This window comes from Thermococcus paralvinellae (assembly GCF_000517445.1).
Taxonomy (GTDB): domain Archaea; phylum Methanobacteriota_B; class Thermococci; order Thermococcales; family Thermococcaceae; genus Thermococcus_B; species Thermococcus_B paralvinellae.
Genome location: NZ_CP006965.1, coordinates 1,120,520 through 1,343,655 on the forward strand (window position 1 = coordinate 1,120,520; position 223,136 = coordinate 1,343,655).

254 protein-coding genes, 7 tRNA genes and 3 pseudogenes (2 of these 264 running past the window's edge) are annotated in these 223,136 nt (G+C 40.7%); 113 read left to right on the plus strand and 151 right to left on the minus strand.

All coding sequences use genetic code 11. From position 1 onward, the window contains the following. A protein-coding gene (gene rlmD, locus TES1_RS06190; RefSeq protein ID WP_042681149.1) for a 23S rRNA (uracil(1939)-C(5))-methyltransferase RlmD crosses the window boundary here: on the minus strand, positions 1-66 show its start. Its footprint begins 1,197 nt before the window's first position; the window shows 66 of its 1,263 coding nt (coding positions 1-66); the start codon lies at positions 64-66; its stop codon lies beyond the left edge, outside the window. Positions 67-108: 42 nt separating this feature from the next. Then, positions 109-1,326 carry an aminotransferase-like domain-containing protein gene (locus TES1_RS06195; protein WP_042681151.1) on the minus strand — a complete coding sequence of 406 codons (1,218 nt, stop codon included), beginning with the start codon at positions 1,324-1,326 and terminating at the stop codon, positions 109-111. A 104-nt stretch (positions 1,327-1,430) separates the two neighbouring features. Here TES1_RS06195 and gyaR point away from each other — a divergent pair, with 104 nt between their 5' ends. Further along, complete coding sequence (gene gyaR / locus TES1_RS06200) at positions 1,431-2,441, plus strand: glyoxylate reductase (protein WP_042681152.1); 1,011 nt, start codon at positions 1,431-1,433, stop codon at positions 2,439-2,441. 122 nt (positions 2,442-2,563) lie between these two features. Here the strand turns inward: gyaR and TES1_RS06205 are convergent, their stop codons facing one another. Continuing rightward, the gene (locus TES1_RS06205; RefSeq protein ID WP_042681153.1) at positions 2,564-3,274 is read right to left on the minus strand and encodes a DUF72 domain-containing protein; all 711 of its coding nucleotides are present in this window, start codon (positions 3,272-3,274) and stop codon (positions 2,564-2,566) included. Positions 3,275-3,330: 56 nt separating this feature from the next. Then, positions 3,331-4,008 carry a diphthine--ammonia ligase gene (locus tag TES1_RS06210; protein WP_042681155.1) on the minus strand — a complete coding sequence of 226 codons (678 nt, stop codon included), beginning with the start codon at positions 4,006-4,008 and terminating at the stop codon, positions 3,331-3,333. Between the two features lie 98 nt (positions 4,009-4,106). Between TES1_RS06210 and TES1_RS06215 the strand changes: the two genes are divergently transcribed. The 3 genes from TES1_RS06215 to TES1_RS06220 are packed head-to-tail and all read left to right on the plus strand — an operon-like array spanning position 4,107 to position 6,864. Further along, positions 4,107-5,420 carry a bifunctional L-myo-inositol-1-phosphate cytidylyltransferase/CDP-L-myo-inositol myo-inositolphosphotransferase gene (locus TES1_RS06215; RefSeq protein WP_042681156.1) on the plus strand — a complete coding sequence of 438 codons (1,314 nt, stop codon included), beginning with the start codon at positions 4,107-4,109 and terminating at the stop codon, positions 5,418-5,420. Positions 5,421-5,470: 50 nt separating this feature from the next. Beyond that, positions 5,471-5,929: a hypothetical protein gene (locus TES1_RS11110; protein WP_227738464.1), complete on the plus strand. Its 459-nt coding sequence runs from the start codon at positions 5,471-5,473 to the stop codon at positions 5,927-5,929. Next, on the plus strand, positions 5,920-6,864 hold the full coding sequence (locus tag TES1_RS06220) for a hypothetical protein (RefSeq protein WP_227738465.1): 945 nt from the start codon (positions 5,920-5,922) through the stop codon (positions 6,862-6,864). The genes TES1_RS11110 and TES1_RS06220 overlap by 10 nt, the downstream gene beginning before the upstream one ends. Before the next feature lie 278 nt (positions 6,865-7,142). On the opposite strand, the gene TES1_RS06225 is transcribed toward TES1_RS06220, so the two are convergent. Genes TES1_RS06225 through TES1_RS06240 form a run of 4 tightly spaced genes read right to left on the minus strand, consistent with a single transcriptional unit; the run spans position 7,143 to position 11,720 of the window. Then, positions 7,143-8,231 carry an ABC transporter ATP-binding protein gene (locus tag TES1_RS06225; RefSeq protein WP_042681158.1) on the minus strand — a complete coding sequence of 363 codons (1,089 nt, stop codon included), beginning with the start codon at positions 8,229-8,231 and terminating at the stop codon, positions 7,143-7,145. A 10-nt stretch (positions 8,232-8,241) separates the two neighbouring features. Next, positions 8,242-9,111 (minus strand): carbohydrate ABC transporter permease, encoded by an 870-nt coding sequence (locus tag TES1_RS06230; protein WP_042681159.1) that lies wholly within the window; start codon positions 9,109-9,111, stop codon positions 8,242-8,244. Then, on the minus strand, positions 9,111-10,058 hold the full coding sequence (locus TES1_RS06235; protein WP_042681160.1) for a carbohydrate ABC transporter permease: 948 nt from the start codon (positions 10,056-10,058) through the stop codon (positions 9,111-9,113). Before TES1_RS06235 ends, TES1_RS06230 begins: the two co-directional genes overlap by 1 nt. Before the next feature lie 12 nt (positions 10,059-10,070). Continuing rightward, a complete protein-coding gene (locus TES1_RS06240; protein ID WP_042681162.1) occupies positions 10,071-11,720 on the minus strand; it encodes an extracellular solute-binding protein in 1,650 nt (549 codons plus the stop codon). A gap of 400 nt (positions 11,721-12,120) precedes the next feature. On the opposite strand from TES1_RS06240, the gene TES1_RS06245 reads away from it, so the two are divergent. The 6 genes from TES1_RS06245 (at position 12,121) to TES1_RS06270 (ending at position 17,699) form a co-directional block, all read left to right on the plus strand. After that, the gene (locus TES1_RS06245; RefSeq protein WP_042681163.1) at positions 12,121-13,272 is read left to right on the plus strand and encodes an inositol-3-phosphate synthase; all 1,152 of its coding nucleotides are present in this window, start codon (positions 12,121-12,123) and stop codon (positions 13,270-13,272) included. A 115-nt stretch (positions 13,273-13,387) separates the two neighbouring features. Continuing rightward, positions 13,388-14,779 (plus strand): ATP-binding protein, encoded by a 1,392-nt coding sequence (locus TES1_RS06250; protein WP_042681165.1) that lies wholly within the window; start codon positions 13,388-13,390, stop codon positions 14,777-14,779. 103 nt (positions 14,780-14,882) lie between these two features. Continuing rightward, positions 14,883-15,587: a hypothetical protein gene (locus tag TES1_RS06255; protein WP_042681166.1), complete on the plus strand. Its 705-nt coding sequence runs from the start codon at positions 14,883-14,885 to the stop codon at positions 15,585-15,587. Then, the gene (locus TES1_RS06260) at positions 15,584-16,783 is read left to right on the plus strand and encodes a hypothetical protein (protein ID WP_042681168.1); all 1,200 of its coding nucleotides are present in this window, start codon (positions 15,584-15,586) and stop codon (positions 16,781-16,783) included. The genes TES1_RS06255 and TES1_RS06260 overlap by 4 nt, the downstream gene beginning before the upstream one ends. A gap of 28 nt (positions 16,784-16,811) precedes the next feature. Beyond that, on the plus strand, positions 16,812-16,991 hold the full coding sequence (locus TES1_RS06265; RefSeq protein WP_042681169.1) for a hypothetical protein: 180 nt from the start codon (positions 16,812-16,814) through the stop codon (positions 16,989-16,991). Between the two features lie 237 nt (positions 16,992-17,228). Further along, positions 17,229-17,699 (plus strand): hypothetical protein, encoded by a 471-nt coding sequence (locus TES1_RS06270; RefSeq protein ID WP_042681171.1) that lies wholly within the window; start codon positions 17,229-17,231, stop codon positions 17,697-17,699. A gap of 13 nt (positions 17,700-17,712) precedes the next feature. On the opposite strand, the gene TES1_RS06275 is transcribed toward TES1_RS06270, so the two are convergent. Further along, positions 17,713-19,641, minus strand: coding sequence for a helicase C-terminal domain-containing protein (locus TES1_RS06275; RefSeq protein ID WP_042681172.1), 1,929 nt, complete (start codon positions 19,639-19,641; stop codon positions 17,713-17,715). Between the two features lie 71 nt (positions 19,642-19,712). Here TES1_RS06275 and TES1_RS06280 point away from each other — a divergent pair, with 71 nt between their 5' ends. Next, a complete protein-coding gene (locus TES1_RS06280) occupies positions 19,713-20,000 on the plus strand; it encodes a hypothetical protein (RefSeq protein WP_042681174.1) in 288 nt (95 codons plus the stop codon). Here TES1_RS06280 and TES1_RS06285 read toward each other — a convergent pair. Beyond that, positions 19,990-21,036 (minus strand): M42 family metallopeptidase, encoded by a 1,047-nt coding sequence (locus tag TES1_RS06285; RefSeq protein ID WP_042681175.1) that lies wholly within the window; start codon positions 21,034-21,036, stop codon positions 19,990-19,992. The two genes, TES1_RS06280 and TES1_RS06285, sit on opposite strands and share 11 nt — an antisense overlap. A 110-nt stretch (positions 21,037-21,146) precedes the next feature. Here TES1_RS06285 and TES1_RS06290 point away from each other — a divergent pair, with 110 nt between their 5' ends. Continuing rightward, positions 21,147-21,545: a hypothetical protein gene (locus TES1_RS06290; protein ID WP_042681176.1), complete on the plus strand. Its 399-nt coding sequence runs from the start codon at positions 21,147-21,149 to the stop codon at positions 21,543-21,545. A 2-nt stretch (positions 21,546-21,547) separates the two neighbouring features. Here the strand turns inward: TES1_RS06290 and TES1_RS06295 are convergent, their stop codons facing one another. The 18 genes from TES1_RS06295 to TES1_RS06380 all read right to left on the minus strand — a co-directional run bounded on the left by TES1_RS06295 (position 21,548) and on the right by TES1_RS06380 (position 36,625). Beyond that, positions 21,548-23,110: a proton-conducting transporter transmembrane domain-containing protein gene (locus TES1_RS06295; protein WP_042681178.1), complete on the minus strand. Its 1,563-nt coding sequence runs from the start codon at positions 23,108-23,110 to the stop codon at positions 21,548-21,550. An 11-nt stretch (positions 23,111-23,121) separates the two neighbouring features. After that, the gene (locus TES1_RS06300; RefSeq protein WP_042681179.1) at positions 23,122-23,607 is read right to left on the minus strand and encodes a Na+/H+ antiporter subunit E; all 486 of its coding nucleotides are present in this window, start codon (positions 23,605-23,607) and stop codon (positions 23,122-23,124) included. Then, positions 23,604-24,017 carry a sodium:proton antiporter gene (locus TES1_RS06305; RefSeq protein ID WP_042681181.1) on the minus strand — a complete coding sequence of 138 codons (414 nt, stop codon included), beginning with the start codon at positions 24,015-24,017 and terminating at the stop codon, positions 23,604-23,606. Before TES1_RS06305 ends, TES1_RS06300 begins: the two co-directional genes overlap by 4 nt. Next, the gene (locus TES1_RS06310) at positions 24,010-24,780 is read right to left on the minus strand and encodes an MnhB domain-containing protein (RefSeq protein ID WP_042681182.1); all 771 of its coding nucleotides are present in this window, start codon (positions 24,778-24,780) and stop codon (positions 24,010-24,012) included. The genes TES1_RS06305 and TES1_RS06310 overlap by 8 nt, the downstream gene beginning before the upstream one ends. After that, on the minus strand, positions 24,781-25,035 hold the full coding sequence (locus tag TES1_RS06315) for a hydrogenase subunit MbhD domain-containing protein (RefSeq protein ID WP_042681183.1): 255 nt from the start codon (positions 25,033-25,035) through the stop codon (positions 24,781-24,783). Next, a complete protein-coding gene (gene mnhG, locus TES1_RS06320) occupies positions 25,028-25,387 on the minus strand; it encodes a monovalent cation/H(+) antiporter subunit G (RefSeq protein ID WP_042681184.1) in 360 nt (119 codons plus the stop codon). The genes TES1_RS06315 and mnhG (TES1_RS06320) overlap by 8 nt, the downstream gene beginning before the upstream one ends. Continuing rightward, positions 25,384-25,668: a monovalent cation/H+ antiporter complex subunit F gene (locus TES1_RS06325; RefSeq protein WP_042681186.1), complete on the minus strand. Its 285-nt coding sequence runs from the start codon at positions 25,666-25,668 to the stop codon at positions 25,384-25,386. Before TES1_RS06325 ends, mnhG (TES1_RS06320) begins: the two co-directional genes overlap by 4 nt. Beyond that, positions 25,658-26,239, minus strand: a complete 582-nt coding sequence (locus TES1_RS06330; protein ID WP_042681188.1) for an NADH-quinone oxidoreductase subunit B family protein — start codon at positions 26,237-26,239, stop codon at positions 25,658-25,660. The genes TES1_RS06325 and TES1_RS06330 overlap by 11 nt, the downstream gene beginning before the upstream one ends. Then, positions 26,232-26,750 carry a 4Fe-4S dicluster domain-containing protein gene (locus TES1_RS06335; RefSeq protein ID WP_042681190.1) on the minus strand — a complete coding sequence of 173 codons (519 nt, stop codon included), beginning with the start codon at positions 26,748-26,750 and terminating at the stop codon, positions 26,232-26,234. Before TES1_RS06335 ends, TES1_RS06330 begins: the two co-directional genes overlap by 8 nt. Positions 26,751-26,753: 3 nt before the next feature. Beyond that, a complete protein-coding gene (locus tag TES1_RS06340; RefSeq protein ID WP_042681192.1) occupies positions 26,754-28,367 on the minus strand; it encodes a hydrogenase large subunit in 1,614 nt (537 codons plus the stop codon). Positions 28,368-28,369: 2 nt separating this feature from the next. Continuing rightward, positions 28,370-29,251 (minus strand): respiratory chain complex I subunit 1 family protein, encoded by an 882-nt coding sequence (locus TES1_RS06345; protein ID WP_042681194.1) that lies wholly within the window; start codon positions 29,249-29,251, stop codon positions 28,370-28,372. Beyond that, positions 29,248-31,161, minus strand: a complete 1,914-nt coding sequence (locus TES1_RS06350) for a proton-conducting transporter transmembrane domain-containing protein (protein WP_042681196.1) — start codon at positions 31,159-31,161, stop codon at positions 29,248-29,250. The genes TES1_RS06345 and TES1_RS06350 overlap by 4 nt, the downstream gene beginning before the upstream one ends. A gap of 215 nt (positions 31,162-31,376) precedes the next feature. Continuing rightward, a complete protein-coding gene (locus TES1_RS06355) occupies positions 31,377-31,571 on the minus strand; it encodes a CooT family nickel-binding protein (RefSeq protein ID WP_042681198.1) in 195 nt (64 codons plus the stop codon). A gap of 1 nt (position 31,572) precedes the next feature. Continuing rightward, positions 31,573-32,379, minus strand: coding sequence for an ATP-binding protein (locus TES1_RS06360; RefSeq protein WP_042681200.1), 807 nt, complete (start codon positions 32,377-32,379; stop codon positions 31,573-31,575). Positions 32,380-32,454: 75 nt separating this feature from the next. After that, positions 32,455-34,356, minus strand: a complete 1,902-nt coding sequence (gene cooS, locus TES1_RS06365; protein WP_173391292.1) for an anaerobic carbon-monoxide dehydrogenase catalytic subunit — start codon at positions 34,354-34,356, stop codon at positions 32,455-32,457. Between the two features lie 12 nt (positions 34,357-34,368). Next, positions 34,369-35,010 (minus strand): 4Fe-4S dicluster domain-containing protein, encoded by a 642-nt coding sequence (locus TES1_RS06370; RefSeq protein WP_051408184.1) that lies wholly within the window; start codon positions 35,008-35,010, stop codon positions 34,369-34,371. Between the two features lie 74 nt (positions 35,011-35,084). Then, the gene (locus tag TES1_RS06375; protein ID WP_042681202.1) at positions 35,085-36,206 is read right to left on the minus strand and encodes a winged helix-turn-helix domain-containing protein; all 1,122 of its coding nucleotides are present in this window, start codon (positions 36,204-36,206) and stop codon (positions 35,085-35,087) included. Beyond that, the gene (locus TES1_RS06380) at positions 36,206-36,625 is read right to left on the minus strand and encodes a V4R domain-containing protein (RefSeq protein WP_084340030.1); all 420 of its coding nucleotides are present in this window, start codon (positions 36,623-36,625) and stop codon (positions 36,206-36,208) included. Before TES1_RS06380 ends, TES1_RS06375 begins: the two co-directional genes overlap by 1 nt. A 221-nt stretch (positions 36,626-36,846) precedes the next feature. Here TES1_RS06380 and sfsA point away from each other — a divergent pair, with 221 nt between their 5' ends. From sfsA to xerA, 3 genes are all read left to right on the plus strand, one after another. Further along, positions 36,847-37,542, plus strand: a complete 696-nt coding sequence (gene sfsA, locus TES1_RS06385) for a DNA/RNA nuclease SfsA (RefSeq protein ID WP_042681203.1) — start codon at positions 36,847-36,849, stop codon at positions 37,540-37,542. Between the two features lie 72 nt (positions 37,543-37,614). Further along, the gene (locus TES1_RS06390) at positions 37,615-38,472 is read left to right on the plus strand and encodes a toprim domain-containing protein (protein ID WP_042681205.1); all 858 of its coding nucleotides are present in this window, start codon (positions 37,615-37,617) and stop codon (positions 38,470-38,472) included. Between the two features lie 26 nt (positions 38,473-38,498). Then, entirely contained in the window at positions 38,499-39,329 is an 831-nt protein-coding gene (gene xerA / locus TES1_RS06395; RefSeq protein WP_042681207.1) for a site-specific tyrosine recombinase/integron integrase, read from the plus strand. A 32-nt stretch (positions 39,330-39,361) separates the two neighbouring features. Here xerA and pfkC read toward each other — a convergent pair whose 3' ends face one another. Then, positions 39,362-40,744: an ADP-specific phosphofructokinase gene (gene pfkC, locus TES1_RS06400; protein WP_042681209.1), complete on the minus strand. Its 1,383-nt coding sequence runs from the start codon at positions 40,742-40,744 to the stop codon at positions 39,362-39,364. A 110-nt stretch (positions 40,745-40,854) separates the two neighbouring features. Next, positions 40,855-41,568 carry a maleate cis-trans isomerase family protein gene (locus TES1_RS06405; RefSeq protein ID WP_042681211.1) on the minus strand — a complete coding sequence of 238 codons (714 nt, stop codon included), beginning with the start codon at positions 41,566-41,568 and terminating at the stop codon, positions 40,855-40,857. A gap of 98 nt (positions 41,569-41,666) precedes the next feature. Here TES1_RS06405 and TES1_RS06410 point away from each other — a divergent pair, with 98 nt between their 5' ends. From TES1_RS06410 to TES1_RS06435, 6 genes are all read left to right on the plus strand, one after another. After that, positions 41,667-42,272, plus strand: a complete 606-nt coding sequence (locus TES1_RS06410) for a nitroreductase family protein (RefSeq protein ID WP_042681213.1) — start codon at positions 41,667-41,669, stop codon at positions 42,270-42,272. Between the two features lie 44 nt (positions 42,273-42,316). After that, on the plus strand, positions 42,317-42,637 hold the full coding sequence (locus TES1_RS06415) for a hypothetical protein (protein WP_042681215.1): 321 nt from the start codon (positions 42,317-42,319) through the stop codon (positions 42,635-42,637). Positions 42,638-42,641: 4 nt separating this feature from the next. Further along, a complete protein-coding gene (thiI, locus tag TES1_RS06420) occupies positions 42,642-43,787 on the plus strand; it encodes a tRNA uracil 4-sulfurtransferase ThiI (RefSeq protein ID WP_042681218.1) in 1,146 nt (381 codons plus the stop codon). A gap of 21 nt (positions 43,788-43,808) precedes the next feature. Beyond that, the gene (locus TES1_RS06425) at positions 43,809-44,402 is read left to right on the plus strand and encodes a 7-cyano-7-deazaguanine synthase (RefSeq protein ID WP_042681220.1); all 594 of its coding nucleotides are present in this window, start codon (positions 43,809-43,811) and stop codon (positions 44,400-44,402) included. Between the two features lie 165 nt (positions 44,403-44,567). After that, on the plus strand, positions 44,568-45,389 hold the full coding sequence (locus TES1_RS06430; RefSeq protein ID WP_042681222.1) for a cysteine synthase family protein: 822 nt from the start codon (positions 44,568-44,570) through the stop codon (positions 45,387-45,389). Further along, positions 45,386-45,691, plus strand: coding sequence for a hypothetical protein (locus tag TES1_RS06435; RefSeq protein ID WP_042681224.1), 306 nt, complete (start codon positions 45,386-45,388; stop codon positions 45,689-45,691). Before TES1_RS06430 ends, TES1_RS06435 begins: the two co-directional genes overlap by 4 nt. Here the strand turns inward: TES1_RS06435 and TES1_RS06440 are convergent. After that, the gene (locus tag TES1_RS06440) at positions 45,684-46,622 is read right to left on the minus strand and encodes a zinc ribbon domain-containing protein (protein ID WP_042681226.1); all 939 of its coding nucleotides are present in this window, start codon (positions 46,620-46,622) and stop codon (positions 45,684-45,686) included. The genes TES1_RS06435 and TES1_RS06440 overlap by 8 nt on opposite strands. A 274-nt stretch (positions 46,623-46,896) precedes the next feature. On the opposite strand from TES1_RS06440, the gene TES1_RS06445 reads away from it, so the two are divergent. From TES1_RS06445 to TES1_RS06460, 4 genes are read left to right on the plus strand one after another with little or no spacing between them, the layout of a single operon-like run. Further along, complete coding sequence (locus TES1_RS06445; RefSeq protein ID WP_042681228.1) at positions 46,897-47,913, plus strand: zinc ribbon domain-containing protein; 1,017 nt, start codon at positions 46,897-46,899, stop codon at positions 47,911-47,913. After that, complete coding sequence (locus tag TES1_RS06450; RefSeq protein ID WP_042681231.1) at positions 47,910-48,197, plus strand: hypothetical protein; 288 nt, start codon at positions 47,910-47,912, stop codon at positions 48,195-48,197. The genes TES1_RS06445 and TES1_RS06450 overlap by 4 nt, the downstream gene beginning before the upstream one ends. Positions 48,198-48,215: 18 nt before the next feature. Next, positions 48,216-50,981 carry an NHL repeat-containing protein gene (locus TES1_RS10730; protein ID WP_051408187.1) on the plus strand — a complete coding sequence of 922 codons (2,766 nt, stop codon included), beginning with the start codon at positions 48,216-48,218 and terminating at the stop codon, positions 50,979-50,981. 59 nt (positions 50,982-51,040) lie between these two features. After that, positions 51,041-51,307, plus strand: coding sequence for a hypothetical protein (locus TES1_RS06460; protein WP_042681233.1), 267 nt, complete (start codon positions 51,041-51,043; stop codon positions 51,305-51,307). 251 nt (positions 51,308-51,558) lie between these two features. On the opposite strand, the gene TES1_RS06465 is transcribed toward TES1_RS06460, so the two are convergent. The 6 genes from TES1_RS06465 to TES1_RS06490 form a co-directional block, all read right to left on the minus strand. Beyond that, positions 51,559-52,266, minus strand: coding sequence for an acetate--CoA ligase family protein (locus TES1_RS06465; protein ID WP_042681235.1), 708 nt, complete (start codon positions 52,264-52,266; stop codon positions 51,559-51,561). A 5-nt stretch (positions 52,267-52,271) separates the two neighbouring features. Continuing rightward, positions 52,272-53,693 (minus strand): acetate--CoA ligase family protein, encoded by a 1,422-nt coding sequence (locus TES1_RS06470; RefSeq protein WP_042681237.1) that lies wholly within the window; start codon positions 53,691-53,693, stop codon positions 52,272-52,274. A gap of 167 nt (positions 53,694-53,860) precedes the next feature. Continuing rightward, entirely contained in the window at positions 53,861-54,634 is a 774-nt protein-coding gene (locus tag TES1_RS06475; protein WP_051408188.1) for a sugar phosphate isomerase/epimerase family protein, read from the minus strand. Then, on the minus strand, positions 54,627-55,802 hold the full coding sequence (locus TES1_RS06480) for a magnesium transporter (protein WP_042681241.1): 1,176 nt from the start codon (positions 55,800-55,802) through the stop codon (positions 54,627-54,629). The genes TES1_RS06475 and TES1_RS06480 overlap by 8 nt, the downstream gene beginning before the upstream one ends. Positions 55,803-55,878: 76 nt before the next feature. Then, positions 55,879-56,598, minus strand: a complete 720-nt coding sequence (locus TES1_RS06485; RefSeq protein ID WP_042681243.1) for an endonuclease III domain-containing protein — start codon at positions 56,596-56,598, stop codon at positions 55,879-55,881. Then, the gene (locus TES1_RS06490; RefSeq protein ID WP_042681245.1) at positions 56,561-56,995 is read right to left on the minus strand and encodes a DUF6849 domain-containing protein; all 435 of its coding nucleotides are present in this window, start codon (positions 56,993-56,995) and stop codon (positions 56,561-56,563) included. The genes TES1_RS06485 and TES1_RS06490 overlap by 38 nt, the downstream gene beginning before the upstream one ends. Positions 56,996-57,144: 149 nt before the next feature. Here TES1_RS06490 and TES1_RS06495 point away from each other — a divergent pair, with 149 nt between their 5' ends. Genes TES1_RS06495 through TES1_RS06510 form a run of 4 tightly spaced genes read left to right on the plus strand, consistent with a single transcriptional unit; the run spans position 57,145 to position 59,728 of the window. Further along, the gene (locus TES1_RS06495; protein ID WP_042681247.1) at positions 57,145-57,609 is read left to right on the plus strand and encodes a PadR family transcriptional regulator; all 465 of its coding nucleotides are present in this window, start codon (positions 57,145-57,147) and stop codon (positions 57,607-57,609) included. A gap of 1 nt (position 57,610) precedes the next feature. After that, on the plus strand, positions 57,611-58,603 hold the full coding sequence (locus tag TES1_RS06500) for an ATP-binding cassette domain-containing protein (protein WP_042681249.1): 993 nt from the start codon (positions 57,611-57,613) through the stop codon (positions 58,601-58,603). Continuing rightward, positions 58,600-59,409, plus strand: coding sequence for an ABC transporter permease (locus TES1_RS06505; protein WP_042681251.1), 810 nt, complete (start codon positions 58,600-58,602; stop codon positions 59,407-59,409). The genes TES1_RS06500 and TES1_RS06505 overlap by 4 nt, the downstream gene beginning before the upstream one ends. A gap of 10 nt (positions 59,410-59,419) precedes the next feature. Continuing rightward, positions 59,420-59,728, plus strand: a complete 309-nt coding sequence (locus TES1_RS06510; protein WP_042681254.1) for a hypothetical protein — start codon at positions 59,420-59,422, stop codon at positions 59,726-59,728. Here the strand turns inward: TES1_RS06510 and TES1_RS06515 are convergent. The 8 genes from TES1_RS06515 to TES1_RS06550 form a co-directional block, all read right to left on the minus strand. Further along, a complete protein-coding gene (locus TES1_RS06515) occupies positions 59,725-60,966 on the minus strand; it encodes a phosphoglycerate kinase (RefSeq protein WP_042681256.1) in 1,242 nt (413 codons plus the stop codon). The two genes, TES1_RS06510 and TES1_RS06515, sit on opposite strands and share 4 nt — an antisense overlap. Positions 60,967-61,064: 98 nt before the next feature. After that, positions 61,065-61,679, minus strand: coding sequence for a hypothetical protein (locus TES1_RS06520; protein WP_042681257.1), 615 nt, complete (start codon positions 61,677-61,679; stop codon positions 61,065-61,067). Between the two features lie 93 nt (positions 61,680-61,772). Next, the gene (locus tag TES1_RS06525; RefSeq protein WP_042681259.1) at positions 61,773-63,755 is read right to left on the minus strand and encodes a metallophosphoesterase; all 1,983 of its coding nucleotides are present in this window, start codon (positions 63,753-63,755) and stop codon (positions 61,773-61,775) included. Positions 63,756-63,847: 92 nt separating this feature from the next. Continuing rightward, a complete protein-coding gene (locus TES1_RS06530; protein WP_042681261.1) occupies positions 63,848-64,459 on the minus strand; it encodes a DUF447 domain-containing protein in 612 nt (203 codons plus the stop codon). 40 nt (positions 64,460-64,499) lie between these two features. Beyond that, a complete protein-coding gene (locus TES1_RS06535; protein ID WP_042681263.1) occupies positions 64,500-65,561 on the minus strand; it encodes an ABC transporter ATP-binding protein in 1,062 nt (353 codons plus the stop codon). A 10-nt stretch (positions 65,562-65,571) separates the two neighbouring features. Beyond that, on the minus strand, positions 65,572-67,413 hold the full coding sequence (locus TES1_RS06540; protein ID WP_042681266.1) for an ABC transporter permease: 1,842 nt from the start codon (positions 67,411-67,413) through the stop codon (positions 65,572-65,574). Beyond that, positions 67,410-68,807: an ABC transporter substrate-binding protein gene (locus tag TES1_RS06545; protein WP_042681268.1), complete on the minus strand. Its 1,398-nt coding sequence runs from the start codon at positions 68,805-68,807 to the stop codon at positions 67,410-67,412. Before TES1_RS06545 ends, TES1_RS06540 begins: the two co-directional genes overlap by 4 nt. 91 nt (positions 68,808-68,898) lie before the next feature. Next, a complete protein-coding gene (locus TES1_RS06550; protein WP_042681270.1) occupies positions 68,899-70,029 on the minus strand; it encodes a CGP-CTERM sorting domain-containing protein in 1,131 nt (376 codons plus the stop codon). A 233-nt stretch (positions 70,030-70,262) separates the two neighbouring features. Here TES1_RS06550 and TES1_RS06555 point away from each other — a divergent pair, with 233 nt between their 5' ends. Then, positions 70,263-71,390, plus strand: a complete 1,128-nt coding sequence (locus TES1_RS06555; protein ID WP_042681272.1) for a tyrosine--tRNA ligase — start codon at positions 70,263-70,265, stop codon at positions 71,388-71,390. 135 nt (positions 71,391-71,525) lie between these two features. Here the strand turns inward: TES1_RS06555 and TES1_RS06560 are convergent. Then, positions 71,526-71,613 (minus strand) — tRNA-Leu (locus TES1_RS06560). A gap of 99 nt (positions 71,614-71,712) precedes the next feature. On the opposite strand from TES1_RS06560, the gene TES1_RS06565 reads away from it, so the two are divergent. Together TES1_RS06565 and TES1_RS06570 are read left to right on the plus strand one after the other, a co-directional pair. Next, positions 71,713-71,790: transfer RNA gene (locus TES1_RS06565), tRNA-Lys, on the plus strand. Between the two features lie 41 nt (positions 71,791-71,831). Further along, positions 71,832-72,980, plus strand: coding sequence for a DEAD/DEAH box helicase (locus TES1_RS06570; RefSeq protein WP_051408189.1), 1,149 nt, complete (start codon positions 71,832-71,834; stop codon positions 72,978-72,980). 6 nt (positions 72,981-72,986) lie between these two features. Here TES1_RS06570 and TES1_RS06575 read toward each other — a convergent pair whose 3' ends face one another. The 3 genes from TES1_RS06575 to asnS all read right to left on the minus strand — a co-directional run bounded on the left by TES1_RS06575 (position 72,987) and on the right by asnS (position 75,932). After that, positions 72,987-74,132 (minus strand): transglutaminase-like domain-containing protein, encoded by a 1,146-nt coding sequence (locus TES1_RS06575; protein WP_042681273.1) that lies wholly within the window; start codon positions 74,130-74,132, stop codon positions 72,987-72,989. 366 nt (positions 74,133-74,498) lie between these two features. Beyond that, positions 74,499-74,575 (minus strand) — tRNA-Arg (locus TES1_RS06580). Positions 74,576-74,639: 64 nt separating this feature from the next. Beyond that, entirely contained in the window at positions 74,640-75,932 is a 1,293-nt protein-coding gene (asnS, locus tag TES1_RS06585; RefSeq protein WP_042681275.1) for an asparagine--tRNA ligase, read from the minus strand. Between the two features lie 259 nt (positions 75,933-76,191). On the opposite strand from asnS, the gene TES1_RS06590 reads away from it, so the two are divergent. From TES1_RS06590 to TES1_RS06615, 6 genes are read left to right on the plus strand one after another with little or no spacing between them, the layout of a single operon-like run. After that, positions 76,192-77,445 carry an amidohydrolase gene (locus TES1_RS06590; protein WP_042681277.1) on the plus strand — a complete coding sequence of 418 codons (1,254 nt, stop codon included), beginning with the start codon at positions 76,192-76,194 and terminating at the stop codon, positions 77,443-77,445. Between the two features lie 33 nt (positions 77,446-77,478). Continuing rightward, complete coding sequence (locus TES1_RS06595) at positions 77,479-79,371, plus strand: phosphoadenosine phosphosulfate reductase domain-containing protein (protein WP_042681280.1); 1,893 nt, start codon at positions 77,479-77,481, stop codon at positions 79,369-79,371. Then, positions 79,323-80,255, plus strand: coding sequence for a helix-turn-helix transcriptional regulator (locus TES1_RS06600; protein ID WP_042681282.1), 933 nt, complete (start codon positions 79,323-79,325; stop codon positions 80,253-80,255). The genes TES1_RS06595 and TES1_RS06600 overlap by 49 nt, the downstream gene beginning before the upstream one ends. Positions 80,256-80,303: 48 nt before the next feature. Beyond that, complete coding sequence (locus TES1_RS06605; RefSeq protein WP_042681284.1) at positions 80,304-80,909, plus strand: HVO_0476 family zinc finger protein; 606 nt, start codon at positions 80,304-80,306, stop codon at positions 80,907-80,909. Between the two features lie 40 nt (positions 80,910-80,949). Then, complete coding sequence (locus TES1_RS06610; RefSeq protein WP_042681286.1) at positions 80,950-81,615, plus strand: protein-L-isoaspartate(D-aspartate) O-methyltransferase; 666 nt, start codon at positions 80,950-80,952, stop codon at positions 81,613-81,615. Beyond that, positions 81,603-82,256, plus strand: a complete 654-nt coding sequence (locus tag TES1_RS06615) for an HAD-IB family phosphatase (protein WP_042681288.1) — start codon at positions 81,603-81,605, stop codon at positions 82,254-82,256. Before TES1_RS06610 ends, TES1_RS06615 begins: the two co-directional genes overlap by 13 nt. A 140-nt stretch (positions 82,257-82,396) precedes the next feature. Here TES1_RS06615 and TES1_RS06620 read toward each other — a convergent pair whose 3' ends face one another. Both TES1_RS06620 and TES1_RS10975 read right to left on the minus strand, forming a co-directional pair. Beyond that, a complete protein-coding gene (locus tag TES1_RS06620; protein WP_042681290.1) occupies positions 82,397-83,605 on the minus strand; it encodes an A24 family peptidase C-terminal domain-containing protein in 1,209 nt (402 codons plus the stop codon). A 9-nt stretch (positions 83,606-83,614) separates the two neighbouring features. Further along, on the minus strand, positions 83,615-83,791 hold the full coding sequence (locus TES1_RS10975; protein ID WP_158505956.1) for a hypothetical protein: 177 nt from the start codon (positions 83,789-83,791) through the stop codon (positions 83,615-83,617). A gap of 91 nt (positions 83,792-83,882) precedes the next feature. Here TES1_RS10975 and TES1_RS06625 point away from each other — a divergent pair, with 91 nt between their 5' ends. Together TES1_RS06625 and TES1_RS06630 are read left to right on the plus strand one after the other, a co-directional pair. Further along, complete coding sequence (locus TES1_RS06625; RefSeq protein ID WP_042681291.1) at positions 83,883-84,230, plus strand: ASCH domain-containing protein; 348 nt, start codon at positions 83,883-83,885, stop codon at positions 84,228-84,230. A gap of 1 nt (position 84,231) precedes the next feature. Further along, entirely contained in the window at positions 84,232-84,804 is a 573-nt protein-coding gene (locus TES1_RS06630) for an ASCH domain-containing protein (protein WP_042681293.1), read from the plus strand. Here TES1_RS06630 and TES1_RS06635 read toward each other — a convergent pair. Beyond that, complete coding sequence (locus tag TES1_RS06635) at positions 84,801-85,085, minus strand: Lrp/AsnC ligand binding domain-containing protein (RefSeq protein WP_042681295.1); 285 nt, start codon at positions 85,083-85,085, stop codon at positions 84,801-84,803. The genes TES1_RS06630 and TES1_RS06635 overlap by 4 nt on opposite strands. Before the next feature lie 87 nt (positions 85,086-85,172). After that, positions 85,173-85,460, minus strand: coding sequence for a hypothetical protein (locus tag TES1_RS06640; RefSeq protein WP_042681297.1), 288 nt, complete (start codon positions 85,458-85,460; stop codon positions 85,173-85,175). Between the two features lie 206 nt (positions 85,461-85,666). Here TES1_RS06640 and TES1_RS06645 point away from each other — a divergent pair, with 206 nt between their 5' ends. Next, positions 85,667-86,371: a TIGR02253 family HAD-type hydrolase gene (locus tag TES1_RS06645; protein WP_042681299.1), complete on the plus strand. Its 705-nt coding sequence runs from the start codon at positions 85,667-85,669 to the stop codon at positions 86,369-86,371. 61 nt (positions 86,372-86,432) lie between these two features. On the opposite strand, the gene pgsA is transcribed toward TES1_RS06645, so the two are convergent. The 4 genes from pgsA to TES1_RS06665 are packed head-to-tail and all read right to left on the minus strand — an operon-like array spanning position 86,433 to position 89,554. Then, the gene (gene pgsA / locus TES1_RS06650; protein WP_042681301.1) at positions 86,433-86,993 is read right to left on the minus strand and encodes an archaetidylinositol phosphate synthase; all 561 of its coding nucleotides are present in this window, start codon (positions 86,991-86,993) and stop codon (positions 86,433-86,435) included. Beyond that, positions 86,983-87,522 carry a tRNA (cytidine(56)-2'-O)-methyltransferase gene (locus tag TES1_RS06655; RefSeq protein ID WP_042681302.1) on the minus strand — a complete coding sequence of 180 codons (540 nt, stop codon included), beginning with the start codon at positions 87,520-87,522 and terminating at the stop codon, positions 86,983-86,985. Before TES1_RS06655 ends, pgsA begins: the two co-directional genes overlap by 11 nt. Then, positions 87,519-89,066 carry a transglutaminase-like domain-containing protein gene (locus tag TES1_RS06660; RefSeq protein WP_227738466.1) on the minus strand — a complete coding sequence of 516 codons (1,548 nt, stop codon included), beginning with the start codon at positions 89,064-89,066 and terminating at the stop codon, positions 87,519-87,521. The genes TES1_RS06655 and TES1_RS06660 overlap by 4 nt, the downstream gene beginning before the upstream one ends. Before the next feature lie 56 nt (positions 89,067-89,122). Continuing rightward, on the minus strand, positions 89,123-89,554 hold the full coding sequence (locus tag TES1_RS06665) for a RecB-family nuclease (protein ID WP_051408190.1): 432 nt from the start codon (positions 89,552-89,554) through the stop codon (positions 89,123-89,125). 59 nt (positions 89,555-89,613) lie between these two features. On the opposite strand from TES1_RS06665, the gene TES1_RS06670 reads away from it, so the two are divergent. Together TES1_RS06670 and TES1_RS06675 are read left to right on the plus strand one after the other, a co-directional pair. Beyond that, positions 89,614-90,378 (plus strand): SAM hydrolase/SAM-dependent halogenase family protein, encoded by a 765-nt coding sequence (locus TES1_RS06670; protein ID WP_042681306.1) that lies wholly within the window; start codon positions 89,614-89,616, stop codon positions 90,376-90,378. 16 nt (positions 90,379-90,394) lie between these two features. Further along, positions 90,395-90,958 carry a nicotinamide-nucleotide adenylyltransferase gene (locus TES1_RS06675; RefSeq protein ID WP_042681308.1) on the plus strand — a complete coding sequence of 188 codons (564 nt, stop codon included), beginning with the start codon at positions 90,395-90,397 and terminating at the stop codon, positions 90,956-90,958. A gap of 3 nt (positions 90,959-90,961) precedes the next feature. Here TES1_RS06675 and TES1_RS06680 read toward each other — a convergent pair whose 3' ends face one another. Genes TES1_RS06680 through TES1_RS06695 form a run of 4 tightly spaced genes read right to left on the minus strand, consistent with a single transcriptional unit; the run spans position 90,962 to position 94,159 of the window. Further along, entirely contained in the window at positions 90,962-92,119 is a 1,158-nt protein-coding gene (locus TES1_RS06680) for an MFS transporter (RefSeq protein ID WP_042681310.1), read from the minus strand. Between the two features lie 39 nt (positions 92,120-92,158). Next, the gene (locus TES1_RS06685; RefSeq protein ID WP_042681311.1) at positions 92,159-92,629 is read right to left on the minus strand and encodes a GNAT family N-acetyltransferase; all 471 of its coding nucleotides are present in this window, start codon (positions 92,627-92,629) and stop codon (positions 92,159-92,161) included. Between the two features lie 19 nt (positions 92,630-92,648). Beyond that, entirely contained in the window at positions 92,649-93,284 is a 636-nt protein-coding gene (locus TES1_RS06690; RefSeq protein ID WP_042682778.1) for a CPBP family intramembrane glutamic endopeptidase, read from the minus strand. Between the two features lie 5 nt (positions 93,285-93,289). Continuing rightward, complete coding sequence (locus TES1_RS06695; protein ID WP_042681313.1) at positions 93,290-94,159, minus strand: hypothetical protein; 870 nt, start codon at positions 94,157-94,159, stop codon at positions 93,290-93,292. Between the two features lie 526 nt (positions 94,160-94,685). On the opposite strand from TES1_RS06695, the gene TES1_RS10735 reads away from it, so the two are divergent. After that, a complete protein-coding gene (locus TES1_RS10735) occupies positions 94,686-95,408 on the plus strand; it encodes a GNAT family N-acetyltransferase (protein ID WP_051408192.1) in 723 nt (240 codons plus the stop codon). Here TES1_RS10735 and TES1_RS11115 read toward each other — a convergent pair. Both TES1_RS11115 and TES1_RS11120 read right to left on the minus strand, forming a co-directional pair. Continuing rightward, entirely contained in the window at positions 95,405-95,947 is a 543-nt protein-coding gene (locus tag TES1_RS11115) for a hypothetical protein (protein ID WP_227738467.1), read from the minus strand. The two genes, TES1_RS10735 and TES1_RS11115, sit on opposite strands and share 4 nt — an antisense overlap. After that, a complete protein-coding gene (locus TES1_RS11120) occupies positions 95,920-96,396 on the minus strand; it encodes an MFS transporter (protein WP_227738468.1) in 477 nt (158 codons plus the stop codon). Before TES1_RS11120 ends, TES1_RS11115 begins: the two co-directional genes overlap by 28 nt. Positions 96,397-96,660: 264 nt before the next feature. Between TES1_RS11120 and TES1_RS06710 the strand changes: the two genes are divergently transcribed. Further along, the gene (locus TES1_RS06710) at positions 96,661-97,131 is read left to right on the plus strand and encodes a metal-dependent hydrolase (RefSeq protein WP_227738469.1); all 471 of its coding nucleotides are present in this window, start codon (positions 96,661-96,663) and stop codon (positions 97,129-97,131) included. Here the strand turns inward: TES1_RS06710 and TES1_RS06715 are convergent. Next, entirely contained in the window at positions 97,115-97,933 is an 819-nt protein-coding gene (locus tag TES1_RS06715) for a GNAT family N-acetyltransferase (protein ID WP_042681314.1), read from the minus strand. The two genes, TES1_RS06710 and TES1_RS06715, sit on opposite strands and share 17 nt — an antisense overlap. A 57-nt stretch (positions 97,934-97,990) precedes the next feature. On the opposite strand from TES1_RS06715, the gene TES1_RS11175 reads away from it, so the two are divergent. Continuing rightward, positions 97,991-98,125: a hypothetical protein gene (locus tag TES1_RS11175; protein ID WP_265100799.1), complete on the plus strand. Its 135-nt coding sequence runs from the start codon at positions 97,991-97,993 to the stop codon at positions 98,123-98,125. Positions 98,126-98,227: 102 nt separating this feature from the next. Here the strand turns inward: TES1_RS11175 and TES1_RS06720 are convergent, their stop codons facing one another. The 3 genes from TES1_RS06720 to TES1_RS10930 all read right to left on the minus strand — a co-directional run bounded on the left by TES1_RS06720 (position 98,228) and on the right by TES1_RS10930 (position 100,075). Continuing rightward, complete coding sequence (locus TES1_RS06720; protein ID WP_042681316.1) at positions 98,228-98,968, minus strand: class I SAM-dependent methyltransferase; 741 nt, start codon at positions 98,966-98,968, stop codon at positions 98,228-98,230. A gap of 106 nt (positions 98,969-99,074) precedes the next feature. After that, positions 99,075-99,251, minus strand: coding sequence for a hypothetical protein (locus TES1_RS10980; protein ID WP_158505957.1), 177 nt, complete (start codon positions 99,249-99,251; stop codon positions 99,075-99,077). 113 nt (positions 99,252-99,364) lie between these two features. Further along, positions 99,365-100,075 carry a hypothetical protein gene (locus tag TES1_RS10930; RefSeq protein ID WP_144080603.1) on the minus strand — a complete coding sequence of 237 codons (711 nt, stop codon included), beginning with the start codon at positions 100,073-100,075 and terminating at the stop codon, positions 99,365-99,367. Between the two features lie 69 nt (positions 100,076-100,144). On the opposite strand from TES1_RS10930, the gene TES1_RS06730 reads away from it, so the two are divergent. Then, positions 100,145-100,894 carry a CPBP family intramembrane glutamic endopeptidase gene (locus tag TES1_RS06730; protein ID WP_051408194.1) on the plus strand — a complete coding sequence of 250 codons (750 nt, stop codon included), beginning with the start codon at positions 100,145-100,147 and terminating at the stop codon, positions 100,892-100,894. Here the strand turns inward: TES1_RS06730 and TES1_RS06735 are convergent. From TES1_RS06735 to TES1_RS06745, 3 genes are read right to left on the minus strand one after another with little or no spacing between them, the layout of a single operon-like run. After that, the gene (locus TES1_RS06735; RefSeq protein ID WP_042681320.1) at positions 100,891-101,841 is read right to left on the minus strand and encodes a hypothetical protein; all 951 of its coding nucleotides are present in this window, start codon (positions 101,839-101,841) and stop codon (positions 100,891-100,893) included. The two genes, TES1_RS06730 and TES1_RS06735, sit on opposite strands and share 4 nt — an antisense overlap. Next, a complete protein-coding gene (locus TES1_RS06740; RefSeq protein WP_042681322.1) occupies positions 101,838-102,551 on the minus strand; it encodes a class I SAM-dependent methyltransferase in 714 nt (237 codons plus the stop codon). Before TES1_RS06740 ends, TES1_RS06735 begins: the two co-directional genes overlap by 4 nt. A 4-nt stretch (positions 102,552-102,555) precedes the next feature. Then, a complete protein-coding gene (locus tag TES1_RS06745; RefSeq protein WP_051408195.1) occupies positions 102,556-103,260 on the minus strand; it encodes a class I SAM-dependent methyltransferase in 705 nt (234 codons plus the stop codon). 71 nt (positions 103,261-103,331) lie between these two features. On the opposite strand from TES1_RS06745, the gene TES1_RS06750 reads away from it, so the two are divergent. The 3 genes from TES1_RS06750 (at position 103,332) to TES1_RS06760 (ending at position 105,485) form a co-directional block, all read left to right on the plus strand. Continuing rightward, on the plus strand, positions 103,332-103,958 hold the full coding sequence (locus tag TES1_RS06750; RefSeq protein ID WP_042681324.1) for a class I SAM-dependent methyltransferase: 627 nt from the start codon (positions 103,332-103,334) through the stop codon (positions 103,956-103,958). A 1-nt stretch (position 103,959) separates the two neighbouring features. Next, positions 103,960-104,709, plus strand: a complete 750-nt coding sequence (locus TES1_RS06755) for a nucleoside phosphorylase (protein ID WP_042681326.1) — start codon at positions 103,960-103,962, stop codon at positions 104,707-104,709. A 101-nt stretch (positions 104,710-104,810) separates the two neighbouring features. Further along, positions 104,811-105,485: a DUF257 family protein gene (locus TES1_RS06760; RefSeq protein ID WP_042681328.1), complete on the plus strand. Its 675-nt coding sequence runs from the start codon at positions 104,811-104,813 to the stop codon at positions 105,483-105,485. Between the two features lie 255 nt (positions 105,486-105,740). On the opposite strand, the gene TES1_RS06765 is transcribed toward TES1_RS06760, so the two are convergent. Then, positions 105,741-106,508 carry a DUF2202 domain-containing protein gene (locus TES1_RS06765; RefSeq protein WP_042681329.1) on the minus strand — a complete coding sequence of 256 codons (768 nt, stop codon included), beginning with the start codon at positions 106,506-106,508 and terminating at the stop codon, positions 105,741-105,743. A 117-nt stretch (positions 106,509-106,625) separates the two neighbouring features. Here TES1_RS06765 and TES1_RS06770 point away from each other — a divergent pair, with 117 nt between their 5' ends. Beyond that, positions 106,626-107,315 carry a carotenoid biosynthesis protein gene (locus tag TES1_RS06770; protein ID WP_042681332.1) on the plus strand — a complete coding sequence of 230 codons (690 nt, stop codon included), beginning with the start codon at positions 106,626-106,628 and terminating at the stop codon, positions 107,313-107,315. Between the two features lie 21 nt (positions 107,316-107,336). Here TES1_RS06770 and TES1_RS11125 read toward each other — a convergent pair whose 3' ends face one another. Together TES1_RS11125 and TES1_RS06775 are read right to left on the minus strand one after the other, a co-directional pair. Further along, positions 107,337-107,741: a hypothetical protein gene (locus tag TES1_RS11125; RefSeq protein ID WP_227738470.1), complete on the minus strand. Its 405-nt coding sequence runs from the start codon at positions 107,739-107,741 to the stop codon at positions 107,337-107,339. Positions 107,742-107,828: 87 nt separating this feature from the next. Next, a complete protein-coding gene (locus tag TES1_RS06775) occupies positions 107,829-108,923 on the minus strand; it encodes a hypothetical protein (protein ID WP_227738471.1) in 1,095 nt (364 codons plus the stop codon). 71 nt (positions 108,924-108,994) lie between these two features. Here TES1_RS06775 and TES1_RS06780 point away from each other — a divergent pair, with 71 nt between their 5' ends. Next, positions 108,995-109,459, plus strand: coding sequence for a protein-tyrosine phosphatase family protein (locus TES1_RS06780; protein WP_084340061.1), 465 nt, complete (start codon positions 108,995-108,997; stop codon positions 109,457-109,459). 13 nt (positions 109,460-109,472) lie between these two features. On the opposite strand, the gene TES1_RS06785 is transcribed toward TES1_RS06780, so the two are convergent. Together TES1_RS06785 and TES1_RS06790 are read right to left on the minus strand one after the other, a co-directional pair. Continuing rightward, a complete protein-coding gene (locus TES1_RS06785) occupies positions 109,473-110,231 on the minus strand; it encodes an RAD55 family ATPase (protein ID WP_051408196.1) in 759 nt (252 codons plus the stop codon). A 162-nt stretch (positions 110,232-110,393) separates the two neighbouring features. Next, positions 110,394-111,140 (minus strand): MBL fold metallo-hydrolase, encoded by a 747-nt coding sequence (locus TES1_RS06790; protein WP_042681335.1) that lies wholly within the window; start codon positions 111,138-111,140, stop codon positions 110,394-110,396. Between the two features lie 100 nt (positions 111,141-111,240). On the opposite strand from TES1_RS06790, the gene TES1_RS06795 reads away from it, so the two are divergent. From TES1_RS06795 to TES1_RS06805, 3 genes are all read left to right on the plus strand, one after another. Beyond that, a complete protein-coding gene (locus tag TES1_RS06795; RefSeq protein WP_042681337.1) occupies positions 111,241-111,699 on the plus strand; it encodes a Mut7-C RNAse domain-containing protein in 459 nt (152 codons plus the stop codon). Further along, on the plus strand, positions 111,696-112,442 hold the full coding sequence (locus TES1_RS06800) for a 6-hydroxymethylpterin diphosphokinase MptE-like protein (protein WP_042681339.1): 747 nt from the start codon (positions 111,696-111,698) through the stop codon (positions 112,440-112,442). The genes TES1_RS06795 and TES1_RS06800 overlap by 4 nt, the downstream gene beginning before the upstream one ends. An 89-nt stretch (positions 112,443-112,531) precedes the next feature. Next, positions 112,532-112,873 carry a hypothetical protein gene (locus TES1_RS06805; RefSeq protein ID WP_227738472.1) on the plus strand — a complete coding sequence of 114 codons (342 nt, stop codon included), beginning with the start codon at positions 112,532-112,534 and terminating at the stop codon, positions 112,871-112,873. On the opposite strand, the gene TES1_RS06810 is transcribed toward TES1_RS06805, so the two are convergent. After that, positions 112,860-113,684 (minus strand): hypothetical protein, encoded by an 825-nt coding sequence (locus tag TES1_RS06810; RefSeq protein WP_042681343.1) that lies wholly within the window; start codon positions 113,682-113,684, stop codon positions 112,860-112,862. The genes TES1_RS06805 and TES1_RS06810 overlap by 14 nt on opposite strands. Before the next feature lie 61 nt (positions 113,685-113,745). Between TES1_RS06810 and TES1_RS06815 the strand changes: the two genes are divergently transcribed. Together TES1_RS06815 and TES1_RS06820 are read left to right on the plus strand one after the other, a co-directional pair. Continuing rightward, the gene (locus TES1_RS06815; RefSeq protein ID WP_042681345.1) at positions 113,746-113,964 is read left to right on the plus strand and encodes an LSm family protein; all 219 of its coding nucleotides are present in this window, start codon (positions 113,746-113,748) and stop codon (positions 113,962-113,964) included. A gap of 1 nt (position 113,965) precedes the next feature. Further along, positions 113,966-114,694: a molybdopterin-guanine dinucleotide biosynthesis protein MobB gene (locus tag TES1_RS06820; RefSeq protein ID WP_042681347.1), complete on the plus strand. Its 729-nt coding sequence runs from the start codon at positions 113,966-113,968 to the stop codon at positions 114,692-114,694. On the opposite strand, the gene TES1_RS06825 is transcribed toward TES1_RS06820, so the two are convergent. Further along, on the minus strand, positions 114,681-115,085 hold the full coding sequence (locus tag TES1_RS06825; RefSeq protein ID WP_042681348.1) for a M67 family metallopeptidase: 405 nt from the start codon (positions 115,083-115,085) through the stop codon (positions 114,681-114,683). The genes TES1_RS06820 and TES1_RS06825 overlap by 14 nt on opposite strands. 130 nt (positions 115,086-115,215) lie before the next feature. On the opposite strand from TES1_RS06825, the gene TES1_RS11025 reads away from it, so the two are divergent. Then, entirely contained in the window at positions 115,216-115,362 is a 147-nt protein-coding gene (locus tag TES1_RS11025) for a hypothetical protein (RefSeq protein ID WP_173391293.1), read from the plus strand. Positions 115,363-115,448: 86 nt separating this feature from the next. Here the strand turns inward: TES1_RS11025 and TES1_RS06830 are convergent, their stop codons facing one another. From TES1_RS06830 to TES1_RS06840, 3 genes are all read right to left on the minus strand, one after another. Continuing rightward, entirely contained in the window at positions 115,449-116,105 is a 657-nt protein-coding gene (locus TES1_RS06830; RefSeq protein ID WP_042681350.1) for a 2,3-bisphosphoglycerate-dependent phosphoglycerate mutase, read from the minus strand. A 120-nt stretch (positions 116,106-116,225) separates the two neighbouring features. Further along, on the minus strand, positions 116,226-118,616 hold the full coding sequence (locus TES1_RS06835; RefSeq protein ID WP_042681353.1) for a CDC48 family AAA ATPase: 2,391 nt from the start codon (positions 118,614-118,616) through the stop codon (positions 116,226-116,228). 81 nt (positions 118,617-118,697) lie between these two features. Next, positions 118,698-119,201, minus strand: coding sequence for an Hsp20/alpha crystallin family protein (locus TES1_RS06840; protein WP_042681355.1), 504 nt, complete (start codon positions 119,199-119,201; stop codon positions 118,698-118,700). 161 nt (positions 119,202-119,362) lie between these two features. Here TES1_RS06840 and TES1_RS06845 point away from each other — a divergent pair. From TES1_RS06845 to TES1_RS06855, 3 genes are all read left to right on the plus strand, one after another. Continuing rightward, positions 119,363-119,439, plus strand: a tRNA-Phe gene (locus TES1_RS06845). Positions 119,440-119,447: 8 nt separating this feature from the next. After that, positions 119,448-119,525, plus strand: a tRNA-Gly gene (locus tag TES1_RS06850). A 133-nt stretch (positions 119,526-119,658) separates the two neighbouring features. Continuing rightward, positions 119,659-119,976: a DUF7508 domain-containing protein gene (locus TES1_RS06855; protein WP_042681357.1), complete on the plus strand. Its 318-nt coding sequence runs from the start codon at positions 119,659-119,661 to the stop codon at positions 119,974-119,976. A gap of 11 nt (positions 119,977-119,987) precedes the next feature. On the opposite strand, the gene TES1_RS06860 is transcribed toward TES1_RS06855, so the two are convergent. From TES1_RS06860 to cgi121, 6 genes are all read right to left on the minus strand, one after another. Then, on the minus strand, positions 119,988-121,319 hold the full coding sequence (locus TES1_RS06860; protein ID WP_096325223.1) for a leucine/methionine racemase: 1,332 nt from the start codon (positions 121,317-121,319) through the stop codon (positions 119,988-119,990). 69 nt (positions 121,320-121,388) lie between these two features. Next, entirely contained in the window at positions 121,389-121,715 is a 327-nt protein-coding gene (locus tag TES1_RS06865; RefSeq protein ID WP_042681361.1) for a hypothetical protein, read from the minus strand. After that, positions 121,712-122,905: an MFS transporter gene (locus TES1_RS06870; protein WP_042681363.1), complete on the minus strand. Its 1,194-nt coding sequence runs from the start codon at positions 122,903-122,905 to the stop codon at positions 121,712-121,714. The genes TES1_RS06865 and TES1_RS06870 overlap by 4 nt, the downstream gene beginning before the upstream one ends. Positions 122,906-122,917: 12 nt before the next feature. Then, positions 122,918-123,181: a TMEM165/GDT1 family protein gene (locus TES1_RS06875; protein WP_042681365.1), complete on the minus strand. Its 264-nt coding sequence runs from the start codon at positions 123,179-123,181 to the stop codon at positions 122,918-122,920. 41 nt (positions 123,182-123,222) lie between these two features. Next, the gene (locus tag TES1_RS06880; protein WP_042681367.1) at positions 123,223-124,398 is read right to left on the minus strand and encodes an aminotransferase class I/II-fold pyridoxal phosphate-dependent enzyme; all 1,176 of its coding nucleotides are present in this window, start codon (positions 124,396-124,398) and stop codon (positions 123,223-123,225) included. A 137-nt stretch (positions 124,399-124,535) separates the two neighbouring features. Then, complete coding sequence (cgi121, locus tag TES1_RS06885) at positions 124,536-124,958, minus strand: KEOPS complex subunit Cgi121 (protein ID WP_042681368.1); 423 nt, start codon at positions 124,956-124,958, stop codon at positions 124,536-124,538. Between the two features lie 217 nt (positions 124,959-125,175). Here cgi121 and TES1_RS06890 point away from each other — a divergent pair, with 217 nt between their 5' ends. The 4 genes from TES1_RS06890 to TES1_RS06905 are packed head-to-tail and all read left to right on the plus strand — an operon-like array spanning position 125,176 to position 127,758. Next, entirely contained in the window at positions 125,176-125,367 is a 192-nt protein-coding gene (locus tag TES1_RS06890; protein ID WP_042681370.1) for a ribbon-helix-helix domain-containing protein, read from the plus strand. Positions 125,368-125,413: 46 nt separating this feature from the next. After that, complete coding sequence (gene ftsZ, locus TES1_RS06895) at positions 125,414-126,622, plus strand: cell division protein FtsZ (protein ID WP_042681372.1); 1,209 nt, start codon at positions 125,414-125,416, stop codon at positions 126,620-126,622. 43 nt (positions 126,623-126,665) lie between these two features. Beyond that, positions 126,666-127,442, plus strand: a complete 777-nt coding sequence (locus TES1_RS06900) for a ParA family protein (RefSeq protein WP_042681373.1) — start codon at positions 126,666-126,668, stop codon at positions 127,440-127,442. Continuing rightward, the gene (locus tag TES1_RS06905) at positions 127,423-127,758 is read left to right on the plus strand and encodes a hypothetical protein (protein ID WP_042681375.1); all 336 of its coding nucleotides are present in this window, start codon (positions 127,423-127,425) and stop codon (positions 127,756-127,758) included. The genes TES1_RS06900 and TES1_RS06905 overlap by 20 nt, the downstream gene beginning before the upstream one ends. Positions 127,759-127,798: 40 nt before the next feature. Here TES1_RS06905 and TES1_RS06910 read toward each other — a convergent pair whose 3' ends face one another. From TES1_RS06910 to TES1_RS06925, 5 genes are all read right to left on the minus strand, one after another. Beyond that, positions 127,799-128,251 carry an adenylyltransferase/cytidyltransferase family protein gene (locus TES1_RS06910; protein WP_042681377.1) on the minus strand — a complete coding sequence of 151 codons (453 nt, stop codon included), beginning with the start codon at positions 128,249-128,251 and terminating at the stop codon, positions 127,799-127,801. After that, complete coding sequence (locus tag TES1_RS06915) at positions 128,248-128,766, minus strand: RNA-binding protein (protein WP_042681379.1); 519 nt, start codon at positions 128,764-128,766, stop codon at positions 128,248-128,250. Before TES1_RS06915 ends, TES1_RS06910 begins: the two co-directional genes overlap by 4 nt. 181 nt (positions 128,767-128,947) lie before the next feature. Then, positions 128,948-129,085, minus strand: a complete 138-nt coding sequence (locus tag TES1_RS11245) for an orotidine 5'-phosphate decarboxylase / HUMPS family protein (protein ID WP_265100800.1) — start codon at positions 129,083-129,085, stop codon at positions 128,948-128,950. Further along, complete coding sequence (locus TES1_RS06920; protein ID WP_042681381.1) at positions 129,082-129,681, minus strand: DUF4443 domain-containing protein; 600 nt, start codon at positions 129,679-129,681, stop codon at positions 129,082-129,084. The genes TES1_RS11245 and TES1_RS06920 overlap by 4 nt, the downstream gene beginning before the upstream one ends. 81 nt (positions 129,682-129,762) lie before the next feature. Then, the gene (locus TES1_RS06925) at positions 129,763-131,451 is read right to left on the minus strand and encodes an acyl-CoA mutase large subunit family protein (protein ID WP_042681382.1); all 1,689 of its coding nucleotides are present in this window, start codon (positions 131,449-131,451) and stop codon (positions 129,763-129,765) included. A 131-nt stretch (positions 131,452-131,582) separates the two neighbouring features. Between TES1_RS06925 and TES1_RS06930 the strand changes: the two genes are divergently transcribed. The 6 genes from TES1_RS06930 to TES1_RS06955 are packed head-to-tail and all read left to right on the plus strand — an operon-like array spanning position 131,583 to position 136,319. Further along, positions 131,583-132,452 carry an MBL fold metallo-hydrolase gene (locus TES1_RS06930; RefSeq protein WP_042681384.1) on the plus strand — a complete coding sequence of 290 codons (870 nt, stop codon included), beginning with the start codon at positions 131,583-131,585 and terminating at the stop codon, positions 132,450-132,452. Positions 132,453-132,475: 23 nt separating this feature from the next. After that, complete coding sequence (locus TES1_RS06935) at positions 132,476-132,892, plus strand: hypothetical protein (RefSeq protein WP_042681386.1); 417 nt, start codon at positions 132,476-132,478, stop codon at positions 132,890-132,892. A gap of 46 nt (positions 132,893-132,938) precedes the next feature. Then, positions 132,939-134,297, plus strand: coding sequence for an ATPase domain-containing protein (locus TES1_RS06940; protein ID WP_042681388.1), 1,359 nt, complete (start codon positions 132,939-132,941; stop codon positions 134,295-134,297). Next, positions 134,290-134,589, plus strand: a complete 300-nt coding sequence (locus TES1_RS06945; RefSeq protein ID WP_042681389.1) for a NitrOD5 domain-containing protein — start codon at positions 134,290-134,292, stop codon at positions 134,587-134,589. Before TES1_RS06940 ends, TES1_RS06945 begins: the two co-directional genes overlap by 8 nt. Positions 134,590-134,591: 2 nt before the next feature. Further along, complete coding sequence (locus tag TES1_RS06950) at positions 134,592-135,293, plus strand: hypothetical protein (RefSeq protein WP_042681392.1); 702 nt, start codon at positions 134,592-134,594, stop codon at positions 135,291-135,293. 54 nt (positions 135,294-135,347) lie between these two features. Beyond that, on the plus strand, positions 135,348-136,319 hold the full coding sequence (locus TES1_RS06955; protein WP_173391294.1) for a deoxyhypusine synthase: 972 nt from the start codon (positions 135,348-135,350) through the stop codon (positions 136,317-136,319). 191 nt (positions 136,320-136,510) lie between these two features. Here TES1_RS06955 and TES1_RS06960 read toward each other — a convergent pair whose 3' ends face one another. After that, complete coding sequence (locus TES1_RS06960; protein WP_042681394.1) at positions 136,511-137,758, minus strand: aminotransferase-like domain-containing protein; 1,248 nt, start codon at positions 137,756-137,758, stop codon at positions 136,511-136,513. Positions 137,759-138,028: 270 nt separating this feature from the next. Here TES1_RS06960 and TES1_RS06965 point away from each other — a divergent pair, with 270 nt between their 5' ends. Beyond that, the gene (locus TES1_RS06965) at positions 138,029-138,997 is read left to right on the plus strand and encodes a ribose 1,5-bisphosphate isomerase (protein WP_042681396.1); all 969 of its coding nucleotides are present in this window, start codon (positions 138,029-138,031) and stop codon (positions 138,995-138,997) included. Between the two features lie 58 nt (positions 138,998-139,055). Here TES1_RS06965 and TES1_RS06970 read toward each other — a convergent pair whose 3' ends face one another. Continuing rightward, positions 139,056-139,736, minus strand: coding sequence for a fibrillarin-like rRNA/tRNA 2'-O-methyltransferase (locus TES1_RS06970; RefSeq protein WP_042681402.1), 681 nt, complete (start codon positions 139,734-139,736; stop codon positions 139,056-139,058). A 5-nt stretch (positions 139,737-139,741) separates the two neighbouring features. Beyond that, positions 139,742-140,983 carry a hypothetical protein gene (locus TES1_RS06975; protein WP_042681404.1) on the minus strand — a complete coding sequence of 414 codons (1,242 nt, stop codon included), beginning with the start codon at positions 140,981-140,983 and terminating at the stop codon, positions 139,742-139,744. 192 nt (positions 140,984-141,175) lie between these two features. Between TES1_RS06975 and TES1_RS06980 the strand changes: the two genes are divergently transcribed. Beyond that, positions 141,176-141,592 carry an OsmC family protein gene (locus TES1_RS06980; protein WP_042681406.1) on the plus strand — a complete coding sequence of 139 codons (417 nt, stop codon included), beginning with the start codon at positions 141,176-141,178 and terminating at the stop codon, positions 141,590-141,592. Between the two features lie 48 nt (positions 141,593-141,640). Here TES1_RS06980 and TES1_RS06985 read toward each other — a convergent pair whose 3' ends face one another. Beyond that, complete coding sequence (locus TES1_RS06985) at positions 141,641-142,309, minus strand: TIGR00266 family protein (protein WP_042681408.1); 669 nt, start codon at positions 142,307-142,309, stop codon at positions 141,641-141,643. 155 nt (positions 142,310-142,464) lie between these two features. On the opposite strand from TES1_RS06985, the gene TES1_RS06990 reads away from it, so the two are divergent. Genes TES1_RS06990 through TES1_RS07000 form a run of 3 tightly spaced genes read left to right on the plus strand, consistent with a single transcriptional unit; the run spans position 142,465 to position 145,098 of the window. After that, complete coding sequence (locus TES1_RS06990) at positions 142,465-143,517, plus strand: hydroxymethylglutaryl-CoA synthase (RefSeq protein WP_042681410.1); 1,053 nt, start codon at positions 142,465-142,467, stop codon at positions 143,515-143,517. A gap of 10 nt (positions 143,518-143,527) precedes the next feature. After that, positions 143,528-144,688: a thiolase domain-containing protein gene (locus TES1_RS06995; protein ID WP_042681412.1), complete on the plus strand. Its 1,161-nt coding sequence runs from the start codon at positions 143,528-143,530 to the stop codon at positions 144,686-144,688. A 2-nt stretch (positions 144,689-144,690) separates the two neighbouring features. Then, positions 144,691-145,098, plus strand: a complete 408-nt coding sequence (locus TES1_RS07000; RefSeq protein WP_042681414.1) for a Zn-ribbon domain-containing OB-fold protein — start codon at positions 144,691-144,693, stop codon at positions 145,096-145,098. Here the strand turns inward: TES1_RS07000 and TES1_RS07005 are convergent. Continuing rightward, positions 145,099-145,636, minus strand: a pseudogene (locus TES1_RS07005) (GNAT family N-acetyltransferase). 84 nt (positions 145,637-145,720) lie between these two features. Between TES1_RS07005 and TES1_RS07010 the strand changes: the two are divergent. After that, positions 145,721-146,254, plus strand: coding sequence for a multiprotein bridging factor aMBF1 (locus TES1_RS07010; protein WP_042681416.1), 534 nt, complete (start codon positions 145,721-145,723; stop codon positions 146,252-146,254). Positions 146,255-146,321: 67 nt separating this feature from the next. On the opposite strand, the gene TES1_RS07015 is transcribed toward TES1_RS07010, so the two are convergent. Next, positions 146,322-146,732, minus strand: a complete 411-nt coding sequence (locus TES1_RS07015; RefSeq protein ID WP_042681418.1) for a DUF356 domain-containing protein — start codon at positions 146,730-146,732, stop codon at positions 146,322-146,324. A gap of 94 nt (positions 146,733-146,826) precedes the next feature. Here TES1_RS07015 and TES1_RS07020 point away from each other — a divergent pair, with 94 nt between their 5' ends. From TES1_RS07020 to TES1_RS07030, 3 genes are all read left to right on the plus strand, one after another. Then, entirely contained in the window at positions 146,827-148,551 is a 1,725-nt protein-coding gene (locus TES1_RS07020) for a DUF505 family protein (RefSeq protein WP_227738473.1), read from the plus strand. A gap of 130 nt (positions 148,552-148,681) precedes the next feature. Further along, a complete protein-coding gene (locus TES1_RS07025) occupies positions 148,682-149,254 on the plus strand; it encodes a TATA-box-binding protein (RefSeq protein WP_013467585.1) in 573 nt (190 codons plus the stop codon). A gap of 30 nt (positions 149,255-149,284) precedes the next feature. Beyond that, positions 149,285-150,289 (plus strand): histone deacetylase family protein, encoded by a 1,005-nt coding sequence (locus TES1_RS07030; protein ID WP_042681422.1) that lies wholly within the window; start codon positions 149,285-149,287, stop codon positions 150,287-150,289. 13 nt (positions 150,290-150,302) lie between these two features. On the opposite strand, the gene TES1_RS07035 is transcribed toward TES1_RS07030, so the two are convergent. The 3 genes from TES1_RS07035 to acs are packed head-to-tail and all read right to left on the minus strand — an operon-like array spanning position 150,303 to position 154,230. Next, on the minus strand, positions 150,303-150,914 hold the full coding sequence (locus TES1_RS07035) for an indolepyruvate oxidoreductase subunit beta (protein ID WP_042681424.1): 612 nt from the start codon (positions 150,912-150,914) through the stop codon (positions 150,303-150,305). A 1-nt stretch (position 150,915) separates the two neighbouring features. After that, the gene (gene iorA / locus TES1_RS07040) at positions 150,916-152,853 is read right to left on the minus strand and encodes an indolepyruvate ferredoxin oxidoreductase subunit alpha (RefSeq protein ID WP_042681426.1); all 1,938 of its coding nucleotides are present in this window, start codon (positions 152,851-152,853) and stop codon (positions 150,916-150,918) included. A gap of 12 nt (positions 152,854-152,865) precedes the next feature. Then, a complete protein-coding gene (acs, locus tag TES1_RS07045; protein WP_042681427.1) occupies positions 152,866-154,230 on the minus strand; it encodes an acetate--CoA ligase alpha subunit in 1,365 nt (454 codons plus the stop codon). A gap of 293 nt (positions 154,231-154,523) precedes the next feature. On the opposite strand from acs, the gene TES1_RS07050 reads away from it, so the two are divergent. Continuing rightward, complete coding sequence (locus TES1_RS07050; protein WP_042681430.1) at positions 154,524-155,201, plus strand: metal-dependent hydrolase; 678 nt, start codon at positions 154,524-154,526, stop codon at positions 155,199-155,201. A gap of 46 nt (positions 155,202-155,247) precedes the next feature. After that, complete coding sequence (locus TES1_RS07055; RefSeq protein WP_042681432.1) at positions 155,248-156,261, plus strand: cell wall-binding repeat-containing protein; 1,014 nt, start codon at positions 155,248-155,250, stop codon at positions 156,259-156,261. A 105-nt stretch (positions 156,262-156,366) separates the two neighbouring features. Here TES1_RS07055 and TES1_RS07060 read toward each other — a convergent pair whose 3' ends face one another. The 4 genes from TES1_RS07060 to TES1_RS07075 form a co-directional block, all read right to left on the minus strand. Continuing rightward, positions 156,367-156,510 carry a C2H2-type zinc finger protein gene (locus TES1_RS07060; RefSeq protein WP_042681433.1) on the minus strand — a complete coding sequence of 48 codons (144 nt, stop codon included), beginning with the start codon at positions 156,508-156,510 and terminating at the stop codon, positions 156,367-156,369. Between the two features lie 144 nt (positions 156,511-156,654). After that, positions 156,655-156,732 (minus strand) — tRNA-Val (locus TES1_RS07065). Between the two features lie 43 nt (positions 156,733-156,775). Beyond that, the gene (gene dph5, locus TES1_RS07070; protein ID WP_042681435.1) at positions 156,776-157,576 is read right to left on the minus strand and encodes a diphthine synthase; all 801 of its coding nucleotides are present in this window, start codon (positions 157,574-157,576) and stop codon (positions 156,776-156,778) included. Positions 157,577-157,764: 188 nt separating this feature from the next. Continuing rightward, positions 157,765-157,842: transfer RNA gene (locus TES1_RS07075), tRNA-Arg, on the minus strand. 101 nt (positions 157,843-157,943) lie between these two features. Here TES1_RS07075 and TES1_RS07080 point away from each other — a divergent pair. The 4 genes from TES1_RS07080 (at position 157,944) to TES1_RS07095 (ending at position 163,548) form a co-directional block, all read left to right on the plus strand. Beyond that, on the plus strand, positions 157,944-159,074 hold the full coding sequence (locus TES1_RS07080; RefSeq protein ID WP_394296072.1) for a tungsten cofactor oxidoreductase radical SAM maturase: 1,131 nt from the start codon (positions 157,944-157,946) through the stop codon (positions 159,072-159,074). Between the two features lie 226 nt (positions 159,075-159,300). Further along, a complete protein-coding gene (locus tag TES1_RS07085; RefSeq protein ID WP_042681437.1) occupies positions 159,301-161,118 on the plus strand; it encodes an aldehyde ferredoxin oxidoreductase family protein in 1,818 nt (605 codons plus the stop codon). 62 nt (positions 161,119-161,180) lie between these two features. Then, entirely contained in the window at positions 161,181-162,083 is a 903-nt protein-coding gene (locus TES1_RS07090) for an MBL fold metallo-hydrolase (RefSeq protein ID WP_042681439.1), read from the plus strand. Between the two features lie 292 nt (positions 162,084-162,375). After that, complete coding sequence (locus TES1_RS07095; RefSeq protein WP_042681441.1) at positions 162,376-163,548, plus strand: nicotinate phosphoribosyltransferase; 1,173 nt, start codon at positions 162,376-162,378, stop codon at positions 163,546-163,548. 44 nt (positions 163,549-163,592) lie between these two features. On the opposite strand, the gene TES1_RS07100 is transcribed toward TES1_RS07095, so the two are convergent. The 10 genes and pseudogenes from TES1_RS07100 to TES1_RS07145 form a co-directional block, all read right to left on the minus strand. Beyond that, on the minus strand, positions 163,593-163,775 hold the full coding sequence (locus TES1_RS07100; RefSeq protein ID WP_042681442.1) for a ferredoxin: 183 nt from the start codon (positions 163,773-163,775) through the stop codon (positions 163,593-163,595). Between the two features lie 113 nt (positions 163,776-163,888). Further along, positions 163,889-164,095 (minus strand): ferredoxin, encoded by a 207-nt coding sequence (locus TES1_RS07105; protein ID WP_042681444.1) that lies wholly within the window; start codon positions 164,093-164,095, stop codon positions 163,889-163,891. Positions 164,096-164,200: 105 nt separating this feature from the next. Beyond that, positions 164,201-164,512, minus strand: a pseudogene (locus TES1_RS07110) (metal-sulfur cluster assembly factor); the annotation flags it as partial. Positions 164,513-164,612: 100 nt separating this feature from the next. Beyond that, positions 164,613-165,353: an ATPase gene (locus tag TES1_RS07115; RefSeq protein ID WP_042681448.1), complete on the minus strand. Its 741-nt coding sequence runs from the start codon at positions 165,351-165,353 to the stop codon at positions 164,613-164,615. Between the two features lie 2 nt (positions 165,354-165,355). Then, on the minus strand, positions 165,356-166,165 hold the full coding sequence (locus tag TES1_RS07120) for a hypothetical protein (protein ID WP_042681450.1): 810 nt from the start codon (positions 166,163-166,165) through the stop codon (positions 165,356-165,358). 43 nt (positions 166,166-166,208) lie between these two features. Continuing rightward, on the minus strand, positions 166,209-166,865 hold the full coding sequence (locus tag TES1_RS07125) for a hypothetical protein (protein WP_227738474.1): 657 nt from the start codon (positions 166,863-166,865) through the stop codon (positions 166,209-166,211). Between the two features lie 2 nt (positions 166,866-166,867). Next, positions 166,868-167,578 carry a creatininase family protein gene (locus TES1_RS07130; protein WP_042681454.1) on the minus strand — a complete coding sequence of 237 codons (711 nt, stop codon included), beginning with the start codon at positions 167,576-167,578 and terminating at the stop codon, positions 166,868-166,870. Between the two features lie 11 nt (positions 167,579-167,589). Further along, positions 167,590-168,726 carry a glycosyltransferase family 4 protein gene (locus TES1_RS07135; RefSeq protein WP_042681455.1) on the minus strand — a complete coding sequence of 379 codons (1,137 nt, stop codon included), beginning with the start codon at positions 168,724-168,726 and terminating at the stop codon, positions 167,590-167,592. Then, positions 168,707-169,627 carry a lysylphosphatidylglycerol synthase transmembrane domain-containing protein gene (locus TES1_RS07140; RefSeq protein WP_042681457.1) on the minus strand — a complete coding sequence of 307 codons (921 nt, stop codon included), beginning with the start codon at positions 169,625-169,627 and terminating at the stop codon, positions 168,707-168,709. Before TES1_RS07140 ends, TES1_RS07135 begins: the two co-directional genes overlap by 20 nt. 1 nt (position 169,628) lies before the next feature. Next, positions 169,629-170,423, minus strand: coding sequence for a UbiA prenyltransferase family protein (locus tag TES1_RS07145; protein WP_042681459.1), 795 nt, complete (start codon positions 170,421-170,423; stop codon positions 169,629-169,631). Positions 170,424-170,515: 92 nt separating this feature from the next. On the opposite strand from TES1_RS07145, the gene TES1_RS07150 reads away from it, so the two are divergent. Next, positions 170,516-170,839 (plus strand): helix-turn-helix domain-containing protein, encoded by a 324-nt coding sequence (locus TES1_RS07150; RefSeq protein WP_042681461.1) that lies wholly within the window; start codon positions 170,516-170,518, stop codon positions 170,837-170,839. Here the strand turns inward: TES1_RS07150 and speE are convergent. From speE to TES1_RS07170, 4 genes are all read right to left on the minus strand, one after another. Continuing rightward, a complete protein-coding gene (speE, locus tag TES1_RS07155) occupies positions 170,836-171,672 on the minus strand; it encodes a polyamine aminopropyltransferase (protein WP_042681463.1) in 837 nt (278 codons plus the stop codon). The two genes, TES1_RS07150 and speE, sit on opposite strands and share 4 nt — an antisense overlap. A 194-nt stretch (positions 171,673-171,866) precedes the next feature. After that, on the minus strand, positions 171,867-172,241 hold the full coding sequence (gene speD, locus TES1_RS07160; RefSeq protein WP_042681466.1) for an adenosylmethionine decarboxylase: 375 nt from the start codon (positions 172,239-172,241) through the stop codon (positions 171,867-171,869). 45 nt (positions 172,242-172,286) lie between these two features. Next, positions 172,287-172,760 carry a pyruvoyl-dependent arginine decarboxylase gene (locus TES1_RS07165; protein ID WP_042681468.1) on the minus strand — a complete coding sequence of 158 codons (474 nt, stop codon included), beginning with the start codon at positions 172,758-172,760 and terminating at the stop codon, positions 172,287-172,289. A gap of 223 nt (positions 172,761-172,983) precedes the next feature. Then, positions 172,984-174,132, minus strand: a complete 1,149-nt coding sequence (locus tag TES1_RS07170) for a cation:proton antiporter (RefSeq protein ID WP_227738475.1) — start codon at positions 174,130-174,132, stop codon at positions 172,984-172,986. Positions 174,133-174,269: 137 nt separating this feature from the next. Here TES1_RS07170 and TES1_RS07175 point away from each other — a divergent pair, with 137 nt between their 5' ends. After that, the gene (locus tag TES1_RS07175) at positions 174,270-174,677 is read left to right on the plus strand and encodes an ACT domain-containing protein (RefSeq protein WP_042681472.1); all 408 of its coding nucleotides are present in this window, start codon (positions 174,270-174,272) and stop codon (positions 174,675-174,677) included. Here the strand turns inward: TES1_RS07175 and TES1_RS07180 are convergent. Genes TES1_RS07180 through TES1_RS07215 form a run of 8 tightly spaced genes read right to left on the minus strand, consistent with a single transcriptional unit; the run spans position 174,660 to position 178,532 of the window. After that, complete coding sequence (locus tag TES1_RS07180; RefSeq protein ID WP_042681474.1) at positions 174,660-176,186, minus strand: proton-conducting transporter transmembrane domain-containing protein; 1,527 nt, start codon at positions 176,184-176,186, stop codon at positions 174,660-174,662. The genes TES1_RS07175 and TES1_RS07180 overlap by 18 nt on opposite strands. Then, a complete protein-coding gene (locus TES1_RS07185; protein WP_042681476.1) occupies positions 176,183-176,476 on the minus strand; it encodes a cation:proton antiporter subunit C in 294 nt (97 codons plus the stop codon). The genes TES1_RS07180 and TES1_RS07185 overlap by 4 nt, the downstream gene beginning before the upstream one ends. Then, positions 176,469-176,891, minus strand: a complete 423-nt coding sequence (locus tag TES1_RS07190; protein ID WP_042681479.1) for a Na(+)/H(+) antiporter subunit B — start codon at positions 176,889-176,891, stop codon at positions 176,469-176,471. Before TES1_RS07190 ends, TES1_RS07185 begins: the two co-directional genes overlap by 8 nt. Continuing rightward, the gene (locus TES1_RS07195) at positions 176,888-177,133 is read right to left on the minus strand and encodes a hypothetical protein (RefSeq protein WP_042681481.1); all 246 of its coding nucleotides are present in this window, start codon (positions 177,131-177,133) and stop codon (positions 176,888-176,890) included. Before TES1_RS07195 ends, TES1_RS07190 begins: the two co-directional genes overlap by 4 nt. Beyond that, positions 177,130-177,378: a hydrogenase subunit MbhD domain-containing protein gene (locus TES1_RS07200; protein WP_042681484.1), complete on the minus strand. Its 249-nt coding sequence runs from the start codon at positions 177,376-177,378 to the stop codon at positions 177,130-177,132. Before TES1_RS07200 ends, TES1_RS07195 begins: the two co-directional genes overlap by 4 nt. Continuing rightward, positions 177,359-177,673 (minus strand): monovalent cation/H(+) antiporter subunit G, encoded by a 315-nt coding sequence (gene mnhG, locus TES1_RS07205; protein ID WP_042681486.1) that lies wholly within the window; start codon positions 177,671-177,673, stop codon positions 177,359-177,361. Before mnhG (TES1_RS07205) ends, TES1_RS07200 begins: the two co-directional genes overlap by 20 nt. Continuing rightward, positions 177,670-177,951 carry a monovalent cation/H+ antiporter complex subunit F gene (locus TES1_RS07210; RefSeq protein ID WP_042681488.1) on the minus strand — a complete coding sequence of 94 codons (282 nt, stop codon included), beginning with the start codon at positions 177,949-177,951 and terminating at the stop codon, positions 177,670-177,672. The genes mnhG (TES1_RS07205) and TES1_RS07210 overlap by 4 nt, the downstream gene beginning before the upstream one ends. After that, complete coding sequence (locus tag TES1_RS07215; protein WP_042681490.1) at positions 177,927-178,532, minus strand: Na+/H+ antiporter subunit E; 606 nt, start codon at positions 178,530-178,532, stop codon at positions 177,927-177,929. The genes TES1_RS07210 and TES1_RS07215 overlap by 25 nt, the downstream gene beginning before the upstream one ends. A gap of 207 nt (positions 178,533-178,739) precedes the next feature. Between TES1_RS07215 and hypF the strand changes: the two genes are divergently transcribed. Together hypF and hypE are read left to right on the plus strand one after the other, a co-directional pair. Further along, positions 178,740-181,052 carry a carbamoyltransferase HypF gene (gene hypF / locus TES1_RS07220; RefSeq protein ID WP_042681491.1) on the plus strand — a complete coding sequence of 771 codons (2,313 nt, stop codon included), beginning with the start codon at positions 178,740-178,742 and terminating at the stop codon, positions 181,050-181,052. Positions 181,053-181,137: 85 nt separating this feature from the next. Continuing rightward, positions 181,138-182,148 (plus strand): hydrogenase expression/formation protein HypE, encoded by a 1,011-nt coding sequence (gene hypE, locus TES1_RS07225; protein ID WP_042681494.1) that lies wholly within the window; start codon positions 181,138-181,140, stop codon positions 182,146-182,148. Between the two features lie 35 nt (positions 182,149-182,183). On the opposite strand, the gene TES1_RS07230 is transcribed toward hypE, so the two are convergent. Next, positions 182,184-182,897 (minus strand): ATP-binding protein, encoded by a 714-nt coding sequence (locus TES1_RS07230; RefSeq protein ID WP_042681496.1) that lies wholly within the window; start codon positions 182,895-182,897, stop codon positions 182,184-182,186. 134 nt (positions 182,898-183,031) lie between these two features. On the opposite strand from TES1_RS07230, the gene TES1_RS07235 reads away from it, so the two are divergent. The 7 genes from TES1_RS07235 (at position 183,032) to TES1_RS07265 (ending at position 188,255) form a co-directional block, all read left to right on the plus strand. Then, a complete protein-coding gene (locus tag TES1_RS07235) occupies positions 183,032-183,406 on the plus strand; it encodes a NifB/NifX family molybdenum-iron cluster-binding protein (RefSeq protein WP_042681498.1) in 375 nt (124 codons plus the stop codon). A gap of 142 nt (positions 183,407-183,548) precedes the next feature. Next, a complete protein-coding gene (gene tdt / locus TES1_RS07240; RefSeq protein WP_042681499.1) occupies positions 183,549-184,550 on the plus strand; it encodes a TDT family transporter in 1,002 nt (333 codons plus the stop codon). A gap of 94 nt (positions 184,551-184,644) precedes the next feature. Beyond that, positions 184,645-185,061, plus strand: a complete 417-nt coding sequence (gene hypA, locus TES1_RS07245) for a hydrogenase nickel incorporation protein HypA (RefSeq protein WP_042681501.1) — start codon at positions 184,645-184,647, stop codon at positions 185,059-185,061. Next, positions 185,058-185,783 (plus strand): Mrp/NBP35 family ATP-binding protein, encoded by a 726-nt coding sequence (locus tag TES1_RS07250; RefSeq protein ID WP_042681503.1) that lies wholly within the window; start codon positions 185,058-185,060, stop codon positions 185,781-185,783. Before hypA ends, TES1_RS07250 begins: the two co-directional genes overlap by 4 nt. A 25-nt stretch (positions 185,784-185,808) precedes the next feature. Continuing rightward, positions 185,809-186,276 (plus strand): hydrogenase maturation peptidase HycI, encoded by a 468-nt coding sequence (gene hycI / locus TES1_RS07255; RefSeq protein ID WP_173391295.1) that lies wholly within the window; start codon positions 185,809-185,811, stop codon positions 186,274-186,276. Between the two features lie 101 nt (positions 186,277-186,377). Then, positions 186,378-187,427: a N(4)-bis(aminopropyl)spermidine synthase gene (bpsA, locus tag TES1_RS07260; protein ID WP_042681505.1), complete on the plus strand. Its 1,050-nt coding sequence runs from the start codon at positions 186,378-186,380 to the stop codon at positions 187,425-187,427. A 96-nt stretch (positions 187,428-187,523) separates the two neighbouring features. Continuing rightward, a complete protein-coding gene (locus TES1_RS07265) occupies positions 187,524-188,255 on the plus strand; it encodes a helix-turn-helix domain-containing protein (protein ID WP_042681507.1) in 732 nt (243 codons plus the stop codon). A gap of 1 nt (position 188,256) precedes the next feature. Here TES1_RS07265 and TES1_RS07270 read toward each other — a convergent pair whose 3' ends face one another. The 4 genes from TES1_RS07270 to TES1_RS07285 all read right to left on the minus strand — a co-directional run bounded on the left by TES1_RS07270 (position 188,257) and on the right by TES1_RS07285 (position 192,426). Further along, the gene (locus tag TES1_RS07270; protein ID WP_042681508.1) at positions 188,257-189,051 is read right to left on the minus strand and encodes a 4-phosphopantoate--beta-alanine ligase; all 795 of its coding nucleotides are present in this window, start codon (positions 189,049-189,051) and stop codon (positions 188,257-188,259) included. Between the two features lie 44 nt (positions 189,052-189,095). Beyond that, the gene (locus tag TES1_RS07275; RefSeq protein ID WP_042681510.1) at positions 189,096-189,560 is read right to left on the minus strand and encodes a hypothetical protein; all 465 of its coding nucleotides are present in this window, start codon (positions 189,558-189,560) and stop codon (positions 189,096-189,098) included. A 141-nt stretch (positions 189,561-189,701) separates the two neighbouring features. Then, positions 189,702-190,013: a thioredoxin family protein gene (locus tag TES1_RS07280; RefSeq protein WP_042681511.1), complete on the minus strand. Its 312-nt coding sequence runs from the start codon at positions 190,011-190,013 to the stop codon at positions 189,702-189,704. Positions 190,014-190,023: 10 nt separating this feature from the next. Further along, positions 190,024-192,426, minus strand: a complete 2,403-nt coding sequence (locus TES1_RS07285; protein WP_042681513.1) for a heavy metal translocating P-type ATPase — start codon at positions 192,424-192,426, stop codon at positions 190,024-190,026. Between the two features lie 115 nt (positions 192,427-192,541). Here TES1_RS07285 and TES1_RS07290 point away from each other — a divergent pair, with 115 nt between their 5' ends. Then, positions 192,542-193,150, plus strand: a complete 609-nt coding sequence (locus TES1_RS07290; RefSeq protein ID WP_042681515.1) for a TRASH domain-containing protein — start codon at positions 192,542-192,544, stop codon at positions 193,148-193,150. A gap of 31 nt (positions 193,151-193,181) precedes the next feature. On the opposite strand, the gene TES1_RS07295 is transcribed toward TES1_RS07290, so the two are convergent. Next, a complete protein-coding gene (locus TES1_RS07295) occupies positions 193,182-193,517 on the minus strand; it encodes a hypothetical protein (protein WP_042681517.1) in 336 nt (111 codons plus the stop codon). A 153-nt stretch (positions 193,518-193,670) separates the two neighbouring features. On the opposite strand from TES1_RS07295, the gene TES1_RS07300 reads away from it, so the two are divergent. From TES1_RS07300 to TES1_RS07315, 4 genes are all read left to right on the plus strand, one after another. Further along, a complete protein-coding gene (locus TES1_RS07300) occupies positions 193,671-194,276 on the plus strand; it encodes a class I SAM-dependent methyltransferase (RefSeq protein WP_042681519.1) in 606 nt (201 codons plus the stop codon). Between the two features lie 174 nt (positions 194,277-194,450). Next, complete coding sequence (locus TES1_RS07305) at positions 194,451-195,620, plus strand: PLP-dependent cysteine synthase family protein (RefSeq protein WP_042681521.1); 1,170 nt, start codon at positions 194,451-194,453, stop codon at positions 195,618-195,620. Next, positions 195,617-196,777: a cystathionine gamma-synthase gene (locus tag TES1_RS07310; RefSeq protein WP_042681523.1), complete on the plus strand. Its 1,161-nt coding sequence runs from the start codon at positions 195,617-195,619 to the stop codon at positions 196,775-196,777. Before TES1_RS07305 ends, TES1_RS07310 begins: the two co-directional genes overlap by 4 nt. Continuing rightward, a complete protein-coding gene (locus TES1_RS07315) occupies positions 196,774-197,511 on the plus strand; it encodes a class I SAM-dependent methyltransferase (protein WP_042681525.1) in 738 nt (245 codons plus the stop codon). The genes TES1_RS07310 and TES1_RS07315 overlap by 4 nt, the downstream gene beginning before the upstream one ends. A gap of 8 nt (positions 197,512-197,519) precedes the next feature. Here TES1_RS07315 and TES1_RS07320 read toward each other — a convergent pair whose 3' ends face one another. The 14 genes from TES1_RS07320 to TES1_RS07390 all read right to left on the minus strand — a co-directional run bounded on the left by TES1_RS07320 (position 197,520) and on the right by TES1_RS07390 (position 211,214). After that, the gene (locus TES1_RS07320; protein WP_084340032.1) at positions 197,520-197,816 is read right to left on the minus strand and encodes an SHOCT domain-containing protein; all 297 of its coding nucleotides are present in this window, start codon (positions 197,814-197,816) and stop codon (positions 197,520-197,522) included. 107 nt (positions 197,817-197,923) lie between these two features. Next, positions 197,924-199,996, minus strand: a complete 2,073-nt coding sequence (locus TES1_RS07325) for a heavy metal translocating P-type ATPase (protein ID WP_227738476.1) — start codon at positions 199,994-199,996, stop codon at positions 197,924-197,926. A gap of 242 nt (positions 199,997-200,238) precedes the next feature. Next, a complete protein-coding gene (locus TES1_RS07335) occupies positions 200,239-202,302 on the minus strand; it encodes a heavy metal translocating P-type ATPase (protein ID WP_042681528.1) in 2,064 nt (687 codons plus the stop codon). Position 202,303: 1 nt separating this feature from the next. Then, the gene (locus tag TES1_RS07340; protein WP_042681530.1) at positions 202,304-202,651 is read right to left on the minus strand and encodes an ArsR/SmtB family transcription factor; all 348 of its coding nucleotides are present in this window, start codon (positions 202,649-202,651) and stop codon (positions 202,304-202,306) included. A gap of 75 nt (positions 202,652-202,726) precedes the next feature. After that, positions 202,727-203,629 (minus strand): DMT family transporter, encoded by a 903-nt coding sequence (locus TES1_RS07345; RefSeq protein WP_042681532.1) that lies wholly within the window; start codon positions 203,627-203,629, stop codon positions 202,727-202,729. 205 nt (positions 203,630-203,834) lie between these two features. Further along, a complete protein-coding gene (locus TES1_RS07350; protein WP_042681533.1) occupies positions 203,835-204,053 on the minus strand; it encodes a YHS domain-containing protein in 219 nt (72 codons plus the stop codon). 1 nt (position 204,054) lies between these two features. Continuing rightward, entirely contained in the window at positions 204,055-204,261 is a 207-nt protein-coding gene (locus tag TES1_RS07355; protein WP_042681535.1) for a heavy-metal-associated domain-containing protein, read from the minus strand. A gap of 96 nt (positions 204,262-204,357) precedes the next feature. Then, positions 204,358-204,735 (minus strand): DUF302 domain-containing protein, encoded by a 378-nt coding sequence (locus tag TES1_RS07360; RefSeq protein WP_042681536.1) that lies wholly within the window; start codon positions 204,733-204,735, stop codon positions 204,358-204,360. A 249-nt stretch (positions 204,736-204,984) separates the two neighbouring features. Next, positions 204,985-206,130: a SufD family Fe-S cluster assembly protein gene (locus TES1_RS07365; protein ID WP_173391296.1), complete on the minus strand. Its 1,146-nt coding sequence runs from the start codon at positions 206,128-206,130 to the stop codon at positions 204,985-204,987. Continuing rightward, positions 206,130-207,554, minus strand: a complete 1,425-nt coding sequence (gene sufB, locus TES1_RS07370) for a Fe-S cluster assembly protein SufB (protein WP_042681538.1) — start codon at positions 207,552-207,554, stop codon at positions 206,130-206,132. Before sufB ends, TES1_RS07365 begins: the two co-directional genes overlap by 1 nt. Continuing rightward, positions 207,541-208,275, minus strand: coding sequence for a Fe-S cluster assembly ATPase SufC (gene sufC / locus TES1_RS07375; protein WP_042681539.1), 735 nt, complete (start codon positions 208,273-208,275; stop codon positions 207,541-207,543). The genes sufB and sufC overlap by 14 nt, the downstream gene beginning before the upstream one ends. A 155-nt stretch (positions 208,276-208,430) precedes the next feature. Further along, complete coding sequence (thiI, locus tag TES1_RS07380; RefSeq protein WP_042681541.1) at positions 208,431-209,528, minus strand: tRNA uracil 4-sulfurtransferase ThiI; 1,098 nt, start codon at positions 209,526-209,528, stop codon at positions 208,431-208,433. A gap of 1 nt (position 209,529) precedes the next feature. Further along, positions 209,530-210,495 carry a ThiF family adenylyltransferase gene (locus tag TES1_RS07385; RefSeq protein WP_042681543.1) on the minus strand — a complete coding sequence of 322 codons (966 nt, stop codon included), beginning with the start codon at positions 210,493-210,495 and terminating at the stop codon, positions 209,530-209,532. Positions 210,496-210,689: 194 nt separating this feature from the next. Then, entirely contained in the window at positions 210,690-211,214 is a 525-nt protein-coding gene (locus TES1_RS07390) for a ferritin (protein ID WP_042681544.1), read from the minus strand. 206 nt (positions 211,215-211,420) lie between these two features. Between TES1_RS07390 and TES1_RS07395 the strand changes: the two genes are divergently transcribed. Both TES1_RS07395 and TES1_RS07400 read left to right on the plus strand, forming a co-directional pair. Beyond that, the gene (locus TES1_RS07395) at positions 211,421-212,083 is read left to right on the plus strand and encodes a M48 family metallopeptidase (RefSeq protein WP_042681546.1); all 663 of its coding nucleotides are present in this window, start codon (positions 211,421-211,423) and stop codon (positions 212,081-212,083) included. Position 212,084: 1 nt separating this feature from the next. After that, positions 212,085-212,840: an MBL fold metallo-hydrolase gene (locus tag TES1_RS07400; protein ID WP_042681548.1), complete on the plus strand. Its 756-nt coding sequence runs from the start codon at positions 212,085-212,087 to the stop codon at positions 212,838-212,840. Between the two features lie 10 nt (positions 212,841-212,850). Here TES1_RS07400 and TES1_RS07405 read toward each other — a convergent pair whose 3' ends face one another. Genes TES1_RS07405 through TES1_RS10985 form a run of 4 tightly spaced genes read right to left on the minus strand, consistent with a single transcriptional unit; the run spans position 212,851 to position 214,646 of the window. Next, complete coding sequence (locus tag TES1_RS07405; protein ID WP_042681550.1) at positions 212,851-213,264, minus strand: secondary thiamine-phosphate synthase enzyme YjbQ; 414 nt, start codon at positions 213,262-213,264, stop codon at positions 212,851-212,853. Further along, positions 213,215-213,541, minus strand: coding sequence for a VanZ family protein (locus TES1_RS07410; RefSeq protein ID WP_042681552.1), 327 nt, complete (start codon positions 213,539-213,541; stop codon positions 213,215-213,217). The genes TES1_RS07405 and TES1_RS07410 overlap by 50 nt, the downstream gene beginning before the upstream one ends. Further along, positions 213,538-214,431: a thiamine-phosphate synthase family protein gene (locus tag TES1_RS07415; RefSeq protein WP_042681554.1), complete on the minus strand. Its 894-nt coding sequence runs from the start codon at positions 214,429-214,431 to the stop codon at positions 213,538-213,540. The genes TES1_RS07410 and TES1_RS07415 overlap by 4 nt, the downstream gene beginning before the upstream one ends. Positions 214,432-214,463: 32 nt before the next feature. Further along, positions 214,464-214,646 (minus strand): hypothetical protein, encoded by a 183-nt coding sequence (locus TES1_RS10985; protein ID WP_158505958.1) that lies wholly within the window; start codon positions 214,644-214,646, stop codon positions 214,464-214,466. A 143-nt stretch (positions 214,647-214,789) separates the two neighbouring features. Between TES1_RS10985 and TES1_RS07420 the strand changes: the two genes are divergently transcribed. Together TES1_RS07420 and TES1_RS07425 are read left to right on the plus strand one after the other, a co-directional pair. Further along, a complete protein-coding gene (locus TES1_RS07420) occupies positions 214,790-216,325 on the plus strand; it encodes a D-glucuronyl C5-epimerase family protein (protein WP_042681556.1) in 1,536 nt (511 codons plus the stop codon). Positions 216,326-216,333: 8 nt separating this feature from the next. Then, positions 216,334-217,437, plus strand: coding sequence for a D-glucuronyl C5-epimerase family protein (locus tag TES1_RS07425; protein WP_042681558.1), 1,104 nt, complete (start codon positions 216,334-216,336; stop codon positions 217,435-217,437). On the opposite strand, the gene TES1_RS07430 is transcribed toward TES1_RS07425, so the two are convergent. After that, positions 217,417-218,001: a membrane protein gene (locus TES1_RS07430; RefSeq protein WP_042681559.1), complete on the minus strand. Its 585-nt coding sequence runs from the start codon at positions 217,999-218,001 to the stop codon at positions 217,417-217,419. The two genes, TES1_RS07425 and TES1_RS07430, sit on opposite strands and share 21 nt — an antisense overlap. A gap of 131 nt (positions 218,002-218,132) precedes the next feature. Here TES1_RS07430 and TES1_RS07435 point away from each other — a divergent pair, with 131 nt between their 5' ends. The 7 genes and pseudogenes from TES1_RS07435 to TES1_RS11030 all read left to right on the plus strand — a co-directional run. After that, a complete protein-coding gene (locus TES1_RS07435) occupies positions 218,133-219,323 on the plus strand; it encodes a cysteine desulfurase (RefSeq protein ID WP_042681561.1) in 1,191 nt (396 codons plus the stop codon). Between the two features lie 75 nt (positions 219,324-219,398). Beyond that, the gene (locus TES1_RS07440; RefSeq protein ID WP_042681562.1) at positions 219,399-219,674 is read left to right on the plus strand and encodes a hypothetical protein; all 276 of its coding nucleotides are present in this window, start codon (positions 219,399-219,401) and stop codon (positions 219,672-219,674) included. Next, positions 219,674-220,474 carry a hypothetical protein gene (locus TES1_RS07445; RefSeq protein WP_042681564.1) on the plus strand — a complete coding sequence of 267 codons (801 nt, stop codon included), beginning with the start codon at positions 219,674-219,676 and terminating at the stop codon, positions 220,472-220,474. Before TES1_RS07440 ends, TES1_RS07445 begins: the two co-directional genes overlap by 1 nt. 203 nt (positions 220,475-220,677) lie before the next feature. After that, entirely contained in the window at positions 220,678-221,346 is a 669-nt protein-coding gene (locus tag TES1_RS07450) for a hypothetical protein (RefSeq protein WP_042681566.1), read from the plus strand. Continuing rightward, positions 221,343-221,753: a hypothetical protein gene (locus TES1_RS07455; protein ID WP_042681567.1), complete on the plus strand. Its 411-nt coding sequence runs from the start codon at positions 221,343-221,345 to the stop codon at positions 221,751-221,753. The genes TES1_RS07450 and TES1_RS07455 overlap by 4 nt, the downstream gene beginning before the upstream one ends. A gap of 142 nt (positions 221,754-221,895) precedes the next feature. Then, a complete protein-coding gene (locus TES1_RS10745; RefSeq protein ID WP_051408197.1) occupies positions 221,896-222,714 on the plus strand; it encodes a DUF835 domain-containing protein in 819 nt (272 codons plus the stop codon). Positions 222,715-222,730: 16 nt separating this feature from the next. Beyond that, positions 222,731-223,136, plus strand: a pseudogene (locus TES1_RS11030) (AAA family ATPase); its annotated part runs 158 nt beyond the window's last position; the annotation flags it as partial.

Sequence of the window (223,136 nt, forward strand, 5' to 3'; positions counted from 1 at the left end):
TTTTTCAGCCTTTAAAACACCTAAACCTTCATCGCTCATCTCTTCAATGTAGCCTTGAGCTTTCATGGGGAAAAAGTTGAAAGGAAAGCTTAAAAGAATATCGAAACCTTAGAATTCCTCATTATAGAGTTCTGCAAGCCTCTTTATACCCTCATCAATGTCCTCTTTGCTTGGTCTTGAGAAGTTAAGCCTTATTGTATTCCTTCCACTTTCATCTGTGTAAAATGGCTTTCCTGGAACCACAACAACTCCTTTCTTCTCCATCAGCTCACTTGCAAAGGCCATTCCGTCGGCATTTTCTGGAAGAAACAGCATAACAAACATCCCAGCTATTGGCTTCGTGAATTCTGCATTAGGCAGATGTTCCTGGAGAGCGTTTATCATGACATCTCGTTTCTCTTTATAACCTTGGAGTGCTCTTTTTAGATGGTATTCCTCAAAATATCCTCTCTTCAAATATTCCAGGGCAATGTATTGAGAAATTGTTGGAGCACAGAAGTCTATTGGAGACTTCTCCATCAGAACTTTATCCCTGATCTCTCCTTTCGCTATTACCCACCCAATCCTAAAACCTGTTCCAAGAACCTTACTCAGTGTTCCAGCCACAATGACTCTTCCCTCTTTATCAAGCGCCTTCAATGGTCTTATTTCCCTGTCTTCGTATTTCATGAAATTATATGCTGTATCCTCAACTATTAAAAGGTCATACTCACTCGCGATTTCAAGGAGGGCTTTTCTTCTCTCTTCACTCATTGTTACTCCCATAGGGTTCTGGCCTGTTGGAATTGTGTAGATGAACTTCAGCTTTTGTCCTTTAGATCTGAGTGCTCTAATCTTTTCTTCAAGAATGTCTATTTTCATGCCCTCAGTGTCAACAGGAACCCCTTCAACCTTCGCCCCAAGCTGCTCAAACGCCAGTATTGTATTGATGTAGCTCGGATTCTCAGTGATTACAACATCTCCAGGATCGATAAGAACTCTTCCAAGCAAATCAAGAGCTCCAGTGCCTCCTACAGTTATTATTATCTCTCCTGGAGAAACCTCTATATGCTCATACTTTCTGAGGAATTTAGCAACCTCTTCTCTGAGTTCAGGAATTCCATTTGCTGGGGTGTACATGACAGAGCTGGGAATATTAGTCAAAACTTCCTTTGCAAGCTCTCCCAAAACTTCTCTTGGAATTAAATTAGGATCCGGATCTCCAGCAGCTAAAGAGATGAGGTTCTTCCCTTTGCTCTGGAGCTCTGCAGCTTTTTTCATAACTTCTGCCAGTGCTGACCCTTTAATCCAGTTGGCCCTTCCAGCCAAAAATTTATTATAGTCCATGATAACCCCTCCAATGAGAATCTTAGCATTAAGATATATATCATCATGATATTAATATTTTGCCCATACAAAAGTACAAGCGAAAATATAAGAGTGGTGATACCATGAAGAAACCCAAGGTGTTCATCACCAGAAAAATTCCAGAGACTGGAATCAATATGATCAAACAGTATTATGAGGTAGAAGTCTGGAGAGATGAAAATGAGCCCCCGAGAGACGTCCTGCTTGAGAAAGTTAGAAATGTTGATGCCTTAGTAACTCTGCTGAGCGACAAAATTGACAGAGAAATTTTTGACAATGCTCCAAGGCTTAAAATCATTGCCCAATACGCTGTCGGCTATGACAACATTGACATTGAAGAGGCTACAAAAAGAGGAATTTATGTCACCAATACGCCAGACGTTTTAACCGAAGCTACAGCGGATTTCGCTTGGACTTTGCTTTTAGCAACAGCAAGGCATTTAGTTGATGCAGATAAATTTGTGAGGAGTGTGGAATGGAAGAAAAGGGGAGTTGCATGGCATCCGCTCATGTATCTCGGCTATGATGTTTATGGGAAGACAATCGGAATAATAGGATTTGGAAGAATAGGGCAGGCGATAGCGAGAAGGGCTAAAGGCTTTAACATGAGAATCCTTTATTATTCTCGCACAAGAAAGCCTGAAAAAGAGAGGGAACTTGGAGCTGAGTTTAAACCGTTAGATGAGCTGCTTAGGGAGAGCGACTTCGTGGTTTTAGCAGTTCCATTAACAAATGAAACCTACCATATGATAAACGAGGAGAAGCTTAAGCTCATGAAGCCAACGGCAATACTTGTCAATATTGCAAGAGGAAAGGTTGTTGATACAAAAGCCTTGATTAAAGCTCTCGAAGAGGGCTGGATTGCTGGAGCGGGCTTAGATGTCTTTGAAGAAGAACCTTACTATAATGAGGAGCTTTTCAAGATGAAGAATGTAACTCTCGCTCCCCACATAGGCAGTGCAACTTATGGAGCAAGATATGCAATGGCAGAGCTTGTTGCAAGGAATTTGATAGCCTTCGCTAAAGGTGAAGTTCCGTCGACACTTGTGAATAGAGAAGTGCTGAATGTTAGGAAGCCTGGATTCGGCCGATGAGGAGCTGGATCCGACCTGAGGGGTGATGATGGAGGTACTGTCCGAGGCTTCAGATGATGATCCCACCCTTGGCTGATGTGATGATGAAGCCTCGTGGTTCTGACACCCTTACACCATATCTCTTATATTAAATCTCTGAATCTCTTCGCATCATCACACATATAGACGTTGTTAAAGTAAATGTAGCTTTCCTTTTTGTTCCACTCTTTCACTCGTTCTGCAATCTTTTCAAGCTCTTCATCAGTATATTTGTGCTTGTAAATTATCCTTCCGTTTTCGTATGCCCCATGAAGGCGATAGTAATTGATGTCTCCTCTGTGGAGCGGCTTTCTGATGAGAGGGTCTGTTACATCAATGACATCAAATTCTCTCACGAATTTCTTTATCCCCTTCTCGCTCCAGCCTCTAAGCTCAACAGCTATCTCAATGTCCCTGCTTATCTTTGAGAAGAACTTTTCTGCATTGGCAAAGCTTTCTTCGGTTTCCTTAAAACTTTTGGGAAGCTGAATTAAAATGAATCTTGCGTTCAAAATTCTTGCTTCGTTGAGTGTTATCTCCCAATACTTGAAGACCTCATTGGTGGGCTTTAAAAGTCCAACATCTTTGCTTGGCTTAACGTTGCTCCTCCTCCACGTTGGACTATTGGCTGGATGTGTTATTCCCTGAAAAGCCTTGATTGAAAACACAAATCCTTCAGGTGCTTCGCTCCTCCACTTTTTGAGGGTCTTTTCTTCCAAAATTCGGTAAAAAGTCTGCTGAATTTCAACTGTCTTAAAATCTTGAAAGTACTTCTTTCTTGCTTCACAAAAGCCACAGGTGCCAACAAAAATCATGTGGTCTCACCAAAATTAGAATCGACAGTTCAAAAAATAAAGCTATTGACAAACCCCTATTTCCATTCCAAATGAGTTCTCTTAACAACCAAAACTCCTGAATAGGTGTATTCGTCCCAAACTTTCTCAACATCATCAAAAACTATCTTCGCTTTGAAGAACGGCGCATCCTTAACGAAGGTCTCAAATTCCCCGCCCTCCCCTCCAATGTGAATGCCATATTTTCTGTTCAGCTCTTTAAGCTCCTCAATGGCTTTTTCATCAATAATCCTTCCAAGCCACTTCTTATCCAGACCGTAAGCAGATACTCCAACTATCACAATCTCAAAGCCGGCATGAAGCATATCCCTCAAAAGCATTTCTGGGTTCTTGTGCCACAGGGGAGTATAGCTTCTCAACCCAAGCTCATGACAAACCCTCTCAATCCTCACTCTCTGGTATTCGCTCTCCAAAGCTCCAGCAACAACTCCATCAATGTCCAAGCCTTCAAGAACCCTCTTTAAGTCCTCAACTTCCTTTTCTTTTTCTCCAGTAGTGTACCCTTTGATTAGGGGAATTCCTATCGCCTCAGCCTGCAAATCTGTTAGATGAATGTTCGGGACATGATACATATAGCTCTCTTCACTTTTAGAGTGAATGCTAACCAAATATTTTACATCAAATCCCTGCTGCATTGCCCAATATAAGGCATAAGTTGAGTCCTTTCCTCCCGAAAATAAAGCCGCTATCCTCATATTCCCACCCGAAAGTTTTAAATTAACCTTTGGTGAATTTAATGATGGTATCAAAATAAGATTCTCAATGCATCTTAAAAAAGCTTGGGGGTGATTCAATGGTTCCAGAGAAGGCAGTAATTCTTGCAGCTGGACTTGGAACAAGGTTGGGAAAGCTAACTGAAGAAACTCCCAAAGGCCTTCTAAAAGTTGCTGGGAGAGAAATCCTTTATAGAACTATGAAAGTTCTCCAAGAACTAGGCGTTAGGGAGTTCATAATCATCACAAATCCAAAATATGAGACTAAATTTAGGAAATTTGCTGAGAAGAACGGCTTTAATGCTCGAATAATAATAAACGAACATCCGGAGAAAGGCAATGGATATTCCCTTTATCTAGCCAAAGATTGGGTTGATGGAAGGTTCATCCTTGTGATGAGTGATCATATTTATGAGAGGGCATTTCTTGTGAAAGCAGCAGAAGGAGAGGGGCCAATAGTTGATGAAGCGCCAAGATATATTAGCATTGATGAGGCAACAAAGGTTAAAATCAAAGATAACCGTGTGGAAGACATTGGAAAGCACCTCAAGGAGTTTGATGCTATTGATACTGGATTCTTTGTCTTAACTCCCGAGATATTTGAGGTTGCTGATGAAATTCTGTCAGAAAAAGGAAAAGCCGAGCTGAGTGAGATTGTAAAAAAAGCAAAGCTCAAAGTAACTTTTGTGAGTGGATTTTTCTGGATGGACATTGACACTCCACAGGATATTAAAAAAGCCAGGAAGCTGATAGTTCAGACCTCTGTAAAAGGGAGTGGAGATGGCTTCATATCGAGGCATTTGAACAGAAAGATTTCCACGAGAATAAGCACTCTCCTCGTTGATTATGTTACTCCAAACCAGATGACCGTTGTAACTTTCTTGCTTGGCATTTTATCAGCCCTAGTGAATTTTATCAGCGTCCCTTTGGCTGGGATTACGTACCAAATAAGCTCTATTCTTGACGGTGTTGATGGGGAGATTGCACGTGCAAGCATGAAGACGAGCAGATTTGGTGGTTATGTGGACTCAATTCTTGACAGATACGTAGACTTTGCATTTCTGCTCACATTGGCTTATGTTACAATTAAAGAACCGCTCTGGTGGGCAATAGCTGTGACAGCAATCTTTGGCTCTGCAATGGTGAGCTATTCAACGGAGCGCTATAAGGCAGCATATGGAAGCGACATTTACAGCGACATCCCCACAATGCGATACCTTATCGGAAAGAGGGACGAGAGGATATTCCTAACAATGTTATTCTGCTTAGCTGGGCAAATAAAAGCTCTCTTTGCTCTATTAGCGATCTTAGCAAATCTTAGAATAGCGGCGACAGTTTGGCTGGTTTGGAAGTTAAAGAACAATGCACATAAGTGTAACTATCACGATATCTAATAGAAAAATTTAAAAACTTCAAATTGTATTATACTAGTGGTGGTAACATCATGAAGAGAAAGAGTTGGAAGATACTGGGTTTGGTATTGACAGTATTAGTGATAGCAACAACAGCAGCCGAGGCGTTGCCGTTTCTTGGAAATTCCATAAGTTTAGTCTTTGTAGATGAAGAAGGAAAGCCGCTTACAGAACTCTCAAAGAACGTTGAGGTTCAGGTGCAAATAGATGCTCTATTGCCCGAAGGAGAGGAAGTTTACAAAACCATATTTTACGGTAGCCTTAAGAAGCCACGCTTCTTTGGCTTCTTGAAAAAGGGAAACACTATCAAGTTGTCAGCTGAAAGTAAAGATTTTAGCACAGTACTTCGAGAATGGAACAAAGTACATCCAGAGGGGATTGACACAGCTTTGGTAATTTCAGTCTGGATTCTCGATTATGAACATAACCAGCTTTACAGAGGCTTTACTGTAGTGAACTACAACACAAAAAAGTTAAGACAATGGGATTGAGAAAAACTGTAAAAATTAATGTTCACGAGCTAGCATCTGAGTCATTGCCCAAAGATGTCACTCCACTTGGTTCAAACAGACATTTCTACATATGGAGAACAGACTGGAGCTTATCCTGGAGACCTACAAGCTACATAGAGGTTCCAATCTTGATAGTCAAAAACAAGAATTCTAATGGACCTACACTAAGTGCGTGGGTAGATATTGTGAGAAACAGATACAGCAGGTTTGACTACACTTTTGGATATGGATATAAAATTTCCCAAAAAGATACTCCATCTCTGGATATCTACAGCGGACAATACTACACCATAAGGAAGAGACTGAGATTTGGAGATGACATGCTAATCCAACCAGGCAAATCAGGTTATATCTATATCAAGGCAAAACCCTTCCATCTTCATGAAAAAGAGTACAGATGTGTTGGGAGTTTAAATAGATGTACTCCCACTGGCTATGAAAGAATCCAAGAGGGAATAAGGGAAGTCAAAACTTCAGGAAGCAGAATAATTGGAGGAGCTCGAGAGAATTCTCTTCCACCCTATAGTGTCATGAGCAAAATCTACTATGGAACAACACTTGATTACGTGGGTAGGCTTAATATCAACGAAAAGATATATCTTGGAGAACTCTTTAACAATGAAGGATCATGCACTTTTAGCTTTGGTTTTGGGATACCAGTTGGTGCTTTAGCCGCTGCTTTTGGACCAGTTCCTCTATGGGCTTCTGGGCTTTCAGTATCATTCCACTATGAAACATCAGATTCACTTGAGGTTTATGGTGGAATAAAAAATAGAGGTGCAAACCCTTGGGGACATAACAAAACAGTTTATCTCAACACTAGGATTAGTAGGTATACATATCATTCAGGAACATGCAACATGAAAGTTCCAGTTGGGGTCTACATAGAAGCAAAGACAAGCAGATGGAGTTAATGTTTTACTTTTTCTCTTTTGATTATTGTCATGAAGTGTGTATTATACCAAGCATAATCTAATCTTAAGGACTGTCACCTCGGTTGTGCTAACTATGAACTATCAATTAAGTTCCCATGTTCATAGTAAGGAAAATTTTGGATATGGGTTTGTAGCAAATGCATTATTTACTAAACACAAGAGTTGCTTTTTTCATTTAAAAGTTTCACTGATTTAAATATATCCGGCTAAGAGAAAATTAAAAGTAAATGGGAACATGAAGAATCCTGATTCCCCCGTTACTCCTCCAAAAACTCCAACGCTTTCTCTGTCTTTTTATCGAACAGGACGATTCTATCTTCCCTAATCTTCACTGTTACCTTTTCTCCAAATGTGAAGTGCTCTCCCTCTGGTGCAAACACTTTAACAAATGCTCCACTGTTTACTGAAACAGTAACTATCTGCTCCCTCCCAAGAGGTTCGAAAGAGTAAACTTCCCCAACTAATCCTTCACTGATGCCCTTTACAACCTCTGCATCATGCGGTCTAAATCCAAGGAGCACTTCCTTTATGTCGAGCTTTTCAATCAGCTCCTTATACTGAGCAGGAACAGGTATCCTGCTTTCGTAAACCCTTAAGTAGCCATTTTCAACCTCCGCTTCAACAAAGTTCATGGGCGGATTTCCAAGGAATCCTCCAACGAACTTGTATTTTGGCTTGTAGTAGACGTCATCTGGAGTCCCTACTTGGAGTATCTTCCCTTCCCTAATCACAGCTATTCTGTCGGCCATTGCCAATGCCTCAGCTTGGTCGTGAGTAACGTAAACTGCCGTAATGCCTAACTCCTTCTGCAGTCTCTTCAGCTCAGCTCTAACTTCAATTCTAAGCAGAGCATCTAAGTTGCTCAGAGGCTCATCCAAGAGCAGGACATCCGGCTCTTTAACTAAAGCTCTTGCTATTGCAACTCTCTGCTGCTGACCACCGCTGAGCTGCCAGGGATATCTATCAAGCAAGTTCTCGATGTGAAGCATCTTTGCGACTTCTCTCACTTTCTTTTCAATTTCCTGCTTTGGGACTTTTCTCAGCTCAAGGGGAAATGCTATGTTGTCAAAAACTTTCATATGTGGATATAGCGCCCAGTTCTGGAAGACTAAGCCAACGTTTCTGTCTTTTGGTGGAATCTCTGTAACATCTCGATCGTCAAAGTAAATTCTCCCGCTCGTCGGCTTGTAAATTCCGGCTATTGTGTAGAGCAGGGTAGATTTTCCACTTCCTGAAGGTCCCAATAAAGCCATGAATTCTCTATCATCAATTTTCAGATTAATATTATCCAGAGCAGTGAAGTCTCCGAATTTTTTGGTTATCTCCTTGAGGATAATCTTAACCATCTCAACCACCTCAACCTTTGATTCCACCCGAATAACCTTGCAGTAATATTTGCTGTGCCGTAAGGAAGAATATTATCGTTGGGAGCAGATAGAGAGTTCCGGCAGCAGCTATTAGGGGCATGTGGGAATACTCAGCCTCAATGTTTGCTTCAATGAATGTTGCTAAAGTCTGGTCAATGAGGAAAGTTCTCACGTAGATTATATCCTGCCAGCCAGCCAAGAATGCAAACAAAGCGACTGCCAATATGCCAGGCTTGATTAAAGGCAGCATAATCTTCCACCAGACTTTTATCCTTGAGGCTCCGTCAATTATGCCCGACCACTCAAATTCCCATGGTATTGTGTCAAAGAAGCCCTTCATTAGCCAGACAGACATTGGAATTTCGAGAGCTGCCCTCGCTAAGATTACGTAAAAGAAGGAATAAAGCCTTATTATATCCGGACTCTGTGGGAAGGTTAAGCGGTAGAGCAAATAGACGCCAACAATTAAAGCCACACCTGGGAAAGCGTGCAAGATTAAGAGCAGAACCATCATATGCTTTCTTCCTCTAAAATCAATTCTTGAGAGTGAGTAGCCTGACAAAGCGCTGATGAAAGTTACAACTCCAGCCACTCCTAAGGCAACTACAAGCGTGTTGAATGTAACTTTCAATATGTTAGTCCTTATTCCACCCGTTGTAGCTAGTTTCCCTTGGAACACATTAATCCAGTTTTCCAAAGTAAAGCGGAATGAGCTCAAATCTAAGTTAGTGACCATCTCCTTGCTGAAGCTTGAAAGCACTAATAGAGAAAAGCCAAGGATCAAAGGCAAGCTTGCGAAGAGGATTGCAAGGATGATTACCCACTCATACTTGCTTGGCCTTGTTTCTACGTCCTTCATCAGAAGTCACCTCTTGGCCTTTTCATCATTTTCTCAAATTGCAAAACTTTTAAAGTCACGAATCCCCCTATTACACCAATAATCGACAAAATCACTGCTGCCGCTGCTGCTAATCCTTGGTCTTGCTCTCCTCTCCCAAATGCTGTGTTGAATACGTATAATGCTAGGGTAGTTCCATAGTCTCTGTTTACCAAGTCCCACTGGACTAGGAGGAAGATGTGCGGATACGTTGTGAGCAAACTTAAGAACTGCCACGTTAAAACATAAAGGAAGTGCCACTTTGTGAGGGGGATTAGGATTTTTCTTGAGATTTCCCAAGCTGATGCACCATCAACTCTCGCAGCAATGATAAGCTCCTTTGGAATCTGATTTAAGGCTGATGTGAAGACTATCATACCAAAGCTCACACCAACAAGACCATTCACAAAAATGATTATGCTCCAAGCTCCCCAAGGTACAGTTTGACCCCAGGGAATTGGCTGAGAAATTATACCAAGCTTCATTAAAATTGAATTTAATGTTCCAATTTCACTTCCATGGAAGAAATAATACCAGACAAGACTGTAAACGGCAATTGGAGACATTCTTGGCAGAAGCCAGAGGAGCCTAAAACTTGAAGCTGGCTTTTCACTTATGAAGAAAGTAGCTAAAGCTAACGCTAAACCTCCAAAAACGTTAATGATGAGCGTAATCCCAACGAAAACCACAGTTGTTAAAATCACAGCCTTAAAAGTTGGGTCGTGCTGGAACATGTAAAGCAGTCTTTGATAGTTGTAGAATCCGACAAATTCAGTGAGATATTTCTCAACGTTCCAGTTTCTCATTCGAGTGAAGCTTATATAAACGGTCATAACTAAAGGCACTAAGTAAAACAGCACAACCATCAAAATCATTGGAGAAAGAAAAAAGGAAAGGGCTGTAAACTTCTCCCTATTGATTTTATTCATGTTCTCACCTCTTCACTGTGGGAACTTCCAGTCCTTTGGAATCTCTCCGACGATTTCGACATTTTGAGCAAGCTCTGGGTCTGCCTTAACTTTCTGGATGATGTAGTTAACTCCATCTTCTGGTGTCATTTCTCCTCTGAGAACCTTGTCAACTGCTTCCTTGAAGATGTCTGCCAGTGCTGGGTACTTTGGATGAGCTGGAGCTAAGTGTGTGTATTCAAGCATGTAGCTGACATCTGCGAGGAATTGAGCGTTGATTGGGTTGACTGTTGCTTGGACAATGTCTTTTATGTTGTCTTTAACTGTCTGATCCAAATCGAGGTTGAGGTTCTTTAAGTCATTGAGCCACTTCTCGTCTTTGATAAGCTTTGCTGCCTCTTTTCTAACTGGGAGGTGTGCTGAGATAACACTGTGGATTGCGTTGATGTCTGGGTCGCTTGCCTTTATGAGCATGAGGAATGCAAGTTTGTGGTAAACATCTTTAAGCTCGTCATACTTTGGATTCTGTGCACCAGCTTTTGAGTTGATCATCCAGACGAAGGGTTGGCTGAGTGTTACTGGCTTGTCTCCCTTCTCACCAGCTGGGAATAAAGTATAAGCGAACCACTCTTTCACTTCTTCGGGTTTGAGTCCTCTTGGCTCCCCACCGCCTTTAGCATAGTACTGCTTGGTCTGCCACTCTGTCCAGTACCATGTTCCACCAATGTCGAATAAAGTTCTACCCTCAACAATTGTTGGGTGAATCTGCTTAGCCCAGTCCCAGCTCATTATGTCCTTTGGAAGCAAGCCATCTTGAGCAAACTTCCACTCAACATAGAGCCACTTATACACAGCTGGAACATCAACGACGAGCTTTCCAGTCTTCTCGTCATAGAGCTTTCCACCAAAGGCGAAGATGAACTGTATTAGGTCTGGGTGGGCTGAACCCTTTCTGTGAATCAATCCCCACTCAGCAGCACCGCTCTCTTTAGCCTTCTTAGCCCAGTAATAGACGTCGCTCCATGTGAACTCTCCATTCTTCACCTTTTCGGGAAGGGTGTTCACATCAAGTCCAATCTTTGCAGCAACGTCTTTTCTAACGTAGAGTGGCCTTGCCTCAGTGTCCTGTGGCAGGCCATAAAGCCTTCCATTGAACTTTGAAGCCTCTATGAGTGATGGATAGAAGTCATCAATGACACTCTTGTAGGCGTTTGCATAGTCCGTTATGTCGAGAATGTAGCCTTCATCTGCCAGTGTTGGAAGGAACGCATAGGAGTTCACAAAGAAGTCTCCAGCCTGTCCCAGTGGTTGCTTGCTGAGGTACTCCTTGTAGGCATCTTGGAAGGAGGCAACGTAGTGTGTGTCTGTAATCACAATTTTCACTTTAATTCCATTCTCTTCCCAAACCTTGTTTATCCTTCTTGCAGCTTCGACAATACCATAGACTCTCATGACACTGTTGGGGTCACCTGAACCCCATGCAGAGAACTTGACCTCATTAATTCCATTTTGCTCAAGAACCTTTCCTATTGCAATTACATCCTTTGTAAAGTCTCCAGTAAGTTGAACTTCTGCAGAAGGAGCTTGTGTCTGAGTTGCTGTTTCTTTCTCGCCGCCGATACAACCGCTGGCAATCACTCCAAGAAGCAATATTGCAATTAACCATACAGCTCTTGCTTTCATTGTCATCACCCACTAGCAGTTTTCAAAAGCTAGAGCCGAAAAGGCTCCAAAAGGGTTATTTAAGAAGGTAAATTAGGGCCATATTTTAGTTAGCTTTTGTTATTTATAAAATTTATGGACTTTGGAAGATTTAGAAAGGATTTACTCCACTCCTATGAGTAGTATTCAGCATAAAATGTGCGAAATCCTTAAAAATCCACCAATATTAATAAATATTTGGAAGCTTTTCCTTGTTATATTACAACATATCTCCCCGTATATTCGAGTTTTAACAAGTCTCTGGAGCTTTCAAATTTGCTAGACGAGGACTCTTGATATTATATTATTATTAAAGATTTCACAACCAAAAACTATTTAATAGTTATAAAATAATTAACAGCAAGAAAAGGAGGTGGTAGAAATGGTGAGGGTTGTTATACTTGGGCAGGGATATGTTGGGAGCATATTTGCAATAGGAGTTGAAAGAATCAAAAGAGGAGACCTTGGCTACTACGGAATTCCACTGGCAAATGAGTTACCAATAAAAGTAGAGGACATTGAGATTGTAGGTTCTTATGATGTTGATAAGAGCAAGATTGGAAGACCCCTCTACGAAGTTGTCAAGAGATACTGGGAAGACGAAATCCCGGAGAGCCTCAAGAACGTTGTAGTGAGGAAGGGCATTCATTTGGGAAGCCTCCGCAACCTGCCAATTGAAGCTGAAGGCTTGGAAGACAAGATGACTCTCAAAGAAGCTGTAGAAAAGATTGTTGAGGAGTGGAAGGAACTCAAGCCAGATGTCATTGTCAACGTTTGTACAACTGAGGCATTTAAGCCGTTCAACAGCAAAGAAGAGCTAATCAAAGCCATAGAAAATGACAACAGAGAAAGACTAACAGCGACACAAGTTTACGCTTATGCTGCTTCGCTGTATGCAAAAGAAGTAGGTGGAGCGGCTTTCGTAAATGCAATTCCAACATTGATAGCAAACGACAATGCATTCCTTGAACTTGCAAAGGAGAGCAACTTAGTCATCTTTGGAGACGACGGTGCAACTGGTGCAACACCATTGACAGCTGACATCTTGGCTCATTTAGCTCAGAGAAATAGATATGTTAAGGACATTGCCCAGTTTAACATCGGTGGAAACACAGACTTCTTAGCTTTGACAGACAAAGAGAGAAACAAGAGCAAAGAATACACAAAGTCAAGCGTGGTGAAGGATATTTTAGGCTACGATGCACCGCACTACATCAAGCCAACTGGATTCCTTGAACCCCTTGGAGATAAGAAGTTCATCGCAATGCACATTGAGTATGTCAGCTTCAACGGAGCCCTTGATGAGCTTGTCATAACTGGAAGAATCAACGACAGCCCAGCTTTGGCTGGACTATTAGTTGACCTAGTCAGACTAGGAAAAATTGCTGTTGAGAAGAAGGAGTGGGGAACGGTTTATGAAGTCAATGCTTTCTACATGAAAAATCCAGGACCAGCAGAGAAGGGCAACATTCCAAGGATTATCGCTTATGAAAAGATGCGCCAATGGATAGGGCTTAAGCCGAGATGGCTGTGAGTTGTGGAGATTATTGAGCGAAGGTATAGTGATCTTCCAGCTCGTGTTATTTTATTTTTTAGTTCCAACAAGCATGTTCGAAAATCTTAAATAGTTATAGCTTGAGTATTATACTATGACAATAACTTTTGTTAACCGGGAGTCAGAACTATCATTTATGGAGGAGCTTTGGAAGAGGGAGAATGCATTCCTGCCGGTGTACGGAAGGCGAAGAGTTGGAAAAACCCGCCTAATTAAGGAGTTTATAAAGGACAAGCCTTCTCTTTACTACCTCGCTCGAAACAGCACCTACATGGACAATCTCAGGGAGTTTGCCAGCGTAGTTCTTGAAAAGTTCCCCTCGCCTTTTCTGAACCCCTCATCATTCTCAAGCTTTTCGGACGTTTTCAGATACCTTGCTGAGAAGGGGAAGCTTATAGTCGTTATAGACGAGTTTCCCTATCTCATTCACTCAGATAAAAAAGTTCTCAGTGAGTTTCAGTATATTGTTGATGAAGTCGTTAGAAATTCACGGCTTCATTTAATCTTGGTAGGCTCAAGTGTAGGAATGATGGAAGAGCACGTCCTGAGCCAAAAAAGCCCCCTTTACGGACGGAGGGATGGCCAAATAAAGCTCGACCCATTAGACTTTTTCAATTCCTGGAAGCTCTTAGGGACTGACGTTGAAGAGGCCCTGAAGATTTACGGAATAACCGGCGGGATTCCAGCATATCTCCTTCTGTTCAGACGCTTTGAAGATGTTAAAAGCGTGGCTTTCAGCAAAAGAGGCTTTCTTTATGCTGAAGCGGATTTTCTGCTTTCGAGTGAGCTGAGAGAGCCAAGGGTTTACAAGCTTATCCTGAAAGCAATAGCTGAAGGAAAGACGCGCTTCAACGAGATAAGCACCTACACGGGCATCCCCCGCTCGAACCTCTTCAAGTACGTTGAGGTTCTTGAAAGGCTTGGCTTCCTCAGGAGAGAGATTCCTGTGACGGCACCTCCAAAAACAAAGCACACCAGATACAGGATAGCCGACAGCTACATGACCTTCTACTTTAGGTTCATTGAAAAATACCGGAACGAAATTGAGCTCGAAAGCCTTGACTTCTGGGAGGACTTTTTAGGGGAATACAACCACTACCTTGGCTCGGTTTTTGAGAGAGTAGCAAAGCAGTTTCTGGTCGAATTGAACAAGGCTGGAAAGTTACCGTTCAAGTTCACTAAGATTGGAAGGTGGTGGCATAAGAGTGAGGAGATTGATATCGTTGCTCTCAACGAGCGGGAGAGGAAGGCGCTGTTTGTGGAAGTCAAGTGGAAGGATTTGAGCGAGAGAGAAGCAAAAGGGATTTTGAAAGACCTTGAAAAGAAGACTGAACTTGTAGGGCTGGAGGGGTGGAAGCACCATTACGGACTGATTGCTAAAAACGTTGAGAGGAAAGAAAAACTAAGGGAAGATGGCTTTCATGTCTGGGACTTGGAGGACTTTGGCTCTCCTCATTCTCCTTTGTCAGCCTTGACAAACCGTTAAGGTTTTCGCCGGGAAAACGTATTTTAGGAGAAACACCAAAATAAGTGAGAAGTGAGTACTGATAAGTCGTCAACAACACATCCTCAAAGGTGAAACACAATGTATGGGCCATACGATCGGGAAATTGGCGGAATTGAAAGCGGACACATTCGCAGAAAGACGAAAGAGGAAAAAATACCACGATACACTAGGAGAGCATCTACACCATTTCCACGATGACTACGAATTGTTTCGAAAAATCGTCAAGACGTTGTATCCAGAAGCTGAGGAAACTGAAATCCAGAAATACGCCGTTCAAATAGAGTCAAGCGGAGACCGCAGCAAGGGGTTCGGGATCTGGATAGAAGGATATGGGAAGCATGCTGAGCAGGTGCCAGCATGGGAGTATCCAAAACTCTCCCTGTTCTACCGTCTGCTGACCGCACTAACAGCGATGAAGCATCATCTAGACATAGAAGACGCATACCGTGCATTATCAGTCGAACTTCCAAAGAGGTTGAGCCACAGGGTTTCAAGACCCGACGAAATAGACGAAATAGAAAAGAAGGTTGAGGAACTCGTTAAAGAAGGCTTAATTCCAGAATTCTCGAAAAGAGACGTCGTTGATCTGGCAAAGGAGCTATCAGAGATCGTATACGAGATATTTCCAGATAAAGAATCTATACTCAAACATCGTGAAAGAATATTAAAACAAACTCGAGAAGATAGGAGCTGGGGCGTCAAAGATAAGGGCTTAGGAGACTACTGGTATGAGGTAGTACTAAGGGACGTCCTGAAGAAACACAGCAAAAAATCACCGAAATTATGAAGAGGGGGACGGCACAGCTCCCCACTCCGCCAGCAGGAACGAAGATCATCAAAGAAACCACTCCTCCGCTCCAGGAAGTGGCGCTGAAAACCCTCAAGAACCTGGGAGTGGACATAAAACTGGAAACGGGAGACGTGGAGGAGAGGAAGTCGAAAATATTCTCGTGGCTGGTGAAGAATGAGCTCATTGAAGTTGGTGAGGAGAACGGGAAGCCAGTAGTGAAGGCATCTGATAAGCTCAGGAAGATATTGGGAACAAAGAATTCGAAAGCAGTGGCGGCGATGATAAAATGGGCGGCGGAGGAAGAGGGGACCACATTAGAGCACGTGGAGCCCGTGGCAAAGGTGCTCGCCGCTCTGGAAGAGTTCAGGCAGATAAGCAAGAAGAAAGACCCCGCACTGGCAAAGGCGTTGGAAAAGGCCATGAAGAGCAAGCACACCATCAGGGAAATATACTACATGCTCCAAGGCATTTACACGCCGGAGGAGCTGTCGAGGAAGTGGAGCGAGAAGTTCGGCACGATAAGCCTTGTACAGATGTTCGAACGCTATCCAGAACTGGCGAAGGCAACCCTTAAGGCAATGGAAGAAATGAAAAAGAAGGGGATAACAGCACCGCCCGTGCCGAAGTACTGGGCAAACCTCCCCCAGAAGATAAAGGACGGAGCTGCAGCGGTGAAAGGCTTTGAAAAGGCTCTCAGCTTTGCCACTGCGGGAAGATTGGCTTTCAGCGCTTTCGAATCCATTGCAATCAGGGGGCTCCCAGAGAGCGGTAGGGAAATTGAAACTCTGCTATCTGAGATACTTGAGCGCATTCCGCTGCTTGCGCCGTGGGTCAAAGAAATTCCAGAGCAGCTACAAAAAGAAGTTAAACAGCTCGCCAGGCTCTTAGCCCTTATGAAAGACCCTGAATATATAGGGGTGCTTGAAGCTGAACTCCAACCGATGGTTGAGAAGATTCCAGAAAGTAAAAAGGTAGGTCTCTTCAGGAGGGAGTCTCCAAGAAGAAAGGTTGAGGACTTTGCGACTCTGCTCATGGAGGGCAACCTGAGCGAGGAAGAAGCGGAGAGAAAGGCTGAAGAACTTAAAGGATACCTGAAAGCCTATCTCTCGGAGGATGAGATAGAGGCACTGCTCGATGGCTTGATGCTTCCGTTCAGGGCTAAGAAATTCCTTAAAGCTTACGGGGGACGCTGAGAGCTTTCTCTTCGATTACGCTCATGCTGTGGCATCGCGGTTCCTTACGGTTGAGGCGCACCTTTATCAAGCCATCAAAGATGGGAGCTTTGAAAGCCTCCACGATGCTCTGGTGAAAACCCTTGCCCTGATGCCGTCGCTTGAAGGCTATGATAGAGTTCCCCTTAAGAAGTTCGAGGAAACAAAGAGGCTGCTGAGCAGACTCTGAGAAAGTTTTTGAGTTCTCAAACAGATACTATCATGGAGATGCAACTCATGATAACATTAGAAGAACAGTGAAACTGCTCCAATAATTTCCCAATATAGATAGGGGGCTAAGTTATGAAAAAGCAAATAATAGTCTCTTTTTTCCTTGTCTCCATTTTATTTCTTGCATTCCTCACTCTGTTTTTTTAATAACACTGCAGAGCTAAAAGAAAAACAAGGAGATTACAACAAAACAACGTTGCATATTGACCCCCTCTCTAAAGGGAATTTGTCTCTTTCCGTTAGGGTTTCTCCAAAAGTTTTGACACCAAATGAAAGCTTTAATATAGCTGTTAGGCTGAGGAATATTGGTAATACCTCTGTTAGAGTAGTAAGCCCTGTGTGGATGGCAAGCTTACATATTGCAGTTTACTTTGAGAATGGAACTCGAATTAAATACGCTGGTCCAAGACCTTCCTTCCTGCCCTTAACAAATGAAAACCTCAAGATTCTTCAACCTGGGGAGGAGATTGCTAATATTTACGAATTTTCATGGGATGCAAAACCTGGACGAGGTGGAGTGAAAGATTGGTACTTCCCATGGAAAGGTAAGTATAAAGTTGTGATTACATACAATCCAAACCTAGAATATTCAAAGATAACGCTTCCCTACTGGAGGGAGAAAATACTGAAAGCTGAAGACTGGTTTGAAGTTAGATTTTCAGACTAAACGTCCATCATACTCAGTTTTTCTCTTCTTCCAAATTTCTGTAAAACCTTCTTAAATAGAGCTTCATTCTCGGCAGATTAACGGGTTTTATAGTTTCGTTCATCCAATCGGGTAAATCTTTTCGTATCGAGCTCCAAAGAACGCGGTAGTCCAGAATAATTATTGCTCCTTTCTCTTCGGCACTTCTATGAACTCTTCCAGCCGCTTGAACAAGCTTTCTGTGAGCCGGCAGATAATAACCGTAGTATCTTCCCTTTCTTGGGAACTTCTTTTCAAAATACCTTATTTGAGCTTGAACTCTCGGAGTAGGCCTTGCATATGGGATTCCGACCAGAACAACACCGTTCATTTCATCTCCCGAATAATCCTGTCCTTCACTGTTCCTACCACCCATAACCCCTAACAAAACTCCACCCTCTCTTTTTGCCTCCTCTTTAAATGCTCTAACCAAAATGTCATTCCCCTTAGAGCTTGCATTCTTCTTCTCAATGAAAACCTTTTTGCCAACCTCTTCCTCAATTCTCAAATGAACGTTGGCGGATAAGAGACCTTGAAGGACTTCATATGAAGCCGTAAAAACACCAACATTCTTGGGAATGAGCTTTGCCGCTTCAACAATGTATTCAGCCATTTTTCTGTATAACTCTAAATTCCTTCCCTCTCCTCTCGTCGAGACGTCCTTAGCGACTAAGACAAGAGCATTCTCTTTCTTAACCATCCTCGGGAACTTTTTAAGCTTTGCATTCTCAATTCCCATAATGTCTTTAAAAGCCTCAAGAGGTGTCAGCGTTCCGGACATGAAAATAGCCGATTGCACATCGTTTATGAAATCCAAAGCCCTAGAAGGGTCTAAAGCGACCAATTCAAGGGAAAAACCCTTATCCTTGCTCATTATAAAGAGATAATCCTCCCTACCAATTACAGAAAGCCAGTTCAACAGAAATTCCCCGACTCTTCCAACATAAGAACGTGGAGGCTTGTTCTTCTCAATTTTATCTTCTCTAATTGCATCTCCTACCTCAACCATCTCTCTCAAAATCCTGACTAAAAGTCTCTCACTGATATTAAGAATATTAAAAACATGAGCAAATATGCTTTCTGGAAGAACGGGAGCTTCCTCAACTTCCCTATCCTTTAAACGCTCATTGTAGAGATTCTCCAGCCCTTTTAAGAAGATGCCCAAAAAGTTTGCAATCTCATGCTCGTTATACTCTTCAGCCTCTTTTATCGCCCTGGTTATGCTGTTAAGGGTTATCTTATCGCTTAAAACGTCAATAGCTTGATTTGGTAAGTTGTGAGCTTCATCAAAAATTACTATCAAATCCTCATAATCAACTCCTAAACTCTCAATGAAGGCCTCTCTAATAATTGGATTGAGCATGTAGAGGTAGCTCGCAACAATCACATTCGCCTTTTCTCCTACTTTCCTTGTAACTTCATAAGGACAAAGCTCTAAGAGCTGGGAGTACTGGAGAATCTCAATTGGCTGGGAAGGGGAATTTCTGAAGTATTCAACAATCTCGTTAAATTCATCTTTCTTTTTCTTAACGTTCTCAAAGTAGTCACACTTGTGGAGCTTTTTGAGGTTTTTACACACAATCATGGCATTGTAAGCATCAGGAGCAAAGTTTTGAATGTAAGAGTGGAGGCAGAGCTCTTTTCTGCTTCTAAACTCTACACCGCTAACGGGGTTTATCTTATTTATCTCCTTGAGTTCCTCTATAACCCTATCCATCTGTTTATGAGTTCTGGCTAGATAAACAACCTTAAAACCCATGCTCAAGGCATAAGGTAACACTCCAGCAAGAACGCTTATTGTTTTTCCAAAACCAGTTGGAGCTTCAATTACTAAATTCTCTCCTTTTCTAACTGCCTCATCAACTAACCTAATGAACTCCTCTTGATTTGGACGCAGTGATTTATAGGGGAAGTAATCGCTCATCTTGACTCATCAAAAAAGTTATTAATGCTTCTTTTTAACTTTTCTCACAGAGATTAAAAGAGGGGGCTAAAATGGAAGAAAAAGATAAAAAACTCATTGAGAGTGGCATTGAAGCGTTAATTCTTGGATGGCTGGCGTATCTGTTCTTTTACCAGAACTTCCTCCTCTATAAGTGGCACCGCGGATTGTCCTTACCTCCAAAGCTCCCATTCATGGTTGCAGGGATTCTTGCAGGTTTAGCGTACTTCCTTTACAGATGGGAGAAGATAGAGAAGGAAACCCTAAAAGAAGTTCCAAAAGAAACTTCCGCTCCACAGGAAGTTCCAGAAGAAGAAAAAGAGAAAGAAATCAAATCTTGAGCTCGTGAATATGCTCAAGAACTTTAACCATCAGCTCAACGCTTGCATCAACGTCCCTCTCATCAACAACTTCTGCATTTGAGTGAATGTATCTTGAAGGAACGCTTATTGCACCTGTTGGAACACCAGCTTTATTGAGGTGAATTGCCCCTGCATCTGTTCCTCCACCGAGGAGAATGTCCCACTGATATGGGATTTCATACTTCTTAGCAAGCTCCTCCATCCATCTGACAATTGTTGGGTGGCAGATAACTGAACGGTCCATTATCTTGATTGCTGTTCCTTTTCCGAGCTGTGTAACCTGCTTGTGCTCTGGAGTTCCTGGAACGTCAGCTGCAATGGTAACATCAATTGCAAAGCCGTAATCTGGGTCAATGCCAAAAGCACTTATCCTTGCACCTCTCAAACCCACCTCTTCTTGGACTGTGGCAACAAAGTAAATATCTGCATTGGTCTCGCTGAGCTTTCTTGCAGTTTCAACTAAAGTATAGACGGCAATTCTGTCGTCAAATGCAATGCTCACAAGTCTGTGCTTTCCTAATCTCTCCAAGCGGCCGTCCCATGTAATGATTGTGCCTATTCTAACGCCCATTTCTTCTGCCTCTTCCTTGCTCTCAGCACCGATGTCAATGAAAACCTGATCCCAATCTGGAGCTTTCTTCCTGTCCTCTGGCTTCTGGATGTGCGGAGGAACTGAACCGCCAACACCGTAGATGAACTTATCCTTGTCAACCCAGACCTTGAAGCGCTGGGCAATTAAAGTTCTTGGATCTATGCCACCTATAGGTGCAACCCTCAGAAATCCATTCTTTTCAATATGGGTTACCATCAAACCAATTTGATCCATATGTGCTGCAAGCATGACCTTTGGGCCATCGCCTTTTTTATGGGCTATAACGTTGCCAAGTTTATCAACCTTTATTTCATCAACGTATGGTTTAAAGGCCTCGATAACGACGTCTCTAACACCAAGAAATTCATATCCAGAAACACCTGGAGCTTCAACTATTTTCTTCAAAAGTTCATAGTCAACCATTTCTATCGCCTCCGTTTAGATGTCCATCTTAATGGTCTCAGCAGAGATATTTAAGGTTTTAGGTCACCAGAGTCAATAAAGCTTTATAATTTAAGCTCAAAGGTTAAAATATGGACAAGAGAGAACTGTTTGGTGCGTTTTTATTAATTATCTGGGTTCCTATGAATGCTAAGCTTTTACTGTTTTGTAGTGAGAAGATAAAGAGTTCCATTATATTTATAAGCTTTTCAATCTTCTGGATTGTTGTGTTGACATTTCTTGCTGGGTTATTTGTGTTGAAATCCCTTAAGCTTCGTTATTCTACATATTTCAAGACTATAGCGTTATCATCTTTGATATTTGCAGGATATACAGCAAGAAACACGATACTTGACAAAGATCTTGTAAAACACGATCTCAATGACACTCTTGGAGCTTTCTTTGAAGGTTTACTGTTTTGTGGGCTCTACTTGATAATATTCCTTGGAAGCTGGATGTTCTATGCAACAAAATTTGAAGAAAGAGGATAAAATCAGTGAAGAACTTTTGAAGCAAGGTTCAAAATTGCATTTACATAGCTATTGTAGTCTATTGTCTGTGTCGCTGCAGGAGTTATGAGCTTATCTATGACGACTGGTGCCATTAGTCCAGTTGCAAGGCAGATTAATGCCAGCAGCAGACAAACTAAGCTCATGCTCATTGGCTCTTTGATTTCCAAGTTTTCTTTTGGTTTTCCTAGCCAGATGACGTAGAATACGCGCATGTAAGCAATTAAGGCAGTTGCTGAGCTGATGACGAGAACTAACGCTAAAACTAAACTCATATCAAGGAAAGCATTAAAGAGCAACAATTTACTGAAGAATACGTTGAGTGGTGGAATTCCAACCAAGCTTAATGTTGCAATTGCAAGGCTGAATGTTGCAATTGGCATTCTTCTTCCAAGTCCAGCTAAATCCTCCACGTTTCTAGAACCAACAGCATGAATGAAGACTCCAGCCGCAAGGAAGAGTAATGCCTTAGCAATCGAGTGATTGATAATGTGGAATAATGCCGCCTGAAGTCCAAGCTGAGTGCCAAGCCCAACAGCCATGAACAGATAACCCATATGCATAATTGTTGAATATGCAATGAGCTTCTTAACGTCTTTTTGAACATTCATCATCAAAGCACCAAAGAGTGCAGAGATTGCTCCCAAAACTATTACAATCGTGCTTAACATACTGACTACATGAGCAAGCTCTGGCGTTAACTGACCACCGTAAACCGTGTATAGGAACCTAATCAAGGCATAAACACCAACGTTTACGACCAAACCAGAGAGCACTGCTGAAATTGGGCTTGGAGCTGCTGGGTGAGCTTCAGGAAGCCAGAAGTGATTCGGCACAATTGCCGCTTTAATAAGGAAAGCCCACGTAGCCAAAGCCAAAGCAACACCAGAGGCAATGACAATATTCCCAACTGGACTGCCAGTGACCGGGAATTGAATACCGTGAACCTTTGCTGACAAATCAGCAAAATTCACAGTACCAAAAGCTCCGTAAAACACTCCCAACGCTAAGAAGTACATTGTAGTACCAATGGCACCAATGAGAGCGTATTTTAATCCTGCAGTCACTGAATCACCCCTGTCGCGATAGAACATTACTAAAGCATAAGCTGCAATGCTCGTAACTTCAATCATAACAAAAAGATTAAAGGCATCACCTGTAAGCAATACACCAAGCAAACCTGCTTCTAAGCCCAAGTAAAGTGTATAGTACCACTCTAAACCTTCCTCGTGCTCTAAATATCTATAAGAGTAAATCGTAATGAGGAACATTAGTGCGGCAGTAACTAAGGCTATTAAAGCCCCTAATTTGTCAACCTCATACACAATTCCAATTGGAGCAACCCACTTGCCAAAAGTGTAAATTAGAGGCTTGTCTGAAGCATAAGTTACCTGAAAGAGTTTGATAGAGCTGATTAAAGTCAAACCTGTTCCAATTAGAGCATAAGTTTGGACGATTTTTCTGTTTCCTTTGATTATGATTGAGAATAATGGTAGTGCAAATGCGAAGAGGATTGGAATGATTGGGGTCAAGCCAACAACGTTCATTTTTCACCACCTCATTCAAAGATTTTCTTAGCATACTTCTCAAAATCTTCGCAAATTTCCTTCTTTGCCTTCTCTGGTTCTTCTGTTGTGACATTAATCCAATTCACATACATATACTCATCATCCAAGTCTACAACAACTGTTCCTGGAGTGTTAGTGATTGAGTTTGCCACGAGGGTTTTCGCATAATCTGTCTTCACATCAATTGGCACTTTAACAATCCCAGGCTCATACTTGCCCGTGATTGTTCTAATCATCACATCCAGATGTGCTTTTGTTTCTGCGACAATCATGTACCAGATGAAGTAAATTACAGCCCAAAGCCACCTGACTGGATTTAACGCCTTAGCATCCTCCTTAACTAAATACTTGCCAACTAACAAGCCAACACCGATTGCTACAATTAATCCAGTAACTAAATCAAATGGCTTAGTTGAACCCGTGAAGAGAATGTAGGTTATAAATGCTAGCAATGCAGTTGGAATTACACCTCTCATTGACTCTCACCCCTTAAAATTGCTGGAATCTTTTCACCTAATTCTCTGGTGTCAACGGTCCCGTACAAGCGATAAATTTGGACTATTGAGAAGGCTATGAGAACGTTAACGGCCATTCCAATGACGACTGCCGTAATTACCAAAGCTTGCGGCAGAGGATCGACTGCCATTGAAAGGAACGGCTTCAAAGCGTCCTTTGAAAGTGATGGCAAAATGGGTGGAGCGACTGGGTAAATCAATCTGTAACCCAGCAAAACTACAATCAGATTTGCTGTATCGCCGAAGATTGTTAGTGCAATGAGTTTTTTCACCAAGTTAGGTCTTCTTGCAATTCCATAGAGGCTTATCACTATTGTTGTGAGTAGAGATAGTATAATGACTGCCCAGATGAATGTTATCACTTCATTCATTCTCAACCCTCCTCAAGAATTTCTTGAACACACTTTCGGGAATTGCTAGCAGTAAAAACACTGCCGTGAATCCAGCACCAACTGCGAGGAACTCGAAGAAGTTATAGTAAATTAGTGAACCACCCACTAATTGTCCTCCAAGTTCTGCTGGGAAGACTGGTTGATTCTGCATAATGAAGCCGTCATTAAGCAAGGGGACTAACGCTACGAGAGCAATTCCTAAGAGACCAATGGAACGCAGGATTAATGCTCTTGTTTTGTCTAAACCACTTTCCTCCAAGGCATACTTTGAGTAAGCCGCAATTATGAGGAGAGGTGCTACTGCCAGTGCTGAACCGCCCTGGAAACCACCACCAGGTGTGAGGTGACCGTGTAATGCTATTGAAGCTGAAACAGCAAGAATCATTGCAACAATGATTTTCGTCACCGACTTTATGACGAGAGTTAACCCACCACTGAATTCCTCCGTCTTCTGTTTAGCCTCTTTTTCTTGCTTCTTGTTTAATCTGAAGAGTGTTAAACTACCAATGATTGCAAGGAAGAACACTGAAGTCTCAAAGAGAGTATCAACACCACGATAATCCCATAGAATTGAAGTCACAACCTCAGGACTCTTTGCCGAATAATCACCAAAATAACTGTTCTCCAAGTAGAATTCGCCAAGAGGTCTGACTTGGGTTTGTGGTGTGATTTTTGGGGTAATGTAGTAGGCTAACGCGAAGATCGTGATTAAGATGATTGCAAGCGGGATGAGTTTCCTCATTTAAACCACCTCGTAGCGGGTTGTTTTACTTACTACAAACACAAGCAATGCTGTATAAATTCCAACAGCAATGGCAACGTATGCTAGGACTATATCAGGAGCCATTAGGATGTAGAAGGCTATTGAATAAGCTATTGCTTGGACTGCTGAAAAACCGATGGCCTTGAGCAAGTCTTTTTCAATGATTGCGAGATAAGAAAATATTAGTCCAATGATTACTGTGATGAGGAGCATTAGCAAGTGGATTTCAATCATTCTCCCTCACCTCTGCCAAGTGATCCACCTTAGGCTCCCACGTGACAAGCTTAGCCTTGTGGGCAGCGTATGCTAAGGCATGTGCTCCTGCTGGAGCCGCTAGAAGAACTATAACTCCAGTAACAAAGCTTGCACCAGCAATGGCATACTTGTTTGGCAGAAAATCAGAGCCTAACGCAAGAAAGCCAACGCCGAATAACGGCACTACTGCTCCTCCAATAGTTCCTACCGTAGCAGCGTGTAAGCGAATGTAAAAGTTCGGGAATTTAAGCAACCCTAACGCCCCAAACAAGTCGCAAATCCCACCAATGACTATCATGATTGCTCCAATGTAAAAGAGGATTTCGTTCATGCGCCCACCTCCTTGCTGACCAAATGTTTAGCAATGTAAATGTCCAACAAGTAAGCCCACAATGCCAGAGTTATTGCTGCACTAATTAGGAATGCTGACTTGAAGTAAACTGCAAGAATTGCCATGAATGCTGCAATATCAAAAGACATACAGTCAACTGCTAGGATTATATCCACTATCGCTGGACCCTTAAATGCCCTGATTGCATAAATGATGAATGCTAAAAGGTAAAGCGGAATAACAAATTTCATTAAAAGAAAAAACTGACTTTCAAGGCTCATTGATTTCCCCTCCATCTGTCTTAACTATGATGTTGGGAACAAAGTGTCTTGTCTCCTTTGCTTCTCCAAAAAGAATTTCAACTATATCCCTCTCTGTCTTCTCGTCGAGTTCTTCGATGTAAATTTCTCTTTTCTGCTTCTGCTTTACTAAGCCTCTTGCCATCGCTACAGCGTAAATAATAGCTTCGGGCTTAGGAGGACAGCCTGGAATGTAAATTGTAGTCGGCGGTTCAATACCGTATTCCTCCTTGAGGATTTTGTAGAGCTCTTTCACGCCGCCAATCACTGCATAGGTATCATACCATATCCCGCCACCACAGGCACATGAGCCGATAGCTAAGACTATCTTCGGCTCTGGAACTGCCTTCAATGCCTCAATGACCTTTGGCAAGCACTCCCTTGTGACTGGACCTGTAAAAGCTATTGCATCAGCATGTCTTGGTGAACCAACGAGCTTAATTCCAAATCTTTCAACGTCTTGCTTGGGAGCAAATATATTGAGTATTTCAATATCACACCCATTACAGCTCCCACTGTTTAAATGAAAAACCCATAAACTCTTCTCAAACATATCCCCCACCACCTTTTGCAAAAATCAACTGCTCAGAAATTCTCCTAGCCCTGCATTCTGGGCACAAGAACATCATCTCCCTTTCCCAAGGTTGAAGTTCCTTTGCTGAGTAAAGCAAATGCCTAAAGGTGTCAAATGGCCTGCCGCATTCTTCACAGCGAACCATTTGAAGTTCAACAAACTGATGCAAATCCTCTTCAGAAAGAGTTGCCAGCTCAAATTCCTTTGTGAGCTTTATTGCTCCGGTGGGACACACATCTTGACAGCGGGCACAGAAGATACATCTCCCTATGAAAAGATGAACTACCCTGACTCCCTTTTCTAAGTCATCATAAACTTGCAGTGCTTGAGGAGGACAAGCATTTGAGCATGATGTACATCCAATGCATTTCTCTGGATCGATTACAGGTTTTCCTCTAAAGCCCTCTGGAACTTCAAGTGGGACAAAAGGATACTTCTCCGTTACTCTCCCAATACTTATAGACTTGGCGATAAGCTTAAACCTCCCCATCGCTCACAGCCTCCCGAGATAATCATCCAAAGAGCATCTACAAACTTTCTCTCCATCAACAATAACCATGTGATCTGTACACGAGAAGCACGGGTCTATTGAGGCTATGATTATTGGTGCATCTGCCAATTTTTCTCCCATGAGCATTATAGGAACTGCAGGCAGGTTGTTGTATGTTGGTGCTCTTGGACGCCATCTGTAAACTTTGTTGCCTCCTTCAGTAATTACAAAGTGTACATCTTCCCCTCTCGGAGCTTCTGTCACCCCAATACCGATGGCATATTCTGGGAGTTCATAATCTTCGTTTAGAATGTCTCCCGGTGGTAGTTGATCTAAAGCCTGCTCAATTAGCCAGAAGCTTTCAAATGTCTCCTCATATCTAACCAAAAATCTTGCGAGAACATCTCCATCTTTATAGACAGGCACTTTAAAGTCCAAGTCTCCATAAGCAGCATATGGATGGTCTCTCCTTACATCGGTATCAATACCAGAAGCTCTTGCAACTGGTCCAACTACACCTATTTCTCTTCCCTCCTTCTTTGGCAGAACTCCTATTCCTTCCATCCTGCTTATAAGCTCCTTCATTCCAGAAGCATTATCAAGAACTTCTTTTGTTTCTTTCTTTGTTTTTTCAAGAATCTCAAGCACTTTTTTCTTCTTTTCTTCATCAATGTCTCTCCTAACTCCACCGATGAGGTTCATTCCATAGGTTTTTCTGTTTCCAGTCAAGAGTTCTGCCAAGTCCATAAATGCCTCTCTTATACGCCATGTGTGCATGAATCCAGAGTCAAAACCAAGCAGATGAAATGCAACTCCAAACCAGAGCAGATGTGAGTGCAGTCTTTCAAGCTCAAGGAGTATAGTTCTTATGTAGAGCGCTCTCTCTGGAACTTCAATTTTAGCAGCATCTTCAACGGCTTGAGCATAGGCACAGTTGTGTGTGTAGCCGCAAATTCCACAAATTCTCTCAGCTAAGAATGGAATTTGGTTTATAGTCATCCTTTCCTCTGCCAGCTTTTCCATTCCTCTGTGAGTATGGAATCCCCTGTAAACTGCTCCGACTATCTCTTCACCCTTAACATGAAGCTCAAACACTTCTGGTTCGTGAAGCGTTGGATGATAGGGCCCCACTGGAACCTCCATAACTCCAGGCTTTTTCTCCCTCTTTGGAGGTTTGAACTCAACTTTTGGAGGCCTCTCATTGTAGTGGAACTCCTTCCTCAATGGATGAATTCCTTCAGGCCAGTCGTCAGGTAGAATAAGCCTCAGTGGTTCTGGATGCTCATCAAAGAAAATCCCAACCATGTCCATTGCTTCTCTTTCCGCCCAGTTTGCACCGCTTATAACTGGTGTAATTGAAGGAATCCTTAAGTTGCTTGCAACTGCCTTGAGAATTACGTACCTCTTTTCAGCCTCACAGTTAAAGATGTGATACATTGAAAAGCCTACTCCCAATAAGCGCTCGTCAACGCCAACCCCCGTTGCATAATAACAGCCCGCCTTGAAAAGTAGCTCTGCAGTGGGTCTAAGCTTATCATTTGGAACCAAGGTTAAGATTACTTTCTCGTCATGCCTGAGGATTTTAGCATTATTTCTTTTCAAAATTTCAAGTAGCATAATCACCACCCCACCAAGGCTATAATCCACACAATTAAAGCCACAGCAGAAAGCTTCTTCATCAGCTTGACAGCTTGGTCAATTCTAAATCTTCCATAGTATGCCTCGAATGTCGAATAAATAACTGAAAGGATTACTATACCAATGAGGTAGTAAACAAGTCTTACTGTCGTCTGAACTGGAAGGATAAAGTTCAAAAGCAAGCTGTAAAGGAGGAGACGTTTTAGGAATATGGAATACTCAAGTAAACCAAGATGCTTTCCACTGTATTCAATTAGAGGTCCCTCAATAATCTCAGGTTCAGCTTCGGCAATATCGAAGGGTAATCTGGCACTTGCAACGTATATCACAATGAAAAGCAAAATTAATGTAAGAGCTGATGAAATCCTCAAAGGCAACGGGAACAGCTGTTCAAAGCTTAAACTTTTACCTATTACTGCTATCGTACCTATAATGAAAGCTAAGAGCAGTTCTTCACTCATAAAGAGGGAAACCTCTCTGTTTGAACCTATCTGGGCGTAAGCATTCCCTGAGGAGAACGCTCCGATGACAAAGCTCAAAGTTGCCAAGCCAAGGAGATACACCACAACTATAAAGTCTCCAACGAAATTTATTGAGCTGGGCAAGAGTGTAGGAATAATCAAATAAGTCGTCAAAACAGCTGTAAAAGTTACATAAGGAGCTAGCTTGTAGAGAGATACAACGGAATCTTGGGGTTCAACTGTGGGTCTCTTGAAGAGCTTTATCAAATCCCACCATGTCTGGAGTATTGATGGTCCTTGTCTGTTCTGCAAACGTGCTCTGATTTTCCTCTCAAAACCATCTATCACTGGGGCGATAAGCAGGGCAAATGCTAAATTGATCGCTATGAAAATGACGTTCATAGGCTCACACCTCCCAGAATTGCCACCAAAATCACTATCAGAATCATTGCAAGGGAAAGCATTGAGTCTAAATCATAAGATAAGACCTCAAGCTGGATTCCAAACTTCTTTCCAATCTTGACAACTTTCTGCACAAATCGTTTACTAGCATTTCCTAACGTATAGACCTCACCGAAAGCCTCTGTAAAGTCTTTGTAATAAGCGTCAGCAGGCATGCTCATGTTGAGGTCTTCACTTCTCCCGGTCTTCCAAGTTGGTATTACACTGCCTCTCGATGGAATAAGTAGCAGAGCTATTAATGTTGAAACCATCAAGAATGAAAAGATTATTATTGGCGAATAGCTGGCTGTTTTTGGCACAACAAGGGAAGGATAAATTACAAAAGAACTCAAGGAAATTTGAACACCTATTGAGTCTAAGGCTTGTGATATCATTTTCAACGGAATAAAGGGATAAATTCCAAATATTATACAAAGCAAAGCTAAGAGAAGCTGAGGAGCAGACATTAAGACAGGAACTTCCTTTGCATCAATGTCCTTAACTGCGGGTTTTGTAAAGATTGCCGTGAAATATTTTACGAAAGCTCCAAGGGTCACAGCACTTATGAAAATCGCAATTATTCCAAAGAGCGAAGTTGCCGGAGATGAAAGTGTCGAGATGTAAATCATCCATTTGCCCACAAATCCGTTGAGAGGTGGCATACCAGCTATTGCAAGTGAACCTATTAAAGCAGCGAAAGCTGTTAGGGGCATCTTCTTTGCTAAACTTCCTAAATAATTCAAATCTCTTGTCCCCGTTTCATACATCACTGAACCAGCCGTAAGGAATAGAAGTCCTTTGAAGAGGGCATGATTTATTGTGTGGAAGAGTGCAGCAGCTAGAGCTATACTTCCGAAGAGCTGATCTCCGTTCGCAAGGAAGTAAATTCCGGCTCCCATGGGTAAAAGGATATATCCAATGTTGTCTATACTTGAAAAAGCCAATAAACGCTTTGAGTCTTCCTGGAGCAGGGCATACATTATGCTGAAAAATAGTGTCAGAACTCCAAATACGGCTATTACAATCCCAATCTCTGGCTTTAATGGGAAGAAGCTAATGAAGAACCTGAGCAACATGTATATCGGCAGTTTAATCATAATACCACTCAGCAAGGCTGAAACATTGCTCGGGGCCTCTGGGTGAGCATCAGGAAGCCATGAGTGGAATGGTACCATAGCTGCTTTAACTCCAAATCCTATGAGCAATGCGAATGTCAAGACATAAAGCATTCCAGGATGAGCTGAGAGATAAGCTGGTAAAATCTTGGCAACCTCAGAATAGTTAGCGTTGAAGCTTGTGACTTTAAGAATTATTAACACAACAGCCAATACAAGAAACTCAGCTCCAGCTTTTGTCATGCAGAAGTACTTGAATGCTGCCTTTACTGCTTTCTCTTCACTCTGTTCAAATGCAACTAAGAACTGTGAAAATAGACTCATAAGCTCCCAGAAGATTATAAACCATATCAAATCCCAGCATATCAGTACAAGATACATTGTCAACAGGAAAATTGGATAGTTGAAAGTGTAAACACGCATGTCCTCTTTGTCAAAATACTTCTCCATGTATTTGATGCCATAAACTGACGCACAGAGGCTTAAAATTCCCAGTATCAGCAAGAAAAATGCCGAAAGTGAATCAACTCTAAAGACTAACCAGTTGAGAGACGCAAAAAGCGAGGATGAATTGAACAAGCTGTATTTAAGCTCAAGGGTCGTTCTAAACCCTAAGACTCCAATGTATATCATCACTACTGATGCTATTGCTGATAGTGTACTTACTATCTTGAGAACTATTTTTGCTTTTGACAACCCTACCAGTGTCGCTATAATTAATATACCAATAGGTATTAACAACATCTGGCTTTCCATTGCTGTTCACCCAAATTTTTCTTAATTTGACTTGATTTTAGCAAAGTGTCTATTTACACACTACATTGCCCGAAATACATTGGGTGAAATTTTTATTCATGAAACGAAACTCATACATCTGTGAAATTTTCTGTGGAGTTATGTTTATATATTTTGCCTAATGTATTCATTTTAAACCTTTGGTTAAAACGTACATTATGGAACAAAAATGAGTATCAAACAGAAAGTCTCAAATAAACCTTGTGGGAGATGAAATCAATATAGTCAATCTCATATCCCTCAAGAACTAACTCTTTACCGAGTAGATTCTTTACAATGATTTTTCCATCTTTAACCTCAAGTAGGGTCACATCTGTCATAACGACCTCTGCTTTTCCATCTTCAAGGACTATGACTTTTGACTGACACATTTTACAACACCTTTGAACGCTTTTTTATACTCAATATCCTTTTTGCAAGAGCTTCTACGTCTTTATACACCGCAGAATCCTTTGGAATTGCATCAACACCTTTTCCTTCATTATCCGTATAGATTACGCTCTCATCGAAGCTTACGAGATGATAAGGTGTTGAATCTGAGAAGACTTTTGCATAAAGCTGGGATGCCTTTATGGAATTGCGAACTTTATTTATTACAAGGATTATGTGTGGTATGTTGAGCTGCTTCCCCATTTCTATGAGCTTCCTCGCTATCAATAAAGATTTCAGCGTTGGTTCTGCCACACAGATCATAGCATCAAATTTTTCTGCCAATCCTCTTCCGAAAACCTCCGCTCCAGCTTCGCTATCTACAATAACAATATCCTTTTCAGATAGCAAAACATGCAGCAAAAATGCTCTTGCGAGAGCTAACGCTGGACATAGACAACCTTCTTTACTCTGCTCTATGCTTCCAACTACTACAAGCTTCAAGTTTGGCTTTATTTTTATACCATATTGTTCAGCCAAATCATCGACTTTTGGAGTCAGTGAGAACAAAACTCCCCATCCTTCTCCTGGTTTTGCTCCAGTTCTTTCCTCTGCAAGCTTTTCATTCCGTGAAAGGGGGACAACTTCTAAAGCTTCTTCGAATGGAATTCCTAAACTTTGAGCAAGATTTGGAACCGAATCTGTGTCCAAAGCCAGTATGTTATACCCCTTATCGGCTAAGATATGGGCCAATAAAGCTGAAATCGTGGTTTTTCCGACCCCTCCCTTTCCAGCAACAAGTATCTTCATTTTAATACCTCCAGTGATTAAATCACGCTTCTCCTATAATTGCTTTTTCAAAACTAAAAACTAAAAAGGGAAAAATCAAACAGGCCACTTAAGCTTCTTCCTCTTCTCAATTATTACATTGTATATTGTCTCTGCTGCTTTCACTGGATCTGGCTCAACGTAGAACTTTCCTCCTAGGAGATCCTCTATGTCATCCGTGAGTAGTTTGGTGACTTTCTGGCTTCCAAGGACTGGTGGGACAACGCCCAAGTGCGTGAAGACACCGCTTGCAACGAAGTAAGTTCCTATTGCTACTGCCTTTTCGCTCATCCATTCTGGAGCAGAGCCCGCCACCGGTAAGTCTGAAATGTCAACATCAAGTGCATTGGCGAGAGCACTCAGGACCAAGAGGATTCTTGAACAGTCAACACAGCTTCCCATGTGGAGACATGGTGGAATTCCAAGTGCTTCACATATCGCTTTTAATCCTGGACCAGCCATTTCAGCTGCTTCAGGAGTTAGTAATCCATGCATTGCTGCAGCAATTCCCCAACAGCCAGTTCCCACGACCAGAATATCCCTCTTGATAAGTTCCTTGGCCAAGGTGACGTGACCGTAGTTCTGTTTGACCCTAGGATTGTTACATCCAACTATTCCAACAATTCCCTTTATTGTCCCATCCTTGAGAGCATTTATTAGAGGCTCTAATGTTCCACCAAGGGCTTCAAGTATTGCCTCAACGCTAAATCCGGCGACCAACTCCATTTTGTGCTCTGGAATGTAAACCTTTGCTGGAACTCTGTTCTTGTAGTTTTCAATTGCAATCTTGATAATCTCCTTAGCTATCTCGTCTGCTCTCTCTGGCTTGAATTCAATATGTATTGCCCCTGGAATACGAGCTTTTGGTTCAGTTGTTATTATTTTAGTGTGGTAACATGATGCGACGTCGACTAATGATGGCATTAAACACTGATAGTCAACTATCACTGCCTCAACTGCACCTGTTATAATCGCCAATTCTTGCATCAAGAAGTTTCCAGCAACCTGAACTCCCATTCTCGAGAGAACTTCATTTCCAGTACAGCACATTCCAGCAACGTTGATTCCCTTTGCCCCGTACTGCTGTGCCAGCTTCTGCATCTCTTCACTCTGAGCAATTTCGGCTATTTTCATAGAGAGAATTGGATTATGACCATGGACAATTATGTTAACCATATCCTCCTTCAAGACTCCCAAGTTTGCCAGTGACTTTATTGGCTTTGGTGTTCCGAAGAGAATGTCGCTCAGATAGGTAGCCATCATTGAGCCACACCAGCCATCTGCCAGGGCAGTCCTTACACCATGCAGTAGAAGGCTAACCGGGTCTGCATCACATCCGATGTGGGTTCTGTGCATGCTCAAACAGATTTCCCTATCGATTGCTCTTGGTAAGACTCCAAGTTTCTTCCAGACCTTAATTCTTTTGCTTGGTGCTGTTCCCATAAGCAATCGCACAGGTTCCTCATCCTGCTTTCCAAACTCCATCTCAAGAATGTGAGCAACTTCTAGTGCAATTTCATTTTCACTCTTGCCCTCTGTTTTTACGCCTAGAATCTTTGCCAATTCCTTGAGTTTTTCAACATCAGTTAGCTTGTAATCTTTGAACTTCCCCTCGGCAACACCCTTGAACACATGAACCACATCTCTTGAATGATCACTGTGACCAGCAGCACCAGCGGCTATCATTCTTACAATGTTCCTTGCCACTATTGTGTCTGCATCTGCACCACAAACACCTTTAGTAGGCCCAGCACCGAATGGATCTATCCTACATGGTCCCATAGTACAGTTCCTACAACAAACACCCAAGAGGCCAAATCCACACTGCGGTTGCTGCTCTAAAAATCTATGCCAGGCAGTTTTAACTCCGTCTTCTTCGGCTTTTTCAACAAGTTTCCCAACACCGGGGGTTATGGAAACTTGCTTTGAGGGAACCTTATATTTGATATATTCAACCATCAAAAGCACCTCCTAATACCATCTAACTTCTGAATAAGCCATATACACATCCATTAACCTAGCTTTCTCTTCTTCCTTCTTTTCTTCGCTAACTGGTTTCATGTATATCAATCCCGGAATCTTTAAACCAGAAATGAGCTGCTCTGCTCTATCTTTTCTGATTTCGTCCAGAAGTTCTTCCAAAGTGCCAAACTTCAAAGCCTTGGTTGGACATGCCTCGACACACGCTGGTTCCTTTCCTGCTCTTACTCTATCAATACAAAAGTCACACTTAAGAACAACCTTGTATTCTGGTTCATACTTGGGATGTCCAAATGGACACGCCATGACACACATTAGACAACCAATGCACTTATTCGAATTCAAGACAACAAATCCCTCTTCGCTCTTTTTAATTGCACCAGTTGGACAGACTCTTTCACATGGTGCGTCTTCACAGTGCTGGCATCTCATTGGAACGTTGAAGAAATCTGCAACAACAACCTTTATTCTAGGCTTTGGTGTCGGTTTTTCGAAGATTGCTCCAAAGAGGTCTTTACTCATTGAATGTTCCACAGCACATGCTATTTCACATGAACGACAACCTGTGCATTTTTCTGGGTTGATGTAAATCGTTGGTTTCTCTAAATCTGTATTCATGGAAAGAAGTGACATTGTTATCCACCCAGATTAAAGTAAACAAACAAGATTAATAAATAGGCCGTGTTCGGCTGATAGAACAAAAGATATCATTTATATTCGTATAGAGAAACAAGAACTTTTTCCCGAATATGCTTATATTCTCTCAAGAGTTCCTTAGCAAAGTCAGTCAAGATTGTTATGCCCTTTTTTCTTCCCCCTCTTACAGAAATCAACAGTGCTACTCCTAGTTTTTCTTCTAAATTCTTGATTCTTTCCCAGTAAGTTGATGGAGAAACTCCCAGAGCTTTACATGCAGCCCTAAATGAGTTAACTTGAGATATAAGCTCCAAAAGTTCCAAAATATCACCTAGAATCTCAATACCATCCTTTGCTACAAAATAGACATTAATACGAGGAGATAATCCTATGGTATTGTGGCTTATAACACAAGGAGAAAAGAGCATCTTTCTAAGTTCTTCTCGTGTTATTCTCCTATAATTTATTTCAAATCTTGAATGAGGACATTTAGAAAAATTCCCATAAGGGCTGAGATACAAAGTTCTGCACTTTTCTCCACTCGTAGATGTCAAAACTGTGATTGGATAATTCTCTATGAAGACTTTTATGGCATTGTAAAAGTACTTCTTACCATAATGGAGCCCAATTTCGACGTTTTCTTTCTTTGCCACCTTTTCGATGAATTTATCTGTATTGGGAGAATTATAGAACTTGGGACCTATTGTTATTTTTAACCCGTAACTTTTGCATAGATCAATAATTGACAAAACATTAACAAAATCGTAATTTGAATCAAGAAGTACATATGCCTCAAGGTTGTCTATTCCTTGAGACAGGAGCATCTTTACAGTCTGGATATTAGTCTTTAACTCTCTATATGATGGAATAACCAATGATATGAAATCAACATTTTCCAGCGATGTTCTGTGAAGGAGATTTTTAGATACCGAAACTGGCAAGAAAAGGGTGATTTTTCTACATAGCTCCCTAATTTCATGAATAATAATATTGATTTTGGAATGAAGAAGAGGATTTGGACAGAGTAATAGTCCCTCATTGAATTTGAAGTCATCAAGATAGAATCTCAGCTTTTCTAGGGCTTCAAGAGGCAACATAACTCCTGCACAGCCAAATTTCTCTTTCCAAGGGCATATCAGACAACTACTATCGCATTTGCTTGAAGGTTGAACTGCTAAAATGCTCATATTCATCACTCAAATATCACTTCAAATCCACAGAAGGAATTGCCAAGTCCCCAGCAATATAGCTCTCGTGTTATGTTCTTTCCAATAAGTTTTTCCATAACACCTTGAATCAAACCTGCTTCAAAGTCACATAAAGTTCTCCCAATTAGTGGAGCTTTGTAGCAGCTCATACACTCATAAATGTTAACCTTCATTCTGTTAAAGGACTCATCGATTATATCCAACAGTCCAATTTTCTGATTTAGGAACACCTTCGGTAGATCATCAATATCTTTGATTTCACCGGTTTCAATAAGTCTCCTAGCCAAATTATATCCAGCACCTCTGAGAATTAAAGTTCTTAAAGAGGGACTGTATTCAAGCATACCATACGACACCATTCTAAATGTCCTCACGTATTCTCTATCCTCAGGAGAAATCTTCATGAAAAACGGACGGATAACATTGAAGTAATTCTCAGGGGTTAGCCTAACTTCTTCTTTATGCCTTTTTTACTGTTAACTTCTGCCTTATAAACTTCTCTCCACTTTTCCATTAGAACACCAATGTCTTCCATCCTTATCATCTCTAGAAATTATTACACATCGTGTATCTTTAAGATTTTTGGTCATAAAACTTTATCAATGAAAGAGTTTAGATATCCTCCATGATACTCCTAAAGCTTCCTATCGTTAAAGGAGAGTTTATTGAGAGGATAAACAGATTTGTCGGATTGGTCAGAATAAATGGTGAAGTCAAAAAAGCTCTTATAACAAACACTGGACGCTTAGAGGAGTTCATGATTAAGGGCAAGAAATGTTTCTGTATTCCAAAACAAGGAGGGAAAACTGACTTTATTTTAGTTGCCTTTGAAGATAAAAATTCGAAGGGGGCAGTAGTTGATACAAGAACTCAAGCAAAAGCATTTGGGAGGGCTGTTGAATTAGGACTAATCCCATGGCTGAAGGACTGTTATATTAAGAAAAAAGAAGTTAAAGTTGGGGATTCCCGATTGGATTACCTTCTAGATTGCGGTGGAGAAGAAATCTGGGTTGAAATGAAAAGTGCTGTGCTTAGAGAAAGAGACTATGCAATGTATCCAGACTGTCCAAGCTTAAGGGGTCAGAGACACATTAGAGAGCTTATAAAACTTCGAGAGAAAGGTAAAAGAGCGATGATCATTTTTATTGGAGCTTTACCAGATGTTAAGAAGTTTAAGCCCTACGTTAAAGGTGATCCAGATATTGCAAGACTTTTAAAAGAAGCGAAAGCTAAAGGTGTTGAGATAAAAGCCTTGAGTATAGCTCTATTGCCCTCAGGAGATGTCGTTCTTGAGAACAATAATCTTGAGGTTGAGATTTAGGAGGATTTTTAAAGCCCATAGAGTTTAACAATCTTTAGGGGGTAACACCCCAAGCGTAAAGAGGTGTCTGGAATGACAATTGTAGATGTTAGAATTTTAGTTGAAGGTGCGAGCGACGTTGAAGTTGTTAGTAAAGCCCTGCAAGGTCTTGCTTTGGGAAGTGAATACAACATAACAATTTCCTCAATAATTCCAACGACAAACTTGGAGATCGCAAAAAGCGCAGCAGCTGGAGCAGATTTGCTGATAATAGCAACTGATGCTGATAGAGTTGGAAGAGAACTTGCCGACAGACTTTTCAGAGAGCTCAGCGAATTGGTAGGACACGTTGAGAGAATGAAAATCCCACTAGGGCACGACTTAGAGCACATAGATGTCGAGCTTGTGAGAAAAGAGCTCAAAAATACTCTCGTTAGAGCAGGATTGAAGAGTCTGCAAATTCTCCCAGAATACATGGCTCTTAGAAATCAGTTGCTCGACTTAAAAGGAAAATACGATATGCTTGAGCAAGAGAAACAGAACCTCGAAAATCAGTTACAAGAACTTGAGCAGAAATACGAAGAGCTCATGCAAGAATACCAGAGATTAAAGGATGAAAATGAAAATCTAAAGATACTGCTCGACAGGAGAAGCAATTTGGTAAAAATTGAAGATGCATGGAAGCAGATTTTTCCAGGAGAGGAAGTTCCAAGCGAAGAAATCATAGGGAAAGCCGTTGAAAAGCTTGGATTACAAGGCAGAGTAATCGTTGGACAAGGATACATCTACGCAGAAGAGGAAAAGCTTATTGAAGAGATTTTGAAGATTGTATACCTCAGCATGACAATCTCGAAGCCAGAAGAGGAAGGAATAAAGGAAGTTGAAAAAGTGGAGGAAGAAGAAAAACTTGAAGAAGCTGAGGTCTTCGAGGAAAGAATAGAGGAGCTTTAGTCCTCTATATTTTTTTGTGATGCTCTATGGACATTGAAGAATTTGAAATGTATCTCGAATTGGAAGGCAAAAGCCAGAATACAGTTAGAATGTACTCCTATTATGTGAGAAAGTTCTTAGAAGAAGGAAATGATTTAAATGCTCGCTCTGCTCTTCGTTTCTTAGCAAAGCTTAAGAAAAGTGGATATTCCAATAAAAGCCTAAATCTGGTTGTTCAAGCATTAAAAGCTTATTTCAGATTTGAGGGACTTGATGGAGAGGCAGAAAGACTCAAGTCTCCAAAAGTCCCCAAAAGTTTGCCAAAAAGTCTGACAAAAGAAGAAGTAAAGAAACTTTTGAGTGTAATTCCACCAACGAGGAAGAGAGATAGGCTTATTGTATTACTACTCTACGGTTCAGGGCTTAGAGTTAGCGAGCTCTGCAATCTGAAAATTGAAGATGTTGACTTTAATCAATCTCTAATCATCGTCAGAGGTGGAAAAGGGGCAAAAGACAGAATCGTACCTATTCCAAAAGCTCTTTTAAAAGAGATTGAAGATTACCTAAAAATGAGAAGTGACAACAGTGAATACCTGCTCGTTGAAGAAAGAAGGAGCAAAAAAGATAGAATCTCTCCAAAGACCGTATGGTATCTCCTCGATAAATACGGAAAAAAAGCTGGGATTAAAGTTACACCGCATATGCTCAGACACAGCTTCGCAACACATATGCTTGAAAGCGGGATTGACATAAGGGTTATCCAAGAAATCTTAGGACACTCCAATCTTTCAACAACCCAAATCTATACTAAAGTCACTGTTGAGCACTTAAAGAAAGCCCAAGAAAAAGCAAAGCTGATTGAAAGTTTGATAGAATAGACAGTATCAGGCAACTTATATAGTGTACTAAATTAATAAACCCCCTTTCTTCTCAGTAGTGCAAGATAGCTTGAGAATGCTCCCGCTGAAATTGTATCCCCAAGTCCTACTGTTGATACTGGATTCTTAACCAACCTTGTTGGAATTATCACAACTTTGTACTCCTTCATTCTCAGTTTTCTTTTTGCCTCCTCAAACCTAAGCTTTACAAATTCACCGTATTCGTTGTATGGAACTTTCAAGCCGACTTTAAAGTCCTCTGGGCTCTTTATGTCCCCAAGAAAAGCCCTTGCTGCTGCAAGCGTAGTGGCGATTTCCAAACTTTGCCTAAGCCCATCTTCGCTGAGCGGGTTGTCTTTATGGGTGATGTACATAAGGTAGTAGATTGTGTGAATTTGAAGAATTTCAAGATTCAGTTCATCAAGTATTATTTTTCCACCTAAAACAGTATCCTCAATCCTGTTGTAGTTGAAAATCCTATCCGCAAGCTTTGGATAACCGAGAGAATTAAGAATGTAGGCAATTTCCGATTCATCCATTCCGACACTGTCTGCTAAAGGAAAAATGTTGTAAATGACTTTCTTTCTCAGCTCTCTGTCCTGAATCGATGCAAACTCCACGTGAACCTTGATGTCTTTCTTTCTCTTGAGAAGCATTATGTCCTCTTTTGCCTTTCTTAGATAATAGTTGGCATCTTTTCCATCAGAATAGCGCTTTTTAATGCCTTGATATCCAGACAGAATGGCCCCATCAACAATCTCGCCAATTTCTGGCAAAAACGGCTTTAAATTTTCCTTTGTCTCAATTCTAATGCTCTCAAAACGTGAAGCAACTATAAAACGGCCAGAGTGAGGAACTTCAATAATCTCATTTCCAAGCTTAAACCTCATACCTTTTCTAAATTCAAATATTCTGTTCACCTTTATTGGGTCATTCTCACGATATGCTTCAATCGGCTTCTTTAAAACCAGCTTTCCATTCTCAACAACAGGGTAAAGAAGATTTGGCTTGTTAACAAACATCTGAGCTTGTCTCTTAGCTAGAACGGGAGAATACGCTATAACTTTTTTAAAGTCGAGATTGGCAAGAAGGTTTGCAATTATCCCAACCTGTCCTCCCATTCTCTCAACATCATATTTAAATCTCTTATCAAACCATGTGTGTATCTTTTCGTTTACCAAAGGAACAGCCATAGGCTTTCCAGTTTTTAAGGCATGTATAAGGCGGGCAACGAAATCAATAGGCTCGTTAATCTCTCTTGGATACTCGTCCATTCTCCTCCTTATATTCTCTGCTCCAAGCTCGCTAATCAGCTTTTCAATGTGTTCTGTCTTAAGGTAAACTATCGCATCCACATTGATGTTATAGGCAAGATATAAGCTGAGCTTTTGAGCCTCTTGAAAAATGTCAATCATTGGTATCACCCTCAGTGAGTACTAATTCAAAGTTGAGAATTTAGCTTAAAATATTTTCGTTGTAATTACTGAATGAATGTCAAACTTAATCGAAGAAAAACAGAAAAAGTTCAGTATTCCACAAGAAGTCTCCCAAGCCAGGGTATCTTTTCTCTAACATCCAATTCCCTTAAAGCAAGCCACAGCGATGCTTGATTGCTCGTAACAACTGGAACACCTAAGTCCTCTTCAAGAGCTTCGATTATTTCAAAAGTTCTTAAATTAGTGCAGCTTATGAAAATTGCATCTGCCTCATCCATGAACATTGCCTTGGCCATACGATAGACTTCGTAAGGTTCAAGTTTCCCTACTCGGAGATTATCAACAAGTCCAAGACCTCTTATATCGAGAACTTCAAATTCGTTGGCCTCTAAGAACTCCTTCTCTCTCTGATTTATCTCTTCTGTATATGGTGTTACCACTATTATCTGCTGGGCATCGAGTATTTTTAATGCTTCAATAACAGCTGTGCTTGTTGTTATTACTGAGACATTTACTTCTCTCTCAATTCTCTCTTCAAGCTCAGCTTCAAAGTTAGCCCCTCCAATAAAGGAGCCACTTGTACATCCATAAAGGATTATATCAATGTCGGCGTCTTTTAAAAGCTTAGCACTCTCAACTGCAAGAGAACTCATTTTCAAAAGCTCTTCTTCTGTAATACCTTTTAGTGGCATTCTCGCTGTGTGAAGAGAAACGCCCTCAGGCAGAGCAGAGTGAAGCTCCATCTCCATTGTGGTGTTTGATGATGGAACAATTAATCCAATTCTACCTCTCCATCCATACATGAATTCCACCTAAAAAGAGTTCTCAGGGCATTACTTAAACCTTTGGTTCACAAAAAGATTAATTAGTTAAAAGACGTAACGTTAAGATGGTGATTTTCATGGAGTTAAGCGAAGCAATAGCTAAGAGAACCTCAGTAAGATTTTATGAGGAGCGAGAAGTTGATGACGAAACTTTAAAGGAGCTAATTAAAGCTGCCATAAGAGCTCCAACTGCAAGCGGACTGGAGAACTGGTTCTTTGTGGCATATAAGAGCAAAGACGTTCGAGAAAACGTGTACGAACTAATAAAGCAGGGACATATTGAGTACTTTAGGGAAAGAGGCCTGCCAGAGGAGAAAATGAAAAAGCTACTCAAAAGATTCGAAGAAGGTATGTACAGGGCACCGCTTTATCTAGGAGTGTTCATCAATAAGAATGTTAAAGCTCTGCAGGATGAAAAATACAGCAAATTGGAGTTTTACTGGGCATTAGAAAGCGCAGCAATGGCAATTGAAAACTTAATGCTCAAGGCTACTGAGCTTGGATTAGGCACCTGTTATATTGGAGTTGCATGCTTTGAACACATAGAAAAAGAACTCAAGAAAATTGCAGGCTTGAGGGAGGAATACTGCCTTGCAGGTCTGATAACAGTAGGGTATCCAAAAGAAGAGACAAAGCCCAGGAAGAGAAAGAAAAGCGTTGAGGAAGTTTTGAGAATACTCTGAGGAATCTTTTTATTATGATTTTTCTAAACCTCAACGGTGAAAATATGATTGAATTTGTAATACTGCTCGGTCTCATTGGTGGATGGGTAATATTTGCTTCCACATTATTTTTAATGCTCGCTTTAGGCAAAATGTGGGGATTGTTAGGTGTAGTATTGCTGATTGCAGGAATCGAAATTAATCATTGGCTCAAGGCAAGATACATGAAAGCAGTCGTTGATTACTCACCAAGGACAAAAGAGTTAGCGGCTCATATATTTGAGATGAATGAGCTCATAATAATGTCCTCATATGTCATAGCCTTAGCCCTTTACGTTGTCATACAAAAGTACGTGGAGATAATGATAAAACTGCCTGTGGGGTGAGAAGGTGTTCAACTGCGTGATAGTGAGATACGGTGAGATTGGAACAAAATCAAGGCAAACGAGAAAATGGTTCGAGAGCATATTGATCAACAACATCAGGGAAGCTTTAGTCAGTGAGAGTATTGATTATAAGAGCGTTTTTGCGAAGCATGGGAGGATAATAGTCAAAACAAATAGAGCGAAGGAGAGTATAGACGTCCTAAAGCGGGTATTTGGAATTGTTTCCCTTTCCCCAGCGATGGAAATTGATGCTGAGCTGGAGAAAATCAATAAAACCGCTTTAAAGCTCTTCCGCAAAAAGAAGAGAGAGCTTAATTTGGAAAAACCGAAGTTCAGAGTTACAGCAAGACGAATTACAAAAGAGTTTCCTCTGAAAAGTCCAGAAATCCAAGCTAAAGTTGGTGAATATATTCTGAAAAATGACGAAGCTGAGGTGGATTTGAAAAACTACGACATTGAGGTCGGCGTTGAGCTAATGGAAGGAAAAGCGTACATCTTTGTGGACAAAATTAAGGCTTGGGGAGGTCTTCCCATAGGAACTCAGGGAAAAGTTGTTGCCCTGCTCAGCGGTGGGATAGATTCTCCCGTGGCAGCATTTCTCATGATGAAAAGAGGCTGTGAAGTCATTCCAGTTCACATATACATGGGAGAAAAAACCCTCGAAAAAGTCAGGAAAATTTGGAATCAGCTCAAAAAGTATCACTACGGTGGAAAAGCGGACCTCATTGTAATTAAGCCAAAAGAAAGGGAAAAGATCATAGAGAAGCTCAAGGGGCTCAAAAAAGAAAACTATACTTGTGTCTTCTGCAAGTTTATGATGGTCAAAAATGCTGATAAGATAGCGAGGGAGTTTGGAGCTAAAGGCATCGTTATGGGAGACTCCCTCGGACAGGTTGCATCTCAAACGCTGGAAAATATGTATATTGTTAGCCAAGCGAGTGATCTACCTATTTACAGGCCACTTATAGGAATGGACAAGGAAGAAATAGTAGAAATAGCAAAAAAAATAGGTACTTTTGAACTATCGACGCTTCCAGAGGATGAAGTTCCATTCATTCCAAAACATCCAGTGATTAGAGGTTCCTGGGAGGAATTCAAAAAGCTCTACAGAGAAATCTTTGGAGAAGAGCCTAAAAAGAGAGGCTGCTGAAATAAAAGAGGTGATGAAATAGTGAAGGCTGTTGCTTTGCTCAGCTCAGGAATAGATTCACCCGTAGCTATTTACCTGATGCTAAAAAAGGGTCTAGAAGTAATTCCAATTCACTTCAAGCAGGATGAGAGTAAGTATAGGAAAGTTCAGAAAATTTGGAAACGACTTAGGGAGCTCTATCCTAAAAGGCTGAAAGAGCTAGTCGTCGTTGATGTCTATGAATATCAAGCGCCTGTTTTTGAAAAGCTTATTGAGCTGAAAAAACACAAATGGATTTGTGTCTTTTGTAAATTCACCATGTACAAGAAAGCCACAGAGATAGCAAAAGAAAATGGAGCATGGGCGATTATAACTGGGGATTCTTTAGGACAAGTGGCATCACAGACCCTTGATAATCTGGTCATAATTTCATTAGCAACAGATTTACCCATCTTAAGACCTCTGATTGGATTTGATAAAGAGGAAGTTGTGAAAATTGCTAAAGAGATTGGAACATTTGATATAAGCATTGAGCCTGAGGAAGGCTGTCCTTTTGTGCCAAAGCATCCAATAATTAGAGGCTCGTTGGGAGAATTCAAGAAAGTTCACGAGGCTGTTTTTGGAACCCCTTGTTAATTACACATTTTTGTGTATCGTTGCCTCGAAAGAAACACTTATAAATGGTTACTCATACTAATACTCGGTGATAAAAGATGAATGTGTTTTCAAATACACTTGAGCTTTATGAAAACTTTAAGCCAACCCCCCTAGTTAGGCTTTCACTTTCAGATGAGAGGGGGGATGTATTTTGCCAAGCTAGAGTTCTTTAACCCCTTCAGCAGAAGCATAAAGGACAGAGCTGTTTTCAACATGCTCATGAAGGCCAAGCAGAGAAAGGAAATAAACGGAAAGAACAAGCTTTTTGAGGCCACTTCTGGGAATGTTGGAATTGCAATGGCATCTTTGTCAAATATACTTGGAGTCAAATTTAGAGCATATTTACCAAAGCCAACTCCAGAGACAACAGAGATTCTGCTAAAAGTTCTTGGTGCAGAAGTCATAAGGACAGAGTTTGAGACCATAGATCCCACAATGGTAGAATTTGTGAAAAAGGAAGCTGAAAAAAACGATGCAGTGAATTTAAACCAATTTGAAAATGAGGATAACTTTGAGGCACACTACAAATATACTGCAAGAGAAATCGATGAGCAGCTGAGGAGTATAGGGAAAAAGCCAGATGTCATAGTAGCAGGAATAGGAACTTCTGGCCACATAGCTGGATTAGCGAAATATTTCAAGGAACGTTATGATACAAAAATAGTCGGAGTAGTCCCAGCAAAAGGAGAAAAGATCCCAGGGATAAAGCGTTTAGAAACAAAGCCAAAATGGGTTCCAAAAGTTAAGATAGACGAAATAATCGAAATAACCCAGAGAGAAGCAATTGAAGGTTCCATAAAGATTGCAAGGAGAGATGGACTACTGATTGGCTTAAGTGCTGGTGCTGTCGTAAAGGCTCTGGAGAAGATCAGAGACAAATACAATGGGACAGCAGTGTTAATATTTCCAGACGATGGATTTAAATATGTAGAGATCTTTGAGAGATACCTAAGTGGTGAGATATGAAGCTAGCTGTGTATCTGCTGTTCCTTCAGGCGTTCTTTTTACTCTATTATTATGTTAGTGAGAGAATAGTGGTTTACCTTCTGTTTGGTGTGTTGAATTTTGTCTTGGCTTGGGCTATTCTTAAAGGAGAAAAAAGAGCTATTAAGATAACTCTAGCCTATAAGGGGCTGGATTTATTTTTCTCCATTTTGATGTTAATGAGTGGAGTTTTGAGTGCTGGAATAAGTGGATTAATAGACTTCCTGATTATCCACGATTTAGTGGGTTTGTTTGGAAAGAATGTGAATGAGCCCCCTACTTAACGCTTACTTTTTCAGGTATCAGCCTCATCAGTGCATCTTTGAGCTCGAAATATCCATCCTTTTCAATGCTGAATTTTGCCTTTTTGATTTTTCCTTTCTTTGGGTTTCTATATCTGATTTCAATTCCCGAGCTAATCCATCCCTTGCTGAGCTTAACTTCAACGATGTATTCGTATGGATAAAAGAGTTCTGGGAGAAGGATGCCATCGGCACTTACAGGTCCTTTAGCTATGCCATCCCTCATGACACAAATATAGCGGTCAGGGCCAAGATAATCCTCAAGCTCCCTTGCTTTTGCAAGAATTTTACTTTTCTCAGCCTCTTCTTCGGCTTCCTTTATTTTCCTCTCCCATTCTTCAAAGAGTTTCTCATCGGTGTAGAATCGTTCAATTAAGTTCATAGCCTCTTTATAACCTGCGTTCGAGGATATATCAAAAGCAGCCTCAAGTGCTCTGACACCTCCCTGGAGCAGGTAAGTCCCGTCCGGATTTAGATAAATGAACAGTGTGCCTTCTTCTCTGTCAATTATCATTGTGACTGGATGCTTCTTTCCTTTAATAATGTCCTTTTTATCCTTTTTTGAATATTCTCTCGGAAGTTTTGCAAAAACTTCCTGTATTTCGTTTAGTGTTAATTCTCCAAGGCTTATTGTCCTATTTTCTCCCGTAAATTTTTCTAAATTACCAGAAACTCCAAAAACCTCTACCTTACACTTAGTTTCTCTCCTGAAAAACTTCCCGTCAACTTCTGGTACTTTTTCAACATGGTCTACAACCTTTAATTTTTCTTCTAGTTTCCCTTTCTTTTCTCCTTCTCTTGGGATTCCTTGTACAATTCCAAGCTTTTCTTTGACCTTCCTCAGATCATAACCACAGACAGGACAAAAATCAAACTCCTCATCAACTTCTGTACCGCATTTGGGACAGAACACTTTTCCACCCCCTTAAGTCGAAAACCCAAGAAGAGGTTTTCGACTTAAAGAGTTGTGAATTATGTTCGGCTCATAGCTTTTGTTTTGTAATGTTTATTTTTATATAATTAAAGATTTTTTTAACTATAAGTTTTACAATATTTGTTAATAACTTTTAGATTATGTAAAACTTATTAGAATGTACTTTATCAACTAACTATTGAATAGTGTAACACATTATGGGTCGAAGGCCTCTTCTGTGAGGTTTTCGGCTCATTAGTGGAGGGGATAAGAAGTGCCCCATAACTTCAAATTTTGTCCTTACTGTGGGGGAGAGCTTAGGGGAGATTTCAGGTTCTGTCCATACTGTGGAGCATCCCTTGAGATAACCAAAGCTACCAGAGAGATTACTAAATCTGACAACACTATAAGAACAGAACCCAAGATAGAGCCTGAAAAAGTTCTTAAACCTCAAACTGTAGCTGAACCAGAAGGATTCCAAAAAAGGTTTTCTCTAAGTTATATCCCAGCTGGTAGGGTCACCTCAAAGGAGAAAAAGCTAAACATCTATGTTAGTGGAGTTAATAAGAATCTCGTTTTCGACGGATCAAAGGGAACTAAATTCGGGAAGTTAAGGCTTGATGAAGCCCTAAGACTCTTTGAAAAACTTCCAAAGTCATATCCGCGGCCACTCTCAAAGAATGACAATCCCATACAATTTGAAGTAGATCACTGTCTCCACATAGGACTGGCTTCCATAGAAGAGCTAAGATATAGAATTGTTGCAATTATAAGCTCTGAACATATTTATGCAGGGTCAATTGTATTTACAATTCTAGAAAACGCAAGTTACAATGAAGCGGTTGAGGCAATAAAAAGGTATTATAGGGAGGGGAATGAATTTCTCAAAAATGCATATAAGGCCAAAGAGAGGCACTTAGAAGAAAAAGAGACATCGGAGGGCAAATATCTTCTTAAAATACCTGGAGTCTTTATAAGATACGACACTGAGGTATATATGTCCTCGGCACTTTACCTTGTAAAGGAGGGACTTAAGTTCTACGCCCATGATGGGAATTATCTTTACATGGAAATGCCCGAAGATCTACCATATTTTGCAAGGGAAGGTATCCAGAAGATCAAATTCAATAAAAAATACACAGAAATGGAGGTAACCTACAGAGATGATAACGGCAGAAAGAAGACTTTCAAATATGTCTTTCTCATGCCCGAAGAGGGAAGGAGATATTATCGAGTTCTTTCATCTGAATTCCCGGGAAAAGTTAAAGTTGGTGGAGGTTGGTTTGGATGAGCAGATTGTCCTATGTAGGTGCTGCTATGCCTGGACTGGGTCTTATGCTAAGCTCTTGGGGTCAGAAAGTCCTCTGGGAAAGATCAGCAGGAACGAGTGGAGTTACGTATACGGGATTTCCAGCATATGCGATCCTCATTGGCTACATAATAGTTTTCGTTGGTGCAATAATCTGGGTCGCTGATTTGAAGTTCAACACACCGAGTGATGAGTTCAGAAGAACACTCTTAGTGTCATTTGGCATATTTTTCCTCGTGGGCTTTTTGGCAGTTGTACTTGTGTAGACGTGGGGAGGACTGAGTATGAGAAAACTCCTCGTGGGGTTATTAGTTTTTATGATGATGGCACTTGCGGTGCCTGAAGTTGAAAGTGAAGAAAGATATTGGATAAAGATGTACAGTGAAGGTGATAGAGAGAGCGGAAATGCCGTTGCAGTCGCTCCAGATGGTGACCTCATAATTGTAGGCACAAGGTACTCTAAGGGGAACTTTTATGATGCTTGGGTTATCCGATTAGACCCAAATGGAGGAATAAAATGGCAAAAAAGCTATGGTGGGGAAGATAACGATGAAGCCAAAGCAGTTGCTGTTGCTGAGAACGGTGATATCATAGTTGCTGGGGTTACACAAAGCCATGGTGAAGGAAACGGTGACATCTGGATTCTCCGGCTTGACACGTGGGGAAACGTTAAATGGCAGAAAACCTATGGAAGTAAGGAAGCAGAGGATTGCTGGGATGTTGCTGTAACTAAAGAGGGAAATATTATTGTTGTAGGTAAAACAGAAAATAGCGTTTGGATTCTGATGCTTCATGGTGATGGAAATATCGGATGGCAAAAGAAGTATGATGGATATGTTTCAAGTTATGAGTCCTCAATGGCGTTGGCCAATAACGGAGACATAATTATAGCAACCTCAATTCGTCACCCTGAATGGGATGATAGCGTGTGGGTTCTTAGGCTGAATCATAATGGAAGTGTAATATGGCAGAAAGCCTATGGTGGAGACAGTACGTATTATGCCTATGATGTCGCAGTTGTTGAGAATGGAGATATAATTGTGGCAGGTCAAACCTATGATATCAAAGACAAATGCTTCAAGGCATGGGTAATTCGTTTAAACGCAAATGGGAACATACAGTGGCAGAAAAGTTATGGAAGCGATAAAGAATACAATGAAATGAAGGAATACAGGATCAATGCAATTGAAGTCCTAAAGAATGGAGATATTATCTTGACAGGAACAACCGAAAGAAAAAGTCTCAATCCCAATGCTTGGATTTCCAAGATTGATTCCAATGGAAACATAAAGTGGCAGAAGTCCTACGGCAGTTTAAGCAATACTGAGATAAAAGACGTTGTCTCCACAGCGAACGGTAATGTTTTTGCAGTTGGAGTGAGTGCACTTAAGATGCTTCTCATTAAAATCCCTCCAGATGGGAGATTTCCAGATTGTGAAAACTACAAGGACTCCAAGGCATTAGCAAAGAACACAAACGTTAAAATTGGAAGTGTAAAGGTCAGCATAAGGCCTATTTTTGCAAAGGTTAACCGTACAAAAGCTCAGGTCAAAAACACAAACGCAGAAGTTAAGACAAAGTGTTCCATGGTCCTGACTACACCAACCCATACGCCCAAAGGGTCCACAATAGAAACTCCCACAGGATGGGCAAGGAGCTATGGTGGAAAATATTATGATGAAGCCAGAACAGTCGCAGTAACACCCGAAGGAGACATCATAGCAGCTGGAACAACTGAAAGCTTTGGTACTGGAAATTACGACCTCTGGGTTATTAGACTCGACAGCGAAGGAAACATCAAATGGCAGAAAACCTACGGAGGTAAGGGAGATGATAGCGCTTATGCTGTTGCAGTGGCTTCAAACGGTGATATAATCGTCGCAGGCTCAACCTCGAGCTTTGGTGCTGGGGATTACGACCTCTGGGTTCTCCGCTTGGACAAGAACGGCAACATACGGTGGGAGATGACCTATGGAGGGGAGTATGGAGAAGGAGCCTTGGGAGTGGCGTTAGCATTAAACGGCGACATTATTGTAGCTGGCTACACTGGAGGCTTTGGTGCTGGAGATTATGATGTCTGGATGCTTCGCTTAGATTCTGCTGGTAATGTGAAGTGGCAAAAAACATATGGTGGAGAAGATGAAGATGTTGCACTAGATGTTGCTATTGTTAAGAGCAGCGATATAGTTGTTGGGGGCTACACCTACAGTTTTGGAGCGGGTAAAGAAGATGCCTGGGTTCTATATTTGGACGGCAATGGAAATGTTAAATGGCAGAAAACATACGGAAGAGAAGGTGAAGACGAAATCTGGGCAATTAGTGCAACTGAGAATGGAGATATAGTTGCAGCTGGGTACACAACAAGCTTTGGTGCCGGTAATGAAGATGTTTGGGTTCTTAGGATTGATGACAGAGGGGAGATCATATGGGAGAAGACCTATGGAGGGGAATATGGAGATATAGGTATGGGAATTGAGGAAATCAATAGAAAGATAGTTGTAACAGGCATTACCCAAAACTTTGATGTACAGACCGTGGGGGCACTCGTTCTGTATTTAGATGAAATGGGCAACATGCTCTGGGGAAAAGTCTGTGAGGGTGGAGAAATGAGGGTTTGGGAAGTTTCAGCTACTGATAGCAGTGTTGTAACTGCAGGATACATAAAGACTCCAGAGGGAAATGAAGATTTGTGGGTTCTCAAGCTTTCTCCTGAGGGAGCCTCCCAATGCGCTATGTGCTGGAAGGTGAAAGCCGAAAGTGAAGATACCAGTGCCAAAATAAGGAACTCGGAGGCACAAGTTGAAAACACGAAAGGAGAAGTTAAAGGATCAAGAGCACGTGTAAAAGTAAGTGATGCAGAGAGTAATGTGCAATGCACCCTAGAAAGCATGGGAAAACAACCCGTAAAAGAGACAATAAGTGAACAAAGTGAGAGCTGGACTGCTACAGAAGAGACATATCCAACCCCAGAAGAAGAGGAAGAAGGGGGAATATGTGGACCCGGAATTATTATATTGTTGGGCCTTATTGCAATAGTTTTGAGGAGATAATGCCCTTTTATTTTTCCTAACTTTGTATTTGCAGAATCAAAACCCGCAAGGTGTTGAAAGTGGATGACGAAGATATGGACCAAATTGCGTATTTTGGCGTTGGAATGTTTGTGATTTCAATGATTATATTAAGCATAGCAGATAAGTTAAGAAGTGAAATATTAAATGCTCTTGGGACAGGACTTGCCCTCGCCGGATTGATATTCTGGGGATTTGCAATTAAAGACTCGAAGACAAAGATAAGAACCTTAGTAAAGTCCCTAGTGTTGTTCTTCATACTGGGTGTGATAGCTGGAATGATTACATTTATGCTAGGATTAGATTAACAACATAAAGAGAACTGCCAAATCCTTATGTTGAGGACATTGGTGAGAAACAAATACTTCAAAATTCTCCTAGATTCTCCCAGTTTTACCGCTCTATGCTAAGAGTTTGGGACTAACAACAGGCAAAAATTGGGCTTATCGTTTCAGCATAAATTATCTATGTGTCTTTGTGAACTTCGCCTCTGGCTTTCCGGGCCAATAAAACCAATTTTATATTTCAGAAGAATAAACAGAGAAAAGCTAAAGAAAGATTACTTCAAAATTATCCTTGCATCAACTACAACTGCTCCTTCGCCTTCATTGTAGACAAACACCGGGTTTAGGTCCATCTCTTTTATGTAGTCTTTTAGATCGTCAACAAGCTTTGAGACTTTCAACATCATTTCCACAAGAGCTTTCATGTCAGCTGGTGGCTCTCCCCTTGCTCCAGCTAAAATTGGATAGCCCCTGATGCTCTTTATCATTGCCCAGGCATCTTTCTCCTCAATTGGGATTATTCTAAAAGTTACATCCTTGAGGATTTCAACGAAGATACCACCAAGACCGAACATTATTGCATGTCCAAACTGAGGATCTTCAGTTACACCGATGATAACTTCTCTTCCAGGCTTGAGCATCGGAGCGACTAAAACGCCTAAGATCTCCGCATCTGGGCGGTATTTTTTAGCATTCTCGTGAATCTCCTCCCACTTCTTCTTTAGTTCTTCCTCGTTCTTGATGTTAAGAGCAACAACCTTTGCGTCGCTCTTGTGAAGTATTTGAGGTGACATCAGCTTGAGAACAACAGGATAGCCAATCTCTTTGGCATATTCGAGAGCCTCATCAAGAGTCTTTGCAAGCTTCTCATTTGGAACAGGCAGATCATAAGCCTTCAAAACTTGCTTTGCCTCATATTCAACTAAGGCTTTTCTGCCCTTGCTCAAAACATCTTCAATAACTTTCAAAGCTTCCTCTTTCATAAAAATCACTCCCCTTCAACCTTCTCCAGATATTTTACGTATTGAACAAGACCGGCTAAAGCCCTAACTCCCCTCTCAGGTGTTGGATATACTGGAACTCCTTTCTCCTCAAGCAGCTTTGCATAATACTCCGTCTTTTTACCACCCATTGCAACTGCCACTATTGGCTTCTCACTCTTCTTTGCATAGTCCGCTAAGATTTCAATAATTTCCTCTTCGTTAAGAAGCGGCACTTGGAAGAGAACTATTACTAGAATAGCATCAACATTCGGGTCATTTACAAAGCCTTCAATCGCAATCTTGTATCTTTGAGCGTCGGTATCTCCCACGACGTCAGTTGGGTTACCAGCGACTGCATGTGGTGGGAAGTTCTCCTTAAGGAACTTGAGAGTCTCTTCACTGAGCTGCGCCATCTTTAAGCCAAATTTAGCAACTGCATCACTTGCCATGACTCCAGCTCCACCACCATCAGTGATTATCCCAATCCTATCACCCTTTGGAAGCTTGCACTTTGCAAAGGCCTTAGCGACATCAAACATGTGCTCAAAGTCTTCAGCTCTAATTATTCCAGTTTGCTTGAAGACTGCATCGTAAATAACATCCGCCCCTGCCAATGAACCAGTGTGTGATGAGGCAGCTTTTGCTCCATACTCAGTTCTTCCACTCTTCAGTGCAATGACGGGTTTTACTTTTGTTATCCTCTTTGCAGCTTCAATGAACTTTCTACCATCCTTAACTCCTTCAATGTAGAAAGTAACGACTTTAATTTGGTCGTCATAAATGAAGTAGTCCATTAAATCAGCATCGTCTACATCTATTTTATTACCATAGCTGACCATTTTTCCGATTCCTATCCCAGCCAAAGCAGCCCAGTCAAGCATTGCTGCTGCGAAAGCTCCACTTTGAGAAACAAAAGCTATTGGGCCGCTCTTTGGCCTGTCCATTTTTTCTTCTGGTAAAAAAACAGTGTCTACACCTGTGTCTGGAACATAAACACCAACACAGTTTGGCCCAATAATTCTAATTCCGTTTGCCTTTGCTATTTCATAGATCTCCTTCTCTAGTTTTTTCCCTTCCTCACCAAGCTCTCCAAAACCACCTGTTATTATGATAACTGCTTTGATACCTTTTTCTGCAATGTCCTTCATTGTGGCTGGGACAAATGGTGCAGGAATAGAGATGACAGCTAAGTCTGTGTCGTCAGGAAGTTCTTTAACACTCTTATAGACTTTATATCCATCGATTTCATCAAGCTTTGGATTTACGGGGTAAATATTGCCTTTGAAGATCCCAAGCTCTTTGTTCCTCTTGAAGTTCTCAAAAATGACGTTTCCAACCTTTCCTTTTTTGTTCGTTGCTCCGATAATAGCAACTGCCTTTGGTTCAAAAAAAGGTTTTAATTCTTCAACGATTTTTGGCGTTTCCATTTCTATCACCTTCAGTTAAAAACTTTCGTTGAATAAGGCATACTTTCGAAGCTTTTTCCAATTAACTTTCTTCCTTTCGCTGTATAAAAGTTTTATGTATGTCAAATAGAATCCTTGATGAATTAGAAACTACATTAATGATAGTAATTTGGAAGAAATACCCAGAACTATTTTAGGTAACTTTTCAAAAATTCAAAGCTCTTTTTAAAATCATCCAAACTTCTGACTTCTAAACTCCATGTAATGTCCTTAGGCAATACTTTGAGCACATCATCCCAGGGTATTACTCCATCGCCAAGCGCTAAGTGAGAATCACTCTCTCCATTGTTATCATGTAGATGAATGTGAATTATCCTGTCTCCTAAAAGTTCCAAAAATTCTATATAATTTTTGGTTACTGTGTATAAATGCCCCACATCAAAAGTAACATATAGATTTGTGCCATCAATTAGCTCATATATCCTCTCAGCAGTTTGACCATCTAAAATTGGGAATTTTGGCATATTTTCAAGAGCAACTTTAATCCCTATTTTTTCAGCGACTCTGTCAATTTCTTCTAAAGAGCGTTTGTGAACTTTTTCATAAGCTTTTGGGAATTTTGAGCTTAGTGGCGAATAATGTCCTGGATGAAGAACAACCAAGAGAGAACCCATTTCATGTGCAATTTCAAGAGTTTCAAAGATTATTTCAAGCGTTACTCTTCGAAGCTTTTCATTGAGTGCACCAATATTTAAGTCGCTGAAGGGAGCATGAATAACGTTTTTCATGCCATAACTCTCTAGAGATTCAAGATGAAGCTTATAGTTGTATTTGTCCAATAGATGGTACCCTTCATTCATTATTTCGACAAAGTCTAAAGGGAATTCTCTAAATTTGTATAGAGCTACTCCCAAACTTTTGTCAAATAATACATATGTTGAGACTCCTATCAATTTAACCACCTACAATGAGTTTCGCTATTAAAACCGCATATAGAGTTCCAAAAATATCACTGTTATTTGAAATGAGTGGAATCGCGACATTATCTGGGTCTATATTCTTCTTAAAGAGGAAGTATGAAATCGTGTAGGAGTAAAGCATTATAAAGAGAGCCATAAAAGGATAGGTTAATGCCAAAGCATAGATTGGCTTCACACTTATCCCCAAAGTTAAGCTTGCAACCACAATGCCAAAGAGGTTTATCAGCAACCCAATTATTGGAGTTGTTGCAAAAAGAGCTAAAATTTCCAAAAATGGCTCTAGTGAAAAGAACTTATCAATCTCGCCCAGATGAAGCTTTGTTGAAGTTTTTGCAGCTATGACTGAACCATAGTTTCCAAAGCTGCTCAGCAGGGAGGGATATGCAAATCCCAAAATTATGGATGCTTGGATTAAGTGACTGAACTTTTCAAGAGTAAATCCAGATATTAGCGAAAGCAGAGCTAAGAGCGTGATTATAATAAAGAGTTCCTTGAATTCCAAAAGTTCTGCCCTCCTTATTTTGCTGATATCCACCAGTAGAATCAAAAGTCCAATAAGAAGAAGATTTGATATCCAAAATGCCAGCTTAAAGGACTCCAGAATTAGAATGAACATAATCAGCGAAGGAATCGTAAGCAAATCTCCCATAGAGGCAACTAAAGGGGCAGCAACGCTATCTGGATCAGTTCCTCTTTTAAAAGAGAATATCGTCACAAATGCTGTAAAATATCCTAATAACAACGATACTAAAATTGTAGAACTAATAACTATGAGCAGAATTTGTAATGTATGGTAACGTATGCCTTTAATCATACCGATGAACCACAAAATAGTAACGGGTATCAAGGAGAGAATCATTGCAATTACAATATTTCTTAAAACTTTTTTTTCTCGAATTTTCGGTTCTAAATCACCCAAATAGAGCATTGTTGAAAATCGAGACGCCATTGAACCGAAAACATTCCCCCTCAATCCCATCATTCCAGGAAGAATTACCAAGATACCGGGATAAGTAGAACGAATCTTGTTGAAATATTTACCTAGAAAAGTCCCCCCAAAGAACCCGATTATCAATGAAACTATTAGTGATGCCAACGTTGCAGTGTATGCTTCTCTCAACTTTTCTTTCAAGTCCAAAAGGACTGTCATCGCCCTCACCCTCCATCTCTGGCACCTCCTATCTTATCATTTTGGAATCAACAATTAGGTATATAAAATTTCTCGACTAAGTTTTTCTTATCTCTTCATCACTAATAAGGTCTTTTGCATATGGGCAGAGTGTTTTTAGAGGACATTCATTACATTTTGGGCTTATTGGACGACAGATTGCTTTTCCATGATCAACCATAGCATGGTTTACATAAATCCACAACTCTTTGGGAATTAGCTTCATGAGATACTCCTCAACTTTTTCGGGTGAAACTTTAGGAGGAGCTAAGCCTAGACGTTTGCTTATTCTATTCACATGAGTATCAACGGGAATTGCCTGATATCCGAAACCATAAGCTAAAACAATGTTTGCGCATTTTCTTCCAATACCCGGCAGTTTAACAAGTCCCTCTAATGTATCAGGAACCTTTCCGCCGTATTTTTCCAGAATTATTCGGGAACATTCAACAATCCATTTTCCTTTGTTTTTCCAAAGACCGACGCCATTCTCTTTTAGGAGTTTCTGAACATCTTCAACTCTGGCATTTGCCAGATCGTGAATTGTGGGATATTTTCTGAAAAGAGCCTCACTAGCTTTATCTGTTGTCTCGTCCTTGTTTCTCTGGGAAATTATGCATCTAATTAAAGTGAAAAATGGATCTCCTTGTAGAATCTCGCTCATACTCTTACGGGGATACATCTCCATCAGTTTTTTTACAATCTTAACTGCTCTTTCTTTCTTTTCTTCCCAGCTCTCCTCAAAAGTGAATGAGCCTAATCCTTTTTCCATTTTCATAAACTATCACCAGCGTGTTTTTAGTTCCCCTAACTTCTTTAAGTCCTTCGAATTTTTCGTTATAAATCTTGTGTCCATTTTCACTCAAGACTAAGACCTCATCCTCAAAAAGGATTACAATGTTCCTTTCTACCAATATAACGTTCTTAATGACTTTGTCAAATTCGAAATCCAAAATTAGTTCTTTTCCAGATGAAAGCTCTATTTTTGTATCTTCCTTCACTTTAAACTCCTTAGGTTCTGCATAAATTACCTCAAACTTTAATGGCTTTCCCAATAAGTCAATCTCAATAATCTCTCCCTCTTTAATTTCTCTACCCTTTATTTTTGTCTTTAAAATATCAACAAACTCTGGGGGGAGTTCTACTTCAAAGAGAGGTTTAAGAACTAGCTTCATTTCACATCCCTAATAAAAATAATCCCGACCACACTTAAAAGAATATTCATCTTTCAATATGCTCTGAAGATATCCTTGTACTCCAGCCATACAAACTTACCGAAAGATTTATAACGTCAAATATATCTGACGATATATCAGGTGATATTATGGAACCACCAGTTAAAAAATTCAAAGGCTCACTTAAGTTGATCATACTAAATTTCCTTAAAGAGGAGCCCTTGCATGGATATGGGATAATGCAGAGATTAAGTGAGTTCTTCAAAGACTATACTCCAAGTCCTGGAGTTGTATATCCAATATTGGCAAGTCTGAAACGCTCTGGATACATTGAGACAGTTAGTGAAGGCAAAAGAGACAAAAAAGTCTACAAAATTACAGAAAAAGGATTGGAGTATCTGGAGAAAAACAGAGAAGAGCTGGAAAGGATTCTTAGGCATATCAAGACGAGAGCAGAATTTCTTGATAGAGGTGGGAGAGAGCTTAGAGATGCCATTATTCTTGCTGTCAGAAAGCTCCCAGAACTGAATGAGAAGCAGAAAAGAGAGCTTGAAGAAATTATGAGAGAGTGTGCAAAGAAAATCAGATTCATAGTAGAATTCGGAGGTGAATAAAATGGAATATGCAATAATAGCGGATAATCTAGTGAAAAAGTATGGGGATTTCACGGCTGTTAAAGGTGTTTCATTTAAAGTTAAGAAGGGAGAGATTTTTGCATTCCTAGGCCCTAATGGAGCTGGGAAAACAACCACAATTCATATGCTAGTTACACTACTAAGACCAACATCAGGAAATGCCACTGTTGCTGGATATGACATAATCAAAGAATCTCACGAAGTCAGGAAAAAGATTGGAATAGTTTTTCAGGATCCAAGCTTGGATAGAGAGCTAACAGCCTATGAGAACATGTACATCCATGGAAAGATATACGGGCTAAGTGGGGACAAACTGAAGAAGAAAATCATAGAGATGCTGAAATTTGTCGAGCTTGAGGAGTTCAAAGACAGACAGGTGAAGTTTTTCAGCGGCGGAATGCAGAGAAGACTTGAAATTGCGAGGGCTTTGATTCATGAGCCAGAAGTCCTCTTCTTGGACGAGCCGACGATAGGATTAGATCCGCAGACGAGAGCTCACATCTGGGAGTACATAAAAAGAATGAAGGAAGAACATGAAATGACAATTTTCCTAACAACACACTACATGGATGAAGCAGAGCAACTAGCTGACAGGATAGCAATCATTGACCATGGAAAAATCATAGCAGAGGGAACATCTGAAGAGCTCAAAAAGCTCGTCGGAAATGACGTCATTTACATCAGGATAGCGAACGGAAAAGAAGGGATAAAATGCCTAAATGCCGATTTCATAAGAGGCTGTAAGGTTCTTCCCGATGGAAGGGTTAGACTCGAAGTTGTGAATGCTGCTGAAGCTCTGCCAAAGCTCTTTGAACTTGCTCAGCAATACGGCGTCAAAATCTTGGAAGTCACATACCACAGACCAACACTCAATGACGTGTTCTTGTATCTAACGGGTAGAGAACTAAGAGAAGAGAGTGCAAGCGGTTTTGATATGGCAAAAATAGCAGTCAGAAGGAGGTATATGAGATGAAAGCTTTTACGACAATGGCATATAGACAGATTAAAAGATTCTTCAGAGCTAAATCAAGAGTCATAGGAATGTTTGTGAATCCTTTAATGTGGCTTATATTCTTCGGACTAGGATGGAGCAAAGTCTTTAACTTCCCAATGGCGAGTGCACTCTTTGGAGGTGTTGACTACCTCTCATTTCTTGCACCTGGTATAACAGCAATGACCATCTTCAACGCAAGCTTCATAGCCGGAATAAGCGTCATCTGGGACAAGCAGTTTGGATTCCTCAAAGAGATTTTAGTTGCTCCAGCATCAAGGAAAGAGGCTATAACCGGCAGAATAATGGGAGACGCAATAATGGCCGTTCTTCAAGGACTGATTATCCTTTTACTGACCTTCACCATAGCAAGCAATCTTAAGTTTTCCGGTGTGTTGCCAATAATATTCATAGGCCTCCTGCTTGCAATAGCATTCTCAAGCTTTGGTGTCAGTTTGGCATTGAGAATGACGAGCATGGAAGGATTCCAAATGATAATGAGCTTTCTAATGCTGCCCCTCATGTTCCTTAGCGGAGCATTTTATCCGGTTGAGACAATGCCAACATGGATGCAATACTTAGCTTACATCAACCCATTAACTTACGCTGTTGATGCAGCAAGGCATGTACTGGTCAATGCACCAGCAACAACAGCTTCAATACCCGGCATGCCAGCAGTTTCATTAACAAGATTTTCACTGACGACAGACATTGGAGTTCTGGCAGCTCTAGCCCTAGCATTCCTAGTAATAGCAATGATTTCATTTGAAAGGGCAACAATTGAGTGAGGTGTTAAAAATGAATAGACAAAAACTGACTATGATTTGTGTCACTCTAGCTGGACTGATCTTTATTCCTTCAGTCTTTTTCAACAAGCCACTCTTTGCATTAGTTGGGGCATTCTTTGACTGGCTTCCATTGCCAACAGGATGGATGAAAGTGGAAAAAGAAATTAACAGAACATTCCTCAAGCTCCATGTAATTGTAACACTAATAGCATATGTAATCTTTATAGCCTGGCTTATTAAGGGAGCAGCAATAGTTGGCTTTGCATTCCTTGAGGTCTGGTGGTTAGCAGTAATCTTTGGGGTTTTTATAAACTATTAATTTTCTTTCTTCACTTTGTCCTTAAACCTTTCATAACTGATTTTGAAAGCTTCCAAAACCGGTAATTTTTCTCCTGCAAAAAATGCAAGCATTGCTCCACCACCAGTGCTTATATGGCTAATCCCTTGAATATTGTACTTGTATATGCTCGCTATGCTATGTCCTCCTCCCACAACAGAAAATGCTTCGCTTTCTCCAATAGCCCTAAAAACACCCACTGTTCCCTTTGCAAATTCTTCTATCTCAAAAACTCCCATAGGGCCATTTGCCACAATTATTTTGGCCTGCTTTAGAATTTGGGCATATTTTTTAACAGTCCTTGAGCCTATATCAAGAATTTGATATTCGTCAAACAGCCACTTTTCATCGCTTAGTAAATCTACCTCGAGCCTCTCCCCTTTATAATCAATGGCAAAGTCAACTGGAGTTCTAATGTATGGATAGAATTCATCCAAAAGCTTCTCAGCCCAGTCTACTAATTCTAAAAGTCCTTTTCTCTCGAGAAATTCGATATTCACAATCCCGAGATTATATCCTTTTGCCAGTGTAAAGATATTTCCAACTAATCCGCCAGTAAGGATTAAATCAGCCTTTTCTCCCTTCAGCACATTTTCTGCTACCCTAAGTGAATCCTCAACTTTTGCACCACCGAGCACATATACTTTTGGTCTCTCTCTGCTTTCGTAAGCTCTGGTTAGGGCATTAACTTCCTTTTCCATTAAAAACCCCATTATCATTGGCTTAATTCTTGCAAAACCTACTAGAGAAGGCTGAGAACGGTGGGCAGCAGCAAAGGCATCATTAACAACATAATCCAAGAGCGGAGCAAGCTTCCTTACAAAATGAGTTTTCTCACACTCCTCAAGAGGTTTCTGCTTTATTTCCTCAGCAGCAAAACGAAGATTTTCTAAAATTATAGCTTCACCAGGTTTGAGATCCCTTATTTTTTCTCTAGCATATTTTCCGAAAATGTCTTCAACATACTCAACTTCCCTACCAATCAACGAGCTTAAGATTTCAGCGTGCTGTTCTGTTGTTATGTAGTCCTCGTTATATGGTTTGCTTTGATGGGTGGCGATTACAACTTTTGCATTATGTTCGAGAAGATAAAGCAAAGTAGGTAAAATGGCTCTAAACCTTGCATCACTTATAATTTTACCATTTTTCACAGGAGAATTTAAATCCACTCGCAGAAAGACCGTTTTGTTATGATAACTGAAATCCACAAGTCTGAACATTTCATCACCAAGAATATGTCAATAAAAAGCAGATTAAAAGATTATCTTATACACTTTGGGTGATAACATATAGAAAATCGTAAGGAAAATTCAAAAAGTTAAGTCATTAGAAGGTTCTCAATGAGCTTTATTGCTTCCACAATTTTAACTTCTGGCTTTTCTTCCCCCTTTGGAAGTTCGAGGTTTATGACCAATCTTTCTTCTCTTCCTTCCTCTTCAAGGTCATAGACCTCAAGCTCTTCTATATCAACATCTTCAAAGAGACTTTCAACTTCGGGGCCGATTATCTTTTTATCATTTCCATAAACTTCAACTCTCACAACATCATCTTTTGATGATGTTAGAACCACTATTTCATAATCCCCGACTTTCTTAGTGAAGCGTATCATATTGCCATATCCGATTATCTCCTCTTTAAATCCTAATTTTTTCATTGTAGCCCTTATTGTATCCACTTTTGCCTTCATCTTCCTCAAAATTCTCTCCTTAAGCTTATAGCTCTCTTCAAGAGCCTTTTTAATACCCTCACCAGCTTTTTCAATCTCACCCTCCCAAATGCCAATGAGCTTTAAGCCTGAGGAAGTTGATCTGAGCTCAATCTTTAAGCTGTCAACATCAAAATCTCTCAAATCATCTATTTTAAGCTCGCTAAGTCTTAGGATTTCAAATTCAATTCTAACAATGTTTCCAAAGGCTTTTCCCTTAAATTTCACGGGCATCACCCAAAGGAGAAAAACTGATAATGGTTTAAAAACTCTTCCCCTCTTGATATTGTAAAAAAGACAAAAGAAAGAAAGAGGATAAGCTCACTTTTTCCTCCTTATAAGCAGCGGGACCAATGCCAATCCAACAATCACCGCTGGACCGCATGTCTTGCTTGTTGTAGCTGTTGAAGTCTGTGCTGGAGAGCTTTCACTTGGAGTAGTCTCAGAGGTTGTTGTAGTTGTTGTCTTTGAAGTTGTGGTCGTTGTCGTTTTGCCCATGACTTTTTCGGCAACAGCCTTGTTGCCATAGAAGTCAACTGCAACTACTCTGATTGTGTATTCATCCGCATCGACACCAGGAATCTGAGCAAGGAAGTAGTCAACATTTGGTCCACCCTTAGTTGGCTCTGCTGGATACTTCTTAACTTCTCCATTGGCCTCTATCTCAACATATAGATCCTTGATTCCCAAGTTATCCTTAGCCTTAAAGTAAACCTTGAACGGCTTTCCTTTTATTGGCTTTGATGGTGATGTGTATGCGATGCTAACTTGTGGCTTCTCAGTGTCTTTGCCCTTTGTTATCACAAGCTCACTGACACCTTTTGGAACAGTGACTTCAAGGAGCATGTAGTGCTTGTCTCCAATGGTTCTTTCTCCCAAGACTTTGTATTTGACATTTGTGACAGCATCATCGACTTTTGCTCCCTCAGGCACAACAACTGCTATCTTACCTGTTGTTTCCTGATACTCATTTACAAACTTAATTGCTGAACCAAAATCAGTTGTGTGCCTAAACACTATAAACTCCTGTGGAACAGGGAATGAACTTATTGGACCAAAAATTGTGCCGAACATTTCTTCGATTCCTGGAAGCCTAACGTTTCCATTTTCGTCAATTTCTACAATTCTTGAACCATACCAGTTGTCTTTCTCTCTCTTATCTGGAGCACCAGTTGTTGTTGAGGTTACAAACCAGTGCTCATTTCCTTTCTTGTCAATATACACCTGAACGTAGTCTGCATGAACGTGTCCGCTCAAAACAAGCTTTATGTTGTACTTTTCAACATCCTCAAGGAAGCGTTTTGCAATGTCTTCACTCTTTCTCTCTGGCCCACCAATCCAGTACCAGCTCACGAGAGGAGCTATTGTCTCCCAGTCATCAAAGACACTAAGACCTTCAATTTTTCCGCTTCTTCCCTCTGGAGTCTTGTACCAGTATGGGTGGTGAACTATAATTATTGGTATTTTATCTGGGTTCTGCTCAAGTATTTTCTCCATCCACTCAAGCTGCTCCATAGTTGGATGTGATCTCTCATTATCAGAATCCAAGGCTATAATTATGAACTTGCCAATTGTGATATAGTAGATTGGTGGAGCAATTAATTTTGAGAAGTACTTTGGTGGATCATCGTGGTTACCCTTAACAATTATCGTTGGCTTTCCGGCAGCAATAGCGTTTTCCATTAAGCTAAGCAGATATCCATATGCTTTGCTGTCACCTGCGGTATCAACAACATCACCTGTTGCAATGATTACATCAACTGCCGGATTCATTCCCCAGTAAGTGAAGAAGCTGTCAGTTGCCATGTAGCTTGAGAGTGGAATTGCTCCTTCACCACACTTGAATATGCTTCTGCAGAATTTTTCCCCATTTACATAACCAATCTTTGCACCGCTTGTAACGTGAAGATCACTTCCATGAGCAATTCTGAGAACCTTTGGATACTCCTTGAGAATCCAGACGCCATTTGGAATAACCACTTCACCCTTGTTCGATTTGACAATCAGGAAATAATCATCCGGGACAACGTTCTCCGGGATTTTAACCTGAAGCTCATTGCCATTCTTCCCAACTATCTGGAGCTCATAGGGTCCATTAAGTACTGAGACTATTGAAAGGCTTGTTATTTCAACGCCATCTTGGGCTCTCATTGTAACTGTTTCGCCTGGAATTGCTACAATTGGAGCTCCTGGAGCAGGATATGCTAAAACATCAAGTGGGTAAAGTGTTTCTGCCTTAGCTGGTACTGTTGGCACTAATGAGAAAATTATAAACACCAGGAGCAAGCTCAATGCCTTCTTCATAGCATCACCGTAAAAAATTGTCTTTAGCAATATAAAACATTATCTAACACAAATTTGTGCAACTGAGGGAGAAAAAATTGGAGTATTTAACACTATGAGTTCCATCTAACAGAAATCAAAGCTAGTCCCATAATCTTCTCTGCAAGCTGACTTTTTCCACTTAATCTTTTGTATTCTTGGTATTTTTGCCAGATTTTTGAGTACAACTTTTGGGCTACTTCAACTTTATGCCTTCTTGTTGCAACAAATAGTCTCGTTAATTGAACTGCCATCTCCAGCAAAATATAATCCGCCCTACTGATAGGCTTTACAATTGAAGAAATTATCTCACCATAAAGCGGGATAAATTTGCATTTTAGCACTTTGCTTTTTCCAAGTTCATCTTCAATTTCACTCTCTTTAAATTCTATCTTGCCTTCAATCCAGCTTAACTTTTTGATTTTTCTGAGGGGTATTTTCTTTGCATCTTCAAATTCCAAATTAATTGGAAGGTTTAGCGCAGCTTTTACCAGAAGTTCAACATCTTGAGTTATGTGGACAATCCCAAAAGGATATTCCTTGATTTCCTGAAAGCTCTTTCCTTCAAAAAGCTTAAAATAGAAATAATTTCCTTTTCGGACTACTCCAATAGGAGTTATATTTGACTTTGTTATCAAGAGTACCTCATATACCTTATCTTCCTCAAATAAGTCCAAAACTTCCATATTATCACCCGAGCAAGAGGAAAGTTAAGAGAAAAGAGAATCAAAGTTGTTTCGGTAAAACAAGAATATCATCTCTGTTTATGTAGAATGTTACTGGACCTTGTGGTTTTAAGCCCATAACATCCTTATCGTTTATAGTTCTTGCAATGATTCTGGTTTCTCCAAACATTCCAACGACCTCAATAAAGAATCCATAGTACTCAATGAGATCAACCTTACCTTCAAGCTTCACTGCATTCTCAAGTGGTTTTAAGCTAATGCGCTCTGGTCTGATAACGATAACAACTTTGTCGCTCTTGTCAGTGTATGTCAATCCTTCAAGTCTGAAGTGCTCAAACTCGACAGTAACCTTGTCGCCCTGTCTCTCAACAACCTTTGCTGGAATTACGTTTGTCTTGCCCATAAACGATGCAACGAACTCTGTCTTGGGCTTCTCATAAATTTCCTTCGGAGTTCCAACTTGCTCTACGGTTCCAACGTTCATGACAGCTATTCTATCACTTATTGCCATTGCCTCCTCTTGATCGTGTGTAACGTAAAGGACTGTAATGCCAAGTTCTCTTTGTATTCTCCTGATTTCTGAACGCATCTCAAGTCTAAGTTTTGCGTCAAGGTTTGAAAGTGGCTCATCAAGTAGAAGTAACTTGGGCTCAACAACTATTGCTCTTGCTATTGCAACTCTTTGCTGCTGACCACCACTGAGCTGAGTAGGATATCTGTCCTCAAAACCTTCAAGCTTTACTAGCTGAAGTGCCCACTTAACTTTTCTGTCAATTTCTTCCTTTGGAAGCTTCTTGATCTTGAGTCCATAGGCAATGTTGTCGTAAACTGTCATGTGAGGCCAAAGAGCATAGTTCTGGAACACCAAGACTGCTCCTCTTTCACTTGAGCTTAAGTAGGTAACTTCTTGGTCATCAAAGAATATCCTTCCGCTGTCTGGGAAGTCAAGACCAGCAATGATTCTCAGTGTTGTGGACTTTCCACATCCAGATGGTCCAAGTAGAGTAAACAGCTCACCATGCTTTATGTGCAGATCAATTCCTTTTAATGCGACGGTTTCTCCGAAGGTTTTAACAATATTCTCAAGTTTGACTTCAACCAATTTTCTCACCTCATGTTAATCCTATGAATGCGTATCTTTGCTTGGTGATTATGTTAACCAACACAATTGAGAGTATCTGGACTGTAATTAACAGCACACCCAATGCCGCAGCAAGCTGAGCACTCCCTGCTGCTGACATCATGATGTCTTTCATGAATGCTGTAATCGGTGCATATTGCATATTGAGTGAACCTAATGTAATACCCACACTTGTCTCGCTCATTGAATAAACGAAGCTGAGCATTGCACCACCAAAGACGTTAAGTGAAATCAGTGGTAGCAAGATACCAGTTATTGTCTTCCATCTGCTTGCTCCAAGGTTCATTGAAGCTTCTTCGAGGGAGACGTGAACCTGCTGAAGCCCTGCATAGACGGAACGTGCTGAGAAAGGTAGTCTTCTGATTGAATACGCTAGTATGAGTACAAAAGCAGGATTGAAGCTGAAGATGTTTGTTGGGTCTAGTGGTGTGTTTGGGAACACCTGTGAGAAGAAATAGAAGTATCCCATTGCAACAACGATACCTGGAACAGCAATTGGTATTATGACCAAACTTTCAAGAACTGGGGTCAAGATTCCCTTAAATCTGCTGGTTGCATATGATGATGTTACTGAAAGGAGTATAATGAGTATAACAGCGGCACCTGAATACATAAGGCTGTTTATGATGTACCTCCTAACATCTGGATTAACAAGCATCTGCTTGACGTATTCTGTTGTAAATCCTTGGGGCAGCACAGTGACGCTCCACTGCTTGGAGAATGCCAATAGAATAACACCAATCTGGGGGAATATCGTGAAGAGCAACAGTGGGAGTAAAATGACATAAATGATTGCAGCTTGCCATGGCTTTGGCTTGCTCACTCTTGGCTTCCATCTTCCACCTTTACTGAGCATTGCGTACTGCCTCAAGCTGACGTACTTTCGGATTCCGAGGAATGCAAGTACAGCCAAAGTAAGCATTAAAATTGATAGTGCTGCAATCTCTGGGCTTCTCTCACCAAGACCATAGAGGAATTTGCTGAAGATTTGATATGACATTAGTTTCTTAGCTAATGGATCACCTTGGAAAACAATTGGTGCTGCCAAATCCTCAAGGCTAAAGATGAATACAAGCGTTGCACCAGCGGCTATACCCGGCAAAGCCAATGGAAATGTCACTGTTCTGAATAAGTGGAAGCCTTTGCTTCCAAGATTCTCTGCCTGCTCTTCTAATGTTGGATCAATGTTGATAAAGCTTGCATAGGCATTAAGATAGACTATTGGGTAGTATGTCATAGCCTGAGCTAAAACAACACCTGCCAAACCATCAATTTTAATCCTAAATGGCAGAATGTGGAGAAGATCATAGAAAATGTAGTTGATTAAACCCGTGTCAAGGAACATCTTCTTAATAACGTATGCATTAACGAATGGGGTAACCAACAGGGGAATAAAGAGGGCGACTCTAAAGAAGTTCTTACCCTTAAAGTCATATCTCGCCATGACAAAGGCGAAGATGGTACCCATAAGTGAAGCCAAAAGCGTCACGAGAGCAGCAACCACAAGTGAGTTGATTACAACTCCAAAGTCTATTCCTCTGATTAGATAGACAGTTTCTCCAGTTGCAGTAACAGTTTTTATGGCAAAATCTCCTTGAGGTGGAAATTGGACATAATAACTTGAAGTCAAAATGCTCTTAAACCAATACAGGGAAAAATGCCCCTCATGTCTAAATGCTATTGCCAGCATGGCTAATACGGGTACAATTAGAAATATCACTATATAGAGCAAGGGGAAAAGGTAGGAAAAGGAAACAAGGGGCTCAAACAGAGGAGTCCCAAAAAGTCTTTCACTCCATTTGCTTACCCTCATCCTTGCACCTCCGCCAGTACCTTATTGTATTTAGTTCTTGCAGCGTCTCTCCACTCTTGCATAAGTGTATCTTTGAATCCTGAATCCTTAATGAGCCTCTCATTTATCTTCTTTGCATACTCCTCAGTGAACGTAACCATCTGGCCTGTATCGGGGTCTTTAAACTGTATTGGGGCTAAGAGCTGTGCTTTAAGCTGTTCGTACTTTTCTTTGCTTATCTTTCCTTGTTTATAGGCCTGAACAAGAGCAACCCACGCTCTGTGAAGCTCCTGGTTTGCATCAACCAATGTAGCCTTGAAGTAGAACTGCATTGCATAAATCGTAGCCAAGGCTCTTGCATCATCAAACTGAATACCCTGGGTTTGCAAAGCTAATTCGTAGGCTTTCTTTAAATCTGGCCTCTTCTGCCCCTCTGGGGTGTCAAAGACTGCAGGATTTACTGGAAGCCTGTTAACATCTTCATTAAGCCAGATCTTTTGCCCTTCTGTGAGAACCCAGTAAATGAAAGCCTGTGCAGCTTCTGGGTGCTGGGAGTTCTTAAGCAGAGCAATTGGGTCACCATTAATAATACTCTCTCCCTTTGGAATTATATAGACACATGAAGGATTGAGTTTCATTGCAGTGTATCCGTAGAAGTCAATTGTGTTTCCAACAGCTATGTCACCAGCTATAACAGCCTCTCTAACAGCATCACTCGCATCGTAAATTTTCGAGTTTGCAGCTATGATTGTGAGAACCTTCCATCCTTCTTCCCAACCAAAAGCTTGGAGAATAATCTGATAAATCCTTGTGTTTGAGGTGCTCCTTGTTGGGTCAGCGATACCGACTTGTGGAGGGTCTAATGCAAAGGTCTCGCTTGCTATATCCTCCCATCTCTCTGGCATTGGAAGGTTCCATCTCTTGAGAACGTCTTTGTTTACTGTAAAACCGAATGATGAAAGTGCAGCTGCAATCCAATAAACTTTTCCATCGTCACCTTTTCTTACCATTGGCATTCCAGCAATATCTTCCTTTATTTGTGTCCCAAGAAGTCCAAGAACCTTCTCATCTGTAATTGGGGCCAAATAACCCTGCTTAAAGAGGTCATCAAAGAGCGTTGGTCCCCCACCCCATCCAATATCAGCGCCTTTTTTGATTAAAGCGGGCCACTGTGAATCTGGAGCTTTGATGAATTTAATGTTTACAATGTTATACTGCTTAGCAATGTCACTCTTTAGAAATGCCTCTTTTGCCAGCATTTGGATGGTAGTGTCATGTCTTGTTAGAACAATTAATGTTATACCTTCTCCAGGTTTTTTGGTTGTCGTTGTCTGCTCTTCTCCACCACCAATACATCCAGAAGCTATGCTAATGAGAAACAGCAGTACAAGTGAAAGAGCAATGCCTTTTTTCATTTTGGCTCACCTCTGATAGGGTTTTACAAAAGCTTCTTTAAATTTTTGCCACAAAAAAATGTTAAAAAATTAAAGGTTTAGAGAGAAAAATTCACTTTCTTCTTCTTAAGAGCAGTGGAATCAATGCTAATCCAACAAGAGCTGCTGGACCGCATGTTTTACTTGTTGTGGCTGGAGCTGAAGTGCTTGTTTCAGTTGGCTTTTCAGTCTCTGTTGGTTTCTCTGTTGTTGTCTCTGTTGGCTTCTCTTCTACCTTACTTGCCTCCTTGAGTGCCCAGTGGATGAAGTTTGTAACGAAGGTTGGACCATCAAGTGGAACTCCGTGATACTTTGGTGCCCATGTTGGCTCGTAGTCACCGTATGGTGATTCACCGCTAACGATGAGCAAGCTCTGCTTTCCGTTGTCGAACTTAACAAATTCAACTGCTAAGAGTGTAAACACTCCAGTGTCACCAGCCATGTATGCATTTGCTGGTGGGTCGTTGTTCTCAACGATTGTACCGTCTTTGGTTGTCTTTACAATTCTGTAAACATTCTCTGGTATGTTTCCATCAACGAGCTTCTGCCAGTTTCCATTGTCATCAACATAAGCAACAACGCCAGGACCGTGGTAGAGGACTTTTCCTCCGTTCTTGAAGCCCTCAGTAATCATGCTTGCATCTGGTGTGTTTGGATCTGGGTTAACAATACCCACAACTCTGTATCCCCTTCCAGCGTTGCTTGTTGGATCTTCAACTGAACAGAGGTCCAACCTAAGGTGTCCAACTCCAAGCTGGTCAAGAAGTGAGTTAACAGTGTCCTGAACCTGTACACCGCTTCCGTAATCGCTGTCACCAGCAATCCAGAGAACCTTTCCACCTTGCTTGAACCACTCTGCAATAGCTTGTATTTCATCTGGCTCGAATGGGCTTGATGGCTGACCGATAATAAGCATGTCAACGCCCTTGAGGGCATCAGCTGTAATTTTATCACCGAGGTGTGGGATACCTAAGGTGTCGGCGGCAGCTGGATCACCGAAGTATGCCCATTTTACATCAGTTATTGTCTTTACAATGCCATGTGCTAAAGTCTCATTGGTGTCTCTGTCAAGAACGTCTCCTGCAAGATACTTGTCATTTTCACCATGGGCTAAATCCACAGCAACGGTGGCTGCACTGGCAAAAGCGACTCCAAAAAGTCCAAACAGAACAAAAACTGACAATAGTATTGCAAGCTTCTTCATGGCGTTCACCAAAAATGTTTAACGTATAAAGCAGTTATAAATCTTATTGAACCCTCATTAGGTAACAATGTGTAGCAAAGTGCTTAAATTTATATTAGTAGATGTTGAGAAACCTAAACACTAAAGACCGCACTGAGGATTTGTGCATACACATTGATGCCCTGACAGTATGACAATTTTCAAATGCGTAAATTCCTTAAAGGATAACATCATCTTTGGCTTAGGTGGTGTGAATGGACATAGAGAAAAAAATTGAATTAATAACGAGAAACCCAACTGAAGAGGTATTGACCATAGAGAATTTAAGACAGCTTTTGGAAATGGGAGTTCCTCTTCAGCATTACATAGGTTTTGAGATAAGTGGTTATATTCATCTTGGCACTGGATTAATGGCTGGTGCAAAGATCGCAGACTTCCAGAAAGCTGGCATAAAAACAAGGATATTCCTGGCAGACTGGCACAGCTGGATTAACGACAAGCTTGGTGGAGACCTTGAAACTATTCAAAAAGTGGCTTTAACTTACTTCAAAGAGGGCATGAAGCAGAGCATCAAAGTTATGGGCGGTGACCCAGATAAGGTAGAGTTCGTCTTAGCTAGTGAGATTTTGGAGAAAGGCGACTACTGGCAGACAGTTATTGATATTTCAAAGAACGTTACTTTGAGCAGAGTTATGCGCTCCATTACAATCATGGGCCGTCAAATGGGTGAGGCAATAGATTTTGCAAAGCTGATCTATCCGATGATGCAGGTTGCTGACATATTCTACCAAGGAGTCAACATTGCACACGCTGGAATGGATCAGAGAAAGGCTCACGTTATTGCAATAGAGGTCGCTGAAAAGCTGAAGTACCACCCACTTATCTGGGAAGGCAAAAAATACAAGCCAGTTGCAGTTCACCACCACCTCCTGCTCGGATTACAGGAGCCACCGAAGTGGCCGATTGAGAGTGAGGAGGAGTTCAAGGAGATAAAAGCATCAATGAAAATGAGCAAGTCAAAACCGTATTCAGCGGTTTTCATACATGATACCCCCGAGGAAATCAGGCAGAAGCTTAGAAAGGCATTCTGTCCTGCAAGAGAAGCAAACTACAACCCTGTTTTGGACTGGGCAGAGCACATAATCTTCCGCGAGGAGCCAACTGAATTTACCATTCACAGACCAGCTAAGTTCGGTGGTGATGTAACGTACACAACGTTTGAAGAGCTCAAGAAGGACTTTGCTGAAGGAAAGCTGCACCCACTTGACCTGAAGAATGCGGTTGCCGAATACTTGATAGAGCTCCTCAAGCCAGTCAGAGAGTACTTTGAAAAGCACCCAGAGCCTTTAGAGCTGATGAAGGAAGTTAAGATTACGAGATGAATTTCTATTCCCGTCTTAATTTCCCTTTTCTGGTTTAATTGAGCTTAACTAAGTATCCAGAATTCCAGAATTGCAGACAGTTTGATTTATTACCAAGAGATTATTTTTGAGAAGTTTGCTCAGAAGAGTTTATTATGGTGCGGGGGCGGGGATTTGAACCCCGGAACCCCTACGGGACGGGACCCTCAATCCCGCGCCTTTGACCAGGCTCGGCAACCCCCGCTCAAGCCAAAATATTTCGGTTAAAATCAGCTTATAAAGTTTTCTATCCACTGTTACCGAAAAATTTATAAAATGCTTAACTCCCAATGATTTTGGACGCGGGCCGGTAGCTTAGCCTGGTTAGAGCGGCGGACTCTTAATCCGCAGGTCGGGGGTTCAAATCCCCCCCGGCCCGCCAACAAGCTGCACTTCTTCTGGAGTGCTTTCGGAGACAAGAAAATGAGTTTTGAGAAATTAGGACTCTCAGAAAATACGCTGGGAGCAGTCAGAAGAAAAGGGTTCTCGGAACCTACAGACATTCAGAGGGAAGTTATCCCTCTGTTTTTGAAAGGAAATGCAGACATAGTTGGACAATCACAGACAGGAACTGGAAAAACTGCATCATTCGCATTACCGCTTGTAGATGTTATCAACGAGTATGAAAGGGAAGTCCAAGCAATAATTTTAACGCCAACCAGAGAGCTTGCTCTTCAAGTAGCTGACGAGATAAAGTCGCTTAGAGGTAAGAAAAGGATAAGAGTTCTTTCAGTATATGGAGGACAGCCAATAGGTCCTCAGATAAGAACCCTTAGGAAAGGAGTTCACATAGTAGTTGGAACCCCTGGAAGAGTTCTCGATCACATCAGAAGAGGCACGTTAAGGCTTGATGGAATTCAATACTTCATCCTAGATGAAGCTGACAGGATGCTCGATATGGGTTTCATAGATGATATAAGAGCAATATTCAGAGAGACACCAAGAAATAAGCGTGTCCTTATGTTTTCAGCAACGATGCCCCGCGAAGTTTTGAGGCTAGCAAAACGATACATGGAGAAATATGAGCTGATAAGAACAAGCAGCGACGAGCCAGTTCCAGGACTTGTGGAGCAAGAGTATATTGAAGTTGTACCAGCAAGAAAAATATCTGTGCTGAAAAGAATACTAGACGGTGAATTTCATGGAATAATCTTCTGCCAAACGAAGAGAGAGACTAGGATACTGGCAGAAAAGCTCGCACATATGGGATACAATGCTGAAGCTTTAAATGGAGACATGAACCAAAGAAGTAGAGAAAGAACCTTGATGCGCTTCAAAAGACGAAAAATAAACATTCTAGTTGCCACAGATGTTGCTGCAAGAGGAATAGACGTTCAAGACATAGCTCACATTGTAAACTATTCCTTGCCACAAAACGCTGAAATGTATATCCACAGGATTGGCAGAACAGGACGAGCGGGCAAAAAAGGAAAAGCAATAACTTTCATCAAGCCGGGAGAGTATAGAAGGTTAAGATACATTGAGAGCGTTGCAAAAGTTAGCATAAAGAAATCAAAGCTTCAAGAAAGCATAGACAGAGAAAAGAGGAGAGACTCAAGAAAAAGATACTGAGATTTGTCAAGACTTGGCAATATCAAGAATTATTTTAAGGTTCTCCCCCTCTTCTCTTATCTCAATCCAAAACGCTGAATACTGTCCCAAATCAGCTCTAACTTCTGAGTCTGAGACTATACTGTCGTAGAGATAATTAATCAGCTGTTCATGGAATAGAGGGTTATAATATTCAACAAACTTTTCAAATCTGAATGTCCAGACTTTCCCTTCAGAATACCCCTTTGGCAATGTGCCTTGGAAAAGCTGCTGAAGTTTCTCATCAAGCCTTAAGTTTGGAAAGTTTTTCAAAATTATTGAAGACAAGCTCCCAGAAATTGCTTGTGCATCTACATTGGTGAACTTGTAATCTTGCTTTAGGAATTCTATCCCAGAAACAATCCCCAAGTTCTCTACTTCAGCACTGCCATTTACAAGCTTGATCTCATAAATTGTTGCATTTGAGATCGTTTTTCCTTTCTCCTTCCAGTATCGGTAATATGCGCCCAAGTCCATTGCGGGAGGGTGCTGATCTAGGACAAAGTACCAGCCCTCAATTTCTATTACTGCCACTGCATGCCCAACATCACTGTTCGTGAAGTTAATGCTGAAAATGTAAAGGGGAGAGTAGTTTATACTCAAAAGCAGTCCAGCTGTGAGAATTGAGTAATCAGTGCAAATGCCTTTTCCTCTCATTATCGTTTCATAGGGAGTTTGTATTGTGTTGTCTTTCCCCCTTACAATCTCAAAACTCCCGTTGCTGTATATTTTAATTTCTGGAGCTGGTAGAGATGCCTTTTTCCAGTCATATTGGATATGCTCTTTCTCCCACTCTAGGATGTTCCAAGCACTTTGCTGTAAGCTGTCACCTTTAAGCTGCTCAGCTAAGGGTTTTATTTTAGCAAGCTCTTCTTTGCTCAAAGCACATGGAATTGCCCTTTTAAGGACGTATCTCCAGAGAGGGTCCGAGCAAGAAGGAGTGGTATTAGATTGGGGCAACATTATTGTTGTAGAAGCAGTTTGAGTAGATGGAGTAGTTGCTGAAGGCTTGGTGAAGGGATGACTTTCTGAAGTTGATCTTTCTGTTTGGGTGATTGTCTCGATTTGAACACATCCGCTTACAAATATGAGTGCTATTATAAGTGCTGAAAGCATGAATTTAAGCAACCTCATAAGATCTCACCTTGAAAGTTGTTATGTGTTGAGGATTAAAAATGTGCTGCATAGCAAACTGAGGGTGAGAAGGGCTTTGTTCCCTTGGTGAATTTAAGAGAGTAAAGAAGGATATGAGAAACGTGATTTTTCAAACTTTGGAAAGTTTGGCCAAAAGTGTTTTTAGTCTATTAAAGAGTGCGAGAGTTTGTCTATCTTCTAAGACCCCTCAATATAACACTGATTCAACTAAAAACAGCATTTAGTGGTTTTTTCATCTTACATCCGCAGAACGCTTTTTAGTGAAACACTGAAAATAAGCTAATTTAGAAAGAAATCCACTCCAAGAAAAGCACTTAGAGAAGGATAGTGAAGGCAAAGTTTTGCTGGCGGGCCCGGCGGGATTCGAACCCGCGACCTCCGGCTTAGAAGGCCGGCGCCCTATCCTGCTAGGCTACGGGCCCTCGGGAACTAATCATCAGAAAGGTGTTTATAAAGATTGCGGTAGTTAAAAGAAAGAGAGAAAGCTCATGGATACAATCTAGTTGGAGTTCTTGGGAACAAGGTTGCCCATCTAACGTGGTCAAGATTGAGAATCCATGCAACGATTCTTTCTACACCAAGCCCAAAGCCGCTGTGCGGAACGCTTCCGTATTTTCTGAGGTCAAGATACCACTCGTAGTCCTTTGGATCCATGCCCTCCTCTAAAATACGTTGTACAAGCTTGTCGTAATCGTCTTCTCTCTGTGAACCACCAATTATTTCACCATATCCCTCAGGCGCAAGCATATCAGCCGCTAAGACCTTTCTTGGGTCACTTGGATCTTCTTTCATATAGAATGCCTTGATGTGCTTTGGATATCCATAAACAAAGAATGGCCTGTCGAATTCCTCTGTCAAAACTCTCTCTTCATCTGCACCCATGTCTTCGCCCCACTCTATACTAACGCCTTTGCTTTGAAGTATATCAATTGCCTCATCGTAACTTATCCTTGGGAATGGTGGCTCTGTGTTCTTCAGTGTTGTGAGATCTTTCCTATACATTTCTATTTCTGATCGCCTCCGCTCTAAAGTTCTCTGAACCATATAGCTAACAAGCTCTTCCTCAACCTTCATGATGTCCCAGAGATCCATCCATGCAGCCTCAAGCTCGAGGTGCCAGAACTCTGTTAAGTGCCTCCTTGTTCTGCTCTTCTCTGCTCTGAAGCTCGGCGTTAGAGACCAAACTTTTTCAAGACCAAATATCGCTGCTTCAAGATAAAGCTGGGCTGATTGGCTTAAGTAAGCAGTTTTGTCAAAGTACTTGAGCTTAAATAAAGTAGCCCCACCTTCAACTGCCCCTGTAACCAAGATTGGTGGAAATACTTCATACCAGCCGTCTTGAAGGAGCCATTCTCTTGCAGCTTGAATTAGAGTTGCCTTAACTTTCATTATTGCCGCTACTTTTGGAGATCTAAGGTGAAGATGCCTTACATCCAGGAGAAATTCTGGACTTGCGTCCTTGGTTATTGGGAAAAATTCGACGTTTTGAATGACTTCAATTTTATCTGCCTGAATTTCAACTCCACCTGGAGCCCTCTTATCTTGCTTAACAATACCTTCAATTATTACACTTGACTCTATTCCAGTTTTCTTTGCAGTCTCATAAGCCTCTTTGCTAAGTTCTTCTTTAAATACAGTCTGAATAATTCCGCTTGAATCCCTAAGGACTATAAACACCTTATCCTTAATTTCCCTCTTTCTATACACCCAACCAGCCAATTTAACCCTTTGTCCTTCCATTTCAGGTTTAACTTGAGCACAGTAAATCTTGTCAATCATCACCATCACCTCACAACTTTTTGAAAGTTAAATTGAGGGTTTATTAAACTAACCATGCCTAGTGAAGAAAAGTTACCATCAATTTATCCACAGTGCTAACGCTTTAACTTTCAGTCTAAGTTCAATTAGCATTGGCATTGTGCATCGAGTTTTCTTCAGGTAATCATTATTTAAATCATTTGCCATCCTAATTGACAAAATGACAAAAAGCTTTAATAATCTATTAGCTGAAATTACTTTCCCCGCTGGAGGTGGGAGTATGAAGGCAATAATTTCAAAGTACATTCTGGATGTTAATGGAATAAGGGAAAACATGGCAGTTTTAGTGGAAGATAATAAAATCTATGACGTTGTTCCAAAAGATAAGCTTAAAGAATACGATGTTGATGAAATTTTTGGCGGAGAACACTATCTTTTAATTCCAGGACTCATTAATGCCCACACACATGTAGCAATGACAAAATTCAGAGGGATTGGAGACGACTTACCTCTCGATAAGTGGCTGAATGAAGTTATTTGGCCCATGGAAAAGGAGTGGACACCAGAAGAAATCTATAAATGGGCTCTTATTGGAATCGCGGAGGCTATTGCCAATGGCTCAACAGTAATCAATGATCATTACTTCTTTGCAGATGAAATAGCTAAAGCATCCCAAAAGCTTGGCATTAGAGCGTTCATTGGGCAGACTATGATGGATTTAGTTGAATTTCCAATTGCAGAACCAGAGGAGGGGTTTAAGTTTTTCAAGAGATGGAAAGACAGAGATGAGATTGTTAAACCAGTATTAGCCCCACATGCTACCGATACGGTTTCTCTTGAGCTCTTAAAAGAAATCAAAGAATTTTCTGAAGAAGAAAAGACGTTAATCCACATGCACGTTTCTCAAAGCAGGGAAGAAGTTTTGAGAGTCAAAAAGAGAGAAAAAGTCTTGCCAGTGGAATACCTCAAGAAAGCTGGAGTCTTAAATGAGAACTTTATTGGCGTTCATGGTGTCTACCTAAGTAATGAAGAGGTTAAGCTTTATGCGAAAAGTGGAGCAACGTTAGTGCATTGTGCAGTCAGTTTGGCAAAACTCGAAGGGAGTGTCGCACCAATAATTAGTTTATGGGAAACAGGGGGCAACATTGCAATTGGAAACGATTGTGCGGTTTCAAATAATTCCCTCGACATGATTCAAGAGATGAAATTTGCAGCAATACTGAATAAAGTTAAATCTCAAGACCCCACCAAGGCTTCAGCAAAAGATGTGTTCTACTGGGCAACAGTGGGAGGTGCAAAAGCTTTGAAAATAAAAGCAGGTTTAATAGAGAAGGAATATCTAGCAGATTTAGTGCTGATTAACATCAATAAGCTACACTTCACTCCAAAGACAAATCTGCTTTCACATCTGGTTTACTCCGCCAAGGGAAGCGATGTTGAGAAAGTCTTTGTTAATGGGAAATTGATTTATGATCAGGGATACTTTCCCAAATTCAAAAAATTTGACTATGAAATTTCAGCCGAAATATTATAAACCCCTTCTCCTCCTCTACTTTCAGGTGAGAATATGAGAAGAGGCCCAGTATTTTTGGGGAAAGCTTACATTCACTGGTGTGAAGAGTGCAATGTTCCTCTAATCAGCGAGAAGTGTGATATTCACGGAAAAGAGAGAATTTTCAAGTTAAACTTAACTCCACCTGCAGATGTTAGATTTGCTTTTGAAAAAGATTTGGAGTTCATCAGGAGGGAGTTTAAAAAGCACTATAACGTTGATATTGGCGAGATAATTAATGAAAAGATAGTTCTTCTCAATAAAATCCCAGGAGAGGATGATATCTACGAGATAATACTTGATGGTTACATTTTTGGATGGCTCCGCTTTGACCCGCTAGAACTTAAATGGAAGCCAGGGCTTAAGGTTGAAGGAGCGATTGCACTTTGGAAACGCTTTGGAAAGAATATGAGAAAATGGGTCATTGTGGATGAAGGAGCTGTGGAGCCAATAAAGAAAGGTGCAAATGTTCTGCCTGTGGGCATAATTGAGGCAGATCCTTCAATTAAGATAGGAGACGACGTCATAATTGTAAGTGAAAGTGGAGAAGTAATTGCTACGGGAATAGCGAAGAAAGACTATGAACAGCTTATAAATCCAAAAGAGAGAGGAACAGGCATTAAAACGAGGCACCAAAGAAGTGTTAATTATAGAGAAGGGAAAAATGCCACCATTGATGATGTGATCAGAGCTAACAAATCAGCGCTTGAAGAAAGGGTTAAAGAAGCAAGAGAGTTTATAAGAAAAACTGCTGAGAAGATAAAGCTCCCAATGGCTGTTGCATTTTCTGGGGGCAAAGACAGCTTGGCTGTTCTAGGATTAATGCTTGAAGAATTTGGAGATGGATTTACAATTTTCTTCAACAATACAGGGATAGAATTCCCTGAAACTCTGCAGTACATTGAGGATATGAAGAAAGACCTTAAAGACAAAGACATTGAGTTTATAGTTGCCGATGCCAAAGATGCTTTCTGGCATGCTATAAATGTCTTTTCTCCGCCTGGAAGAGATTACCGCTGGTGCTGTAAGGTTACAAAGCTTGGTCCCATAACACTGACAATAAAAGAGCACTATCCTCAGGGTGTCCTGATGTTTGTGGGACAGAGAAAATATGAAAGCATCCAGAGGTACAAGCAACCGAGAATTTGGAGAAATCCTTGGGTGCCTAATGAAATAGGTGCTTCCCCAATATTCCACTGGAATGCCCTCGAGGTGTGGCTCTACATTTTCTCAAGGAAACTGAAGTACAATCCGCTCTATGAAAAAAGGTTAGATAGAATTGGTTGTTTCCTATGTCCCAGCTCGTCTTTAGCTGAGATTTACACCCTCAAAGAAGAGAAACCAGAGTTATGGGATAAGTGGGAAAAAGAGCTCGAAAAATGGAGGAAGCGTCTTGATCTTCCTAAAGAATGGATAACCTATGGATTCTGGAGATGGAGACAACTCAGCAGAGGACAGAAGAAGCTGGCGGAACAACTTGGAATTGAGCTTCCAGAGAAGAGAGTCTGGGAACCAGTAAGATATTCCATTGAAGAGCATGAGGATGGATACTTAGTAAAGCTCAATACAGCAATAAACTTGAAGAGGATTAAAGAAGTCGCTCCCATTCTTGGTGAAGTTGAAATAGGAGAAAATTACATAAAGGTTGGTGAAATAGTTTTCAAAGAAGAGGGAATATTCGTCTCAGATAAAAGGGAAGGTATTCAAGCATATTATCTCATCAAAAGAGCTTATGAATGTGTTGGCTGCGGAGTTTGTGTCGGGAGATGTCCAGAAAATGCGCTGAGCATAAATCCAAAGACGAGAAAAATTGTCGTTGATTATACAAAATGCATCCACTGTAGGGAGTGTATGGAAGTATGTCCCCTGTTAAAAATCAAAAATCCAAGGGAAGGAAGCCAGCTTTAATCATAATATTAGCCCTCATTTTCCTTCTTCCACTTGCTTTTTCCCAAGAAGAGTATGATTACAACATAGAGAGCTACTCAATTTATTTTGACATAATCAACGACAACACTGTAAAAGAGACTATTGAAATCAGCTTAACTGCAAATACGAATTTCAGCAGATACGTGTTCTACTCGGACTATCCAATAGAAAATCCCGACGCAATCGTGAAAATTAATGGAGAAATGAAGGTTGTAAATGTAAGCGTGAGCAAAATAGTTGGCGGGATTAATGCCGTGTATGTGAAATTTCCTATAGTGCATCCAGGAGACAGAGTTGAAATCAGAATAAGCTTCTACTCCTCGGGAATGCTGCAGAATGTCCAAAATAAAAAGCAGTTTGCATACTACATAAAATTCAGCCAACCTGTAGGTGTATTCTACGTCAGGCTGTTTGTTCCAAAAGGATATGCAATTCTCTCACCAGTAATTCCCTCTCCAGACATGGTAGAAAGCTCAGAGAACAGGCTCGTGCTGGAATGGAAGAGAGAGAACATCAAAGCTGGAGAGGAGTTCTATTTTATCGTTGGTTTCTCTGGAGAAATCAAGGGCTTCTCCCCTCTGTGGCTTGTCGTAATATTTGTATCTGCATTTGCGGGAGGATTCTTTGCAGGGATGCTGTATAAGGAGAGAAGAGGCAAAGAGAAAGTGGAGATACTCAGAAGTGATGAAGAAAAGATTATTGAGCTTCTGAAAAACGGACCGGTTTTGCAGAGTGAACTCGTTAAGAGGCTCGGTGTCTCCAAAGCAAAAGTCAGCCTTCTTCTAAAAGATATGGAGAAAAAGGGACTAATTGAGCGTGTTAAAGAAGGGAGAAGCTATCTCGTTAAGCTCAAAGAAAGCTAAGGTTTATAAACTATGGAAATTAGCTCATAAAACTGCGAGGTGAAGAAGATGGAGTTTGAATGTCCAGAATGTGGGAGCGAAAATGTTGAAGTGATTAAAGAGAGAGGAAGAGAAGTTACACTTAAGTGTCTTGACTGCGGCAACGTCTGGATACTCACTTTGCCAAAGCTTGTGAAGATTCCTCTCATTGTTAGCAAGCACGAGAGAAGCTTTAAAGTTGAAGCGGAACTCCCAGAAGATGAAGAGATTAAAATTGGAGACATAGTGGAGATTGAAAACGATGAAGTTAGAATCACAGGCATAGAGCTTGAGGAAAATAAAAGAGTGAACAAAGCGAAGGTGAGCGAAGTTAAAACGCTCTGGGGAGAAAGCCTAAGGTATCCAAAAGTCATTGGCGTCTCAATTTACCTGCCCAAGGGAATTACACAGTCGTTCAAAGTTCAAGTGGACAGAAATGAGGAGTTTGTCGTCGGAGAAGTCCTTGAAGTTGGAGGGTATACTTTTAAAGTTGAAAAGATAAAAACAGAGAGAAAAATGCTCACACACGGAAAAGCAAAGGCCGATAAAATAGTAAGACTGATGGGACATCAGATAAGGGCAAGGGCAAGCAGAAAGCTCAAGATTTACAGAGGCTATGAGAGTGTGGAGGGATAAGCTAAAATACTTCCTCCCTAAATTCTTTTTTGTGAGGGCTATGAATGAGAAAGAACTTTATGAGAGATGGGTAAGGCTTGTTAGACAGCTTGAAAAGAATAGGATAATTAAAAGTGAGCGTGTTAAAAAGGCTTTTTTGAATGTTCCTAGATATAAATTTGTTTCCGAAAGATACAGACACTATGCCCATGTTGATGAACCTTTACCCATTCCTGCAGGACAAACTATTAGTGCCCCTCACATGGTAGCAATAATGCTTGAGCTTGCTGACCTAAAAGAAGGTATGAATGTTCTTGAAATTGGCACTGGAAGCGGATGGAATGCTGCTTTAATTTATGAGCTTGTCAAGAGAGATGTTTACACAATTGAGCGAATTCCTGAGTTAGTAGAGTTTGCAAAGAGAAACTTGGAGAGAGCCGGTTACAAAGATAAGGTTCATGTAATTTTAGGAGATGGAACTAAGGGATTTCCTCCCAAAGCCCCATATGACAGAATCATAGTCACAGCAGGTGCTCCAAAAGTTCCAGAACCCTTGATAGAACAGCTGAAAGTTGGTGGAAAGCTGATAATACCCGTTGGAAATTACCATCTATGGCAAGAGCTGTATGAGGTAATAAAGCTTGATGAAAAAGGAAAAACAAAAATAATAAATCATGGTGGAGTCGCGTTTGTTCCGTTAATTGGAGAGCATGGATGGAGGGAATAAGATTGGGGATTAAATTAATAGCCTTTGACCTAGAGGGGACATTGGTAAAATCAAAGTCCAGCTGGGTAGAACTGCACAAGCGCTTTGGTACTTGGGATAAGGGGAAAGAATATGCTGAGAGATTTTTTAGGGGGGAGTTTGATTATCAAACGTGGGCAGATTTAGATGCTTCCCTCTGGAAAGGTCGTAAGAGAGAGGAAATACTGGAGTGGGCAAATTCTGTTGAATACATGGAAGGCGTTGAAGAACTTTTTCAATTTTTGAGAGAGAACAACTTTAAAATTGCCATAATCAGTGGGGGTTTAATGTGTCTCGCAAAAAGGGTTGCAGATGAGCTTAACGCAGATTATGTGTTTGCAAATGAGCTCATTTTTGATGAAGAAGGTAGAGTAACAGGAAAAGTCATTGCAAGGGTTGATTTCCAGAATAAAGGAGAAATTTTAGCAAAGTTAAAAGAAGAGCTCAAGCCTTCATTAACAATAGCTGTTGGAGATGGGCATAACGACATTGCGATGTTCAAAGTGGCTGATGTCAGCATAGCGATAAATCCCCACGAAGGTGTTGAAGGTGATTATGTTGCAAAGGATTTGAAGGAAGTGAAAGAAATCATCAAGAGAATTTTAGAGAAAAGAGGTCAGTGAAGGGCGTGCTCATCACTCTTCAGTAAAGCAAAAGCTCATCATCCCTGTGTAGGCCCAGCCGGAACCCCCGCTTCACTGCTCCGCGGAGAGGGCGGGAGCTGGGCCTACCGGTAAAGCATTAGTAATGACAGTTTAAAAATCTAAAGCCCACTCATCTTTTGGAGCAATAACCAAAATAGATCACCATAAAGGACAGAGATTAAGAATCCTAAAAAGAGCGCTGGTGCAAAGGGCATCGCCTTCCTAACGATAAACTCGTTTTCAAGCTTTCCTTCCTCAACAAGCCTTTTGAGTTTCTCTATTTGTTCTTTTGTTAAGCCTTCAGCAGTTGGGGATACTATGACATCTTCATAACTGGGCTTTAGGAGGCTTAAATCGGCAGTAGTTAAAGCTTTTTTGAACTTATCAGTAAAGCTTTCCCTGTCTCTTAGAATTTCTCCGTTCTTTTCGTAAATCCACTCTCCCGGAATATCCCACTCCTTAAGTTCTTCAACAGATTTTTTCTCTATGAGAATTTCCTCCCTGAGGACTTTAACAATAGAGAAGAAGACTTTGAAAATGTATAACACAAGCAGAAGCTTTGCAAAAGATAGCAAAAGGACAAATCCAGCGATATAAGTAAAAACAGCCAATGCAATAATCCCAAGCACATTACTCACTTTTTTGTACTTTCCTAATATACTTAATATAATTAAAGTTCCAACCCATCTAACCAATGGATGCAATACAACACTAAAATAATACCGTAAAGCTATAAATAGTCCCAATGAAACCATGATCCAGAGAGCTAGCTCAATGGTAAGCATTACATTTTCGGTAAAAACAGCTTTCAGCTTATCTGTTTTTTTCTTGGCAATTAAGCTCCCAAGAGCATATATGAAGAGGAATGGAAAAATCCCAACTATGCTGTTAAAAAAGAGAGTTAAAGCATGTAAAGGATAGTAAACTGCATAGGGAGCTTTTATTTTAGCGAATTCTGAAGCATATGGAAAGAGAGCGGAATATCCAGCTAAAATTACAACATCTCCACTTGCCCATCCACCCATCAAATACATAATGTAGCCAAGTAGAAGCCCAACCCCAAAACCTATCAATCCAGAAAGAGCCAAAAGTGGATCATTTGATTTAATACCAAGGTACATATAATAAAGGATTGCCAACTCTACCACCGGAACAGGTATCTTAGAAAGCAATCCAAAGTCTGATTCTTCAGAAGATCTTCCCCTCAATCTTTCAAATGTCTCAAGGAGTAAGGAAACATGCCTGTCATCAATAAAACCAGTTTTTATATCCGTATATGATGTTAAAATCCCCATAATAACACCGAGAATTATTAAAACCTCCTCCATGATTTCACCTCACAAATCCTCTATTATCCTTTTCTGCATTTCCTTGGTATAATTTGAGATTGCAGTGTTTACGGTCCTTACACTAACAATAACAATTCTAAGGGTTATACTAACCAAGAGCAGTGCAACTGCAACCAATACAAGATACTCCAAAGCAGTTTGAGATTTTCTCACTAATTTCACCATTTGAATATCTCAGCTGAATATATTTTAATTTTTCCATAATAGTAATCATCACATTTTTAAGTTGGGAGCTTATATAGAGCTTTGAGGATTTATGAGGGTATACAAACTCTACGTTAGGGACGAATATCTTGAAATGATAAAAAGCGGAAAAAAGAGAATTGAGGTTAGGGTAGCATATCCTCAAATAAGAGACATCAAAGCGAAGGATAAAATACTTTTCAATAACCTCATTCCAGCTGAAGTAATTAGTGTAAAGAAATACGAAACATTCAGACAAGTACTCAGAGAGGAACCAATTGAGAAGATATTTCCAGATAGTCCAAGCTTTGAAAAAGCCTTAAAGAGATTTCATGAAATGTATCCAAAATGGAAGGAAAACCGCTACGGTGTCATTGCCATTAAGTTCCGCCTCCTGAAACCAAAGACAAAAGGTGAATGACATGAAGAACTTAAAATTCGATGGACGCTATAAGGATATGATACTCAGCGGAAAAAAGAGAGCCACTATAAGATTAGGAAGAAAAATAAATCTAAAGCCTGGCGATGAAGTGCTGATACATGCCGGTGGATATGTATTAGGAAAAGGCGTGATAAAGAGAGTTGAAACAAAAAAAGTTTCTGAGCTCACTGATGAAGATGCCCAATTAGATGGATTTAGAGACAAAGAAGAGCTGGCAAAAGCTTTGAAAGAACATTATAAACATATAACCCCAGAGACACCAGCAACAATAATCGAATTCGAACTCACCAAAGTTCTAGATAAACCCATTCTCTCAGCAGATTTTCCATATGAAGGGAACAATCCAATCGAAATTGCAGAAAAGGCACTCAAATACCTCGACAACTTGAGCTTTGATGAAATTGCCCTTTTAAATCTCTTTCTGAAAGAAGGGAGCCTTAGAAAGGCTGCGTATAAGCTTGGAGGGTTGAACAAGAGGTACAAAATCAGAGAAGTCTTAAGAAAGGCTTATGAAGAGCTCAAAAAGAAAGGTTTAATGGAACCAAAAATTTAATACACCCATATCTGCTGTCTTGAATTCCAGTACTCTTTTGGCTCCTCCTTTGTATGATATTCCGCCACTGGATAAATTCTTACTGAGTACACACATTTCATTCGAGAAATTTCAAGAGTAAAGTCTCTTAAGCTCCCCTCGTCTTCAACGTTCACAACTGCCACTATATTTGGGTCTCCTCTAATTTGATGAATTTCCTCTATTAGCCCTCTCTTCCATAATTGCTCTTCAATCTCGCTAACTTTTTCCTCAAGCACACTTATGAACAGTATAACCTTCACACTCCTCACCTCCATAATAATTATAATTCAAAACTATTTATACACCCTATGCTCACTTTAAGTGATGAAAAATTGCGAAATAAGGATTTAAAGTACATAAAAAACGTTGTTCTCGATTATTCCATCAATCTGATAGTTCTCAGCGGAGTTTTTAAGTGTGCTACTTGATAGTTTAACCGGGAAGAGTTTGAACTTTCCCCTTCCTACAAGTCTTGTTAGTCTTAAGCTGAATTCTTTAAGCTCATTTTCATCGGCAAATTCAACCTTAGCTATGAAATCATACTCTCCATAGAGCCAGTATCCCTCTACGGGGAGCTTTTTGAGCACCTCATCCCTTACTCCCCAGACCAGCAGTATGGCCTCGAGTTCAACCACCCCCGAAGACTTTTTAGTTATCAGATGTAAAAGATATATAAATTCTTTTTGCAAATTTTTCAGATAAAACGCCAAAAATTAGAAAATTTTTTGATAAATTTCCGTCACTTATGCAACAACATTTCCTTTTCATAGATTTTAAATATTTAATCCATAAACAACAAAGGGTTTTAACTCAAAAATCAGAGATAAACACGGTGGTGTTCATGATTAAGGCAGTGTTCTTTGATTTTGTCGGGACTCTCTTAAGCAAAGAGAGCGAAGCCGTTACTCATCTCAAAATCATGGAAGAAGTTCTGAAGAATGCGGATGCAGAGGTTGAGGTTAAGGCAAAACAGCTTTTGGAGGAGTATGAGCATCTCACAAAAGAAGAGTTCAGCAAACTGGCAGGAAGACCCTACAAGCCAATACGCATCATAGAAATTGAAGTTCTCGAAAAACTTGCCCAAAAACATGGCTTTAAAGTTCCAGAAGATTTCTGGCAAACCCACTTGAAAATGCACCAACTTCATGGAAAACTATATCCAGAAGTCGTTGAAACTCTAAAAGAGCTTAGAAAAAGAGGTTATCACGTTGGACTTATTACAGACTCAGATAATGACTATTTAAGAGCTCATTTAAAAGCATTGGGAATTCTTGACCTCTTTGACAGCATAACAACAAGTGAAGAGGCAGGATTCTTTAAGCCACATCCGAAAGTTTTCGAAATTGCACTTAAAAAAGCTGGAGTTAAAGGAGAAGAAGCAGTTTATGTTGGAGATAATCCTCTCAAAGATTGCGTTGGTGCAAGACAAGTCGATATGATAAGCATCTTGCTTGATAAAACAGGAGAAAAGAGAGAGCTTTGGGAAGAGTGTGAGTTCATAATAAGCGACTTAAGGGAAGTTTTAGACATAGTATCTGAGCTCTGAGGTCAGCAACGGCAGGGTTCGTCACAATTCAGCCAGCGAAATTGTCATCATCCCTCTCTTTTCAACTCAGCCTTTTCTTCGCCTCCCATAACCTTTGAAAGGCTGTAATCCAAGCTAAGACTGCAACAATGTAAACCCCCGCATCCACTCTATTAAAGAGTGCTGCAATTATTAAAATCAGCAGTCTCTCAGCTCTCTCTGCAATACCAACAGCTAAAGTTCCACTTCCAGCAAGTTCTGCTCTGCATCTTTCGTAACTTACCAAATATGACCCAATTAGAGCTATGAACGCAATTTTCCAATCAACCAAACCACCATAAGCAATTCCAAATAAAACTGCTCCATCACTAACTCTATCAGTTGTTGAATCTAAAAACGCTCCAAAACGGGAAGTTTTGCCGGTTAGCCTTGCCAAAGTACCGTCAAGGGCATCAATTAACGAACCAAAGATTAGAGTTAATGCTGCTAATCTCTGTTCTCCAATAGCAAAGAAGTAAGCAGCTAATAGTGATATCAGCATTCCAATAACAGTGAGCTGATTTGGAGTTAGGCCGATTTTTGCTAGAGGCCTAACGATTGCCTCCAAGTAACCTTTGAAAATTGGCCTGTATTTATTGAGCATCTTCCTCGACCTCTATCACTCTCTTCCCTCTCTCTTGGGGTATTATTTTAAGTTTAGCATTTTTGAATTCTTTCCTTAACCCTTCTCCATCTAAAAGTCTGTCTAAAAATACTGCCAATGCTGCAACCTCACTGTGAGGTTGATTTCCAATTGCAACGTTGTAATGAGCAAGCTCGTAAACTTCTCTTGGGACTTTTTCTGCTCCTACAACAACTAAGATATTTTCTCCACACTTTAACTCTTCCTTGATTCTAGGCAGTGCATCATCAATATGAATTCCATACATCGTGAGATGAACTATCTTTCCCCCCCATTCACGCATTATCTTTTTCCAGTGAGGGTCAAATCTTATGAAAAATGGCCCTCCCCAGCGTTTTACAACGTCTTCAACACTTTCCCTTACATGCTCATCCTCATCAGCTGCAATTATTATTCCATCAGCTCCAAAAGCTCTTGCTGTTAGAGCTACATGTGTTGTTATTCTTTTATCTCTCTCAGGTCTGTGCCCCAATCTGAGTACTACTATCACTTGTACACCCCCCTGAGAATATACCAATATTTTCTAAAGTCATCTGGCCAAGGCTTATCCTTATAGAACTCGTAAAGTGCCCTAATACTCCTTGAAATGTCTTTGTAGTCATAGTTAAGAAACATCTCATTCAATTCCTTTTCAGGGGCTGAAGCAAGTATAAACAACGTGAAAATTTGCTCATTTTCATTCATTCTACTGAGCATCAATGTAAGCTTTGGCCTAAGCATTGGGCTGAACTTCTTTTCTACTTCCTTCATCAGCTTGTCCTTAAGATTTGCAAGATAATCAGGGCCAATATCAATATGCTCATGTCCTTTTAACTCTTCTGGGGCCTGTGCAACAAGTTTGTAGTTCCCTTGGGTTAGAAGTTGGTAAATCTTGGGGAAGTATGGGGTTGCTATGTATTCTTCTCTACTTCCAATAAACCCATGTCTAAAGTCCACAACATACCATTCTCCTCCAGAGTAAAACTCTGATAACGGTCTTAAAGTACAGTCAGTTCCGTTGTAAAGGCTCACAATTCTTGAGGGTATCCCAACAGACTTCATCATGGCTGTAAAGAGGAGCTGTCCTTCCGCATAGCTGATTTTGTTTTGCTGGAGTATCTTTTGTGGATCAATAGAGGCTGTAGTATCCCCGAATTTATAATGCTTAACAATCCACGTATATATTTGTTCGCCTGCCTCCACTTCGGATTTTGATTTAAGGACAAGAGGTAGTGCATGACCTCTTAGAATGTCAACATTGACATAAGGGGTAGAGTTAAACTTTTTAACCCAATATTCATCCACAAGGTATCTGTTCTCAATCCAATAATATTTATCTCCATATGCCTTCCTAAGCGTTTCATTGTTTGCAAGCCATGGTCTCCAGGTTATTTCCAAGTATCTACTTCTAATCTCCTTCTTTTCTTTGTCGTTTTCAAAATAGCTCACAACTACGGTGACGTATCCAGAACGATACTCATATGGAGCCTTTATTTGATACACCATGAGATATGACTTTCTACTATCTATCTTTTGGGGAATTTCTGCCTGATTAACTATTTTCAACCCATCAAGAAGATTCAGAGAAATTTCACTTATTTCTATCGGTGCGGTTCCAATGTTTCTTAATTCCAATGTTATGTTGAAAAGACTTCCTCCGCTTACTGATTCAGGCATTTTTAAATCCATATAAAGTTCCCCAGATGGAATCTCACTTTCCTCTTTAACAACAGTTATGGTAAACTCATGGTAGAATCCTTTCCATGTCCTGTGGAGTTCATCAACAAGCTCTAAAGGTACTCCTATTGTGTACACTCCAGGTTTATCAGGAGCTTTTACTATCCACACAAGCCCAACTTTTTGGCCCACCTTTAGTGGAGCAGGAAACCTAGGAGTCTGTAAAATCTTAAAATTTGGATTGTTAATCATTAAATTTGCATCAATAAATGCAACTTTCCCTGTGTTATTGATGGTCACAATTATATGAAAAGTCCCTCCGGCTTTTACAACCGTTCTATCAATCTCAAAAGTAACCACAGCAGGTTGCTTAATCAAACACCCCGATGCAAAAATTATCAAAAGCAAAAGGAAGGCAGATTTTTTCAATTAGCTCACCTTTTCAGTTCGTGAAGCAGGATCGCTAACTCCCCCAGCTCACCAATCTCCCACTTTACGTTAATTGGCGTTCCCATCTCAATCTCTTTTTTGCTTAATCCCGGTTCAGTTCCACCAAAGATAAACATCACCTTCATTTCTTTCACATTCTCCCTTAGCTCTTCCCAATTAGCTGGTTCTCCAAACTTTGTAATTGTATAAATTTTGTCAGGCTGGACTACCTCAATGGCATCGGGCAAATCTCCTACAATTAAAACATTTTTGCCTTTCTTGAATGCCTCCTTATGTATCTCTGGCACTCCCATCTGAGCTGCTGTGCCAGTAGGCTTTGAAATCACTAATAGATCAACATCAAAGCCAAAAGCTATTTTAGCAAACTCCTCAAGCTTCCTTGTTGCATTGATGTTGTGATACACAACAATTATCATTCCCTCACCCCCAAAGGCTCTTTAAAGGGTTGAACCTTAATAATCTTTAGGTGGTTGCAATGATTACGCTAACTACAGACTTCGGAATCAAAGGGCCTTATGTTGGAGAGATGAAAGGAGCCATCTTAAGTATAAATCCAAAAGCAATGCTTATTGATATTACTCACTCAATTACAAGACACAGCATCCTTGAAGGCTCCTTTGTGATGGAGCAAGTTGTTAAATATTACCCAAAGAACACAATTCACGTTGGAGTAATTGATCCGGGAGTCGGCACAGAGAGGAAGGCACTGATAATTGAAGGAGACCAATTTTTGGTAGTTCCAGATAACGGTTTGGCAACTCTTCCATTGAAGCACATAAATCCAACGGCAGCTTATGAAATTGACATCAAAAAGATGGAATCAATAATTGGGAGAAAAGTCAGCTCAACCTTTCACGGAAGAGACGTCTTTGGTCCAGCGGGAGCTCTGCTGGATTTGGGTTATGAACCTTCGCGCTTAGGGAAAGAAATCGGCTTGGACGAGATAATAAAGCTCGATCTGGAGCCAAAGCAGATAGATGGGAAATGGATTTTGAAAGTGATTTACATAGATGACTTTGGCAATGTGATTCTCAACTTAGAGAATTACGAAAGACCAAAATACGTTGAGGTTAAAGGGCTTAAAATCCCCTATCTTGATACTTATGGGCAGGTTAAAAAAGGTGAGCTTCTGGCTCTGCCAGGGAGTCACGACTATCTTGAGATAGCTGTCAATCAAGGTTCAGCCGCTGAAGTTTTGGGAGTTAAGGTTGGTGATGAGCTGGAGGTCAGGCTTGAGTAACTCTGGAGGTGATTATATGCCAAAACGCGGTTTATTTGTTGGTCGCTTTCAGCCTGTTCATAATGGACATATAAAGGCACTTGAATTCGTTTTTTCCCAAGTTGATGAAGTGATAATAGGTATAGGAAGTGCGCAGGCAAGCCATACCCTGAAAAATCCGTTTACAACAAGTGAAAGAATGGAAATGCTGATTAGAGCATTGGATGAGGCAGGATTTAAAAGAAAGTATTATCTAATCCCTCTACCAGATATAAACTTCAATGCAATTTGGGCAACTTATGTGGTCAGTATGGTTCCGAAATTTGATGTGGTGTTTACAGGTAATTCGTTAGTGGCTCAGCTTTTCCGTGAGAAAGGTTATGAAGTCATAGTACAGCCAATGTTCAGAAAGGACATCCTTTCGGCTACAGAAATAAGAAAAAGAATGATCGAGGGCAAGCCTTGGGAAGAGCTTGTTCCAAAGAGCGTTGCCGAATATATTAAGGAAATAAAAGGCGTTGAAAGAATAAGAATGCTGGCGACAAATCTTGAAAAAAATGAGAAAGAGCTTCAGGCGCCGATTAGGATTCCTGAGTTCTAAAGTTTACTTCTTCTTTACCTTAATGAATAACACCCCAACAATCAGGAACAAAAGGAAGCTCGCCGCATAGGGTAATGTAGAGTGGATGCTTGCCAAAGCTCCAGCCACAAAGGGTGTAAAGAGACCTATAAGCCTGCGGTAGCTCGATATTGCTGCATGAAACTCGCTTGCTTTTTCCTTTGGAATGAGCTTGAACATCCAAGAGCGGTAAAATGGGAACCAGAAAGTGTTGCCAAAGTCCCCCAGGGCGTAAACCGCGAGTGCCAGCCAGAACGGAGGGGAGAGTGCCATGACGAGGGCGTAAACGGCGTTCAGCAACATTCCCAAGCCAATTGCTTGGAAACCCTTCTCCTTCGGAATCCTCTCGCTGGCGTAGGTTCCAATTATCGAGGCTACACTACTCGCACAGGCTATCAGTGTTACCTCGAAGACAGTCTTCTTGAGCACGAAGACGACATAGTTGATGAGGACTATCTCTGGGGCAAGGGCCCATGCGAGCGTCAGTAAAGCTTCAAAAGCCAGGAGAAGCTTGAACTCCCCTACCTTAAATGTGAATCCTTCGGGGGTTATTCTCTCCTCCTTTCCGACAGACGGAAGAAATAGCCAAATGTAGGCAATTGTGAAAGCAGAGAGCAAGCCGAAGAAGATGAATGCCAAGCGGTAATGCTCCGGCTTTGGGAATACATAGCCGAAGAGATAGCCGAGAACCGGGAAGGTTATTAAACGTGCAATTTCCGGCAAACGGAGATGCCAGGCAAATATCTCTTCATATCTGTCTTCAGGGTATATTATCTGCTCATATGCTCTGTAAAGGGGGTAGAGTACCGTGGAGAGCTTTTCAACAATCCTACCCGCAAAGAGCATAAGCGGGGCTACTGTCCCCTTGGCAAATCCATAAAGGACGTAAGCGACACCATCGAGAAAATCGATGGCAATTAGCCCCTTTTTAATATCCCAGCGGTTGAAGGCCCTGCCGAAGAGATAAGTCAGAGGAATTGAGACGATATTAACTGCTGTAAAAAACGCTCCGACTTCAAGGATGGAATAACCAGTCTTCATGAGGTAGAGCGGGAAGAGAATCCACACTATTAACTGAGGTGCGATGATTGTATGATATATCATATAGGCTTTGGCATCTCTAGGGATTTCACTCCAGCGCATAGAAACACCATATGAGCTTTTTAGAATGAACTTATAAGCCTAATGCTCCTTTTCCTTTCCCTTTAGGCATTTCACGTATATCAGTGCAGGCTCGCCCCACTCGGGATAGGGATCGATGAGCGCGACACTCACGAAGCCGTTCTTTTCGTAGAACCTCCTCGTTTCATCGTAGGGCTTGTATGAGAGGTCGCCGGATGTCTTGACGACGAGGACTTCAAATCCATGCTCCTTTGCCCATCCCTCGATGAAGTTCAACAGCTTGGAACCAATGCCCTTCCCTCTATGTTCCCTTCTTACCGCCATCCAGAGGATTTCAAGAGCTTTATCTTTAAGAGGCTTGACAGTTATGAAACCAAGGACTTCTTTATCGAGGGCTATGAATGTGATCTCACTTTTTAAATCCTCTTCAATAGCCCTGAGTCCAGCTTCATTGAACCATTCCGGCAAATTGCGGGCTACTTCAAGACATGCATTTCTTTCGTCATCGGTCTGTAGAGATTTGATGATCATATCCAACACCCTTAAAGTTTTAATTTCTTTCCAGCCACAGCCAGCCAGTCATTCCAACCAAATTAGCCGCTGAGTGAAAGGCATAGGCTAGAATCAAAGAACCACTGATGGCTCTGAAGTAGCCAGCTACAAGACCCATTAAGAATGCATCCAACACAATGAAAATCCTGAATCCTTTGGGAGCATCACGAAAAGCCAGTATGTGAACGAGACCAAAGATAATCGCTGTGAAAACTATCGCAACCCAGAAACTCGTATGGCAAAGGAGATAACCTTCAATGAGACCTCTGTAAAGTGTCTCTTCGCCGAGAGGTGCGAGGACAAGCATTAAAATGGCAATCTTAAACGTACTGTCTGGTAAAAAGTCTGGTCTGTAGTTTTGAACCAGCTTGTAGGCTATTGGAGCTGTGATTGCAGATAAGAGCAGCCCGACAAAGAAGGCTTTTGGAACGTACATCAAGTTGAATCTGAAGCCGTATTCACTCAAGTTTCCAATGAGGGAAATCACAGCTACTGATAGCAGGAAAAAGCTCGCCTGTGTTACCACTCCGATTATAAACGGATCATCTTTTTTCTTTGAGACTTCTCCAGCTATTATGAAGCTTGGGATTAAAACAAAAAGCCAGAGGGCGAGAGCTGTAATCAGCTCAAGCATTTCCATTACCTCTCGAAATTTATTTCAATAAGCTTTCCACCAGTCATTTCAAGAATTTTGTTTTCAAGATCTTCGAGGGCCATATTCTCAAGCTCTAGTTTAGCTGAAATCTTCATGATGTACTCTTCCTCACGCTTATCACAGCTCCCCTCGAATGGTTTTGTAACAATGATCTTCTTTAATTTGCCAGTTTTGTCATCAACTTCTCCAATTAGAATCCAGCATAACGACTGCCTTTCAGTGCTCATGCACTCGAGTTCGGCATTTAACCAAATGTTGTTTTTAAGAGTTAACACCAACAGCTCTCCACAGGATTCCCTTGTTGTGCTTATATTGAAGTTCAGCATTTTTTCGATTTCTTTGCTAAGATTCCTATAGTAGTATCTCAAAACAGTCATCTGAACCATTGAATCAGAAATTCCAAGAACTTTATGGCATGTATGATTAACGCGGTACTCAATCCAAAAATTCCTGAGCTTCGTTAAATTATTGCGGTAATACGCCTGAAGTTTTATATACACGATGTCTTTATCCTTTGGTTTCACATAGTCTTTATGCCATACCCAGAAAATCCTTGTTTTGACATCATAGTTTGCGTCTAAGTTCCAAGCTGAAATGGACTCAACAGTTATAAAAGCATTTTTGCTTCTCAATTTTTCAAAGAGTTCTGTACTAGTTTGCTTAAAATAGTTAATAGCAGCATATACATCCATACCATATTCATCCCATAAAATCTCAGTAAACTGTTTCTGCTGGTTTTTGTAGTAAGAAATCTCCTGTTCAAGGCCTTGAATTTTGGAATACATTCCTATTGGGAGGATTAGTAGGATAAGCATGACAATCCCAGCTAGTACTATTTTGTATTCCCTGCTCATAGACCCACCATCAGTTTTAATGCTCCAAAGTTTATAAAATTACACATGCATGTGGTTATGCTTGCCTATTGAGCAAATTCTTTAAGAATTCTTACAACTTCATCTCTCAACCTCTTCGGCAGATACTCATCATTAAGATAGCTCTCAGCGTCTTTAAGCCTCTTTTTAATCCACTCAACATCTCCTTTTTTGAAAGCAAACTTAAGTTCCTCTTCGAGCGCTTTTAAATGGCACTCATAAACTGTTTTAGGGTTTGACTATAACATTTGACATTACTTCTAAGCCTTTCTTCTTGAGGCATTCAATTTCAACTAGTTCATGGAACAGCAGGTATTCATTTGACAAAATGTCCTCAGGTGTGTATTTATCGTCCTCATAGGTCTCTGCAGTTAAATATGTGTAAAGTTCTTCAAAGGAAACATTAAACTCCTTCCCAACCTTTTTTTGACAGTCTATTTATTCGTTTTTTGATTTTGGTTCCCATCATCAACAAATATTTTTAAGGCGCTGGATTTAAGCTTTTTTGATGATAAGAAGGGCAAGAATTGAAGATGAGGATATTTTAGAAGAAATACACGCTGGAGAACCTCCATGGGAGAACTTTGAAATTTACCTAAAAGCCATTAGGAACTCTGGTGGAGACATATTTCTTTACGAAGATAAAGGGGAAATTGAGCTTTTACCATTCAATGGGAAAGCTCACATCCATGTTCTCTGGGTTCAAGAGGGATATAGGGGCAAAGGTATCGGTTCAAAGCTTTTAGCATTCGCCGAGGAATGGGCAAAGAAACGAGGTCTGAAAGGACTAAGCGTCATTCCAGAAGACAAGAATGCCATGAGATTTTATGAGAAAAATGGATTTGAATTTAAAGACTGGCAAGTGAAGGTTATGAAGGATGTTGAAGGATGCGATGTAAAAGTAGAGTCCCATTATGACAATCCTCCAAAGTTTCCGAACATTTCAGCCGTTTATACTTCCGGTCTTTTCCTTTGGAACCTCCACAAAAAAGCTCCCCGAGTTAGATTTGGGGACTTTACAATGCTTCTTATTGATGAAGGAAGCTGTGTAAATGCTGTTATCTATGGGAAGAGGCTCAACAGAAGAATTGTAAAAGTTGCTGAGTGTCTTGCTGGAAAAATCAGGAAAAGAATGTTCCTTCAGGTTTGGATGAAAGATTGGAAGATTTTAGAGGAAGAAGGGTTTAAGAGAATCGGTAAAGTTGAGTGGATGAAGAAGATTTTCACTTAAGCGCATCTCTCAATTCTCTGCTCACTATATATTAAGATGAAAAAGCCTACTGCATTCAAAATACCTAATCCAAACACTCCAACAGCCAGCATTGAAACATCAACGCCATGTTCAATCAACCATGCAAAAGTCAGCTGTGATAAGGGAATTATAAGGGTAGACAATGCATCAAAAATTCCCCTGTAAGTGCCGAGCTTTTCAAGCGGGATTATCTTCTGAAACAGGCTGTCAAAGGAAATGTTTAGAATCTGCCTTCCAAAGTTCAGGAGCAAAATCCCGACAAAGAGCAGACCCAACGAAGGCAAGCCTAAAAGCAGAACCGCCAGGCTTTCAAGCAGCATTCCAATGAAGATGGGTTTTGAGATTCCGATTTTACGCTTGTGGGCAAAGAGAGCTATTCCAGAAGCACCAGCTAAGCTTCCTAAAGTTCCAACTGAGTTCAGCAGACCGTAAATGACTTCTCCTTTGGTCAAACTTTTGAGAGTGCCAAAGACAAAAATCCTTGCTGGTGCTATTGCAAAGTTGAAGAGCAGAACCAACGCAATTCCTGCAAAAATGACTTTGCGAGAAATTTCAAATTGAACTGATTTGCTTTCTTTTTCAATCGTTTTTCCTGTCTCACTGGAATGTTAATGTATGGAATGAGAAGCAGGGCCCCAATTAAGAGAAGAAGTGCATCCAAAAGCATGAGCCTAACTCCAAAGAGGTAAGCAAGATAGCCCACAACAGGGAACCCAAGAAGAGAAGTTACCTCTCCGATAGTTTGTACTTTTGCGTTGAGCTTTTGAAGCTCAGATTCTTCAAAAGTCATGGAAGCTATAAGCGTAAAGCCGAAGTATCTATGGAGAATATCAAGAGCCGAGATTAGTGAAATTAAGAGGTAAAAGGCCCAAATGTTTGAGGCAAACTTTATTATTGTCAGAGCAAAGAAAGACTGAATGAACAATGCGAGAAAAGCGAGCCTAACTTTTTTTCTCGGTCTTATCAAGAAAGCGACCCATCAACGGAGGAAATATAACCCAGGGAAGCATGGAAGCAAATGAATAACCCGCAACACTCAGGAGGAACTCGTTTGGTTAAGAAGATGCCAAGGTAGGACAATGCTTTCAATTGCATCTCCAATGACTCTGAGTACAGTTGTGATCAGTAGGAGTGTGTAGAGTTTAGATTTCATTGAAGTCACCATTAACTTCCTTTTACTTTTTGGAGTTACCTCAGATAAAAGTTATAAATTTTCTGGAGAACTTTAAATATGCCGTTCACACCTTTCCATTTTGGGTCAGCGTTATTATTTGCAACGCTCTTTGGGTATTTGGATTTCTTAACTTTCATGATTGCTAATGTAATTATAGACTTTGAACCCTTCTTGGTTCTGAGCTTTGATTTGGATTTACGCTATGGCTATCCACTTCACGGCTTTTTCCACACCTTCATCGGAGGCTCTCTGGTTGCCTTAGCTTTGGCGGAGGTTATGGCAAAATTTTACAAACATTTGGGAAAAGAGATAAATATCAAAAAGCTTAGAATCACAGCATTGAGTGGAGTTTGGCTTCATATAGTTCTTGATTCTTTCATCTACACGGACATAAAGCCCTTTTTTCCTCTGAGCTGGAATCCGTTTTATGGTGTATTTTCTGCTTCCGAAGTTTACGGATTTTGCATAGGAGCTTTTTTGCTAGGAGTGCCCTTATATTTGCTGAGAAAAATCAGAGCATCTTCCTGAACACTAAAACGTCAGGCTCCTTAAAGTTAGTCCAGTTCTTAAAGCCAAGCTCTTTTAGGGGTTCAATCAAGTCTCTTCTCTCCTCAGGAAGCATTATATCAATGCTATCATAGCCAATTTTGCTTGCTTCAAAACTCATCGCAGGCAAAAGGGTCTCTATGCTCTCAGCAGAAAGCCTAAAAGGTGTAAATGTGGGCTCATTTTCATGCATTGGGACATAAGAGAACTTAACTCCACTGTATTCTCTAATTTCTGCCTTTTTGTTCAGCCACTCAAGACTTTCTTTGCATTTATGCAGAAACTTCCAGCCATATGGAATATAGTCGCTGTACTCAAGCTCACTTAAAGATTCAATTTTTGTCCTCTTTGGCTCGATTTTTTCACCGAGAGGTTTTTGGAGATAATAAAATCGCTCTACGACCTTAAACCCATCTTTCTTTGCCATAGCAATGCTCTCTTTGTTGAGGAAATAGGTTGAGAACTCCAGTGCATCTATAGCGCCTTTCTCTGCCAGCTCTTTTCCTTTGTGAAGCATGAAATTATGAAGAATCCTCCCAAAGCCGCGCTTTTGGTAGTTAGGATGAACTCTAAGACCTTCAAGCCAGCCGACTTTGTCAGGTAAGATTGTAAGCTTTGCCGTTCCGATAACTTTTCCTTCCAGCTCAAGGACGTAGAAGTTTCCACCTTTTAACCAGGTCTCAAAAACTCGAGCGAGGTAGTCCTCACCTTCCCATGTTAAGCGGGCTATCTCCCCAATAAAAGGCTTATCTTCTGGTTTAGCTTCCCTAATAAGAGGCTCCATCTCTATCCCCAAACCTTATTTATGAGTTTCGAGGATATAAAGCTTTGAGGTGTTGAGATGATTTCCCAAACTCACCTTAAAGTTCTCCGCAAGCTATATGAGCGGTTAAAGGATAGTGATGTGAACTGGGTTGTTACTGGAAGAAACGCTTTGTACAAATTAAAGGTATGGAAATTCCAGTTTTGGATTTAGAATATGAGTATCAAGCCTATCTCAAGCTGGGAAGGATTAAAAAAGCGAAGATACTGAAGAAGTTTTTAGAGGAGAGAAAAAATGAGAGCAGTCACAAATAGTTTAAGTCTTTCGTGCGACCACTATTATGCGTGGCGCTTTTAGTGAGAGTTCCCTCCCATCAAAGCCCCCATAAACCTTTTCTATCTTAAAGCCAGCTCTTTTGAGAATTTCCATTAGCTCTGTGTATGTGTAAATCCTTAAAGAGTACTCAACAACCCTTCTTTGGGTATTTCGAATGATTATTCTTCTGACGTGCATCCTTCCAGTTAGAATATCAAAGCTCGGCATGTCAATCATCAAATTTCCACCCTTCTCAAGCACGGAGCACGGAGAAAGATGCTTAACTACGAAATCTCTATTTGGAACATCAAGGCAAAAAAGTCCATTTGGCTTTAAGGCTTTGTAAACGTTTTGCAATACTTTAAAGTTCTCCTCGTCACTAAAATAACCAAATGATGTGTAGAGAAGCAAAACTATGTCAAATTCTTCTTTAAAGTTTGTTTCTCTCATGTCCCCTTTCATGAACTTAACGCTTACTCCTTGTTCTTCTGCTTTCTTTCTTGCGATCTCTAGGAAACCCTCCATTATGTCAACGCCAACTACTTCATGCCCTAACTCTGCCAGCTTTATCGCATGTCTCCCAAAGCCACAGGCTAAATCAAGGATTCTCTTTGGCCCCTTCAATTCAAGAGCTTTTACCAGAAACTCGACTTCCTTTTGCGTTCTCTCCTCGGTCAGCTTTTCTGAGTAGAAGTACATGTAGTCATCAACGTCAAAGACTTCCTCGATATTAAAGGTCATCCTATATTCCCCCTTAAACTATTCACAACTTCCACAGTCCTCCTTGCTAAATAATCAACCAATATTTTTACAGTTTTTCCTTATTCATACCTAGACACACAGATTTTCACTCCCCTATCTTCTTAACATATCTTCCAGCAATCCACCCAGCCAAAACTCCTCCAATAATGATTAAGTAAGGATAAGCTAAAGCTATTAGAGTTTTGATTTTCTCAGTAATATATCTCCAAAAGAGCGGGACAAGCAACCAGATTATAAGCACGGCAATCCATATCCGCTTCATTTCTTAACCCTCCTCTTCTGAGACCATTTCCAGCTTTTCTCAAAATCTTTTCTAAGGAGCACTCCGAGGAAAATTTTCTTGTTCCCTAGGATGATGGCCACATTTGTGCCACCCTAAGCGATCATCAGGAGCATCCAAGCGATTATTGGGACTCTCAGACTTCCGGTGTGGTATGCCACATAGTATATCACTAAGGCAACACTGCTCATATAGAGAGCAAGCCCAAGAGCCTGAAGCGCGTTCATTTCAATAATCAGGTTTAGGATATGGGCAAAGCCCCAGAAAACCATCGGAAAGATTATTGCTCTTCTTGCTCCAACGAATTTGGACGTTCCAAGGTAGAGAGTATTGACTGAGAGGATTTCAATGAGATAGTAAATGTATTCGGAGGTGAGTCCCAAGAGGGCTAAAGGTTTATTTTCTCCAGCCAGTTTTAGGTGAAAGTTAAACTCCCGCAGAATTTGGAGCTTGTAACTGGAAACACCCACGCAGATCACTTCAATGATTATAAAAGGTACTAAGAGTACTATCCCTAGAATCAGTCCTCGTTTCCCCAGACTACCCTGGTACAGGCTGGAGAACCTCAGACCAACGGCAGAAGTAAGTATAAAGATCATCAAAATCCGCAGACCACTTATAGCCCATACCTTAGTAAGGTATTGGAATGATGTTTGGGACTTTATGTGACCTGTTATCGAGTAGAACACTCCAATAACCGCAAGCTCGAGGCCCCAATGGACGAAAATGAACCATGTGACTGTAAAGAGGAGTAAATTTCGTGATAGGGATTTTTCAGTTGGCATATCTAATACCTCCTTATACATGTGAGATGTATTATTTACGACGCAAAAGAGTTTTAAATATTTACGCTTCTTAGTTATGCTGGTGATGTTATGAACAAGGGTATAAAAGGAGTCGTTGCAGGCATTGGAATAATGCTGACCTTCGATGTGCTGACGTTAATGCTCCGCCGGGAGATTGGTTTTGTGCCCATTGGACTGATAATCTTCATCCTGATGTATCTCATAGTACGTTTGATAGGTTATACCCGTGAGGACGTGGGTCTAGCGGGCCCCTTTGACTGGAAGCTTCACGTTGCACTGCCAATTGCTTTCGTATTTCTGAACTTCACATGGATTCTGCCCTTTGGCGTTGGAATAAAGAGACTCCATCCTCTAATCTACATTGCTGGATTGATAAAGTACCTGATATTCGTTGCACTCTATGAGGAGCTCCTGTTTAGAGGAATAATTCAGCGCGGGTTTGAGCTGTGGAAGGGACCAAAAGCTGCTGTTATCCTAACGGCTATAATCTTTGGCTTAAGCCACATAGCATCTAGATTCACCTTCGAACTGACCTTTATCAACTTCTGGCGCATCTATAATCCCTTACTCTTTGGCTTCGTCTGGAGCATTTATAGGTGGAAATTCAGGCGCATAGAAGGGCTAATCCTTGCACACGGCCTCGGCGACTTCATCGACAGAATCCTAACGCTCGAAAGATCGGAATGGCTTTTGAACACAACAGCTGGGCACATATACATGGTTGTCGCCTACACTCTCGTGCAACTGGTGACATTTTACACCTACCTGAAGCTTGGAAAGAAATACAGCCTGACGGAAGATAACAATGCTCTAGTCTAATAGGAGAGAAGCTGGACTGCCATTTCCATCCTGTCTCTCTTCTCCCTAACTCCAAGTGCAATGTTCTTTCCGAGCGCTTCTACCCATCCACCCTCCCAGAGCTTCTTTTTCCAGACTAACTTTCCGTCGAAGTCAAGCTTGGCAACAATGGCACTCCCATCGAGTTCTCCACCAACGAGTATTCCATCGCTAAGGATTTGAATGGCCGTTCCAGTACCCTCTCCGAGCATTGCCTCCCAATTCCCAATTAGGGAAACCCAAAACCCTCCATTTTTGTCGCCCGTAATGAGGATTTTGCCGTTCAGATCTGTGACATCTAGTGCTATTCCTTCCCCGAGAGTTTTCTCTCCGATTGTGTTTCCTTCCTCATCGAGCTCAAAAGTTATTACACTCCAGCCAGCATCTTTCACGCTTCCTATCAGAGTGGAGCTGCCTTTGCCTTCAATGAGGCCCCCAAAAATTGCATCCTCCCAAGAACTGAGTGTTCTCTTCCAGAGCGGGTTGCCCTTAAGGTCTGTCTTCATGACGAAAAAACCTCTTCTGCTACCATCCGAGACCTCACCACCCAAAAGAATGCCGTCATCAAGGGGGACTATTGAATATACACACTCATTGCCAAGGATTCTGTATTTCCTTTCCCAGATTTTGTTTCCATTCCCATCTATCTTTGCAAGATATGCCTTCCAATTCTTTCCACCCTCTGGAGTGGCTATTCCTTCACCAGCCCCGCCTATAAGATAATCACTATTTATTTTGACTATCGAATGCCCCTCCCAGTCATTTTTGCCGCCAAAGAGCTTGAACCACTCGAGTTCCCCTTCCTTATTCAGCTTGAGGAGCATAATCTTGTAGTTCTTATTTCTCACGCTCCCAATGATTAAAATGCCGTCTTCCATAGATACTCCAGCTACTGGAACAGTTTCTTTTCCAAATGTGTAGAGCCTCACGGTTTCACCCCCACAGTTACAACATTAAAGGTTCCCAAATAGTGCGTCTCCACTTCAAACCCGACTTTTCTAAGGATGAACTCCACAATCCATGGTGCCCAGACGTTAATCTTCACTCTAAAGAAATAGCCCTTCTCAAGGTTAATGAAAAGCCGCTCTACTTGGCCCTTTGTCGTATCGAGGGAAACATGGAAAGAAATGAATGGATCTTCAACGAGCGCATCTCTATAGCCTTGATGGAGCAGTCTAACCCAGTCTGCATATTCAAGGAACAGAACCCCACTAGGTTTGAGAACCTTGAAAGCCTCTTGGACAATTTTATCAAAGTCATAGATGCTTAAATGAGGAAGAGGATTCCCTAAAAGCGCAACTAAATCAAAGTTCTCATTTGGGAAATCGAGTTTTCTTGCGTCCATAACTCTAAACTCCGCTTTATATCCAAGCTCTTCTGCAATTTTCTTTGCTTTCTCTATGAGTTCTTCTTGAAGGTCAATTCCAATAACCTCAAACCCTAAGTCTTCGAGAGCAAAAGTCGAGATTCCCATGCCACAGCCAATATCCAAAGCCTTACCGCTTTTGATGGGGAGGAATTTTCCAAGTAAGGCTTTCTGCTTCTCCATTCTTTTCTTTCCAACTTCAGTTCTTGGATCATATATCCAGAGCTTTTCCTTATAAGTTGGTTCAAAAGTCTCTCCAAGGTTTTTGAACATGGTATCACCTCATTCGAGCAATAATCAAGTCATTATCCTTAAACTCAGCCTCAAAGCCGTTCTTCTCAAAAACATAGCGCAGAATCCACGGCGACCAGATGTAAAATTTGTCTCTTGAGAATACTCCCTTTTCAAAATCGATAAGCAGCCTCTCAAGGTATCCCTCATAAACGTTTACATCAACGTTTATTCTAACCAACCCCTCAGCCTCAAGCCCTGGCTGGTTAAAGCCTCGGATAAGCGTCCAAAGGAAGTCACTTTCTTGAATTACAATGTGGCCTTGAGGCTTTAGGACTCGTCTAACTTCTTGCAAAATCTTATCAAAATCCCAGATGCTAAAATGTGCCAGCGGATACCCAAGCAATGCAACAAGGTCAAAGGTGTTTTCTTTGAAGTTTAGATTTTTAGCATCCATAGTATAAAATTCTGCCTTCGAGCCTCGTTTTTTCGCTAGCTCTTTGGCTCGTTCAACGGCTTTTTCTTGAATGTCTATCCCAATAACCTCAAAACCAAGCTCCTCTAAGACAAAACTGCTTAGTCCAGCGTTGCAGCCAATGTCCAAAGCTCTGCCGCTTTTAATAGGTAAGTGTCTTGAAAGGATCTCCATTAACTCCGCAAATCTTTCCCTACCTCTCTCGCTTTCTATATCGTATTCATCTTGGGTTTTTTCGTAAAAAGGAGAATCGGTATAGCCGAGATTCTTGAACATAGCTTCACCCGAAATTACTACATGAGAAAGTTTTAAAACTCTTTTGGATTAGTTAGAAGAGGGGAGCTTGAGTGGACTTTCTCAAACTCTACTATGAGGAAGCCTTCAAAGTGTTCTATGAAGCTGGCGGGAGTGAAGAGGAGCTTTACTGGCTCGTCAGCAGTATGCTAGTCAGATACCCAGCATACAGAGATGAGCTTAAGGTTAGGAGAAAATTGATGGATTGGATAATCCAAGAGACTGAAGGAAGAGTTCTTGACGTCGGTTGTGGTCTTGGAATTTTGACGTTCAGGATGGCACTTAAAGATGAAGTTGAAAAAGTTATGGGTATTGATAAGAGTCAGGAATTGGTAGATTTCTGCAACCGTTTGAGAGACAGAATCACCAGGAAAGCTGAATTTTTATATGGCGATTTTTTAGAGGTTAAGCTTGGAGAAGGAGAAGAATTTGACTTCATTGTTTTCCTCTACACGCTTCACGATTATGAGCCAAAGCCATTTCTTGAGAAAGCGCTTGAAGTATTGAGTCAAGATGGAAAGATTATTATCGGCGATTTTGACATAGATGGACTTAGAGAAAAAATCAGAACATTTGCACAAAAGAATGAACTGAAAATCGCTAAGGATATCACCGTTGGAAAGACAAAGACGCATGGAGATTTTTATGAAGCATTTTTAATGGTCATTGAAGGTGGTTAAGATGTGGCTCGGAAAAGGTCGTGAAATAATAAAGCCCCCAGGAAGCAAAACTGAAAAAGAACCTTACGAGAAGTATTTAATAGTCTTCACTGATATCGCGGCAAATTATGCCAAGCAATTGCTGAATGATGTGGAACTTAAAGAAGAGTGCACTTATGTTCGTCGAGCTTTTGTCGGTGAGTACAAAGGGAAGAAAATCTATGTCCTAAATCCCTACTTTGGGTCACCAGCATCGGTCTTCGCTCTAGAAATCGCAATAGCTCAAGGTGGAAAAGAGTTCTTAGTGGTTGGAGAAGCAGGTGCAATAAAGGAAGGAGTTACAATCGGCGATGTTATACTGCCAACTTGGGCTTTAAGGGAGGAGGGCACAAGCTATCACTATATGCCCCCGGATTACATACCAAAGCCCAGTGAGAGGCTGTTTAATGTACTTGAAAAAGAGGTAAAGCACCAAATTGGAAGAAAACGAATTAGTGTCTTTAAGGGGGGCATATGGACGACGGATGCACCGTTCAGGGAGACAGAGGATAAAGTTAGGGAATATTCAAACCGAGGAATTCTCGGCGTTGAAATGGAGACTTCAGCTTTGATGAGTGTTGCCAGCTTTAGAAGAGTTGATTTGGCAGTTGCATTGGCAGTATCAGATGAACTTTATAAAGAAAAATGGAATCCAGGATTTGGAAGCGGAAAGTTGAAAAGAACGGAAAAACTTTTGGTTAAAGCTGCCTTAGGAGCATTAGTATCTCCTTAAAAATATTGGCCTTAAGCTTTCTCCAGATTTTTGCCATTTCTATCATCATCTTCAAAAAGCTAATAAGCCAAAAAGATAGCACAAATTATAAGGTGATACTCATGGAAAATGGAATTGAAGAACTTGCTAAACTTTGGGAGTCCATTGTTCCAGGGGAAAGTGTCCTAGCAGAATACGACTCCCTGGTGCTTCCCTACAAAGGATTCCACTATTTAATCAGCTGGGCCAGAGAGAAAGGTTATCACATTGTTATTATTGATGTTCTTGACACACTTTACCTGTATAAAACCCAGATTCAACTTGCTGGTTTAGATGCTAATCTTCTTGATAGTGTTGATGTTATTAAAATCGGTGGACGGTTAAACGTGGGAATTTCTCGTGCCAGACTTCCAGCCAATGATGTTCCAAAACTCCTCAAAGAGTTTGACCTAGTATATAACTCACATCTCTCAGAGATTGAATGCGAGAAAAGCATTGTCATTGTCTTGGGTCTTTCTAAGCTGTTGCTGCTTGCTGAATCAAAATTTGAAGGTCTCATGATCATTGACTTGCTCATTAAGTATACAGGGACGCAGAGAAGAACAGCATTCTACTTTGTGAATGTAGATGTCCTAGAAAACAGCTCTCATTATCTAGTCCCCCTTCTAGAAGAGCTAGCGACCACAGTGATAAAGGTAACGCGAGCAAGAAGAGGAGATGACACTGAACCATATGTATATGTTAAGGTCGTAAAAGCAGTTAACGCTGAGGTAGAAGGCATTAAAATCAAGCTTTAATTTGACTCTCTAACCTGATTTTAACTCTTTATTGTTTTATTTGAAAGATCTGAAAGCTCGTTTTAGAAAACAGAATAGGTTAACAATCGCTTTAAACAAAAAAGCATCCAAAGATAAAAAACAATAGCTGTACTTGTGTACTAACAATGTAATGTAAAACTACATAAAACCTTTTTACTCGATATCTTAACTGGACTTGCCTTATTGGGAATAACAGATTTGTCAAGAAAAATCAGAAAAAGAAAGAAAAACTAATCAACCCCCATATCCTGTCTCCATTGGGGTGCTTATTATCTGCTCGTACTGGTCTTGAGGCAACACCTGTGGCTGATAAGTTATGCCATAGTTCTCAAGGTTCCTAACGAATGCTCTTAGATGATTTCTTGAGCCCATCATAAGATTCTCATAGACGAACTTTATATCTTCGTTGTCGCTCTTTGCGAGCCATTCCTCCAAATCTTTGATGTCAACCTCTTCAATGAGTGCACCAACTTTGAGGGCATCCTTAACACTTTTGCTTCCTTCAGCAACGAGCTTGTCATAAAGTGCCTGAATCTCTGGGTTTGTGAACTCGCCGATGCCGTTGTCTCCCACAGGGTCAGTTAGATTGTACTTCTCAATCAAAGCCAGCACCATGTCCATATGAGTCTGTTCACTCCTCGTTGCGATGTTGTAAAATATCGGCAGTCCCCACTTCTCATAAAGTGTTAGATAAACGTCCCTTGCAAGCTTCTCCTCCTCACGCATCCAGAGGATTCCGTCTATTTCCTCTTGGGTAAGCTCCTCAACCGGATATGAATTGACTAAATCAGCAACTGCTTGATAGCCTGTAGGTGTTGTAACCATCCCACCTCCAGCACCCGCATTTTCAGGGGGTCCCATTGGTTGACCTACAGCAGTTTGAGTTGCAGTTTCAGTGACTGTTGTTGTCTGAGTAATCGTTTCTGTGTTCGTTAAACAGCCAGCCGCTATTGTGAGCAGCATAATTCCAACCAGCATCAAACCAAACAAATTCTTCCTCATGGTTAAATCCTCCATCCATATGTAACTTTGTTATTACATATGCTGCTTGGGTTTATAAAGTTTTTGGTTCACAGTTAAACAATAGGCTTATATCACAATAATGCAAAAGTTCTAAGTATGAAAAATGATATCAAAATCGCTCTGACACTTATCGTGCTGGCAAATATCCTGAAGAAGTCGCCAGTATACCTACTTTTATACCTTCTAGCTTTTATCATCCTTTCATGGAGAGCCTGGAAATCACTGCCAAATCTCTTCTTCTGGGCATTCATAGTTGGATTCTCAGCTGAGATTGTTGGCACACATTTATGTCTTCCCTTTGGATGTTATGAGTACGTAAACCTAAGGCCTCAAATTTTTGGTGTTGGGTTGTTTGTTCCTTTTGCGTGGGGAATTTTTGGAGCAGTGGCATATCTAACAGCAAGCTATTTCTTTAAGAACCGGAGTCAGAGACTTCTTTTCGCTGCTTTGCTGATGGTGATTATAGACTTTTCAGTGGACCCAATAATGACATCTTGGAGAGCTTGGGTCTGGAAGACAACAACAGAAATAAATTGGTTTAGTATTCCATGGACAAACTATTTGGGCTGGTTTGGGGTATCATTAATATTCTTCTATCTGTATGAGCGTTTTTCGAACCCCCAAATTGAAAACGAGCTTCTAAAACTCGGCCCCTTAATTTACTTTCTGGAGATGTTAACCTTTGCAGTTTATGCTCCAGCAAGCGTGAGAATACCTACAGCAATTGCATTTGTAATTTCGATTGTCGTAGTTCTACCAGTGTATTTTTGGAGGATGAGAGTATAAATTTAAAAAAGACAACCCAAACTATCCCTCCTTAACCTCGATTTCAACGATTCTCTCCTCGCTTAGCTTTATCATGACTTTGTCTCCCTCTTTCAGGATCAGAACTTTGTAAATTAGCTCATCGCTTAGCTCGTTTGCGCTTAGGTAGATGGTCTGATTGCCGACCAAGATAATCCAGTGAGTGTTACCGTCCTTAATGTATGAATAGATTCCCTTAACGATGCCGCTGATTTCCTGAACTTTTGCTCCAACCTGCCCGTAGAGAAGAAAAGCCCTTACATCTTCCTCACTTTCAAAGATTTTAACCTCTTTCGTCTCGGCATTTACAAATGCTATCTTTGCAAGTCCGGAACCACTCCTTGGGATTATAGCTACTCTCCACCACAGCTCACCATTCAGAAAGACAGGAATCGGCTCAACCGCCATGAACTGGCTCCAGTCAAAAGTTGGTAAGGCTTTCTTGATATAGTCAATTGCTTTAACTGGTCCTGTTAGGGGTGTCTCAAATTTGACCTAACTCATTTCTCCATTCTGTGCATTAATCAGGTAAATCGCCGCCAGTCCATGAGCCTTTCCGTACGGCTCAACTGCTACCATCCAATATTCCTTGCCATCGTTTGCTATCACCAAGAAAGGCTGTCTATTTCCCTGGTTACTGACATCTATAAGCTCTATCTGGTTCTCGTGATGAAGCCAGAGATTCTTTATGTTTGCAAAAGCGCTCTCCTTCCAGTAATTCTGAGCATTTACAATCTTCCTCGTGAGACTTTCTGGAAAGATTGGAAAATTCCTTAGCCTCTCATCCTTCAGCGCTTCCTCTGGGCTTAAATCCTCAACATTGCCCTCTTCATCCACTACCAAAACTCCACCCCATTTAGGCACCGTGTAAAAAACACGGAATTTGTAGGAGATGTAGGGAACGACTATGTAGAGCTTGTCATTGTAGTACAATGCTCTAGGAATGTCAAGATCAATTAGGTAGTGCTTTTTGTAGAGAACCCACTCAAGATTATCGAAAATCTGCATTCCTGGACCAACTTGAAGTTCTTGTTCAATTCTCTGTATCCTAGCTTGAGTTGTATTCATATCTACGAATAGGACTCCTTTGTCCTTGAGTCTTATAGCGTTCCATGCACCGTCTGGAATTATGAAAAATCCCCAAACTGGTGTACCGTCTCTTATTGTTAAATGCGAAGCTCCCAAAGTGTAGCGCGCATATTCAATAGTGTCAACAGCGTATCTGTAAGCGGTAAGCTTTGGAAGGATTCTTATCTTGCTACTGGAAAGCTCAAGCTCGTTTGAAACCTGCATTGGATGATATTCCTTATACAAAGCAGTGTTCGAGAAAGCATTTGCTAAAATTGAAAATCCAAAGAACAATATTAACAGCACGATAGAGATTCTAGTTATCAAGAGGTTCCTTCTAGTGGGCATTACTTTCGCTTTGATACCATATATCAAAAGCACGAAAAATGCAACAGCCATGTAAATTAACGAGGGGTTTTTGTAGAAACCCATAACAATCCCATGGAACCAAGGCCGGAAAAACCAGAATAAAGCTGCAAAAATTAAGAGTATGAGACCTGTTCCAAATTCTTCCCTCTTCACGAATCTCACCTATTTTTTAATTGTGAGAAGAGTTTATAATAATGTCTGAGATAATAAAACTGGGAGTAACAATGGTGGTTCCAAAGTTCATAACTGACAAAGTTGCATTCTCCCCAATGCCATATCCCGAGGACATTCCAGAGCTTGTGAAAGAGTTTCAAGCCGTCGTAGTGCTGACCTATGAATATGAGCTTCCATACAACTTGGAAGATTGGAAAAAGCACGGTGTGGAAGTCCTTTACAGCCCAATTGAGGACTTTTCAGCCCCCACGTTAGATCAGCTAATTGAAATCGTCAAATGGATTGACGAAAAAGTTAAGGAAAGTAAGAAAGTTCTTATTCACTGCTTTGGGGGAAGTGGAAGGAGCGGAACCATCGCTGTGGCTTATCTCATGTACTCCCAAGGCTTAAGCTTGAGAGATGCTCTTATCAAGGTTCGTTCACTTAAGCCCTCAGCAGTTGAAACATGGAGCCAGATGGATATTCTTAGGAAGTTTGAAAGGTATCTAAAAGAAACATTAAGAACTAAGACATAACTTTAACAAACAACTATTGACCCACTTTTTTAAATGAGAACTTATCCCCTGTTTTTTCTTTTGCTTCACCAATGAGAAACTCAAATATTTCAGGACTGAACTCTGGAGTTAAGGCTTTGGATACCACAACGTCTTCCACTATTCCATTTCTAGTTATCTGACTCCTAAAGTCAATTACATAGTCACTGATATCAACGACTCTAGCAACAAAATGCTTAGATACTGCATCCTTATTGACTAAAAGAAGGGTCACTGATTTTGGAAACATCTCCATAAACTTTGCCAAATCAAAGTACAACAACTTTAACGCAGTATTTTCTCCAAAGAAAAATGCTAGTCCATCCAAAGTGTAAACAACCCGGAGTAGCAGTCTATCCCCAAGATTCGGCAAAACTTTCTCTTGATAAATAAGGAACGTCTTAGGATTAATAGTTTCCTCTCCAATGTGGCCTGACAAGGTGTATACAAACGGATATCTAGGTGGAACGCCATATCTTGAAGAGAAGTAATCAATAATCACTAGATTTCCTTTTTCTCCCTCGGAAACAACATCTAACCCAGCAAATTGCGCTCCTCTAATTACTCTGCCGATAGGGTAGCTGTAGTTAGAGACGACACCAAGGTCTCCACTCTTAATCCTCTTTGCGAGAATGTGTAACGCAAAATACTGAGCAAATGAATAAGTGTCATACAATATTGCCATTGTTGAACCTTGTGACAATCCTCCCCCCATAACTTCATCCAACTCGTTATAAAGCGTTTTCACTCTCATGCACATCACCTCACACTCCTTAATAGAATTGCAAGCCATTAAAATAAAAAAACTTTTTGTAAAAATAATCACAATTGCTTAAATCATATCCGAAAATTGAACCAAATTACAAAAAGTCCATTCGAATACAAAAATAGCAAGACCAACTATGTATATGTCAAACTAGATATGAACTATCAAGCCATCATAAGCAACTCTGACATTATCCCCATACTTCTTTCTAACATGCGCTAAGAGCTGGAGGAAAGGTAAATTTTTATGAGATATATGAGAGAGGTAAACCTTCTCAGCAACTTCAAGTCCGATCTTAGCTCCCTCATCAACGTTATTATGATAAGGATCATCTACACCAGGAGCATATGTGGCATCAACTACAGCCACTCTTGGAGGTTTTTTCTTTAAGATATCCAGAGTCTCTGGAGGAATGCCTTTCGTGTCATATAGAAGGGCGAATCTTTCTCCATCTTCTTCAATTAGAAAACCCACGGTTTCAACTTCATGGTTTAACCTGAGAGCAGTGATTCTTAGGGAGTCAATTTTCAAAACATCACCAGCTTTTATTGTCTTTGGCTTCAGATTCTTTGGATCATTTAAGATCAATGCATCTGCATGGCCTTTTGGAGCGTAAAGCTCCGTTTTCTGTGCCATCCATCTAAGCTTATACAAGCCATAAATGTGGTCGTGGTGCCAGTGTGTAAGAAGAATGCCCTTAAGGGGAACATGAAGGAGGTCTCTTATGTCCGTTCCAACATCAATTAAGATTGCCTCATTGTTTTTGGTTATTACTGCCAATGTTGAAGGTTTTCTTTGAGCAAAACCCAATCTACGAGCCTCTTTACAAGTTTTACAAGTGCAGAGATGAGCTGGAATACCTTCAGACCCTCCAGTTCCTATGAAATAGATTATCATTCAACCACCTATTTTATGGCCATGAAATACTTATTTATAAATTTTGCTGAATTCGACCAAAAGAACTTTATTCTCAGATGATTAGTACATTTCGGTAAAAATGAAGCCAAAGCTCATAGCTGATATGATGCTTGGCCGTTTAGCTAGATGGTTAAGACTTTACGGCTATGACACAGTGTATGGAGTTAAAGACGATGACAGGATTATTGAAATTGCTGAAAAAGAGGGTAGAATAATTCTCACACGAGATGAAGAACTAGCAAAGAGAGCAAAGAATGTTATTTTGATAAAATCAAACAAATTTGAGGAACAGATAAAACAGCTTATGGAGCTTGGATTCACATTCAATGAACTGTTCCCAGAGAATGCAAGATGCCCAAAATGCAACGGACTGATAAAAGGGATACCAAAGGATAAGATAAAAGACAAAATTCCTCCAAGAGTTTACGAAAAATACAACGAATTCTACATCTGCACAGAATGTGGTCAGATTTACTGGCCTGGACGACAGTGGGAGGAAATGGTAAAGATCGACAAAAAGCTGAGGGAAGAAATATGAAGTTCGAAGAATGGGAACCATTTTACAAAGAGATAGTTAGTACAATGGGTTATGATGTAGTGAAAGATAGAGAAGCAGCAAATGTCCTTCGAGATCTGCTTCTCCAAAATAGAAATTATATAAAACCTGATTATATAAGAGAGCTAATTGAAGACAAAAGAGTGTATATTTTCGGGGCTGGGCCAAGTTTGGAGCTTGCTTTGAAGTACCTGTCATTTAAAGATGGGATTAAGATCTCTGCAGACGGGGCAACCTCTGCGCTTTTGGAGTTTGGATTAATCCCAGATATCATTGTCACAGACCTCGATGGAAATGTTGAAGATATAAAGAGAGCCGACAGACTTGGAGCTTATATTGTAGTTCATGCGCATGGAGATAATATCGAGAAGCTAAAAGAATACGTCCCACAGCTTGAAAAAGTTCTTGGAACCTGCCAGACGGAGCCTTTAGACATAGTTTACAACTTCGGCGGCTTTACTGATGGGGATAGGGCTGTTTTTCTAGCGGAAGAGCTTGGGGCAAAAGAGATAACATTAGTTGGGTTTGACTTTGGGGATATTGTTGGAAAATGGAGCAAGCCGCATTTAAAGGGACACACGCCCATCTGGGAATCAAAGAGAAAAAAGTTTGAATTTGCCCAGAAGCTTTTGGAGTGGTTGAAGAAAAATGGAAGGGCAAAGATAGAGCGTATAGTGTGCCGCCCGCTTGACTATGCCATGTCCGAGTGTTATATCGAAAGATAGCTCAGCCACTCCCGTAGTCATCACATATCAGATGGTCAAAGTGTCATCATTGCCCAATAAACTTTTTAAAGTTGTAAATTTTATATTTTATGGTGGAGTACATGGCAGATGTTGAGACAGCGAAGCTTCTTATAAGGATTGGGAGCATCTTGGCAATAATTGAGCCTGTGATTATTGCAGTGATTCTTTTGATAACAATAATAGGAATAATACTTGCAATTCCACTAATGTTCCTCGGATATTGGATACACAAGCGCTCTGACGAGGTTATTGCGCTGATTGAAGAAGGGAGATATAAAGAGGCAAAAGACAAGCTGATAGTTCCAATGGTAGTTGCTCTGATTTTGACAAGCAGGCTTGGTGGAATCTTAATGCTACTTGGCCTTGTTATACTACCTTCCTCAAATAAACAACAGGTTACAACTCTCTGAGCTTCTTGACTTTATTTCCTTTTATGCCAATATATCCACTCTTTTCAAGCTCCCTCAAAATGCTGTAGAGAGACTTCTCGGTTGCATTGATTACCATTACTCCTTTTTCTGTTGGGATTTCAAATGGAAATGCCCTCAGGAACTTCTCAATTATCACATCTACAGGGACTTTTTCATTTCCAAGAGCTTTCAGAATTTCATTGGCAACTATGGACTTTCCAATCAAAGCAAAGTACACATTCATGACATCTTTCTCTGGGAAATACTTTGCCGCAATTTGTAGGGCTTGATTTATCCTTTCAATTCTGAGTTCCTTTATCTCAATCTCCCACTCTGAGACTAAATCGATGAAAGCGAACTGCTTTGCAATCTTTTCCACAGCATCAAGTTGCTTTGCCAAGTCATAGGGGAAGCGGAATTGAAATTTTAGCTTTGTAACGTCAATGCCATCTTTCAGCTTTACCTTGTTTTCCCTGATGTCCAAAGCGGAATTCCTCATGAGTTGGTCTATTATATCTCCCATCCAGTAGCCTTCATTCAGCAGATGTTCAAAGGTGTCACCTTCTTTCAAATGTTCAAGGGCATGAATGAGCTGCTCTTTAAACGACTGGAATCCTCTTAAAATGACCTCCTTCTCTTCACCGCTCAATGTCTCAATCTGTGCTCTAATTTCTTCAAGGGTTCCCTCAATCATGTAGCCAATGAATGTCTCATAACCGAGCCTTTCTTTAACTTCAAACTTTATTCCATTAGCCCTTAATTCGCTAATGAATGTTGCTTTAAGAGCTTCATTCTTAGTTGTGAATCTCATACAATCACCAAAACGGAAAGGATAAAAAGACTTATAGACTTTTGCATGATAGGTGGGTAATATGAGTGAGAAGTTGCTCCTTGATGAGACCCTTAAGAGATGGAAGGGCAAGAAAATTGCCTTAGCGGTTAACAGCGAGCACTCATTTATCGGAATCCTCAAGGATTTTGATGAAGAGTCAATTCTGCTGGAGAATGTAACAGATGTGGTTGGAAACAAGGGGAAAGAGCTTTTAGTCAAAATTGATGATGTAAGCTGGATAATGCTGATGGGTGATTAAAATGAAAGCAGTTGCCTTTGTCGGATATAAGAAGAGCGGAAAGACCGCAAGTTTGGAAAGTGTTGCTAAAGTGCTAAAGGAGAGAGGTTACAAAATAGGCATAGCAAAAAGCATGCACACAAATTTTGATAATGAAGGGAGCGATACATGGAGATTCAAGCAAATAGCTGATTATGTTCTTGTGAAAGCTCAGGATACTGATGCTTTTCTGTTCAAAGCAGATGGTATAAATGCATTTTTCTCAGTTATGCCGGAAGTGGATTTTCTTTTACTTGAAGGATTTAAGAGCATAAAACACATACCAAAAATCATCTGTGCCAGAGATGAAAGTGATATCAAAGAGCTCAATGATGGGCTTGCTATAGCGGTGAGCGGTGTCATAGCAAATGAAAAGAGCGAAGAGATTGACGGCTTGCCAATAATAAACGCCCTTGAGGAGTCAGAGAAGCTCGCTGACTTGATTGAGAAAAAAGCCTTCATGCTCCCTAACATTGACTGCCACATGTGTGGATTCACATGCTATGAAATGGCAAAGTTCATCGTTAAGGGAGAGAAAACTCTCAATGACTGTAAGGTCATAAGCTCCAAGCCAAAAGTTGTCGTTAAGATTGATGGGAAAGTTCTTCCAATGAAGGACTGGGTGCAGGAAATGGTGGAAAAAACAATAAGAGGTTTACTTTCCTCGATGAAGGGATATAGGGATGGAAAGATTGATATTAGGATTGAATGATCTCAATTTCTACTTCCTCAATTTTCTCATCATCTTTCAAAATAAATGCCCCATAATTTCCTTTGTTGTCCACAATAAGCCACACATTTCTCCAGAGCTTCATTCCTCTAATGTCCCTCTCTGAAGGAATAGGCTTGCATAAATGGGAGTGAAAGATTCCGACAGGCTCAAGACCCTTTTCATCTGCATAGTCAAGAACCTCAACAATCTCAAGAGGATCTATTTCAAAAGCGGTTGGAGAATTCAGCTTGTTTTTTGTGAACACAGCTTCCTCAACGATGACATCGTTGTCTTTTTGTCTTCCTAGCAGAAAGCCGCATATCTCAATTTTGCTTTCTTTGGCTTTCTCCAGAATCATGAATAAATGTTCATATTTGATGATTAGCCTCATGGATGTTCATTTTTCATCAATGACAATTAAGATTTTCTGTTCATTGGTGCTTATTTTAGTACAAAAACGTTTAAATACGTAAATTATACTTCAACTTAAGACTGCAATGTCTCTAAAGGAGAGGATTACAATGATTGCTCGGATTGTCTATTATAGGCAAAATTCATTACCAGAAGAAGAAATATTGATTGTGAACAGCTTTGAAAAGGCTGTTGAAATTGCAAGGAAAAGGCTTAAACTTGTGAGAGCCGTAAGCTTTGAAATTGAACTCATTTAACGCTCCGCTTTTGTCTTCTTCTCCCTTCTTTTTTTAATCAATTATCTTATTTATAAAGCCGTTTTCTGTAAGATAACCTTTTCTGATTAGCTCTCCGTTTTTATATATTCATAAACTAGTGGCACTCCAGTGGGTATGCTGAGCCTAAGCACCTCTTCCTCTGTGAGGTTCTCAATATGCATCACAATTGACCTTAGACTGTTTCCATGGGCTGATACCAGAACATTCCTACCTTTTTCAAGTTCTGGAATTATCCTCTCTTTTAAGTAGGGTATTGTTCTTTCAGCAGTATCCTTTAGACTCTCCCCTCCTGGAGGTGCCATATCGTAGCTTCGTGCCCAAAGCAAGATTTGCTCATCACCATAGACCTTCTTCGCATAGTCCTTGTTCCAGCCTTGAAGCTTCCCATAATAGCGTTCATTTAGCTGCCATGCTGTGTAAACTGGAATGTAGTTTTTTCCGTGCTCTCCGTAAACAATACCCCATTCTTTCATTTTTCCACTTTCATGCTCTATCTTTGGAACTCCATGTTTATTTTTGCTCATTATCAGCATTGCCGTCTGAATTGATCTCACAAGCTCGGAAGTAAAGATCACATCAAACTTGTAATTCTTCAAAAGTTCACCAGCTTTTAATGCCTCTTGAATACCTTTTTCGCTTAGAGGGACATCAACCCAGCCCGTAAAAAGATTTAATCTGTTCCAGAGGCTTTCACCATGTCTGATCAAAACGAGCAGAGGCATTAGACACACCTAATAAAAAACAAATAAAGAAGTTAAAAACATTACTCCCTTTCACTTATCAGTGTCATCAGAACTAGCAAAAATAAAAATACCGGGAAAGGTTAAAGATCTAAAGGGGTATCAGCCCCTCATTTTCTTGAACTGCTCCTCTATTTTCTTGTAGTACTCCATCGTTTCCTTGCTAACACTCGGCCCAACTTTCTTCAGTGCTTCTTCGAAGTCCTTCATTGTGACCTTGACTTTCTGTCTAACCTCATCCATCTTAACGCCTGGCTTAATGACTCCTTCCTTAAGTGCTCTTCTCATTGCATTCATTGCTGCTTCTCTGCAGACCGCTGCAATGTCTGCACCTGTGTAGCCATCTGTTCTCTTGGCCAATTCTTTGAGGTCAACGTCCTCAGCTAGAGGCATCTTTCTCGTGTGCACCTTGAATATCTCGTATCTTGCTTTCTCATCTGGTGCTGGAACTAAGATTAACCTATCAAATCTTCCAGGTCTGAGCAGTGCCGGATCTAGGATGTCTGGTCTGTTAGTTGCTGCAATGACAACGACACCACTGTTCTCTTCGATACCGTCCATCTCTGTGAGGAGCTGGTTAATTAGTCTGTCTGTCACTCTGTTCACGTCAGTTCCTCTTCTTGGTGCTATCGCGTCAATCTCGTCAATGAATATCACTGTTGGTGCAGCTTGTCTCGCCTTCCTGAAGATTTCCCTAATGTTCTTCTCGCTCTCACCAACCCATTTACTTAAAACCTCTGGACCTCTGATTCCAATGAAGTTGGCCTCACTCTCTGTTGCCACAGCCTTTGCTAGGAGTGTCTTACCTGTTCCTGGTGGACCGTAAAGGAGGATTCCCTTTGGTGGATTAATTCCTAATGCCTGGAATGCCTCTGGATACTTGAGTGGCCACTCAACTGCTTCTCTCAAAGCTTCCTTGACCTCTTCGAGCCCACCTATGTCCTCCCATCTTACATTTGGAATCTCAAGGAGTACTTCTCTGAGTGCTGATGGTTCAATCATCTTCAACGCCTCATAGAAGTCTCTCTTAGTTACCTTAAGCTCCTCTAACACTTCTTTTGGAATGTGCTCTGCCTCAAAGTCAATCTTACCTTCTTTGATTAGTCTTCTCAAAGCAGCCATTGCAGCTTCTCTTGCCAAAGCTGCCAAATCTGCACCCACGAATCCGTGTGTCTTATCTGCGAGCTCTTCAAGCAGTGCATCAATTAAGCGGTGCTTGACCTCATCGTAAAGTCTCTCATCAAGGCTCTTGAGGATATCTTGTATCTCCCTTTCATCCTTGGCTCTCTCGACTTTCTCTATTGCCTTATCAATGATATCTCTGAATCTCTCGTCTCCTCTAAGCTCTTCTAGGATTCTCTTAACATCGCTCTTTCTGAACTCTGGCTCAATTGGCATTCCTCTTGTGTGAATCTGGAGAATTTCTTTTCTTCCCTGTCTGTCTGGAACACCAACTTCAATCTCTCTATCGAATCTTCCAGGCCTTCTTAAAGCTGGGTCTAGGGCATCTGGTCTGTTAGTTGCACCTATGACAATGACCTTTCCTCTGCTCTTGAGACCATCCATTAATGCCAAGAGCTGAGCAACTACCCTCTTCTCAACCTCTCCAGTTACTTCACTTCTCTTTGGAGCTATTGCATCAATCTCATCAATGAAGATTATGCTTGGAGCGTTTTCTTCAGCTTCCTTGAAGACTTCTCTAAGTCTTTCCTCGCTCTCACCATAGTACTTGCTCATGATTTCTGGGCCATTGATGGCTATGAAGTGAGCGTTTGCTTCATTTGCAACGGCCTTAGCTAACAATGTCTTACCTGTTCCTGGTGGGCCATAGAGCAATACACCCTTGGGTGGCTCAATTCCGAGCTTCTCAAAGATTTCTGGGTGCTTAAGCGGGAGCTCAATCATTTCTCTGATCTTCTGGATTACATCCTTAAGACCACCAATGTCCTCGTAGGTAACTCCAAGGGCAGCTGTCTTGGCAACCTCTTTAACCGGCTTTTCACTAACTGTGAAGTCTGTGAACTCTGTGACCTGGACGATTCCAGCCGGTGTCGTTGCTGTTACAACGAAGGTAAGCTCCTGTCCAAGGACGCCGATTTTAATGTAGTCCCCTCTAACGACTGGTCTTCCAATGAGCCTTGAGTGTAACCAGTCAACGAAGTCTGCTCCAAATCTGATTGGCTCTGTTGGAGCTAAGACAACTTTCTTTGCCTCCTTGACTTCGGCTTTCCTTACAGTTACTTCGTCTCCAAGTCCAACCCCAGCGTTCTTTCTGATTGTACCGTCCATTCTGATAATGTCCAATCCTTCATCCTCTGGGTATGCTGGCCAAACAACTGCTGCTGTATTCTTTGTTCCAATAATTTCCACTATATCCCCTGGCTGAACGCCAATTGTACGCATAGCCTTTCTATCAATCCTAACTATCCCCCTACCAACATCCCTCTGGTAAGCGGAAGCAACCTTAAGCTTGATTTCCTTCTTATCTGCCATCTCACATCACCTCAAAGTTCTTTTTTCTTCAATGAGTAGATGATCGTGAATAAAAACTAAAAGTGAAATAATGAAAGATCTTCACTCTACCTTAACCTCAAATCCTTCTCCTTCTTTCTTTGTTGGGTGCTTCTTTGGAATCCTGATCTCAAGGACACCGTTGTTGTACTTTGCTTTTGCCTTCTCTGGAATGACTTCCTCTGGGAGTCTGATGACTCTTCTGTAACCACTGTAGTACCTTTCAATTCTGATTGCACCTTCTCTTTCAAGCTCTTTCTCTCTCCTCACTTGAGCTTCAATGTAAACAGCATCCTCTGTAACTCTAACTTTGATGTCTTCTTTTCTCACACCTGGGAGCTCAGCAGTAATTATGAACTCGTCACCGTTGTCGAAGATGTCAACGAATGGCTCTCTCCAAACTCCTTCAATTCTCTCCTCAAAGTACTCTGGCTCACTCCATCTTCTGTAGCTCCAGAGCCTTGGACCTCTGAAGAACTCGTTGAAGATGCTGTCAATTTCTTCCTGAATCTCTCTCATTATGTCAAATGGATCCCAAATGTCCCACCTTCTCACTCTCCTCACCATCCCTCTCACCCCCATTATATTTTTGGTTACCAATAGTTACTAAAATATCCTATCTTTATAAACTTTTCGCACCCAGTAGTAATCATCAGTGAACTTAAGTGTTCATCCTCCTAAACCGCAAGGTTTATAAGCCAGAATCTTTCCTTTATTCTTTGGACGGTGGGGCGGTAGCTCAGCCTGGGAGAGCGCCGGACTGAAGATCCGGGTGTCGGGGGTTCAAATCCCCCTCGCCCCACCACTTTTTGAGCGGTGGTAGTCTAGCCTGGTCTAGGACGCCGGCCTTCCAAGCCGGCGACCCGGGTTCAAATCCCGGCCACCGCACCACAAACTTTTCTGAAAGAACAGAATTTCAACAAGTACAATTTTAGTGTAATTCTTCGTGCTATCTAAATTCACACAAACTGTTATATACGATAAAAGATTAATAAAACACATAAGGATTTTCGGAGTGAGTATAATGACAATTGAAAAAGACTTGTTTAGATTCACTGAAAAGGACATATTTGAGAAAGTTGTAAACCTTTATGGGGTCTACGAGCTTGTGGACAAAGAAGGGAATGTTTTATACATCGGAGTTGGAAATCTTACGGATGCACTTTTAACACATCTACCTTCGGGCTCTGATCCGATAATAGGAGCATCATATTTCAGTTATGAAGTAACAGAAAACATAGATAAAGCTGAAAAAATGCAAAAATCACTTTTAGATGACTATCTTAGAAAATACGGCGAGTTACCAAGGTTTAACCGAAAAATTAGGAAGAGAAAGGGTTAATTTGTAAAATCTCACCAGCCTTGCACTATCTTCAAAACTTTGTCATCAACTTTTCCTTCTTCAACATCTGCAATTGCTTGCTCCAGTCTATCTAGGCCCTCATCCAAAAGCTCCTTCTCTATCGTCAAAGGGGGCTGAATTCTGAGGACATTTCCATGAAGGAATGCTAAGACCAAGCCAAGCTCATAAGCTCTCCAAACAACTTTCTTAGCTTCGTCAAAAGCTCTTTCCTTTGTTTCCCTGTCTTTCACCAAATCAACACCAATCATCAGGCCCTTTCCTCTAACATCTCCGATGAGTTCATGCTCTTCTTGCATTTTCTTGAGCCTCTTCATGGTGTAATCTCCAAGCTTCTCAGCTCTTTTAAGCAAATTCTTTTCTTCAATTTCTTCAATAACTGCCAAAGCTGCTCTGCTCACCACTGGACTTCCACTAAGCGTAAATGTATGCCCCAATGGCGGTAAAGATTCCATGATTTCCTCCTTCCCTATGATGGCGCTTATTGGCAACCCTCCTCCCAAAGGTTTTGCGAGCGTTATTATATCCGGTACAACTCCAAAATGCTCAATTGCGAACCACTTGCCAGTCCTTCCTAATCCGCTTTGAACTTCGTCAACAACTAAGAGAATCCCATGCTCATCGAGGATTTTCTTGAGCTTTTTGAAGTAATCATCTGGAGGAACTATCATCCCAGCATCTCCCTGGATAGGCTCAGCAAATAGAGCGGCAACACCATCTGCATAAACTTCTTTCTCAAATTTATATTCAAGGTAGGATATACACTTAAGGTGACATTTTCCCTTTTCTTGTCCAAATGGACAACGATAACAGTCGGGATAGGGGATATAATGCACATCGCTCAGTTCTCCCACCAAGGCTCTAGTCTCAAAATCAAGACCTGTTATGCTCATAGCCCCATACGTTGCTCCGTAATAGCTCCCCAAGTAACTTAAAATTGTTCTTCTTTTTGTGTATGCTCTTGCGAACTTAATTGCTCCGTCATTTGCATCGCTACCACTTAAGCCCAAAACCACTTTAGAATTCTCTATTGGTGAAATCTTAACAAGCTTTTCAGCCAGGAGGAGAGGTTCAACAGTATAGCCATAGATGAAAGTGAAGTGTATCAACTCATCCGCTTGCTCCTTTATCGCTCTCACAACTCTCTCATTATTATGTCCAACATTTTGAACAGCAGCATCAGAGAGGAAATCTATGTATTCTCTTCCCTCAATGTCCCAAACTTTGGCATTTTTTGCTTTAACACCAACAATTGGGGCATAAGTTACACGAGCAGCTTTTGGGAACACTTTTGAATATCGAAAAATTATCTCCTCTTTCTTCATGATTGTCACCATAAACTAAGTTAAGATTAACATCTAAATAGAATTTTTGGCCATAAATTTGAACAAATGTCAAGCCTTTAATTCCATACGAACGTCTTCGTCCAACAATAGAAAAAGTGCCAATGCTGACAATATGGCAAGTATAAATGATGAAACAGTTAACCCTACTATTGCCCATAGCAAGCCGAAGAGAAAATCAAGCAGAGCTACATAAGTCGCAGCACTTATTGCGCTATCTCTTCCAAGGAAAATCCCAAAACCAATTAGAAGATGAATCGAGCCAATGCCCCAAAATCCTAGAAAAGTAAATCTGTCAGATATACTAAGCAGACCCAATCCATAAAAATACATGCTCATCAAAAGAAAGAAAAGAATTAAGAGTGGCTTTGGCTTCATTCTCCTAATTCCTCCACCGGCATCTTCATCCTTGAGACTGCAATCAACGTTAAGATACCAAGCAAGGGCATGAATGCCAGCTCACCAAAGGCCAATCCAACGCTCTGCTTTGCCAGTAGTTCTGTAACTGATGGAGCTACTATGTTCGCAGTGTTTGAAATAAGCCCTAATGCGAACGAAGCCTTTGGATAGATGCTCTTTGGATAGGTTGCCGGTGCTGATGTCCAGAACGCTGGACCAGTCCCCTGAATCGTTCCCACAAGCCAGACTGCTGCCAAAGTCATGGTGTAGTTCCCGCTAAGCATCGCTTTTGCATAAATAATCAATCCCACGAATGATAAGGCATATGAGATTATCATAACTTGAACAATAGCCTTAAAGAGTCCTCTTGAAGTTGGGTTCTTTCTTGAAAGCAGATATCCTATGTATCCAAAGACAATTGACCAGATTGCCTTTGCGATGTTTAGGTTTGTGCTGAGCGTTGCTACATGAGTCTTTGTCCATCCCATGTCGTAGGCGATTGAGGCTGAGAATCCAACGATTGTGAAGATCACCCATAGAGCTGGGAAAAATGTGAATCCTAAAACCCATGTGAACTTGAGCTTCCAGACGTTTATCTTTGCTTCTCCTTTTTCATGGATTATCTCAAAGTCCTCTGTAAAGAGCCACCATATCAGCAGAACGGCATACATTATGAGAACTGTAACTAAAAAGCCGCCCTTCCATCCAAATGCATGGATTAGATATTTAGCACTCATTGAACCAAAAACTCCGCCCCAGAAGATTCCAGAGAGAATTATACCCTTTGCGAAAGGTCTTTCGGCAACAAAATATCTTGCTATTTGAGTGCTGAAGAGCGGAACAAGTGTAACCACAAAACCTTGGATGAACCTTAAGAAAACTGCAACATACCAATTTGGAGCATAGGGAATCAACAGCTGTGGAATTGCAGCCCAGCTTAGAGCTATTGCAACGCTCCTCTTAAAGCTCCCTTCATAAATCTTTGTGTGTCCTAAAAGGAATGCAACAAAAAGACCAAAGACATAAGCTATGTGCTGTAAATCGAAGGCATCACTGCTAATTCCAAAATGGGCAATCACATCTGGCTTAGCGACACTCATCATGGTAAGCGTTCCAAATCCAGCAGTCATGACAATTGTGTTAAGGATTACAGACCTCCACCGCTTCATTTTCTCACCCCATTAGATTTTTCCAAAGAACATCAACAATCCAAAAAGGATAAACAATATTCCTGCTCCTTTGTGAATTAACTCCACAGGTAGAGCTTCTCCAATCTTCTCTCCAATAAAAGCACCTATCAAATTCACCAAAGCAAGACCTAAAATAGCACCAACAAAAGCTTTAACCCAGCCATATTTTGATGCAAATGCGATCGTAGCTAACTGTGTTTTATCGCCAAGCTCGGCAAGGAATATTGCAACAAAGACATAGAGCACTTCTTTCATTGGGCTTCCTCCTAAAGATAGTGAAAAGGAAAAATAAAAATTCAAAGCTCTTCCAAAGCTTTCTTCATTCTTTCCATAGCCTCAATGAGCTTTTCCTTCTTTGTTGCATAGCTTATCCTTACATATCCCTCTCCGTTCTTTCCAAATGCTGTTCCTGGAATCACAACAACCTTTGCCTTGTTTAAGAGCCATTCACTGAACTCTTCACTTGTCATTCCAGTCTCTTTTATGTTGGCAAAGATGTAAAATGCTCCCTTGGGCTCAAATGCAGAAATATGCGGCATTTCTTTAATTGCATCAAGAACAATTTTTCTCCTCTCAGCATATTCTCGTCTCATACGCTCAACAGCCTTCCAGCTCTCCGGACTTCTTAAAGCCTCAACTCCAGCAACTTGAACAAATGATGCAACGTTTCCGATAACATAAGCGTGGAGTTTTATCATATCCTTGATAATATCTTTTGGTGCAATTGCAAAGCCTAGACGCCAGCCAGTCATTGCAAATGTCTTAGAGAAGCTGTTTGCTAAAATCGTGTTATCTGGAGCATATTTAAGCATTGGATAATGCTTTGCATCATCATAAAGGAAATGCTCGTAGGGCTCATCGCTGAGAATATAGAGATTGTAATCTTCAGCAATATCTGCAATAGCCTTCACAGTTTCTTCATCTATTGTAGCCCCAGTTGGATTATTTGGATAGTTAATCACAATCATCCTTGTCCTCTTCGTTATAAGTTCTAAAAGCTCATCTGGATCTGGCTGAAAGCCGTTTTCCTCCCTTAATGGAAGCCTTACTATCCCAGCCTCAGCGAGCTTAGCATCTTCAGCATAACATACAAACGCGGGATCAGGTATTATAACCTCGTCACCCTTCTCAAGGAGGGTTTCAAAGGCCAAATACGTTGCCTCATAAGCACCAGCAGTTACTATGATGCTGTCAGTTGAAACGTCTAAGTTGTACATTTCTTTGTAATATTCGCTTATAGCTTGTCTAAGCTCTAGAATTCCAGCGTTTGGAGTGTAGTGAGTCCATCCTTCGTCTAAGGCTTTTTTCGCTGCGTCCTTTATGTTTTGTGGAGTGTCAAAATCCGGCTCTCCAATGCCAAGAGAAATGACGTTTTCCATTTTTCTTGCCTTTTCAAAGAGTTCTCTAATCTTCGAGCGTTGAATTAAGTTGATACGTTCAGCTATAAAATATCTGTGTCTCTTATAACGCATAATCATCCCCCCATGGCATTTAAAGGGTGAAGTAATCTTCTTAATAAACTTATCGAGAAGGAATTTCCACTTCTTGATACATTAGCAAAACAAAATTCAACAAAACCCAAATTTTATGATAAATTTTAAGAAAAACTTCAAAGAACTTCAACTATGGCAGTTTTTTCAAAGAACCCTTTTACTTCCTCTCTATCACACTCTGGGAATGGAGCTTCTTCCAATGCTTTCTTCTCAAGGAACTCTTTAAGAGTTTCACGAGCATTCTTACCAAAGACAATTAAAAAGTTCTCACCTCTCTTAGCACCAACTTTCTTTATTGCTTCTCCAATTTGCAGAGTTCCTGCAAGTCTGAGGAGGATCTCACCTTTTACTGTTTTTGCTTTATTTGTTCCTCTTTCAAACGACTTCAATGCCAATATAGTAGCAAACACAACATGCTCCCAACATTCAACGCTTGTTATCTGCATATTTTCGGGTAACTCTTCAAATATCGATGAAACATCTTTGAGTATAATTCTGCTAATTGCAATTTCTTGTCCTCTCCATTTTATAACTTTCAAATTTACCCCTCCAACTTTTCAGTGCAAATGCAAAATATTAAACTTTTCCCCTATACTCAAAAATGTCCCAATACTAAAAAATCTTTTGATAGTCCACTTTTTTTCTAAAAATTTTTTGAAATTCATATTATTATGATATTAAAATCACAGCAAAAAGTATTTAACTAATTAAAGCAAATGAAAAAATTAGCAGCTTCATGTACTAGGAGGCTCAGCGATGACAAAGATGAAGATAATTAGTGTGCAAATACCGCAAGGTCTTCTAAATGCTATTGATACCCTCGTAAAGAGGGGAGTTTATCCCAATAGAAGTGAAGTCATAAGAGAAGCTATCAGGGAGCTAGTAAAAAAGGAACTCTACAAACTTGAAGCAGAGGAAAGAGCAACTCCTGAGTACATACTCGAATAAGTTGTGATTATATTGATTCAACAATTAAGCCCGGGGGTTAAAGACAATGGTGTGGAAGCTCTTAGAACAGGCGGGTATTAACTTGGACTTTGACGAAAACACAAAAGATAAGTTTATGAGTTATGGAGAAAATCTGGAAGGATCAATAAAGATTGCAATCATAGGGGTTGGCGGTTCTGGAAATAATACAATTACGAGGCTTTATGAGTTAGGTGTTCAAGGTGCAGAATTAATTGCCATGAATACTGATGCCCAACATTTAGCGAGAACCAAGGCACACAAGAAAATTCTTCTTGGAAAGAACATAACTCACGGCAAAGGTTCTGGTGGTGACCCAAGAATTGGATATTTAGCTGCTGAGGCTAGTGCACAAGAAATTGCTGAAGTTGTCAAGGATGTTGACTTGGTCTTCATAACTGCAGGAATGGGTAACGGAACTGGAACTGGAGCTGCACCAGTTGTTGCAAAGATAATCAAGGAAGTCGCAAGAAATAATGGAAGATATCAAGAACCACTCGTTGTTAGCGTTGTAACTTACCCCTTCTCAACTGAAGGAATAAGGAGAATTGAGAAAGCAAAAGCTGGGATCCAAGCTTTGCTTCAATACTCAGATACTGTTGTGATAATTGAAAATGATAAACTTCTTGAGCTTGTCCCGAACTTGCCTCTCTCAGCAGCATTTAGATTTGCTGATGAGATTATAGCAAGAATGGTCAAGGGTATAACCGAAACAATAAAGTTCCCATCTATTGTCAACATTGACTTTGCAGATATCTACAGCATCATGAAGAATGGGGGTGCAGCTTTAATTGGTATTGGGGAGAGTGATTCAAAGAATAGAGCTGTTGATGCTGTTATAAATGCCCTCAACAACAAGATGCTCGATGTTGAATTTGGAAGCGGTGAAGCCGCACTTATTCACTTTACAGTTGGTCCAGATGTGAAGCTTGGAGAAGTCCATGAGGCAATGAAAATAGTTTATGGAAAGCTTGGCAAGAAGTCAGAGATAAAATGGGGTGCAATGATTGATGAAGACCTAGGCAAAACTGTCAGAGCTATGGTTATAATGACTGGAGTTAGGTCACCACATATTTTAAGCGGCGAAGTTAACGCACTTCAAGATGGAAATAGGATTCTTATGCCAAAAGATGACAAAATTAGTGTAATTTTTAACCAAACAATAGGAACCGAGAAGGCTAAACCACAAGTAAATAAAATTGTTGAAAGGATATTTAGAGATTTCTACCATCTCTGAGATTTCTCTTTTATTTCAACTTAATCTGTCTGTAGGTGATAATATGGCGAGAGTAATCAGCATAGCTAATCAAAAAGGTGGGGTAGGAAAGACTACAATTACGATGAACCTTGGATTTGCCTTAGCAAACATGGGAAAAAAGGTTCTGTTAGTAGACATAGATCCTCAGTTTAATCTAACTTTTGGACTAATAGGAATGGACGTCCTAAATTATGAAGACAGAAATGTTGGAACGGTAATGACGAGAGAAAGCAGTGTTGAAGAGGCTATCGTTGAGGTTAGAGAGAATTTACACTTAATTCCTTCCCATTTAAATCTCTCGGCAAGGGAAATTGAAATTATAAATGCTTATAACAGAGAAAGAAGACTGGAAAAAGCACTAAAGCCAATTCTCCCAGATTACGACTATGTTCTTATTGACAATCCTCCTAGCATGGGGATTTTCCTAGTAAATTCCCTTACGACTTCAGATTATGTTTTGATTCCTCTTGAGCTTAGCTATTTCGGAGTAATTGGAATGCAACTCATGTTCAATCTGATGAAAATGATTAAGGAAGAAACAAACGAGAACCTTACTCTCCTCGGATTAGTCCCCAACAAATTTACAAGGCAAACAAAAGTACCAATGATGCGCTTAAAGGAACTAAAAGAGACATATCCGAATGCGCCTTTGCTGACTACCATACCCAAGTCAGTTGCTCTTGAAAAAGCTCAATCTCAAGGAGTTAGTATATTTGAGTTTGAAGGTGATGGAAGGGCTGCAAAAGCATTTTTAAAGCTTGCAAAAGAGGTGGTTACTCTTGTCGAAGGAGAGAGGTAAAATCCCGCAACTATTTTCAGGTTCAATTGACGAACTCACAAAGCCAAAGGCAAAGAAAGCTGATAAGAAAAGAAAAGAACTAAAGAAAATTAAGAAGCAGAAAACACTATACATCAGCCAAGATACTAATTTGAAACTGATTGAACTCTATGCAGAGGAGGGAAGAAGACAAAGCAACATCGTTGAAGATGCTGTGAACCTTTATTATTATCTCAAAAAGGCTATGGGTGAAAAGAATTTTGATGAATTGATGAGCGCTGTGCTTAAAGAAGATCCAGAATTCCTAAGAGAATATCTGGAAAAATTCAGGCTCTAGATCATCTAATCATCCACCAGGATTAAATCAGCCCATAAAATCATTCGCAGAATATTTCCACTATCCTCTCTATTATTTTACTTGTCTTTGCAATATCACTCTTATACAAGTAGGGTACCCTTATGACCTCAGCGTTGATACCATGCTGCCTCAGTTGTTTTTTAAAATCTTCACATTTGAAATCTTGATCAGGTCCCAAAGCTATAACATCAGGATTTATTTTCTTTACAAGCTCAAAACTTATTCCATTTGGCTCTCCAATATAAACCTCATCAACCATCTTTAGAGCTTTTAAAAGTTCCGCTCTCTCATACATTGAGTTTATTGGAGGTCTCCCCTTTCTTCGTACAACAGTCTCATCATGTGCAACTATTACGATAAGCTCATCCCCAAGTTTCTTTGCTTGGTTCAAAAAATGAATATGTCCAACGTGAAGGATATCAAAAACTCCCCCCACAAGTACTCTTATCTTCTTTCTCCGCTCCTCATTCATGGTCTCACCGTCAGCTCCCAGATTTTATCCTTTGCATGGTGAATTACTTTCACTGCCTTTCCTCTGTTCTTCTCTTTCATCTCTTTGCCGCCCATCAATGCAATCCCAATCGCGAGAGGTCTTCCATAATTTTCTTCAACAACAAAGACAAAATCGCCTTCTTTTATCTCTTCATCAGCATCAACTATTCCCGGGGCCATTACATCGGCACCTTTCAAGATGAATGGAACAGCACCTTCATCAACTACAACCCTTCGCTTCCATTTTCTCAGATCTTCCTCATTCGAGAGCTCATACAAAGCTATTACCAGAGGGAAAACCAAACCATTTCGCTTTATAAACATTGGCTTTCCATTAACAAACAAAATCTGAGTTGTTTTATCAAATTCAGCAAGCTGAACGTTATCCTTTTTGCTTATCAGATTTTTAGCTACTTCCTCTCCAAAAATTGCACTCATCTCCCGGATTATCTCCTTGATTTCCTTTTTGCTCAAAGGGTGCTTAATCTTCAGCATTCAGCTCACCCCAAAGGCTTTTAGCAGCTTCTCTCGGGTTGTCAGCATTATAAATTGCCCTTCCCATAATTATGTAATCAGCACAGCTTTTAAAGCTTCTTTAACTCTTCTCCTTGAGCACCTATTCTAGGGGTTAGGATTTTTATATCTTTATCAAGGGCTTAAAGGTCATTTGCTATCTCTATGAGCTTATCAGTAATTGGCCGTATGAACTCATGAGCAACAAGTTAATCTTTATCGTCCAAAGGTAATCTTTAGTCTCCTCCGCTATTTTCAATGCTTTGTCCTTTTCATAAACGTCCAATGCTAGGATAATCATTCGCCCACCTCAAGGATCTCCTTGGGAAGCTCACTCTTTTTAAGGGTTAATGCAACATGGATTGCACTTTTAATGGCATCCGCTTTATCTTCAGCCCATGTAACAACGATTAAATCTCCCTCTTCTGGATTAAGCTTTTTCAAGTCCTCTGCAAGCTTGGGAAGGGTTTCTTTTAATGACCTTCCATCTTCTGGGAATACAATCTCACCATTTCTACAAACAAGAATCATAGCACCTCTGGCAAAATAACGAATAGCTTCGTCTCTAAGTTCTATGCTCTTAAATTGCGGTGGATTCTTAACAAGAAGAGCATAAGTAGGCATGTTTTCGACTTTTTCAACTTCAACCGGCTCAGAGAATAGGGTGGTTATTTCAGATAGAACTTTAAGACCCTTTTCATTCAAATAGTGTCCCTTTTGTTTTGATTCAATTAATCCCATCTTTGAAAGCTTTTTTAAAAGGGTTCTAACGCTGCCCTCACCAAGGTCAAGCTCCTCAGAAATCTGCTTTCTTCCTCTCGGAGTTTTTAAGAGGAAAAGCGTTGCAACCGCATCTTCAAGAGTAAACTCTGGGTAAGCACCTCTCTTCCAGCCCATTTCCTCACCTCTCAGAATTATCTCGCTCAGCTGATAAATAAATGTTTTTATTTAGAAATTAGATGTAGAAAAGAAAAGAGGTCAGAATATCAACGGTGCTCTATATTCACCCCAGACTTCTCTTAAAACATCAGTAACCTCACCAAGTGTCGCCAAATGCCTGTGCGCTTCAATAATGTATGGCATTAAGTTCACATCCTCCTTCTCAGCAGCATTTCTCAGCTTGTCTAAAGCCTCCTCTACCTTCTTGTTATCCCTTTCACTCCTCAATTTCTTCAAGCGCTCAATCTGCTTGTCTCTAATGCTTGGATCAACCTTAAGAATCTCAACCTCAATCGGCTCATCCACGACAAACTTGTTGACACCAACGATAATTCTCTTGCCCTCTTCAATCTCTTTCTGATACTTATAAGCGGAATCTGCAATCTCCTTCTGAATATAACCGCGCTCAATAGCCCTCATCATTCCACCCATGCGCTCAATTTTCTCAATGTATTTCATGGCCTCCTCCTCGATGTGGTCAGTGAGCCATTCAATGTAATATGCACCTCCAAGTGGGTCAATTGTGTCAACAACTCCGCTCTCATAAGCGATAATCTGCTGTGTTCTCAAAGCAATCCTAACACTCTTCTCCGTCGGGAGTGACAAAGCCTCATCATAGCTGTTAGTGTGCAATGATTGTGTTCCACCCAATACTGCAGCTAAAGCTTGGATTGTAACTCTGATAATGTTGTTCTCTGGCTGCTGAGCTGTAAGCGTTGAACCAGCTGTCTGGGTGTGGAATCTAAGCAGCATGGACTTCGGATTCTTTGCGCCGAATTTTTCCTTCATTATCCTAGCCCACAACCTCCTTGCAGCTCTGAACTTTGCAATCTCCTCAAGGAAGTTGTTGTGGGCATTGAAGAAGAAGCTCAACCTTGGAGCGAACTTATCAACGTCCATTCCTCTTTCTATAACAGCTTTAACGTATTCGATACCATCAGCCAAAGTGAAGGCAACCTCCTGCACTGCATTTGCACCGGCTTCCCTAATGTGGTAACCACTTATTGAAATTGGATTCCACTTTGGAACGTGCTCGGCACAGTACATGATTATATCGGTGGTCAATCTCATTGAAGGCTGTGGCGGGAATATGTAAGTTCCCCTCGCAATATACTCCTTGAGGATATCGTTTTGGACAGTTCCTCTCAAAACGTGCTGTGGGACGCCCTGCTTCTCAGCAACAAGGATGTACATTGCCAAGAGATTTGCGGCTGTAGAGTTGATTGTCATTGAAGTTGAAACCTTATCGAGAGGAATCCCATCGAAGAGAATTTCCATATCCCAGAGAGAATCGATGGCAACACCAACTTTACCAACCTCACCTTCAGCCATCGGGTGATCGCTGTCATAACCAAGCTGAGTAGGTAAATCAAAAGCCACGCTTAATCCCGTCTGTCCCTGCTCTAAAAGATACTTATAACGCTTGTTTGATTCCTCAGCAGTGGCATAACCTGCATATTGTCTCATGGTCCAGAATCTTCCTCTATACATTGTTGCATAAACTCCCCTTGTAAAGGGATACTGTCCAGGAAAGCCAAGCTTTTCCATGTAGTCCCAATCTTCTCCAAGGTCAGCAGGAGTGTAAATCCTTTTAATTTCAAAACCATCATCTGTCATGAATTTTTCCTTCCTCTCTGGTCTTTTTGCAATTAAAGGTTTGACAACATTTTCTTCCCACTCTTGCTCGGCTTTCTTAATCTCCTCAAGCTTTTTCTTATCGAAGGTCATCAGTACCACCAGATGAGCTTTAGCTCTCAACATATAAAAACCTTTTACATAACTAAAGGTTGAACTTGACATCGGATATTTTATCCATCTTTAGGAAAAGCTTAACTTAGCTCAAGCTAATTTCAGAATTGATGATAATCTATGGAATAGGTCTTGACACTTCAGCAAAGGTTGCTTTTCAAAGTCATGCACATACGGACCATTTTGTTAGTGGAAATGTTATATTCTCTACAAAGGCAACTAAATTTTTGAGCCATTTAAGGAAAGGCGGATTTTATAAAGTAGTACCTTTCGGGAAAAGTTTTTACATTGGTGATTATAAAGCCAAGCTTTATCCAGCTGGTCACATGTTAGGCTCTGCCCAAATCTATATTGAATTTGATGAGTTTTCTCTACTTTATACTGGGGATGTTAAATGGTTTAGGCTCAGAACTGCCGAAAAGAGCAGATTTAGGAAAGCTGATATCCTGATAATTGAAGCAACTTTTGGTGTTCCCATGTATAATTTTCCTTCACCTAAGGAAGCAGAAAAGAAACTTATTGCTTTTGTTGAGAGTGTTCTTGACAAGGGAAAAACACCAACACTTTATGCAAACCAGATGGGGAAAGCTCAGGAACTTTTGAAGATTCTTGACGTCCATGGCTATACTGTGAGGACCTCTAGGGACATAATTAAAGTTGCAAGAATATATGAGAAATTTGGGATTAAATTTAAAAACATAGATAATGACGGAGAAGTACTTTTAAGAGGATTTAGAAGTCCAAAACCTAGGAATTCACTTTCACCTTACGAACTCTACGTTTCTGGATTTGGTAACTTAAAGCTCAGCAATCATGGTGATTTTTGGGAACTTATGAGGATTGTAGAGAAAGTCAAGCCGGAAAAAATTTACACTGTCTATGGACATGCAAAAGAATTTTCAAAAATCCTAAAAGGCTTAGGTTATGACGCAACTGCTATAGACAAAGATTGCTGTTTGTATTGTTACAAAAATATTTAAAGACTAATGTGTAAATTGCTATCATGAACTATAGCAAGCGCAAATGGTATAGTTTACGTAGGCGCAAATTTCTGAATCACTTTATTAGTACTCATAAGAAACGAGTTATCAAAAAGAAAGAACTAGTCTATGAAATAAAGCTACAAAAGCTTCAAGATATGATGGATACTCTAGCTGGGTGGGTAGAAGTTGCAAATATTGAGAAAGATCTCAAACATGATTTTCTCCATGATTTGAAGATGTTTGAGGAGTTTTTATCAACTTTCCTCACTCGATCTACACTAAATAACTTTAACTACTACACCTTAAAAACTTGGGAAAATAAAATTGACTCACTTGCACATGAAATTTCCAAACAAAGAAATCCATTCTTTAAACTCCTCTATTCAAGATTCAAGCTTTCTCTAGACGAATTCTATAGAGAGCTGGGAATTAGATGAGCTATGTTTAAATAGTCCAATCACAAATTTCACAATGGTGAGGAATATGAAAACGGGAATTGAATTCTTCGATGAAAATATCATCAAAGAAGGCTTTCCAGATGGTTCCTTAATTCTAATTGCTGGAGAACCAGGTACTGGAAAGACTATTTTTACATCAACAATAGTCTATAATGGACTTGAAAAGTTTGGAGAGAAAGGTATGTATATCTCGCTTTCAGAGACAAAAGAAGATTTCTACAGTGAGATGAAGAGACTCGGCATGGATTTTGAAAAATATGAAAAAAGTGGACTCTTTAGGTTTGTAGATTTAGTTACTGTAACTCCCGAGGCCATTGACAAGGAAATTGAACTCATCATGAAAGAAATTTTAAGCTTCCAACCAAAGCGCATTGTCATAGACTCAATTAGTGCACTCACCCAGCTCCTAGGGGTAGAAAGAACAAGAATCTTTCTCCACACGACACTATCTCGTTTCATAAAATCGTTTAATGCTGTTGCATTTTTGATAGCTGAAAAACCTCTAGGAAAAGAGAGCATAGGATATGGCGTAGAAGAGTTTGTTGTCGATGGTGTTATAATGCTTAAGTACATAAGCCTCGGAGAAGTCAGGAGGAGAGTAATGGAAATTCCAAAAATGAGAAAAAGAAGCATTGAAAAATCCCAATACGAGTATGTAATAACAGACAGAGGAATAGAGTTCTTAGCTATTCCCGATCTTATCAGGGATGAAGAAGATGCACCAGAGGAAAAGGTGAGTACAGGAATAAAAGAACTTGATGCGATTTTAGACGGTGGAGTTTACAGAGGTTCAATAACATTAATTGTTGGAATGACGGGAACTGGAAAAACTACTTTTGGCTTACATTTTGCAATAGCAAATGCCCTCCAGGGAAGAAAAGCAATATACATTTCTTTTGAAGAACCTGTAGGTCAGCTGAAGAGAGCAGCAAAGAGATATGGAATGCCCATTGATGAAGTTCTGGATAAAACATTAAAGATGTTCAGTTGGGTTCCAGAAGCAAAGAGTCCAGTTTACACATTCTTCAAGATTAGAGAAATCATCGACGAGTATGAACCTGAAGTTCTCATAATTGACAGCTTGACTTCGCTTCGAGAACATATGAATGAAATCGAGCTCGAAAAGATGCTTAGGTATTTGGGTCTTGCAATAAAACAGCACAAAATAGCTACCTACATCACGCTTAATGCAGAAACAGACTTTGAAACAGTTCCATTCACTAAGGCAAGCACGCTCTCAGACAATATTCTTGGATTGAAATATGTTGTGAAAAACGATATTATAGAAAGACGTTTGGCAGTTATTAAAGCCAGAGGCTCCAATCATTCTAGGAAGATACACAAATATGAGATAACTGATAAGGGGGTGAGGATTTATGAGTAATACTGAAGAGATTGTTGTTAAGGCAGTAATTTATGCAGTTGAAAAAGCTAATCCTACCCTTAAAAATCTTTTAGAATTTCACTTAAAGACTACAACGGGAAAAGGTTATGAGCTTGCCTATGAGGATCCAAAGAAGTTCAAAGAAGCAGTTTCAAAACTTTTTGGAGAGTACAGCGGAAGATTGCTTGAAATGTTAATTATAAGCTACTTTAAAGAGAAAGTTGGATTAAAGGAGAATATAGAGGATTTAGAGGATCTTGTGAAGTACGTCAAGAGAATCTACGGGGAGTAAAGATGAATGCCAATCCATTAGAGATTTTAAAGGAATCTTCTAAGAGAATAAGCCCAACACTTATTGAATACGAAATTGGAAGCGAGGTTGAAATTGTACTGTATCATTTAATAGCAAAACTTAGACCAGAATATCAAGATTTCATTGTAGTGTCCTTTCATGATGCATACCTAGCTCTAAGGAAGTATCTCGAAAACACCTTATCCCATGAGGAAATTAACAAAATTTTCAACAACATACATCTAGTTTCTGTAAATCCCGTGCTAGAGACTTCAGAAAGCAAACCTAATGATGTGATAAAAAGTACCCACCACGATATAATTGTTGGAAGGATTTTAGAGATAGCTTCAAGAATACAGGGGAGAGCATTGTTCCTGATTTTGGGGCTTGATTTCTATGGAATCCGGATCGGAAAAGAAGAGTTAATAGATCTCTTTCCAGCGCTTGTTTCAGCAATTGGACGAAAAAGAGACAGTAACTTAATAATGACTCTCAACGTTAAGGTATTCCCTCAGAGTGTCGTTGAAATTGTGAACAGTTTTGCATTTAATGTTGCTCATTTAGGCATTGAGATTCACGACAAAGACTTAAAAAGATATATAACCCTAATAAGAACGATATTCCTAGAGTACAACCTCAAAAAATGGTACTACAGGCTTTTTGGAAAAGAACTTATATTCAAACCTGCTAATCCTGAGGACTAACTTTTTAAGTTCGCTCCTTTTCTTTTTACAAAAGTCCCAATAGAGGTGATGCTCATGGAAATCAACTTAAAAGAACAAAAAGTCGTTAAGGATATAAAGCTGAGAAAAGGTATGACTGCAGGTGAAATAACCAGACAGCTCTTTGAGAGCGGAGGTTTCGTTGCAAAGAAGTTTGCATTGGCAGTTGACATCCTGGAAAAGATGATAAAAGACAAGGATACATTCAAGTTTCTAAGCTTTCCAGCATGCATAATGGCAACAGGAACGAGGGGAATAATTGTAGATTTGATTAAAAATAAGCTCTTCGATGCTGTAATTACCACTTGCGGAACTCTAGACCATGACCTAGCAAGACTCTGGAAGCCATACTATCATGGGAGCTTTCTGATGGATGATAAGGAACTCCACAAGCAAGGGATAAATAGGCTTGGAAATGTCTTAGTGCCCAACGACAGCTACTGGATTGTTGAGGAAAAGCTACAGGGAATATTTCAGGATATCTATGATTCGGGCAAAAGAAGATTAGCAACGTATGAGCTTGTGTGGGAAATTGGAAAACGCTTGGAGAATGAAGAAGGCAAAGAGAACAGCTTCATCTATTGGGCATATAAAAACGAAATTCCAGTTTTCATTCCTGGAATTACCGATGGGGCAGTTGGCTATCAACTATGGCTTTTCATTCAGGATAAAGAAGACTTTATCATTGATGTTTTCAAAGATGAAACAAAATTGGATGAAATAATGGCATCACTGGCTTCAAACAACAGAAAGAGCGGCGCTTTGATGATTGGTGGGGGAATTTCAAAACACCACACAATATGGTGGAATCAGTTTTGGAAGGAAGGCCTCGACTATGCTGTTTACATAACGACAGCAGTTGAATGGGACGGCTCATTGAGCGGTGCAAGGATGAGAGAAGCAGTCTCATGGGGCAAAGTAAGAGAAAATGCAAGATACGTTACCGTTGAGGGTGATGCAACCGTTTTGCTGCCGTTCATGATTGCTTCCCTGCTGGAGAGACTTTGATTTTTTGATTCCATTTTTATGCCTCAATATCAAAACATTATTAAACTTCAAAAGCCAATTCTCTAATGCCCGGGGAGCACCGCCGAAGGCGGAGTCTATGAACTTGGGCGGGTTATTGCCCCCATTCATTCTTGAGAAGCTAAGTTTGCTTGCAAAAGGCTGAAGTTAAAAGCAAGGAGAAAAGAAAGGACTCACATACCAAGCTCTTCTTTAATGGTCTCGGCAAGCTTCTGGATTCCAATCTTAATCTTCTCCTCGTCAACATATGTAAAGTTCAAGCGCATTGTGTTTTTGACATCTCTGTATGCAAAGAAGGCCTCTCCCGGCACGTAAGCAACGCCTTTCTTTACGGCTTTTTCAAGCATCAGCTTTGTGTCAATGCTCTCTGGAACAGTTGCCCAGACGAACATACCACCTTCTGGCTTTGTCCATTTAACACCTTCAGGCATATAGTCCTCGAGGGCATCAAGCATGGCATCTCTCTTTGGCTTGTAGAACTCGATTATCTTTGGAATATGCTTCTCTAAGAGTCCTTTTTCAAGGAATCTCCATGCAACAACTTGTCCAAAGGTGTTTGTACACAGGTCTACAGCCTGCTTTGCAATCTCAAGCTTTCTGATGAAGTGAGGCTCACCTGCAATCCATCCTAACCTGAATCCCGGAGCAAGTATCTTTGAGAAAGTTCCAAAGTAAAAGACTCTTCCTTCAGTATCGAACTTCTTTATTGGTGGAACTGGCTTTCCGGAATAGCGAAGCTCTCCATATGGGTCATCTTCAACAATGAGAAAGTCATATTCATTTGCAAGCTCCACAAGGTACTTCCTCCTTTCTTCGCTCATTGTAACACCTGCTGGGTTCTGGAAAGTTGGGACTGTATAAACGAACTTAACTTTCTTACCCTCCGCTTTAAGCTCTTTGAGCTTCTCCTCGAGGAGATCAACTCTCATTCCCTCATCGTCAAGTGGAATCTGAATGAACTTCGGATCATAGTACTTAAAGGCATTTAGCGCTGCCAGATAAGTTGGAGCCTCAACTACTATCAAATCCCCAGGATTAATAAAGGTCCTCCCCATAAGATCCAGAGCTTGTTGTGAGCCTGATACAATCATAATGTCAACTTTTGAAATCGGAATTCCATACCTGTCCCTTAACCACTCTGCAAGCTTGAGTCTTAGTGGTGTGAATCCTTTCGTTGTTCCGTATTGTAATGCCTTATCAGCATGCTCTCTAACTACTTCTTGGACTATCTCTTCGATCTGTTCAACTGGAAATGTTGCTGGATTTGGCAATCCTCCCGCCATTGAGATTACATCAGATGCTTCAACGAGCTTTAAAAGCTCTCTAATTTCAGATGCTTTCATCTGCAAAGCTTTATCTGAGAAATAACTTTCATAATTCAGGGTTTTGGATTCTAATTTCTTTTGAAGTGCCTCCTCCATATTCATAACCTCCAAAACTTTATAATGCACAAGTTTGATCACATCCCCAATTCTATACATGGAGAACTTTGTGGCAATTAAATATAAAGCTTTCGGCATTGGTCGTGAATACCCTTTATGTTTGTAAAGAAAAAATACTACTTTATTTTAAGCACATCAAAGCTCTATTACGAACATCAATGAACAGGAAGAGTAAAGAGCACACAAAAGGGTAAGTATATAAAGCCCTATGAAAAAAATAAGCCCTAATAGAAATTTGGAGGGAGTAATATGAGGCTAGTTAAGGAGGTTTATGAAATAGCTGAAAAAATCAAGAACATGGAAATCAGAGGTGCAGGTAAAATAGCTCGTTCCGCAGCTTTAGCTCTTCAAATACAAGCTGAGAAAAGCCAGGCAAAGAATTCAGATGAACTCTGGAAGGAACTAAAGGAAGCGGCAAAGCTTCTGCACTCAACTAGACCAACTGCAGTTTCTCTGCCAAATGCTTTGAGATACGTTATGTACCGTGGTAAAATAGCATATCAAGGTGGGGCAGATCTAGATCAACTGAAATTCATCGTAATCAATGCAGCAAAGGAATTTATACATAACTCGGAGAAGGCCATAGAAAGAATAGCAGAGTTTGGAGCAAAAAGAATTGAAGATGGCGATGTAATAATGACTCACTGCCACTCAAAAGCAGCCATTGGAGTCATGAAAAAGGCTTGGGATGAGGGAAAGGACATCAAAGTAATTGTAACTGAGACAAGACCTAAATGGCAGGGCAAGCTGACGGCTAGGGAATTGGCCGAATACGGCATCCCAGTTATCTATGTTGTTGACTCAGCAGCAAGGCACTATATGAAGATGACTGATAAGGTTGTCATGGGAGCTGATTCAATAACAGCCAATGGGGCTGTGATAAACAAGATTGGTACGGCTCTAATAGCTTTAACAGCCAAGGAACACAGGGTTTGGGTCATGATTGCAGCCGAAACATACAAGTTCCATCCAGAGACAATGCTAGGTCAGCTGGTTGAGATTGAAATGAGAGATCCATACGAAGTCATTCCAAAGGAAGAACTTGAGACATGGCCGAAGAACATTGAAGTCTGGAATCCAGCATTCGATGTAACTCCCGCAGAATACATTGATGTCATAATAACTGAGAAAGGAGTAATTCCACCGTATGCAGCAATTGACATATTGAAGGAAGAGTTTGGTTGGGCTTTCAAGTATACGGAACCTTGGGAAGACTGATACTATTCATTTTTATTTTTATGTCCTTTGATCAGAAACTAAAAAAGAGTAAGAGAGATTAGGGCTTCCTGACTACAAATAGTGCGTGATCTTTTTCGTATGGCTCCAATGAGATTCTCTCAACAATCTCAAAGTATTCACTCAACTCCTTTTCAACCATCTTGAAAACTTCTTCCGGTTCCTTTGTAACGTCAATACTCCTGCTCTTAACGGCAATCATTCCATAGCCACCGCTCTTGAGATAAGCCTTTGCGTTGTCAATCAGGATTTTTGCCTGTGTTGGCTGAGCAACGTCCTCAAAGATAACATCAACCTTAGTAACGAGTGCCCTGTATTCTTCGGGCTTTGTTGCATCTCCAAGGATTGGAACTATGTTTCTCCTTTCCTCAACAATCGGCACAAGCTCTCTCAAAACTCTCGGTGAGAACTCAATACCAAAGATTTTGCCCTCCCATCCAATGATATCACTCACGTGGGAAGCAGTTGTACCACTTGCAATTCCCAAATAGAGGACGCTCTTTCCGGGTTTAATAGGGAAGTTTTTGAGGCCGTTCATTATTGCAGCGCCAAGTTTTGACCTCCTTGGATTCCAAATTCTGTATTCTTCACCTTCCCACTTAACTATCCTCTCTCCATAAACTTTCTGTCCCGGAACTAAATTCTTAGTCGCAATTTTCTCGCTTCCATCTTCATCAATGAATATATAAACGCCAGGGAATTTGTGCTTTTTAATCTTCATCTATCTCACCTCCTTCTTCTACCCTTCTCTTTTCCGCCTTTGAACTTCTTTCCTTTTTCCTTCCCTTTGAACTTCTTACTCTTCTTGAACTTCTCCTTCTTTTTCTTCTTCGACTTCTCCTTCCTCTTTGGTGGGTTTGGATACTTCTCTTTAATTTCCTTGATTCTTGCCTCAAGCTCTTTCTTCAGCTCCTCAGCTATGTATTCACCTGAGAAGTAGTCCACACGAGCGGCGATTGCTAACTTACCAGCCAATGCTCTTGCAATCTTTCCACGCTGCCACCATGGAGACTTGTTGATTGCTGGGTACTGGTAGATAACACCGTGCTTTGGCGGCTTAGCACCAGTCCTTAAGTGCCTGAAGAGAGCTTTTTCAGCACCGAGGACTTGAATTGTTGAGGATGGCATCATTGCCAACTCTTTCAGTCCGCCAGCCAAACTTATTAAACGAGCGGCAAGCTTTGCACCAACAAGACCTTTGAGGTTTGGTGCAACATCATCCATCGCCCTGTCAATGTAATCTTCAATCTCTTCTCTAAGCTTGTAGAGGTCATCAATTTCCTTAGCAAAATCCTGAATTATCTTGATGTCCTTTTCATCCATCCATGCACCCATGGTCTTTTCTTTAGCCTTGAGAATCTTCTCGATTTTACCTTCGCTAAAGCCGAGTTTCTCAAGGTTTTCTTTAGTTGCATTCTCTCTGTGTCCTATGTTCTTAACAAATGCAACATACTGCGGGTGCTTTGGCAAAATTTCATCAAGCTCTGGGAAGTGAAGTGAGTACCACTCCCTAAGCCTTGAGACGAGCAGGTTTATGACCTTATCAATGTCATCTAAAGCTTCAATTGCCTGAATCACCATCTTATCCCTTGCACCGCTCTGCTCCTGAATCCTTAAGCGAGTCAAAGCCACGCCAACAGAATAATAGCGCTCAAACCACTCCTTGCCGAGGAACTCCTCGGGCTTTTCTCTGAGTATTTCTCCAGCCAAATTTGGAAATTCTGCATCTGCATTAAAGCCAAGCTCTTTAACAGCTCTGCTTAAGTCAGGGTGCTCAAAAACGAACTCATCATAACCTTTCTCCTTAAGCTCTTCGAGAAATGCAATTAAATCATCAGTAATCTCACCAGATAAGAGCTTATCCAAAGCTATCTCGGGCTTTTCTCTGTACTCTCTCTTGGCGATTAAGTTGCCACTCTCATCGAAGGCATAAATCCCTTGAACGTTTTCGCTTATGTAAGCTTTCATCAACATCACCTTCTTATCATTTTGCTAAAGAGATATAAAAGGATTGAGCTTTTAAACCTAAGCTTCTGCTTCAAGAAGATTAAAGTCCGAAATGGTTTATCTTAGTGAAGCTGTTAAAAACTTAGTATCAAAAACTAAAGGTTAGAAAAGCCTTTTTATATCTGAAACATATATCTGTAAATGGTGATACATATGCCGACAATTAAGATTTCCGTTACAGGTGAAAGTGTTTCTCCAACAAGAATGATAGTTAAAGGGAAGAAAACTGAGTATATCGTTGACAAGGATGATTCAAGTCCCCTCGAGTATATTCTTGCGGCATTGGCTGGCTGTATAAATATAGTTGGATTTATGGTTGCTAAGGACATGGACTTAAACATAGAGAAAATTTTCATAGAGATAGAGGGAAAGCTCAACACAGACAAACTCATGGGTAAAAACGTTGAAGATAGAGCGGGATATAAGGAGATTAAAGTGAAAGTGAAAGTTCAAGGGAACGTCGAAGAGGGGAAGCTCAAAGAATGGATGGCTAAAGTTGAAGAGAGATGTCCAATAGGAGATAACATAATGAACGAAACCCCCGTCTGTGTTGAAGTCGAAAAAGCTTAGCTCTTTACTTTCCCTTTTTAAAAAAGTTTAAAGAGAAAAATACTTACTTTAATCTTTTGATGGCAGATATGGAATTATCCAGCTCAGAAAGCTATCCAGACTTCTTGTTTGAATATAAAGAGTTCCTGTTCCATAGAACTCCGCCACTAATCCTTCTCCGCTCAAGAGAGTGCTCTTTAATCCACCAACTCTCCTCACTTTAAAGTCCAGCCCTTCGCTAAATGCAACTAAATGTCCTGTATCCAAGATAAAGTGCTCATTGTTTAACTCAACTTTCTGAATTGCGCCGTAGCTTGAGAGAAACACCACACCTCTTCCGCTCATTTTCAGAAGGAACAAACCCTCTCTCGCGAAAAATGTCTTTGCCCCTCCCCACTTTGTGTCGATGTTTATCTCAGCAGAGCTTGCCAAAAACGCCCCGCTCTGAGCATATAGCGTCCCGTCAATCTCAAAAACCTCAATGTCACCAGGATAAGGAGGTGCAAGCCCTATTTTTCCAGCCCCACCTTCAGCTCTAAAAATGTTTATGAAAAAGCTTTCTCCAGCTAAAAGAGACCTCTTGAGTGCTCCAAAAATTCCACCTTTTGCTTTCGTTTCCATCTTAATATTTGGACTCATAAAAACCATAGCACCAGATTCCGCTTGTAGTGCTTCCCCTTTCTCCAATTCAACTTCAACCAAACTAAAACTCGGCCTATGTTTTATCTCATACTTCACAAATATCACCTAAACTTTAACTATCAATAGTGGTATATATCACTTCCTATCGCTAATTGACGAAGAACAGTTGACTTTTTACCGAAAGACTTTTATAAGGGGGTTAGATATTTCCCAAAGAACGTCAAGTTCAACGCTTTTTACAGGTGATGCCAATGAGAAAACTGCTGAAGCCAGTTAAAGATGTCGGTATCGTGGGTTATGGCGCGTATATACCTATGTTCAGAATTAAAAATGCCGAAATCGGCAGAGTATGGGGGGTTAGCGGATTCCCAATTGAAGAAAAAGCTGTAAACAATCTCGATGAGGATGCATTAACAATAGGAATTGAGGCAGCAAGAAACGCCTTAAAGAGGGCTAAAATCGACCCCAAACTTATTAGGGCAATCTGGTTTGGTTCTGAGTCAAAACCTTACGCAGTTAAGCCTTCTGCAACCGTTATAGCTGAAGCAATTGGAGCAACTCCAGATTTAGACGCTGCAGATTTTGAATTTGCTTGTAAAGCTGGAACTGAGGCTTTGCAAGCAGCAATAGGTTTTGTTGGTTCTGGAATGGCAGAATATGCTATGGCAATTGGAGCCGACACTGCCCAAGGAAGACCTGGTGACCATCTTGAATTCACAGCAGCAGCTGGAGGAGCAGCTTACATCGTCGGAGAGAAGAGCTCAGAAACTTTAGCATACTTTGAAGGAAGCTACTCTTACGTTACGGACACCCCAGACTTCTGGAGAAGACAGCATGAGCACTATCCAAGACACGGGAACAGATTCACCGGAGAACCAGCTTACTTCCACCATGTGATTAGTGCCGCCAAAGGATTGATGGAAGAGTTAGGACTGACAGTTAATGATTTTGACTACGCTGTCTTCCACCAGCCAAACGTTAAGTTCCCACTTACAGCTGCAAAAATTTTGGGTATTCCAATTGAGAAAGTTAAACCCGGTCTTCTCAGCGGGGTGATAGGCAACACATACAGCGGTGCAACTTTAGTTGGAGTTTCTGCCGTTTTGGACATAGCAAAGCCCGGCGAGAGAATCCTTTGGGTTAGCTTTGGCTCTGGAGCAGGAAGCGACGCTTTCAGCTTAGTCGTACAAGATGCAATCGAGGAAAAGAGAGACTTGGCACCAAAGACGTGGGACTACATAAACAGGAAGAAGTACATTGACTATGCACTGTACGTGAAACACAGAGGAAAGCTCATTATGTGAGGTGGTTGAAATGAAAAAGGCTGTAATAATTGGAGTTGGCATGACTCCAGTTGGAGAGCACTGGAAGACAAGCCTGAGAGATCTGGCCGTTGAGGCTTTGCTGAATGCAATGGATGACGCTAACATTGACAAAGTTGATTCCCTTTATGTAGGAAACATGATTTCTGGGCCATTCGTTGAACAGGAAAATCTTGGAGCCTTAATTGCAGACTGGGCTGGTTTGGGACACATTCCAGCTGTAAAAATTGAGGCCGCTTGTGCCTCTGGAGGAGCTGCAGTTCAAGAAGGTGCTAAAGCTGTCATGAGCGGTCTTGAAGATGTCGTTGCTGTTGTTGGAGTGGAAAAGATGACGGATGTTTGGCCAAGTGATGCTACAAGATACTTGGCTTATGCTTCTGATGCTGAATGGGAGCTGTTCCACGGAGCAAGCTTTGTAGCTTTGAATGCCCTTGTCATGCGCTATTACATGCACACATATGGTTATACAGAGGAGGACTTAGCGTTATTCGCTGTTAATGCTCACATAAATGGTGCAAAAAACCCATATGCAATGTTTAAGAAGCCAATAAAGGTCGAGACAGTTTTGAAGAGTCCATACATAGCCGACCCGCTCAAGCTGTTTGATGCCTCTCCAGTCTGTGACGGTGCCGCAGCTGTTATCATAACAACGCCTGAAAAAGCGAAGGAGCTCGGAATTCCAAAAGAAAAGTGGGTTGAGATAGCTGGAATGGGAAGGGCAATTGATACAATCAACCTGGCAAACAGGAAGGACTTGCTCAGACTTAAAGCTGCAGAAGTTGCAGCCGAGAGAGCCTACAAGATGGCTGCTATAACACCAAAGGATGTTGACATCTTCGAGGTTCACGATGCATTCACAATAATGGCCGCTTTGAGCTTGGAAGCCGTAGGTGCTGCTGAACGCGGTAAGGGTGCGGAGCTGGCTAAGGAAGGGCAGATCGCGATTGACGGTGATTATCCAATCCAAACAATGGGTGGACTTAAGGCAAGAGGACACCCAGTTGGTGCAACAGGAGTTTATCAGACCGTTGAAGCAGCTTTACAGCTCAGAGGAGAAGCACCAAATCAAGTGCCCGATGCAGAGATTGCACTAACGCAGAACATCGGAGGAACAGGTTCAAACATAACCGTAACAATCCTTAGGAGGGTTTGAAAATGGGGAAGCCAATGCAGGTTTCAAGATTTTGGAGACACTTTAAAGAGAAGTACCGCTTAGTTGGGAGTAAGTGCAAAAAGTGCGGAAAGATTCACTTCCCCCCAAGACAAGTGTGTAATGAGTGTGGAAGCAAAGAGATGGAAGAGATACAGCTCAGTGGAAGAGGAAAGGTCATCAGCTGGACTATTGTGAGAAACCCTCCAAGCGGCTTTGAATATTACAAACCCTATCCACTAGCATTGATTGAGCTTGAAGAGGGCCCAATAATTTTGGCCCAGCTCACAGATGTTGACCCAGAAGAAATTACCTTCGGAATGGAGGTTGAGATGGTCACGAGGAAGATAAGAGAATTCAACGAAGACGGAATAATCATCTATGGATACAAGTTCAGACCGCCGATTAAATGATCAGCAAGGAATAGCTTGTCTCTTATTCTCTTTTTCTGATTTTTCAGCTTCTTTTTCTACATCCTTAACCATCCTAACCCAAATTCCACTTTGCTCAGCAACTCTGAAGCCATACTTCTCATAGAACTTAATCGCCTTCTTATTCTTCTCCCCAACCCAGAGCTCTATTTTATCGTTGTATTTGCTCAGATAGCAGAGACATTTATCCATGAGTTTTTTTTCCAATGCTCTTACCTTGATACCGCTTATCAACCACGAATTCATGGATAGCCCCGACAACTCTCCCCTCATATTTGCTGAACCAGTCTTTATCACAAACGATAAATCCAACGATTTCATCACCGATTTTAGCAATAAAAAAGCCGTCTTTAGCTTTATTCCAACACCATCTCAAATATCTCCGCGCATATCTCCTACCTTCTCCACCATATTCTGGCATATCCTCATAGCCCCTCATGTAAACATCAACAAGCTTTTCCAAAACCTCTTGATTGAATTCTTCCAGCTTTTCTATCTTTACTTCCTCTTCCACCGTCATCACTATTAAGTTAGGAGATGGACTTAAAAAGCATAGGGTTTTTATGGTTTGAGGGAGAGAGTAGAGCAGAAGAAGGTGGTTTTAATGGGAAAGGCAAAGCCAAAAATTTGCGAAATTTGCGGTGCTGAAATCAGAGGACAAGGACACACTGTAAAAATTGAAGGTGCAGAGCTCTTAGTTTGCTCTAACTGTTATAGAAAATATGGAAGAAAGAAGCCAGGAACGTTCAGCATAATGCCCACTGGAAGGGAGCCTAGAAGAGCATATAAACCAAGACCAAAGCCACAGCAAAAACCCTACCGTGAGAAACCTCTCTATACCGAGGACATTGTTGAGGATTACGCTGAGAGAGTTTACCAAGCGATACAGAGAAGCAAGTTAAGCTATGAGGAACTTTCACACAGAGTGGGACTTTCTGTCAACGTGCTTAGAAGGATTGCCCATGGTGAGTACATGCCAACCATTGAGGAAGCTAAAAAGTTAGAGAGATATTTCAAGATAAAACTCATTGAAAGAGTGGAAGAAGTGCATGAGGAGAAAGTCAGCATTCCAAAAGATTATGAACCGACTCTCGGTGACATTGCAAGAATAAAAATCAAGAAGAAAAAGAAGAAATGAGCATTAGAAAGAACACCCCAGAATAACTCAAACAGATACTAAGAGATGAAAAAGCAGTAAGGACACTTCAGTAAAACTCCTCTCCTTCCTCTTCTACTTCCTCAATTTTCTGCTCAATCTTCTTAACTTTCGGCGGATGAAAGCCCTTAAGCTTTTCAAAAGTCCCCCATAAGCGCAAAAGTTCCTTGTGAACTGGACTTCCTGGAGGAATCACAATTATATGAGCAGGTGGATGGATATCTCTCAGACGACCAATTGCCTTAGCTGGAGGTAAGTCAATCTGAGCAACCACATGAGCTCTGTATTTTTTCCTCGGCTTTTCCCCAACAATTTTTTCAAACGCCCAATCTGAAAGTGCAGGGGGTATTATCTTTGGGTCTCCCCTAATCTGCATTCCACCATATCTCACAAGGTCAGCCAAAGCCACCATTGCTTTGTCAAAGTTGTCTGTCCTTATTAGCACAATCGTGTTTAGCATTATCTTCACCAACCTTCTCTCATTCTTGGAGTTTTTAAAGGTTTGTCATTTTTAATTACCGAAAGTTTTAAAAACAATTTGTTAGGAAAAATGATTGTATAAGGAGGTGGAAGGAATGTTTCTGAAGAAACGACACTTGGAGATAATCAGAGAGATGACAAAGACTGAGAACCAAGCTGAAATCCAAGAAAAGCTCCCAGAAGAGTTCCAGATTAGAGCTCTGGAACTCTACATATTGGGATTTGCAGAGCTTGAAGGTAACAAGATAAAGTTCACAGAAGCTGGGAAAAAGCTGTTGAAGATAGCTGAAAAGATCAACATTGATGACCTGCCAGATATTTTTGTTGATTCCGAAATCATAAAGATATTAGAGCTTTTAGAGGGGACAGGACAAGTCCCAGAAGAATGGCTAGCTTTACTTAAGGAGCGCAAGCTGGCTGATGAGAACGGTTTAACAGAGGTTGGAAAAGCTGTTTTAGAACTTTACAAGGAAACACACCCATTAGTTTACCTCACACCAGAGATAGTTTCATTTCTCAGGGGAATGCCAAAGATTGGAACTCTGGATGAACTTATAACATACAAGAACTCAAGGCAATATGGGGATAACATAATAAATGCCCTTCAAGCAATGCGTTTGCTGTTAATTTCACCTCAAACTGAAAAAGGAAAAGCATTCGCAACAACTCCAGCAACTAAACTTGCTCTTAAAGCAGTTCAGATGATTCCAGTATTTGCAAGGGCAATAGTTCTGAGGAAAGAGGACTTCGAGATGCTCAAATCTGGAAAGAGCACAGCCCAGCTTAGAGATATGGGATTAGCTGATGAAAAAGGAACCACGGAGCTTGGAAAGGTTATAATGGACACCTATGAAGCTATGGGCAAAAAAGAGGAGAAAGTCCTGCCGATTTACCTGCTAGACGATGAGCTTACAGTGTTGAAAGCAATTCAGGAGATTGAAGGCAAATATGAGAAAAATCCTGACATACTGCCAACCTATAAAGAAATTGAGAAGATTGCAAAGGTTAATGATTTGGGCGAAATTTTACATCTGTTAGAGTCAAAAGAGCTCATCAGGAGAGAACTAGTTAAGAACAAGGACACATACTGGCTCACCAAATGGGGAAAAGATGCCATAAAATTTGGAACCGTCAGTCCGGATGGAATGAAAGCTTTAACATATGCAGAAAGCGGCGACGTGCCGATAGCTGAATGGGTGATTCAAGCAAAGAAAGAAGGACTCATCGCTTACGGAATCACAGATAAAGGAAGATTTTACTTAAAGCTAAGTGCATCAATTAAGAGAAAGCCATATCTGACAATGTATGATTCAGCGATACTCGTTAAGATGCCAAGGAAAAAGTACATCCACAAGGATGAGCTCGTTAAGCTCGTTCAGGATTATGTGAGCGGTGATGAGAAGGCAATCATCAAAGCGATAGGAGAAGCAGAAGCTAAGGGATTCATAGTTGAGCTACAGAACAAGATGGTTAAACTTACAGAGCTTGGAGAGAAAGTGAAGACAGCTATAGAGAATGCAAAAGTCCAAGAGATCATTAAGACAAAATTTGGAGTTACACCAACAACATACAATGTTCTCAAGGTAATTTACGATAACCTCAAGGTGTTCAACAGAATTTGGAAGGAGAGCAAAGAGATCAGAGGATACAAGCAGGATGAAGTGGATGTTATTAAGAAGCACCTCAGCCTAAGTGAAGATGAAATTAAAAAAGCGCTAACAATTTTGAGGGCTTTAGGCCTCCTTGGCGAAAAGAGCCTAACAGAGGCTGGTAAGACTCTAGTTGAGGCCTACGCTTAGTTTTCTATTCTTTTTAACTTTAGCTTTACTTTTGCCAAATTTCTGTAATTTCGATTTGCCTAAATCTTTAAAAACCCCAAGTGAGGTATTTATAAAGGGTTTTTAAACCCACTAATTGGGGGTGTAATTTATGGTAGATATGAGCAAGGTAAAGCTAAGGATAGAGAACATCGTTGCTTCTGTGGATTTGTTCACACAGCTCGATCTGGAAAAAGTAATTGAGATATGCCCAAATTCCAAATATAATCCAGAGGAATTTCCTGGTATCATTTGTCGCTTCGATGAGCCCAAAGTTGCCCTACTGGTTTTCAGCTCAGGTAAGCTCGTTGTTACTGGTGCTAAAAGCGTTGAGGACATCGAAAGAGCTGTCTCAAAGCTTGTCCAGATGCTCTCAAAGATTGGAACTAAGTTCCAAAGAGCACCACAAATCGATATTCAAAACATGGTCTTCAGCGGAGACATTGGAATGGAGTTCAACTTGGACGCAGTTGCTTTAGTTCTGCCAAACTGTGAATATGAGCCAGAGCAGTTTCCTGGTGTTATTTACCGTGTTAAAGAGCCAAGGGCTGTCATTCTCCTCTTCAGCTCAGGAAAGATTGTCTGTTCAGGTGCAAAAAGTGAACATGATGCATGGGAGGCTGTTAGAAAGCTCCTCAGAGAGCTTGAGAAGTATGGCTTAATTGAAGAAGAGGAAGAATTCTGATTCCTTTTATAATTTCCTTTTGTGGTGTCCATGTTCAAGATTCTCTACTCCCCTATCTTCAAAGAACACAAACCCCTTAATTATCATCCAGAGAACCCCAAACGATTGGATTTTGCAATTGCAGGGTTAAAGGCCAAAAACATATGGAAAAATATCGTTGAACCAACGCCAGCAAGCATTGACGAGATTTTAGAGGTCCATTCTGAGAATTATGTTGAGAAGATAAGAAAAGCTTCACAAATCGGATTTCATTACATAGACCCAGATACTTACATATGTGAAAAAACATGGGATGCAGCGCTTTATGCATTTGGGGCGGCAAGAGAAGCGGCCCTCATAGCTTTGGAGGAAAAAGGAATTTTCTTAGCTTTAGTGAGACCGCCCGGACACCATGCTGGAAAAAGCGGCAGAGCATTCTATGCCTCCACTTTGGGCTTCTGCATCTTCAACAACGTTGCTGGAGCAGCTAAGCTCCTTGAAACCCTCGAAGGTAACGCATTAATTATAGATTTTGACGTCCATCATGGCAACGGAACTCAGGAGATATTTTGGAATGATGCAAATGTTGTACACATAGACCTCCACGAGAGGGACATTTATCCGTGGAGCGGTTATGAATGGGAAGTTGGTGGAAAAGAGGCAGAAGGAACGAAGATAAACATCCCAATGACCTCTTATTCAGGCGATGACGATTATATCTTCGCATGGCATGAGATAGTTATGCCCATCGTAAATGAAGTCAAACCAAAGGTTATTTTGATTTCAGCAGGCTTTGATGCATTTAAGGGTGATGGTTTAGCAACAATTCAGCTAACAGAGGAGTTTTATAGATTTGCCGGGACAAGTCTTTCTGGTTACAGCCTCGCTGTGGTTCTTGAAGGAGGTTATAGTATAGGACTTGAAAAAGGACTACCAGCATTCATTGAAGGATACCTCAAAGGTGAAACTGAGGAAGAGACTATAAAACCAAGTTACGAGGCTCTTAAAGTTGTTGGAAAAGTTAAAGAGATTCTGAGGGAATGGTGGGAGATTTAAAAAAGAAAAGACCTTAAAGCCCAAGCAATTCCTTAGCGGCTTTGACACCAAGCTCGAAGGCCTTCATATTGACATCAACTGCCTTCTTTGGAACGCTAAGCCTGATAACTTCCTTAACGTGTTCAGCACTCAACGGGAATCCTGGTGTTTGAGTTAAGGCTCCAATGAGGACGACGTTTGTCGTGATGACATTTCCAGCTTCCAAAGCCAATTTTTCAGCATCTAAAGTGATTAGCTTACCTTTAAAGTCCTCTTCTATGATCTTTTTGATTTCCTCCATGCTTGGATATGTCGCTAAGCCCATTGAAACCTGAACTGGTGGAATCGGATTTGAGTTTGCTATAACTAACCCGCCTTCTTTGAGGTAGTTGATGTATCTAAGAGCCTCAACTGGTTCAAAAGCCAAGATAACATCGGCTTTTCCTTCTGGAACCATTGCACCATAGACATCTTCACCGAATCTGACGTAAGCAATGACTGAACCGAAACGCTGGCTCATTCCATGAACCTCACCAACTCTCACTTTGTAACCAGCATGAAGGGCAGCCCAGCCCAATAGGTTAGCAGCTGTAAGAATTCCCTGACCACCAACACCAGTGATGACAATGTTGTACTCACTAACCATCTCACTCACCCTCCTTCATGACCTCAAATGCTCCGAATGGACAGACCTGTGCACATCCGCCACATCCCCAACACATGAGCGGATTAATTTTGGCTTTCTTCTTCTCAGCGTCCCAGTAAATTGCTGGACAGCCATAGGCGTTGATACAAATCTTACAGCCTGTACACTTCTCTTCATTTACAGTGTAGATTGGCCACTTCTCCCCTTTCCTTCTCATCTGTCCTATATGGTGAAGAGCACACACTCTTCTTGCAACAACCACACTCACTCCTTCCGTCTCAATTGCCTTCTTCATTACCTCATAAGTTGCCTTTATGTCATACGGGTCAACTACTTCAACGAAGTCTGCTCCAAGAGCCTTTGCAACGTCTTCAATGAGAATCCTCTTGCCTGGACCGTGTGGTGTGTCCCCGGTTCCAGGGTTGGGCTGATCTCCGGTCATTGCTGTAACAAGGTTGTCCATAACCACTATGACGACATTTGAGCGATTGTAGATTGCGTTTGCTAAAGCTGGCAGTCCTGTGTGGAAGAATGTTGAGTCACCAATTGTGGCAACGATGATTCTCTTTTTCTCATTGGTCTCTTTCTCACCAGGAACTCCGTTTAATGCAACATCCAATCCGTGAGCAACACCAATTGAGCCGCCCATGGCTATCGTTGTGTCAACTGTTTTAAGCGGCGGAAGGACACCAAGCGTGTAACATCCAATGTCACTTGGGAATATTGCTCTTGAACCGGCGGCTTTTCTGATTGCATAGAAAGTGTTCCTGTGAGGACATGCTGGACACAGGCTTGGAGGTCTCGGTGGAACGATGGCTGAGACTTTCTTGTACCTCTCATCAACACTCTCAAAGTCAACTGGGGTCTCAAGTCCAAGGAATTTCGCTATTGCAGTTACAGCCCTTCTTGTTGTCATTTCAAGAACTCTCGGAACGTAGTCTTTTCCATGAATTGGAATTCTTATTCCGTTGTCGAATGCCCATACCTTAACCTGTTCCTCAACAACCGGCTCAAGCTCTTCAACTATGAGAACTCTCTCCAATCCATCAAAGAACTTCTCAAGCAGACGATAGGGCACGGGGAATGGTGTGCCAAGCTTTAGGACTTTTACATCATCAACGCCAAGCCATGTTAAAGCTTCTTTTACATATGAGTAAGCCAATCCAGGGGCTATGATACCTACTTTAGCATCTTCTTTGCCCTCAATCCAGTTGAATGGGCATTCTGCTAGTTCTTCTCTCATTTTTTCAATTGTCTCGAGAACCCATGAATGCTTCTTTCTCTGAAACGCTGGGATATCAACAAATCGCTCTGGATTTTTCTCAAACTTACCGAACTTTCTCTTACCAAGCTTTATCTCTTCAGGAAGCTCCCCTAAAACAACATCTCCCCTTGCGTGTGAAATTCTTGTTGTTGTCCTCAGAATAACCATCTGCTTGAACTTCTCACTCAGTTCAAAGGCGTATTTTGTCATTTCTTTTGCTTCATGGGGGCTTGAAGGCTCAAGAACTGGAACTTGGGCAAACTTTGCAAAAATCCTTGTATCTTGCTCGTTTTGTGATGACCACATGCTTGGATCATCAGCAACCATTATGACAAATCCACCTTCAACACCCATGTAAGAGACAGTCATGAAACTATCCGCGGCAACGTTCAATCCGACGTGCTTCATTGCTGTCATAGCCCTCAGTCCAGACCATGCTGCACTTAAGGCTGTCTCAAATGCAACCTTCTCGTTTGTTGAATACTCCATATAAACGCCTGCCTTCTCTGCAACAGCAGCCATTGTGTCTGTAAGCTCAGAACTCGGCGTTCCAGGATAAGCTGCGAAAACAGCTATGTTTGCCTCAAGGGCACCTCTTGCGATTGCGTGATTTCCTAAAAGGAGAACTTTTTCCCCAGGCTTATCCCACAAAACTATGTCAGTAACTTTTGCCATCTACAACACCTCTCATTTGTTTCTTCTCCTTGCGATTTCCCAAAGGGCATATGCCGCTATTCCCACATCTTCAGGTCTTTCATAAACCGGAATACCTTCTTTCTCGAGGAGTTCTTTAGCCGGCTCGCTGACATAGCCAGCCATAAACAACGCTAAAATAGGCTTTCCGTTGTTAACTTCCTTCACAGCTCTTATAACACCTTCAGCATGCTCCGTTGGAGTCATTCCAGCAAATGTAGGTACAACACAAATTGCAATGAGCATATCAACATTTTCATCCTCCAAAAGGAGCTTAGCAGTCTTGTAATACTCTTCCCCCCTTGCGCTTGCTATCATGTCCACTGGATTCTTAACAGCAGCCATTGGCGGCAAGAACTCTCTAAGTTTTTGCATTGTCTCCTCCTTTAAGTTGGCTAGCTTAAGCCCGTGCTTGTCAATCTCATCAGCCGTTAATACTCCAGGACCGCCAGCGTTTGTCATAATTGCAACTCTGTTACCCTGTGGAATAGGCTGAGTAAACGCTCTTGCCATGCTGAGCATCTCATCAATTGTATTTGCAACTAAAATGCTGGTCTGCTTAAATGCTGCTTCATAAATCTTGTAACTTCCAGCTAATGAACCTGTATGGCTTGAAGCAGCCCTCGCCCCACTCTCGCTCTTTCCAGCCTTGAGAACAATGACAGGCTTTTTCTTGGTAACTTTTCTAGCAGCCTCCATGAACTTTCTTCCGTCTTTGACACCTTCAATGTACAAAGCTATTGCTTTGCTCTCTGGATCGTCTGCTAAGTACTCCATGAGCTCTGAAAAGTCAACATCAGCCATGTTTCCAATGCTTATAAACTTAGAAAATCCAATTCCTTCCTTAACAGTTTTATAAACAATTCCAGCTCCAAGAGCTCCGCTCTGAGAAACAAATGCTATGTCCCCTTTCTTTGCATCCATTATGAATGTTGCGTTCATGTTGTTGTGAGTGTTCATAATTCCGACACAGTTTGGACCGATAATCCTCATGCCGTATTGGTGAGCGATCCCAACGAGTTCTCTCTCTTCCTTTTTTCCCTCTTCCCCAGTTTCTCCAAATCCAGCTGTAATGAGAACAATTCCTTTCACTCCCTTTTCGCCGCAGTCAATTACTGTCTGCTTTACAAATTTCTTAGGAACAACGATTACTGCCAAATCTACTTCATCTGGAATGTCTTTGACGTTCTTGTAAGCTTTAACTCCTTGAACAACTTCATCCTTTACGTTTACTGGGTAAACTCTGCCGTCCTTGTACTTTTTGAGGTTCTTAAAAACTTCATAGCCGAGCTTTAAAGGATCATTAGAAGCGCCAATTACAGCTATTGCTTTAGGTTTGAAAAAATAATCAAATGTCATTGTTACAATCACCGAATTTTACATCGGTAAAAGTCTATATAAGCTTTCCGAAAACAGACAGTTAGACGTTTTTGAGCACAAATAAAGGAGAATATTCCCTAATGAGGCAAAAACAACACTAATGTGCAAAGATATGTAAAGTTTTACCTGGAAATCTTTCATTTAGACAGACATCAATAACCCCAAAACAATACCACACTTACCTCTCACCCAAAAATTTTTAGCTGGCTTTTCGAAACGTTTAAGTAATCTTTTGTTATTATTCTCACATGAGGCTTCTGGAGGTGATAAAGATGGTGAAAATAAAGTTCTTAGGACATGCAGCCTTTGAGATTGAGGGAAGCAAAAGAATTCTCATTGACCCATTCTTAACAGGAAATCCAGCTGCAGCTGCAAAGCCAGAGGACTTTGACAGAGTTGATTTAATCTTAGTTACTCACATGCATGGTGACCATGTTGGTGATGCTGTGAAAATTGCACAGAAAACTGGAGCAAAGATTGTAGCAATGTATGACATAGCGAACTACCTCGTTGAGAAGAACAGGGGCATAACAACAATTGGAATGAACTACGGCCCAACTGAGATTGATGGAGTTAAGATTGTCCAAGTCCCCGCTTGGCACTCAAGCGGAGCAGATGAGAACTTCATGGTAGGCAATGCCTGCGGATACATTGTGGAGATTGATGGTGTAACAATTTATCACGCTGGAGATACCTACGTTTTTAAGGACATGGAGCTGTTTGCTGAGCTTTATGGAATTGATGTCGCTCTGCTTCCAATTGGAGGACACTTCACAATGGGGCCAAAAGAAGCAGCAAAAGCTGTTGAACTTCTAAAACCAAAATATGTTATTCCAATGCACTACAACACCTGGCCGCCAATTGCACAAGACCCAGAGAAATTCAAGAAGCTTGTTGGCGACAAAGCAGAAGTCATAATCCTCAAGCCAGGAGAAACCTTCGAGCTTTGAAAAACCTTTTAAACTCTTTTCTTTTAGCTTTATTCTGGTGGTAAGATTGAAGAATAAAGGCTGGGTTTCACTTTCATTGCTCATATTGCTGGCAGTATCCCTGGTGAGCCTTACTCTTTTTCCTGTAAAAGCGCAGGAAAATAAACCCCAGTATGATTTGATAATTGTCAGGAATGATGATCTAATTGATTATATTGTGGCACTTCCTTATTCCAAAAAAACAAACGCCCCCATTCTTCCGGTTAATCCCAAAATGCTTGATGAAAAAACTAGGGCACAATTATATTCTTACGCTCAGCTTGGATGGAGAAATGTTCTGATCATCGGGAACTCAAACGCAGTGAGTAAGGAAGTTGAAGACGAACTTTTGTCTCTCGGCTTTAGTGTCACAAGAATAGGGGGAGAAGTAAGAACAGAAACTGCCGAAAAACTTGCAGTTGCGTTCTATCCCCAAGGTTCCAGCACAGTTGTGCTGGCGAGTGCCATGGATTATGGTTCAGCTTTAGCAGCAGCAAAATTTGCAATGGAATATGAGCTTCCTTTACTCCTAACTTTGGAAAATGACTTATCAGAGCATACGATAGCAGGATTAAAAAAGCTTCATCCAAGATTAGTGATAATAATTGGAACAGGACTAAATGAAACTATTGAGAAGAAACTTCAAGAAATGGGGTATGAGACATACTGGATGGGTCATCAAATAGAACCTCTGCCGATTTCCAAGCCAGAAGAACCTTCTCCAATTCCATGGGTTGTTATCGGTGCTGTGATATCACTTGCAATCGCCGTCCCAATAATTCTCTACTGGGCAAAGAAGAGATGGGCAGCAAATAGAGTTCCAATTGAAGTTTTAACTGAAAAGGAAAGGATAGTTGTTAAAGCAATACTCGAGAAGGGTGGAAAAGTAAAGCAGGAGGACTTACCAGAGCTGACTGGATACTCAAGACCTACAGTGAGCAGAATAGTTCAAGAGCTCGAGAAGAAGCAGTTGGTTACAAGAGAAAAAGTTGGAAAGACGTTTATAGTAAAGCTAATAAAGGAAATAAATCTCAAGGAGTAGCCGGTCGGATAAGCCCAACCGCTCATCACAACTCAGGGTCCTGGCTGTTTCCTCATCCCCTTTAGAATTTTTGGTTTCCTCCTTAATAAAAATTAAGAAAAGGGTTCATTTTTTAAAGAGATGGCCGTGTGCTCTGTTTATGTGCTTAATATAATCTTTGCTTCTCTTAAAGACCATTCCACATCTTGGGCATCTAAAGAATATCTCACCATCCCTGTCCTTGACTTTTATTGCCTTCAACACCGCCATCTCTCCACCCCCCGTGCTTTGATTTTTAGACTTGATTTTTAAGCTTTACTTTGGTTGTGTGAAGTTTGATCAAAAGGTTAAACTATTAAAGCATCAGAACAGTCAGAAACTTTCCGCCAGCGCTTGCGCAAGCAAGGGCTGTAATGGTGGGCCCGCGGGGATTCGAACCCCGGACCTCCGCCTTGTGAGGGCGGCGTCATAACCAGTCTAGACCACGGGCCCATTCCCGGCAATAATGAAAAGAGCGAAAAATATAAAGCTTTCGCTATAAATCTCTCCGCTTAAGTATCTCTTCCGGAGCATCAGCAAATGTCACAAGATACTCTTTCTCGACTATGTGCAACCTTCCTGGGACTACCATTATGTGAGGCTGCTTTCCAAAGTCTTCTTTTATCATATCCTTCACGTAGCCAGCTTTGAGCGTCGGAGTTAGTGAACCAGCCCTTGCTAGGACTACTACAAAAGTTTCAGGCGTAAATACATTCTGCTTCTTCATCTCCTCAACTTGAAGAAGAATCTCCATCGCTTCGTTTGCTGTCATGTATCTCCCTTGATCTGCTTTTATATCGAGGAAAAGCAATGTGTGTAGCCCTCTTTCCTTGTTCTCCTTTATCACGTCGTAGTGGCTCGTTGGAAACCAATTCTTTTCTGGATAAGCGACTGTTGCGCTTTTACCAAACTTGTAAATCTGCAAGCCCGTGATTGAAACAGCTGAGTAAATGGAGGGAGCATGGATTACATAGCTTTCAATCCCCATTTGCTTTGCCCTAATTCTTAAATCGGCATGAGTTGTTGCCACCATCGGATCACCAGCTGTTAAAAATGCGACGTCTTTGTTTTTAGCCTCACTTAAAACAATTTTCTCAAAATGCAGCTCTACTTCCTCCCTATTTAAAACTCTAATCGGCTTTCCAATAAGCTCCTCGATCCTCTCTATTGTCGTCCCTGCAAGCAGAGATGTGTAAAATTCTGCAAAGATCAAATCACATTTTCTCGCTATCTCAAGACCTTTGAGCGTGATATCCTTTTCATCGTATAGTCCCAAACCTATGAAGTAGATCGCCATTTTCACTTCACCGCTCTATACTTGATAGGTCTGTTTTTAAGTTTGTTTGGCACAAACTTTAGGAAAGTCTGATCAAGCTATGTGCCTCTTTAGATGGCCTAAAAGAGTTATTTTATCTTTTTAGATTAGAAACCAGTCCTTAAAGAGGATGAACAGATTTTGGCCAAACTTTTCTGACGAAAGTTTGTTGGCGGGCCCGGCGGGATTTGAACCCGCGACCTCCGGCTCCGGGGGCCGGCGCTCTATCCAGACTAAGCTACGGGCCCTCAGCACAAGTTATTAATTTTGCCTTAAAAATCTAGGGGTCAACTTTGTTGCCCAAAGTTTATATATTCAAATGAATCTTTTTTCTTTTCAGTGATGTGGTATGAAAGGTGACATGCATAGATTCAGTTTTGATAATAGTTTGATTTTAATTCCAAAAGAGCCAGACTTAAAATATCTCTATATTGAAATAACGAACCGCTGTAATCTAAGATGTGAGATGTGCTTTAAGCAGTACTGGGAAGACAAAGAAGGAGACATGGACTATAATCTTTTCTTAAAAATCCTCGATGATGCTAAGGAATTTCCAGAGCTCGAGATGATATATTTCGGGGGCATAGGTGAGCCAACTGTCCACCCACGCTTCATGGACATGGTAAAAGAAGTTAAAAAGAGAGGATATGCTTTGGGGATGTCAACCAACGGATTCCTCCTCACGGACAAGAAAATCAAAGAGCTTGTAAAGTTAGGTGTTGACTTAATTTATATCTCGCTAGATGCTATACCAACACAAGAAACTAAAATAGGGCATATTATGCCAAGTGTCGCAGTTGATAGAATAAAAAAGATTGTTGAAGAAAAAAAGCGTCAAGGAAAGGATTTCCCCCACATAGGTGTTGAAGTCGTTGTAACAAAAGAAAATTACTGGCAGATGTCCCATATAGCTGACTATCTTGGAGATTTAGGTATTGATGTGCTGCTTTTCTCAAATATAGTCCCAATAGAGAAGAAGCATGCAGACCAAATAGTCTATGATGGAAGTGTTGATCTGCAACCTTACATTAATGATCTCCATGCCAAAGCTTACAAGCATTTCCTTCTTAAATTGCCAGAATTTGAATTAAGAACAGAGAGACACTGTGACTTTGTGGAAAAGAAAGCCGCAGTAGTGAGATGGGATGGGGAAGTTGCTCCATGCTATCGCTTCCTTCACACATATCCGGAGGTAATCTTCGGTAGAGAGAAAAAAGTATACGCCTACTCTTTTGGAAATGTTAAAGAAAAATCCCTTAAAGAAATCTGGACAAGTAAGGACTACACATGGTTTAGATTTGTTGTAAAAAATGCCCTGTATCCATCATGTACGGATTGCCCGCTTGTTGATTCATGCAACTTTGTTGAGGACACAAATGCAGATTGCTGGAGTAACACTCCAAGCTGCGGCGATTGTTTATGGGCCAGAAGAATTGTCATGTGTCCAATTCCAGAAAAAGGTGTCAAAGGTTTCTGGTAACTTATAATATGCCAAGCTTTATTTTGTTATATTTTTACTCTTTATCCTTGCTATTTATTATTCCCGAATTTTAATGAGTCTGGATAATTTGTTTGTTATTGTCCAGATATGATATGAAAACAAATCAATTTAACAATACTTTCGTCCATAAACGGGTTTGCTTTCGTCAAGTTTATTAGCCATAAAATACCTAAAATTATTCGACAATATCTAGGGGGTTCCAAATATGTTCGGATACCATGGTAAAATTTTGAGGGTAAACTTGACAACAGGAAAGATTAGTGAAGAGAAGTTCGATGAGAAATTTGCCCAAAAATGGCTTGGAACTAGAGGTTTTGGTGTCTATTTCCTACTGAAGGAGATGGACCCAACAGTTGACCCATTTAGCCCAGAGAACAAGTTGATTTTTGCAACAGGTCCACTGACAGGAACAACTGCCCCAACAGGCGGTAGATACATGGTTATTACAAAAAGCCCGCTTACTGGCTATATAGCCATGGCAAACTCTGGTGGATTCTTCGGTGCAGAGCTTAAATTTGCTGGATGGGATGCCATAATCTTCGAAGGCAAAGCAGATCACCCTGTGTACCTCTACATAAACGATGACCAAGTTGAGCTGAGAGATGCCTCACACGTATGGGGTAAAGTCGTCAGTGAAACTGAAAAGATCCTCACAGAAGAAGTTGGCGACAAGAGGGTACAGATTGCATCAATTGGACCAGCTGGTGAAAACTTAGTTAGATTCGCAGCTGTGATGAACAACGGACACAGAGCAGCAGGTAGAGGCGGTGTCGGTGCTGTAATGGGTTCAAAGAACCTTAAGGCCATAGTCGTTAGAGGCCACAAGAGAGTTGAGATTGCTGACAGGCAGAAGTTCACAAGTGTTGTCAAGGAGAAGATTGAGAAGCTCAAGAAAGACCCGGTTGCCGGTGGAGGACTGCCAACATATGGAACAGCTGTTCTGGTTAACATCATCAATTCAAATGGTCTCTATCCAACAAGAAACTTCCAAGATAGCCAGTTCGAGTATGCTGAGGAACAAAGCGGTGAGGCCATGAGAGCAAAGTACTTGGTCAGAAACAAGCCATGTTTTGCATGTCCAATTGGATGTGGAAGAGTTAACGTTCTACCAACCCTCGGAGAGACTGAAGGACCAGAGTATGAAAGCATCTGGGCTCTCGGTGCACACCTTGGCATAAATGACCTTGCAAGCATCATTGAAGCAAATCACCTCTGTGATGAGTACGGACTGGATACAATCTCAACAGGTGGTACTTTAGCAACGGCAATGGAGCTCTATGAGAGAGGTCTCATAAAGCCCGAGGACATAGGAGATGCACCACCACTCAGGTTTGGAAATACAGAGGTTCTCCACTACTACATTGAAAAGCTTACATTTAGAAAAGGCTTTGGAGACATCCTAGCTGAAGGCGGTTACAGAGTTGCTGAGAAATTCAACGGCGTTGAGTACTTCATGGGTGTTAAGAAGCAAGAGCTACCAGCTTACGATCCAAGAGGTGCCGAAGGTCACGGGCTTGGTTATGCAACCAACAACAGAGGAGGATGTCACATCAAACAGTACATGATCAGCCCAGAAATATTGGGATACCCATACAAGATGGATCCACACGACATAAGCGACGAGAAAGTGAAAATGGTCATACTATTCCAAGACTTGACAGCATTAATTGATGCAGCAGGACTATGTCTCTTCACAACATTCGGACTTGGCGCAGATGATTACAGGGACATGCTTAACGCCGCTCTTGGCTGGGACTTCACAACTGAGGAATACCTCAAGATCGGTGAGAGAATCTGGAACGCAGAGAGACTCTTCAACCTCAAAGCAGGGCTTGATCCACTCAAGGAAGACACATTGCCGAAGAGACTCCTTGAGGAGCCTGTTAAACAGGGACCAAACAAGGGACATGTCGTTAGACTCAAGGAAATGCTTCCGAGATATTATGCACTTAGAGGATGGACAGAAGACGGTAAGGTTCCAGAGGAGAAAATTAAAGAGCTTGGACTTGAAGAGGTTGCCTGATTTCTTTCCTCTTCTACCGTTGCCTTTTTATTTTCCTCTGCAGTTCTTTTCTTGGTGGTCTTATGAAAATAATCCCCTTAGCATCTGAGAGCTTGGGTGTCAGGAGTTTAGCAACTTATGTTAAAATTGGCAAAACTGGAATTCTTATTGATCCTGGAGCGGCTTTAGGACCTAAGCGCTACTCTTTACCCCCAGCAAAAGCTGAGCTCGAAGCACTGATGAAAGCAAGGGAGAGAATACAATCTTATGCCAAAAAAGCGGACATAGTAACAATTTCTCATTACCATTATGACCACCACACGCCTTTCTTTGAAGGAATTTATGAAAGCTCATCTCCAGAAAAGGCAAGAGAAGTTTATGAGGGAAAGATTTTGCTTATTAAGCATCCAAAGGAAAACATAAACTTCAGTCAGCGGAAAAGAGCCTGGAATTTCCTTAAAGAGGCGGAAAAGATTGCTAAAAAGATTGAATATGCAGATGGAAGGTTCTTTGACTTTGGAGAGTTTATAATGGAGTTCTCTCCAGCGGTTTCCCATGGGAGTGAGGGAACTAAACTTGGCTTTGTCATCATGGTCATGGTTGATGATGGAACGAAGAGATTGGTTCACGCAAGTGATATTCAGCTTTTAAATAGGAAAGCTGTGGAATGGATAATAAAGCAGATGCCGGATATCCTCATCACAGGAGGTCCTCCAACGTATTTGGAAGGTTATAGAGTTAAAGACGCCTGGAATACAGGCTTAAAGAACCTAAATGAGATTATAAAAGAGACCAACGCTCAGGTAATCCTTGACCATCATTTGATCAGAGACAAACGCTATCTGGAGTTCTTTGCCCAGCTTGAGAAAGATCCTTTAACTTTTGCAAGGTTCCTCAAAAGAGAAGATAAACCACTGGAAGCTTACAGAAAAGAGCTGCACAAGATTGAGAAAGGAGAGGATGCAGAGCTGCCTTTCAAGATTTGACTTCTAAATGTTTCTCACAATTTGGCTTCTAATGTGCCTCATTAAAGAGCCAACATAATGCGCTTTTTCAGCATAACTTTTGCCAACCAACTTTAGCTTTGTCTTTTTTTGCCTCTTCGTCCAGCTAGCTATCATTTCAGTTGAACTCTCTTTGTGCCATAGAGGATGCAAACTTTCATTTTCTCTCCCTAATGTTGAAGTCGAACAGAGCAGCTACAATTCTTTTATCACAATCAAAACCAAAAACTCTAAATTTGCTTAATGTAAAAGTTAAAGCATCGGAGGTGAGAAAATGAAAGACTTTTACATTGCCCATGAAGATGATATAAAAGCTGGAAGAACTACTGATGTTTATTTCATCAGGACAAAGAAGATACTTGAAGCAAAAGGCATTCACAAAAAGGTTCTTGCAGATGTTTCAACAACTTCTCTTCCTAAGGGATGGAAGTGGGGAGTTTTGGCTGGAGTGGAAGAGGTTGCTAAACTTTTAGAAGGACTACCAGTGAATGTTTATTCTATGCCAGAGGGAACAATATTCCATCCGTACGAACCAGTTATGCAAATTGAGGGTTATTATGAGGAGTTTGGAATTTATGAGACTGCTTTATTAGGGATGCTCAGTCAAGCGAGCGGAATTGCAACAGCAGCCTTAAGAGTAAAAATAGCTGCAAAGTTTAAGCCCATCTATTCATTCGGGATAAGGCATATGCATCCGGCCATAGCTCCAATGATAGATAGGGCAGCTTTTATAGGAGGTTGTGACGGAGTAAGTGGTGTTTTAGGAGCTGAAATGATCGGTGAAAAACCCGTTGGAACAATGCCACATGCCCTGATTCTTACAGTTGGAGACCAGGTGAAGGCGTGGAAGTACTTTGACGAGGTTGTTGAACCAGAAGTTCCAAGAACAGCGTTAATTGACACCTTCTGTGACGAGAAGTTTGAAGCGTTGATGGCAGCTGAAGCCTTAGGTGAAAGATTATTTGCTGTCCGCTTAGACACTCCAAGCTCAAGAAGAGGAAACTTTAGGAAAATAGTTGAAGAGGTCCGCTGGGAGCTTGACTTAAGGGGATACAGCCATGTTAAGATTTTCCTCAGCGGCGGACTTGATGAAGAAAGCATAAAAGAGCTTGTGGATGTTGCTGATGCCTTTGGAGTTGGTGGTTCAATAGCCTCAGCAAAGCCCGTTGATTTCTCTCTTGACATTGTGGAAATAGAAGGGAGACCAATAACTAAACGCGGTAAGTTGAGCGGAAGGAAACAAGTGTATAGATGTGAAAATGGCCATTATCATAGAGTTCCAGCTGATAAAAAGCTTGAACGCTGTCCAATATGTGGAACAAAAGTAGAACCCTTGCTAAAACCACTCATCAAAGATGGTGAAATAGTTGCAGAACTGCCTAAGGCAAGGGAAATCAGAGAATATGTCCTAGAGCAGGCCAAAAAATTCAACCTCAGCTTAGAGTAAACCTTTCTTTCTTTTTAACAACATAAAAAGTGAGAAGAGAAAAATCACTCCTCAATGATAATTGCTCCTGTTGGGCAGCTCTCAGCTGCTTCTTTTGCACACTCGAGGTCTGTCTCTTCTACAAGAGTCTTAGCCTTTCCATCGTCATCCATTTCAAAAACATCTGGGCAGATGCTTGCACAAACTCCACATCCAATGCATGTGTCCTTATCGACCTTAACCTTCATTTCTAGCACCTCCAAAGCAGTTTCCAAGAGAAAAAGGGAAGTATAAGCTTAAAAGAATTTCGATAACCAAAGGTGTATAATCGAGAAAATTAAAAAAGTTGAAAGCGAGCACATCACTCTATTTGCTCAATGTGAATACAGCTGACTGGACATGCCTCAGCTGCTTCTTTGGCACAATCATACAAGCTCTCATCAATTAGTTCAATCTTTGCAAAGCTCTTTCCTTCATCATCCATTTCAAAGACATCTGGACAGAGGCTTGCACAGATAGCATCCCCAATACAAACATCCCTATCAACCCAAACTTTCCACTTGGCCATTGGTATCACCAGAAAAATATTGTAAACCTATGGATATAAACCTTTCGTTAAATACTCCTAGAAGTCAAAAACTTTAAGATAAAAGAAAGATAGTTGTGATTTTATTTAAAGAAGACCCAGTTTTTTCTTATATTCTTCACTTATTCTCTCAGGTGTCCATGGTGGATCAAAAGTTAGCTCAATCTCCGCATCTTTAACTCCAGGAATTTCGAGTATTTTCTCTTCAACAGCTTTTAAAAGCCACATAGTTAATGGACATCCTGGAGTTGTCATTGTCATCTTTACATAAACCGTGTTATCTGGTCTAATGTCAAGTTCGTAAATCAAACCTAAATTGACAACATCGATACCTATCTCAGGGTCAACAACTTCTTTAAGCTTTTCTAATATAACCTCCTTGCTGAGCTTAACATCTTTAACTTTCTCCTCTTCACTCATTTCCTTCACCTAAACTTCCCTCTTGGATAACAAATTTAAACCTTTTGGGTCATTTTTGGTTATTATTAAAATGCCGTGTTCATTTCCTCAATATGTCAAATATAAGTTTTCTTGCAATATCCTCATCTATTGCCCCAGCTCTCAATTCTCTTAAAACTCGCTGAATAGCAAATCTCTTTAAAATTGGCGATTTATGAGCAGCTGATTTCCAAAGAGAACATCCGAATCCAAGAGCATATTTCCTCCCTAAGATGTTTATTGCTTCTCTCTTATCAATAGCAAGAAAAGCTGGAAAGTTTAACTTAACCACTTCTCCTTCCGAGTATATTGAAATGCTTCCCACACTTAGCAGATCTCCAGAAGCTACTATTTTAATCCCCTCTTTCTTTGCATAATCTTTAACAGCTTCCATTATCATTGAGTGACATTTACCACAGATTGGAGCACCTTTCTTGATTTGCTCACTTATTACTTCCATATAATTGGGAATCTCAACAAAAACAGCACCATAAGATTGAGCATTCAAGAGAACAGGTTCTCTTATTTGAGGTAGCCTCGCCATAACTGGAATTACTTCAAAGCCTGCCCATCTAAGAATTTTTACTGTTGCAGTGCTGTCGCTACCAGCGGAAAACGCAACCACTATTTTTTCGTCAATAGGAGTTCTATCAAATTCTTTGCCAAAAAGCCTATACTCAACTAATGCTTTCAATCTTTCATAGCTTTGCTCACTAATCTCTCCCCTAACTTTTTCAAGGGCTTCAATGGATTGCTCCAGTCTGTAACGCTTTATGAAATTATCCCCAACTATTTTAAGCAAAGTCACCACCAGATTCTGTTACCCTTAATCTTAATGTATCCCAAGCTTTGTAGCTCTTTGAGGATATCCTCCAAAGCTTCTTCGTCAAAGTAAATGTTTATCTTTTCTCTCTTTCCATCTATTATGATAGGTTCCCTTTCAAGCAAGGTCTCAATGAGCTCATTTTTCTTATTTTTTTGTTTAACTAACTCAAGAATAATCTCTGCCAGAACTGATTTTGCCACTCCTGTAAACATCGCTTCCACTAAAGATTCCTCAGTTGCATACTGCTCCGCTATCTCAAGAGCCCCTTGAATTAAATCCCTTTCAACTTCAAGAACTTCAACATAATATTTTTTCATAAAAGTGAATTCAGTTATTAGCTTTGCGCCCATCTTTTCTTCGAGCTCATCTAAAAATTCCTCAACCTCATCTATTGGAAACCTCAGCTCAATAACCAAATCATCGAGCTTGGGTTTTTTCATAAGTTTCAGTTTCTCTTCCCCTACAACATATCCCCCCTCAATCAGCGCTGATAAAACCACGAGTCTGTTTATATCAACTTCATCAAATAATTCACTAATTTCTTTCTCTTCTCCAACCTGCCACTTTTCCAGAAGTCTCTCAAAAGTCTGCTGAATCTCGCCAAGCTTTTCGTCAATAACGTCAAAATCCTCACTTTTTGCAACTAACTCGGAGTATTTTCCCCTAATCATAATAAAGTGCTGGATTTCCCAGCCAAGCTCCTCTTTTGTTTTGTTCATAATTCCAGCTTTGCTGAGTTCCTTTGAAAGCTCAATCATATCCTCCTTACTTAGAACTTCGAATCTCATTTGTATCCCCAAAGATAGTTAAAAGAAGAAGTTATAAAGTTTCTCAATCCCTCTCAAGGAGAAAAGAAAGAAGAACTTTCAGCGGTTTGTTTCTTAGGATTTTTACTGTTTTCTCGATTTCATCTTTAATATCCTTATCCCTGTTCAAATATAGATAAAGGGCATACGCCATCACTTTTGGGTCTCCTTCATTAGTCTCCTCTATGGCTTTTGCCAATCTGGGGCTGGTTAGGAGGTTATCAGCAATATAACAAAGTTTTTCTTCGTCTCCCTTTTCCAATGCCTCTTTTAGTGGACGATAAAATTCATTCAAAACAATCTGGGCATTTTTTTCTTTTTTGTTCAAATACTCTAGTGAGTTTTCAATTTCTTCTTTGTGCATGAAGTCCCAGAGCATATAGATCAAAGGAAGGAAAATCAAAACCAATGCTAGGATCAGGTATGGAGTTAGAGGAGGTGTAATTCTCTGAACATATTTATTTTTAATATAAAGGACAAGCATCAAGCCCATCATTATCCATATTACGGCGAATACTAAGTAATACTCCAAGTAACTCTCCCTTTTCTCCCAAATCTGGTATTTATAAGCAGCCCCGGTCTCTTCAAGCAATTTAAGTCTTTTTTCAGCTAGCTCAATTTCTGCTTCTAATCTTTTTATCCGCCTTTCTATCTCCTCAAATACTTTCTCCATACCCACCATGTTCAACGCTCCAATATAAGACGAGCAATCTTTTCACTAACAACATCTAAGATTGCCTCACCTTTTTCTTTTGTAGCTCCTTTGGGATTGTCATTTACACCGTTTGGAAACAACTCGAGGGCAATATCCTTCCTAATTATTCTGACTTTTGAAGTTCTCTTCTTACCCTCAGCTTTTTCCATCTTAACCAGTTCAGGCTTTATTGCCAAAATAACAGAGGTCTCATCTTCCCCAGCATGCCCTTGAGAAGAGCATATGCTTAGAATGTCTTCCCTAAAGTCGATCCACCAATTTATAAGCCAGATTTCAACATCGTATTTCTCAGCTACTTCTTCGCTAGCTTCAACAAGCGGATAATAGTTTCCACCATGTCCATTTAGCAAGATAATTCTTCTGAATCCCTCTTCTGCAAACTCTTCCATAACATCACGAACATATCTCCTCAAAGTATCAGCCTTAACATTTATAGTTCCCGGAAAAATATTGAGGACAAAACTGTGTCCATACCAGATTGGAGGAGCAATTAAAATTTCTTTTCCCTTTTCTTTCAGCTTAGCTTCAACCCTTTTCGCTATCTCAACTGGAGCGAATACATCAGTTCCGAGAGGTAAATGTTTCCCATGAGCTTCAACACTGCCGATTGGAAGAATTACAGTGTCAACTTTCTTTCTAATTTCATTAAACTCATCCCATGTTAATTTTTCCATGCGCATTTTAATCCCCTCTAGATTTTTGAGAGAATTTCTTCATAAGTTTTTTCAATCCGTTTTGCAACCTTATCCCAGGAATATCTCTCTTCTACAGCCTTCCTACCATTGCTTCCGAACCATTCTCTAAGATCCTCATTAATGAGAAGCTTTTGAATTGCTTTTCTTAGCTCAAGTTCATTACCCGGAGGAACTAAAAGTCCACTTTCGCTCTCCCTTATAATTTCAGGAATTCCCCCAACATTTGTTGCAATAACAGGCAAACCTGATGCCATGGCTTCCAGTATAACAATTCCAAATGCCTCAGCTGTTATTGAAGGGAGAACAAATATATCCGCCATCCCAAAAATCCTTGGTAGCATCTTATTGTCTACATACCCTAAGAATTTAACCTTATCTTCAATTCTCAAAAATTTTACCTGTGCTCTTAAAAATGGAAGCATTTCTCCAGAGCCCACCATAACCAAAGTTGCATCTTCAATTTCTGAGAAGGCATTGATAAGAATATGTGGTCCTTTTCGGTAACTCATCCTGCTTACATATAGGACAACCTTCCCTTCAATTCCAAACTCAGCTTTAATTTCTTCTTTATTCCAGTTTGGTGTGAAAAGTTTATCATCAACTCCATTTGGAATAATTTCTATCGGAGTATCCGTAAAATGTTCTATAAACGCTTTGGCAGCCTTGCTAACTGCAATTATCTTATGAGGGTACCTTAAGTAATTGCTGAACATGGGGAACGTCAAACCCAAAGCTTCCCAGAGCTTTGATTCATGAGCAAAAGAAATACTGTGAGTTGTTAGTATTGTCGCTTTTCCCATCTCTCTTCCAGCTTTTGCCGCCTTTAAAGCTAAGGGCGTGAATGCATGATGGGAGTGAACGACATCAAAATCGCTTAAGAACTCATTGAGTTCTTTTGTCGATTTTAGGCTATAGGAAATATTCACTTCAAGGATTGGGCTCACAACACCTGGGATTTTTATGAGTTCAATCCCATTCTCTTCTAATTCTTTTTCCTTTCCAGTTTCTCTGTTGTTGGTAACGATAGCAACTTCATGCCCCATTTCTCTAAGTTTTAATGCTAAATGGTGCATATGACTTGCAACACCACCGATTTTTGGATAATACCAGTCGCTAACAAGAGCTATTCTCATTTTTATCACCTTCACCTAAAGCTTCGTAAAACATTACCGCTCCTACTATCGAGTATATATACTGGAAAAGGAATTTATAAACAAAGGCTGTTACTGTGGCTTTTGTTGAAACACCAATTCCAAGAACAAGTCCAAACTCATTTGCTCCAAACCCTGCAGGAATGCCGCTAACGGAAGCAAATAGTACACTCATTAAGAATCCATATAAAGCCCCTTTCATTGAAATTTCTAAATTGAACGCTTTTCCAACTATGATAATTCCAAAAACTTGAAGGAGAATTATAGTTACGGAAAGCAAGAAAGATAATAGAAAAATAACTTTATTCTCTTTTGCCTTGCTCCATCCTTCATAGGTTCGCCCTAAATAGCTCCTAATGGTGCAGATCAACCCTTTAAAGCCAAAACTCTCCCAAAGCTTCAGCAGAGAGTCAAGAGCTTTGTATACACCTTTCTCATATATAAGGGCAATTAAAATAAGAACTAACCCAAGTATTCCAAACTTTGTAAATCCAACAAAGATCAGAGCAAAAGAAAGAACAACCAAAAATTCCGTACTTAATCCAATTACAAGCGATGATAAAGCTTTGAAGTAATCTCCTCCAACGAGCTTAACCTTTGCTATATGCCCCACGCTTGGAGGAAGAATTGTCATCAAATAATATCCACTAATAAAAGCTTTGAAAGTTTTTTTGAAGCTTGTTTTTTGCACTTCTCTTAAAAACAAATACCATCTAAGAGATGACAAGAGTACTGTAAGAACAGAGAGCATAAAAGCTACAAGGAGATACTCATGGGAGGCTGTTTTTAGAGCTAATTTAAGCTCGCTAATATCAATATTTTTGTAAAGATAGGCAAGGGATATTAAGAGAGCAATTAAAGCAAACAATCTCTTTTTGTTCATACTATGCCCCCAGTAATGTCCTTAAAGCATGCAGAGCTAAAAGGAAAACAACAATTCCATCAAGAGTTCTGTAATTAACTTTGATTCCAGCCACCATAATTCCAAAGACACCAAGGGGGATGTTTAAAGTCACCAGGAGAAGAGCTATCGAAGCGCCTGAAAATATCATGACGAGCTTTTCTGATAGACTTTTGCCAATAACAATTGGAGTCGTCCTTAAATTTGCTTTCAAGTCACTTTCATAATCTTCAAGATGATTCCTAAGTTCCATCGAGAATGAATAAAACAAGAGAGCCAAACCTATTGCAATCTCGTATTTCGTTAAAACTCCATCGAAGTATGCACCATAGAGGAAGGGCATTGCTCCAAAAAATATTCCATGTGATATGACATCTAGGATAGGTTGTGCCTTAAGTCTCGGGGGTGCTGAGTAAAGAGTAGCTAGGAGTATCATTGAAACGTAGATTAAGAGCTCTTTATACCCAAGGAAAGCCGCAAATAATATCCCTAAAATTGCAATTGTAATCGAGGACAAAATCCCTATCCCAAAGCTGAGCTCTCCACTAGCTATTGGATTTTTATTTCTCTTCCTAGGGTTCACTAAATCAGTATCTACATCAAAGCAATTATTTATAGCAAAAGCATATGCAACATACAATATTAGTGATATCACGACTATAACAGCACTTTTAAAATCAGAATTATATCTGAGATTCATTACCAAGCCAAGCAGTCCCATTCCTATAAACGATTTACCATCAAGTATTCTGGTGTTTTTTATCACAGCTCGTAACATATTCCCACCACTGAACATCTTCTGAAAAAGGTTTATAAGTGTTTTCACTAAATTGTGAATAGGTATGAATAAAAATCTTCATAGGGATTAAAATGGAAGAGTTGTTAAAAGCACTTACAAACACCCTTGAAAAATTTGAGCTTACAAGCTCGGAGATTAGAATATATTCCCTTCTCCTAAAAGAGCAATTAACCCCAAGGCAAATAGCAAAAAAACTCGATTTATCTGAGAGGATTGTCAGAGAGAAGCTTAAACACCTCCTCGAGCTTGGACTGGTTGAGAGGGAGCTAATAAATAGGGGATGGCTTGGCTACCTCTACAAAGCAAAAGCCCCAAAGGAGGCATTAAATGCCCTTTTGAGCAAAATGGAAGAATTTATAAAAAGCTTTGAAAAGGAAGCGAACAGAATGCTCTAAAGCTTAAGCTTTCCTTCCAGCAGATCCCTAACATATTTTGGCATCTGGAACAGAGTTTCATGTCTTTCTGGGTCATAATAGATAAGCTCAAGCCCCTCTGCTCTTTTTAGGTCAATTTTTGTAAAGTCAATGTTTCCTTTAACTCCAACCAGGAAGCTCCATGGTGAAGCGTAGCCAATCACTGGGAAGCTGAAGTAGTAAACTTTGTCGAATACGCTATTCATTGCTTTATGAGCATCCAACAGCTCGTTTGTAAACAAGTAAACACTACCAGCTTGTGTTATGAGAATCCCATCGTCATTTAATACATTATATGCAGTTCTGTAGAACTCCTCACTGAAAAGTTGCTTTGCAGGCCCAACGGGATCCGTTGAGTCAACAATTATTACGTCAAGCTTCTCTTTAGTGTTTTTCACGTATTCCATGCCATCTCCAATTATGACTTCTGCCCTCGGATCTTCAAATGCTCCTCTGTCAATGCCAAGATAAATCTTTGAGGTTTCAACAACCATCTCATCAATTTCGACCATAACAGCTTTTTCGACGGTTTTGTGCTTTAAAACTTCTCTAAGCGTGCCTCCATCACCGCCTCCAATTATGAGAACTCTCCTTGGATTTGGATGAGCCAACAAAGCAGGATGGACTAAAGGTTCATGATAGCTTTCTTCTCCTTGCTCCACTAATTGGACAGTTCCTTCTAAAACTAAAAGCTTTCCAAAACCTTCCGTCTCGTAAATCTCAATCCTCTGATATTTGCTTTGAGTTTCAAATAATTTCTCTTTAATCTTGAACGCAACACCATAACCTCTTGGATACCACTCTATGAAGTGCATAAACTCTCACCCCGATAACTTCTCAGCTGAGAGGTTTTAAACCTTAGTGAAAGGCTAGGGTTATAAACTCTCCTATCCAAAACTAGTACTAGAAGGAAAACAATCGTTAGAATTCCATATAAAAACCTCCAAAGTTATCAGAAGACTGAAAAAGATTAGAAGATTGAAAGGCTAGAAAAGCAGAGGTAAAAGAGTTAATCCTTAAAAAGCAACCCCCTATCAAGCTTAACAATTGTTGGTCTTTTGCACTTGAGCTCCTTGATTATATACTCACTTGCCTTCAGCGGCATTGTGTGATCGCCACAGGTATAAACATCAACTGCTGCATAGCCATGCTCTGGCCATGTGTGAATTGCGATATGACTTTCAGAAACGACAACAACACCAGAAACGCCTTGAGGTGAGAACTTATGAAATCTCTTGTCAATAATTGTAGAATTCGCTATTTCAGCCGCTTTAGTTAGAATTTCCTCTATCTTTTCTATATCGTCTAAAATCTGCGGATCGCAATCGTATAAGTCTAAGACAATATGCATCCCAAGTGGAGTGTCCACAGTTACTTGAACCATCGCACTCACCTCCCTCCATCACTCTCACCTCCATAAAAATTTGAATCAGTAGGGGAACATTACCACAGCAGCAACAGCTGCAGCAGGTTTATTCTTCACAGTTATCTCAGCGGCAGCGACTCTGAATTCCTTGAGCTTCCATCCTCTAACTCTAAAGCCTTCTTCAACCATTCTCCTTACCATTTCTGTGGCTTCCTCTTTTGTGCAGTAGCCACTGTATTCGTAAATCAATCCACCTTCGTTGCCCTCGCTTATTCCGACGCCTAAAGCTGCACTTATTGTTGTATCAGGCTCATCACTTTCAATATGTGCGTAAACTGTTGGGAGGAGCATTCCAATTGGAACTTCTGGAACCTTCTCAATCCATTCTATATGTGATGGAATAACACTGCTAAGCTTTACAAGGTTAACATTTCCTATTCCCATCTTAAGCAGTGCATTGTCAAAGGCATTCAATTTAGTTCCACCTTCAGCGCTCGCAGCGAGCATAATTGCTTTTTTTGGGGTTATCCAACTCATCTCTCTTTACCTCCAATTTTGGCTATTCTTACCGGCTCGATTTTGATTTTAATAAAAATTATTGCAAAATTTTAAGTTCAATTAATCCATACTTGGTGGTTTGCTTATAAGTCTTTCGCTTTCAGTTAAAATTTAAAATAGCCAGCAAATATCCAGTAACTTTAAGAATAACTAAGAATAAACTAGTTAAAACAAAAACAAACAGCTAAAAACAGTTTTTGTCTTATGTTTCTTTGTTATTGATGTGTGATATAACCCTACCAATCGTTGCTGAAACAAAGATTCCCATGATGCTTGTGAGAGAGGCTAGTGCATACATATGCTGGCTTAAAACCCCATAAGTATATCCGATTTCACCAACCAAAAGTCCTAGGACTCCAAAACTTGCCACTCCCGCCCCTCTAGCCAAAGAGGTTTTTAGATCATTTTCCCAAAGAAGAATTGTTGTTAAGAGAACCCTAACTAAATAAATTATAACAAAGAAATAAACAACTTCCAAAGAAAATTCAGTCTCAAAATTTATTCCTCTCCAAGCAAAGAAAATTGGAGCAAAAATTCCATAAGTAACACCGGAGATTATAGTATACACTCTTTCATATTGCTTTGTACCTACCAAGTCGCTGTGAAGTATCAGCCCTACTAAAAACGCTCCAATGCTAAAGTGAAGACCAATCTGCTCACTTATTAAAGCCAAGGACGTTGCAAGGATCATTACTAATCCAAATACCGCTTCATCGCTCTTTAATCTTCTCAACGTTCTCATAATCCACACTTTGTGCTGAATACCGATGAAGTAATTTAATCCAAGCACTGTACCCAAAAATACAATGTCTTTAACAAGCTCCAAAAAGAGTTCCATATAGCTTAGATGATGAAGCTCAAAATTTATTAGCAAATAGAGGATCACTAAACTTCCCACTTCACTAATAACAGCATATGAAAGAGCAACATGAAGAAATTCCTGACCAAAAAATCTGGTGAATCGGATAACAATCGGGGCTGAAGCGACAGCTAGAATCGATGCCACTATCAGATTATCCATTGAGATTTCGTAGTTCGTGAAGGGAAGTGTTAGAAAGAGCATTGTTATATATGTGACGATATATATTGGTAGGCTTTTCTTGCCTCCGAGGTGAATTTCTTCCGGTGTTAACTCAAGACCGGCATAGATCATTAAGAAAAATATCCCAAGCTCAGCTAATAGACTCATATCATCTCTTGGGAGGTCTGTTAAAACCACACCAAGGAAAAGGCCAGCAGTGATTTCTCCAAGAAATCCAGGATATCCTAGTCTTTCAAATATTTCTGCCAAAATTCTCGCCACTGCAATGATGATAAAAACGTAGCCTATAACTTCCACGTGAATCCCCATTTATTTATGAAAAACATTATTAAAAATTTTTCGGGAAAGTTTTTGACTTATGGATAAATTTTGAACTCTATAGCAAAATTTCGAACTTTGATTCATAAAGTTTATTATTGAGGGACGCTAATTAACTTCGATGTACTATGAGGCACTATGAAATTGTAAGGATAAAGGAAAATGGAAAAATTGAAATTCCTCTCGAATTTGCATATGAGATAGGATTGGTCAAGGATTCCTATTTCTTAATTGAAATTGACACCGACTTGAAGGAGATACACATAGAAAGAGTCGCTCTACCGGGCAAAAAACTTGTTGAAATTGAACTAGTAGTTGAAGACAAGCCTGGTGTCCTTGCAAAAATTAGTGGAACATTAGGGCGAAATAAAGCGAATATCTTATTCAGTGAAGCTGAAGAACTCGAAGGCCTTGGACTTGCTGCAATTGTAGCTGTTGTTGATGTAAGTGGAATGAAAATTGACCTTGAAGAACTAAAAAGGGAATTGAGTGAAATAGAAGAGGTCAAAGAGATTACTTTAAAAGTTTTGGAGTAACAAAATCAACAAAAACAGTGAAAAGACAATCATGTATATATTTACTTCTTTTCCTGCTTCTTTCATGCTTTCTCCAAAATGTTTCTTTGGAGCCATACTGAAAAATCCAACTCTCTGCAGTAGCCAAAAAGTCAAAATTGCAGCCAAAATTATCAATAAATCTTTGTAGGACATTGTCAAACCAAAATACACTCCAAAAGCTAAGGTTAATACTGCAATAGTAAATGAAAGCATCCGCTGTGTTAAATTACTTTTAATCGACTCTTCTGGCTTCATTAGATAATAATTTAGCTTGGTAAATGATACAAGCGTTCCAATTCCAGCTATGTAGAACAGATACAACTGAACTCCACTGAGATTAGACAAAAGAAGCTTCTTTCCAAAAGCCCCTACAAAGGGGGATATCCCCCCAATTGCCAAGCTGAGCATTATTATACTTATCATTAAAATTTTATCGTGTCTATATGTGAGCCTTTCTAAGTCTTTTGTTTTTTGGGAGTTTATCAATGTCCCAACACTTAAAAAGAGTCCGCCTTTAAAGAGAGTGTGGGCAAAAGCATAATAGATTGTTCCAATGGGATTTAATGTTGAAATTCCCAAAAGCACATAGCCCATTTGAGAAACTGTATGATATGCTAATAGGCGCTTTGCATTCTTCTGGAGAATGGCAAAAATAACTCCAATCAGCATTGATGAGAACGCTATAAGTGTGAGTATGTTTAAGAGCGATTTTCTAATTGGCAGAGCAAGATATAAAAGTAGCATCCCATAGATCGGAGCTTTAACAACAATTCCAGATAGCAAAGCACTTATCGGATTTGGGGCCTTTGAGTGAGCATCTGGCAGCCAGAAGTGAAGTGGAAAAATTCCAGACTTCAAAATTAAAGCAGAGAAAGCAACTGCCAAAGCAACATTAATTTCTCTTGACACAGTAATCTTACTCCTTATCAGTTCAACATTTAGATAACCTGTTTTTAAATAAATTATGCCAATTGCAAAGATGAAAAGATAAGATGCTACAAGGGAAAATGCCAAGTATTTATATGCAGCTTTTTTCGCTCCTTTTTCATCTGATAGGGCTACTAAGGCAAAAGAGGATACCGAGGCAACTTCCATGTAAATATAGTAGTTGAACAAATCTCTGCTGATAAAAGCTCCCAATAGTCCAGCATGCATTAAAAGTAAAAGTGCATAAATCTTCCCATTTTTTGCGCGTTGTTTAAAGTAGCCCACTGAATAAACAGCAACAATAGAGAAGAGAATTAACTCAGCCAATATGAAGTAGAAATTGTAAATGTCGAGAGAAACCTGTATCCCAGCTTCTTTTACATGATTCCCAACAATCTCACTCAGGGGTATCTTTGTAGCAGTATGAATGAAAATTGCCCATGGTGAGAAAATTCCAGCTAGAAACACCACCCTGATATTTTTTTCTTTAACCCTTAAAGTTTCAAGAAGTGAAACAAAAAATGCAGCAAATAGGGGAAGAGCAACTAAAGTAGGAATCACATCTCCTCCCTCCTCATTCTCAAAATCAACGCTAAGGCTAGAGAAGTAATTGCAACATCAACAACTAGAGTTGTTAGCATCAAAGTTGCAGGTAAAGGGTCAACAACTGCTTGTTGAGGCAGAATTGGCACTTCTGCTCCCTTGATGTATCCAGTCCCTACAAAAAATAAAACTAGTCCAGTTGAGATTACATTAATAGCTAGAACTTGCTTGATTAAATTCTTCTTTGTTATTAAACCATAAAGTCCAATCAGCATGATAACTATTCCAGCTGTTTCAGCATTAATCACTTTCAACCCACCTCAGCAGGATGTAAAATAGGAATGTAAAAGCTGCTCCAACCTTCAGCCCAACTGCTATATTGAAAAGAGGTACTATTCCTCCACTCACCAGTGATCCAAACTTCCCCCCATTCAAGAAGTTGTAGAAAAATCCACCAAACAACACTCCTACCAAACCAAGACTCACAAGAAAGATCGCTGAAGAGCTCTCTATAATACCAACTTCCTTGAATTTGAATTTCTTCCTAACTTTCTTGTATCCATGTGAGGTAATGAGAAGTATGACGCTAACTGCCAGTATAACCCCTGCTTGAAAGCCTCCTCCGGGACTTAAATGTCCATATACCATCAAATAAGCTGCATAGGTCACAAGGAAAGGACTAACTAGCTTTGTAGTTGTTCGCACAACTGTGCTCATCTTCATTTTTTCTTACCTCCTAACAACAAATAAAACCCAGTAACGGCAGTAAAAAGCAGAGTTGCCTCTCCAAGGCTATCGTAGGCACGCCAGTCAGCTAAGATTGCTGTTACAAGATTTGGAATGTTCACGTCTTGCCAATGTGAGATATAATATTCATAACTTCCCCCTTCCACTTTTGAGTAATCTAGCTGCAAAAAGATTAAAGCCAATGAGATAATAATCAAAATCCCAACAATTCTCTTCACTTTTTTGTCCCCTCCGATTTTTCTATTTCTTCTATTGTGAACAAGAATATTCCAATGACAATCGCCCCAACAACTATTGCAGATAAAGCAACATCTGGAGCTTTAAGCTGGAAGAGAACTAGGACAAATACTAAGCTAAGCAGAGCATACTTAACTACTGCACTGATTAGGTCATCCTCCTCAATTACCGCTATTGCTATGATTATCATAACAAACAACAAAAATTCATGGATTATCCCAAGCATACATGTCCACCACGACTTCTGGTTTTATCCCATATTTATAAGCTCCTTTAGCTATTGCATGAGAAATCATTGGGTTTATCAAGGCTATGAGGAACGCTAAGACAAGCAGCTTAAGTTTGATGAAAATGGAGGCATCAGTGTAGAGCGCCAAAGCCAAGAGAATTGTCATTGCACCACCGGTATCACACTTTGTAGCCGCATGCAGTCGAGTATAGACATCAGGAAAGCGAATTATCCCTAGAGCCCCAAATATCATTACAACCTCTCCAAAGGCTAAAAGAAAATATTCAATCACCTCTTGCCCCTCCTCTCCAGATATTTTGCTAGAATCAGTCCACCAACTGCATTGACCATCAGGAGAACCACCGCTAAGTCTATCAGAAAATACTGTTTGCTAATTACTGAGAGAATTGCTATCATTATAACGACCTTTGTGGTTATAGTGTTCAGCCCAACTATTCTATCGGGCAAAGTGGGGCCAAAGAGCACTCTATAGGTTAGTAGGATGCTTGTAAATATCAAAATCAAAACTCCCCAGCCAAAAGGTGTTACCAGAAGATTTTCTTTAACCATTCCTCGATGTCCCCCTTGATTTTTTCTCCAGCCTTCTCCCTATTGAGGGTCTCAACATAAATCCAGTGCACATACAAATAGGTCTCCCCAAGCTTCTTTGAAACATCCAGAGTTAATGTACCGGGAGTTAAGGTTATTGAGTTTGCTAGTATTGTAATCCCCGTATCTGAGTGCAAATCTGTCTTTATTTTTACAATACCCGGTTTAATATCCATGAAAATGACATTCTTAGCAACTTTTATGTTGCTTTCAATCAGACGAAAAGCCATTATTATGAGATATTGAGGAGCGTACAGTAACAGAAAATAGATAATTTTCTCAATTAGGTGTCCTTTATGCCTAACATCCTCCATAAGCATGTCTCTCATAAATGACGCAATAATGAGCGTTGCAATGCTACCTATGACAAGATTATCCAAAGAGGTATTTGCAGTTATGACGATCCAAAAAGAAAATAATACTATCCAGGTTAACACTATCCGTTCCCATACTGGGAGTTTTTGGGCATCATAACTTTCATATAGCACCCTTCTATGAACTTCTTCCAGCCTCTCCTTGAGGTAAAAGGGGACTCTACTCATGGTTTAATATTCGTTTTTTGAGGTTATAACCCTTTTTGCAGATTTTAACAAAGACTATCTAGACAGGGAACTGCCTAAAAATTATGTTTTGTCAAATTTACTCCTTTAATTTTAACCCTTTGGTTAAAAACTCCTCTTTAGTTTTCAACTTTAGGTTTTGGAAAGATATAAATTAGTTTTTTTCAAAGTTAAAACATAGGTGAGAAGATGAAGGCTTATCACATTCACGTCGAAGGTATAGTTCAAGGAGTTGGATTTCGACCTTTTGTTTACAGAATAGCTCATGAGCACAATTTAAGGGGCTACGTAAAAAATCTTGGAGATGCAGGAGTTGAGATAGTTGTCGAAGGAAACGAAAGCGACATTAAAGCTTTTTTAAATGATTTAAAACATAAAGCCCCGCCACTTGCTAAAGTCGAAAAAGTTAAGAAAAAGGAGATACCACCTCAAGGATTCGATAGCTTTTACATAGAAAAAAGCTCCCAAGGCGGTTCTGGCGGAGATTCAATAATTCCTCCCGACGTTTCAATCTGTGAAGACTGTGTTAGAGAGCTTTTTGATCCAACCAACAAGAGATACATGTATCCTTTCATTGTGTGTACAAACTGCGGACCAAGATTCACTATAATTGAAGACTTACCCTATGACCGCATCAATACGACAATGAGAGAGTTTGAGATGTGTGAATTCTGTGAGAGCGAGTATAAAGACCCACTAAACAGAAGATACCATGCTGAACCAGTCTGTTGTCCTGTTTGTGGGCCATCTTACAGACTCTACACAAGAGATGGGAAGGAAATCATCGGAGATCCAATAAAAAAGACGGCAGAGCTAATTGATAAGGGATACATCGTGGCAATTAAAGGTATCGGCGGAATACACATTGCTTGCGACGCAACGAACGAAGATGTTGTTGAAGAACTGAGGAAGAGAATCCTAAGACCCCAGCAGCCTTTTGCTTTAATGGCAAAAGACTTAGAAACCATTGAGAGCTTTGCTATAATTAGTGACGCTGAAAAAGAGGAGCTTTTGAGCTATAGGAAACCAATAATTGCTCTTCGCAAGAAAGAGCCTTTCCCGCTTCCAGAGGCTTTAGCTCCGGGTCTGCACACGATAGGTGTCATGCTCCCATATTCTGGCATTCATTATTTGCTATTCCACTACTCAAAGAGCCCCGTTTATGTCATGACCTCTGCAAACTATCCCGGCTTGCCGATGGTCAAAGATAATGATAAAGCATTCAAAGAGCTCAAAGATTTGGCTGATTACTTCCTTCTGCATAACAGAAAAATCCTGAACAGAGCAGATGACAGCGTTATAAGGTTTGTAGATGGAAAAAGAGCAGTCATTAGGAGAAGCAGAGGTTTTGTGCCTCTGCCGATAGATATTCCATTTGAGTTTACTGGTCTAGCTGTTGGTGCAGAGCTCTTAAATGCCTTCGGCTTTGCCAAGAACGGAAGGATTTACCCAAGTCAATACATAGGAAACACTTCAAAAGTCGAAGTCCTTGAGTTCATGCGCGAAGCTATAGCACATTTCCGCAAAATTTTGAGGATTAAAAACCTCGACTTGGTCATATCAGACTTACATCCCCTCTACAACACAACAAAACTTGCTATGGAAATAGCTGAAAATGAGGGAGTTGAGTTTCTGCAAGTGCAGCATCATTATGCTCACATAGCATCAGTGATGGCAGAGAACAAGCTGGATGAGATAATCGGAATAGCCGTTGATGGTGTTGGATATGGAGTTGACGGCAACACTTGGGGAGGAGAAGTTATTTACATGAGCTATGAAGACGTGGAAAGATTAGCACATATTGAGTACTACCCGCTCCCCGGAGGAGACCTGGCAAGCTACTACCCCCTTAGAGCCTTGATGGGTATTCTAAGCAAAATATACGCCATAGAAGAACTCAAGGAAATTATTCAAAGATGCTGTCCAAAAGCCATTGATAGCCTAAAATATGGCAAAGTCGAGTTTAATGTAATCCTAAACCAGCTCGCTAGAGACATAAACGTCAGCTATGCATCTTCAACAGGAAGAGTCCTTGATGCTTTTTCTGTTATGCTGAATGTAGCCTACAGGAGAACATACGAGGGAGAACCAGCAATGAAGCTTGAGAGCTTTGCATTCAGAGGTAAAAACGATTTAGGATTTAGTATCCCGATTGATTGTGAGAAGATTAAAGTTGAAGAACTGTTCAGACAGGCACTTGAAGTGAGCGCAAATCCTGCAGACATTGCTTACTCCGTCCACTTAGCCCTTGGAAGAGCTTTTGGAGAGATAGCAGTTGAAAAAGCAAAGGAATTTGGAGTAAAGAACGTCGGAATAAGCGGTGGTGTTGCATACAACGAGCTGATAGTCAAAACCATAAGGAAAATCGTTGAGCGCAACGGACTAAAATTCTACGTCACTCAGGAAGTTCCCAGAGGGGACAACGGCATAAACGTTGGACAAGCATTTTTGGGCGGGCTTTACTTGGAAGGATACTTAAGCAAGGAAGATTTAACACTTTAGCTCTTTTTTCTCAATTTTTATTACTCAAAAATGACCCAAAACAGCTTAAAATACCAATTCCATTAAAGTTTCAGGGGTGACCAAAATGAAAATTAAACTCGAACATGGAGCCGGTGGAGAGCTAATGGAAGAGTTCATCAAAGACTTCATCTTAAAGAACTTAAGCTTAAAATCGGCGGGAGGAATTGGATTAGAAGCTTTGGATGATGGTGCAACAATTCCTTTTGGAGACAAGCACATAGTTTTCACAATTGACGGGCACACAGTTAAGCCTCTCTTTTTTCCGGGAGGGGATATAGGGCGTTTAGCAGTCAGCGGGACAGTTAATGACTTGGCAGTGATGGGTGCGGAACCATTAGCTTTGGCGAATTCCATGATAATTCAGGAAGGATTTGATAGCGGAGACTTTGAGAAGATTTTAAGGTCGATGGATGAAACCGCCAAAGAAGTTCCAGTCCCAATAGTGACTGGAGACACAAAGGTAGTTGAAGACAAGATTGGAATCTTTGTGATTACAGCTGGACTTGGGATAGCTGAGAGAGTCATCACGGATTCTGGAGCAAAGATTGGAGATGTTGTTTTAGTTAGCGGAACGGTTGGAGATCATGGGATAGCCATAATGAGCCATCGTGAGGGGATAGCGTTTGAAACTGAGCTCAAAAGCGATGTTGCACCAATTTGGGAAGTTGTCAAAGCGGTTGCCGATGCAATTGGATGGGAAAATATTCACGCAATGAAGGATCCCACGAGAGGTGGACTGAGCAACGCCTTAAATGAAATAGCGAGAAAAAGCAACGTTGGGATTCTCGTGAGAGAAAGTGATATTCCCGTGAAGCCAGAAGTTAGAGCAGCAAGTGACATGCTTGGAATAAGCCCCTATGAAGTGGCAAATGAAGGCAAGGTTGTTATGATCGTTGCAAGAGAGTATGCCGAAGAAGCACTTGAAGCCATGAGAAAGACAAAGAGAGGAAAAGATGCCGCAATAATTGGAGAAGTTATCGCTGAATATAAAGGCAAAGTTATCTTAGAGACTGGAATTGGTGGCAAAAGGTTCATGGAGCCCCCAGTTGGAGATCCTGTGCCAAGGGTGTGTTGATTTTTTCAAAACATTAAAAGGGAGGTCTACCATCCCTAACTGTTTCTATATTTTATAATTTCCCAGAGCTCTTCTATTTGAGGAAGAACTTCAACTTCCTTGCCATCCAAACTGTCGTAAATGAACTTCTGATTGAATGGAATGACCACATCGGGCTTAACATTAATTTTGTCCAAAACTTCTGGTAAAGCCTTATTTAGAACAAAGACATGCTTTAAGTCAGCTTTTTCAGCCAAGCCTTCAATCTTCTTTGAAAGCTCAATTGATTCCAAGTTGGGCTCTGCAACATTTACTATAACATCAACTTCTAAGTCTATTCCTCTTCCAAAGTGCTCTATTCCAGCTTCAGTATCAACCAAAACAATCTCTTCTTTCTTTGGTTGTAGACTCTTTAAAAATTTCTTTGCTAGAGCTCCATATGGGCAGGCACATCCTTCGCCAGGTTCTTCAATCTTACCAATGCTCATCACACTTAAGTTTTCTCTTTTTGAGAGAATTTCCTCTGGAATTTCCTCAAAGGTCTTAGGCAGTTCTGGATTATTTAGAATCGCTTTTACCTGCTTCTTTCCACCTAAATATTCCGCCAAAGTTTTTGTCTTGGACAAGCCTAACATTCTGTATAAGCCAGGATTAGACTCATCCGCATCCACTATTAAGACTCTATAGCCTCTATTCGCTAAGTACTTTCCGAGCATTGCTGTAATTGTACTCTTTCCACAACCACCTTTTCCACATATTAAAATCTTCATTATTATATCACCACACCCAAAACCAGTAACCTTATTTATAACACTTTCTTGATATTTAGTATTACAAACAATTTATGTGCATATGCACAAACTTTATATGAAAGATAGTTCAACAATTTGGTCGGTGATTGATAATGAGAATTGCAATTCCCGCAAAAGATGACAAAGGATTAGAAAGTGAGGTTTGCGAGCATTTTGGAAGGGCAAAATATTTTGTTTTTGTAGATATTCAAAATAAGAAAATTGAAAATGTAGAAGTTGTTAAGGTTCCATTTGACGAACACAACCCAGGAGATCTCCCAAACTTCATTAAAGAGCATGGAGGAGAAGTTGTTCTGGCTTACGGTATGGGAAGGAGAGCAACGGCATACTTCCAGAGCTTAGGAATACAGGTAGTTACTGGAACACATGGGGAAATAAAGGATGTTGTTGAGGCATTTATAAATCAAGCTCTTAAAGTAGATGAAAATTGGAAGGAGAAGATTGAACAAGAGAAACACAGACACTAACATTTATTCCATCTCCTGAACACTTTTCATTAGTTTTTTATTTTAACATGTTTTCTTAGACATGGACTTCTGGTTTAGTAAAATATTTAAAAATTTTCATAACAAAATTTTCTCATGTGAAGAAAAAGACAGGTGAATAAAAATGAAGATAAGTGTGAAAGAGTTCGCACCTTCTTGGTTTGCAAGTGTTATGGGCACAGGTGCATTAGCTCTGGTTAGTTTGGCATATTCGAGCAAAGTGTCAATACTAAAAAGCGTTGCAGTTGGATTGACGTATCTAAATACAGCGTTGTTCTTCATTCTCCTAGTGCCATGGGTTTTGAGGTGGTTCAAATACAAGGAGAATGCACTGAAGGACCTATATCACCCTGTAATCTGCCATTTTTATGGAACAATAGCAATAGCTTTGCTCGTTCTTTCAGCTGATTATCTACTGATATTAAAGAATCTCACACTTGCAAAGGCGTTCTGGCTGATAGGAATGCCTCTAACGATATTCTTCGCCTTTCTGATCCCATACCTAATGTTCATACAAGAGAGAATTGACATCAAGAACGTTACTCCGGCTTGGTTCATTCCCCCCGTTGGTCTCATCGTAATCCCCTTGAGCGGAGGAGCTTTAATGAACACGTTCTCTGGGATCTGGAAAGAGGTTATGGTATTCGTAAATTACTTCGCATGGGGGGCTGGGTTCTTCCTTTATCTAGCTCTTTTTGCAATAGTCATGCATCGCTTCATAGCTCACGAGCCTCTACCATGTGGAATTGCTCCAGCAATTTGGATCAATCTTGGTCCAATTGGCGCTGGAACTTCAACACTCTATATGCTCGTGAAGAATTCAGAATTCATAACAATGAAAGAACCTTTTTTAGCCTTTGGACTGATATTTTGGGGCTTTGGCATCTGGTGGTTTGTTATGGCAGTAATAATGACACTCCACTACATCAGAAAACTCAATCTGCCATACAGCCTAGCTTGGTGGGCATTCATATTTCCGCTTGGAGCCTATGTAAGTGCAACTCACAACGTCGCTTTAGCCTTTGGTATAGACATAATAGACAGCTTCGGATTTGTGCTTTACTGGTTACTCTTTGGTCTATGGTTGGTAACCGGAATCAAAACTCTAAAACATATTGCCTTTTAGATGATTTCTTTTTCTCTTTTAATTAAGCAGTTGACAGTTGAAAACTGCATATTTTATAAACCTCGGTCACGCTAATTCTTTGGGAGGTGTAAAAATGCACGAATGGGCTTTAGCTGATGGAATTGTAAGAACTGCTATCGAATTCGCTAGACAGCATGGAAAAGACAAGATTCTTGGTATTAGAGTTGTTCTTGGTGAATTGCAGGACGTTAATGAAGAAATTCTAAAGTTCGCAATTGATGAAATTAAAAAAGGAACAATAGCTGAGGAAGCGGAGATCGAGTTTGTGGTCGAAGAGGCCGAGTTCAAATGCAGAAACTGCGATCATGTATGGAAACTTAAGGAAATTAAAGACAGATTTGATGAAAGGATAAAGGAAGACATTCACTTTATTCCAGAAGTCGTTCATGTATTTGTAAGCTGTCCTAAATGTGGAAGCAGAGACTTTGAAGTTGTGAAGGGAAGGGGAGTTTACGTTGAGGCTATAAAGGTCGAAGGTGAGGAACAATGATTGACCCAAGAATAAAGGCCATTGAAGCGAGGCTTGAGAAGGTTAAAAGAGTAATCCCAGTCGTAAGTGGCAAGGGAGGAGTGGGAAAGTCATTGACATCAACAACTTTAGCATTAGTCCTAGCTGAAAAAGGATATAAAGTTGGTCTTCTTGATTTGGACTTTCATGGAGCAAGCGACCACGTGATTTTAGGATTTGAGGCAAAAGAGTTTCCAGAGGAGGATAGAGGAATAGTTCCCCCAGAAGTTCATGGGATAAAGTTCATGAGCATCGTTTTTTATTCAGAGGATAAACCAACACCTTTAAGGGGACACGAGATTAGCGATGCTTTAATAGAGCTTCTGGCAATCACAAGATGGGAAGATTTGGATTTCCTAATCATAGACATGCCCCCTGGAATGGGCGACCAATTCTTAGATGTCCTTAGGTTCCTAAAAAGAGGAGAATTTCTGGTTGTTGCTACACCCTCAAAGCTTGCTGTGAATGTTGTCAGAAAGCTACTTGAACTTCTCAAAGAACAGAATCTTAAGATAATTGGCATCGTTGAAAATATGAAGCTAGACGACGAAAAAGACATCCAAAATCTTGCCGAAGAGTTTGGAGTTCCATACCTGGTTGGCATTCCGCTTTACAGGGATTTAGATGGAAAAATTGGCAATGTTGGAGAGCTTTTAAATAGTGAATTTGCAGAAAAGATAAGAGAAGTCGCTGGAAAGCTCTGACTTCATTTTATTTTTGGTGATAAAAATGCTTGAGGACTTCCTTAAAGGTGCAGAAAAAGTTGTAGTCTGTGGCATCGGCAACGATGTCAGAGGAGATGACGCTTTTGGGGTTATAGTTGTCGAGGAGCTGAAAAACAGAATAAAAAGCGATAAAGTTATCATCCTTAACTGTGGAGAAGTCCCAGAGAGCTATCTCGGCAAAATAATCAACGAAAACCCTACACACGTTATCTTTATAGATGCTGTTGACTTTGGAGGCAAACCTGGAGAGATTGTAATTGCAGACCCAGAGGGGACTTTGGGAGAAAGTTTTTCAACTCATAGACTTCCGCTCAAGCTTTTAGTTGGCTACTTAAAGCAAAACATAAACGCAAAGTTCATCTTAATTGGATGTCAGCCAAAGCAGCTGGGTCTTTTTGTAGAGATGAGTGAGGAAGTAAGGAAGAGTGCAGAAAAATTGGTTGAAATTCTGGCTCAAGAGTTGAAGTTTTAACTTCTTTTCTCCAAAATTTTATCCAAAAAACTTTAAAATAGGCATACTCAACTTTCTTTACGAGCTTTTTAAGAGCCTTAAAAACTTAGGAGGTGCTTAAAGTGAGAGAGATTATAGGCAAAGTAAAGGAGAAAACAAATATCCCTGTTTATGAGAGAACGATAGAGAACGTTGTGAGCGCAGTTCAAGCGAGCAGTGACATATGGAGAATTGTAGATTTAAGTGAGGAGCCTTTACCTTTAGTCGTTACAGTTCTTGAGACGCTGAAGGAGTTTGGCTATGTGGAGTTCAGAGATGGAGTATTTTTGACAGAGAAAGGCAAGAAATTTGCTGATGAGTATGGAATCGGTAAAAGAGAGGACTACACATGCCCTCACTGTGAAGGAAAAACTGTTAATATTGATGCCTTTAGCGAGCTTCTTGAGCAGTTTAAGGAGATAGTTAAAGACAGACCACAGCCAAAACATGAATTTGATCAGGCATATGTGACTCCCGAAACTACGGTAGCGAGAATCATTCTCATGCACACGAGAGGAGATTTAGAGAACAAGGAAGTTTTCGTTCTCGGAGATGATGATTTAACTAGCATTGCTCTAATGCTTTCAGGCTTGCCAAAGAGAATAGCCGTTTTAGACATTGACGACAGGTTAACCAAGTTCATCGAGAAAACTGCGGATGAACTTGGCTACAGCAATATTGAGATTTTCACATTCGATTTAAGAAAGCCCCTACCAGATTATGCACTTAGAAAGTTTGATACATTCATAACAGACCCACCAGAGACAGTTGATGCCATAAGAGCTTTCGTTGGTAGAGGAATTGCAACGCTCAAAGGTCCAGGCTGTGCTGGCTACTTTGGAATAACAAGAAGAGAAAGCTCTCTTGATAAGTGGAGAGAGATTCAAAAGCTCCTCTTAAATGAGTTCAACGTTGTCATAACCGACATAATCAGAAACTTTAATGAATATGTAAACTGGGGCTATGAAGAGGAGACAAGGGCTTGGAAATTGCTTCCAATGAAGGTTAAACCTACATACAACTGGTACAAGAGCTACATGTTTAGAATTCAGACTCTTGAGGGTTCAAAAGGGTACGAAGAAGAAATTAAAGATGAAGACATTTACAATGACGAAGAGGCTTCAACTACTTGACCTTTCCATTTTTGCTTTTCTTTGCTTTACTTCCTATTTGACTCTTCTTAGGCAATTGCCGAAACATTTATAATCACAAAAGGAGAAAAACATACCATGCTTGAGAAGGAAAAGGAAGCTTTGGCTAAGAGAATTGCAGGGGAGATTACACTTTCTTCAGACCCCGGAAAAACCATGCGCAAGTGGAGAGAGATTTTCGGAATTAGCCAGACAGAACTAGCCGAGTATTTAGGAGTTTCTTCTTCGGTTATTAGCGATTATGAGGGCGGTAGAAGAAAAAGTCCCGGTGCTTCCACAATAAGAAAGTTCGTCGAGGCTTTACTTGAAATCGACGAAAAAAGAGGAGGAAACGTAATCAAGGCTTTCAGCAAAACACTTGGAAGTGAGTTTCCAACAAGCGCCATTCTTGACATTAGGGAATTTGCTCTCCCTGTGACCGTAAAAGACATAGTTGACGCTGTTAAAGGAGAAGTTGCTGCCAACATTGACCTACTTGATAGACGGATTTATGGATACACTGTTGTGGACAGCATCCAGGCAATTCTCGAAATGAGCAGTGAAGAATTCCTCAAGCTGTATGGCTGGACAACGGAGAGGGCTTTGGTTTTCACAAAGGTAACAACTGGGAGAAGTCCTATGATTGCTATTAGAGTCCAGGGACTAAAGCCAGCTGTTGTAGTGCTACATGGAGTTAAGAGACTTGATGAGCTGGCAGTTAAAATAGCTGAGAAGGAGAGGGTTCCATTAGTGGTCTCAAAAGTGGAAAGTGAAAGTGAGCTAATAATGAACCTCAGAAAGCTTGTAGAAAAGAGGGAAAAAGAACTCTGAATCAAAAAGGTAGCTCCTTCATTCTCCATATGTTTTGGTTAGCCAACCTTTCTAATCTGTTCTTCATATGAAGCAGAACTTCGCTGAGGATTTTCCCGTTGTCATAATTGTCCACAATCGCTTTAAGCTCTTCCTTTGGTTTTTTCTTCAGCTCTTTTGCTATTTCAATCATTCGTGGATATGCTCTTATTATGTTGTCTACAATTGTGATATCGGCCATTCTGGCGCTCCTCGAAAGGGGATTTAGGTCAATCGTGATGACGAACTTGCCCATTGCAACCAATGCCTCAGTTCTGTCACCATCCTCCAATGGTACAACAACAACGTCAGCTTTCCATATACCATTCTCATCAACTTTTCCTCTCTCGCTTTCAAGATTTGGAATTCTCTTGGTTGGATTTATGCCCAAAAGCTCAACCTCTGGGTCAACTTCTCTCAACGCTTCTGCTATCGCTTTAACTCTCCCTTCTGTGCGGTAGAAGAGATTTATCTCAATCTTTGCATTGAGAACCTTTGCCAATTCAATAGTTTCTTTAGGAACTAACGCAGCCACATTACCGTTTACAGAGAGAACAGGATACTTAGCTAGTAAAAGCTTAGCAACCGCTGCTCTCATGGCTTTTTCTGCTGGTTCAATGGTTTTTTCGCCAATGAGATAGTCAAAAGCCTCTCCTCTACCATGAGCTATTAATCCAGCTGTTGCTAAAATCCCTTTTTCCAAAGCTTCTTCAAGCTTGTGCCGATAATAAAGGCTCCAATATCTGGGATGGGATTTGGGCACTTTGAATTCAGCCATTGTATCACCTAGTAGAAAGTGACCAGTAAGAAGTTAATAAGGATTTACCACTCTCTCCTCCTATCACCGAAGAAAAATTTCATAAAGCCTGAGAACTCCTCTCCTCTAAAGTCTTCATAGAGCTGGTTTGTCTCTTCGGAGGTTAACCATTCAATGTCTTCAGGTATTCCCTCTGTAAATATATATTCAATTTCATCTCCTTTTCTAGCAATGTTGAGCGTGTATATTTTCTTCCCAAGCTCCTGAGCAATTTTAATTTCGTTTACAACCAAAGAGGTGAATTTACCAATTATTGCAACTGCAACAAAAAGTTCTGCATCTTTTATCATGTGGCTTGTTCCTTTAAGCCCATAGTCTGAAGGAAGAATAACATTATTTGAACCAAGCTTTTCTTCAAGAATTTCAAGAATGACCTTTTCTGTCTGGGTATGATAAATTATAGTGGGCTCGCTTAGATAGATTAAGGGCCCAAATTTTTCTTTTTTCTTTCTTTTCAGAAATCCAAACATTTGATCACCTCAGGTGGGGATAAAACGTCGTCATGGCTCTTTGAGGCTCGGCTGGGATGACACTCATCATCGGATATTCTTGTATATAACTCTGATTGCTCTTAAAACTTTTCCATAGAACTAAAGCCCAAGAAGTTTTAACTAACTTTCAATAATATCCTTCAAAATATTCTCAACATCTTCTCTCCTTCTCACCAGATTCTGCCTTGTGATTTCATTTCCTTCTTTGAGATAAATCAGTGTGGGCACATTCATGACATCGAACTTTTCCGCAAGCCAGAGATGTTTTCCCACGTCGACCTCCCAGAACTCCACTTCCTTATACTCCTCGCTCAGCTCGTGCATAAACGGTTCAATCATCCTACACGGCGGACAGCCAGGAGAAGAAAACCAAAGGAGGGCATATTTTGCCCTCTCAACTTTTCCAAAGTCTCCATCAAACTCTCTAATCATCTTAACCACCTCAAATCTTAGCTTTTTTCAAAAGCAAGGAGTTTGTAACGACACTTACGCTGCTCAATGACATAGCTCCAGCAGCCCATTCTGGTCTGAACTGGATTCCAAAGAGAACATAGGCCAGTCCAGCGGCGAAGGGTATTAGGATGGTGTTGTAGAACATCGCCCAGAAGATGTTCTGCTTAATCTTTGAGAGCGTCTTTTGGCTGAGCTTTATTGCCCTAACCACATCTCTTAAGTCGTTTTTAATCAAGACGATGTCTCCGCTCTCCATTGCTATGTCGGTTCCAGAGCTTACTGCTATGCCTATGTCAGCTTGAGCCAAAGCGGGAGCATCGTTTATACCATCCCCGACAAAAATGACCACTTCTCCCTTCTCCTGAAGCTTTTTCACTTCATTTGCTTTATCCTGGGGCAAAACTTCCGCTAAAACGTAATCTATGTTGAGCTGTCTAGCTATTGCTTCTGCAGTTCTTCTATTGTCGCCGGTAATCATTCCAACTTTCTTGCCCATTTTGTGAAGCTCTTCTATTGCTTCTCTCGCACCTTCTTTGATTGTGTCCGCTATTCCAATAACTCCTACTATTTTTCCGTCAATTGCCACTATTATTGCCGTTTTAGCTTCATCTTCAAGCTTAAGGAGAGCTTTTTCAACCTCTCCTTCTATTGAATAACCATTCTCTTTGAACAGCTTTCTATTTCCGGCCAAGATTTCCTTCCCATCCACTACGGCTTTTACTCCCTTGCCGGTTATTGCCTCAAAGCTTTGGGGCTCTTTACCCTCTAATCCGAGCTCTTGAGCTTTCCTAACTATGGCCTCTCCTAGTGGGTGCTCTGAGCGCTTTTCAGCTGAAGCTACTAAGCTCAAAAGCTCTTTCTCATCCATGCCAAAAGTCACTACATCTGTAACTTCAGGCGTCCCCTTTGTTAGCGTCCCCGTCTTATCGAAGAGAACTATTGTGGCTTTCCTCGCTATTTCCAGTACTTCACCATTCTTGATTAAAATCCCCATTTCGGCACCTTTACCCATTCCAACGGTTAAAGCCGTTGGAGTTGCCAAGCCAAAGGCACATGGGCAGGCAATCACCAAAACGCTGAGCAGTGTTGTGAAGGCGAAGAGCAGAGGCTGGTCAGCTATGAAGTACCAGTATCCAAAGGAGATTAGTGCTATTGTCAAAACGGTTGGAATGAAGTATGTAACGACTTTGTCTGCTAATCTCTGAATCGGTGGTCTTGTATTTTGTGCCTCCTCAACGAGCTTAATTATTTGTGCCAAAACTGTGTCTCTTCCGACCCTCTTTGCCTCAATTTTAAGCACGGAGTTCTTGTTAATCGTTCCGCCGATAACCTCGTCGCCCTTCTTCTTCAAATTTGGAATTGGTTCTCCAGTGATCATCGATTCATCGACGTAGCTTTCTCCCTCAATTACAATTCCATCGACTGGAATCCTCTCTCCAGGTTTGACTATGACAATATCGCCAACTTTAACTTCGCTTATTGGAACTTCAATCTCTTTTCCATCCCTAATTACGGTTGCCTTTTTAGCTTGAAGGCCCATGAGCTTTTTAATTGCCTCACTCGTTCTTCCTTTGGCCAAGGTCTCTAAGTAGCGTCCAAGCAGGAGAAAGGCCATTAGCAAAACGCTTGCCTCATAAAAGTTGAACTCCCTTGGAATAATTCCTATTGTAGCTAAAACGCTTGCAAAATAAGCAGAACCAATTCCCATGGAGTACATGACTTCCATGTTTAAGCTTTTGTGCTTTAATGAATTGAGAGCCTTTCCAAAGATATCCCTTCCAGCGTAGATTATTGCCAGAGTTGCCAGCAGGAATTGAATGTAAATTAAGTTGGGAATTTCAATCCCGAATCTGTGAAGCTGCATTGAGGCGAAGAGAGGTATTCCTATTCCCCAAGCAACGGCAAGTTTTTTCTTCATTTCCCTTATGTGCTTCTCTCGAACTTCTTTTTCTACGTCATGGCTTTCTTCACCTTCAACTCCCAAGAATTGGTAGCCAACCTCTTCAATTGCTCTCTTAATGTCTTCCATGCTTACTAAACTTGGATCATAGCTTACTTTAGCCTTCTCAGTTGCTAAATTGACTTGGGCATCTAAAACCCCAGGGAGCTCTTTAAGAGCTACTTCAATGGTTTTAACACACATTGCACAGGTCATTCCACCGATTTTTATTATCGCGTCTCTCTTTTCCCTGACCACCTGGTAACCAAGCTCTTCAATCGTCTTTATAATCTGATTTAGGCTGACCTTTGACTCATCGAAGTCAACGTAAACATTTTCAGAGTTTAAATTGACTCTGGCGTCTTTAACGCCATCAAGCTCTTTTAGAGCTGTTTCTATAGTTTTAACGCACATGGCACAGGTCATACCGTTGACTTTAAGCGTGAGCTTCATAACTACCACCAATATTTACTCAACAGTAGGTCTTAAGGAGATTATTTTTATCAAAGTGTAAATATTAACCGAAGAATTTTTATATTTTGAAAACAAATAACTGTCGGTGTTTATCATGGTAAAGTTGGACGAACTGGATTTGAAGTTAATATACCTTCTTATGGACAACTCCAGATTAAGCATCTCTGAGCTTGCAGAGAGACTAGGCGTTAGCAGACCGACGGTAAAAGCTAGACTGGAACGTCTTGAGAAGGAGGGGGTTATTCAGCGTTATACAATCAAACTTAACCCTGAACTCCAGAGGGCTCACAACGTCGTTGCCCTGATAATCAAAACGGACGAGCCCGAGAAGTTACAGGAGTTTGAGGAAATCATCGAGATCAACCGCTTCACGAGCAAAAAGTACCTCATAAAAGTAGCTGTCGAGGACATGGAAGGACTGAGAAACGTCATAGAAGGAGCAAATTTTGAGGTGCTCGAGATAATGCCTATTCTCGAGAGTATCGAGAAAGAGCACCCTCCCAAGGTTAAGGTGCCATTCAAGTGCGACTACTGTGGAAAAGAAATTGTCGGAGAGCCGATAGTTTACAAGTACCACAATAGAGTTTACTTCTTCTGCTGTCCTACCTGTTTGAGAGAATTCAAGAGAACGAGGGAAAACATAGAGAAGTTCAAGCTAAAAGAGCACGAGGTAGAGCATACTCATGAACACCATGAACATTAGCAAAAAAGAAATGATTTAGAGCGAGGTTCATTCACTCTTCATCTTCTTCAATGCCCATCGCTCTTTCGCAGAATTCGTGCATTTCCTTCCAGCCTTCGCCCATGTACTTCTCCATTATTGGCTCCATTTCTTTTTCCATTTCTTCATGCACCTCCGTGAAGTTCCCGCTTTCCATGAACTTCTCCATCTCTTCGTGCTGTTCATACATCATTCCATAGCCCATCATTCCACCATGCATTCCCCAGCCCCATGTTGGGCCTCTGAAAACTTTCTCATCGTTAAAGTCAGCCCCTGAATGAGCCAAACCGATAGGAATTGCTATGAGCGCTCCTAGTATAAACCCAACTAATATTGATTTCCACTCCATTTCAACCACCTCTTTTTGTTGTTTCGAATATACCTATGAGCTAAACGCTAATAGGCTTATCATTTTCAATGTGTAAATTGCAACTGACAAGATTTCACAAGATGAAAGAATAAAATTAATTCAAAGTTTACACAATTATAAATTGTGATAGAAATGGCTGAGACTGCCAAAAAGTATGATAGGTTTTCGAAGATTTATGATTCCTTTGAGAGTTTAATGGAAAGGAGAGCTTTCTCAAAATACAGAAAGAAAGCTTTAAGATTAGCTAAAGGCAAAGTTCTTGAAGTAGGTGTTGGAACAGGCAAAAATTTGCCCTACTACCCAAAAGGTGTTGAAGTTATTGGGATAGACTTCAGCAAAGGAATGCTTGAGAAAGCAGATAGAAGGAGAAAAGAGCTTGGTCTGGAGAACGTTAAGCTAATGCTCATGGACGCCCAAAATTTAGAGTTTGAAGACAACACTTTTGACACGGTTGTGAGCACTTTCGTGTTTTGTACGGTGCCTGATCCTATCAAAGGATTAAAGGAAGTTTATAGAGTCCTAAAACCTGGAGGAAAAGCAATATTTTTGGAGCACATGAAAAGCGAATCAAAGCTTTTGAATATCCCGCTTTACTTAATGGATCCAATAACAAAAGCATTAGTAGGAACTTCAATGGTGAGAGAAACGCAGAAGAATATTGAAAAGGCTGGTTTTAAGATAGAGAAAGTTGAAAATCTATTCTTTGACATCGTGAGGCTTATCATTGCAACAAAATAAGCTTGAGGACAAAAGTGTGTAAAGGCAATGAAAGGTTGGAAATTCTTTATTCTAAACTTTTTGTTAAAATAGAACCAAATTATTTTCGATTTTCTAAAAAGCAAGCTTGAGAATATTGCCTTAATCAAAAATCTTATATACATTCTTACTTATCCTTGGGTAGGTGAGGGCTAAATGGTAGAAAATTATACAAAATTGGGTATTTATGATGACATAAGTCAAACTATAGGGAGAACACCGATAGTTAGACTCAAAAGGATTGAGGAGTACTTCAACGTTCAAAACGAGCTCTATGCTAAAATAGAGTTCTTCAACCCAGGAGGGAGCATAAAGGATAGGATTGGAAAGTATATGATCGAAGGGGCCAAAAGAGAAGAGAAAATAACTGAGGGAGCAGTAATAATCGAGCCCACATCAGGGAACACGGGAGTTGGCTTAGCCTTAGTTGCAGCAGTTGAGGGATACAAGACAGTGTTTACAATGCCAACAAAAATGAGCTTAGAGAAGGAGCTTCTCCTTAAAGCTTTAGGTGCTTTTGTAATTAGAACCCCTACTGCAGTAGCTCCAAGCGATCCAAACTCCTACTACAAAGTAGCTGAAGCCGTGAGGAATCTCATTTGGAAAAAGAAGAAGCCAGTGAGCAGAGATGAACTTAAAGAAATAGTCGATTATGTGCAAAAGCTCGTTGATGAGAACAGGTTAGACGAACTAAAAGCTATTCTTGAGGAGGAAGTTGAGGAAACTCCTTACGCATATATTCCGAATCAGTACTTCAACAAGTACAACCCAATAGCACATTATGAAACAACTGCCAAAGAAATTTGGAAGCAGACTAAGGGAGAAATAGATTATCTTTTCGCAGGGATTGGCACTGGAGGAACTATAACTGGAATCGGGCGCTATCTAAAAGAGAGAAAAGACGTCAAGATAATAGGCATTGATCCAGTGGGCTCAATCTACAATCTCGTAAAGAAGGGAATGAGCTTAGAAGAAGCTGTGAAAAAAGCCCATCCTTATTTAGTTGAAGGAATTGGGGAGGATTTGCTCCCAGAGACTGTTGATTTGAGCCTAGTTGATGATATAGTTGTTGTCAATGACCAAGAGGCCTTTTCAATGACGCGCTTCTTGGCAAGAAGAGAGGGCATCTTAGCCGGTGGCTCTTCGGGGGCAGCCCTCTATGGAACAATAAAATATCTCAAGGAAAACGGAGTAAAGGGAAAGAAAGTTGTTGTAATCTTCCCAGACACTGGAAGGAACTACATGACAAAGATTTTCAACGATAAATGGCTTCTCGAAAACGGCTTTGAGATTTATGATGAAAAAGTTCTGGAGGGATTGAGATGAGGGGTTTTTCAACTAAGGCTATCCACGTTGGTGAAGACCCAAGAGAGATGCAGCATGGAGATGTCGTCTCTCCAATTCACCTCACAACAACTTTCGCAAAGAAAAGCGTGAGAGAAGTTGAGGAAGGCTATGTTTACTCAAGAAGCGGCAATCCAACAAGAGATAGGCTTGAGAGAAAGCTAGCTGCCCTTGAAAATGCAAAGTACGGGTTGGCCTTTTCCTCCGGATTGGCTGCTGAGTCAACAATACTCCTAGCCCTGCTCAAGAAGGGCGACCATGTAATTGCTTTTGATGACCTCTACGGAGGGACTAAAAGACTGTTCAACCAAGTTATGGAGCGCTTTGGGATTGAGTTTACTTATGTGGATGCAAGAGAGCCCGAGAACGTTAGAAGTGTGATAAAAGAAAACACAAAGATGATTTGGCTCGAAACTCCTACAAACCCTCTCCTAAAGCTAGCTGATATTAAAGCAATTTCTGAGATTGCTCATGAGAGAGATTTAATCGTGGTGGTGGACAACACATTTGCGAGTCCATATTTCCAAAATCCGCTGGATTTGGGTGCTGACATAGTCCTCCACAGCGTTACTAAATACATTGGAGGACACTCCGATGTTGTCGGAGGAGCCGTGATGGTAAATGACGATGAGATCTATGAGAAGTTAAAGTTCCATCAAAATGCAGTCGGTGCAATTTTATCACCCTTTGACTCCTGGCTCGTTATGAGGGGCATTAAAACGCTTGCTGTTAGGATGGAGAGGCACGAGAAGAACGCCATAAGGATTGCAAAGTATCTGGAAGAGCACCCATTGGTTGAAAGAGTTTATTATCCAGGCTTGCCTTCACATCCGCAGCACGAGCTCGCAAGGAGGCAAATGCGCGGCTTCGGAGGGATGCTCTCATTCGAGCTTAAAGGAGGATTGAAAGAAGCGATAAAGTTCGTAGAGAGCTTAGAAATTTTTGCATTAGCGGAGAGCTTAGGAGGCGTGGAGTCGTTAATCGAGCTCCCAGCTTTAATGACCCACGCCTCTCTTCCAAAAGAGGAAAGGGAGAAAGTTGGCATAAAAGACTCCCTTATCAGAGTTTCAGTTGGAATAGAAGACGTTGAGGACTTGATTGAAGACTTGGAGAGAGGCTTTGAGGCGGTGAGAAGATGATACCAAGCATCAGTGAGATTAAAGAATTCTTGAAAAAGCTCGGCTTTGATGAAAGCTCAGTTAATGAGCTTATAGAGCAGATAGAGTACTTTGAAGGAGAAGCACCCCAGAGGGATGATATCGTGAGGGACTACTTTAGGGAGGAGTGCATAGAAACGATAGTTAACGACATCGTTGAAGAAATCCTAAAGCTAAACAAGGAAAACATTAAGCTCTTAGACGTTGCAGCTGGCTCAGGGTTTTTCACAGAGAGAATCAAGAGGAAGCTCGAAGAGAGGGGAGTCAAAGCAGACGTATATGGTTTGGATATAACACCAAGCATGCTGAAAAGGCTTAATGAAAAGGGAGTAACACCCATTTGGGGAGTTGCCGAGAAAATTAGGGAATCCATTGAGATTGCCAACGAGCACTACGGCATAAATGCTCCAAAAGAATTCGACGTCGTGCTCTCCACCCTGGCGTTCCACCACTTCCTGAAGCCTGAGAGAGTGCTAAAGAGCATGAAGAGTGTTTTAAAAGAAAGCGGTAAGGTGATAATAGTTGACGTCCTCAAGCACGAACACGAGGAGTTCAAAGAAACTCTAAAAGACATTCACCTTGGGTTTTCACTGGAAGAAATAGGCGGGCTCGCCTCAAGGATATTTCCAAAAGTGAAAGCAAAGTACATAGATGCCTACTGTGAAGTTGATGGCATCATTGTAGGGCTCTACAAAGCCGTGCTCTATAAAAAGTAAAAAAGATATCAGCTTTCCAACAGCTTTCTCTTCCTTCTTTCGTACTCTTCGTCATCTATTTCTCCCCTTGCATACTTCTCGTCCAGAATTTCAAGTGCTCTCTTTTTTGATGTGCCACTTGGGCTCTGCTCGATTATCCACTTAATGAACCACACTACTGCAACTATTATTGCAACCCAAAACAGGAGCATGAATATTGCTCCAAAGATTCCAAAGTAACCAAATCCCATCATATCGTGCCACCCCCATTCACCTTCTCCAACGTGAACTAAAAATCTCCCAGCATTAATACTTTCAAACATCATTTTGCTCGCCTCATATGTTATTCAGCTGAAAGAGTTATATCCCTTATTCTTTGCAAAATGCGAAATATAATACCTAAAAATTTCGAAAAAGAAAAAGAAGAGTTGCCTCAAACCTTTAAAAACCTCGCGTTTATGGCAACTATAACCGTGCTCAGGCTCATCAGAAGAGCACCCACTGCGGGGCTTAATAGTATTCCGTAATTATAGAGTACCCCAGCTGCCAAAGGAATTGCAAATGTGTTATAACCAGTTGCCCACGCTAAGTTTTGCACCATCTTCCGATAGGTTGCTCTTGCAAGGTGTATCGCTGTTATAACGTCTCTTGGATCATTCTTGACAAGGATTATGTCCGCGCTTTCTATTGCCACATCGGTTCCAGCTCCAATTGCTATTCCAACGTCCGATTGAATCAAGGCTGGAGCATCGTTTATCCCATCTCCAACCATTGCCACGACAAAGCCTTTTTCTTGGAGCTCCTTAATCTTCTCTGACTTCTGATGGGGCAAAACCTCTGCAAAGTAGCCATCTAAGCCAAGCTCCTCAGCAACCCACTTGGCAACTTTTTCATTGTCTCCTGTGAGCATATAAGCCCTAATTCCCATCTCGTGCAGTTTTTTTATCGCCTCTTTTGACTCAGGTCTTATCTTATCGGCTAAAGCTAAGGCACCGACCAGCTTTCCACCAATGACTAAGAACACCACAGTTTTGCCCTGCTCCAGGACTTTATTAACGCGCTCGTCCTCCCTCCACAGATTTCTCTCTTTGAGAAATCCTGGACTGACCACGAGAACTTCTTTTCCGTTGATGACACCCTGTACACCTTTACCCGGTAGAACCCTTGATTCTCTAACCTCGTAAATCTCAAGGCCGAGCTCCTCCGCCTTCTCGACTATCCCCTGTGCTATCGGGTGTGATGAGTGGCTTTCTAATGTTGCTACATACCTTAAGATTTCCTCCTCGCTGAGATCATCCAATGGAATTACATCCGTTACCTCAAACTTTCCTTTCGTTAGTGTTCCTGTCTTGTCAAAGACAACCACCTGAACATCCTTTGCCCTCTCAAAGGCTTCTCTGTTCCTAATGAGTATTCCTTTCCTCGCTGATATTGATGTTGAAACTGAGACCACTAAAGGAACAGCCAATCCCAAAGCGTGGGGGCATGTAATCACCATCACGGTGACCATTCTCTCCAAAGCGAACACAAACGGCTTTCCTAAGTAGAGCCAAGCTCCCAGAGTTGCGCTTCCCGCAGTTATTGCAATGAGTGTGAGCCAAAACGCTGCTCTATTAGCTAAGTCTTGAGTTCTTGACCTCGTCTCTTGGGCCTGTTTTACAAGCTCAACCACCTGCATCAAGTAGGTCTCTTTCCCAGTCTTCTCAATCCTTACTTTAATTGAGCCTTCCAAGTTTATTGAACCACCAATAACAATGTCACCAGGTTTCTTATAGACAGGCTTTGACTCACCGGTGAGCATTGCTTCGTTTATACTCGTCTCGCCTTCGATTATGATGCCATCTGAGGGTATCTTCTCGCCGGGCTTGACTAAAACTATATCCCCCTTCTTGAGCTCGCTCACTGGAACGTCTTTTATTCCCTCAGGAGTTATTAAGTGGGCATCAGTTGGCATGAGCTTTATCAGTTCTTCCAAAGCCCTCGAAGCGCCGAGAACAGAACGCATCTCTATGTAGTGCCCCAAAAGCATGATGTCAATAAGCGTCGCAAGCTCCCAGTAGAAGGTCTTTCCAGGCAAACCAAAGGTTACTGCAGCGCTGTAGAAAAAGGCAACCGTGATTGCCAAAGCTATTAGTGTCATCATTCCCGGCGTTCTCTTTTTGAGCTCGTCCCTCATCCCTGTCAGAAACGGTTTCCCACCGTAGAAGTAGACCACTGTCGATAGCGCAAAGAGAACATATCTATCGCCCGTGAACGTGAATGTAAAGCCAAAGAACTTTTGAATCAGCGGAGATAGGAGCAGTATCGGAATCGTAAGTATAGTGGAGATTATAAATCTCTTCTTAAAGTCCTCCATCATCATTCTATGGTGATCCGCATGCGAATGCTTGTGTTCTTCATGCTCATGATTTATGTGTTCATGCTTTTCTTCCTCCATCTTGTGTCTATGCATTTCATGCTCCTCATGCATGTGCTCTTTATGCATTTCTTTTTCATCATTATTCATTAAACTCCCTCATAGATATAACACAATGGAAGTTAATATAATTAATCTCTGCCAAGTTGAAAATATAATAAGATTAGATTTTCAGAAATGTAGCTTAGAAGAACTTCCTTTAACGTTCCAAAAATATCACAGCTGAAACGTTGACAGGTAGGTTTTCCCTTTTCATAAGCCCTCTCTATCCCAAACCATGAGTAGAGATAGAAGGAGAACGAAAAGAACGCTAAGCGCATAGAACATTTACATCACCTCAGAATCCTCATCGCATTAAACACCGCTATGAGAGCAACACCAACATCCGCAAAGACAGCCTCCCACATTGTAGCCTCTCCAAGGATTCCAAGGCTTATAAAGGCCAGCTTGACCCCAAGGGCAAAGATTATGTTCTCCCACACTATCCTCTGTGTTCTCCTTGCAATTTTAATTCCTATGGGCAATTTTGAGGGTTTATCATCCATTATAACTACATCTGCTGTCTCTATAGCGGCATCACTTCCCAAAGCACCCATTGCCACTCCTATATCTGCCCTTGCGATAACTGGAGCATCATTTATTCCGTCGCCTACAAAGACTATCTTTTCATCATCTTTCTTCTCTTTTTCGAGTTTTTCAATGATTTCCACTTTATCCTCTGGCAGAAGCTCAGCATAGAACTCATCCAAGCCAATTTGTTTTGCTATTGCTTCTGCAACATCTTTGCTGTCTCCAGTCACCATTACAACCTTTTTAACTCCCAAACGCTTTAGCTCTCTCACGGCTTTTGGAGCATCTTCCTTTATTTCATCCGAAATCACTATATAGCCCGCGTATTTCCCATTAACGACCACATGAGCAACAGTCCCTTTTACATGGCATGTATCGTGATCTATATTGAATTTGTGCAGCAACCTATCATTTCCAACCATTACTTCAATGCTATCTATTCTTGCTCTAACGCCATGTCCAGCTATTTCTTCATGCTCTTTAATCTCAGCTTCATTGATTTCTTTCCCATAGGCCTCCTTTATCGCCTTTGCAATCGGGTGGTTTGAGTGTGCCTCTGCCAAAGCGGCGAACTTAATGATTTCTTCCTTGCTGAAGCCGTTTCTCGTCTCTATCTTCGTGACCTTGAAGACACCCTTCGTCAGTGTACCCGTCTTGTCAAAAGCTACGATTGTGGCTTTGCTGAGGGCATCGAGAAAGTTCGAGCCCTTGACGAGTATGCCCTCCCTCGCTGCTCTTCCAATCCCTCCGAAGTAGCCGAGCGGTATTGAAAGCACTAAAGCGCAAGGGCATGAGATTACCAAAAGCACTAAAGCCCTATAAACCCATTTAGAAAAGGGTTCTCCAAAAGCTAATGGGGGAATTAAGGCAACGAGTGCAGCTAGTCCGACCACTGCCGGAGTATAGTAGTGAGCGAACTTCGTGATGAACTTTTCTGTTTTAGCTTTCCTTGCACTTGCATTTTCAACAAGCTCTAGAATCCTCGAAATAGTTGACTCTCTAAGCTCTTTCGTAACTTTGACCGTCAAAAGACCGGTTAAGTTCACCATTCCAGAAAGGATCTCATCCCCTTCCTTAATGGTCCTTGGCACACTTTCACCGGTCAAAGCTGAAGTATCGACGCTCGAGCTTCCCTCAATAACAACGCCATCAACTGGAACTCTCTCACCGGGCTTGACAATTATAATGTCCCCTACCTTGAGCTCCTCCGGCTTGACTTTAATTAGATTATCCCCAACTTTCAAGTTTGCATATTCGGCTTTTAATGATAACAAAGCCTTAATTGAGCGCCTTGACTTATTAACGGCCAAATCTTGGAAGAACTCACCAATAATGTAAAACAGCATAACACCCACAGCTTCTGGATATTCCTGGATTGCAAATGCTCCCAGTGTGGCTATAGCTATGAGAAAGTTCTCATCAAAGACGTTCCCATGGACTGAGTTGATAAAAGCGTTCCTCAGCACTTTCCAGCCCACAAGAAGGTAGCTCGCGACAAATATTCCAAGCACAAAAGCATTGTCGTAGTTGTAATAATATCTCAATAGCATTCCTGCTGTGAAGAGCACAAGCGAAGGTATTATAAAGTAAAGCCTTTTCCTTAGATCCTCGTCGTGATCGTGGTGCTCTTTCTTCTCAATTATCTTAACACCTGGCTCGACCTTTTTCACTATCTCTTTGGCCTTCTCAGTATCTCCTTCAATAACTAGCTCGCTTGTTGTGAAATTAACCAACGCAAACTCAAAGCCTTCTTTTTTCAATGCTTCCTCAATTTCATAGGCACAGCTAGCACAGTCAAGGCCCTCAAGCTTAAGCTTCTTTGGCATTTTATTCACCCAAGTGCTTGAGTGCGATCTTCAAAATCTCCCTTATATGCTCGTCATCCAAACGGTAGAAGACATTCTTTCCTTCTCTTCTATAACTAACAATTCTCCTATCCTTTAAAACTCTAAGCTGATGGGAAATCGCTGAAACTGATAGACCAGTAATGTTTGATAAATCGCAGGTGCAGAGTTCTTCTTCCATTAGGGCTAACAAAATCTTAAGCCTCGTTGCATCGCCAAATGAATCAAAGAAGTTTGCCATTTCTACTATCAACTCATCATTTGGAAGCTTTTCTTTAACTTTAGCAATCTTTTCTTCATGTTCCTCATAAACCTTACACACTTCTACCATTTTCATCACCTTCTCATTTGAGCAATTGTGCAAATATTCTTATAAATGTTTTTGGACAAAAGTGTATAGGGGGAATCACTCCAAAGAGAGAAGGTACACTCCAAAAAACATCAAAATGCCAAATAATGCTTTAATAACTGTAAAATTTTCCCCCAAGATCAAGAAAGCAAAGATAGCTCCAATTAAAGAGGAGGTCGAGAAGATTGCTCCTGTTTTCATGGCTCCGATTTCCCTCAATGCAAAGAGAAACAAGATAATGGAAAAGCCTATGCTAAAAGCTCCAACCGTTAAAATGTATGGGAGGCTTTGAAGCGGAATGTAGAAGGGAATCCCAATTAGAGAAGCCAAAATTAATAGCGCACTCCCTCCAAACAGTCCTTTTAGTGAAGTTACCAAGAGCAGATCCCGCTTAACGCTTAGCAACTTGCTCAAATTATTGTCTATTGCCCATGAAAGACCTGCCAAGATTATTAAAATATTCCCAAGGATGCCTTTGCTCAGCTCTACTTCCCTAAAGTTTTCCGTCGAGATAACAACGGCTCCAATCAAGATTAGGAGAATTCCGAGAATGCTTCTTCTTGAGGCTTTTTCTTTAAAGATTAAGAGAGCGATTAAAACTGTGAACAATGTTTCAGTATTGAGTAGAAGGGATGCATTGACCGCTGTTGTTTTATCAAGTCCAAACATAAAGGAGAGTGGTGCCAAAAAAGAGCCAAATAGCACTATAAAAGCTAATAGCAGGAGGTCTCGCCTTGAGAAGTGTTCTTGGGTTTTAACTTTAAATTCAAACCTTTCGAGGATTTTATCCTTAAGTGGTGTGAAACGGAGAAGCATTAGAACTATTCCAGCCGTTAGATAAATGCTCCCTGCTACAATCATTGGATGGGCATCTCTAAGGGCGATTTTGTTCAGCGTTGAGCTTATTCCAAAGAGCAGTGCTGCTAAGAGAGCGCTCACATAGCCATAATGGTGAGTCATGGTAGTAACTCTAAAATAAAGCCCTTATAAGTTTAGTTCACACGAAAAAGAGGAAGGTAATACAAAATTGCACTCTTTCAGCCAAAGTGTCACGCTAATGCGTGAAGAACTCCATACAAACTAGAGTCGGCAGAAAGAAAAAGCATTAATATTAAAATGCATGCTCATTCATCGGCAGTAATCCATAAAGGAAAAGTAAAGAAGATTAATGGCAGCAACAGCCGTGCCCTCTGCCATGTTTATGAGTATGAGAATGCATGCCGTGCTCGTGCTTCATTCCCTCTTCCTTGACGTATTTCTCAGGATTTGCTTCAAATTGAGCTTTGCAGTGTGGAGAGCAGAAGTAGTAAGTCTTTTCACCGTACTCCACTTTGAACTCGGTTTCTTCACTAACTTCCATTCCGCAGACTGGGTCTATGGGCATTTCAAGCCACCTCCGCTTCGTATCCAAACTTTGCAACCGCGCTGATTAGATCCTCGATCTTGAGCTTTGACTCATCGTACTCGACGACCGCGGTCTTGTTCTCGAGGCTAACCTCTGCTTTGGCACCAATTTTTTCCAAAGCCCTCTTAATTGTCATTACACAGTGCTGACAACTCATATTGTTGATCTTCAAAACAACCTTTGCCATTCAAATCACCAATATGGACTAATCGTGAAAGCTTATTGCTCTTATTCTTTACAAAGTGGGAACAGAAAAAGATTGAAACTTTAAAAACTGGCAAATTTATAATGAGTCGATTATCTCCTTGAGTTTCTCCTCCATCGGTCGCATAAGCTCGACAACCTCTTCACCAGCTATTCTCCAAGCGACACTTGGAAGCCCAATGCCGATGTAAACTCCATCCTCTCTGACATAGCCGAAAGCCGTGCAAGGCATTAAAGCACCAATGTTGGGATCAAGCTTAACGAGCTCTGCAACCACTTCACGGTCGCATATGAAAAGCACATGATAGTCCGCAACGATTCCATCTTCCCTCTCCACTATGCTTACTGGAATTCTCTCTCCTACTATGAGGAAGCCCTCCTCTTCGATTTTCCTTTTAAGCTCTTCCCAGAGCTCCTCCAAATCCCTCTCAAATCTCCTGACGTAGTAGAACTCCACCACCATCACCCCGTCCCCACCATTATGCATCTGTAAAAACTATATTCAACACCTTGACTTTCCAAAATATTCACTTAATTTGAACTCAGGCTCATCCTTTTTATACGTTGTTGAACAAAAATGGGTAAAAGGATACCAAAGCTTCTTCAAAACCCTGGAGAAGCATGCAAAAGTATTAAAGCCAATAAGACGCTTGTGCAGAGAGCTAAGTACTTAGGGCAATGTAACACGGAACAAGAGAAGAAAAAGTCAAAGCAGGCCCTCGATGAGCTCCAATATGTTGCCCCTGGCCTTGCCCCTGAGGCGCTTCAGGTGGCCGCTCAAGGCCTCACCGATGCCGTGAATGAAGAGGTTCAATGCCTCCTCACTCTCAAGTCCGCGCGAGCGGAGGTAGAAGAGGGCATCCTCATCGAACTGCCTCACCGCGGATGAATGGGCAGCGGCTTCGATTTCTCCGGTGTCGACCTCAAGCATCGGCACGCTCACACCGAGGGAGCCCTCGTCCATAATGGTTATCTGCGAAATTACCTCGCTCACCGAGTTTCTCGCACTCTCGAAGACCTTCGCAACGCCCCTGTGGATAGCCCAGCCGTTCTGGTAAGAGAACCCATGAACCCTAGTCTCGCTAATGGTTCTCTCGCCATACTGTAGGACGTTAGTGAGATAGTCAACGGAAGAGCCCACCGCTATAGGCATGCCCCTCAGGATAAGCTCGCTCTTTGCTCCTTCGAGAGAGTAGTCCTCGCGGTGGTGGCTCATCTTGCCGCCACTGATAACGGTGAAGGCTTTGACTCTGGTTCCTTCTCCGAGGCTCGCCCTCAGGAGGTAGTGCGACAAGCTTTTGTGCTTTCCGACAGTGAGTATCTCAAGCTCGGCGTTTTTGGCTTTAAGCTCGATCACCAGGGATTTTGCTCCTTCTTCGCTCAAATCGTGGATGATTATTGGCGCCTTCACGCCCTCAGCCTCTATGCTGATGTGGTGGCTGATGAAGGCCTTCTCCGATAGATGCGATACTACCACAAGCGGCTCGAGAAGGTCTTCAGTTATCCTCAGCGTGTAGGACTTCTTGAGTGCATAAAAGTGGAAGCCAAGGATTCTTGACTCCTCTGGACTTGAGAGGCCGAGCGTCCCTTCTTCAAGCACAATGCCCTTTGGAAGGTTAAAGCTCGCCTCACTTCCTGAGAGAAGGACGTGTGCCTTAATCTTTACTTCTCCGGCCTTTGTCTCCGTCGGGAGCCTAAGTGGTGAGTTTTCCTCAAAGAGCCTCCACTTGGTGTAGCTCTTTATGGTCGGACTGTCGCCGTACTTCTGGTACTCAAGCTTTTGCAGCTTTTCTAGGGTAATCCCGTTAGAGAGTCCTTTAGGACGCTCTTTAGAGAGCCTGTTAAGGCGCATCAGCCAACACCTCCGACCTCGCTAAATTCAAGCTCTATGACCTTCTTGAGTACCTCAACGTACTCAAAGGGCAGACCTTCGAGAATTTCACTTATGAAACCAAGCACTATAAGGCTCTTCGCTTCCTCCTCACTTATTCCGCGCGAGTTCATATAGAAGAGCTTGTCTTCACTAAGCTTTCCAGTGGTGGCTTCGTGGATTATGCTTGCGCTCGGCTCGTCGTTCTGGTTGTGTGGATATGTGTAGGCCTTGCTCTCCTCGTCGAGTATGAGTGAGTCACAAGATACCGTCGCCGTCGAATTTTTAGCTCCCTTCAAGATCCTCACAAGACCGCGGTAGATGTTTATTCCACCGTTGGCGCTTATGCTCTTCGAGACTATCTTTGAGCTGGTGTTCGGAGCTAAATGTATTGTCTTTGCTCCGGTATCCTTAAGGAACGGCCCATTGCTGAGGGAGACGACATACTGGGCTGTTCTGGCACCTTCTCCTTTGAGAATGCTCGAGGGGTAGGTGTAGGTTATCCTACTCCCTATGCTGCCCTCAATCCACTCTACGTAGGCGTTCTCCTCGATAATAGCTCGCTTGTTATTGAAGTTTATTACATTGCGGCTCCAATTCTGTATCGTAGTGAACTTGACGGTCGCTCCCTTGTGGGCGTATATCTCGACCATTCCGTCGTGGAAGGAGAAGCCCTTGTACATTGGAGCTGAACAGCCCTCTATAAAGTGTATGTAGCTCCCCTCGTCGGCAACCAAAAGAGTGTGCTCGAACTGTCCCTCCAATGCAGAGCCTATGACGAAGAAAGCCTCAACGGGGAAGGGAATTCTCACTCCCTTAGGCACATAAACAAAAACTCCCCCGCTCCAGAGGGCGTGATGTAAAGCAGAAAACTTGTGCTCTCCAGCTGGAAAGACTCTGCCGAAGTACTTCTTCACTAAATCCGGGTATCTCTTTACTGCCTCCTCCATTGGAATCATAATTATGCCCTTCTTCTCAAACTCCTCCTTGAGCTTCGAATATACGCTCTCGCTGTCGAATACAGCAGTTAAGCCTGAGAGGAACTTCTTTTCAATCTCTGGAATGTTAAGTCTCTCGAATGTTCTCCTGATGTTCTCTGGCAAATCATCCCAGTCCTTTACCTCGTTCCCTATCTCTGGCTTGGAATAAAGGACTAAACTCTCAAGATCAAGCTCTTCTACTCCAACAATCCATTTAGGCATCGGCAGCTTGTAGAAGAGCTCTAAAGCCTTGAGCCTGTGTCTGAGCATCCACTCCGGCTCGCCTTTTATCCTTGAGAGCTCCTCAACCATGTCTTTTGTCAGCTCTCCCTTGAGCTCTATCTCTTTTGGATAGGGCACTGCAGTCCCAAGTATTTCCTCGAGTGAACCAGCCTTGAGGATTTCTTGAAGTTTAGACTGTTCCATATTCTTCCACCGCCGTGAAGCCCTTTTCTTCGATGATTTTTACCAGCTCCACACCGCCAGAAGCCACGAGCTTGCCGTCCTTGAGAACGTGAACTCTCTGGGCGTTGAGGTATTCTAGAATCCTGCCATAGTGAGTTATGAGCAGAATTGAAGTCCCTTCTCTGTGGAGCCTGTCAATTATGCCTGCTATAACCTTGAGCGAATCAACATCAACACCGCTATCAGGCTCGTCAAGGATTAAGAGCTTAGGCTTCACGAGGTAAGCTTGGAGCATTTCAAGCTTCTTCCTTTCTCCACCAGAGAAGCCAACGTTGAGCTCCCTTGACAGTACTGAGCTGTCTAAGCCAAGTTCCTCAACAGCATTGAAAATTATCTCATACGCCTCAACCTCATCTATGTCTCTCAGATTCTTCAGCATCCTCTGGAGGAACTGGATAACTTTAACACCCTCGACCTCTACCGGATGCTGGAAGCTGAGAAATATCCCCTTCTTTGCTCTCTTCTCTGGCTTCATCTCAGTTATATCCTCGCCTTCAAAGAGTATTCTACCTTTCACAACCTTGTATCTTGGATGGCCCGCTATAGTTAAAGCCAGCGTTGATTTTCCGCTTCCATTAGGTCCCATGACGACGTGAAGCTCGCCCTCACCAATGCTAAGCGTAATCCCTCTAAGTATTTCCTTATCCATAACTTTGACGTGTAAATCTTCCACTTTCATCATGTTCATCACCGTCCTCTATATACACGAAATTGGGTAGAAAAGTTCACTTTTAAAACCTTTCTTCACAAATGTGTGTAATGAAAATGCAGAAATTAGTCGAGTCAAGTAAAGAAACCGAAAAAGAGAAGAGTTAGTGGGAGTTTGTTAACGCTTCCTCAGAGGTTTGAGCTGTCCATTTTCTCCAGCTCCTCGAGTATTCTCTGGAACTCCTCAGCCTTCCCTTGCGTTACAACCCTCTCAGGTCTGAAGGGGCAGTCGCAGTAGGGATATTCCAAAAAAGCTTGATACGTCCCGATTTCCCTCGCTATCTTAACTATCTCCTCCTTATCCATTCCCAAAAGCGGTCTGTGTATTGGAAAGCGAACACTCATGGTCTCAAAGTAAAGGTTAGCCAACGTCTGGGAAGCCACTTGGCCAAGAGAATCACCCGTCACAATACCCAATGCACCTTTTTCTTTCGCTATCTCCGCTGCTCTCCTCAGCATTGCTATCTTACACACGACACACGTCCATTCTCTCATATTGAGTCTGTTTAATGCCACAACATATGCCTTCAAAACTTCAAAGTGGTTCTCCACGATGAGCTCAATGTCCCTTGGGGAGTAATCATTGAGTATTTCAACGGTCTTCTCAACAACTTTCCTCGCATTTTTTCCTTGGTCGAAGTGAACCGCTATAATCTCTGCTCCCCTTTTCATCATAAGAAATGCTGCCACTGGAGAATCAATGCCGCCGCTTAAAAGGGCAACAACTTTTCCTTGGGTGCTTACAGGAAGGCCGCCAACACCTTTGATCTTTTCAAAGAAAACGTAGGCCTTTTTCTTTATAATTTCAATGCCTATTGTGAGCTCTGGATTTTCCAGATCAACTTTCCAGCCGAATTCTTTCACAACAAATGCTCCAATTTCCCTGTTAACTTCAACAGAAGTTTTGAGAAAAGTCTTATCTAATCGCTGGGTTTCCACTTTGAAGCTCTTTGGATTCAGACCTTTCAAGGCTTCTCTTAAATAGTTCGGCACTTCCTCGTAGCTCATCCCTCTCGCTGGTGAAACCGAAACAACACCCGGAACTTTTGCAATGATTTTAGCAGCTTCATCAGGAGCATCAACTAAAATCCTTCCTCGAATTAGCTCTGCTTTTGCTTCAATCCCTTTTCTTCTTAAAGCAGCTAAAATGTTCTCCATGAGCTTCTTCTCAAATTCTCTCCTTCTCCCCCTTTTTACTGCTATCTCACCATAGCGAACTAGTATCATCTCAACCACCTAAATAACGTGCAAAGAAGTTTTTAGCTTCTTTTTCGTCTTCTGCTCCTCTAACTACCATCCTTCCGCTCTTAAAGATTAGAATTTCAGCATAGTCATCCTCAAACTGTATGAACTGCGAAGTCTTGAGGTATTCCTTACCCAGAGCTTCAAGCCTCTTAGCCAGCTCATCAAGGTTTACAGACATCTTCTCAGGTGGTGTTACTTGGATTGAGCCGTCGCACATCCTCTCAATTTTCATCTGCTTTTCCAAGAACGTGAAGTTGTGCCTAACGCAGACTTCACAGTCATCTCTTCTTGGAATCTCTATCTTCTCAAAATCTAAGGTCTTTGTATCAAAGAATATCATCTCACTCTTCACTTTCTCTCCCAAGAGAATTTTCACAGCTAAGGCAACAGCTAGTGATGCAGCCAAAGGAGGAACATAGCTCATTATTCCAGCGACTGCACAAGTAGGCATAGGTCTTGAGGGCAGTTTGGGCATCAGACAGCGGAAGCAGGCAGTCTTCCCTGGGATTATTGGCATTATATTGCCATAAGTGCTTAAGACTCCAACATAAATCCACGGTTTGCCGTTCTTAACGCAGTAGTCGTTTATGACTTGGCGCGTGTAGATGTTGTCTGTTCCGTCAATAATCAAGTCAGCTTCATCCAAGAGGCTTACAGTTGATGGATTTAAGTCCTCAAAATAACCCTTAACGCCGAATTTTTCCTTTAGAACTTCAACCTTTGGTTTTTCCACATCTTCTTCGTCATAGATAGTTCTCGGTAGGTCATTGTAATCCACAAAGTCCCTATCAACGACTATAATCTCACCAACGCCCACTTTTTTCAGAAAATAAACCTCCCAGCTCCCAAGAGCACCAGCACCTACTACTGCAACTTTAGATTTCATGAGCTTCTTTTGACCTTCTAAACCGATGATTGGGAAGTGCCTCGAAAATATCTCCATTCTCATCACCTGAAGTCCACTCGTTTCTTTTATTTATGAAGTTATCCTCACAAATTTGTGTAATCAACTTAGATCTTAGATTCCACATTTTGGCAACTTTTATTTGAGTCAGCTTTTCAATTTATCAAAATAGGAATACTGTAATTTAGTCCATGCACAACTCATATAATCTAAAGATTAACCAAAAGAAAAGAAAAAATTCAGCCTCCCGCTTGAAGGAGAAGATTTGGAAGCTGCGGCTGTCTCTGGCCGAGCTCCTGGTCAAGCATGAAAAGCACTTGCGGACTGTCCTTTGCAAACTTGAGCTTATCAACAATCTTCTTGACGTTAGCCTCTTCTTCGACCTGTTCGTTTATGAACCACTCAAGGAATGCCCTCGTTGAGTAGTCCTTTTCCTCCTCTGCTAAAGCTGCTAACTCGTTTATGCACTTACTTATGAACTGCTCATGCTTGTATGCAGCCTCAAATGCTGCCAGCGGGGATTCCCACTCCTTTGGCGGCTGCTCTATCACTTTCAGCTCTACCCTACCATTTCTGTCATAGATGTAATTGTAGAATCTGAGTGCATGTCCAAGCTCTTCCTCAGCTTGTGCCTTCATCCAGTTAGCGAAGCCTTCTAAGTTAAGATCCTCAAAATAGGCTGCCATTGCAAAGTATAGATATGCAGAATACAGCTCCCTGTTGAGCTGCTCATTTAGGGCTTTCAACATTCTTTCGCTCAGCATTTTCATCACCATTTATAACTAAAACGCGTGGGGGGTATATAACGTTATCCCTAGCAATTGAAGATATTGAATTGTGGATTAAATGGAAGACTGTTGAGTTTTAAGACGTTTCACAATGAATTAAATCATATCCCAACTTTTAGAGAAGTAGAGAATTGGACAAGTAAAGCATTATTTATATAAGCCACTCTACTCAAACCAATAATATGCATGAAATTGAAATTAACGGCAGAAAAATTAAATACGAGCTCATTTTACGGCCTGTTCGCTATGTAAGGATTTACATTCAGCCTGAGGGTTATCTGAGGATAGTTTCCCCAACTCAGAATGTAAAGCCCCTTCTAAAATCAAGGGAAGGATGGATTTTAAAAAATCTTGAAAAAGTTGAGAAGGGTAAAATATTAGCATCTCAGGGGTTTCCCCTTTTTGGAAAATTTTATGAGATCTGGGAATGTCAAAAAACTAAAATTTTCACTGATGTCATTTGTGTTTCAAATCTTGAAAGTCTGAAAAGAATTATCAAGAAAGAGCTTAAGAAAAAGGTCGAGGAAATAATTGAGAAAAGGGCAGAACAAATTGGGGGAAAACCAAATAAAGTGTTTATTAGAGTCCAGCGAAATAAATGGGGAAGCTGTTCATCAAAAAGAAACCTAAGCTTGAACATAACACTCGCAGCCCTCCCAGAAGAGCTTTTGGATTATGTGATAACCCATGAGCTTGCCCATCTAGTGGAGCTGAACCACTCCAAACGCTTCTGGAAGCTTGTAGCAAAAGCTCATCCCGACTATAAGAAGAAGAGGGAAGAGCTAAAGCTGTGGTGGGTAATCGTTAATAATAACGAGCTGTGGAAAAAGATTTTGGGTGAGTAAAATGAGGGTAATAATCCTGGGCTCTGGCTCATACAGCGGTACCCCCAAACCTTTATGCAACTGTGAAAACTGCGTTAGAGCAAGGAAATATCCGCAATACAAAAGGACTAGATTTTCAGTCTTCATTCCGGAAATAAAGGCACTAATTGATCCCTCACCAGATTTGCACTATCACCTAGAGCATTTGAATATGGAAGTGAAGAAGGTCTTCATAACCCATGCCCACTTTGATCACATAGCTGGGCTCCCAGAGCTACAGATTTTCAAGGAGATCAAGTTTTATTCCCACGAATACGCAGTAAATGTTGCAAAGCATCTGCAAGAGCTTTTCTTAGGTGAGAGAGACTGGAGGTACATATCCTTAGAATTCAACCGCTGGTATGACTTTGGATTCAAAGTTTATCATTTTCCAACAGTGCATCAACCAATAGAGGTTGCTGGGGGATTTGTGATTGAAATCGGAAAGAAAAGAATTGCAGTTACTGGAGACACAGGACCAGAGATTCTAAGCGATAAAAATGCCATAGAAGTCATGAAAGGAGTGGATCTACTCATAGCAGAGATGACCCATAAACAATCAATTCCCAAGACTCACTTAGGCGTTGAAGATGCAATAACGCTGGCCCAAAAAGTTGAGGCTAAAAAGACAGTTTTTGCTCACATAAGCCACAGCAACTACACTCAAGAAAAGCTTGAAGAGTTAGTTAGAGAGCATGGCTACATAATTGCAAGGGACTTTATGTATGTGGAGATTTAAAAAGAAAAAATCACTCCCCAATAGCTTGTAGAATTACTCTCCTCCTTCTCGGTCTTACATCAAGCTCAACGAAGAATATCTGCTGCCAGATGCCCCTCATCAGTTCACCATCAATGATTGGCAGGACTAATGATGGTCCGAGCAGAGAAGCCCTCAGATGAGAGTGAGCATTGTTATCAATCAAATCATGCTTGTATCCTTGTCCTCTTGGGACGAGCTCTCTAAGTATTCTCTTGAAATCCTCAAGGAGTCCACTTTCATGTTCAATCGTTACAACTGCTCCCGTTGCTCCCGGGACAAATATTAAAACTTGTCCATTGGTTATTCCGCTTTCTTCAACGAATCTTTCAACTTCATGGGTTATGTCAACGAGGTCAATTTCTCCTCTTGTAGAAAACTGAAGCTCCTTTCTTACCACTCTCATACCACCACCCCACAATAACTCCAACTCCAAAGCCTATTAGGTTTGCGACCATATCATAGTACGAGAAGCATCTCCCGGGAACAAAGAGCTGGAGATATTCAAGGACAATAGGCAACGCGAGAAGAAAAGCCCTATCATACCCCAAAATTCCCAAAATTAGAAACTCTAAAAAATGTGCAATTTTATCTCCTCCGCTTATGGGGGATGTTGGCACGCTAGGAGTTAAGTTAGCATAGATGAGAAAAAGCAAGTAGGTAATGAGAAGCTTTTTCCTCATAAATAACTCTCCAGCTTTTTCACTTTTTCAACAACCTCAATTGGATCTCTTCCAAAGATGTAAACGCACGGCTCAATTCCAAAGGCTCCTTTGTCTATCACCGCATCTAAGATACCTTTTTCTTTAAAAAGCTGGACTATTAGCTCAACAGTTTTGTCCTCATCCCTCTTCTTTTCTTCTATGCTCTCCACTTTAAACCCTGCTTTTCTGAGCGCTTTATCAATGTTTTCATCGAATTTTATATTAATGACACTTCTTATTTCTGGAGCAACCTTTGAGAGTTCAAGAAGAATCTTTGCGGTATGCCTGCTCACACCAAATTCTGGTGGCAAAGCAAAAGCCTTTCCCTTTACAACTGTTATTCTCCCCGGAACTGCTGCCACATCACTAAAATCTTTAGATTCTGGTAAAGCGTAAGCTATATTGCTCCTAATTTCGGGAATTAGCTGAAGGAACTTATCATCTTGCAAAAGCTCGCTCAAAGCCAAATTCAGCCTTTCTAAAACTTCACTCCTTGAGGGTATTGCCATAAAAATTTCCTTGCAGATTGATTCGTCAATTCCAGCATACTCTGCATAATATTTGCAGAGAAATCCGCTCTGAAAAAGCTCAAAAAACTTTCTTGCTGTGAATTTTATAATTTCCTCTTTTTTGGCACCATAAATTATGAGCTTTGCAATTTCCTCAGCAATTTCTTCAATTTTTTCATCTAATTCATTTTCTAACTTTTTATATTTGCCAGCTAAATACTTACTGACCATCGCTTGAGTTATTCCTAAATAGTCAGCTATTTTTGCTTGGGTAAATCCTTCCCTATAGAGCCTTTGGGCAACTTTAGCCCTTAAGTTGGGCATTATTTCCTCAACCCAGAATACACATGGTGTTTTCATTTTCCCTCCCATTCTTGATTTTTAAAACCCGGTTATAAAATTATCTCTCCCATAGTTATAAACAGATTTATGTCAAAGATGCTTTTGATTATGAACGTCACAGCAAAAAGCTTGGGAGAAACGATATTGTAAAAGTTAAAGGTTGGCAAAAACGTCACAGCAAAAAGCTTGGGAGAAACGATATTGTAAAAGTTAAAGGTTGGCAAAAACGTCACAGCAAAAAGCTTGGGAGAAACGATATTGTAAAAGTTAAAGGTTGGCAAATCTTTGAATTTTTCAATTTTTGCCTGTGATATGGAATCATCAGTGTACCAAAAGCTTTATATTGCCCCCAGCTCTTTTTCCTATGGGGAGTAGTATGAGACTGACAAGGATTTTCATCATATCGATAATTCTCATGCTGTCCCTAGGCTGCATCTCTGTCGAGACATCCTTTCATTTCCATAATCACAACTATCCAATCAAAGTTTTTGTTCAAATCGAGGAAGAAGATGCCATTTTTGAGTTTGCAAAATTTGAGCTGACGGTTGGTAATGTAACTATTGATAAGCTGAACACCCCAGTCTTTGTTGGAAGAGTAAGCGAAAATAATGGAGAAGTTCCAATAATTTTCACTGTGAAAGGAAGTCTCACAAACTGGTACGGAAAGAAAATCAAAATAAGAGAGCTCCTATCATCATCCTTCAATGCAACAGGAAATGATAAAATTTTGATAACCTTAAAAATCTATAGGGAAGAGGGCACATTTAGGGTTAAAATTGATGAAAAGAAGTCCGGAATCATTGGAAGAGACGTTCCAGAAGAAGTCTTTTTAAATCCAGAGGAAGTTCTTCTGCAGAGAGCTAAAGGAACAAAGTTCTATGAGGAGCTGATAAAAGAAATCGAGAAGAACAAAGCGATAAGAGATGAACTGCTGGAAAAATACGAAAGAACGGAAAATCTGACGTATTTAAAGAGTTACAGAGACTCTTTTTATGCTATCAGAGTTTTTGGAGAGCTCGCAAAATGGAGAGAACTAAATGAGGTTGAATACAAAATTCTCTTGACAGAGTTAAAGGCAAACAACGCTTACTATTCCTATTACCCCTCTCCCCCCAAAGATTTCTCTGCACTTGTTTTTTCTGATGACTCCCCATATTATTCAACACTCAAGATCAAGGATTCATTCAATTCCTCCTTACCTTTTATATATTACACGGGCAGAGGCTTCAACCTCTATCCAGTAACAGCCATCCATTGGGCTGAAATGTACTTTCAAAGAGAACAGAATAAAAAAGCTCTCCAAATCTTAAAAGAGCTCAGCCAATATGCCCAATACGGGGAATACATGAGAGAAGAATATGTACTCTTCAAGAATTATTTTCACTTTGAAAATGCTTCAGTCCCCTGGGTTTCTGGATATGCTCAAGGCATGGGCGCTGGGGTTTATGCAATAGCTTATAACTTAACAGGCAATGAAACCTACTTGAGAATAGCTAAGAGCCTAGTGAACTCCTTTGACTTGCCGTTGAACATGAATGGCTTTGTTTCACACACAAAATATGGAGACTGGTATCTTGAATACAACTACAACTCAAATGAGCTCGTTCTAAATGGGCACATCATAGCTCTGCAGGGACTTTACTATTACTGGCAGATAACTCATGATGAAAAAGCTTGGCAGCTTTTCCAAAACGGAGTTCATGCTGTAAGAAATGCACTCCCGATATTTGATACCGGCTCGTGGTCGAAATATTCAAATATTCATGGAGATGCCAGCGAGTTCTACCACCGTTTACATATTAGACTCTTGAAGTGGCTCTATGATGTTACTGGGGATAAATATTTCCTTGAATATGCAAGAAAATGGAACGACTACCTCATGATTAGAGGTCTGAAACCAGAAAAGATTTAGGTGAGCAGATGAGGGAGAAAGCTTTAATCTTGGTCTTTATGTTACTGACTTCTTCTCTCTTTGCTATATATGAAAATTCAGAAAACCGAATTTTGGCTCAAACCGAGGATACAGAACTTATCACTCTTCTCCAAGAAAACGAGAATGTTATGATTGATAACTTCATAGCATTTCTCAGCACTATGAATCCTCTCCATCTAATCTCAAGCTTTGAGGTTTCTTATCCCCTTTTAGTGTTTTCAAAGGTAGAGTTAACCCCAGAGAGAAATAAAATCTTAAAAACAACACTAAGAGCAAACAATGAGTTCTATTCCCACTATTTATCGCCACTCAAAAGCTTCTATGCAGTCTCATTTGTAGATTCCGCACCATATAATAGCGTATTTCTTGCAAACTCAAGCTTTAAAAGTGCCCTGCCCTATGTACACTACAACTTTAGAGGATTAGTTCTTTATCCAGTTACAGCACTCCACTGGGCTGATGTTTATTTTCAGATAGGTAAAGAAGAGAAAGCTCTAGAAATATTAAGGGAACTTCAGTCATATTTAGTCACAAAGAATTACCAGGGATTAGAATATGCAGTTTTTGAAAACTATTTTCACTTCGAGAACTCTTCAATTCCCTGGATTTCAGGCTATGCTCAGGGACTAGGTGCTGGCTTGTATGCAAGAGCTTACAACATTACAAAAAACGAGAGCTACCTAAAAACTGCTCAGCTCTTAATGAACTCATTCAGAGTTCCCTACAGTAAAGGAGGATTTGTTGTAAATTCAACTTATGGACTTTGGATTTTGGAATATGCCTACAACTCAAATGAGCTTGTGTTGAATGGACATATAATAGCCCTCCAAGGTGTTTACTACTATTGGGAAATTACAAACGATACCTATGCAAAATGGGTTTTTGATGAAGGAGTAAAAGCTGTTGAAAAAGCTCTTCCAGACTTTGATAAAAACGGATGGAGCTTGTACTCAAACATTCATGGCAGAGCGATGAAAAATTATCACGAACTCCATATTCAGCTTTTGGAATGGCTATATGAAAAAACAAAAGATGAAAAATTCAAAGAATACGCAGAAAGATGGAGGAGATCACTCCAAAATGTGAGGTAGCGCTCTAATCACGGGCAGACTTATTAGGATTCCTCCAATTACATCCACGGCACTTTGAATTGCATTTGGAATTGCTATCACAAGCCAAAATGGAATGTGGAACCACTCTTCAATCTTTGGGATAACTTGCTCCCTTGGAATGCCGAGCCATATTGGAAGTGCATAATAATAGTTCAGTCCAACCATGAGGGGTATTCTAATCGTAATGCTAATCAGATAGGCAGAAACGATAAATACAATGAGCTGCTTTTCTGTGTAGCTCTCTGGATTGAATTTTGTAAGTTTTTTCGCTATCTCAAGACCTAAGATTACACTGAGCGTTGCAAAGAACTTCATGCTGGCACCGAGCCATGAAGATGGAGCCACTATGCTAAGTCCAACAAAGAGTAATGCCAAAGATATCAAGGAACTTGCAAAGCCTAGTAAGAGGTAAACAACAACTATTGGGATTGCAACTAAATCTATCGTCATCCCCCACTGAGTAGGCACCTTGAGTGGAGAAACATTTAGCATTAAACTAAGAGCCAGCATTATTCCTATTAGAGCTATCTCCCTTGATTTCATTCACACCACCATTTCCAAGTTTGTTCCATAATTTATAAAATTTTGTTCCATAAATAAAACAATTGAATGGAACACATTTGAGAAGCAAATCCTTTATAGTTCCTTGAACGAGTTTTCATAGGTGGTTTGAGATGAGAATTCCAGAGGATGTTAGAAAGGACATCCCTCTTACACAGGAGGTCATTTACTTTGACAACACAGCTACAAGTTTAACCCCAATTCCAGTTGTTGAAGCCATGAACGAGTACTACCTCAAATACAGAGCAAACGTTCACAGAGGTGTTCACAGGCTTTCTCAAATGGCAACACACAAATACGAGGAATCAAGAAAAATTGTTGCAGATTTCATTGGTGCAAAGTTTGAGGAGATAGTTTTCACAAAAAACACAAGCGAGAGCTTAAACCTAGTTGCCCTTGGATTGGAGTGGAAGAAAGGCGACAAAATAGTAACAACACCTTATGAACATCACTCTGATTTGCTTCCTTGGCAGAGGGTTGCAAAGAAGTATGGAGCAAAGCTTGAAATTATTGAAGGGGATGATGAGGGAAACCTTGATCTAGCAGATGCCGAGAAAAAGATTAAAGGTGCAAAGCTTGTTGCAGTTCAGCACGTTTCTAATGCTTTAGGAGTCATCCATGAGGTTGAAGAGATTGGAAAGATGGCAAAAGAGGAAGGAGCTATATTTGTCGTAGATGCAGCCCAAAGCGTAGGGCACATGGAAGTTGATGTTAGGAAGCTTCATGCTGACTTTTTAGCTTTCTCCGGCCATAAAGGACCACTAGGACCAACAGGAATTGGAGTTCTGTATATTAACGAAGAAATGTTCGACATCTTTGAACCCCCATTAATAGGCGGAGGAACCATTGAAGATGTTGATCTCTGCTGTTACAAGCTTACAGCTCCTCCAGAGAGATACGAAGCTGGTACTCCAAACATTGGTGGAGCAATAGGATTAGCGGCTGGAATTAAGTACATTGAAAAGATTGGGCTAGATAAAATCGAAAAGCAAGAACACAAACTTGTCAAAAGAACAACTGAAGGTCTAACAGAGCTTGAAATCCCATGGTACGGACCAAGAAGCTTGAAAAAACATGCTGGAGTTGTCAGCTTTAACGTGCCACCGTTGCATCCACATGATGTTGCCGCTATATTGGATGAGCACAACATAATGGTCCGCTCTGGACACCACTGTGCTCTACCAGTAATGAAGCGTTTGGGCATTAACGGAACAGTAAGAGCTTCATTCCACGTCTATAACAGCATTGAAGAGGTCGAGACGTTTTTAGGTGTCTTGGAGGAGCTCGTTAAAAGCTTGCGTTAGCCTTTTCTCTTTTAACGGCTAGTTCATGATAATCTTTTTATCTTCCTCCCCTAAATTTTTGTCTGGGTGATTCTCATGCTCATTGCAAAACCATGCACAAGTATGAAAGCCATAAACATAACTCCAGAGGAGAAATATGACATTGATATGGAAGAACTCTGTGAGTGCTTAGCTGAGAAAGGATTTCAAATAAAAAGAGTTACTCGATTCTTGGCTTTAGTTAAGAAAAAATATGATATAAGTGTGTTTCCGAGCGGGAAAATTATTGTAAAAGACACTGATGACAAAGATGAAGCATTAAAAATAGCAAAGGAAATTTATGAATGTATGGAACCGTATAGGGTGATTTAATGTTTACAAAGGAATTTATTGCAGAAAAAGTTAGAGAAATTCGAAAAAGGTATGGCTTTGAGGATGTCCCCTTTTTTATTGATGAAGTTATCTATGACAGCGAAGGGGATAAGCTGTTCATCATAGCAAGAGACAGAAGCGACAAGAGCGCAATTATAGGCAACAGCTTCGTGATTGGGAAGCTCAGAGAAGAAATTGGGGTGAAACAAGTTACTGTATATTCCAAGCTTGATTTGTTGATTAAGAAAAAAAGAATTAAAGAGAACATTAAAAGAATTGAAGGCACGCATTTGGAGTTTCTAAAACCTATACTTGAAGCAGAGCTTAAATTTCCCCCAAGAAAATGGCCAGAACTTAAGGATAATGGGAAAGCCCTAGTCTTCCTGAGCTTCAACGCTAAGGTGATGATCGGCTTTGCAGAAAAAGTTGGGTTGACCCCCGTGAAAGTTGGAATTAAATATGCTTTTCCGAAATGGGAATACGAAACAATTGAAGGCTCACCAAAAGAAGTTCTATTTCCAGATGACGAAAAATTAGTAGAAATTGCAAAAGAAAAAAGTTTGAAAATCATAATCTCTGACTTTCCTTTTGATTTGAAGCTTAAAGAAGATATTGCACTTTTAAATCCCCTCCGATTTTTGCACATGGGTTTCTTTGAGGCGAAGTATTTCCTTGGCTTTGAAAAACCTGTGATCTTTGACAAAAATGCTTTAGTTGATTTTGTAATCAGCTATGTTTATGATGGTCTCATGGAGTCAACCGATGGTGCGAACTTGATCTGGAGAGGCTGGAGAAAGTAAAACATCTGCAAAGAGTTTAAAAGCCCATAATTAGCCCTCTTCGTTTTTCAAAACTAGTAAAATTTATATCCATGCAGTGGCAATACAGCTTTATAGCAAAAATATAACGCAAAATTTTATTGGGAGGGTTGTTATGAAGAAATACATCCTCTTTAGTATCATTGTGTGGGTTGTAGGTTTAAATATTTATGTAAGCGCAACGAATGTATACACTGATTATGATCCCACTTTTGATAACTCTACAAGCATATTATTTGGAGTATGAGATAACTCCAAGCATAAGTTCTGAAGATTTAGTAGAGTGGGTTCATAATCAAAGCAGTGATCATTCTTGGGCATATCATGTTTATCAACTTCCTAGCTTTAGGTATGAAATAGGGTATTGGATATGGAAAGATAACACTTCAAAGTTTTCGGTTAGTCTTTATGGAGATACTTCAAAATGTGACGTAAGTAGGGTTAATGTATTCTTCCCAAATCTCAAAATGCAGGCACATAAAACTTACAATATTAGGATAGAAATAAACATGTCCCGATTGAGCTTGTATGTCAACGGCATGTTGTACAATGGAACTGCATATATGCAAATATGGTATGCAAATGGGACTTTTGATGGTTGGGAACCTTTTAATAACGGTGGAGAACTACCCGGGAACTTTTTGCTAAGACCGGGAACCCATGGCATATTCTGGAACATTACAGGATGGGATTCAGAACATTTGGGTAGTCATCCTTTTAATGACTTTGTTATTATCCAGCCCTCATGGCAACATTCAGACGCTCCTATGAGAGCACCAATACCCAATGGTGCAATTGCCTTATCTTTGATAATTATTATAACAGCAATAACATTAATGGGGGATAAAAAATGAGTAAGAAAGTATTGATAGGAGTTGGGATTTTGACAATAATTTCAATTGCCATTTTCCTATCATTTTTCAATGAAACATCGGACATCGGATCAAAGAATAATCCAAAAACTAATTATGATGATACAACATGGCTGGAAATCATTGTTCAAGGAGAAAGTGGAGAAGGTGTAAAATTAACCGACAAAAAACTCAATATTTTAGTTGGCATCTCCTCCTACGACCCATCAAAGATAGGAAAATGCCCCTATGCAGAGATTGAAATTAAAGGGTGTGGGGTTGATTATAGGGGACACACTGATGAGAACGGGTATGCAGCTATCCCTGTCAACTTCACTCAGAAGGGGATTCTAACAATCACCGTAAAATGTGACAGGTATGAAAAGACCATAAAAGTGCGTGTTGAATGAGGGAAATATATCACACACGCTGAACTAAATAGATTATTAGGACCAAATAAAAAATTAAGATGAAGACAAATCTATGTATCGTCTTGTCCAATGAAACAAAACTCTTTTAAGCCGTTATTAATAAAGTTATTAGGTGCCATAAATGATTGGCATATACGATAAGGTGACATTTATCTCGGATATCGTAAATTTCATTTTTGTACTGGCAGTTTTTGCAGTTACATTTAAGTATCGACATGGTTTTGTAAATAAATTTCCATCCCTAAAGGGATTTTATTACACAATCCTAGTAAGCCTTGGAATAGCAGTTGTGGGGAATGTAATTGATGTCCTAGATAATTTAGTAATCCAAGGACATTACCTAGGAAGTCAATTCACAGATCAGTTAACGAGTTGGATATATGCAATAACAATAGCCTTCATAGGAATTAGTTGGATAAAAGTCATAGTGAATATAGTAGAGAGATATAATCCAGTTCCAGTAGTTAGAGAAGACATTGAAAAAACAGCAGAAATGAATCTTGATCCAGGACTTTATATTTGCACCAATGAAAACAAATGTTACAACTATTTTAAGGGGTTACTGGCTGAGCGTCCCGGGCTTGTAATTTCAAGAAATCCCCCAGAAATTGTCAGAGAGACTCTAGGACTTAAGGAAACACCAATACTGTGGCTAACAAAGATCGAGAGGAAAGACACCGTGTATCCAACGAATCTCCCTTATCTGATGCAGACTCTTGTTGACTTTATGAAAAAAGAGGGAAAACCAAAGGTCATACTTCTGAAGGGTATTGAATACCTAATTACCGAAAATGGCTTCAAGAACATTTTTAAGTTTCTAGCAACTCTCAAAGACTATGCGATAGTAACTGGCTCAATAGTCCTAATACCAATTGAAAGCAAAGCTTACGAAGACAAAGACTTTCACCTGTTGATAAGAGAATTCAGAGTTATAGAATGAAAATTGAGGTGATAACATGATTATTGGCGTTGTTGGAAAGATAGCAGCTGGAAAAACGACAATAGCAAAGTTTCTTGAGGAAAAAGGTTTCTGCAGAATTTCCTGTAGCGATCCACTAATTGATTTACTAACCCACAACGTTGATGCTTACTCTTGGATTCCCGAGTTGCCAGAAAAAACCAAGCCAACGAGAGATAGACTGATCGAATATGGAAAATACCTAAAAGAAACTTATGGGGAAGACATCTTAATCCGACTCGCTTTAGATAAGATGAGATACTGCAGGGATGTTGTCATTGATGGTGTTCGCTCAAGAGGAGAGATTGAAGCTATAAAGCAGAGGGGAGGCGTTATTATTTACGTCGAAGCAAAACCCGAGCTTAGATATGAAAGATTGGTTAAAAGGAAAGCAGAAAAAGACA

Excerpts from the sequence above, each read along its gene's own strand:
- TES1_RS06195 (WP_042681151.1), bottom strand. The coding sequence starts at position 1,326 with ATGGACTATAATAAATTTTTGGCTGGAAGGGCCAACTGGATTAAAGGG.
- gyaR (WP_042681152.1), top strand. The coding sequence starts at position 1,431 with ATGAAGAAACCCAAGGTGTTCATCACCAGAAAAATTCCAGAGACTGGA.
- TES1_RS06205 (WP_042681153.1), bottom strand. The coding sequence starts at position 3,274 with ATGATTTTTGTTGGCACCTGTGGCTTTTGTGAAGCAAGAAAGAAGTAC.
- TES1_RS06210 (WP_042681155.1), bottom strand. The coding sequence starts at position 4,008 with ATGAGGATAGCGGCTTTATTTTCGGGAGGAAAGGACTCAACTTATGCC.
- TES1_RS06215 (WP_042681156.1), top strand. The coding sequence starts at position 4,107 with ATGGTTCCAGAGAAGGCAGTAATTCTTGCAGCTGGACTTGGAACAAGG.
- TES1_RS11110 (WP_227738464.1), top strand. The coding sequence starts at position 5,471 with ATGAAGAGAAAGAGTTGGAAGATACTGGGTTTGGTATTGACAGTATTA.
- TES1_RS06220 (WP_227738465.1), top strand. The coding sequence starts at position 5,920 with ATGGGATTGAGAAAAACTGTAAAAATTAATGTTCACGAGCTAGCATCT.
- TES1_RS06225 (WP_042681158.1), bottom strand. The coding sequence starts at position 8,231 with ATGGTTAAGATTATCCTCAAGGAGATAACCAAAAAATTCGGAGACTTC.
- TES1_RS06230 (WP_042681159.1), bottom strand. The coding sequence starts at position 9,111 with ATGAAGGACGTAGAAACAAGGCCAAGCAAGTATGAGTGGGTAATCATC.
- TES1_RS06235 (WP_042681160.1), bottom strand. The coding sequence starts at position 10,058 with ATGAATAAAATCAATAGGGAGAAGTTTACAGCCCTTTCCTTTTTTCTT.
- TES1_RS06240 (WP_042681162.1), bottom strand. The coding sequence starts at position 11,720 with ATGAAAGCAAGAGCTGTATGGTTAATTGCAATATTGCTTCTTGGAGTG.
- TES1_RS06245 (WP_042681163.1), top strand. The coding sequence starts at position 12,121 with ATGGTGAGGGTTGTTATACTTGGGCAGGGATATGTTGGGAGCATATTT.
- TES1_RS06250 (WP_042681165.1), top strand. The coding sequence starts at position 13,388 with ATGACAATAACTTTTGTTAACCGGGAGTCAGAACTATCATTTATGGAG.
- TES1_RS06255 (WP_042681166.1), top strand. The coding sequence starts at position 14,883 with ATGGGCCATACGATCGGGAAATTGGCGGAATTGAAAGCGGACACATTC.
- TES1_RS06260 (WP_042681168.1), top strand. The coding sequence starts at position 15,584 with ATGAAGAGGGGGACGGCACAGCTCCCCACTCCGCCAGCAGGAACGAAG.
- TES1_RS06275 (WP_042681172.1), bottom strand. The coding sequence starts at position 19,641 with ATGAGCGATTACTTCCCCTATAAATCACTGCGTCCAAATCAAGAGGAG.
- TES1_RS06280 (WP_042681174.1), top strand. The coding sequence starts at position 19,713 with ATGGAAGAAAAAGATAAAAAACTCATTGAGAGTGGCATTGAAGCGTTA.
- TES1_RS06285 (WP_042681175.1), bottom strand. The coding sequence starts at position 21,036 with ATGGTTGACTATGAACTTTTGAAGAAAATAGTTGAAGCTCCAGGTGTT.
- TES1_RS06290 (WP_042681176.1), top strand. The coding sequence starts at position 21,147 with ATGGACAAGAGAGAACTGTTTGGTGCGTTTTTATTAATTATCTGGGTT.
- TES1_RS06295 (WP_042681178.1), bottom strand. The coding sequence starts at position 23,110 with ATGAACGTTGTTGGCTTGACCCCAATCATTCCAATCCTCTTCGCATTT.
- TES1_RS06300 (WP_042681179.1), bottom strand. The coding sequence starts at position 23,607 with ATGAGAGGTGTAATTCCAACTGCATTGCTAGCATTTATAACCTACATT.
- TES1_RS06305 (WP_042681181.1), bottom strand. The coding sequence starts at position 24,017 with ATGAATGAAGTGATAACATTCATCTGGGCAGTCATTATACTATCTCTA.
- TES1_RS06310 (WP_042681182.1), bottom strand. The coding sequence starts at position 24,780 with ATGAGGAAACTCATCCCGCTTGCAATCATCTTAATCACGATCTTCGCG.
- TES1_RS06315 (WP_042681183.1), bottom strand. The coding sequence starts at position 25,035 with ATGATTGAAATCCACTTGCTAATGCTCCTCATCACAGTAATCATTGGA.
- mnhG (WP_042681184.1), bottom strand. The coding sequence starts at position 25,387 with ATGAACGAAATCCTCTTTTACATTGGAGCAATCATGATAGTCATTGGT.
- TES1_RS06325 (WP_042681186.1), bottom strand. The coding sequence starts at position 25,668 with ATGAGCCTTGAAAGTCAGTTTTTTCTTTTAATGAAATTTGTTATTCCG.
- TES1_RS06330 (WP_042681188.1), bottom strand. The coding sequence starts at position 26,239 with ATGTTTGAGAAGAGTTTATGGGTTTTTCATTTAAACAGTGGGAGCTGT.
- TES1_RS06335 (WP_042681190.1), bottom strand. The coding sequence starts at position 26,750 with ATGGGGAGGTTTAAGCTTATCGCCAAGTCTATAAGTATTGGGAGAGTA.
- TES1_RS06340 (WP_042681192.1), bottom strand. The coding sequence starts at position 28,367 with ATGCTACTTGAAATTTTGAAAAGAAATAATGCTAAAATCCTCAGGCAT.
- TES1_RS06345 (WP_042681194.1), bottom strand. The coding sequence starts at position 29,251 with ATGAACGTCATTTTCATAGCGATCAATTTAGCATTTGCCCTGCTTATC.
- TES1_RS06350 (WP_042681196.1), bottom strand. The coding sequence starts at position 31,161 with ATGGAAAGCCAGATGTTGTTAATACCTATTGGTATATTAATTATAGCG.
- TES1_RS06355 (WP_042681198.1), bottom strand. The coding sequence starts at position 31,571 with ATGTGTCAGTCAAAAGTCATAGTCCTTGAAGATGGAAAAGCAGAGGTC.
- TES1_RS06360 (WP_042681200.1), bottom strand. The coding sequence starts at position 32,379 with ATGAAGATACTTGTTGCTGGAAAGGGAGGGGTCGGAAAAACCACGATT.
- cooS (WP_173391292.1), bottom strand. The coding sequence starts at position 34,356 with ATGGTTGAATATATCAAATATAAGGTTCCCTCAAAGCAAGTTTCCATA.
- TES1_RS06370 (WP_051408184.1), bottom strand. The coding sequence starts at position 35,010 with ATGTCACTTCTTTCCATGAATACAGATTTAGAGAAACCAACGATTTAC.
- TES1_RS06375 (WP_042681202.1), bottom strand. The coding sequence starts at position 36,206 with ATGAATATGAGCATTTTAGCAGTTCAACCTTCAAGCAAATGCGATAGT.
- TES1_RS06380 (WP_084340030.1), bottom strand. The coding sequence starts at position 36,625 with ATGAAGATTTCTCCTGAGGATAGAGAATACGTGAGGACATTTAGAATG.
- sfsA (WP_042681203.1), top strand. The coding sequence starts at position 36,847 with ATGATACTCCTAAAGCTTCCTATCGTTAAAGGAGAGTTTATTGAGAGG.
- TES1_RS06390 (WP_042681205.1), top strand. The coding sequence starts at position 37,615 with ATGACAATTGTAGATGTTAGAATTTTAGTTGAAGGTGCGAGCGACGTT.
- xerA (WP_042681207.1), top strand. The coding sequence starts at position 38,499 with ATGGACATTGAAGAATTTGAAATGTATCTCGAATTGGAAGGCAAAAGC.
- pfkC (WP_042681209.1), bottom strand. The coding sequence starts at position 40,744 with ATGATTGACATTTTTCAAGAGGCTCAAAAGCTCAGCTTATATCTTGCC.
- TES1_RS06405 (WP_042681211.1), bottom strand. The coding sequence starts at position 41,568 with ATGTATGGATGGAGAGGTAGAATTGGATTAATTGTTCCATCATCAAAC.
- TES1_RS06410 (WP_042681213.1), top strand. The coding sequence starts at position 41,667 with ATGGAGTTAAGCGAAGCAATAGCTAAGAGAACCTCAGTAAGATTTTAT.
- TES1_RS06415 (WP_042681215.1), top strand. The coding sequence starts at position 42,317 with ATGATTGAATTTGTAATACTGCTCGGTCTCATTGGTGGATGGGTAATA.
- TES1_RS06430 (WP_042681222.1), top strand. The coding sequence starts at position 44,568 with ATGTATTTTGCCAAGCTAGAGTTCTTTAACCCCTTCAGCAGAAGCATA.
- TES1_RS06435 (WP_042681224.1), top strand. The coding sequence starts at position 45,386 with ATGAAGCTAGCTGTGTATCTGCTGTTCCTTCAGGCGTTCTTTTTACTC.
- TES1_RS06450 (WP_042681231.1), top strand. The coding sequence starts at position 47,910 with ATGAGCAGATTGTCCTATGTAGGTGCTGCTATGCCTGGACTGGGTCTT.
- TES1_RS10730 (WP_051408187.1), top strand. The coding sequence starts at position 48,216 with ATGAGAAAACTCCTCGTGGGGTTATTAGTTTTTATGATGATGGCACTT.
- TES1_RS06465 (WP_042681235.1), bottom strand. The coding sequence starts at position 52,266 with ATGAAAGAGGAAGCTTTGAAAGTTATTGAAGATGTTTTGAGCAAGGGC.
- TES1_RS06470 (WP_042681237.1), bottom strand. The coding sequence starts at position 53,693 with ATGGAAACGCCAAAAATCGTTGAAGAATTAAAACCTTTTTTTGAACCA.
- TES1_RS06480 (WP_042681241.1), bottom strand. The coding sequence starts at position 55,802 with ATGACAGTCCTTTTGGACTTGAAAGAAAAGTTGAGAGAAGCATACACT.
- TES1_RS06485 (WP_042681243.1), bottom strand. The coding sequence starts at position 56,598 with ATGAAAATGGAAAAAGGATTAGGCTCATTCACTTTTGAGGAGAGCTGG.
- TES1_RS06490 (WP_042681245.1), bottom strand. The coding sequence starts at position 56,995 with ATGAAGCTAGTTCTTAAACCTCTCTTTGAAGTAGAACTCCCCCCAGAG.
- TES1_RS06495 (WP_042681247.1), top strand. The coding sequence starts at position 57,145 with ATGGAACCACCAGTTAAAAAATTCAAAGGCTCACTTAAGTTGATCATA.
- TES1_RS06500 (WP_042681249.1), top strand. The coding sequence starts at position 57,611 with ATGGAATATGCAATAATAGCGGATAATCTAGTGAAAAAGTATGGGGAT.
- TES1_RS06505 (WP_042681251.1), top strand. The coding sequence starts at position 58,600 with ATGAAAGCTTTTACGACAATGGCATATAGACAGATTAAAAGATTCTTC.
- TES1_RS06510 (WP_042681254.1), top strand. The coding sequence starts at position 59,420 with ATGAATAGACAAAAACTGACTATGATTTGTGTCACTCTAGCTGGACTG.
- TES1_RS06515 (WP_042681256.1), bottom strand. The coding sequence starts at position 60,966 with ATGTTCAGACTTGTGGATTTCAGTTATCATAACAAAACGGTCTTTCTG.
- TES1_RS06525 (WP_042681259.1), bottom strand. The coding sequence starts at position 63,755 with ATGAAGAAGGCATTGAGCTTGCTCCTGGTGTTTATAATTTTCTCATTA.
- TES1_RS06530 (WP_042681261.1), bottom strand. The coding sequence starts at position 64,459 with ATGGAAGTTTTGGACTTATTTGAGGAAGATAAGGTATATGAGGTACTC.
- TES1_RS06540 (WP_042681266.1), bottom strand. The coding sequence starts at position 67,413 with ATGAGGGTAAGCAAATGGAGTGAAAGACTTTTTGGGACTCCTCTGTTT.
- TES1_RS06545 (WP_042681268.1), bottom strand. The coding sequence starts at position 68,807 with ATGAAAAAAGGCATTGCTCTTTCACTTGTACTGCTGTTTCTCATTAGC.
- TES1_RS06550 (WP_042681270.1), bottom strand. The coding sequence starts at position 70,029 with ATGAAGAAGCTTGCAATACTATTGTCAGTTTTTGTTCTGTTTGGACTT.
- TES1_RS06555 (WP_042681272.1), top strand. The coding sequence starts at position 70,263 with ATGGACATAGAGAAAAAAATTGAATTAATAACGAGAAACCCAACTGAA.
- TES1_RS06570 (WP_051408189.1), top strand. The coding sequence starts at position 71,832 with ATGAGTTTTGAGAAATTAGGACTCTCAGAAAATACGCTGGGAGCAGTC.
- TES1_RS06575 (WP_042681273.1), bottom strand. The coding sequence starts at position 74,132 with ATGAGGTTGCTTAAATTCATGCTTTCAGCACTTATAATAGCACTCATA.
- asnS (WP_042681275.1), bottom strand. The coding sequence starts at position 75,932 with ATGATTGACAAGATTTACTGTGCTCAAGTTAAACCTGAAATGGAAGGA.
- TES1_RS06590 (WP_042681277.1), top strand. The coding sequence starts at position 76,192 with ATGAAGGCAATAATTTCAAAGTACATTCTGGATGTTAATGGAATAAGG.
- TES1_RS06595 (WP_042681280.1), top strand. The coding sequence starts at position 77,479 with ATGAGAAGAGGCCCAGTATTTTTGGGGAAAGCTTACATTCACTGGTGT.
- TES1_RS06600 (WP_042681282.1), top strand. The coding sequence starts at position 79,323 with ATGTCCCCTGTTAAAAATCAAAAATCCAAGGGAAGGAAGCCAGCTTTA.
- TES1_RS06605 (WP_042681284.1), top strand. The coding sequence starts at position 80,304 with ATGGAGTTTGAATGTCCAGAATGTGGGAGCGAAAATGTTGAAGTGATT.
- TES1_RS06610 (WP_042681286.1), top strand. The coding sequence starts at position 80,950 with ATGAATGAGAAAGAACTTTATGAGAGATGGGTAAGGCTTGTTAGACAG.
- TES1_RS06615 (WP_042681288.1), top strand. The coding sequence starts at position 81,603 with ATGGAGGGAATAAGATTGGGGATTAAATTAATAGCCTTTGACCTAGAG.
- TES1_RS06620 (WP_042681290.1), bottom strand. The coding sequence starts at position 83,605 with ATGGAGGAGGTTTTAATAATTCTCGGTGTTATTATGGGGATTTTAACA.
- TES1_RS10975 (WP_158505956.1), bottom strand. The coding sequence starts at position 83,791 with ATGGTGAAATTAGTGAGAAAATCTCAAACTGCTTTGGAGTATCTTGTA.
- TES1_RS06625 (WP_042681291.1), top strand. The coding sequence starts at position 83,883 with ATGAGGGTATACAAACTCTACGTTAGGGACGAATATCTTGAAATGATA.
- TES1_RS06630 (WP_042681293.1), top strand. The coding sequence starts at position 84,232 with ATGAAGAACTTAAAATTCGATGGACGCTATAAGGATATGATACTCAGC.
- TES1_RS06645 (WP_042681299.1), top strand. The coding sequence starts at position 85,667 with ATGATTAAGGCAGTGTTCTTTGATTTTGTCGGGACTCTCTTAAGCAAA.
- pgsA (WP_042681301.1), bottom strand. The coding sequence starts at position 86,993 with ATGCTCAATAAATACAGGCCAATTTTCAAAGGTTACTTGGAGGCAATC.
- TES1_RS06665 (WP_051408190.1), bottom strand. The coding sequence starts at position 89,554 with ATGATAATTGTTGTGTATCACAACATCAATGCAACAAGGAAGCTTGAG.
- TES1_RS06670 (WP_042681306.1), top strand. The coding sequence starts at position 89,614 with ATGATTACGCTAACTACAGACTTCGGAATCAAAGGGCCTTATGTTGGA.
- TES1_RS06675 (WP_042681308.1), top strand. The coding sequence starts at position 90,395 with ATGCCAAAACGCGGTTTATTTGTTGGTCGCTTTCAGCCTGTTCATAAT.
- TES1_RS06680 (WP_042681310.1), bottom strand. The coding sequence starts at position 92,119 with ATGCGCTGGAGTGAAATCCCTAGAGATGCCAAAGCCTATATGATATAT.
- TES1_RS06685 (WP_042681311.1), bottom strand. The coding sequence starts at position 92,629 with ATGATCATCAAATCTCTACAGACCGATGACGAAAGAAATGCATGTCTT.
- TES1_RS06690 (WP_042682778.1), bottom strand. The coding sequence starts at position 93,284 with ATGCTTGAGCTGATTACAGCTCTCGCCCTCTGGCTTTTTGTTTTAATC.
- TES1_RS06695 (WP_042681313.1), bottom strand. The coding sequence starts at position 94,159 with ATGAGCAGGGAATACAAAATAGTACTAGCTGGGATTGTCATGCTTATC.
- TES1_RS10735 (WP_051408192.1), top strand. The coding sequence starts at position 94,686 with ATGATAAGAAGGGCAAGAATTGAAGATGAGGATATTTTAGAAGAAATA.
- TES1_RS06710 (WP_227738469.1), top strand. The coding sequence starts at position 96,661 with ATGCCGTTCACACCTTTCCATTTTGGGTCAGCGTTATTATTTGCAACG.
- TES1_RS06715 (WP_042681314.1), bottom strand. The coding sequence starts at position 97,933 with ATGGAGCCTCTTATTAGGGAAGCTAAACCAGAAGATAAGCCTTTTATT.
- TES1_RS11175 (WP_265100799.1), top strand. The coding sequence starts at position 97,991 with ATGATTTCCCAAACTCACCTTAAAGTTCTCCGCAAGCTATATGAGCGG.
- TES1_RS06720 (WP_042681316.1), bottom strand. The coding sequence starts at position 98,968 with ATGACCTTTAATATCGAGGAAGTCTTTGACGTTGATGACTACATGTAC.
- TES1_RS10980 (WP_158505957.1), bottom strand. The coding sequence starts at position 99,251 with ATGAAGCGGATATGGATTGCCGTGCTTATAATCTGGTTGCTTGTCCCG.
- TES1_RS10930 (WP_144080603.1), bottom strand. The coding sequence starts at position 100,075 with ATGTATAAGGAGGTATTAGATATGCCAACTGAAAAATCCCTATCACGA.
- TES1_RS06730 (WP_051408194.1), top strand. The coding sequence starts at position 100,145 with ATGAACAAGGGTATAAAAGGAGTCGTTGCAGGCATTGGAATAATGCTG.
- TES1_RS06740 (WP_042681322.1), bottom strand. The coding sequence starts at position 102,551 with ATGTTCAAAAACCTTGGAGAGACTTTTGAACCAACTTATAAGGAAAAG.
- TES1_RS06745 (WP_051408195.1), bottom strand. The coding sequence starts at position 103,260 with ATGTTCAAGAATCTCGGCTATACCGATTCTCCTTTTTACGAAAAAACC.
- TES1_RS06755 (WP_042681326.1), top strand. The coding sequence starts at position 103,960 with ATGTGGCTCGGAAAAGGTCGTGAAATAATAAAGCCCCCAGGAAGCAAA.
- TES1_RS06760 (WP_042681328.1), top strand. The coding sequence starts at position 104,811 with ATGGAAAATGGAATTGAAGAACTTGCTAAACTTTGGGAGTCCATTGTT.
- TES1_RS06765 (WP_042681329.1), bottom strand. The coding sequence starts at position 106,508 with ATGAGGAAGAATTTGTTTGGTTTGATGCTGGTTGGAATTATGCTGCTC.
- TES1_RS06770 (WP_042681332.1), top strand. The coding sequence starts at position 106,626 with ATGAAAAATGATATCAAAATCGCTCTGACACTTATCGTGCTGGCAAAT.
- TES1_RS11125 (WP_227738470.1), bottom strand. The coding sequence starts at position 107,741 with ATGGCGGTTGAGCCGATTCCTGTCTTTCTGAATGGTGAGCTGTGGTGG.
- TES1_RS06780 (WP_084340061.1), top strand. The coding sequence starts at position 108,995 with ATGGTGGTTCCAAAGTTCATAACTGACAAAGTTGCATTCTCCCCAATG.
- TES1_RS06785 (WP_051408196.1), bottom strand. The coding sequence starts at position 110,231 with ATGAGAGTGAAAACGCTTTATAACGAGTTGGATGAAGTTATGGGGGGA.
- TES1_RS06790 (WP_042681335.1), bottom strand. The coding sequence starts at position 111,140 with ATGATAATCTATTTCATAGGAACTGGAGGGTCTGAAGGTATTCCAGCT.
- TES1_RS06795 (WP_042681337.1), top strand. The coding sequence starts at position 111,241 with ATGAAGCCAAAGCTCATAGCTGATATGATGCTTGGCCGTTTAGCTAGA.
- TES1_RS06800 (WP_042681339.1), top strand. The coding sequence starts at position 111,696 with ATGAAGTTCGAAGAATGGGAACCATTTTACAAAGAGATAGTTAGTACA.
- TES1_RS06805 (WP_227738472.1), top strand. The coding sequence starts at position 112,532 with ATGGTGGAGTACATGGCAGATGTTGAGACAGCGAAGCTTCTTATAAGG.
- TES1_RS06810 (WP_042681343.1), bottom strand. The coding sequence starts at position 113,684 with ATGAGATTCACAACTAAGAATGAAGCTCTTAAAGCAACATTCATTAGC.
- TES1_RS06815 (WP_042681345.1), top strand. The coding sequence starts at position 113,746 with ATGAGTGAGAAGTTGCTCCTTGATGAGACCCTTAAGAGATGGAAGGGC.
- TES1_RS06820 (WP_042681347.1), top strand. The coding sequence starts at position 113,966 with ATGAAAGCAGTTGCCTTTGTCGGATATAAGAAGAGCGGAAAGACCGCA.
- TES1_RS06825 (WP_042681348.1), bottom strand. The coding sequence starts at position 115,085 with ATGAGGCTAATCATCAAATATGAACATTTATTCATGATTCTGGAGAAA.
- TES1_RS11025 (WP_173391293.1), top strand. The coding sequence starts at position 115,216 with ATGATTGCTCGGATTGTCTATTATAGGCAAAATTCATTACCAGAAGAA.
- TES1_RS06830 (WP_042681350.1), bottom strand. The coding sequence starts at position 116,105 with ATGCCTCTGCTCGTTTTGATCAGACATGGTGAAAGCCTCTGGAACAGA.
- TES1_RS06835 (WP_042681353.1), bottom strand. The coding sequence starts at position 118,616 with ATGGCAGATAAGAAGGAAATCAAGCTTAAGGTTGCTTCCGCTTACCAG.
- TES1_RS06840 (WP_042681355.1), bottom strand. The coding sequence starts at position 119,201 with ATGGTGAGGAGAGTGAGAAGGTGGGACATTTGGGATCCATTTGACATA.
- TES1_RS06855 (WP_042681357.1), top strand. The coding sequence starts at position 119,659 with ATGACAATTGAAAAAGACTTGTTTAGATTCACTGAAAAGGACATATTT.
- TES1_RS06860 (WP_096325223.1), bottom strand. The coding sequence starts at position 121,319 with ATGAAGAAAGAGGAGATAATTTTTCGATATTCAAAAGTGTTCCCAAAA.
- TES1_RS06865 (WP_042681361.1), bottom strand. The coding sequence starts at position 121,715 with ATGAAGCCAAAGCCACTCTTAATTCTTTTCTTTCTTTTGATGAGCATG.
- TES1_RS06870 (WP_042681363.1), bottom strand. The coding sequence starts at position 122,905 with ATGAAGCGGTGGAGGTCTGTAATCCTTAACACAATTGTCATGACTGCT.
- TES1_RS06875 (WP_042681365.1), bottom strand. The coding sequence starts at position 123,181 with ATGAAAGAAGTGCTCTATGTCTTTGTTGCAATATTCCTTGCCGAGCTT.
- TES1_RS06880 (WP_042681367.1), bottom strand. The coding sequence starts at position 124,398 with ATGCGTTATAAGAGACACAGATATTTTATAGCTGAACGTATCAACTTA.
- TES1_RS06890 (WP_042681370.1), top strand. The coding sequence starts at position 125,176 with ATGACAAAGATGAAGATAATTAGTGTGCAAATACCGCAAGGTCTTCTA.
- ftsZ (WP_042681372.1), top strand. The coding sequence starts at position 125,414 with ATGGTGTGGAAGCTCTTAGAACAGGCGGGTATTAACTTGGACTTTGAC.
- TES1_RS06900 (WP_042681373.1), top strand. The coding sequence starts at position 126,666 with ATGGCGAGAGTAATCAGCATAGCTAATCAAAAAGGTGGGGTAGGAAAG.
- TES1_RS06910 (WP_042681377.1), bottom strand. The coding sequence starts at position 128,251 with ATGAATGAGGAGCGGAGAAAGAAGATAAGAGTACTTGTGGGGGGAGTT.
- TES1_RS06915 (WP_042681379.1), bottom strand. The coding sequence starts at position 128,766 with ATGCTGAAGATTAAGCACCCTTTGAGCAAAAAGGAAATCAAGGAGATA.
- TES1_RS11245 (WP_265100800.1), bottom strand. The coding sequence starts at position 129,085 with ATGATTATCCTAGCATTGGACGTTTATGAAAAGGACAAAGCATTGAAA.
- TES1_RS06920 (WP_042681381.1), bottom strand. The coding sequence starts at position 129,681 with ATGGGCTGGAAGAGAGGTGCTTACCCAGAGTTTACTCTTGAAGATGCG.
- TES1_RS06925 (WP_042681382.1), bottom strand. The coding sequence starts at position 131,451 with ATGACCTTCGATAAGAAAAAGCTTGAGGAGATTAAGAAAGCCGAGCAA.
- TES1_RS06930 (WP_042681384.1), top strand. The coding sequence starts at position 131,583 with ATGATAATCTATGGAATAGGTCTTGACACTTCAGCAAAGGTTGCTTTT.
- TES1_RS06935 (WP_042681386.1), top strand. The coding sequence starts at position 132,476 with ATGAACTATAGCAAGCGCAAATGGTATAGTTTACGTAGGCGCAAATTT.
- TES1_RS06940 (WP_042681388.1), top strand. The coding sequence starts at position 132,939 with ATGAAAACGGGAATTGAATTCTTCGATGAAAATATCATCAAAGAAGGC.
- TES1_RS06945 (WP_042681389.1), top strand. The coding sequence starts at position 134,290 with ATGAGTAATACTGAAGAGATTGTTGTTAAGGCAGTAATTTATGCAGTT.
- TES1_RS06950 (WP_042681392.1), top strand. The coding sequence starts at position 134,592 with ATGAATGCCAATCCATTAGAGATTTTAAAGGAATCTTCTAAGAGAATA.
- TES1_RS06955 (WP_173391294.1), top strand. The coding sequence starts at position 135,348 with ATGGAAATCAACTTAAAAGAACAAAAAGTCGTTAAGGATATAAAGCTG.
- TES1_RS06960 (WP_042681394.1), bottom strand. The coding sequence starts at position 137,758 with ATGGAGGAGGCACTTCAAAAGAAATTAGAATCCAAAACCCTGAATTAT.
- TES1_RS06965 (WP_042681396.1), top strand. The coding sequence starts at position 138,029 with ATGAGGCTAGTTAAGGAGGTTTATGAAATAGCTGAAAAAATCAAGAAC.
- TES1_RS06970 (WP_042681402.1), bottom strand. The coding sequence starts at position 139,736 with ATGAAGATTAAAAAGCACAAATTCCCTGGCGTTTATATATTCATTGAT.
- TES1_RS06975 (WP_042681404.1), bottom strand. The coding sequence starts at position 140,983 with ATGAAAGCTTACATAAGCGAAAACGTTCAAGGGATTTATGCCTTCGAT.
- TES1_RS06980 (WP_042681406.1), top strand. The coding sequence starts at position 141,176 with ATGCCGACAATTAAGATTTCCGTTACAGGTGAAAGTGTTTCTCCAACA.
- TES1_RS06990 (WP_042681410.1), top strand. The coding sequence starts at position 142,465 with ATGAGAAAACTGCTGAAGCCAGTTAAAGATGTCGGTATCGTGGGTTAT.
- TES1_RS06995 (WP_042681412.1), top strand. The coding sequence starts at position 143,528 with ATGAAAAAGGCTGTAATAATTGGAGTTGGCATGACTCCAGTTGGAGAG.
- TES1_RS07000 (WP_042681414.1), top strand. The coding sequence starts at position 144,691 with ATGGGGAAGCCAATGCAGGTTTCAAGATTTTGGAGACACTTTAAAGAG.
- TES1_RS07010 (WP_042681416.1), top strand. The coding sequence starts at position 145,721 with ATGGGAAAGGCAAAGCCAAAAATTTGCGAAATTTGCGGTGCTGAAATC.
- TES1_RS07015 (WP_042681418.1), bottom strand. The coding sequence starts at position 146,732 with ATGCTAAACACGATTGTGCTAATAAGGACAGACAACTTTGACAAAGCA.
- TES1_RS07025 (WP_013467585.1), top strand. The coding sequence starts at position 148,682 with ATGGTAGATATGAGCAAGGTAAAGCTAAGGATAGAGAACATCGTTGCT.
- TES1_RS07030 (WP_042681422.1), top strand. The coding sequence starts at position 149,285 with ATGTTCAAGATTCTCTACTCCCCTATCTTCAAAGAACACAAACCCCTT.
- TES1_RS07035 (WP_042681424.1), bottom strand. The coding sequence starts at position 150,914 with ATGGTTAGTGAGTACAACATTGTCATCACTGGTGTTGGTGGTCAGGGA.
- iorA (WP_042681426.1), bottom strand. The coding sequence starts at position 152,853 with ATGGCAAAAGTTACTGACATAGTTTTGTGGGATAAGCCTGGGGAAAAA.
- acs (WP_042681427.1), bottom strand. The coding sequence starts at position 154,230 with ATGACATTTGATTATTTTTTCAAACCTAAAGCAATAGCTGTAATTGGC.
- TES1_RS07050 (WP_042681430.1), top strand. The coding sequence starts at position 154,524 with ATGGTGAAAATAAAGTTCTTAGGACATGCAGCCTTTGAGATTGAGGGA.
- TES1_RS07060 (WP_042681433.1), bottom strand. The coding sequence starts at position 156,510 with ATGGCGGTGTTGAAGGCAATAAAAGTCAAGGACAGGGATGGTGAGATA.
- dph5 (WP_042681435.1), bottom strand. The coding sequence starts at position 157,576 with ATGGCGATCTACTTCATAGGTTTGGGACTATACGATGAAAAGGATATC.
- TES1_RS07080 (WP_394296072.1), top strand. The coding sequence starts at position 157,944 with ATGAAAGGTGACATGCATAGATTCAGTTTTGATAATAGTTTGATTTTA.
- TES1_RS07085 (WP_042681437.1), top strand. The coding sequence starts at position 159,301 with ATGTTCGGATACCATGGTAAAATTTTGAGGGTAAACTTGACAACAGGA.
- TES1_RS07090 (WP_042681439.1), top strand. The coding sequence starts at position 161,181 with ATGAAAATAATCCCCTTAGCATCTGAGAGCTTGGGTGTCAGGAGTTTA.
- TES1_RS07095 (WP_042681441.1), top strand. The coding sequence starts at position 162,376 with ATGAAAGACTTTTACATTGCCCATGAAGATGATATAAAAGCTGGAAGA.
- TES1_RS07100 (WP_042681442.1), bottom strand. The coding sequence starts at position 163,775 with ATGAAGGTTAAGGTCGATAAGGACACATGCATTGGATGTGGAGTTTGT.
- TES1_RS07105 (WP_042681444.1), bottom strand. The coding sequence starts at position 164,095 with ATGGCCAAGTGGAAAGTTTGGGTTGATAGGGATGTTTGTATTGGGGAT.
- TES1_RS07120 (WP_042681450.1), bottom strand. The coding sequence starts at position 166,165 with ATGAGATTCGAAGTTCTAAGTAAGGAGGATATGATTGAGCTTTCAAAG.
- TES1_RS07125 (WP_227738474.1), bottom strand. The coding sequence starts at position 166,865 with ATGGTGGGTATGGAGAAAGTATTTGAGGAGATAGAAAGGCGGATAAAA.
- TES1_RS07130 (WP_042681454.1), bottom strand. The coding sequence starts at position 167,578 with ATGCGCATGGAAAAATTAACATGGGATGAGTTTAATGAAATTAGAAAG.
- TES1_RS07135 (WP_042681455.1), bottom strand. The coding sequence starts at position 168,726 with ATGAGAATAGCTCTTGTTAGCGACTGGTATTATCCAAAAATCGGTGGT.
- TES1_RS07140 (WP_042681457.1), bottom strand. The coding sequence starts at position 169,627 with ATGAACAAAAAGAGATTGTTTGCTTTAATTGCTCTCTTAATATCCCTT.
- TES1_RS07145 (WP_042681459.1), bottom strand. The coding sequence starts at position 170,423 with ATGTTACGAGCTGTGATAAAAAACACCAGAATACTTGATGGTAAATCG.
- TES1_RS07150 (WP_042681461.1), top strand. The coding sequence starts at position 170,516 with ATGGAAGAGTTGTTAAAAGCACTTACAAACACCCTTGAAAAATTTGAG.
- speE (WP_042681463.1), bottom strand. The coding sequence starts at position 171,672 with ATGCACTTCATAGAGTGGTATCCAAGAGGTTATGGTGTTGCGTTCAAG.
- speD (WP_042681466.1), bottom strand. The coding sequence starts at position 172,241 with ATGGTTCAAGTAACTGTGGACACTCCACTTGGGATGCATATTGTCTTA.
- TES1_RS07165 (WP_042681468.1), bottom strand. The coding sequence starts at position 172,760 with ATGAGTTGGATAACCCCAAAAAAAGCAATTATGCTCGCTGCGAGCGCT.
- TES1_RS07170 (WP_227738475.1), bottom strand. The coding sequence starts at position 174,132 with ATGGGGATTCACGTGGAAGTTATAGGCTACGTTTTTATCATCATTGCA.
- TES1_RS07175 (WP_042681472.1), top strand. The coding sequence starts at position 174,270 with ATGAGGCACTATGAAATTGTAAGGATAAAGGAAAATGGAAAAATTGAA.
- TES1_RS07190 (WP_042681479.1), bottom strand. The coding sequence starts at position 176,891 with ATGAAGATGAGCACAGTTGTGCGAACAACTACAAAGCTAGTTAGTCCT.
- TES1_RS07200 (WP_042681484.1), bottom strand. The coding sequence starts at position 177,378 with ATGCTTGGGATAATCCATGAATTTTTGTTGTTTGTTATGATAATCATA.
- TES1_RS07210 (WP_042681488.1), bottom strand. The coding sequence starts at position 177,951 with ATGGTTAAAGAAAATCTTCTGGTAACACCTTTTGGCTGGGGAGTTTTG.
- TES1_RS07215 (WP_042681490.1), bottom strand. The coding sequence starts at position 178,532 with ATGAGTAGAGTCCCCTTTTACCTCAAGGAGAGGCTGGAAGAAGTTCAT.
- hypF (WP_042681491.1), top strand. The coding sequence starts at position 178,740 with ATGAAGGCTTATCACATTCACGTCGAAGGTATAGTTCAAGGAGTTGGA.
- hypE (WP_042681494.1), top strand. The coding sequence starts at position 181,138 with ATGAAAATTAAACTCGAACATGGAGCCGGTGGAGAGCTAATGGAAGAG.
- TES1_RS07230 (WP_042681496.1), bottom strand. The coding sequence starts at position 182,897 with ATGAAGATTTTAATATGTGGAAAAGGTGGTTGTGGAAAGAGTACAATT.
- TES1_RS07235 (WP_042681498.1), top strand. The coding sequence starts at position 183,032 with ATGAGAATTGCAATTCCCGCAAAAGATGACAAAGGATTAGAAAGTGAG.
- tdt (WP_042681499.1), top strand. The coding sequence starts at position 183,549 with ATGAAGATAAGTGTGAAAGAGTTCGCACCTTCTTGGTTTGCAAGTGTT.
- hypA (WP_042681501.1), top strand. The coding sequence starts at position 184,645 with ATGCACGAATGGGCTTTAGCTGATGGAATTGTAAGAACTGCTATCGAA.
- TES1_RS07250 (WP_042681503.1), top strand. The coding sequence starts at position 185,058 with ATGATTGACCCAAGAATAAAGGCCATTGAAGCGAGGCTTGAGAAGGTT.
- hycI (WP_173391295.1), top strand. The coding sequence starts at position 185,809 with ATGCTTGAGGACTTCCTTAAAGGTGCAGAAAAAGTTGTAGTCTGTGGC.
- TES1_RS07265 (WP_042681507.1), top strand. The coding sequence starts at position 187,524 with ATGCTTGAGAAGGAAAAGGAAGCTTTGGCTAAGAGAATTGCAGGGGAG.
- TES1_RS07270 (WP_042681508.1), bottom strand. The coding sequence starts at position 189,051 with ATGGCTGAATTCAAAGTGCCCAAATCCCATCCCAGATATTGGAGCCTT.
- TES1_RS07275 (WP_042681510.1), bottom strand. The coding sequence starts at position 189,560 with ATGTTTGGATTTCTGAAAAGAAAGAAAAAAGAAAAATTTGGGCCCTTA.
- TES1_RS07280 (WP_042681511.1), bottom strand. The coding sequence starts at position 190,013 with ATGATTAGAGAGTTTGATGGAGACTTTGGAAAAGTTGAGAGGGCAAAA.
- TES1_RS07285 (WP_042681513.1), bottom strand. The coding sequence starts at position 192,426 with ATGAAGCTCACGCTTAAAGTCAACGGTATGACCTGTGCCATGTGCGTT.
- TES1_RS07290 (WP_042681515.1), top strand. The coding sequence starts at position 192,542 with ATGGTAAAGTTGGACGAACTGGATTTGAAGTTAATATACCTTCTTATG.
- TES1_RS07295 (WP_042681517.1), bottom strand. The coding sequence starts at position 193,517 with ATGGAGTGGAAATCAATATTAGTTGGGTTTATACTAGGAGCGCTCATA.
- TES1_RS07300 (WP_042681519.1), top strand. The coding sequence starts at position 193,671 with ATGGCTGAGACTGCCAAAAAGTATGATAGGTTTTCGAAGATTTATGAT.
- TES1_RS07305 (WP_042681521.1), top strand. The coding sequence starts at position 194,451 with ATGGTAGAAAATTATACAAAATTGGGTATTTATGATGACATAAGTCAA.
- TES1_RS07310 (WP_042681523.1), top strand. The coding sequence starts at position 195,617 with ATGAGGGGTTTTTCAACTAAGGCTATCCACGTTGGTGAAGACCCAAGA.
- TES1_RS07315 (WP_042681525.1), top strand. The coding sequence starts at position 196,774 with ATGATACCAAGCATCAGTGAGATTAAAGAATTCTTGAAAAAGCTCGGC.
- TES1_RS07320 (WP_084340032.1), bottom strand. The coding sequence starts at position 197,816 with ATGATGTTTGAAAGTATTAATGCTGGGAGATTTTTAGTTCACGTTGGA.
- TES1_RS07325 (WP_227738476.1), bottom strand. The coding sequence starts at position 199,996 with ATGAATAATGATGAAAAAGAAATGCATAAAGAGCACATGCATGAGGAG.
- TES1_RS07335 (WP_042681528.1), bottom strand. The coding sequence starts at position 202,302 with ATGCCAAAGAAGCTTAAGCTTGAGGGCCTTGACTGTGCTAGCTGTGCC.
- TES1_RS07340 (WP_042681530.1), bottom strand. The coding sequence starts at position 202,651 with ATGGTAGAAGTGTGTAAGGTTTATGAGGAACATGAAGAAAAGATTGCT.
- TES1_RS07345 (WP_042681532.1), bottom strand. The coding sequence starts at position 203,629 with ATGACTCACCATTATGGCTATGTGAGCGCTCTCTTAGCAGCACTGCTC.
- TES1_RS07350 (WP_042681533.1), bottom strand. The coding sequence starts at position 204,053 with ATGCCCATAGACCCAGTCTGCGGAATGGAAGTTAGTGAAGAAACCGAG.
- TES1_RS07355 (WP_042681535.1), bottom strand. The coding sequence starts at position 204,261 with ATGGCAAAGGTTGTTTTGAAGATCAACAATATGAGTTGTCAGCACTGT.
- TES1_RS07365 (WP_173391296.1), bottom strand. The coding sequence starts at position 206,130 with ATGCGCCTTAACAGGCTCTCTAAAGAGCGTCCTAAAGGACTCTCTAAC.
- sufB (WP_042681538.1), bottom strand. The coding sequence starts at position 207,554 with ATGGAACAGTCTAAACTTCAAGAAATCCTCAAGGCTGGTTCACTCGAG.
- sufC (WP_042681539.1), bottom strand. The coding sequence starts at position 208,275 with ATGATGAAAGTGGAAGATTTACACGTCAAAGTTATGGATAAGGAAATA.
- thiI (WP_042681541.1), bottom strand. The coding sequence starts at position 209,528 with ATGATACTAGTTCGCTATGGTGAGATAGCAGTAAAAAGGGGGAGAAGG.
- TES1_RS07385 (WP_042681543.1), bottom strand. The coding sequence starts at position 210,495 with ATGAGAATGGAGATATTTTCGAGGCACTTCCCAATCATCGGTTTAGAA.
- TES1_RS07390 (WP_042681544.1), bottom strand. The coding sequence starts at position 211,214 with ATGCTGAGCGAAAGAATGTTGAAAGCCCTAAATGAGCAGCTCAACAGG.
- TES1_RS07395 (WP_042681546.1), top strand. The coding sequence starts at position 211,421 with ATGCATGAAATTGAAATTAACGGCAGAAAAATTAAATACGAGCTCATT.
- TES1_RS07400 (WP_042681548.1), top strand. The coding sequence starts at position 212,085 with ATGAGGGTAATAATCCTGGGCTCTGGCTCATACAGCGGTACCCCCAAA.
- TES1_RS07405 (WP_042681550.1), bottom strand. The coding sequence starts at position 213,264 with ATGAGAGTGGTAAGAAAGGAGCTTCAGTTTTCTACAAGAGGAGAAATT.
- TES1_RS07410 (WP_042681552.1), bottom strand. The coding sequence starts at position 213,541 with ATGAGGAAAAAGCTTCTCATTACCTACTTGCTTTTTCTCATCTATGCT.
- TES1_RS07415 (WP_042681554.1), bottom strand. The coding sequence starts at position 214,431 with ATGAAAACACCATGTGTATTCTGGGTTGAGGAAATAATGCCCAACTTA.
- TES1_RS07420 (WP_042681556.1), top strand. The coding sequence starts at position 214,790 with ATGAGACTGACAAGGATTTTCATCATATCGATAATTCTCATGCTGTCC.
- TES1_RS07425 (WP_042681558.1), top strand. The coding sequence starts at position 216,334 with ATGAGGGAGAAAGCTTTAATCTTGGTCTTTATGTTACTGACTTCTTCT.
- TES1_RS07430 (WP_042681559.1), bottom strand. The coding sequence starts at position 218,001 with ATGAAATCAAGGGAGATAGCTCTAATAGGAATAATGCTGGCTCTTAGT.
- TES1_RS07435 (WP_042681561.1), top strand. The coding sequence starts at position 218,133 with ATGAGAATTCCAGAGGATGTTAGAAAGGACATCCCTCTTACACAGGAG.
- TES1_RS07440 (WP_042681562.1), top strand. The coding sequence starts at position 219,399 with ATGCTCATTGCAAAACCATGCACAAGTATGAAAGCCATAAACATAACT.
- TES1_RS07445 (WP_042681564.1), top strand. The coding sequence starts at position 219,674 with ATGTTTACAAAGGAATTTATTGCAGAAAAAGTTAGAGAAATTCGAAAA.
- TES1_RS07450 (WP_042681566.1), top strand. The coding sequence starts at position 220,678 with ATGTATACACTGATTATGATCCCACTTTTGATAACTCTACAAGCATAT.
- TES1_RS07455 (WP_042681567.1), top strand. The coding sequence starts at position 221,343 with ATGAGTAAGAAAGTATTGATAGGAGTTGGGATTTTGACAATAATTTCA.
- TES1_RS10745 (WP_051408197.1), top strand. The coding sequence starts at position 221,896 with ATGATTGGCATATACGATAAGGTGACATTTATCTCGGATATCGTAAAT.